Genomic DNA, 172928 nt, shown 5'->3' on the forward strand with positions numbered 1-172928 from the left:
GGCGAAGCTGAGAACTTAAGCGCCAGTAAACGGCGGTGGTAACTATAACCATCCTAAGGTAGCGAAATTCCTTGTCGGGTAAGTTCCGACCTGCACGAATGGCGTAACGACTTCTCGACTGTCTCAACCATAGGCCCGGTGAAATTGCACTACGAGTAAAGATGCTCGTTTCGCGCAGCAGGACGGAAAGACCCCGGGACCTTTACTATAGCTTGATATTGGTGTTCGGTTCGGCTTGTGTAGGATAGGTGGGAGACTGTGAAGTCATGGCGCCAGCCATGGTGGAGTCGTCGTTGAAATACCACTCTGGTCGTGCTGGATGTCTAACCTGGGTCCGTGATCCGGATCAGGGACAGTGTCTGGTGGGTAGTTTAACTGGGGCGGTTGCCTCCTAAAGGGTAACGGAGGCGCCCAAAGGTTCCCTCAGCCTGGTTGGCAATCAGGTGTTGAGTGTAAGTGCACAAGGGAGCTTGACTGTGAGACCGACGGGTCGAGCAGGGACGAAAGTCGGGACTAGTGATCCGGCGGTGGCTTGTGGAAGCGCCGTCGCTCAACGGATAAAAGGTACCCCGGGGATAACAGGCTGATCTTCCCCAAGAGTCCATATCGACGGGATGGTTTGGCACCTCGATGTCGGCTCGTCGCATCCTGGGGCTGGAGTCGGTCCCAAGGGTTGGGCTGTTCGCCCATTAAAGCGGTACGCGAGCTGGGTTTAGAACGTCGTGAGACAGTTCGGTCCCTATCCGCTGCGCGCGTAGGAGTCTTGAGAAGGGCTGTCCCTAGTACGAGAGGACCGGGACGGACGAACCTCTGGTGTGCCAGTTGTCCTGCCAAGGGCATGGCTGGTTGGCTACGTTCGGGAGGGATAACCGCTGAAAGCATCTAAGCGGGAAGCCTGCTTCGAGATGAGGACTCCCACCCACTTGATGGGGTAAGGCTCCCAGTAGACGACTGGGTTGATAGGCCAGGTGTGGAAGACCGGTAACGGTTGGAGCTGACTGGTACTAATAGGCCGAGGGCTTGTCCTCAGTTGCTCGCGTCCACTGTGTAGGTTCTGAAGTAACGACCTGTGTCATTGCCGGGTTGGTTAACTTCATAGTGTTTCGGTGGTCATAGCGTTAGGGAAACGCCCGGTTACATTCCGAACCCGGAAGCTAAGCCTTTCAGCGCCGATGGTACTGCAGGGGGGACCCTGTGGGAGAGTAGGACGCCGCCGAACAATTATTCAGAAAGCCCTGGTGGGGACCGAAAGGTCCCTGCCAGGGCTTTCTTGCATTTCCGGCACGGAACCAGCCGTACAGGTTGTCTCCGGCCCCGTCTCCGGGGATGCATCCGCATCCCCGGAGACGAAACGGCTTATTACTCGTTCCCCTGGCCGGCCGCACGGGCCAGATCGAGGTCGAGCGATTCACGGCGGATGCGCTGGTCCATATAGAGCAGCGCGGTGACCCCGGCGGTAATCGGCAGGGTGAGCGCAGAGCTGATGGTCGCGCTGATACCGCTAATGATCAAAGAGGGCCAGGTCACCGGGACGGTATCCGGCGAACCGCCGTTCATGATCAATTCAATGACGCCGGCCGGAATCTCGACAATCGCACTCACCACGAAAACCAGGAGAGTGGCCAGGAGCTGTATTCCGAAGATCCGCCACCATGAGCCGCTGACGAGTTTGCCGGAACGCCGCATGGCGGCGATCACGCCCTGCTTCTCCAGTATCAGAGCCGGCGCCGCGAGGCTGTAGCGAATCCACAGCCATGCCGCCCCGGCCATGCCGGCCAGCCCGCCCAGGGCCGTCAGCGCGACTCCGCCGCTCTCGTTTCCGGCCGCGGCGAGCGCCAGGCCCGGTACCAGCCCCACGGCGAAGGCGCCGGTGATCAGGAGCGTGACCAGGCAGAACAGGCCCGTCATGGAGAACAGGCGGGGGCGGGCTGCCGCCCAGGTCTCGCCTGCCGGAGCCGGGCGGCCCAGGACGGCGCGGCTGACCACCACGGTCAGCATGGCAGCCGCGATGATCGAGCCGATGAGCCCGATCAGCGACGCGGCCGCCAGGCCGCCCAGTGCCTGCTTGAGGGCCTCCACGAGCTCGTCGAGGCTCGCCGCCTCCTGGTCGCGGAGTGCGCTCAGGTCCACCAGGTCGCGGAACCAGAGGCCCGTCACCACCGTTCGTACCGCCTGGGTCGCCACGGCCACCGTCAGCGACACCCCGAGGGCGGTCCGCCAGTACTTGCGTGCGGTGGTGAAGGCGCCGTCCAGGATTTCGCCCACGCTCAGCGGCCGCAGCGGGATCACGCCAGGCTGGGGCGCCGGGGGGACTGCCGGCCGCCAGGGGTTGTTGCCCCACCCGCCGCCCGCCTGGCCCCAGCCGGGGCCTCCGCTGCTGTCGGCGCGCGCCCGGTCCCGGCCGGACGGGGTCCGGCCCGGAGAGTCGTTCATTTTCTGCTGCTCCTTCTGATGCCCGTTCCTTCGCCGTGCGGCGGGCGCCGGGCCCGGTTGCCAGTGCGGTCATCGTGTCACGCGCCTCCCGGGCACCAGCGGGCTCGTAACGCCACGGCGGAGTGGCGCGCCACGTAAGGGGGAGCGGGCGGAGGAGCCCTTCAATAGTTGGTGTATGCGGGGCAGACTGGACTAATGGCTGATCAGCGCTCGGCACCCCAGTCCCTCACCGGAACTTCCACCGTCCCCGCTCTGCGCTGGGAGGAACTGCCAGAAGGGCCCGTGATCGTCCTCCTGGACCAGCGGCGGCTTCCCACGGACGAGATCGAGCTGGTCTGCACCGATGTACCCGCGCTCGTCGAGGCCGTCCGCACCCTCGCCGTACGGGGCGCTCCGCTGCTCGGAGTCGCCGGCGCCTACGGGGTCGCGCTCGCGGCCGCGCGGGGCTTCGACGTGGACGGAGCGGCCGAACTGCTCGCTCACGCCCGCCCCACCGCCGTGAACCTGGCCTACGGCGTCCAGCGGGCCCTGGAGGCCTATCAGGGGGTCCTCAAGGGGGGCGGTGACGCGGGCAGGGCCGCCGCGGCCGCCCTGGCCCAGGCCAAGGCTCTCCACGCCGAGGACGCCGAGGCCAGCGCCTGCATGGCGGCGCACGGCCTGGCCCTGCTGCAGGAACTGCTGCCGGGCGGCGGCTTCCGCGTCCTGACCCACTGCAACACCGGCGCCCTGGTCTCCGGCGGCGAGGGCACGGCGCTGGCCGTGGTGGGCGCGGCGCACCGGATCGGGGAGCTGCGCAGGCTGTGGGTCGACGAGACGCGGCCGCTGCTGCAGGGGGCCCGGCTGACCGCCTACGAGGCGGCGCGTGCGGGAATGCCGTACACCCTGCTCACGGACAATGCGGCGGGCTCGCTGTTCTCGGCGGGCGAAGTGGACGCGGTGCTGATAGGAGCGGACCGGATAGCGGCCGACGGCTCGGTGGCCAACAAGGTGGGAAGTTATCCGCTGGCCGTGCTGGCGCGCTATCACCACGTGCCGTTCATCGTCGTGGCGCCGACGACGACCGTGGACCTCGGGACCGCCGACGGGGCGGCCATCGAGGTGGAGCAGCGGCCCGGTCATGAGGTGACGGAGCTGCCCGGTGCGGAGGCCGGCGTACCCGTCGCGCCCCTCGGAACTCAGGCGTACAACCCTGCGTTCGATGTCACACCGCCCGAGTTGGTGACCGCGATTGTCACGGAAAACGGCGTTGTTTCCCCCGTGACGGAGGCGGGTTTGGCGGAGCTGTGTGACAGGTCACGATCGGGTAATGGGATGATGTCGATATGAAGGGACGCGTCCTTGTCGTCGACGACGACACAGCACTGGCCGAGATGCTCGGAATTGTGCTTCGTGGTGAAGGTTTCGAGCCGTCGTTTGTAGCGGACGGCGACAAGGCACTGGCTGCTTTTCGAGAGGTCAAACCTGATCTTGTATTGCTCGATCTGATGCTGCCCGGCCGTGATGGCATTGAGGTGTGCAGACTGATCCGGGCCGAGTCCGGCGTGCCGATCGTGATGCTGACGGCGAAGAGCGACACGGTGGATGTGGTGGTCGGGCTGGAGTCCGGCGCCGACGACTACATCGTGAAGCCGTTCAAGCCCAAGGAGCTGGTCGCCCGCATCCGGGCGCGCCTGCGCAGGTCGGAGGAGCCGGCGCCGGAGCAGCTGGCGATCGGCGACCTGGTCATCGACGTCGCGGGTCACTCCGTCAAGCGCGACGGGCAGTCGATCGCGCTGACTCCGCTGGAGTTCGACCTGCTGGTGGCGCTGGCCCGTAAGCCGTGGCAGGTGTTCACCCGCGAGGTGCTGCTGGAGCAGGTCTGGGGCTACCGCCACGCCGCCGATACGCGGCTGGTGAACGTCCACGTGCAGCGGCTTCGCTCGAAGGTCGAGAAGGACCCCGAGCGGCCGGAGATCGTGGTGACCGTCCGTGGTGTGGGCTACAAGGCCGGGCCGAGCTGACATGACCGGCAACGGTGCCGCTCCGGAGCGGGACGCGGGGCGGCCCGTCGGCACGGCGGCGGGCGGCATATCGATCTTCCGACGCCTCTGGCGCGCCGGAAGGATGCTGTCCGACGGCGCGGGCGCGGCGCCCGTGCATCCGTTGCTGCGCCTGTACGTGCGCTGGGTGCGCCGTCCGCTGCTGCCCGCGATGCGGCTGTGGCGGCGCAACATCCAGCTGCGGGTGGTCGCGACCACGCTGGTGATGTCGCTCGGTGTGGTGCTGCTGCTCGGAGTGGTCGTGATCGGGCAGGTGCGCAACGGTCTGCTGGACGCCAAGCGGCACGCTTCGCAGAGCCAGGCCGAGGGCGGGTTCAAGGCGGCGCGTGACGCCGCCGATCCTGGTGCCGAGGGGCGCGGCCAGGACGGTTCGCAGTCCGGTGGCCGTGGAAACCCCGATTCCGGAGCGTGGCTGACGGCGCTCGTGCAGCAGCTCGCCAGCGGCGGGCAGGGCGTCTACCACGTGGTGGCGCTCAGTGCGGGCGGCCCGCGCGCCTCGGGGGACATCGATCCCGAGCACAGCGTGCCGGCCGACCTGCGCAAGCAGCTGGACCGCCGCCCGGGCACGTTCGAGAAGCCCGGGACGATCAAGCGCAGCGCCTCCGACGAGGGAGAGCCGGCGCTGATCGTCGGAAAGCAGCTCTACGACGTCAACGGCAAGGCGTACCAGCTCTACTACCTCTTCCCGTTCACGCAGGAGGAGAAGTCGCTCAGCCTGGTCAAGGGCACGCTGGCGACCGCCGGGGTGTTCGTGGTGGTGCTGCTGGGCGCCATCGCGTGGCTGGTGGTGCGGCAGATCGTCACGCCCGTGCGGATGGCGGCGAGCATCTCCGAGCGGCTCGCGGCGGGTGTGCTGCAGGAACGGATGAAGGTCACCGGCGAGGACGACATCGCACGTCTGGGTGAAGCCTTCAACAAGATGGCGCAGAACCTGCAGGTCAAGATCCAGCAGCTGGAGGAGCTGTCGCGGATGCAGCGGCGGTTCGTCTCGGACGTCTCGCACGAGCTGCGGACGCCGCTGACGACCGTGCGGATGGCGGCGGACGTCATTCACGAGGCGCGCGACGGCTTCGATCCGGTCACCGCGCGCTCGGCCGAGCTGCTGTTCGGGCAGCTCGACCGCTTCGAGTCGCTGCTGGCCGATCTGCTGGAGATCAGTCGTTTCGACGCGGGTGCGGCGGCGCTGGAGGCCGAGCCGATAGACCTGCGCGACGTGGTGAACCGCGTGGTGGACGGCGCGCTGCCGCTGGCGGACCGCAAGGGCAGCAGGCTGCTGGTGCGCGGCAACGAGCAGCCGGTGATCGCCGAGGCGGACGCGCGGCGTGTGGAGCGCATCCTGCGCAACCTGGTGGTCAACGCCGTCGAGCACGGCGAGGGCCGGGACGTGATCGTGCGGCTGGCCACGGCCGGCGGTGCGGTGGCGGTCGCGGTGCGCGACTACGGCGTGGGTCTCAAGCCGGGCGAGGCGACGCGGGTGTTCAACCGGTTCTGGCGCGCCGACCCCGCCCGGGCCCGGACGACCGGCGGTACCGGTCTGGGTCTGTCGATCGCCGTGGAGGACGCGCGTCTGCACGGTGGCTGGCTGCAGGCGTGGGGCGAGCCGGGCGGCGGTTCGCAGTTCCGGCTGACGCTGCCGCGCACGGCGGGCGATCCGCTGCGCGGTTCGCCGATCCCGCTCGAGCCCGAGGATTCCCGGCGCAATCGCGGACTGAACGAGGCGGGCATGCCGCCGGTGCTGCCGGGCCGGGGTTCGCCCGTACCGGTGCAGAACAAGAACGTACGTCCTACGGCCGACCCGACGGCTCTGCCGGGCAGCGGCGCGCGCGTGGTGACGCGGCCGGGCGGTGCGCTGGGCGGCGACAAGAGCGGTGAGAAGGCGCCCGGCGAACGGTCCGGTGACGAGGCCGGCGGCAGTGGCGCGAACGGCGCGGCCGACGGCAAGGCGGACGGCTCGGCGGACGGCAGGACCGGAGGCGACCGTGACGGTCAGGGGTAAGGGCACTCGCCGCGCGCGTCCGCTGGCGGGCGTGCTTGCGCTGGCGGTCGGCGGCGGCCTGCTGGCGGGCTGCGCTTCCATGCCGGACAGCGGTTCGGTCAATTCCGTGGACTCCTCCCAGCGCGCGGACGCCGACGCGCAGGTGCGGGTCTACGGGGTGCCGCCGCGCAAGAACGAGCAGCCGCTGGAGCTCGTGGCGGGCTTCCTTGAGGCGACCACGAGCGACGACCCGAACTACGACACGGCCCGGATGTACCTGGCGAAGGCCGTGAAGCGGCAGTGGGACCCGTCGGCGTCGACCATCGTGCTGGCCCAGACGCCGCAGGTGCGCGTGGAGCGGGTCGGCGGCGACCGGGAGCAGGCGTACACCGTCACGCTCACCGGCAAGCAGATCGCGGTGGTGGACGCCAAACACGCGTACAAGCCGGACGAGCGCGCCTACAAGGCGCAGCTGCACCTGGCGCGCGAGGACGGCGAGTGGCGCATCGACGCGCTCGAACCGGGCCTGGTGCTGGGCGCGTCCGAGTTCCAGCGCATCTACCGTTCGGTCAATAAGTACTACTTTGCTGAGCTGGGCTCCGGTGGCGGCAGGGCGCGGGACGTGCTCGTCGCCGATCCCGTCTATCTGCGCAAGCGGATAGACCCCGTGACGTCGACGGTGAAGGCCCTGCTGGACGGTCCGACGACGTGGCTCGACCCGGTCGCGGGCACGGCCTTCCCGACGGGGACGCGGCTGCAGGACCAGCGGCTGTCGCTCGACGACTCCAACGCCCTGAAGGTGCGGCTGAACGAGCGGGCGGCGGGCGCCAACCAGGACCAGTGCCTGCGGATGGCCGCGCAGCTGCTCTACACGGTGCAGGAGTCGGCCAAGGTCACCGATGTGACGCTGCAGCGCAAGGACGGCTCCCGGCTGTGTGCGCTCGGCAAGGAACAGGCGAAGTACTACGCGCCCGACCAGACGTCCGGGCGTCCGGACCGGCAGTACTACGTGGACGGGCAGCGCCGGATCGTGAGCCTGGCCGACGGTGACGAGGAGCCGCGCCGGGTGGCGGGGCCCCTCGGCGCGGACGGTGCGGTGCAGTGGCGGTCGGTGGCGGTGGACCGGACCGAGCGCCGGGCGGCGGCGGTGTCCGCCAACGGACAGTCGCTGTACGTCACCTCCCTGCAGTCGGGCGCGGCCCTGGGCGATGCCCGGCTGAGCGTGCAGGGTGGTGCGTCCGCGAAGACGGGGCTGACGGCGCCGAGCTGGGACGGGCTGGGCGACCTGTGGGTCGCGGACCAGGACCCGGAGAAGCCGCGACTGCTGCGGCTGGCGGGCGGTACGGGCACGCCGGAGGAGGTCCGGGTGCCCGGGCTCGACGGCGGGCGGATCACCGGGCTGCGGGTGTCGGCGGACGGGGTGCGGATCGCGCTGCTGGTGACGAAGGGCGACCATACGGTCCTCAAGCTCGGCAGGGTCGAGCGGCAGGGGAGCGCGGGGCGGCCGAGTCTGTCGGTGCAGGAGTTGCGCTCCGTCGCGCCCCGGCTGGAGGAAGTGAACGCCGTTTCGTGGGCGGGCGCGAGCAGACTGCTGGTGGCGGGCAGCGAGCAGGGCGGCCTGCAGCAGCTGCAGTACATCGAGACGGACGGCTCCCAGCCGAACGGTTCGGGGCTGCCGGGCATCACGGGTGTGCGGGGCGTGGCCGCTCCTGAGAGCCCGGGCAAGGCGCAGACGCTGGTCGCCGAGGGCGAGGGCGGGATCGTCCGGCTGCAGCCGGACACCAACTGGAAGCTGGTGACCAAGGAAGGCTCGGCGCCGGTCTACCCGGGGTAGGCGCCGGGGCACGGGACGTACGCACGTACGTGGCTCCCCGCCGGGCGCGCGGCCTCGTGCGCACAGCCGCTGGTCATGAGCCCGTGCGGGAGTTATCCACAGGGGTGGCGGGTCCGTGCCGGCGGCGGGACAGTGGATGCATGGGCGGGTGGTGGCAGGAGATCGCCGGATTGGTGCTGCCGGCGGACTGCGCGGGATGCGGACGGTCCCGTGTCGTGCTGTGCGACGAGTGCCGTGAGGAGCTGTGCGGGCGGGCGGTGCGGCGGGTGTGGCCGGATCCGGTGCCCGAGGGATTGCCGCGTGTGCACGCGGCCGCGCGGTACGGCGACGCGGTGCGGGCGGTGCTGCTCGCGCACAAGGAACGGGGCGGCCTGGGACTGGCGGAACCTCTGGGTGCCGCGCTGGCGGGCGCGGTACGGGTGGCCGGTTGCTCAGGTGCGGGGCGGGGCGTAAGGGCCCGCAGGAGGCCGTTGCTGCTCGTTCCGGTGCCTTCCGCGCGGCGTGCGGTGGCCGGGCGGGGCCACGACGCGGGACGGCGGATCGGGCTGGCGGCGGCCCGGGTGCTGCGGGCGGCCGGGGTGCCCGCGCGGGTGGCGGCGGTGCTGCGGCTGCGGCGGGCCGTGGCGGACCAGTCGGGGCTCGACGCCCGGCAGCGCAGGGCGAATGTGTCGGGGGCGATGGGGGTAGCCGGGGGAGTGGACCGCCTCTGGAGGGAAGGAGGGCCGGTCGTGCTGGTCGACGATCTGATGACGACCGGAGCCTCGCTGGCGGAGGCCGCGCGTGCGGTCTCGGGTGCCGGCGGGCGCATCGTGGGAGCGGCCGTGGTCGCTGCTGCTCCACGAGCTTTCGAATCCAACCGGAACTGACGGAGAACGCCCTGCGTTCCTGATGGAAACGGTCGTGAAACACCTGAATGGAGGTACGTTGCGGTAGGGGGTACCGACGGGCTTCCGAGCGAGATATGTTCGGTTGTGAGGAATGGCAAGAGCTATGCCTCATATCTCCGATTGGCGCGCTTCGTATGCCTTCGATGAAGCTTGGAACAAGCGAGAAGAGCCGCGAAGCGATGGGGTGTAGATCTTGTCGACGGGGGAGGAGGAGGTGAAAACCGCCTAGTCGGTGGCTCCGGGTATCCCCGGGGCCTGATGCAAGAGGGATGCGCTCCGCAACCTTCGGCGGAGCGATCCGGGAACGGAGTTCTGCGTGGACATCGTCGTCAAGGGCCGCAAGACAGAGGTCCCCGAGCGGTTTCGCAAGCACGTGGCCGAGAAGCTGAAGCTGGACAAGATCCAGAAGCTCGACGGCAAGGTGATCAGCCTCGACGTGGAGGTGTCCAAGGAGCCCAACCCCAGGCAGTCCGACCGCTCCGACCGCGTGGAGATCACCGTGCGTTCCCGTGGACCGGTGATCCGGGCGGAGGCCGCAGCGACGGATCCCTACGCCGCGCTCGATCTCGCCACGAGCAAGCTCGAGGCGAGGATGCGCAAGCAGCACGACAAGCGTCTCGCCCGCCGGGGCAACGGACGCATCCCGGCAAGCGGTGTCGGGGCGCTGGTCAGCGGCGCGGCGGAACTCAACGACAGGGGCGAACTCACCGCGGAGCAGGGTCCGGGCGAGGTGCCCGTCACCCATATGGGACCGCTGGAGATCCGGGGCGAAGGCCCCCTGGTGGTCCGCGAGAAGACGCACTCCGCGGCCCCCATGGCGCTCGACCAGGCACTCTACGAAATGGAGTTGGTCGGCCACGACTTCTATCTGTTCGTCGACTCCGAGACGAAGATGCCCAGTGTCGTCTACCGGCGGCACGCCTACGACTACGGCGTCATCCGTCTCAACAGTGACCCCTTCTACACCGGGGAGCCCGGTGGTGCGGGCGGTGAGCTCGGCGGCTGATCCGCGAGGCCCCGGCCGCCGCGTGCGGCCGGGGCACGTGTGAGCCGCCGGCCCGTCCCGGTGCCCTCGGAGCGCTGACGCGCTCCCGGGGCACCGATCCATGCGGCCATGGAAGAGCGGTCCGGCATGAAATCATGGTCGAGCCCAACCACCGGCCCGCCGGAACGGGTTGGCGCGGCGCAGACAGTGCAACCGCAAGGGGCCATGGCCTTCTGGGGGAGGAACGATGGCGGACAGGTTCGGGCCCGTGAGCGTGCCCGGCGAGGACGACGACGAGGGCGCCCGCGCGGACCGGGGCGCCACGCGGGAGGAACCCATCCGGGTCCTGGTCGTGGACGACCACGCCCTCTTCCGCCGGGGGCTGGAGATCGTGCTGGCGCACGAGGAGGACATCCAGGTCGTGGGGGAGGCCGGGGACGGCGCGGAGGCGGTGGACAAGGCGGCCGACCTGCTGCCGGACATCGTGCTGATGGACGTACGGATGCCCAAGCGCGGCGGCATCGAGGCCTGCACCTCCATCAAGGAGGTGGCGCCCAGCGCGAAAATCATCATGCTGACGATCAGCGACGAGGAAGCCGACCTCTACGACGCCATCAAGGCCGGGGCCACCGGCTATCTCCTGAAGGAGATCTCCACCGACGAGGTGGCGACCGCGATCCGGGCGGTGGCGGACGGCCAGTCCCAGATCAGCCCGTCGATGGCGTCCAAGCTGCTCACCGAGTTCAAGTCGATGATCCAGCGCACCGACGAGCGCCGGCTGGTGCCGGCGCCCCGGCTCACCGACCGCGAGCTGGAGGTGCTCAAGCTCGTCGCGACCGGCATGAACAACCGTGACATCGCCAAGGAGTTGTTCATCAGCGAGAACACGGTCAAGAACCATGTCCGCAACATCCTGGAGAAGCTGCAGCTGCACTCCAGGATGGAGGCGGTGGTCTATGCGATGAGGGAGAAGATCCTCGAGATCCGGTGAGCGGATCAGCCCAGGGCGCGGACCAGCGCGGCGGCCAGCTTCGCGTCGTCGCAGCGCTCGATGCGCACGGCGTCGCAGCCCACCCACTCGGCCGCCTCCCACAACGCCCGGGCCATGGGTTCCACGGCCTTGGGGCCCGCCATCGACACCTGCCGTGCCACCAGCGTCCCGCCGTCGCGCGCCGGATCCACCCGGCCCGCCAGCCGGCCGCCCGTCAGCAGCGGCATCACGAAATAGCCGTGCACCCGCTTCGCCTTGGGGACGTAGGCCTCCAGCCGGTGCGTGAAGCCGAAGAGCCGCTCGGTGCGCGGCCGGTCCCAGATCAGCGAGTCGAACGGCGAGAGCAGCGTCGTGCGGTGCCGCCCCCGGGGCTCGTCGGCCAGCGCCGCCGGATCCGCCCACGCCGGCTTGGACCAGCCCTCCACCTCCACCGGCACCAGGCCCGTACCGGCTATGACGGCGTCGACCTGCTCGCCCTTGAGCCGGTGGTAGTCCGCCAGGTCGGCCCGGGTGGCCACCCCCATCGCCGCGCCCGCCTGCGCGACCAGGCGCCGTATGCACTCGGCGTCGTCGATGTCGTCGTGCAGGAGGGCATCCGGGACCGCCCGCTCGGCCAGGTCGTACACCCGCTTCCAGCCGCGCCGCCGGGTGCAGACCACCTCGCCGGTGTCCAGCAGCCACTCCACCGCGATCTTGGTCTCGGACCAGTCGTACCACTCGCCGCCGTTCTTGGCGCCGCCCAATTCCGTTGCCGTCAGGGGGCCCTCGGCCCTGAGCCGGTCCCGCACGGCCGCGCACGAGCGCTCGGAGTCCTGCATCACGTGCCAGCGATGGCCGCGCGCCTTCATGGCCCGGCGCCGGAAGGCGAAGTGCGGCCACTCCTCGACCGGCAGGATGCACGCCGCGTGCGACCAGTACTCGAAGGCGTGGTCGCCGCTCCAGTACGCCGACTCCACCGCGGTGCGGCCGAGGGCGCCCAGGCGGGCGTACGGCACCAGCTCGTGCGAGCGGGCCAGCACCGAGATCGTGTCCAGCTGGACCGCGCCCAGCCGGCGCAGCACCCCGCGGGCGCCCGCCCGCCGGTCGGGGGCCCCGAGCAGGCCCTGGGCGCGCAGCGCCAGGCGGCGGGCCTCGTCGGCGGAGAGCCGGGCCTGGGGGCGGGGAGCCCCGGCCGTACGGGCCTTGGCGGTGGCGGCAGTTGTCATACCGATCACCCTAGAGGCGGCCACTGACAACGCCCGGGAAAGGATCAGCCGCGCTCGGGAAACGGCAGGTAGGGGGCGCGTGTCGGCATCCCCAGGTCCGAGGGGAGCAGGGAGCCGATCCAGGCGTCGCGGCGCGTGCCGTTGTAGGGGATCTTCGAACGCAGGGTGCCCTCCATCCGGAAGCCCGCCTTGAGGGCGACGCCGCGCGAGGCCTCGTTGCCGGCCTCGGCGTACCACTCCAGCCGCTCGACGCCCAGGTCCTCGAAGGCCCAGCGGATCACCTCGTGCGCCGCCTCCACGGTGTAGCCCCGGCCGCGCTGCTCCTTGGCCGTCCAGTAGCCGAGCTCCGCCTGCCGCTCGGGGGCGCGCAGCTGGGCGAGCCGCACCAGGCTCATCGAGCCGGCCAGCCGTTCCCCGTCCCGGGTGAAGACGCCGAACGTGTACGTGGAGTCCTCGGCCCAGTCGCGCGGGCACGCCTCCTCGACGAAGACACGGGCGTCCTCCGGCGTGTACGGGGAGGGCACGCCGGTGTAGCGCGGAATGTCCGGGTCCTGGCAGGCGGCGTGCACGGCGAGGACGTCGGCGGAGGTGAAGGGGCGCAGCACCAGCCGCTCGGTGGTCAGACGTACGGGCTCCATGGGCGGAGTCTAGATTCGGCGGCGGAAACCGTGTCCGAATATCGGAGCCCGGCACTTTCCGGACGCGGCGTTCGTTCTCCGTGCGGGTGACACCCGGCCTCGGTGACGACGGACCTCCCGGCGCGGTGGGGTCCTCGCTTACGATGGCCGTTGCGGCGGGGACTGTCCCGTCGTGCCCGCGCACCCGACCGTGCACAGGCCCGACCGGCAAGGAGCCAGCCTACGTGTCCGTCTTCGGCAAGATCATGCGTGCAGGAGAAGGCAAGATCCTGCGCAAACTGCACCGCATCGCGGACCAGGTCAATTCCATCGAAGAGGACTTCCTGAACCTCTCCGACGCCGAGCTGCGCGCGCTGACCGAGGAGTACAAGCAGCGGTACGCCGACGGCGAGAGCCTGGACGACCTGATGCCCGAGGCGTTCGCGACCGTCCGTGAGGCGGCCAAGCGGGTGCTCGGCCAGCGTCACTACGACGTCCAGCTCATGGGTGGCGCCGCCCTGCACATGGGGTACGTGGCGGAGATGAAGACCGGTGAGGGCAAGACCCTCGTCGGTACCCTCCCGGCGTATCTGAACGCGCTGTCCGGCAAGGGCGTGCACCTGATCACGGTCAACGACTACCTCGCCGAGCGCGACTCCGAATTGATGGGCCGGGTGCACAAGTTCCTCGGTCTGTCGGTCGGCTGCATCCTGGCCAACATGACCCCGGCGCAGCGCCGCGAGCAGTACGGCTGCGACATCACGTACGGCACGAACAACGAGTTCGGCTTCGACTACCTGCGCGACAACATGGCCTGGTCGCAGGACGAGCTCGTCCAGCGCGGCCACAACTTCGCGGTCGTCGACGAGGTCGACTCCATCCTGGTCGACGAGGCCCGTACGCCGCTGATCATCTCCGGCCCGGCCGACCAGGCCACGAAGTGGTACGGCGACTTCGCCAAGCTGGTCACGCGGCTCACCAAGGGCGAGCCCGCCAACCCGCAGAAGGGCGTCGAGGAGACCGGCGACTACGAGGTCGACGAGAAGAAGCGCACCGTCGCCATCCACGAGGCCGGTGTGGCCAAGGTCGAGGACTGGCTGGGCATCGACAACCTCTACGAGTCGGTCAACACCCCCCTGGTCGGGTATCTGAACAACGCCATCAAGGCGAAGGAACTGTTCAAGAAGGACAAGGACTACGTCGTCATGGACGGCGAAGTCATGATCGTCGACGAGCACACCGGCCGTATCCTCGCCGGCCGCCGCTACAACGAGGGCATGCACCAGGCGATCGAGGCGAAGGAAGGGGTGGACATCAAGGACGAGAACCAGACGCTCGCCACGATCACCCTGCAGAACTTCTTCCGCCTCTACAGCAAGCTGTCCGGTATGACCGGTACGGCCATGACCGAGGCCGCCGAGTTCCACCAGATCTACAAGCTCGGCGTGGTGCCGATCCCGACGAACCGGCCGATGCAGCGTGCGGACCAGTCGGACCTGATCTACCGCACCGAGGTCGCGAAGTTCGCCGCCGTGGTCGAGGACATCGCCGAGAAGCACGAGAAGGGGCAGCCGATCCTGGTCGGCACCACCTCGGTCGAGAAGTCCGAGTACCTCTCGCAGCAGCTGGCCAAGCGCGGCATCCCGCACGAGGTGCTCAACGCCAAGCACCACGAGCGCGAGGCGCAGATCGTCGCCCAGGCCGGCCGCAAGGGCGCCGTCACGGTCGCCACCAACATGGCCGGCCGCGGTACCGACATCAAGCTCGGCGGCAACCCCGACGACCTCGCCGAGGCGGAGCTGCGCCAGCGCGGCCTGGACCCGGTGGAGCACGTCGAGGAGTGGGCGCAGGCGCTGCCCAGTGCCCTGGAGAAGGCCGAGGCCGCGGTCAAGGCCGAGTTCGAGGAGGTCAAGTCGCTCGGCGGCCTGTACGTCCTGGGCACCGAGCGCCACGAGTCGCGGCGCATCGACAACCAGCTGCGCGGTCGTTCCGGCCGTCAGGGCGACCCGGGCGAGTCCCGCTTCTACCTGTCGCTGGGCGACGACCTGATGCGCCTGTTCAAGGCCCAGATGGTCGAGCGCGTGATGGCCATGGCCAACGTGCCCGACGACGTGCCGATCGAGAACAAGATGGTCACCCGTGCCATCGCCTCCGCCCAGTCGCAGGTCGAGCAGCAGAACTTCGAGACGCGCAAGAACGTCCTGAAGTACGACGAGGTGCTCAACCGCCAGCGTGAGGTCATCTACGCCGAGCGCCGCCGGGTCCTGGAGGGCGAGGATCTGCAGGATCAGATCACGCACTTCATGGACGACACCATCGACGACTACATCCGCCAGGAGACCGTCGAGGGCTTCGCGGAGGAGTGGGACCTGGAGCGGCTGTGGAGCGCGTTCAAGCAGCTCTACCCGGTGAAGGTCACCATCGAGGAGCTGGAGGACGCGGCCGGCGACCGCGCGGGCATCACGGCCGAGTTCATCGCCGAGTCCGTCAAGGACGACATCCACGAGCAGTACGCGACCCGCGAGGAGCAGCTCGGCTCCGACATCATGCGTGAGCTGGAGCGCCGCGTCGTGCTGTCGGTCCTGGACCGTAAGTGGCGTGAGCACCTCTACGAGATGGACTACCTCCAGGAGGGCATCGGCCTGCGGGCGATGGCCCAGAAGGACCCGCTGGTCGAGTACCAGCGCGAGGGCTTCGACATGTTCACCGCGATGATGGAGGGCATCAAGGAGGAGTCCGTCGGCTACCTGTTCAACCTGGAGGTCCAGGTCGACCAGCAGCTCGAGGAGGTCCCGGTCGAGGAGGGCGCGCAGGCTCCCTCCCTTCAGAAGGTGCAGTCCGCCGAGAGGGCAGTGCCGGCCGCCCGGCCCGAGATCCGCGCCAAGGGCCTGGACGCTCCGCAGCGGCCCGACAGGCTGCACTTCTCCGCCCCCACGGTCGACGGCGAGGGCGGCGTGGTCGAGGGCGACTTCGCCAACGACGACACCGGTGAGTTCCGCTCCGAGGCCGACGGCATGACCCGCGCCGAGCGTCGCAAGGCGCAGAAGAACGGTGGCGGCCGCCGCCGCAGGAAGTAACCGCCGCAGTGGCTCCGGAAGGGGGCGGGACACAGGACGTGTCCCGCCCCCTTCGGCGTGTGCCGCTCAGGTGCGGGCCCCGCCCAGTTCCACGGCCGCGCAGCGCCACTTCCGGTCCGGGCAGTGCTCCAGCCGGAAGGCCAGCGCCTGCAGCCGGTCGCCGGAGGCGATGCGGGCGAACGCCTCGATCACCCCGGGCCGGGGCTGGAACTCGTCGCAGTGGCGTACGAACGGGGTGGCGCGGTGCGGCGGTGCGGGGCGCAGGGGCGCTCCCGGCGCCAGTTCCGCCAGCTGGTCGTAGGCCGGGGGGAGGGTGTGCCCGAGCATCCAGTGGACCGGACGCTGCCCGCTGAGGGTGAGCAGCAGCCGCTCGGCGAACCAGTAGCGCGGGTGCCGCCGTTCCCGCTCGTGGCGCCGGGCCGCGGGGTCGGCTCCCGGGCGCCGGGCGTCCGTGCGCCGTGGCGGGCCGTACTGCCTGGTGCCGGCCGGTCCCCTGGTCCTGTACATGCGATCGCCCCCGCGACGCCGGGCCCGGTCGGCGTGCCGTACCGGGCGGTAGCTTCGGTCGGTGATCTTCTATCGGCGTCCTCCGGAGGGCGGCAAGGAGGAGCGGGCGGCCGCGCGGGGGCCGGCTGCGTTCACCTATCCGGGGGTGGCGGGCCGTGGCGGGCGGGCGGAGCGGGTGACGGCCGGCTCCGGCGGCCCCGCGCACAGGGGCCGACTGGCACTTCGAAGGGGTACTCCCGCCCGTATGCTGGCACCACCATCCGTAAGTCGTCAGGAATCAGGAAAGCGGCGGTCATGCGCGTCTACGTCCCTCTGACCCTCCACGGTCTCGCCGAGGCGCACAAGGCGGGCCAGCTGGGCCCGGCCCCGCTGGACGCCTACGCCGTCACCCCGGCCCTGCGCGAGTGGTACGTCTCCGACGACATCGAGGAGCTGGAGTACGCGGCGCTCGGCCGGGCCGCCCTGGGCTCGCTGCGGCAGCTGGCCGCCGAGCCGGCCGCCCCGCGCCGACGGGTGGTCGTGGCGGTGGACGTGCCGGACGGCGCGGTGAGCGCCGAGGCGGAGCGCGGCCTGGACCAGTCGGAGTTCGGCGCGGTGCGCCTGCGGGAGCCGGTGCCGCTGAAGAAGGCCGCGGCCGTGCACGTCGACTCCGGCGACGCCGAGGAGGACGTGGCCGCCGCCGCGGCCGCGCTGGGCGCGGCGGACCGGGGCGACGACGACGCGCAGTTCACGGTGGACGGCGCCGAGGACCACGAGCTGCTGTGGTTCGGCGTCCAGGAGATCCCGAACCTCCTCTGACCGCGTTGTCGTACCCGCCCGGTACCGTCGACGCATGGGGACGCACAGCATGGGCAAGCACACGGCGCACATCGTCTGGGACTGGAACGGCACGCTCTTCCACGACATCGACGCGGTGATGTCGGCGACGAACGCCGCCTTCGCGGAGATCGGCCTGGAGCCCATCACCCTGGCCCGGTACCGCGCGCTGTACTGCGTGCCGATCCCGCGCTTCTACGAGCGGCTGATGGGCCGCCTGCCGACGCAGGCCGAGTGGGACCACATGGACGTGGTCTTCCACCGCCACTACCAGGACCACCACATACGCTGCGGCCTCGCGGACGGAGCGGAGTCGCTGCTGGCCGGCTGGCAGGAGACCGGCGGCACCCAGTCGATCATGTCGATGTACGGGCACGAGGACCTGGTCCCGCTGGTCCGCGGCTTCGGCATCGAGCGCAGATTCATCCGGGTGGACGGACGCACGGGACCTTCCGGCGGCAGCAAGACCGAGCACATGGCCCGCCATCTCGACGGGCTCGGCGGCATCGCCGCCGGCCGCACGGTCGTCATCGGCGACGCGGTGGACGACGCGGTGGCCGCGGCGCACGTGGGCGCCCACGCCGTGCTGTACACGGGTGGTTCCCACAGCCGGGAGAGTCTGGCGGAGGCGGGGGTGCCGGTCGTCGACACGCTGGCGGAGGCCGTCGCGGAGGCCGAGCGTCTCGTCGGCTGACCCGTCGCTGTCCAGAGCGTCAAATTTCGACCCCCGGATTTGTACAGAAGCAGCTCGTGACGATATCGGGGGGAAGAGCGATAGCCTTACCAGGTGATCAGCGCGATATCCCGCAGGGGCGCCGATGCCTCTGTCCTGCGCCCGGGCCGCCACAGCGCCCGGGTCGCCGCTGGTCCCTGGAACCGGGCACGGATGACGAAGTTCTCCCAGAATCGCCCGGCCACCCCTCATCCCGGCATACCGTCGATGACGACCGGAGACCCCGCGTCGCGACGGGCAGCCATCACCACCTATGTCACGCAACGGCGCGCGACAGGAGCCAGAGGACATGCAGACCAAGCTGGACGAAGCCAAGGCCGAATTGCTCGAGCGGGCGGCGCGGGTCGCTGAGAAGGGTGAGGGCGGGCTCGACCGGGCGACCCTGGCCGCCTACCTCCAGCGCTACTACCTGCACACCGCTCCCGAGGACCTCACCGGACGGGACCCGGTCGACGTCTACGGTGCGGCGATCTCGCACTACCGGCTGGCCGAGAACCGGCCGCAGGGCACGGCCAACGTGCGCGTCCACACCCCGACCGTGGAGGAGAACGGCTGGACTTCCAGCCACTCCGTGGTCGAGGTCGTCACCGACGACATGCCCTTCCTGGTCGACTCCGTCACCAACGAGCTCTCCCGGCAGAACCGCGGCATCCACCTGGTCATCCACCCGCAGGTGATCGTCCGCCGCGATGTGACCGGCCGCCTCCTCGAGGTCCTGGGCTCCGCCTGCGACGCGCACGGCGCCGGCAAGGACGCCGAGCTGCCGCACGACGCCCTCATCGAGTCCTGGATCCACGTCGAGATCGACCGCGAGACCGACCGCGAGGACCTCAAGCAGATCGCCGCCGACCTGCTGCGCGTCCTCAACGACGTCCGCGAGACGGTCGAGGACTGGGGCAAGATGCGCGACGCCGCCCTGCGCATCGCCGACACCCTCGCCGACGAGCCCACCGACGACATCCCGGGCACCGAGATCGACGAGGCCCGCGAGCTGCTGCGCTGGCTGGCCGCCGACCACTTCACCTTCCTCGGCTACCGCGAGTACGACCTGACCAAGGCCGCCACGGAGAACGGCGAGGAGGACGTCCTGACGGCCGTTCCCGGCACCGGCCTGGGCATCCTGCGCTCCGACCCCTCCCACACCGCCGACGGGCACCACGACGGCCACCACGCGCCGCTGGCGCGCCCCTCCTCGCAGTCCTTCAACCGGCTCCCGGCGGACGCCCGCGCCAAGGCCCGCGAGCACAAGCTGCTCGTCCTCACCAAGGCCAACAGCCGCGCCACCGTGCACCGCCCCTCCTACCTCGACTACGTCGGGGTCAAGAAGTTCGACGCCGAGGGCAACGTCATCGGCGAGCGGCGCTTCCTGGGCCTGTTCTCCTCCGCCGCGTACACCGAGTCCGTCCGCCGCGTCCCGGTCATCCGCCGCAAGGTCGCCAAGGTCCTGGACGACGCCGGCTTCAGCCCCGACAGCCACGACGGGCGCGACCTGCTCCAGATCCTGGAGACCTACCCGCGCGACGAGCTGTTCCAGACGGACACCGACCAGCTGAGGGCCATCGCCACCAGCGTCCTCTACCTCCAGGAGCGCCGCCGGCTGCGGCTGTACCTGCGCCGCGACGAGTACGGGCGCTACTACTCCGCCCTGGTCTACCTGCCGCGCGACCGCTACACCACCGGTGTGCGGCTGCGCCTGATCGACATCCTCAAGGAGGAGCTCGGCGGCACCAGCGTCGACTTCACCGCCTGGAACACCGAGTCGGTCCTCTCCCGGCTGCACTTCGTCGTCCGCGTCGAGCCCGGTGCCACCCTGCCCGACCTCACCGACGCCGACGCCGACCGCATCGAGGCCCGCCTGGTGGAGGCCGCCCGCTCCTGGGCCGACGGCTTCGCCGAGACCCTGACCGCCGAGGTCGGCGAGGAGCGCTCCGCCGAGCTGCTGCGCCGCTACGGCCAGGCGTTCCCCGAGGGCTACAAGGCCGACCACACCCCGCGCGGCGCCGTCTCCGACCTCGGTCACCTGGAGAAGCTGACCGCGGCCGGCGGCGGCCACGACTTCGAGCTCAGCCTGTACGAGCCGGTCGGCGCCGCCCCCGGCGAGCGACGCTTCAAGATCTACCGCACGGGTGAGCCGGTCTCCCTGTCCGCCGTGCTGCCGGTGCTGCACCGGCTCGGCGTCGAGGTCGTCGACGAGCGCCCGTACGAGCTGCGCTGCTCGGACCGGACGACCGCCTGGATCTACGACTTCGGCCTGCGGATGCCCGAGCGCATCGAGGGCGACGACGCGCGCACCCGCTTCCAGGAGGCCTTCGCGGCCGTCTGGACCGGCGAGGCGGAGAACGACAACTTCAACATGCTGGTGCTGAAGGCCGGCCTCGACTGGCGCCAGGCCATGGTGCTGCGGGCCTACGCCAAGTACTTGCGGCAGGCCGGTTCGCCGTTCAGCCAGGCGTACATGGAGGACACCCTCAGCAACAACGTCCACACCATCCGCCTCCTGGTCAACCTGTTCGAGGCCCGGATGTCGCCCGCGCTCCAGCGCGCCGGCAACGAGCTGATCGACGGGATGCTGGAGGAGCTGGACGGCGCCCTGGACCAGGTCGCCAGCCTGGACGAGGACCGCATCCTGCGGGCCTTCCTCACCGTCATCAAGGCCACGCTGCGCACCAACCACTTCCAGCGCGACGCGGCCGGCAACCCGCACCCGTACCTGTCGATCAAGCTGGACCCGCAGGCCATCCCGGACCTGCCGGCCCCGCGCCCGGCGTTCGAGATCTGGGTCTACTCCCCGCGCGTCGAGGGCGTGCACCTGCGCTTCGGCAAGGTCGCCCGAGGCGGTCTGCGCTGGTCCGACCGGCGCGAGGACTTCCGCACCGAGGTCCTGGGCCTGGTCAAGGCGCAGATGGTGAAGAACACCGTCATCGTGCCCGTCGGCGCCAAGGGCGGCTTCGTCGGCAAGCGGCTGCCGGACCCGTCCGTGGACCGCGACGCATGGCTGGCCGAGGGCATCGCCTCGTACAAGACCTTCATCTCCGGTCTGCTCGACATCACCGACAACATGGTCGCCGGCGAGGTCGTGCCGCCCAAGGACGTCGTGCGCCACGACGAGGACGACACCTACCTCGTCGTCGCCGCCGACAAGGGCACCGCGACCTTCTCCGACATCGCCAACGAGGTCGCCCAGTCCTACGGCTTCTGGCTCGGCGACGCCTTCGCCTCCGGCGGCTCGGCCGGCTACGACCACAAGGGCATGGGCATCACCGCCCGCGGCGCCTGGGAGTCGGTCAAGCGCCACTTCCGGGAGCTGGGCCACAACACCCAGACCGAGGACTTCACGGTCGTCGGCGTCGGCGACATGTCCGGTGACGTGTTCGGCAACGGCATGCTGCTCTCCGAGCACATCCGCCTGGTGGCCGCCTTCGACCACCGGCACATCTTCCTCGACCCCACCCCGGACGCGGCTGTCTCCTACGCCGAGCGCCGCCGTCTGTTCGAGCTGCCCCGCTCCTCCTGGGCCGACTACGACACCTCCCTGCTGTCCGCGGGCGGCGGCATCCACCCCCGTACCGCCAAGTCGATCCCGGTCAACGCGCACGTGCGCCAGGCCCTCGGCATCGAGGCGCACGTCACCAAGATGACCCCCGCCGAGCTGATGAAGGCCATCCTCAGCTCGCCGGTCGACCTGCTGTGGAACGGCGGCATCGGTACGTACGTCAAGGCGTCCACCGAGTCGCACGCCGACGTGGGCGACAAGGCCAACGACGCGATCCGCGTCGACGGCCAGGACCTGCGGGTCAAGGTCGTCGGCGAGGGCGGCAACCTGGGTCTGACCCAGCTCGGCCGCATCGAGTTCGCCCTGACCGGCGGGCCCGAGTCCACCGGCGGCCGGATCAACACCGACGCCATCGACAACAGCGCCGGCGTGGACACCTCCGACCACGAGGTGAACATCAAGATCCTGCTCAACGCCCTCGTCACCGAAGGCGACATGACCGTCAAGCAGCGCAACAAGCTGCTGGCGGAGATGACCGACGAGGTCGGTGAGCTGGTCCTGCGCAACAACTACGCGCAGAACGTCGCGCTGGCCAACGGTGTGGCCCAGGCCCCCAGCCTGCTCCACGCCCACCAGCGGATCATGCGCAGGCTCACCCGCGACGGCCACCTGGACCGCGCCCTGGAGTTCCTGCCCTCCGACCGGCAGATCCGTGAGCGGCTGTCCGCCGGCCGCGGGCTGACCCAGCCCGAGCTGGCCGTCCTCCTCGCCTACATCAAGATCACCACGGCGGAGGAGCTGCTCGCCACCGAGCTGCCCGACGACGCCTACCTGCAGCGACTGCTCTACGCCTACTTCCCGCAGGCGCTGCGCCAGTCGTTCGGCGAGCAGATCGACAACCACGCGCTGCGTCGCGAGATCATCACGACCGTCCTGGTCAACGACACGGTCAACTCCGGTGGCTCGACCTTCCTGCACCGTCTGCGGGAGGAGAGCGGGGCGTCCCTGGAGGAGATCGTCCGGGCGCAGACCGCCGCCCGGGAGATCTTCAGCCTGAACGCCGTCTGGGACGCCGTCGAGGCGCTCGACAATGTCGTCGCCGCCGACGTCCAGACCCAGATCCGGCTGCACTCGCGCCGTCTGGTCGAGCGCGGCACGCGCTGGCTGCTCAACAACCGGCCGCAGCCGCTGCAGCTGGCCGAGACGATCGACTTCTTCCGCGACGACGTCGACACGGTCTGGGGCGAGCTGCCCAAGCTGCTGCGCGGTGCCGACATGGAGTGGTGGCAGTCGATCCACGACGAGCTCACCGCCGCCGGGGTCCCCGACGACCTGGCGACGCGGGTCGCCGGCTTCTCGTCGGTCTTCCCGGCGCTGGACATCGTGGCCACCGCGGACCGTACGGGCAAGGCGCCGCTGGACGTGGCCGAGGTCTACTACGACCTGGGCGACCGGCTGCACATCTCCCAGCTGATGGACCGGATCATCGAGCTGCCGCGGGCCGACCGCTGGCAGTCCATGGCCCGCGCCTCCATCCGTGAGGACCTCTACTCCGCCCACGCGGCGCTCACCGCCGAGGTCCTGACCGTCGGCAACGGCACCTCCACCCCGGAGGAGCGGTTCCTGACGTGGGAGGAGAAGAACGCCGCGATCCTCACCCGTGCGCGGACGACGCTGGACGAGATCCGTGGTTCGGACTCGTTCGACCTGGCCAACCTGTCGGTGGCCATGAGGACGATGCGCACGCTGTTGCGTTCGCACGCCTGAGGCGTCGGCTCCATATTCAAGTAAAAGGGGCGGCTCCGGGGAAAACCCCCGGAGCCGCCCCTTTTGCATGCTAAGAGAGATGGATGAGAGTCGTTTCGCGGCTTGTGTCCACCCCGGCGCGCCGGGAGACGGCCGGCGCGGTGGCCGTCCATCTGGCGGTGTCGGTCATCGGCTTCACCGTTCTCCTGCTGATCAATCGTCACCTCGGACACGACGTGGAGTGGCTGCTGTACCGCTGGGACAGCGGCAACTACCTGCGGGTCGCCGAGCGGGGCTATCCGAGTTTCATCCCCTACCGCCCCGACGGGACGCCCGACTACACCCGGCTGGCCTTCTTCCCGCTCGTCCCCGCGCTGATCCGGGGCGTCCACGTGCTGACGGGGCTGTCCTTCGCCCATGCGGGGGTGCTGATCTCCTGGTGCGCGGCGGCGGTGGCCGCGGCGGGCGTCTACCGGCTCGTACGGTCGGCCGGGGGCGGGACCGGGGCGGGGTACGCGTGCGTGGCGCTGTGGTCCTGTTCGCCGTACGCCTTCGCGCTGTGGGTGCCGTACTCGGAGGCGGTCTTCAGCGCGCTGCTGGTGTGGGCGTTGGTGGCGCTGGTGGCGGGCCGGTGGGTGACGGCCGGTGTGCTGTGCCTGCTGGCCGGTGCCGTGCGGCCGACGGCGGTGGTGCTGATCGCGACGCTGGTGCTGACGGCCGGCTGGGCGGCGGTGCGCGGGCGGGACGGCTGGCGGCCCTGGCTGGCGCTCGTCCTGGCGCCGCTGGGGCTCCTGGGCGGCTGGCTGTACCTGGGCAGCCGGGTGGGCCGCTGGGACGGCTGGTTCGAGGCGGAACGGGCCTGGGGGCAGTCCTTCGACTTCGGTAGCGGCACGGTGCGCTACATGGGTGAACTCCTGGCCTACCGCGACGCCCCGGCGGCCGAGGACATCCGGCACGCCGCCGTGCTCGCCGTGGTGCTCCTGACGGCCGTGGCGGTGCTGGCCCTGGCGCTGGACCGGGAGGTGCCGCGGGTGCTGGTGGTGCTGGTCGCCGGGGCGTGGGTGCTGATGATGGGCACGCCCAGCTCCCACTACTCCAAACCGCGCTTCATCCTGCCGTTCCTGCCGGTTCTGCTGCTGTTGGTGGCTAGGCCGCTCGCGCGTGCTCCGCTTGGGGTGCGGATCTGTCTCTACGGTGGAGGTGCGGTGGTCTCGGGTTGGTACGCGGCCGGGTTGCTCGTGCTGTTCGACGGGTCGCCGTGACGGGAGCCGTGCCGGGCGCCGCGGCCGGGCAGGGTCCTGAAGACCCAGGCCCGGTAGGACCAGAAGCGGAACAGTGTGGCCGTGCCGATGCCCAGGAACTTGAAGAGGTTGCCGAGCAGTGGGCCGTCCCAGCCGAAGCCGTAGGTGGCCACGTACAGGACGCCGTTCTCGATGACCAGCCCGATGACGCTGAAGACCGCGAAGAGGGCGATCTCCCTGCTGCGGTGGCTCTTGTCGCGGTCGCGGTAGGTGAAGTAGCGCAGCCCCAGATAGTTGAAGGCGATGGCGACGACCGTCGCGATCACACTGCACCGCACCACCGGCAGCCCGGTGGCCCCTCGGCATACGTTGAAGACGCCGAGGTTGACGAAGATCCCCAGCCCGCCCACCGTGCCGAATTTGGCGAACTCGTGTCCGAGTGCCACCAGGCGGGTCCGGCCGGGCGGGCGCTTCCCCCTCGAGTGCGTCGGTCGCAAGGGCATCTCCAGATACGGTCGCCACGCGCAGCGGACATTTCACGTAGACAGCAGATTGTAGTGTAAATTGCCGCAAAAACTGACGCAGTGCGACAGGGCGACCACAGTGGGCGAGGATCTGGCATGACAGAGGCGGTACTGCTCGTCGGAGGCAAGGGCACGCGGCTCCAGCCGCTCACCATCCATACGCCCAAACCGATGGTTCCGGCCGCCGGAGTGCCCTTCCTCGCGCACCAGCTGGCCCGCGCCAGAGCCGCCGGCGTCCAGCATGTCGTCCTGGCCACCTCCTACCTCGCCGAGGTCTTCGAGCCCTACTTCGGCGACGGCTCCGCCCACGGGATCCGGCTCACCTACGTCCACGAGGACGAGCCCCTCGGCACGGGCGGGGCGATCCGTCACGCCGCCGCGGCCCTGACCGCCCGGCCGGGTGAGCCGGTGCTCGTCTTCAACGGCGACATCCTCACCGGCCTCGACATCCGGGACCTGCTCCTGCGCCACGAACGGGCGCAGGCCGACGTCACCCTGCACCTGACGCGCGTCGCCGACCCGCGCGCCTTCGGCCTCGTCCCCACCGACGCCGACGGCCGCGTCCTGGCCTTCACCGAGAAGCCGCGCCGGCCCGAGGAGATCGTCACCGACCAGATCAACGCCGGCTGCTACGTCTTCCGCCGCGAGATCATCGACACCATCCCCACCGGCCGGCCCGTCTCCGTCGAGCGGGAGACCTTCCCCGCCCTGCTGGCCGGCCGCGCGCTGCTGCACGGCGTGGTCGACTCCTCGTACTGGCTGGACCTGGGCCGCCCCGCCTCCTTCGTCCAGGCCTCCGCCGACCTCGTCCGCGGCATCGTCCGCTCGCCGGCCGTCCCCGGGGAGCCCGGCGAGTACCTCGTGCTGCCCGGCGCCCACGTCGAGAGCGGGGCCAGGCTGACCGGCGGCACGGTCGTCGGCGCCGGAGCGCACGTCGCGGCGGACGCCGAGATCGAGGGGTCGGTCGTGCTGGACGGCGCCCGCGTCGAGGCGGGGGCGCGGGTACGGGCCTCCATGGTCGGCACCGGCGCCCGGGTGGGTCCCCGGACCGTGCTCGACGGCGCGGTGATCGGCGACCACTCCGAGATCGGCGCGGACAACGAACTGCGCGAGGGCGCGCGCATCTGGTGCGGCACCGCCATCCCCGACGCCGCCATCCGCTTCTCCGCCGTGTGACCCGCCACCCCCATTTTTTCAACAGCCGTTTTGAACAGCCGTTTGAACTCTCCCCCCACACGTTCCCTCACAAGGACCAGCCCATGAGTTCTCCGCGCACCCCCGCCGCCCCGCCACCCCTGCCCGCCGAGTGGGCCCGCACGCCGCTGACGGTCGTGATGCCCACGTACAACGAGGCACAGAACCTGCCCACCATGACCGAGGCCCTCATGGCCCTTCCCTTGGAAGGACTGCGGCTGCTGGTCGTCGACGACAACAGCCCGGACGGCACCGGCACCGTCGCCGAGCAGCTCGCCGACAAGTACAACGAGGCCGAACGGCGCGACGAGACCGGCCGCGTCCGCATGGGCGTCCTGCACCGCACCGCCAAGGACGGACTCGGCCGCGCCTACGCCGCCGGCATGGAACGGGCCGTCGCCGAAGGCGCCGCCTACGTGCTGCAGATGGACGCCGACGGCAGCCACCCCGCCGACAAGATCGCCGAGATGCTCGGCGTCGCCCTGGCCACCGGCGCGGACGTCGTCGTCGGCAGCCGCTACGTCCCCGGCGGCACGCTCTCCGACGCCTGGAAGACCCACCGCAAGCTGCTCTCCCGCTGGGCCAACGCCTACGCCAGCGGCATCCTCGGCACCCGCGTGCGCGACATCACCAGCGGCTTCAACCTGTGGAGCGCGAACGCGCTGCGCGCCATCGAGCTCGCCGGCGTCGACAGCGCCGGCTACAGCTTCCAGGTCGAGACCAAATACCGCGCCCTGCGGGCCGGTTTCACCGTCATGGAAGTGCCGATCCACTTCGAGGACCGCACCGCCGGCGAGTCCAAGATGAACCTGGCCGTCCAGCTCGAATCCGTGGCCATGCCCTGGCGGCTGCGCTCCAAGACCCTCCGCGCGGCGGCCGGCACCGGCAAGCACACCCGCTGACCGGTGAAGGCGGCCATGGCCTTCAGGGCGCACCTCCCGCGGCGGACCGCCGCCGTCGCGGTCCTGCTGCTGGCCGTCCTGCTGCTGCTCATGGTGGTCCGGCTGCCCTGGTCCGGCGACCTGGGGATGCACGGCGCGGTGCTGGAGCGGCTGCGCAGCGACCTGTTCCACCCGGGCAACCCCCTGGTGGACGCCGACACCGCCAGCGCCTACTACTCGCCGTGGACGGTCGCGCTGGGCCTGGTCGCGACGGTGAGCGGCTGGGGCACCTTCGGGGTGCTGCGACTGGCGGGCCTCGCCGGGCTCGTCCTGCTCGGCACGGGCATCGCCGCCTTCGTCCGCACGTTCACCCGCCGGCGGGCGGCCGTCCCGCTCGCGCTGCTGTGCGTCCTGCTGCTGTACGGAGTGCGCGTCTTCGCCTGGAGCGGGTTGCCCGGGCTGAGCTCGCTGTGCCTGACCCTGGCCTATCCGAGCACCTTCGCCCTGGGCCTCGCCTTCCACCTGTGGGCGCTGCTGCGCCAGGGGCTGCGGGAGCGGTGGGGGGTGCCGGGGTTCCTGGCGCTGGGGGCGCTGCTGGCGGTGGTGCTGCTGAGCCATCAGTTCACGGGTGCCGTCGCGGTGCTGGGCGTGGCGGCGCTGCTGCTCGGGGCGCGGCCCCGGCCGGACCGCGAGCTGTGGCTACGGGTGGGGGCGGGGGGCCTGCCGGCGGCGGCGCTGCTGCCGTGCTGGCCGTACTACCCCGTCCTCGCCCTGCTGGGCGGGGGCGGGCTGGACGCCGTCCACCAGCCCCTCTACAGCGATCTGCTGCCGAGGTTCTGCCTGGTGGCGGCGGTGGGCGTGCCGGCGCTGGCCGTGCGCTGGCGGCGCGACCACCGCGATCCGCTCGCCCTGTTCTTCGCGCTCGGGGCCGTGGTCTTCGCCGTCGGCTGGCTGAGCGGGCACTACGCCTGGGGGCGCGTCCTGCCGGCGCTGCTGCTGCCCGCCCAGCTCGCCGTCGCCCTCGAGGTCGCCGGGGCCGGGAGCGGCGGGCCGCGCCGCCTGCTGCCGGCGGTGACGGCGGCGGCCCTGCTGGCGGGGGCGTGGACGCAGGCCGGGGTGCTGGGCTACGTCCTGCGCAAGGACGCCGTTCCGCCCGTGCTGCGCGAGGCGCCCACCATCGGGCTGTGGCCGGGCTTCGGCTGGGCGGCGGCGCGCGTGCCCAAGGGGGCCACCGTGATGACGAACGACTACTACGCCCTGCGCTCACTGCCCGCCTACGGCCCCTACACGGTCGCCCCCGCCTACCCCGATCTGTTCCTTCCCGACGAGAGGCGGCGCCGGGACGCGACGCGTCGCTACTTCGCCCCTGTCACTTCCCGGGCCGAACGGCTCGGCATCCTCAAGGAGTACGGCGTGCGATGGGTGCTGCAGAAGAGAGGCGGCGCGGGGCTGGCGCCGGACGACCCCGCGCTCAGGAGGGCGGCCCGGGGGCCGGGCCGGCTCGACCTGCTGGAGGTCGTGCGACCGTGACCGCAGCTGTAGACCCGGTGCCCCGTGCCGGCTTCCCCGACGTCGCCGGATGGCTGCGCGGCCGCGCCCCGCGGCCGGTGCTGACCGCGGCGGTGCTGCTGTTCGTGCTCAGTTCGATCCGGGCGTACGCCAAGGACCGCACGGGAATCGACAACGCGGTCGTGGTGCGGGCGGCCCGCGCGCTGCTGGAGGGCGGTTCGCCGTACGCGGACAAGCGGTTCCTGTACCTGCCGGGGGCGGTGTTCGCGGCCGTGCCGCAGACGGTGTTCTCCGGACGGGTGCTGTTCTACGCCGTTCCCGTGGTCACCGGTGTGCTGGTGGCGGCGGGCGCGGTGCTGGCGCTGCGGATCTTCGACGTCCGGGCGGACAGCCGGTTGGCGGCGGCGGTGGCGGTCGGGATCGCGCTCTTCCTGCCGTTCCACAGCCTGGTCATCCTGGGCAACTGGACGGCGGCCTCCGCGGTCGCCTTCCCGGCGGCGCTGCTGCTGGCGCGGCGCGGGCGGTGGTCCGCGGCGGGGGCGGTGGTGGGGGCGGCGATCGCCCTGAAGCCGATGCTGGTCCCGCTGCTGCTGCTGTTCGTCCTCGCCCGGCGGTGGCGGGCGCTGGGGTGGGCGGTGGCCCTGCCGGCCGGCATCTCTCTGGCGGCGGCGTCGGCCATGCCCCGGCCGGGGCTGTTCTTCACCCGGACGCTGCCGTTCCTGCTGCATGGCCAGGACGCCTACGCCCGCCCGTACGACGCCTCGTGGCCGTCCGTCCTGCCCCGGCTGGGCGTGCCGCACCTGCTGGCGTTCGCGATGGCGGCGCTGGTGGGGGTGGCGGTGCTGGCGTTCGCGCGGATGCGGTGGCGCGGCGGGGGCGAGGAGGGGCTGCGGCTGGTGGAATGCGCGTCGCTGCTGATGCTGGCGGCGTTCGTGGTCTCGCGCCCGTCGTTCCTGAACTATGCGCTGGTCGTGGTCCCTTCGCTGGCCGCCTCGGTGGTGGAGCGGGGCGCGGCGGTGCGGTCGGTGTGGTTCTGGATGCCGCTGGTGCCCCAGCTGGCGGGGGTGCCGTGGCCGGGGCTGGACACCGCGCAACGGCACGCGTTCCGGGACGTCGTGATGTTCGGGGGGCTGGCCGCGGTGCTGGCGCTGACGGCCTGGCGGGGGCGGTGGGGGCCGTGGGGGAGGGACGGGGTTGTCACTGTCAGTGATGATGGTTACTCTCTGTGTAGTGATCGCGCGTCCCACGTGGACCCGAAATGAGGTGAGGCATGTCCGCCGCTACCGCTGCTGACGCCGCCGTCGCCGACGCCCGCACGGACGTCGACGTCAGCGTCGTCGTGATCGTCTACAACGACGCCGAGCGCCTGCCGCGTGCCGTCCGCTCGGTCCTCGGCCAGTCGCTGCGCCGCCTTGAAGTGATCATCGTCGACGACTGCTCGACCGACGCGACCCCCGGTGCCGCCCGGGAGCTGGCCGCCGCCGACCCCCGCGTGCGCTGCCTTCGGCTGCCGGCCAACAGCGGCGGCTGCGGCGCGCCGCGCAACGCCGGCATCGACGCCGCCCGCGCCCCGTACGTGATGTTCCTCGACAGCGACGACGAACTGCCCTACCACTCCTGCAAGTCACTGCTGCTGGCCGCCGAGGAGAGCGGCGCCGACTTCGTCACCGGCGAGGTCACCCGGCTCTTCGAGGAGAGCGGCACGACCGGCCTGTGGTACCCGGAGCTCTTCCGGGACGCCCGCCTCGTCCACGGCATCCGCACCGCACCCGAGTACTTCCTGGACCACCTCTCCACCAACAAGCTCTACCGCGCCGACTTCATCGCCCGCCACCGCCTGCGCTTCCCCGAGGACGTGCACTACGAGGACCAGCTCTTCAGCGCCCGGGCCCTCACCCTCGCGCGCACCTTCGCCGTCGTCCCATGGCCCGTCTACACCTGGCGGCTCGCCGGCGACCCGGCCGCCGGCCCCTCCATCTCCTCCAGCCGCCACAAGATCCAGAACGTGGCGGACCGCGTCACCGTGGCCCGGCTCGTCGACGCCTTCCTCCAGGAGAGCGGCAACGCCGACCTCCGGCCGGCGAAGGACGCCAAGTTCCTCGGCCACGACCTCCGCCTCCACCTCGGCGACCTGCCCTTCCGCGACCCCGCCTGGACCGAGGCGTTCGCCGCCGCGGTCACCCCCTACCTCGACGGCATCGCTACGGAGGCCTTCACCGCGGTGCCGCGCGAACAACAGATCTGCCAGTACCTGCTGCGCGCGGGCCGCCTCGACGAGGCCGCCGAGTGCGCCCGCACCCTGGACCGGCCCCTGCTCGCCCCCCGCCACGCCGTGCGGGACGCCACCGGACGGACCTACTGGGGGAGCACCCTCCCCGAGGACGAACGGGCCGCCGCCGCACTGGACATCAGCGCATGGCGGCTGGACGACCAGCCCTTCGCCACCGTCCCCCTGCGGCACGAGGTGACGCGGCTCGACCCGGCGGGGCCGATCCTGCGCGTCTCGCTGCGCACATACGACCCCGCGCGCCTGCTCGGCGGCACCGTGCCCGTCTCCGCGGAACTGCGCGTCGCCACCACCGCCCAGCCGCTGACCGTGCCGTTCCGCTACGCCCCCGCCCAGGACGGCCCGGCCGGACGGGTGCACACGGCCGAGGTCGAACTGGACCTGCGCCGGGTGCCCATCGGCCCCAAGGGGTTCCGGGGACGGCGCCACCCGCTGATCCTGCTGAACCGGCTGGGGCTCACCCGCGGAGACCCGCTGCTGGCCCCCGCCGCACTGCCCGCCCTGCGGGCGCGGACCGGCCTGCACACCGTGCGCGTCGCCTGCGAGGGACACGGTGTGGGGCGGCTCGAACTCACCTGGGAGCGTGCGGGCGTCCTCGGGCGCGCCGAGACCGTCGCCCCCGGCCTGAAGCCCGTACGCCGCCGCCTGAACCGATTGACCCGCCGCGTCACCGGGCCCCGGGCCAAGGCCCTGACCTACCACGAGCTGCAGAAGCTCCCCATCGACGACACTCTGGTCGTCTTCGAGGCCCTGGAGGGCCGCGGCTACGCCGACAGCCCCCGCTACATCCACGAGGAACTGCAACGCCGCCGGCTCCCCCTGCGCGCCGTCTGGTCGTACTCCGGCAGCCGCTCCTCCTACCCCGAGGGCGTCGAACTCGTCCGACGCGGCAGCTGGGAGTACGTCCGCACCGTCGCCCGGGCCCGCTACTGGATCGACTCGCACGGCTTCCCGGTGCTCTTCACCAAGCGACCGGGCACGCGCTATCTGCAGACCTGGCACGGCCAGGCGCTCAAGCACATGGGCTTCGACACCCCCGAACTGCGGCTCGCCGGCCCCGAACGGCAGCGTCTGCACCACGAGATGGTCGCCCGCTGGGACGCCCTCATCGCCCCCAGCGAGGAGTTTGAGCGAACCTTCGTGCGCGCCAACGCCTACGCCGGCGAGCTGCTGCGCACCGGCCTGCCCCGCAACGACGTCCTCGTCCGGTGGAACGACCCCGAACAGCGCGACCGCGCGACCGCGGTCCGCGAACGGCTGCAGATCCCCGACGGACGCAAGGTCCTGCTCTACGCCCCCACCTTCCGCGACGGCGCGCGCGGCAGCGGCGAGTCCTTCCGGGTGGACCTGGCGGAGCTGGTGCGGGCCACGGGCAAGGAATGGACGATCGTGGTCCGGCCGCACTACTACGAGCGGTTCACCGTCCCGCGCGAGCTGGGCCACGCGCTGCGCGACGGCCGGGAGTTCACCGACCTCAACGACCTGATGCTCGCCTCGGACGCGCTGCTCACGGACTACTCGTCGGTGATGTTCGACTACGCCAACCTCGGCCGCCCCATCCTGCTCTACACCGACGACTACGACGACTACCGCTCCGTCTCGCGCGGAACGTACTACGACCTGGCCGACATCGCGCCCGGACCACTGCTCGCCACGACGGGCGAACTGGCCGCCGCGCTCAGGGACCCGGCGGAGCTGAGCGAGCGGTGGGCCGAGCCCTACGCGCGCTTCCAGACGAGGTTCAACCCCTATGAGAGCGGACGGTCGAGCAAAGCCGTGGTCGACCTGTTCTTCGAGGGGAGCGACCGGTGAAGCGACGGCATCTGTTCCTGGTCGGCATCGACGTCGACTCCATGGGCGGCTCCCAGCGCGTGCTGCACACCCTCGCCCAGGGCTTCGCCGAGCGCGGCCACCACACCGAGCTGATCGGCATCCGGCCCAGCCCGGAGCCCCACACCTACCGCACCGACCCGGCGTACCGGCGCACCACGCTCTACGACACCCCCGCCCCGCCCGCCTGGCAGGCCGCCTCCCTGGCCGAGCGGCTGAGTCCGGCCCGGCTGCGCCGGGCGCGCGGCGAGCGGGCGGCCCGCGGCCGCGCCCGCGGCCGGCTGGTCCGGAGGTTCGCGGCGGTGCCCGAGGGCGCCGAGGGCCTGGTGATCGTCGGCTCGCCCTGGGCGGCGGTGTGGCTGGACTCCGTCGAGTGGCCGCCGCACCTCAGGGCGATCGGCCAGTACCACGAGTCGTTCCTGCAGGCCCTCCACTCCGTCAACCTCCGGCTGATCCTGCGGTACTACCCGGCGCTGGAGAAGGCGGTGTTCCTCAGCGAGCAGGACGCGGCGGAGTTCCGCCGCAGACGGCTGCCGAACGTCGCCGTCATGCCCAACCCCCTGCCCTTCACCCCCCTCGAGGCCGCGCCCCTGCGGACCCGGCGGGTCGGCGCGGTCGGGCGGCTCGACCCGGTCAAACGCCTGGACCGGCTCGTCGACGCCTTCGCCGCCGCCTGCCCCGACCACCCCGGCTGGGAGCTGCACTTCCTGGGCGAGGGCCCCCTCGAGCAGGAGCTGCGGGACCGGGCGGCACGCCTGGGCATCGGCGACCGGGTCCGCTTCCGCGGCGGCGTCCGCGACATGGCCGCCGCCTACCGGGACCTGTCGCTGGTGGCCCTCACCAGCGAGCGCGAGGGGCGCCCGATGGCCCTCGCGGAGGCCTCGGCCTGCGGAGTGCCCTGTGTGAGCTTCGACCTGTCGGGCGGAGTGCGCGAACTGGTCGAGCACGGCCGCACGGGCACCCTCGTGCCGCACGGCGACACGGCGGCGTTCGGGGCCGCGCTGGCGGAGCTGATGGCCGACGACGAGCTGCGCGGCCGCTACGGACGGGCGGCGCGGGAGCACGTCGCACCGCTGGCCCTGCCGGCGGTGCTGGACCGGTGGGAGGCGCTGTTCGAGGAGGTGGACCGCTGATGGCGCGGGCGACAGGCCGGCCGGTTCGGGCCATCACACGGCTCGTCCGGTGCGTGTGGAGCGCGGTCCGGGGCGGAGCCCCGGCCGGGGGAAGGGGCGGGTCAGGGGAGAAGCCCGCGCCCCAGCCGGCGCAGCCTCCGCAGTGCGATGCCCAGCGCGCACCGCACCCCGGGCGCCAGCCGCAGCGCGAGCGACCCGCTCCCGGTCGCGCAGGGCCGCACCAGCAGCACGCCGTAGCGCGCACTGGGCAGGACGGCCGGCCGCAGGCCGGTGGCGCCGTCGGCGGGCACCGCCCGTACGGCCGTGTGCAGCGTGCCCCCGTGCGCGCACCGGATCCGCACGCGCACGTCCCACGCCTGCGGAGCGCGGCGGCGGCCGCCGAGCGCGGCCAGCGTGCCGAGGCCGAAGCCGACGCCCGCGGTCCAGGCGGCGCCGTCCGCGGCCAGCGGCACGGCGCGCTCCACGGCCGTGCCCTCGTCCCGCAGCCGCAGTTCGACGTCGACGGTGTGCGGCCGGGCCGCCGCCAGGCGGCCGTAGAGGTCGTGGACGCGCAGGTACAGCTCGGCGCGGGGGCCGCGCCCCGTGCGCAGCGTCGCGTCGACGGTGACCGGCAGCCGGCGGGCCGGCTTCGCGCCGGGCCCGGTGAGACCGTCGAGCGGCACCTGGGGCAGGTCGCGTGCCCAGACGGGCCCGCCCGCCGCCTCGGCGTACGGCGGCAGGAGCCGGGCGGGCCGGGCGGCGAGCTGGGCCAGGCGGTCCAGGTCGCGCGGGACGGCGGAGGCCAGGACGACCCGGGCGATCCAGCGGGCCGGGGCGCGGGCGGCGCACAGGTCGGCCTCGTCGTAGGCGGCCAGAGCGGCCCGGGCCACGCGCCACCAGGCGCGCCGGTGGGCGGGGCCGTGGCCGGGCAGTTCACGGACGTACATGCGCAGGTCGTGGTCGAGGAACTTCACGCGCGCCGCGTGGGCGAGCGGCTTGCTGCCCGCGTCGAGGAAGACCTCCACGCCGCGCTGGTGGGCGAGGACGCGGGCCTGCCAGTTGGCGACCCGGCCGCGGTCGAGGGAGATCGACGGCCTGGCGGCGTCCCGTCGCACGTGCCAGATGTAGACGGGGTCCGGGACGGTCGCCACGCGCGGCCCGGCCGCGAGGACCTGGGCGGTGAAGACGAAGTCCTCATAGGGGAAGGCGCCTTCGGGGAAGGCGATGCCGTGCCCCGTCAGGAAGGCGCGCGCGTAGAGCTTGTTGACGCACAGGGTGTCGTGCAGCAGCGCGGGGTGCGCCTCGGGGGAGGCGTGGACGGCGGGGTGCCGGTAGAGGGCGTGCTGCCAGGGGGTGTCGCGGCGCCGGGGGAGTTCACGGCGTACGCACAGGCCCGCCGCGACGGGGACGTCATGCCGCAGCGCGGCCCGCAGGAGCGCGGTCGCCGCGCCTTGGGGGAGCACGTCGTCGCTGTCCAGGAACATCACATACGGGGCGGTGGCGGCCCGTACGCCGTCGTTGCGGGGGGTGCCGCAGCCGCCGCTGTTGACGGTGCGGTGGATGACGCGCAGGCGCGGTTCCCGCTCGGCCAGCCGGTCGAGGACCGTGCCGGTGCGGTCCGTGGAGGCGTCGTTCACGGCGATGACCTCGGCGACGACGGGGCCCTGTTCGAGGGCGGAGCGGACGGCATGCCCGATGTGCGCGGCGTCGTCATAGCCGATGACGACCACGCTGACCTGCGCGGCGGCAGAGGTTCCGCTCCCGTTCACTGTCACAGAACTCAGCTGTACCCAATAAGTACGACAAACCAGATCATTCTTCACCCGTGCGGGGGCGGCGGGGTGGGGATCGGGGAGGGGAAGGGGCGGGGATGGGCCGGGCATCACAGGCACTACAGGCACTACAGGCACTACAGGCACTACAGGCGTCACAGGCGCCACCGGCACTACAGACATCACAGGCGTCACAGGCGTCACTGCGAACGTCCGCCGGGCGTGCGGCGGCCGTGCTGGTATCCGCCGTGCCCGCCTGCGTCATGCTGGTGCTGGGCCTATGGGGGCTGGACCGGGGCACGATGTGGCGGGACGAGGGGGCCACCTTCCAGGTGGCGCGCCGCTCCCTGCCGGAGATCGGGCATCTGCTCGGCAGCATCGACGCCGTGCACGGCCTGTACTACGTCCTGATGCACCCCGTCCTGGCCCTGCGGGCCGACGAGACGGTGCTGCGGCTGCCGTCCGTCGCGGCGGCGGCCGCCACCGCGGCCCTGGTCGCCGCGATCGGCAGCCGGCTGGCCCGGCCGCGCGTCGGCCTGTGGGCCGGGCTGCTGTACGCGGTGACCCCCTTCGTCAGCCACTACGCCCAGGAGGGCCGCTCGTACGCCCTGGTCGCGGCGGGCGCCGCGCTGGCCACCTGGCTGCTGATACGGGCAGCCGAGGACGGCGCGCCCCGCGGCCGCTGGGCGGCCTACGGGGCGGTGGTCGCGGTGACGGCGCTGCTGCACGAGTTCGCGGTCCTGCTGCTCGCCGCGCACGCCGTGACGCTGGCCGTCTCCCGGGTGCCGTGGCGCACCCTGCGCCGCTGGGGGTGCGCGGCGGCCGCGGTGGGCGCGGTGCTCGCACCGCTGGTGGTGGTCTCCCGGCGCCAGAGCGAGCAGGTCTCGTGGATCCGCACGCCCGGGTACGAGCAGCTCAAGGCGCTCCTCTACGCCTTCGCGGGCCCCGGCGAGGCCGTGCTGACCGTCACCGTGGCCCTGGCGGCCGTCGCCCTGCTCGCGCCGCTGCCCCGCACCGGGCCGCTGCGGCTGAACGCGGTCGCCCTGCCGCTGGCCCTCGTCCCGCCGCTCCTGCTCTACCTCGCCTCCCAGCGGCAGCCGCTCTTCCTCGACCGCTATCTGCTGTTCAGCCTGGCGGGCGTGCCGCTGCTCGCCGCGGCCGGAGCCGAGCGGCTCCTGGGGCCGTTGCCGTGGCGGCGGGTGGTGACGGCCGCCGGAGCCGGCGCGGTCGCGACGGCCTTCGTCGCGCAGCTGCCCTTCCACGAACGGGAACGGCTGCCGGCCTCCCGGGGGGACGAACTCGCCCGGGTCGCCGCGGTCGTCGGGCGGGCGGCGCGGCCGGGCGACGCGGTGCTGTTCCTGCCGCTGCACGAGCGCCGTACAGCCCTGGCGTATCCGCGGGAGTTCGGCGGGCTGCGCGATCTCACGCTCCGGCGGTCGCCGGCCGCGTCGGGCACGCTCTTCGGGGAGGAGGTGGGGGCGGGGGAGCTGGAGAGCCGTCTGCGGGGGCTGCCCGCGCGGCAGCGGGTGTGGGTGGTGGCGGACGCGACCACGGTCGGGACGGGGTGGTTCCGGGCGCAGCGGGGCGAGGTGGCGAAGGTGCGGGTGCTGGAGGCGCTGTACCGGGAGGAGTCGGCCGTGTACGTGCGGGGTGGGGCGGTGTCGTCGTACATACGGCGCTGAAGGCGCCGGACGGGGCTGTGTGGTGTCCTCAAGCGCCGGACGGGCTCGAGGACAAGCCTGTCCGGCGATTGAGGACCGGGGTCCGGGGCGGAGCCCCGGGTCACTTCACCGCGCCTGCCATCACTCCGCTCACGAACTGGCGCTGGAACGCGAAGAAGACCGCCAGTGGCACGATCATCGAGAGGAAGGCGCCCGAGGCGAGGATGTCCACGTTGTCGCCGAACTGGCGGACCTGCTGCTGCAGGGCGACCGTGATCGGTGGATTGCCGCTGTCCGCGAAGATCAGGGCGATCAGCATGTCGTTCCACACCCACAGGAACTGGAAGATGCCGAGCGAGGCGATGGCCGGCCCGCCCAGCGGCAGCACGACGCGGGTGAACAGCCGTAGCTCGCCCGCCCCGTCCAGGCGCGCCGCCTCCAGGAGCTCGCGCGGGATCTCCGCGAAGAAGTTGCGCAGCAGGAACACCGCGAAGGGCAGCCCGAAGGCGGTGTGGAAGAGGACGACGCCCACCGTGGACTCGAAGATGCCCAGCGTGTTGAAGAGCTTGGCCACGGGGATCAGGGCCACCTGCACCGGGACCACCAGCAGGGCCACGACGACCATGAACCACCAGTCCCGGCCGGGGAAGTCCAGCCAGGCGAAGGCGTACCCGGCGAGGGCGCCGATGAGGATCACCAGGACCGTCGCCGGGACGGTGATCAGCGCGGTGGTCAGGAGGGAGTGCATGACGGTGTCGTTGCCGAAGAGGTCGCGGTAGCTCTGCGTCGTCAGCTGGGCGGGGTGGCTGAAGACCTGCCACCATCCCGAGGCCGCGATGTCGGACTTGTCGCGCAGCGACGACAGCAGCAGCCCCACCGTGGGCATCAGCCAGAACAGCGCGACCAGGATGAGGAAGACGCGCGTCGCGCCCCCGCCGAGGCGGGCGGCGACGCGGGCCGGCAGCGACCGTTCGGCCCGTACGACCGTGTTCGTGGTGGCGGCCATCACCGGCCCTCCCTCTCCTTGCGGATCCGGCGGATGTTCACGATCACCACGGGGGTGACGAGCAGCAGCAGGAAGACGGCGATGGCGCTGCCCACGCCCTGGTTGACGTCGGTGCCGAAGGACGACTGGTAGAGCTGGAGGGCGAGGACGTTGGCGTTGTCGAGGCTGGAGCCGGGGGCGATGATGTAGACGAGGTCGAAGATCTTCAGCACGTTGATCATGAGGGTGACGACGACGACCGCGAGGACCGGCGCCAGCAGCGGCACCGTCACCCGCCGGAAGACCTGCCATTCGTTGGCGCCGTCGACCCGTGCCGCCTCCAGCAGTTCCCGCGGCACGCTCGCCAGGCCCGCCGCGATGAGGACCATCGCGAAGCCCGCCCACATCCAGATGTACGCGCCGATGATGGCCGGCGTCACGAGGGAGGGGCCCAGCCAGTCGACGCCGTTGTAGGCCGCGGCGAAGTTGGCGGCGGGCAGGCGCAGCCGGGCGCCGTCCGCGGAGCGGGGCAGGGAGAAGGTCCCGTCGGAGGCCGTCGTGGCCGAGGCGACCGTCCTGCCGTCCTTCACCGCCTCCACCGTGACGCCCGCCAGCGCCCGCTCCCCCGCGTCGATCTTTCCGGCGGTTCCCCCGCCGCCGCGGGTGAAGTCCATCCACACCGTGCCGGTGACCTTCCCGGCCACGTCCCGCGCGGGGATCGCCTCCTTCGCGCCGCCCACGTCCTCCGGTTTCACGGCGACCAGGGGCAGGGCGACGGCCGTGCCGGCCCGCGCCGCCGTCTTCGTGGTGTACGCGCCGCCGCCGCTCGCCGCCAGGTCCCCGGTCGGGCGGGGGCGGGCGCCCGGGTAGGGCGCGGGCGCGGCGAAGGTGTCGTGGACGCCCACCCACACCGCGTTGGCGACGCCGCGGTCCGGGTTCTGTTCGTACACCAGCCGGAAGATGATGCCCGCGGCGAGCATCGAGATGGCCATCGGCATGAAGACGACCAGTTTGAACGCGGTGCCCCAGCGGACGCGTTCGGTCAGCACGGCGAAGATCAGGCCGAGGGCGGTGGCGACGGTGGGGGCGACGGCGACCCAGACGATGTTGTTCTTCAGGGCCGTACGGATGCGCTCGTCGGTGAAGACCTCGTGGTAGTTGTCGACGCCGACGAAGCCGTTGCCCGACGCGTCGAAGAGGCTGCGGTAGACGGAGTAGCCGATGGGGTAGACGACGAGGGCGCCGAGCAGCGCCAGCGCGGGCAGCAGGAAGCAGGCGGCCACCCAGGGGCGGGTGCCCAGCACGCTCTTGCGTGGTTTCCCGGCCGGTGCGGCGGGCGGTGGGGGAGCGGTCGTCGCGGTGGTCACGGTGCCGGCCCCGTCCCGTCAGCTCTTGAACGCCTTGGCCGCGTCGGACTCCAGCCGCTGCTGGGTGCCCTCCACGTCCTGGGGGTTGCGCAGGAAGTCCTGCAGGTGTTTCCACTCGCCCTGGCCGGGTTTGCCGCCGAAGGACGCGGGGGCCTGGTCGGACATGTCGAAGCGGAAGTCGTCCCCGGCCGCGACGAGGGCCTTGGCGATGGAGCGCAGCACGTCGTCGGGGTAGGCGGCGAGGTCGAGGTTCTTGTTGGCCGAGACGAAGCCGCCCTCCCTCGCCCAGATCCGGGCGGCGTCGGAGGAGGCCAGGAACGTCAGCAGGGCCTGCGCGGCCTGGCCGTCCTTGAGCGCCACGCCCACGTCGCCGCCCGTCACCACCGGCGAGCGGCCGCCCACCGCCGGGAAGGGGAAGACCTTGGCGTCCGTGCCGATCTTCGCCTTGGCGCCGGTGATGTTGGCCGCGGCGAAGTCGCCCTCGAAGACCATGGCGGCCTTCGCCTTCTCGCCGTCGGCGAAGGTCTGGGTGACGGAGGCGGGGAACGCGGTCTGCAGCGCGCCGTCGTTGCCGCCCGTCAGCAGCTCCTTCTTGCCGAAGAGCTGACCGAGGGTGGTCAGCGCGTCCTTGACGGAGGGATCCGTCCACTTGATCTTGTGCTGGGCGAGCTGGTCGTACTTCTCCCGGCCCGCCTGGGAGAGGTAGACGTTCTCGAACCAGTCGGTGAGGGTCCAGCCGTCCGCCCCGCCGACCGAGACGGGGGAGACGCCGAAGTCGGCGATGGCCTGCGCGGCGCCCAGGAACTCCTGCCAGGTCCTGGGCTCCTTGGCGCCCGCCGCCTTGAAGATCTTGGTGTTGTACCAGACGAGGGACTTGTTGGTCGCCTTGAAGTACACGCCGTACTGCTTGCCCTCGTACGCGCCGAGGTCCCGCCAGCCCTTGGCGAAGTTCTTGTCCAGCTGTCCGGTGGCCTCGCCGCCGAGCGGCTTGAGCCAGCCCTTCTGCGCGAATTCCCGTAGGACGCCGGGTTGTTGCAGCATCGCCACGTCCGGCGGGTCGCCGCCCGCCACCTTCGAGCCGACGAAGGAGGACATGTCGTCGCCGCTGGGCACGAAGGAGACCTCGGCGCCGGTGCGCTTGGCGAACTCGTCCAGGACCTTGGTGAAGCTCTTCTGCTCGGCACCTGTCCAGACGGCGGTCACCTTGAGCTTCTGCCCTCCCAGCTTGGGGAGTTGGACCGTATGGGAGATGAGGTCGGACTTGCCCGGCACCGGCGAGGGCGGCTGTTTGTCGCCGTCGCCCTTGCCGTCGTCGCCGCACCCCGCGGCGGCCAGGGCCAGGGCCCCCGCCACGGCCAGTGCGATGGTTCCGCGCGCCGCGCGTGCCGCGCGGGTCGTGCCCAGTGATGTACGTGTCGCCGTGCGCATGGCCGTACCTCCCGTGCCCGGTCCCCGTAGCCGGCCCTGCCGCACGTCGCCCCGGCATATGGCCGCACTCCCGTGCGACAGTCCTACGCCCGGTGACGACCCGCCGCAATACCGTCTCCGGTGTCAACTCTCCTATCGTGACCGGGCTGTGACGCTGCTACAGCAACGGAGGAGCCGCCTGTGCCCCCGCGGACTGGGCGGCGCGCTGCAGGGCGCTGGCCAGGAGGGCCAGGTCGGTGGGGCCGTTGCCCAGCTCGCGCAGCGGGCGGCGGGTGGGCGGGTCGCCCGTGCGCTGCCAGTCCAGCGGCACCACGGTCGGGCGCTGTGTCGCCGTGCGGGGAATGCGGCCGGTCACGCGCCCGGCCTGGAAGGGGGTGGCCGCCGCGTCGTCCGGACGCTGCAACCTCCCGCGCCCCGGGGCCGGTTCGCCCGCGCCCGAGCCGCCGTCCGGGCCCGCCCCGGCGGGGGCGTCGGGCATGGGGGGCGCGATCTCCAGCGTCGCGCGCAGCCCCGCGCGCTCGACCGCCGCCGTGTCCGCTGTGCGCTCCGGGCGGCCCGACGCGGCGATCAGGTGCACCCCGAGCCGCTCGCCGTCCCGGGCGACGGCCTCCAGCGCCCGGACGACCGAACCGGCCGCCGGGCGGCCGGTGCTGCCGAGCGCGGGCGCGACGAGGGCGTCGAAGTCGTCGACGAGCACGACCAGGCGGGGCAGGGCCGTGTCGGCAGTGCGCGTCGGAGCCTCGCGCTGCGTGCGGAGCTTGAGCGTGCCGCTGGGGGCCGGCTCCAGGTCGCCGGAGACCGGGTCCGACGGCCGCCGGGGCGCGACGACGGCCGGTGCGGGCGCCGGCACCGGATTCCGGTCGTGCCAGCCGGTGAAGTCGAGGGTGCCCAGCAGCTCGGCGCGGCGCTTGAGCTCCGAGCTGAGCGCCTGGGCGAACTCCCGCATCCGCACCGGGTCGGCGGCGGCGAGATACGTCGACACGTGCGGCAGGTCCGTGCAGACCCGCAGGCCCTCGCCGCGCTCGGCGGCGGCGCCGTCGACCAGGACGAGGGAGAGCCGGTCCGGCCGGTCGGCGGCCGCCAGCGAGGCGGCCAGCGAGCGCAGCAGCTCGGTCTTGCCGCTGCCGGGGCCGCCCTCGACCAGCAGATGCGGCCCGTCCGCCGCCAGGTCGACCGTGAGCGGCCCGTGCGGACCGGCGCCCAGCACCGCGACGGCCCGCCCGCCGGGCCGTGCGCCCCGGTCCGTGGCGGCCGCCCAGCGGGCGGTGAGCGAGGCGGGCGTGGCGCGGGCGAGGCCCAGCTCGTCCAGCAGCCGGGCCGTGCGCGGCAGCGCCGCGGCGATGCGGGAGGCGTGCGGGTCGCCGGCGCCGTCGGCCTTGCGCAGCGGGGCCAGCGCCCGGGCGAACCGCTCGGCCCAGGCGCCGGACACCGCGTCCAGGGCGCCGATGACCGCGGCGCCGGCCGGGGCGGCGGCCATCGGCCGGGAGGCCTGGCCGGGCCCGCCGGCGGACGGTACGGGCGCGGGGGTGCGGTGGATGACCTGGACCACCGTGGCCACGTCGCCGCTCAGCAGCGCCACCGTGCCGCAGTGCGGGAAGGCGGGGGAGGCCGCCTCGGCCGTCGCGAGCGTGGCGGAGACGGGCGAGGCGGGGGTGGTGGCCGGGGCGTCGGCCAGGCACAGCAGATGGACGCCCGCCGCCGGGCCGCCCACGGCCAGCCGCGCGACCGTCTCGCGCAGCGCCGCCGAGCCGGGGTCGCCGTCCACGATCAGGACCGTGTACGGACCGCGGTGGCCCGCGGCGGCCGTGGCGACGGCCTCGGGCGGGGCGGTGGTCCAGTGCGGGCCCAGCGGGCCGTCGTCCAGGCGGCGCACGAGCTCGGCGGTGCGGGCCTCGGCCTGCTCGCGGTCGTAGGCCAGCAGCAGCCGGCAGTCCTGTCCGTGCGCGGGGCGCAGCTGCGGCAGCCAGCCCAGCCAGGACCACTCCGCCAGCCGCTCCTCGACCGGGCGCGAGCGGTCCGCGCTGATCAGGACGTACTCCAGCGTGGTGGGCGCGTGCAGCGCGGCGAGCTGGGCGAGGACGGAACGGGCCAGCCCGGACAGCCGCGCCCGGGGCCCGGCCAGGCCGAGCGCCCCGGCCTGGCGCAGGGAGACCGTCACCGGCACGGACGGCAGCGGGCCGCTGCCGTCGGGGCCGTAGCGGTCGGCCGTGCCCAGCCGCACGGTGAGCAGGTCCGGATGGTCCGGGCCGCGCTCCCACAGCCGGGGCCCGGGACCGAGCGCGGTCAGCAGGACGGCGGCCGGGTCCGGCCAGCGCTCGCGCAGCGCCGCGGCGGTGGTGAGGGCGCTCCCGCCGCCGACGGCGTCGCCGGGGGCGAGGCCCTCAGCGGCGTCGTCCGGTCCGCGCCGGTCGCCGCCGCGCCCGCCGGCCAGGCGGCGGGCCCAGGCCCCTATGCCGCGGCCCAGGCGCCTGCCCTCGGTGGACGGTGCCTCCGGGCCGGCAGCGGCCGCCCGGTCGATGCCGTCGCCGGCCGGGGGGTCGGTGAGGTGTGCGAAGCCGGCGGCGTGGGAGGTGCTGCCGGGGGCCACGGGGGCCGGGCCGTGGTCCGCTGCGGCGCCGAAGCGGGCCAGGCCCGTGGCGCTCGAGGTGGCGGCCGTGGCGGCCGGGCCGCGGTCCGCGCCCGCGGCGGCCGGGCCCACCCGGAGGTGTCCCTCGCCGTCGGGGGCGGCCGGCAGCGGTGCCGGGGCGTTCGTCCCGTACAGGCTCAGCGTCGACTCCCCGACCCGCACCAGCGCCCCCGGCGGCAGCGCGACGGGCATGCCGTCGACGCTCTCGCCCTCCAGGGTCGTGCCGTTCGTCGAGCCCAGGTCGTGCAGGGTGACGCTGCCGTCGTCGGCGAGGGTCACGGCGCAGTGCAGGCGCGAGACGTCCGGGTCGTCCAGCGGGACGTCCGCCGAACTGGAGCGGCCCACGCGCACCTCGCCGCCGTGCAGCAGATGGACGCCGCCGGCGTCCGGGCCCGAGACGACGTGCAGGCTGGCGACGGCGTCCGGCATCCCGGACGGAAGCACGCCCGCGTGCCGCTCGGGGTCGGCGGGGGCGCCCAGGGACAGCACCGCGCCGTCGATCAGCGGGGGCTCGCCCAGCGCGCAGCGCTGCGCGTCGAGCCGCTCGGTGCCCGCGTGGACGACGACGGCACCGCTGCCGAGGTCGGAGCCGGCCGCGGCCACGGCGGCCGCGAGGCCACTGGCCACCGCGGCGAGCGCGGTCCCCGAGGGGGCGGTCACGAGCACATCGCAGGCGCACGTGGTGTGGCCGCTGAGCGGCCCGAGGACGGTCAGCCGGATCTGCATCGCCGTCAACGGTCCCTTCCTGCCCCGGGTGCGAGACAGGGGCAGGCGGCCTCCCCCCACCTGGCACGGGCGCGTCGGCACGTACAGGTCACCACGTCACGCGGGGTCTCCCGCTCCCTCCCCGGCGCATCCGTGCTGCGAGCATCCTCGCACCTGCCACCGACAACTCGCCCGGCGAGAGCCGATTCGTGATCTTGAAAGACCATCCGAGTATGCGGAAGCTCCAGGTCGCCGTCGGGCGATGGCTGAATTCTTCTGTGAGTTGTCCAGTCTCGACCCATTTCTTGCCGTTATTTACGACAGTCCGGCGCGCCCGGCAACCATCCGTCCGTGGGCCGCGTCTTTCCCTGGAGCCTCACCGGATTCGCCAGAACGGCGGTCCGCGCTGCGGCACTACAGTGGGCGGCAGGCGAAAGCGGTATCGCAAGGCCCCAGACAGCTCGGATCACGACCAGGGAGCGCATGACGTGCGGCCGGTAGGCAGCAAATACCTGCTCGAGGAGCCGCTCGGACGCGGAGCCACGGGCACCGTCTGGCGTGCGCGCCAGCGTGAGACGGCCGGAGCCGAGGCGGCGGTGGCCGGACAGCCGGGCGAGACCCTGGCGATCAAGGTCCTCAAGGAGGAGCTGGCCAACGACGCGGACGTCGTGATGCGCTTCCTGCGCGAGCGCTCCGTCCTGCTCCGGCTCACCCACCCCAACATCGTGCGCACCCGCGACCTCGTCGTCGAGGGCGACCTGCTCGCGCTGGTCATGGACCTGGTCGACGGCCCGGACCTGCACCGCCACCTCCGGGAGAACGGCCCGTTCACCCCCGTGGCGGCCGCGCTGATCACCGCGCAGATCGCCGACGCCCTGGCCGCCAGCCACGCCGACGGCGTCGTCCACCGGGACCTCAAGCCCGCCAACGTCCTCCTCAAGAGCGAGGGCGGCCAGCTGCACCCGATGCTCACGGACTTCGGCATCGCCCGCCTCGCGGACTCCCCCGGCCTGACCCGCACCCACGAGTTCGTGGGCACCCCGGCCTACGTCGCGCCCGAGTCGGCCGAGGGCCGCCCGCAGACCTCCGCCGTCGACATCTACGGCGCCGGCATCCTGCTGTACGAGCTGGTCACCGGCCGTCCGCCGTTCGGCGGCGGCACCGCGCTCGAGGTGCTCCACCAGCACCTCAGCGCCGAACCGCGCCGACCCACGACCGTCCCCGAGCCGCTGTGGACGGTCATCGAGCGCTGCCTGCGCAAGCGCCCCGAGGAGCGGCCCAGCGCCGAGAACCTCGCCCGCGCCCTGCGCGTGGTCGCCGCCGGCGTCGGCGTGCACGCCTCCCCGGCGCAGGCCGAGGCCGCGCTGGGCGTCGCCGCGCTGCTCGCGCCCGACCCGGAGCCCACGTACGTGCCCGGTACGGGCCTGAACGCGGCGCCCGCGACCGGTGACGCCGACGCCACCCAGGTGCTGCCGTCCGGCGCCGGTGCGCCCGGCGCGTACGACCCCGACGCCGCGACCAGCCTCCTGCCGAGCACCCCGCCCGGCCCCGGCGGCCCCAACGCCGACCCCACCCAGGTCCTGCCCGCGGGCCCCGGCCCGTACGGCGCCGGCTCCGACCCCACCCGGGCCATGCCTCCGGTGCCGCAGGGGCAGCCCGGTCAGCAGAGCGGGGACGACAGCCCCCACCCCTGGCAGACCCAGATGCGCGCGGCCCGGGACCGCAACGACCAGACCCAGGTGCAGTACCTCGACCCGAGCGAGGACCCGCTGCGCCGCCGCCCCGCGCGCCGCCCGGGGCCCGCGCCCCAGCAGCCCCCGCAGCCGCCGCAGGGCCGACAGCGCGGGCAGCAGCAGTACGGCCAGCAGCAGTACGGACAGCAGCCGTACGCGCCCCAGGCGCAGCAGCAGCCCCAGCACTACGCGCCGCCGCGGCCCCCGCAGCGGCAGCAGCCCCAGCCCCGCTATCAGACGCCCCAGCCGCCCCAGCAGCAGGCACCGCCGCCGCCCCAGCGCTACGCACCCCCGCCCGCGCCCGAGCCGGCCCCGCCGCGCCGGGAGCCGCGTCCGCCGCGGCAGCGCAGCGCGAACCCCATGCGCATCCCGGGCCTCGGCTGCCTCAAGGGCTGCCTGTTCATGATCGTCGTCTTGGTGGTCGGCTCCTGGCTGGTCTGGGAGTTCACCCCGCTCAAGGACTGGGTCGCCGACGGCAAGAGCTTCTGGGACGCCACCTGGGACTGGGTCACCGACACGAAGGACTGGATCTCGGATCTGGTGTCCAGCCGCTAGCCCGGCAGGCCCGCGAGCGAGGGGTGGGCCGGTCGACATGTCGACACCCGACGGGTGTTTTCTGCCTCAGAAGTGACGGTTGGCACCGAATCGGTGTCCCCAACGCCCCCTCGGCCGCGTAGCTTGGTCGCCAGCGAGCCTGTCGGATGACGGAGGAGTCGGGGAACAGTCTTGGCACGGAAGATCGGCAGCCGGTACACCGCCCACCAGGTCCTGGGCCGCGGCAGCGCCGGGACGGTGTGGCTCGGCGACGGCCCCGAGGGCCCGGTCGCCATCAAGCTCCTGCGTGAGGACCTCGCCTCCGACCAGGAGCTCGTCGGCCGCTTCGTGCAGGAGCGCGCGGCCCTCCTCGGCCTGGACCACCCACACGTGGTCGGCGTCCGCGACCTCGTCGTCGACGGCGCCGACCTCGCCCTGGTCATGGACCTCATCCGGGGCACGGACCTGCGCACCCGGCTCGACCGCGAGCGGCGGCTGGCCCCCGAGGCGGCCGTCGCGATAGTCGCCGACGTCGCGGACGGCCTCGCCGCCGCGCACGCCGCCGGCATCATCCACCGCGACGTCAAGCCGGAGAACGTCCTCCTCGACATGCAGGGCCCGCTCGGGCCCGGCGGCGCCCACCCCGCGCTGCTCACCGACTTCGGCATCGCCCGCCTCGTCGACTTCCCGCGCCCCGTCCGCGACCGCGCGGAGCGCTCCGAGCGCACGGCCGGCGCGGCCCGCAGCGTCATCGGCACCCCCGACTACCTCGCGCCGGAGATCATCGAGGGCCTGCCGCCGCGCGCGTCCGTCGACGTCTACGCCCTGGCGACCGTCCTGTACGAGCTGCTGGCCGGCTTCACGCCCTTCGGCGGCGGCCACCCGGGCGCCGTGCTGCGCCGGCACGTCACGGAGACCGTGGCCCCGCTGCCCGGCATCCCCGACGAGCTGTGGCAGCTCGTCGTCCAGTGCCTGGCGAAGGCGCCCGCGTCCCGGCTGCGGGCCTCGGAGCTCGCGGCGCGGCTGCGCGAGCTGCTGCCCGGCCTGGCCGGGATCCCGCCGCTCGACATCGACGAGCCGGAAGAGGCCACGGCGGACGGCGCGGAGCGCGAGGGCGCGTACGAGAGCGGGGCCGCCGGGCCCGGCCCGGCCGCCGCCGCGGGGCCGCGCCGCCGGGGCGCGGTGCCGCTCGTACCGGCCGCCGTCTCCGACTCCAGCCGCGACACCCACACCAGCATGCGCGTGCCCGGCCCGGAGGAGCTGGCCGGCGGAGCGCACGGCACGGCACGTGCCCCGCGCTCGCCCGGGCAGCGCCGGGCCGGCTCGGCGCGGCACCGTTCGTCGGCGGAGGTGCGGCGCCGCCGCATCAGGCTCGGCGCGGCGGCGGTCGCCCTGGCCGCGGCCGCCGGGGTCGGCGGCTGGTTCGCCACCGGCGGCGGCGACGACGCGGGCGACGCGAAGCCGGGCGGCAAGCAGCCCGGCGTCCACCGCACGGACCCGGGCCACGGCCCCGGCGCCCCGGCCCAGAACCCGCCCCAGGGCTCCGTGGCCCCCCTGCGCTAGCCACGGCTCGGCCGGACCGCGCCGTCGTGGCGGATCACCGCCGCGGCCGGGCGGAACCCGGCCCCCGGCCCGGTCTGCGGGGCGAAAGGCGCCGCCGGAAGCGGAAGGGCGTGGCCCTTCGGACCGGGGAACCCGGTACAGCCGTTAGGCTGGGTGCGTGGCAGTCGTTGATGTATCCGAAGAGCTGAAGTCCCTCTCCTCGACCATGGGGTCGATCGAGGCCGTTCTGGACCTCGACAGGATGAGGGCCGACGTCGCCGTGCTCGAGGAGCAGGCGGCCGCCCCGTCCCTGTGGGACGACCCCGAGGCGGCGCAGAAGATCACCAGTCAGCTGTCGCACCTGCAGGCGGAGCTGCGCAAGACGGAGACGCTGCGCGGCCGCATCGACGACCTCGGAGTCCTCTTCGAGCTCGCCGAGGCCGAGGACGACGCGGACGCCCTCGCCGAGGCCGAGGCCGAGCTGGTCTCCGTCCGCAAGGCGCTGGACGAGATGGAGGTCCGCACCCTCCTCTCCGGCGAGTACGACTCCCGTGAGGCGCTCGTCAACATCCGTGCCGAGGCCGGCGGCGTCGACGCCTCCGACTTCGCCGAGCGCCTGCAGCGCATGTACCTGCGCTGGGCCGAGCGCCACGGCTACAAGACCGAGATCTACGAGACCTCGTACGCCGAAGAGGCCGGCATCAAGTCGACGACCTTCGCCGTCCAGGTCCCGTACGCCTACGGCACCCTCTCCGTCGAGCAGGGCACGCACCGCCTGGTGCGCATCTCCCCCTTCGACAACCAGGGCCGCCGCCAGACGTCCTTCGCGGGCGTCGAGGTGCTGCCGGTCGTCGAGCAGACCGACCACGTCGACATCGACGAGTCCGAGCTGCGCGTCGACGTGTACCGCTCCTCCGGCCCCGGCGGCCAGGGCGTCAACACCACCGACTCCGCGGTGCGACTGACGCACATTCCGACCGGCATCGTGGTCTCCTGCCAGAACGAGCGCTCGCAGATCCAGAACAAGGCGACCGCCATGAACGTCCTCCAGGCCAAGCTCCTCGAGCGCCGCCGCCAGGAGGAGCAGGCCAAGATGGACGCGCTCAAGGGCGACAGCGGCGGCTCCTGGGGCAACCAGATGCGTTCGTACGTCCTGCACCCGTACCAGATGGTCAAGGACCTGCGCACCGAGTTCGAGGTCGGCAACCCCCAGTCCGTGCTCGACGGCGAGATCGACGGCTTCCTCGAGGCCGGCATCCGCTGGCGCAAGCAGCGGGAGAAGTAGGACCCCCTCGGGCCGACAAACCCGATCAACCCCCGTGTAGCCGGACATCACGCCCGTAACTTCCTTGACGCTGCCCGCAAAACTGGGAAGGCTGGCGTGCGGCATGCGTATCACTGGGGCACGTGTGGCGGGGGGCGAGCGTCCCGGCGCGTACGAACTGCGTACGGCCGGTTCGGTCACGCCGCCCCCGAAGCGCCACCGCCCCGTGCATAGCTGCTCCATTGACGAGATCGGCTACTGGGGGTAGCAGGCAATGACGAACAAGACGCGGCTGCGCGTTGCGCGAATAGCGGCCGGCGCGATGATCGCCGCGGGCGCTTCGCTGACGGCCGCCGGCGCGGCTTCGGCCGCCGGTGTCGGGGTCGATGTTCCCGGGCTCGGCGTGAGCGTGGACGTCCACACCGCCGCCGGTGACCCGACGTCCGGCCCGACCGAGATCCCGCAGCCCACCACTCCCGGTGGCACCACGGGCGGCAGCACGACCGGTGGCAGCACGACGGGCGGCGGCACCACCGGTGGCGAGACCACCGGTGGCGGCACGACCGGCGGTGGCACCACGGGCGGCAGCACGACCGGTGGCGAGACCACGGGCGGCGGCACCACGGGTGGTGGCACCACGGGTGGTGGCACGACTGGTGGCGAGACCACCGGTGGCGGCACCACCGGTGGCGGCACCACGGGCGGCGGCACGACTGGTGGCGAGACCACGGGCGGCGGCACGACCGGCGGTGGCACCACGGGCGGCAGCACGACCGGTGGCGAGACCACGGGCGGCGGCACCACGGGTGGTGGCACGACCGGTGGTGGCACGACGGGTGGCGAGACCACCGGTGGCGGCACGACGGGCGGCGGCACGACCGGTGGTGGCACCACGGGCGGTGGCACCACCGGTGGTGGCACCACGGGCGGCGGCACGACCGGTGGCGGCTCCACCGGCGGCAGCGGCTCCACCGGCGGCTCCACGGGCGGCGACCACGGCACCTCCGGTGGTTCCACCGGTTCGACCGGCGGCGACCACAGCGGCTCCGTCGCCGGCGGCGGCACCGGCGGTGGCAGCGGCGCGGGCGGCGACGACGCCCGTACCTGCCCGGTGGACACCGACGGCAACTGCAACACCAGCCCCGACAGCGCCGGCTCGCAGCCCGTTCAGCAGGGCAAGCCCAAGGAGGAGCTGGCCCAGACCGGTGAGCTGGCCCAGACCGGCGCCGGTCAGACCGCCTTCCTCGTGGCCGGTGCCGCGACGATGATCGCGGGTGGCATCGGCTTCCGGATGCTGCCGCGCCTGATCAACCGCGGCACCGCCGCCTGACGACGGCGAGCACCGCACACGCCCGAGGCCCGGGACGCTTCCGCGTCCCGGGCCTCGGCCTTGCCGTATGCAGTCGCTCCGCTACCCCGCGAAACCGCGAACGAGCACCATCACCGCGACGAGCGCCACCAGCAGCACGATCAGTGCCGTCGGGGTCAGCCCGCCGAAGATGCCTTCCTGGTGCTGCAGCCGCTCACGGCTCGCCCGGCAGACCGGGCACCGGCCCTCGCTGACGGGGGCCGCGCAGTTGGCGCACACCAGTCGGTCGCATGTCATGCGATGTCCTCCTCCGGTACGTCCAACGCGCGGGAGCGCTCTGCGGTTCCCCATACCACTGTGCCAGCTTTCCCGCCGTTCGGCGCGTGCGGCCCCGCAAACCGGGAAACGGAGGCCAATTGTCCAGGGTTTGTCCCCGATGGTGCCGGTAATGGTGGCGCCAACCCCGGATGCCGACTGCGCGTACACGGGCGGTTCGGTATGGTCACGCACACCGACGGGCGCCGTGAACGCGGCGTTCCGTGCCGCTCTCCAGGTCGACGCGTGGTGCATTCGTGATCCGATTCGACAACGTCTCCAAGTCCTACCCCAAGCAGAACCGTCCGGCACTCCGGGACGTCTCGCTCGAGATCGAGAAAGGCGAGTTCGTCTTCCTGGTCGGTTCCTCCGGTTCCGGGAAGTCCACGTTTCTGCGGCTGCTGCTGCGCGAGGAGCGGGCCAGCCACGGCCAGGTCCATGTGCTGGGCAAGGATCTCGCCCGGCTCTCCAACTGGAAAGTTCCGCAGATGCGCCGCCAGTTGGGCACCGTCTTCCAGGACTTCCGGCTGCTGCCGAACAAGACCGTCGCGCAGAACGTCGCCTTCGCCCTCGAGGTGATCGGCAAGCCGCGCGGCGAGATCCGCAAGGCCGTCCCGCAGGTCCTGGAGCTGGTGGGGCTGGGCGGCAAGGAGGAGCGGATGCCCGGCGAGCTCTCCGGCGGTGAGCAGCAGCGCGTCGCGATCGCCCGCGCGTTCGTCAACCGTCCGATGCTGCTGATCGCCGACGAGCCCACCGGAAACCTGGACCCGCAGACGTCCGTCGGCATCATGAAGCTGCTCGACCGCATCAACCGGACCGGCACCACGGTCATCATGGCCACCCACGACCAGCAGATCGTCGACCAGATGCGCAAGCGCGTCATCGAACTCGAACAGGGCCGTCTCGTGCGCGACCAGTCGCGCGGCGTCTACGGCTACCAGCACTGAAAGGCAGTGAGAGGACGCCATGCGCGCCCAGTTCGTCCTGTCGGAGATCGGCGTCGGTCTCCGCCGCAATCTCACGATGACCTTCGCGGTCATCGTCTCCGTCGCCCTGTCGCTCGCCCTGTTCGGCGGTTCCCTGCTCATGCGTGAGCAGGTCAGCACGATGAAGGGCTACTGGTACGACAAGGTCAATGTCTCGATCTTCCTCTGCAACAAGATCGACGCCGAGTCGGACCCCGCCTGCGCCAAGGGCGTGGCGACCGACGAGCAGAAGAAACAGATCAAGGCCGACCTGCAGAAGATGTCGGTCGTCCAGAGCGTCCAGTTCGAGACGGCCGACGAGGCGTACAAGCATTACAAGGAGCAGTTCGGGAAATCCCCGATCGCCGGCTCCCTCACGCCGGACCAGATGCAGGAGTCCTTCCGCGTCAAGCTCAAGGACCCGTCCAAATACCAGGTGATCTCCAGCGCCTTTTCGCAGCGCCCCGGCGTGCAGGTCGTGCAGGACCAGAAGACCCTGCTCGAAAACCTCTTCAACCTGCTCAACGGCATGAACTACGCGGCGCTCGGCGTGATGGGCCTGATGCTGGTGGTGGCCCTGATGCTGATCGTCAACACGGTCCGCGTCTCGGCGTTCAGCCGTCGGCGGGAGACCGGGATCATGCGGCTGGTCGGCGCGTCCAGCTTCTACATCCAGATCCCGTTCATCATGGAGGCCGCCTTCGCCGGTCTGCTCGGCGCGGGCTTCGCGTGCGTGCTGCTGGTCGGCGGCCAGTACTTCCTGGTGAACAACTGGCTCGCCCACCACATCGACGTCATCCAGTTCATCGGCTGGGACGCGGTGCTGGCCAAGCTGCCGCTGGTGCTGGCCATCGGCCTGCTGATGCCCGCCCTGGCGGCCTTCGCGGCCCTGCGGAAGTACCTCAAGGTCTGAGCGCCACTACCTCAACAACCTTCACATGCCAAGGGCGCCGTGCGGTCAACTCCCCGTGCGGCGCCCTTCGGTGTCCTAGACTCACGCGCATGCCCGGCCCGACGATGTTCGTTCCGCCGCGCCGCGTCCGCCGCGGGGCGGCCCTGACATTGGTCTTCGTGGGTGTGCTGACAGCGGGTGCCACCCTGGGCTCCTGGGGCGACGAGGCACAGGACGGCCGGACCCCGCCGGGCCGGCACACCCCGCCCCGTACCGCCGCCAGGGCCGTCGACCGCAGCGCCCTGGAGGCCGCGGCCGAGGAGGCCGCGCAGGACGGCCGGTCCGGTTCGGAGGCGGCCTCCGAGGTCCTCGACCGCAGCGGTGACGCCTGGGGCGCCGTCTACAGCCGCCGCGAGTACGAGGGCTTCGCGCTCGCCCTGGACGGCGCGTACGTCGGGGTCGGCCTGACCACGCGGCGCGCGGGCGGCGGCCGGATGGAGGTCGACAGCGTCCGGCCGGGCGGCCCCGCCGAGCGGGCCGGGGTCCGGGCCGGCGACCGGATCCGCACCGTCGACGCCGTCGACGTCACCGGCCGCCCCGTCACCGAGGTCGTCTCCCTGCTGCGCGGCGACGGCCGGTCGCTCGCCGCCTGGCCCGCCGCCGCGCCCGGCACGGCGGTGCGCGTCGGCCTGCAGCGCGGGGACCGGCGGTGGGAGCGGACGATGCTCCGGGAGCGGCTGGCCACCGAGAGCGTCGAGGTCGGCCGGCTGGGCGGGCCCGGAGCCGGCGGGACCCCGGCGACCCTGATCAAGGTGGCGGCGTTCACCAAGGGCACCGGCGAGCGCGTCCGCGACGCGGTACGGGCCGCCGCTCCCGGCGACGGCGTGCTGCTGGACCTGCGCGGCAACTCCGGCGGTCTGCTCACCGAGGCCGTCACCACCGCCTCCGCCTTCCTCGACGGCGGCCTCGTGGCCACGTACGACGTCCACGGCCGGCAGCGGGTCCTGCGGGCCGAGCCGGGCGGCGACACCCGCCGCCCGCTGGTCGTCCTCGTCGACGGCGGCACCATGAGCGCCGCCGAGCTGCTGGCCGGCGCCCTGCAGGACCGCGGCCGGGCGGTCGTCGTCGGCTCCCGCACCTTCGGCAAGGGGTCCGTGCAGATGCCCAGCCGGCTCGCGGAGGGCTCGGTCGCCGAGCTCACCGTCGGCCACTACCGCACCCCCGCCGGACGCTCGGTCGACGGCTCCGGAATCGCTCCCGACCTGGTGGCGCGTGACGACGCCGAGCAGCGGGCCCGCACAGTATTGGGTGGCCTCGGGGGTGGGTCGTAGTGCGAGAATGGCCGCGCTATGGCTAAGAAAGAGAAGACGGGTCGCAAACTGGTCGCGCAGAACAAGAAGGCGCGCCACGATTACCACATTCTGGACACCTATGAGTGCGGCATGGTGCTGACCGGCACCGAGGTGAAGTCGCTGCGCCAGGGTCGTTCCTCGCTGGCGGACGGCTTCGTCCAGATCGACGGCGGCGAGGCCTGGCTGCACAACGCCCACATCCCCGAGTACGCCCAGGGCACGTGGACCAACCACAGCGCGCGCCGCAAGCGCAAGCTGCTGATGCACCGGGCGGAGATCGACAAGCTCGACTCGAAGTCGCAGGAGACGGGGCACACGATCGTGCCGCTCGCCATCTACTTCAAGGAGGGCCGGGCCAAGGTCGAGATCGCCCTGGCCAAGGGCAAGAAGGAGTACGACAAGCGGCAGACGCTGCGCGAGAAGCAGGACACGCGCGAGTCGAACCGTGCCATCGCCGCCGCCCGCAGGCGGCAGCAGGCCCAGCGGGCCCAGCGGGGCTAGCCCCTCCCGGGGAATTCGCTGGCACCGTCGTGCGTTGGTCACGTACGATGGGCTCACAGCACACCGGCTGGTAACCGGTGCGCAGCTTGAAAACACAACATGGGGATGATCGGTTTCGACAGCGGATGTCGAAGCAGGGGAAGCGTGTCGAGGAAGCGGCAATGATCTCGTAAACCATATGTCGCAACCAATAATCGCCAACACCAAGCGCGATTCCTTCGCCCTCGCTGCCTAAGTAGCGACTTGCGAAGTGTCAGCCCGGGGCTGTTCCCGACCCGGATCCTGGCATCAGCTAGGGGACTAAACCACTAGACCCGGTCACGGGGTCTAGTGGGAAATCAAACAGTGACTGAGCCCGTCGGAGACTTGTTCGCGTGATCTCCGGGGCCGAGAAAATCGCAGCGAACTGCACACGGAGAAGCCCTGATTCTGCACCGTTGGACGCGGGTTCGATTCCCGCCATCTCCACTCATCCCATGTGAGGCAAAGGCCCCACCGCCCAGGCGGTGGGGCCTTTGCCGTTTCCCTCCGGCCGCCCCCGGGCAACCGATGGCGCGGGGCGGGCCTCTTACAGGGGGACCAGGGGGCGACCGAGGGGGCCCGGTGAAGTGGACACGGACAGTGGCCGTCGTCGCGGTGGGCACGGGCGCCCTGTGGCTGGGCGCGGCCCCGGCCGCCGTCGCCGACGAGAGCCCCGGCGCGGCGCACCTCCTGCTCAACGGCGCCTTCGACAACCGCCCCGGTGAACTGATCGACATCGATGTGCGGGGCCTGCGCGAGCGGGGCGGCGTCACCGTCACCTCGCCGGTCTTCCGTCATCCGGTGCAGCTGGTCCCCTACGGGCACGGCGACCGCGGCCACCACGCGCGGCCGGCGATCGCGGGGGACGTCGAGCCCGGCACGTATCCGCTCACCGTCCGCGCGGGCGGCCGGGTCGTGGCCGAGGACCGCGTGGAGGTCCGGGCCCCGCGCCCGGCGACGTTCCGGGTGAGCACGCCGGACGACGTGCTGCGGCCCGGCGAGCGGCTGGGCCTGTCCTTCGACGACCTGCGCCCCGGCGCGCACGGCGAGACCTTCACCGCCGCCTCGGCGGCCTTCCGCTCGAAGGTGCGGCTGACCCATGACCCCCGGGGGCCGCACTGGAACAACCCCCGGATGTTCACCGCGCTCGTCGCCCTGCCCCTGGACGTCAAGGACGGTACGTACAAGGTCACGCTCACCGGCCCCGACGGCAGCCCCGTCCAGGAGCGGCCGCTCGTGGTCCGCGCCGCCCGGCCCGGCGACCGCGACTACGTCGGCAGGGCGCGCGGCCCGGCCTTCTTCGCCGCCGCGGGCCGCCCCGCCGCGGCCCGCACGCACGGCCACAAGGTCGCGGCGGGCGGGAGCGTCAACGTCCTGTGGCGCGACGCCTCCCCCGACCCCGGCGAGGACGAGCGCCTGATGGCCACCTCGCCGGCCTTCGAGGGCCCCGTCCCGCTCCGGCGCGACGACAGCAAGGCGGCCGACGGCGCGATGCCCCGGTACGTCGGCCCGGCCCGGGTCCGTACGGGCCTCGCGTCCGGCCGCTACCCCGTCACCGTCATCAGCCACCACGGCCGGGTCAAGCGCACCGGCCACCTGCTGGTCACCGGCGCCACCGGCACGTCCGGGGGGCCCGGCGGCCCGGGCCGTGCGCTGCTGATCGCGGGCGCGGGAGGCGCGGCGGCGCTGGTGGCGGCGGGCGCCGTGACCTTGCTGCTGCGCCGTCTCCGCGGGCCGCGGGCGGCCGGCTGAGCCGGCCGCGCACCACTGGTGCGGGTGGCGCCGCACCGCCGGGCGATGTTGACTGCCGGGCGTGCCACACGACATAGAGCCGCGGCTGCTCAGGGCGTTCGCCGCCGTCGCCGAGGAGCTCCACTTCACCCGGGCCGCCGGGCGCCTGTTCGTCGCCCAGCAGGCCCTCAGCCGCGACATACGCCGGCTCGAACAACGCCTGGGCGCCGACCTCTTCGTCCGGACGACCCGGAACGTGACCCTCACCGCGGAGGGCGCCCGTCTGCTGCCGTACGTACGGCGGGTGCTCGCCGCCCACGAGGAGCTGGCGGCGGCCTGCGCGGGCGCGGACCGGCCGCTGCTCGTGGACGTCGGCGGCCCCGTGAGCACCGGGCACCGCGTGCTGACGGCCGCCCGCCGCGCGGCGCCCGGGACGGAGCTGGTCGCCCGTCACCACGGTGGCCTCACGGGCGCCGCCGCCGGTCTCGCCGACGGCCGGCTCGACGTCTCCTTCGGCCGCTTCGGCGGCCTTCCGGAGCCGCTGCGGGCGGGGCTGTGCCACCAGCCCGTACGGCTGGAGCCGATGGCCGTGCTCCTGCGGGACGACCACCCCCTGGCCGCCCGCGAGGAGATCGAGCTGGACGCGCTGCGCGGCGAGACGCTCTACGCGGCCGCCGGCAACCCCGCCACCGCCGAGTGGACCGACCTCGCCGAGCGGCTCTTCGAAGGGCGCGGCATCGCGATCGCCGAGCCGTTCCCGCCGATCGAGGGCAAGGAGGAGTTCGTCCGCCTCGTGCGCAAGCGGGGCTGGTCGGTGCTGGCGAGCGTCGAGTTCATCGAGATCCCGGGCATGGTCCTGCGGCCGCTGGCCGGCCCGGCGGCGCTGTCGCCGGTGGCGATGGTGTGGCGACGCGGCCTGCGCCACCCCGGGCTCGACGCCCTGCGCACCGCCGCCCGCGAGCTGGTCGCGGCACACGACTGGCTGGAGCGGCCCGCCGGATCATGGCTGCCGCCGGGCGACGCGGCACTGATGGGGTGCTGACCGCCCCTCGGCGGTGTCCTCAATCGCCGGACGGGCTCCATTTCGATTGAGGACCGGGGTCCGGGGCGGAGCCCCGGGAAACGGTGGGGCTTCCGGCGGCGGGCGCGGCCGGGCACCCTGGGACGCGCGGGGGAACCACCCAGACGGAAAAGGTGACACGCGCATGGCAGCGGCCTCCCACGAGCTGCGGTTCGACACCGGACGGCTCTGCCTCGACCTGGTGGCCACCGCGGAACCCGCGGAGCGGCTCGACGGCCCCCGGCGGTTACGGTCCTGGCTGGTGGGGGCCCGCACGGTGCCGCCGGGCACGCCGCTCGACGCCGTGGACGCCGACTGGCTCGTACGCTTCCAGGGCGTCCGCGACCTGCTGCACCGCGTCGTGCACGCCGAGATCGCCGGCCGCGCCGCCGACCCCGACCTGGAGCGCGTCAACGCCCTCGCCGCCACCGCCCCGCCCGCCCCGCGGGCGGTCCGGGGACCGGGCGGCCTCCTCGTGCGGAGCCTGGCCGTCGCCCCCGACTGCGGGGCGCTGCTGGGGCAGGTCGCCCGCGACGCGGTGGACCTGCTCACCGACCCCGTCGCGCGGGGCCAGCTGCGCCAGTGCGAGGGCGAGAGCTGCTCGCTGGTCTACCTCGACACCTCCCGCGGCCGCCGCAGACGCTGGTGCTCCAGCGAAGTGTGCGGCAACCGCGAACGCGTCGCCCGCCACCGCCGCCGCGCCGGCGCCCAGCCCGTCAACGGCCGTGCCCTGAACGGCTAGTGGCGACGGCCACGAAGAAACCTCACTCCGCGCTGAACGCCCGGCCCGCCGCATCCGTACCCCCCGCCGGAGGGCACCGCCCACCTGACACCCCGGCGCACCCCGGAACCACCGAACCGCGCTATCGACCCAGGGGGAAGGCTTGCGCAAGGATGCCGCTGTGGCTGACAGGACGAGTCCGGACGAGGACCTGATGCGGTCGCTCTACGACGAGCACGCCGGCCCCCTGCTCGCCTTCGTGCTGCGCCTGGTGGCGGGGGACCGCCAGCGCGCGGAGGACGTCGTCCAGGAGACCCTGCTGCGCGCCTGGCGCAACGCCGACCGGCTGCGCGGCGCCGCCGGCTCCGTACGGCCGTGGCTGGTGACCGTCGCCCGCCGCATCGTCATCGACCACCACCGCAGCCGGCAGGCCCGGCCCCGGGAAGTCGACCCGGGCCCGCTGGAACTGCTGCCCGCCACCGACGAGATCGACCGGGCGCTGCGCCTGATGACGATCTCCGACGCGCTGCGCGACCTGTCCGACGCCCACCGGGAGGCGCTGATAGAGACCTACTTCAAAGGACGTACGGTGAGCGAGGCGGCCGACGTGCTGGGCGTTCCGGCCGGGACCGTCAGGTCCCGCGTGTTCTACGCGCTGCGCTCCCTGAAGCTCTCCCTCGAGGAACGAGGAGTGACGGCATGAACGCCGAGCACACGGCGGTCGGCGCCTACGCCCTCGGCGTCCTCGACGACGCGGACGCCGCCCGCTTCGAGGAGCACCTCGCCGGCTGCCCCCGCTGCGCCGCCGAGCTCGACGACCTCATGGGCCTCACCCCTCTCCTCGGCGAGCTCCAGGAGTCCACACCAGACCCGGAGATCCTCACCGCCGCGCCCCGCCCCGAGCTGCTGGACCGGCTGCTCCAGGACGTCGGCGCCGCCCGCCGGGCACGACGCACCCGCCGGCTGTGGCTGGTGGCCGCCGCCGTCGTGCTGATCGTCGCCGGGCCGCTGGTGGGCGCTGCCTTGACCGCACGCGACGCCCCCGACCACAGCAGCGTCAGCGCCGCCAAGGAGATGTACGAGGAGGGCGACAAGAAGGGCGCCGTCGATGCGGACACCGACGTCGACGCGACCGTCTCCCTGCAGAGCAAGCCCTGGGGCACCCACGTCGCCCTCAAGCTGGCCCACGTCAGGGGCCCGCTGACCTGCGACCTCGTCGCCGTCGGCAGGAACGGCCAGGAGCAGACCGTCACCACCTGGGCCGTCCCCGCGTCCGGCTACGGCCTGCCCGGCGCCGCCACCAAGTGGGGCAGGGAGCCCCTCTACACGCACGGTGGCGCGGCCTTCAACCGCGCCGACATCGCCCGGTTCGAGGTGCGCACGCTCGACGGCAAGCGGCTGGCGACGGTGCCCATGTGAGCGGTCCCGGGTGATCCGTCAACAGGCGACACTCGTGGCAAACCCCTCATGTCCTGACAGGTGCGCTCACTACCCCTGTTCGCGTACGGTTGACGGCTGCCCTACGCACAGCAGAAGGGGGCTTGGGTGGCCGCGCAGAACGCCACAGACGCGCAGGTGGCGACAGGACGGGCGAAGGAGCCCGACGGGGTCCGCGACCGCGAGATCGGTGCCGAACAGCACCATCTGGACCGGGTGTACCGGCGCCTCGAGGAGAAGATCCACGAGGCCGAATTCCTCATGGACGACGCCGCCAAGCGCGGCCAGGTCGGCACGCCCGGCGCACTCGCCGAGCGGGACGCCCAGGTGTTCCGTGCCGGCGTGCACCTCAACCGGCTGAACAACGAGTTCGAGGACTTCCTCTTCGGCCGCATCGACCTGCTCCTCGGCAAGGACGGCAAGAAGGGCCCGGACGGCGCGTACACCTCCGTCGAGCCCGCCGACGACGCGGTGCGCGACGACCGCGCCGAGATCGCCGAGACGCTGCACATCGGCCGCATCGGCGTGCTGGACGCCGACTACTCCCCGCTCGTCATCGACTGGCGGGCACCGGCCGCCGCGCCCTTCTACCGCGCGACCCCCGTGGCGCCCGGCCGGGTCGTACGCCGCCGCGTCATCCGCTCCAAGGGCCGCAAGGTCCTCGGCGTCGAGGACGACCTGCTGCGCCCGGAGCTGGCCACCACCCTGGAGGGGGCCGCGCTCCCCGTCGTCGGCGACGGCGCCCTGATGGCCGCCCTCGGCCAGGCCCGCAGCCATACGATGCGCGACATCGTCTCCTCCATCCAGGCCGAGCAGGACCTGGTCATCCGCGCCCCCGCCGCCTCGGTCACCGAGGTCGAGGGCGGCCCCGGCACCGGCAAGACCGCCGTGGCCCTGCACCGCGCCGCCTACCTCCTCTACCAGGACCGCAGGCGCTACGCGGGCGGCATCCTCGTCGTCTCGCCGACGCCGCTGCTCGTCGCCTACACCGAGGGCGTGCTGCCCTCCCTCGGCGAGGAGGGCCAGGTCGCGATCCGCGCGGTCGGCTCCCTCGTCGACGGCGCCGAGGCCGACACCTACGACGAGCCCGCCGTCGCCCGCATAAAGGGCTCCTCCCGCATGCTCAAGGTGCTGCGCAAGGCGGCACGCGGGGCGCTGGAGGTGCCGCAGGGCGCCGGGGCGGTGCCCGACCGGCTGCGCGTCGTCGCCTTCGGCGCCCGCGTCGAGCTGGAGGGCGATGAGCTGCGCCGCATCCGCAACGCCGCCCTCGGCGGGACCGCGCCCGTCAACCTGCTGCGCCCGCGCGCCCGCCGGCTGATCCTCGACGCCCTGTGGTCCCGCGCCGGCGGCCGCAAGCGCTACACCGACCCCGAACTCGCGGCCGAGGCACGGGCGGCGTTCGACGAGGACATCACCACCGAGACCGTCTTCACCGACTTCCTCGACGCCTGGTGGCCCGAGCTCACCCCGCGCCGCGTGCTGGCCTGCATGGCCGACGAGAAGCGGCTGGGCCGCTGGTCGCGCCGGGACCTCAACCCCCGCGAGGTGCGCCGCCTGGCCCGCTCGCTGAGCCGCCTGGACGCCGCGGGCCGCGGCCCGCTCTCCGTGCACGACGTGGCGCTGCTGGACGAGCTGGAGACGCTGCTCGGCGTCCCCTTCCGCCCCCGGCAGCCGCGCGAGGTGGACCCGCTCGACCAGCTCACCGGGCTGGAGGAGCTGATGCCCCAGCGCTCGGAGTCGCGCCGCGAGCGTGCCGAGCGCCTCGCGGAGGAGCGCCGCGACTACGCGCACGTCATCGTCGACGAGGCACAGGACCTGACGCCCATGCAGTGGCGGATGGTGGGCCGCAGGGGCCGCACCGCCACCTGGACGATCGTCGGCGACCCGGCGCAGTCGTCCTGGTCCGACCCGGACGAGGCCGCCGCCGCCCGCGACGAGGCGCTCGGCGCCCGCCAGCGCCGCCGTTTCGAGCTGACCGTCAACTACCGCAACCCCGCCGAGATCGCCGAGCTGGCGTCCCGCGTGCTGGCCCTGGCGATGCCCGGGATGCGGTCGCCGCGGGCGGTGCGCTCCACCGGCGTCGTGCCCCGGTTCGCCGTGGCGGGCGAGGACCTGGGCGCGTCCGTGCGCGCGGAGGCGGCGCACTTGCTGGCCGACGTGGACGGCACGGTCGGCGTGGTCGTCCCCATGGGCCGCCGGGCGCAGGCGCGCGAGTGGCTGGCGGGCCTGGGCGACCGCGTGGTGGTGCTGGGCAGCCTGGAGGCCAAGGGCCTGGAGTACGACGCGACGGTCGTGGTCTCGCCCGCCGAGATCGCCGACGAGTCCCCGGCCGGTCTGCGGGTGCTCTACGTCGCCCTCACCCGGGCCACCCAGCGGCTGACGGTGCTCTCGGGCGGGAAGGACGACCCGGACGACGCCGGGGTGCCGGACCTGCTCAGGGACTGACGCCCGACCGGTCCCGCACGGGGCGGCTCCGGCCGCCCCGGGGGCCGAACGGCGCACGAGGCCGCGCCCGATCTGACGTTCCGAGAGCGGAACGTGCCCTACCGGAATCACTTCGCGGAGCTGTTTGTTAGCCTGGTTACGGCACCGGCTCGATCCAAGCCCCCGGGCCCAACCTTAGTCGCTTCGAGCGACCACTTGCCGCGAGGCGAGCATGGCGGGTCGGTGCCGCCACAGATGTCCTGACGGGCGTCCTTCCCTGCCGGGGAGGGCGCCCGTCGGCATTTGGCCTTCTCGTATTCCGGAAGATTTCTTCCGGTATGAGGGCCTGGTTACCTCCTACCGACCGGTAGGTGGGACGATCGGATGTCTCGCGTCTCCGTGACGCGCGCCACGAGCGAAACAAGCGAAAGCAGAGGAAAGCGGCCATGGCAACGGCGCCTAGCGTCTCGTACTCGATGACGGTCCGACTCGAGGTTCCCGCGGGCGGTACGGCCGTGAGCCAGCTGACCACGGCTGTGGAGTCCTCCGGTGGTTCGGTGACCGGTCTGGATGTGACTGCTTCGGGTCACGAGAAGCTGCGGATCGACGTCACGATGGCGACGACGTCGACGGAGCACGCGGACGAGATCGTGGAGAAGCTGCGCGGTATCGAGGGCGTGGTGCTGGGCAAGGTCTCCGACCGTACGTTCCTGATGCATCTCGGTGGCAAGATCGAGATGGCGTCGAAGCATCCCATCCGCAACCGTGACGATCTCTCCATGGTCTACACCCCCGGTGTGGCGCGGGTGTGCATGGCGATCGCGGAGAACCCCGAGGACGCCCGCCGTCTGACGATCAAGCGCAACAGTGTCGCGGTGGTCACCGACGGCTCGGCGGTGCTGGGTCTGGGCAACATCGGCCCGATGGCGGCCCTGCCGGTGATGGAGGGCAAGGCGGCCCTGTTCAAGCGGTTCGCGGGCATCGACGCCTGGCCGATCTGCCTGGACACCCAGGACTCCGACGCCATCGTGGAGATCGTCAAGGCCATCGCCCCCGGCTTCGCCGGCATCAACCTCGAGGACATCTCGGCGCCGCGCTGCTTCGAGATCGAGGCCCGCCTGCGCGAGGCCCTGGACATCCCCGTCTTCCACGACGACCAGCACGGCACCGCCATCGTCGTCCTCGCGGCGCTGACGAACGCGCTGCGTGTGGTGGGCAAGAACATCGGTGACGTACGGGTCGTCATGTCCGGTGCGGGCGCGGCCGGTACGGCCATTTTGAAGCTGCTGATCGCCGCCGGCGTCAAGCACGCCGTCGTTGCCGACATTCACGGTGTCGTGCACGCCGGTCGTGAGGACCTGGTGTCCGCTGACCCGGGTTCGGCGCTGCGGTGGATCGCGGACAACACCAACCCCGAGGGCATGACGGGCACCCTGAAGCAGGCCGTGCGTGATGCGGATGTGTTCATCGGTGTGTCGGCGCCGAACGTGCTCGGTGGTGAGGATGTGGCGGCGATGGCGGAGAACGCGATCGTGTTCGCACTTGCCAACCCCGACCCCGAGGTCGAGCCGGCCGTGGCCCGCCAGACCGCGGCGGTGGTGGCGACCGGGCGTTCGGACTTCCCGAACCAGATCAACAACGTGCTGGTGTTCCCGGGCGTCTTCCGCGGTCTGCTGGACGCCCAGTCGCGTACGGTCAACACCGACATGATGCTCGCGGCGGCCGGCGCGCTCGCCGACGTCGTCGCCGAGGACGAGCTCAACGCGAACTACATCATCCCCAGCGTCTTCAACGACAAGGTCGCCGGCGCGGTCGCCGGGGCCGTCCGGGAGGCCGCGAAGGCCGCCGGGGCGGCTGTGACGGGCACCACGGCGGTCTGACCACGGCGCGTCGAGTGGCGCGACGCCACTTGGCCCCCCATAAGGTGTCGGGCAGAAATCAGCCGCAGAAATGCGGCCGCATCCGAGGCTGTGGCGCTTTCCGTGTGACTCTCCAGGGTGCCGGATTGGCTTTCCCGCCACTGGTGGGGGCAGGATGCGTAACCGGGCGCGAGGGTCTGGCAAACGGACCCGGGTCCGGGGACTGTCCGAGGGCCCTGGCAGCATCGGCTTCGATCTCACGCCTCAATGGCAAGAAGAACACGGGAGTACAACATGAACCGCAGTGAGCTGGTGGCCGCTCTGGCCGACCGCGCCGAGGTGACCCGCAAGGACGCCGACGCCGTTCTGGCCGCCCTCGCCGAGACCGTCGGCGAGATTGTCGCCAAGGGCGACGAGAAGGTCACCATCCCCGGCTTCCTGACCTTCGAGCGCACCCACCGTGCCGCTCGGACCGCGCGCAACCCGCAGACGGGCGAGCCGATCCAGATCGCTGCCGGTTACAGCGTGAAGGTCTCCGCGGGCTCCAAGCTCAAGGAAGCCGCGAAGGGCAAGTAAGCCTTCAGGGGCCCACAAGCCTCCAGCGCGAAAGGGCGGCCACCCGGGGAGGGTGGCCGCCCTTTCGGCGTAACCACGGCGCAAACGGCCTGTGAACGGCCCGTGAAGCCCGTAACGGCCCGTCAGGGCCCGTACGGGCCTTCGAGGCCCGGAAACGGGCCCTACGGGCCGTCAGGGGTTTTGCGTATCAGGCGTCGAACCGCCAAGGCGCTCGCCTCAGGCGTCGGAGCCGCTCGGCAGCTCCACGTTGGCACCGAGGTCCTTCAGCTTCTGCATGAAGTTCTCGTAGCCGCGGTTGATCAGGTCGATGCCGTGGACCCGCGAGGTGCCCTCGGCGGCCAGGGCCGCGATCAGGTACGAGAAGCCGCCGCGGAGGTCGGGGACGACCATGTCGGCGCCCTGCAGCTTCGTCGGGCCGGAGACGACCGCGGAGTGCAGGAAGTTGCGCTGGCCGAAGCGGCAGGCGGAGCCGCCCAGGCACTCGCGGTAGAGCTGGATGTGCGCGCCCATCTGGTTGAGCGCGGAGGTGAAGCCCAGGCGCGACTCGTACACCGTCTCGTGGACGATGGACAGGCCCGAGGCCTGCGTCAGGGCCACGACCAGCGGCTGCTGCCAGTCGGTCTGGAAGCCGGGGTGGACGTCCGTCTCCAGCGCTATGGCGTTGAGCGAGCCGCCCGGGTGCCAGAAGCGGATGCCCTCGTCGTCGATCTCGAAGGCGCCGCCGACCTTGCGGTAGGTGTTCAGGAACGTCATCATCGACCGCTGCTGCGCGCCGCGGACGTAGATGTTGCCCTTGGTGGCCAGCGCCGCGGACGCCCAGGAGGCCGCCTCCAGGCGGTCCGGGAGGGCGCGGTGGTTGTAGCCGCCGAGCTTGTCCACACCGGTGATGCGGATGGTGCGGTCGGTGTCCATGGAGATGATCGCGCCCATCTTCTGCAGCACGCAGATGAGGTCCTCGATCTCCGGCTCCACGGCCGCGTTGGACAGCTCGGTGACGCCCTCCGCCAGGACGGCGGTCAGCAGCACCTGCTCGGTCGAGCCGACCGAGGGGTAGGGCAGGCGGATCTTGCAGCCGCGCAGGCGCTGCGGGGCCTCGAGGTACTGGCCGCCCTCGCGCTTCTCGATCGTCGCGCCGAACTGGCGCAGCACGTCGAAGTGGAAGTCGATGGGTCGGCCGCCGATGTCGCAGCCGCCCAGGCCGGGTATGAAGGCGTGGCCGAGGCGGTGCAGCAGCGGGCCGCAGAAGAGGATCGGGATGCGCGAGGAGCCGGCGTGCGCGTCGATGTCGGCGACGTTGGCGCTCTCCACGTACGTGGGGTCGAGGACCAGCTCGCCGGGCTCGTCACCGGGACGGACCGTGACGCCGTGCAGCTGCAGCAGGCCGCGCACGACGCGTACGTCCCGGATGTCGGGGACGTTGCGCAGGCGGCTGGGGCCGCTGCCGAGCAGTGCGGCGACCATGGCCTTGGGCACGAGATTCTTCGCGCCGCGGACGCGGATCTCTCCCTCGAGCGGGGTACCGCCGTGGACAAGCAGGACATCGTCAGGGCCGGTCATGGATCTCGCGTTCCTGGAGTTGGGCAGGGGGCAAGAAGAAAGGGTAATGGGACCGGAGGGCCCTTCTGCCGCCCTGAGGGGCTTGGAAGTACGTCATGGGTTTGTCACAACACTCTGCGTTTATGGAATGGTAGCTACCGGTTATCGCCGGGTCGCTGCCGGTCATTTGCGCGGGCGCTGCTCTCGTACGCCCCCTCGCCGCCCCCGGCCCATCACCGCCGCCCACTCCCCGCGGGGCCCCGGAATGCGGGATCATGGCGCCATGACCGAGGTGTCCTCGCTCACAGGACGGCTGCTCGTCGCGACACCGGCGCTGGCGGACCCGAATTTCGACCGCGCGGTGGTGCTGCTGCTCGACCACGACGAGGAGGGCTCGCTCGGCGTGGTCCTGAACCGGCCGACCCCGGTCGGGGTCGGCGACATCCTCCAGTCCTGGGCCGCGCTGGCCGGCGAGCCCGGAGTCGTCTTCCAGGGCGGCCCCGTCTCGCTGGACTCGGCGCTGGGCGTGGCCGTGGTGCCCGGGGAGCCCCGCGAGAGCGGCGGCGACCCCTCGGCCGGCGACGGCCCGCTGGGCTGGCGCCGGGTGCACGGGGCCATCGGGCTGGTCGACCTGGAGGCCCCGCCGGAGCTGCTGGCCACCGTCCTGGGCTCGCTGCGGATCTTCGCCGGCTACTCCGGATGGGGCCCGGGCCAGCTGGAGGACGAGCTGGTGGAGGGCGCCTGGTACGTGGTGGAGTCCGAGCCCGGCGACGTGTCCTCGCCCGACCCGCAGCAGCTGTGGAGGGCCGTGCTGCGCCGTCAGCGCAACGAACTCGCGATGGTCGCCACCTATCCGGACGACCCGAGCCTCAACTGACGGGGGCCGGCCCCAGTACCCTTGGGGACCATGAGCACTCTCGAGCCCGAGCGCGGGGCAGGTACCGGCACCCTCGTAGAGCCGACACCGCAGGTGTCGCACGGCGACGGCGACCACGAGCGCTACGCCCATTACGTCCAGAAGGACAAGATCATGGAGAGCGCGCTCTCCGGTTCGCCGGTCGTGGCTCTCTGCGGCAAGGTCTGGGTTCCCGGGCGCGACCCGAAGAAGTACCCGGTCTGTCCGATGTGCAAGGAGATCTTCGACGGCATGGGCGCCGGCGGCGACGACAAGGGCGGCAAGGGCGGCAAGGGCGGCGACAAGAAGTAGCCCCCGGCTGTCCTGCCCGGGCTTTCGACGGCTCCCGGGGCGCGATCACGCGCCCCGGGAGCCGTTTGCTCTTGTCGGGACGGGTCGGCCGCCTCTAGCCTCCTCCTCGTTCGGTTGTGCACTGCGAAACGCTCATTGCGTATGTTGCAACGCCTGCCCGCTGAGGGGGTCCCGTGCCGCGACCACCGCTCCGAACGGCCGCTCTGCTCGCCTGGGCGGTGCTCCTCGCCGTGCTTCCCGGCGCCGTCACGGCCTGTGCGCCCGCCACCTCGGCCGGCGGCCCGTCCGGTGACCGTGCCACCGGCACGCTGCGCGTCTGGCTCTTCCGGGAGGTGGACAACGCGCCCAAGGCGGCGGTCGTCGCCGAGGCCGTGGCCGCCTTCGAGAAGGCCCACCGGGGGGTGCGGGCGGAGGTCACGTACATCCCGGTCGAGACCCGCGCCCAGCGGATCAAGGCGGCCTTCAACGATCCGAGGAGCGCGCCGGACCTGATCGAGTACGGCAACACCGACACCGCCGGCTACGTCCGTGACGGCGGTCTGGCCGACGTCACGGCCGACCTCGCGGCCTGGGAGGACGCCCGGGACGCCGACCCGGCGGCCAAGCGGTCCGTGACCGTGGACGGCAAGCTCTACGGCTCCCCGCTGTTCGTGGGCGTACGGGCGCTGTACTACCGCACGGACGTCTTCGCGGAGCTCGGCCTGCGGCCGCCGCGCACCCTGGGCGAGCTGGCCGCCACCGCCCGGCGCGTCCACCGGGAGCGGCCCGGGCTGTACGGGCTGGTGGTCGGCGGGGCCTACACCTACGGCGCCCTGCCGTTCGTGTGGGCGCACGGCGGGGAGATCGCCGAGCGCGAGGGGGCCCGCTCCTACGCCGCCGCGATCGACGGCCCGGCGGCGAAGCGGGGCATCGAGGCGTACACGGCCCTCTTCGGCGACGACAACTGCCCCGCGAGCCGGTGCGCGCGGATGACCGGCAACGACACCGTCCAGGCCTTCGCGTCCGGCAAGGCCGCCATGGCCATCGCCGGCGACTTCAGCCACCAGGCCGTCGAGCGCGGCGAGGTCAAGGGCGTCTACGCGGTCGTCCCGCTGCCGGGAGTGCGTGAGGGGCGGATCGCGCCGGCGTTCGCAGGCGGGAACAACATCGGCGTCCTGCGGAGCAGCGCGCACCGCACCCTGGCCGTGGGCCTGATGAAGTCCCTGACCGGCAAGCGCACCCAGGCCCGGCTCTTCGACGCGATGGGCTTCCTGCCGACGTACCCGGACGTCCGCGCCGACGCCGCCCGCGAGCGGCCCTTCGTCGAGCCCTTCGTGCGCACGCTGGCTGCCGGCGCCCGGTCCGTACCGGCGTCGCCGGCCTGGGCGGCCATCGACGCGGGGCAGGTGCTGCCGACGATGCTCCAGGAGGTCGCGAGCGGCCGGAGGGGCGTGGACGCGGCGGCGGCGAGCGCGGCGCGGAAGATGGACGACGCGTTCCGGAACAAGGCGTTCCGGTCGTGAGGGGGCCGGCGCCGGGCCGCACCCGGCAGTCCTGGACGCCCTGGCTGTACCTCGCCCCCGCGCTGACCGTCGTCGGCGGCCTGCTGATCTACCCCGTCTACCAGCTCGGCCTCATCTCCTTCCTCGAATACACCCAGGCCCAGGTCAGCGGCGGCGAACCGACCGCCTTCCGGGGCCTGGCCAACTACCGCGCGATCCTGGGCGACGGACAGTTCCGGCAGGTCCTCCTGGCCACCGTCCTCTTCGCGGCGGCGTGCGTGGCGGCCACCCTGGCCGTCGGCTGCGCGCTGGCCGTCCTGCTGACGCGGATACGGGCCCTGCCGCGCCTGGCGCTGATGCTCGCCGCCCTCGGGGCCTGGGCCACGCCCGCCGTCACCGGGTCGACCGTGTGGGTCTTCCTCTTCGACCCGGACTTCGGCCCCGTCGACAAGCTGCTGGCCGGGCTCGGGCTGAGCGGCTTCGAGGGGTACGCGTGGACGTACGGCCGCTACAGCGCCTTCGCGCTCGTCCTGCTCGAGGTCGTGTGGTGCTCGTTCCCGTTCGTCATGGTGACCGTCTACGCGGGCATCAGGGCCATCCCCGAGGACGTGCTGGAGGCGGCGGCCCTGGACGGGGCCTCGCGGTGGCGGATCTGGCGCGACGTCATGGCGCCGATGCTGCGGCCGGTCCTGGTGGTCGTCACCCTCCAGTCGGTCATCTGGGACTTCAAGGTGTTCACACAGATCTACGTGATGACCAATGGCGGCGGCATCGCCGGACAGAACCTGACCCTGAACGTCTACGCCTACCAGAAGGCGTTCGCCTCCTCCCAGTACAGCCTCGGCTCGGCGATCGGGGTGGTGATGCTGGCGATCCTGCTGGCGGTGACGCTCGGATATCTGTGGCTGCTCAGGCGCCAGGGGGAGGAGATATGACCCGGCCGTGGCGGTTCGCGGCGGAGGCGGTGGCGCTGCTGACGGCCGCCGTGGTCGCCTTTCCGCTGTTCTGGATGGTGCTCTCCGCCGTCAAGCCTGCGGGGGAAGTGCAGAGCGACCGGCCGCGCCCCTGGACGCTACACCCGTCCCTGGACGCCTTCCGGCGCGTCCTCGGCCAGCAGGACTTCGGGCGGTACTTCCTCAACAGCCTGCTGGTCGCCTCCGCCGTGGTCCTCGCCTCGGCGCTCATCGCCTTCCTCGCGGCCACGGCGGTGACCCGCTTCCGGTTCCGCTTCCGTACGACCGTGCTGGTGATGTTCCTCGTCGCGCAGATGGTGCCGGTGGAGGCGCTGACGATCCCCCTCTTCTTCCTGATGCGGGACCTGGGGGAGAGCGTGCCGGGTATCGGCCTGGACACCCTCGGCTCGCTGATCCTGCCGCACATCGCCTTCTCCCTGCCCTTCGCCGTCTGGATGCTGCGCGGCTTCGTCAAGGCGGTGCCCGAGGCGCTGGAGGAGGCGGCGTACCTGGACGGGGCGAGCCGGAGCCGGTTCCTGTGGCGGATCCTCTTCCCGCTGGTCTTCCCGGGACTGGTGGCGACGAGCGTCTTCTCCTTCATCTCCGCCTGGAACGACTTCCTCTTCGCCAAGTCCTTCATCATCAGCGCCACCGAGAACTCCACCCTGCCGATGGCGCTCCTCGTCTTCTTCAAGGACGAGGGCAACGACTGGGGCGGCATCATGGCCGCCTCGACCCTGATGACGGTCCCCGTGCTGGTCTTCTTCGTACTCGTACAGCGCAGGCTGGTGTCCGGCCTGGGCGGAGCGGTAAAGGACTGACGATGCCCGATCTGATCCCGGCCCCGCGGCGGATGCACAACGTGCCGCCCCCCGGTCTGTACGTCCTCGACGACGAAACCCTGATCGAGGCGCGCCCCGGTACGGAGGGCGTCGCGCACTGGCTGCGCACGACCGTCGGCGCGGCGACCGGTCTGCCGCTGGCGCCGGGGGGCGACGACGACAATCGCATCGTGCTGAGCGTCGACCCGTCCGTCGAGCGGGAGCTCGGCCCCGAGGGCTATCGCATCGTCATCGACGGCTACGCCGTGCGCCTCGACGGGGGCAGCGCCGCCGGAGTCTTCTGGGCGGCGCAGACCTTCCGTCAGCTGCTCGGCCCGGACGCGTTCCGGCGGGCGCCGGTCAGGCCGCGGGCCGCATGGCACGTACCGACGGTCGTCGTCGAGGACGCGCCCCGCTTCCGCTGGCGGGGCGTCCTGCTCGACGTGGCCCGCCATTTCCTGCCCAAGGACGGCGTGCTGCGCTACCTCGACCTGCTCGCCGCGCACAAGCTCAACGTCCTGCACCTCCACCTGACGGACGACCAGGGATGGCGCGTGGAGATCGAGCGCTACCCGAGGCTGACGGAGGTCGGCGCGTGGCGGGCCCGGACCAAGGTCGGGCACAGGGCGTCCCCGCTGTGGGACGAACGGCCGCACGGTGGCTACTACACGAAGGACGACATCCGCGAGATCGTCGCGTACGCCGCCGAACGGCACATCACGGTCGTCCCCGAGATCGACGTCCCCGGCCACTCGCAGGCGGCCATCGCCGCGTACCCCGAACTCGGCAACGCCGACGTCGTCGACACCACCGCCCTGTCCGTCTGGGACACCTGGGGCGTCAACCCGAACGTGCTCGCCCCCACCGAAGCTGTCCTCGCCTTCTACGAGAACGTCCTCACCGAGGTCCTCGACCTCTTCCCGTCCCCCTTCGTCCACATCGGCGGCGACGAGTGCCCCAAGGACCAGTGGAAGGCGTCCGCCACCGCCCAGGCCCGCATCGGGGAACTGGGACTGACGGGGGAGGAGGAGCTGCAGAGCTGGTTCATCCGCCACTTCGACCGGTGGCTGGCGGAGAGGGGACGGCGGCTGGTGGGCTGGGACGAGATTCTCGAAGGCGGCCTGGCGCCGGGGGCTGCGGTCTCCTCCTGGCGCGGCTACGCGGGCGGCATCGCGGCGGCCCGGGCCGGCCACGACGTCGTCATGTGCCCCCAGGAGCACGTCTACCTCGACCACCGCCAGGCGGACGGCGACGACGAGCCCGTCCCCATCGGCTACGTCCGCACCCTGGAGGACGTCTACCGCTTCGAGGCCGTACCGCCCGGGCTGACGGAGGCCGAGGCCGCCCACGTCCTCGGCGCCCAGGCCAACCTCTGGACCGAGGTGACGGAGACCCAGCAGCGCGTCGACTACCAGGCGTTCCCGCGCCTGGCCGCCTTCGCCGAGACGGTCTGGTCCACCCTCCCCGCCCCCGGCCGGCGCGACTACACGGACTTCGAACGCCGGATGGCCGCCCACTACCCCCGCCTCGACGCCCTCGGCGTCGACTACCGCCCGCCGGGCGGCCCGCGCCCCTGGCAGCGCCGCCCCGGCGTGCTCGGACGCCCGATCGAGGGTGCGCCCCCGATCGTGTGAGCCACGCCGGAAGGTGACGAACCGTGTGGCGGCGCCCTGGCACGGTGGTCCTTCACACACTGCCGTAAGCCGCCGTAAGCCGCACAAGGATCGTCGAAGCATGGCAATGCGCCCACAATGCTCACAGCGGAGAGAGTGCCCGAACCCGGACTTTCCTCCCGAGCGGGGACGGTCCGGCGGTTCGCGGACCCTCGCGACGGCGGCTCCGGAAGATGTGCCAGAGTTGCCACGTCCGGGCCGACAGCACGTACCGTACGGCGAGACCTGGCGGAACAGTCGGGACCTCCGGGGAAGGGGCAGCTGGGTTGACCACGCACGCACCGCAGGCGGCGCACACGGTGACGTTGCCGGGCTCGCTCGACGAAGCCGTGGCGGCGCTGGCCGCCATGCCCACCGCCGTGCCCGTCGCCGGCGGCACCGACCTGATGGCCGCCGTCAACTCCGGGTTGCTGCGACCCGCCGCGCTCGTGGGCCTCGGCCGCATCAACGAGATCCGCGGCTGGCAGTACCAGGACGGCGCCGCCCTGCTGGGCGCCGGCCTCACCCACGCCCGTATGGGCCGCCCGGACTTCGCCGCCCTCATCCCCGCCCTCGCCACCGCCGCCCGGGCCGCCGGCCCGCCCCAGATCCGCAACGCCGGCACCCTCGGCGGCAACATCGCCTCCGCCTCGCCGACCGGTGACGCACTGCCCGTCCTCGCCGCGCTCGAGGCCTCGCTCGTCATCGCCGGCCCCGGCGGTACGCGCCGCGAGATCCCCGTCGGTCGCCTCCTCGCCGGGCTCGACATGCTCCGGCCGGGTGAGCTGATCGGGTACGTCCGCGTGCCGCTCCTGCACGCCCCGCAGACCTTCCTCAAGGCCACCGGCCGCACCGGCCCCGGCCGGGCGATCGCCTCCGTGGCGGTGGTCCTGGACCCGGCGCGCCGCAGCGTGCGCTGCGCGGTCGGCGCGGTCGCGCCGATGCCGCTGCGCCCGTTCGACGCCGAGCGCTGGGTCTCCTCGATCGTCGACTGGGACGGCGATCGCACCCTCGCGCCCGAGGCCTGCGCCGCCTTCGGCGAGTACGTGGCCGCGGCGTGCATCCCCGACCCGACACCCGCGCAGTCCGCGCTGTCCCCCACGGACGGCGCCGAGCCGGGTACCCTGCCGCCGGCCGTGCTGCATCTGCGCCGTACGGTGGCGACTCTGGCCCGCCGAGCACTGGGGAGGGCACTCGCGTGAGTGACGAACAGCAGCGACAGACCCATGTGCCCGCGCCCGGCGCGGGCGGCTGGCAGCCCATTCCGCAGGGCGCCGGGCTCGAGGCGGAGGGCACGACCTTCCTCCAGCTCCCGCCCGAACTCCTGGCGCACCAGGGCTCCGCGGGCTGGGGCCCCCTGGCGGCCCCCGGCACCGGGTACACCCCGCCCGCCGCGGACTCCTGGCCGCACCCTGCCCCCGAGCCCTACGCCGAGCCGGCGCCCGTCCCGGTGGGCGGACCGCAGGAGCAGGGGCACTGGGACGGGGCGTACGAGGCCTCTTACGGGCAGCACGGCCAGCACGGCCAGCACCTGACCGGTGGTGGCGAGGGCGTCCCCGCCGATCCGCACGCCGTGGGCGACATGTCCGACGGCGGCATGTCCGAGACGGCGCAGTGGCCGATGCCGTTCGCCCCGGACGCGGGCGAGGGCGCCGGCTCCACGCAGCAGTGGACGGTTCCGGCGGCCGGGGACGACTCGGTGGAGGAGTCCGGCGAGTACGTCCTGCGAGAGACGGGCGCGCCCGGTCCGGCCGAACAGGTCGACCAGGCCGGGCAGGCCGGACAGGCAGGTGGTTTCGACCACCTCGACCACGTCGACCACCACACCGGTCACGTCGGTCATGTCGGCCGGAGCGATCAGTGGTCCGTGCCGGCCGCGCCGGGCGACACGGTGGACGAGTCGGGCGAGTACGACCTGGGCATCGTCGACGGGGTCACCGGTGCGGGCGAAAGCCCCGTCGCCGAGTGGACGGCCGACGCCGGGCTTCCGGCGCAGCCCGAGGCCATGACGCAGGCCGAGCCGGTGACGGAGCCGGCGACGGATCCGGAGCCCGAGCCGGCCGACGGCACCCAGGCCGTCGAGCACCCCGGGCACAACGAACACCTCGAACAGCACGCGGGCACCGTCGAGCACCCGGGGTCCGACGAGGCCCCCGCGGCCGCCGACGACACCGCAGCCGCGGCCGCCCCGGAGCCGGACGACGCCCCCGTCTACCCGCACCTCCACGCGGAGCCGGAGCCGGAGATGCCGACGCCGATGGCGACGGCGACCGGTGCCGAGGCCGGGGCGTACCCCGAGCCGGAGGCCGGCCCGCAGGACGAGCACCCCTGCGCCTCGTACGTCCTCAGCGTCAACGGCACCGACCGGCCCGTCACCGACGCCTGGATCGGGGAGTCCCTGCTGTACGTCCTGCGCGAGCGCCTCGGCCTCGCCGGCGCCAAGGACGGCTGCTCGCAGGGCGAGTGCGGCGCCTGCTCCGTCCAGGTCGACGGCAGGCTCGTCGCCTCCTGCCTCGTACCGGCCGCGACCACGGCCGGCGCCGAGATCCGTACGGTCGAGGGCCTGGCGGCGGGCGGTCAGCCCTCCGACGTGCAGCGCGCGCTCGCCGAGTGCGGGGCCGTGCAGTGCGGCTTCTGCGTGCCCGGCCTCGCCATGACCGTGCACGACCTGCTCGAGGGCAACCACGCCCCGACCGAGCTGGAGACCCGGCAGGCCATCTGCGGCAACCTCTGCCGCTGCTCCGGCTACCGGGGTGTGCTCGACGCGGTGCGCCAGGTCGTCGACGAGCGCGCCGAGGCCGCCGCGGCCCTGGAAGAGGACCGGGAGCAGCAGGCGGACTCGGAGACGGCACGCATCCCGCACCAGGCGGGTCCGTACGGTGACGGCAGCGACGGCACCGGCGGCAGTGGAAGGGCGATGGCATGACGGGAATGGGCGGGACGGCCGGAATGGGCGGGACGGGGGGCACGGCGGGTGCGGGCGACATCCCCGCCTCCGTCCTCACTGCCTCCGTCGCGCCGCCGCCCGCCGCACCCGAGGCCCCGCTCCGCGGCCTCGGCGTCTCCCTCCCCGCGGCCGACGCGGCCGCCAAGACCCAGGGCACCTTCCCGTACGCGGCCGACCTGTGGGCCGAGGGCCTGCTGTGGGCCGCGGTGCTGCGCTCCCCGCACCCCCACGCCCGCATCGTCTCGGTCGACACCTCGGCCGCCGCCGCGATGCCGGGCGTACGGGCCGTGGTGACGCACACGGACGTGCCCGGCGACGCCGCCCACGGCCGGCGCATCGCCGACCGCCCCGTCTTCGCCTCCGACCTGGTCCGCTACCACGGCGAGCCGATCGCCGCGGTCGCCGCCGACCACCCCGACACCGCGCGTCTGGCCGCGGCGGCCATCGCCGTCAAGTACGACGTGCTGGAGCCGGTCACCGACCCGGAGCAGGCGTTCGCCGCCGAGTCGCTGCACCCCGACGGCAATCTGATCCGCCACATCCCGCTGAGCTTCGGCGACCCCGAGGTGGTCGGCGAGGTGATCGTCGAGGGCCTGTACCGCATCGGCCGCCAGGACCCGGCGCCCATCGGCGCCGAGGCAGGCCTGGCCGTGCCCCGCCCGGACGGCGGCGTCGAGATCTACACCGCCTCCACCGACCCGCACGCCGACCGCGACCTCGCCGCCGCCTGCTTCGGGCTGGAGCCCGAGCGCGTGAAGGTCGTCGTCACGGGCGTCCCGGGCGCGATGGGCGACCGCGAGGACCCCGGCACCCAGCTCGCCCTGGGCCTGCTGGCGCTGCGCACGGGCCACCCCGTCAAGCTGGCGGCGACCCGCGAGGAGTCCTTCCTCAGCCACGCCCACCGCCACCCCACGCTGCTGCGCTACCGCCACCACGCGGACGCCGAGGGCAAGCTGCTGAAGGTCGAGGCGCAGATCCTGCTCGACGCGGGCGCCTACGCCGACTCCTCCTCGGAGGCGCTGGCCGCGGCCGTCGCCTTCGCCTGCGGCCCGTACGTCGTCCCGCACGCCTTCGTCGAGGGCTGGGCCGTCCGCACGAACAACCCGCCGTCGGGCCATGTGCGCGGCGAGGGCGCGATGCAGGTGTGCGCCGCGTACGAGGGCCAGATGGACAAGCTCGCGGCGAAGCTCGGCCTGGACCCGGCGGAGCTGCGCATGCGCAACATCATGGCGACGGGCGACCTGCTGCCGACCGGCCAGACGGTGACCTGCCCGGCCCCCGTGGCCGAACTCCTGCGCGCGGTCCGCGACTACCCGCTGCCGCCGCTGCCGCTGGACGACCCCTCCGGGTCCGAAGACGACTGGCTGCTGCCAGGGGGCCCCGACGGCGCCGGCGAGCCGAGCGCGGTGCGGCGCGGCGTCGGCTACGGCGTGGGCATGGTGCACATGCTGGGCGCCGAGGGCACGGACGAGGTCTCGACGGCCACGGTCAAGGTCAGCGGCTCGGTGGCCACGGTCATCTGCGCGGCCGTGGAGACCGGCCAGGGCTTCTCGACCCTGGCCCGCCAGATCGTCCAGGACGTCCTGGGCATCGACGAGGTCTACGTGGCCCCCGTCGACACCGACCAGCCCCCCTGCGGCCCGGCGGCCCACAGTCGCCACACCTGGGTCTCGGGCGGCGCGGTGGAGCGGGCGGCACGGATGGTCCGTACCCAGCTCCTGCAGCCGCTGGCCCACCAGTTCGGCATGTCGACGGAGCTGCTGACGATCGCCGACGGCAAGATCACCTCGTACGACGGCGTGCTGAGCACGACGGTCGCCGAGGCCCTGGACGGCAAGGAACTGTGGGCGACGGCCCAGTGCCGCCCGCACCCGACGGAACCGCTCGACGACACCGGCCAGGGCGACGCCTTCGTGGGCATCGCCTTCTGCGCGGTGCGGGCGGTCGTGGACGTGGACGTGGAGCTGGGCTCGGTACGGGTCGTGGAGATGGCCGTGGCCCAGGACGTCGGCCGCGTCCTCAACCCCGCCCAGGCCAGGGCCCGCATCGAGGCCGGCATCACCCAGGGCGTGGGCGCCGCGCTGACGGAGAACCTCCGCACCAACGCCGGCCAGGTCCGCCGCCCGGACCTCACGGCGTACGCCCTGCCGACGGCGCTCGACGCGCCGGACATCCGCATCGTCAAGCTGGTCGAGGAACGCGATGTCGTCGCCCCCTTCGGCGCGAAGGCGATCAGCGCGGTGCCGGTGGTCACCTCCCCGGCGGCGGTGGCGGGCGCGGTCCGCGCCGCGACGGGCCGCCCCGTCAACCGCCTGCCGATCCGCCCGCAGACGGCGGCGGCCACGCCGGGCGTTTGAGTACCCGTACTCAGGTGAACGTCACTGCCTGTCAGTAACCTTGGGGCGGCATTGTTACGTTACGGGGCTGACGCGAGGGGCGGAACGAACGTGGGCGCGGGTGGGGACGCGAGACTGCACGCGGAACTGGCAACACTCAAAGGCTTCAGGGGCGAGGTCGAAGAACTCCTGACCCACCTCGAGTCCTCCCAGGCGGCCCCGCACCGGATGGCCGACCACCACCTCGTCCCCGCCCAACTGGGCGTCAACTTCGCCGAGGTCGACTCCCTCTACAGCGCGTACAACGAGGTCCACGCCCAACTGAAGACCCTCGCCCAGCTGCTGAACGACCAGATCGAGGCCCTGGGCACCGCCGTCCACGCCGCCCGCGTCGGCTACGCCAACGTCGACGCCGACCTGCGCGACCGCATGTGGGCCATCCAGTCCCGCACCAAGGAGCTCTACAACCCGAAGCTCGACCCCAACACGAGGGCGGCGAGGACGAGGGCGGGGGCGGGGACGCCGGAGCCGACGTCGGGGGCGGGGCCGACTTCGTCCCCGCAGCCGCAGCCGCAGCCGCACGCCAGCAACGAAGGAGAGATCTGATGGCGACTCCTCCCGGACCGGTTGTGGCCGGTGCTGCTGGTGGCGGTGTCAGCCCCCTCATCCGGCGCCCCAGCAGCGGCTTGTTCACGACGTCGGACTTCGAGTCGATGTCGCACGAGCAGCTGCGCGCGATGGTCGAACACGCCGACGCCGAGACGACCAGCGCCCTGGGCTGCAAGCTCCAAAGTGCGGCCGGCGCCATGAACAAGCTCGGCGAGCGCCTGCAGGAACACGCCTCCGGCGTGGAGTGGGACGGCCTGGGCGGCGACGCTTTCCGCGAATGGGTCGCGGACATGGCCAACGCGACGCTGCGGCTCGGTGAGTTCAGCAAAAACGCGGGAACGTGGATGACCCACGCCGCGGCCACGCTCTCCAGCGTCCAGTCCTCCATGCCGGGGGTGTCCTCGGCATCCAAGGCCACGTTGGCTGCTTACAAGGCCAGTAATCCTGGGCAGGTGGGGGCGGTCGCGCCGCCGACGGTGGCGGATCAGAGCGGGGGGCTGCAGAAGGCGGGGGCATCGGGGCCTTCGCAGAAGGAGGCTTACGCGGCGCAGCAACAGCTTGAGGCGGATCGGGCTGAGGCTGCTCGGCTGATGCGGAAGCTGGCGGAGTCCTATGCGTGGTCGGCGCGGAACATTTCGGGGGCGGGGGCGCCTACGTTTCCGCCGATGCCGGGGGACGGTGGTATCCACGACTTTGAGTACATCCCGGTGCCGAGAACTGACGCACAAGGTGTTGCCGCCTACGGTCCTGCTGGCAGGGCAGCTGGGGCAGGTGGCAATACGCAGGGCGTTGCGCCCGTCTCTGGTACGGCGAGAGATACCTCTGGCGTGGTAGCGAGCAGTGGCAGCGTGGGGTCAGTAATCCAGCCAGTCGCACCGCCAGTGTCCATGGAAGTTGACGGCGGAGTGGCAATGCCCGAGGCGCCGGTCCTGCCATCTGGTGGGGCGCCAGCACCGTTGCCGCACGGTGGTGGCACGTCAAACACCCCGCCGGTGGCGCCAGTAGCCGACCTCCCGGTGCCGCCAATGGGCCATGTGCCTGCAGGATTGGGCGGAGGGAAGGCAGGACCCGTCGGGGGCCAGCGTCAAGGAACCGTGCCGGGTATCCCGGGGCGTGGTCTTGTCGGCGGTCTCGGCCCCTCAGTGCCTGGATTGCCTCGAGACGGCGTGGTCGGCGGACGGCCGGTGCCTCGTACGTCAGCACAGGTTCCGACTCAGGTACCGCGAGGCACAGTCATCGGTACGGAGCCTGGACAAGCACGCACACCGATGGGCTTTGGCGCGCCACACGCGGCGCCTCCCGCGCCCCCTGCAGGCCGTGTCGGTGGTGGCAGCGGCCGACGGTTGGCATTCGAACCGGGCGGGGTCGTTGGAGGACAACGTCGAGTCGGAACATCGGGGGACCGGGCCTTCACGCCTGGTGGTTCGGGCTTGGTGAGGAGTCCCGGAGACGTTAACGCCAACCCCGGTCGTCGCGCTTCACAGCAAGGGCAGCGCCCTGACTACTTGGTGGAAGATGAAGAGACCTGGGCTCAGGGCAACCGTCGTGTCGCTCCTCCCGTCATCGACTGACCACAGGCAAAGGCAGGAGAAAGACATGCGTTGCAGCTCGGCTGCCAATGCTGGCTGGTGGAAAGGTGCTGCCTGGGGTGTAGCCGCGTCTCTCGCACTCGTTGTCTCTGCAGCGCCGGCTCAGGCGGACTCGATCCGCTCGCGACAGTGGTACTTGGACGCTATGCGAGCCGAGGAAATGTGGCAGACGAGCACAGGGGCTGGTGTGACCGTAGCCGTCATCGATAGCGGCGTGGACGCGGAACTCCCTGATCTTAGGGGGCAAGTGCTCCCTGGTAAGGACTTCTCTGGTGTTGAGGGAGACGAGCACTCAGACTACGACGGTCACGGGACGGGGATGGCCGTCCTCATCGCAGGGACGGGGAAGAGTAACGGAGGGGCTGGCTCGTTTGGTCTTGCCCCCGGCGCGAAGATCCTCCCTCTGAGGGTTGTCAACACTAATGCGCCTGCCACGCGGGAGCTTCTGAGCGGTACCTCAATGCCTTCCGCAATCCGATATGCGGCGGACTCCCAAGCAAAGATCATCAATATTTCGATGGCTGGCCCCGGGAGCTCGCGTGAAGCCGAGGCGGTCGAATACGCCCTATCCAGGGGGAAGCTCGTCTTCGCAGGCGTTGGAAATGAAGGAAATAAGGGAAATCCGGTCGAATTCCCTGCAGGGTACCCAGGCGTAGTGGGCGTATCTGCTGTCGGTCAGGACATCAAGGCGACGGAGGAGTCGCAACGGGGCCCACAAGTGGACCTCGCCGCCCCCGGCGACAACATCGTCGCCAGTTGCAAAGGTGGATCCGGCCTCTGCCGAAGCCACGGCACCAGCGACGCCACCGCCCTGGCCTCCGCCTCCGCCGCCCTCATCTGGTCCGTGCACCCCGAATGGACGGCAAACCAAGTCCTCCGCGTCCTCATCAACACCGCCGGCGGCCCCAAAAGCGGCGAGAAGCGCAGCGACACCATCGGCTACGGCGTAGTCCGCCCCCGCATCGCCCTGCAGAACCCCGGCGACCCTGGCCCGCCCAACGTGAGCCCTCTCCCCGAACTGGCTGCGCCTACACCGGCGGCCACTGCTTCCCGCGCCACCGGCGGCATGGTGCGAGCCGACGCAGACAAGGGCGGCAAGGGCCTGCTCTCCACCCGCAATGTCCTGGCGGGCGCTGTCGCTCTAGCCGTAGCCGCCGCAGTCGGCGTACCCCTGCTCGTCGCACGTCGCCGCAGGCGACTGCCCCGGTAGACACCCCACCCCACACACCCTGCACCCGAGGCCACACCATGACGGATGCCCAAATCCCCCAGCAGCACCAGGAATCACGAATAACCTTGGCCTCCGCCGGCTCCGGCGGAGGAGGCGACACCCACAAGGCGAGTGTTTGGCCCTGGACCACCGCCGGCGGCGTCGCCGGTGAGCTGAACCAAGGCATGGATACGGCCCTCCGGGACCTGGGTCATGCCCACGACGGGATCAAGACGGGAACCACCGGCTTCGCGAGCGCGGCTGCTCTGAGCGCCATTCTCGGGGGCTGGGAAGCCCGCCTCGGCGCTGTTCGTGACGAGTGCAAGCGCCTCGACGGCGACTTGAAGAAGGCCGGTATGGCCTTCGGCGAGAACGAAGTGCAGGTCAAGGCGTCGTTCGAAGCGACGGGCTCCAGGATCAACGACTACAGCCAACCCTGGACGTCCAGCGCGCCGAAGAAGTGGCAGTGACGCGAATGGTCAGCATCGAAGAGCTCACCCGCCTCGACACCTCCAAGTTCACGAAAGCCGCTGATGGCTGGAGCACGATCAGCCATCGTGCCCACGCATACCGGGAGCGCGTGGATCACGACATGCTCAGCAAGCTGCGCGCCACACAGCAAGGCGCCGCGGCGACCGCAGTTCTGAGTGATCTGGACAGGTTGAGTAAGAACTACCAGTACGTCCACGCCGAAGGTGGGTTGATCCGCACGGCCCTTCAAGGCCTGGCCGAGGAGCTGGCGGTCCCGCAACGCAAGCTCAAGCAGGCGTTGGAGGACGCGCGTGGGCTGGGCTTCACCGTCAAGCCGAACGGATCTGTCGAATACCCGAAAACCCAAGGGGCTCCGTCTCCGCTTCTCCCGACGCCGGCTGCCCCCGGCGCCATGCCCTCCCTGCTGAAGCCGGACAGCACCCCGGACGCGAACCAGGCCAAAGCTCAGGACATCGCCAACCGCATCGGTGAAGCGCTCAAAGAAGCAACGGAGATCGACGGCCGGTACGCCAGAGCCATTGCGAAGCTCTCCACCGACGGTGATCTGAAGAAGACTGACTGGACCGACGTTGCGCGCGACACGAAGGATCTACGTGCCGCCGCGGGCAAGCACCTTCCAGAAAGCGGGATCCCCAAGGGTAAGTCTCCGAAGGAGAACGCCGAGTGGTGGAAAAGTCGCTCCCAGGCAGAACGTGAAGAGTACACCGCTCTGTATCCGGCGAGCATCGGTGCCCTGAACGGTATTCCCTCCGCTACGCGGGACGAAGCAAACCAGGTTGTCCTTGCCGAAACGCGAGCCGATGTGAATCAACAGCTCAAAGATCTGGTTGCGCGTGAGCCGCAACGGTATGTGATGCGAACGGGACAGCAGACGGTCTCGCAAGAGTGGATGGTATGGAAGGAGAAAAAAGAAAGCATTGAGGGAAAGCTGGATGGACTGGAGGCGATTCAGGATAGGTTGGCTCAGGCAGGCGGGGATGAGAGGATTCCAAAAGCATACCTGCTCGGCCTGGACGCAAGGGGAGACGGTCATGCCATCGTCGCCAATGGAAATCCCGACACTGCAGCCCACACGGCCGTCTATATTCCCGGCACATATTCAAATCTAGCGGGTGCTGAAGGCGATATAGGGCGAATGGTGAGGCTCTGGAAGGTGAGTGATGGGATGCCAGGAAATCCCGACGTGTCAACCATTACATGGATCGGTTATGACGCACCTCAGAGTATCGTTCCGCAAGCCATGTCGAAGTCTTACGCCTACAATGGGGAGTCGGCGCTCAATGGGTTTATGGATGGGTTGCAAGTGGCTCAAGGAGGGGCGGACAAGAGTCACACAACAATAATTGGCCACAGTTATGGAAGTACTCTCGTAGGGGCGGCTGCCAATAAGGGGGAACTGGCTGCTGATGACGTTGTGGTGGCTGGAAGCCCAGGCACGTTGGTCAGTGACGCAGATAAGTTGGATGTTGGGAAGGACCATGTGTGGTCCGAGAGAGCGTCGGACGACCCCGTGCCCTTGGGTGGAAAGATAGCAGGGCTTGGTGGAGTCCAAAGGGTGGTCGTAAATGGCGGAGACAGAGAAAACGGCGGCTACGTTGAGTACATTCATGTAGTGCCCTCGGATGAGGAATTTGGTGCGCACCGAATGAAGGTCGACACCAAGGGGCACAGTGGATACTGGGATGAGCGATCGATCAGTCTGCGAAATCAGGCAGCTGTCGTAACCCGTCGGTACGACATGGTGGAGAGCGAATAGGTGGCCTGGCCGGTGAAGTTTATTCAGCAACGGAGATGGGTTGGCTCCCTGGCTATTGGGGTTGCTCTTTCGGTGGTCGGATCGGGGTGTTCGAAGGTGAATGAAGGCGGCCGTGAATCGGTTGTGATGGATGTGGGGCGGGCCAGAGGCAAGGTCAAAGAAGCATCCAGCCAGCTATTCGATGTGATTGGGATACGTGCAGGTAAGGTGACTCCCGGTGGTCCCGGCGTATCCACGTGCAAGGAGGACCCTAAGCATATTTATCAGGTGTATCACACGTGGTCCGTTTATGGTGTTCCCATGGATGAGCTTTCGCGTGGTTTCGACGGGCTCAAGCAGCGTTTGCCGGCCGACGGGTGGAAGATTATTAAGTCGGGGCCAAATGACAGTCCGGCCAAAACTCCAGAGATCCTTGCGGACTCATCAAAAGAGCAGTTCACTGCCAACATCGCGTTTGTGGGCTCTGGAAGCGGCGAGCCTGGCATCATGGTGTCCCTGGTATCCGCATGTTTCCGTGTTCCGGAAGGTGCTGACCTGAGCGGCGAATACTGATTGCTAGTGCTGTTTGCGAGCTTCCAACGTGACAGAAATCGGCCTCGCGTAGGAAGATTGGGCTGAATGGCTGATCGAGTGGCTTGGCTGAAGGCGTTGGCCCTCGTTGTCGACCGTCGTGGTGAAGCGAGCAGCGGGTCGTGCCCGGGCTGCGGCCAGTGCCGGCTTGAGGTTCGGTACATCGTCGATGCCAGCAGTCGTATCGGGTACGCGCTGTTCTGGTGCGGTGCATGCCTGCGCGGCATTTCGGTTTCCCGAGTGCGGGCTCCAGAAGGTTTCCCGACGTGGCCGATCGGTGATCCGGTTGCGGTCGCAGGAGTCCCTCACTTCATCCGATGCGAGTGACGTCCGCCTAGCGCTTGGCGTAGTCGGCGAAGCCTTGCCAGTCGATGAAGACGCAGGGGTCGTTGCCGAGGACCCAGGCGTCGTGGCCGGGTGGGCAGATCATGTAGTCGCCCGGGCCGAACTCCGCCTCTTCGCCGTCGTTCATCACGACCTTCATGCGGCCCGCGATGACGTAGCCCGTGTGGGAGGCCTCGCAGCTGTCCGTTCCCGCGATGGGCTTGACGTGCTTCGACCACTGCCAGCCCGGCTCGAACGTCGCCCGGCCCACCGGGCCTGCGGCCACGTTCACCAGTTCCAGGCGTCCCTTGCCCTCCTCGAAGGGGCGGACTTCCTCCGGCGAGTCGAAGCTCTTGCGCACGAGACCGGCCATGGAGCCTCCTCCTTGAGCGGTAGGCAGCGGTTTGCCGTAGCGGTTGCTGGGCGACTCCTTCGACGCTAGCTGTGGGTTTGGCCCGCTGCGAGGTGTGGGGGCCGGGTGGGTGAAGGCGGCTCAGAGGAGGTGGTCCAGCTCGCCGCGTTTGGCCGATTCGATCAGGTTGCGGAGGCCTTGGGGGGTGGTGCGGAGCAGTTCGTCCGGGTGCGTCGTCTCGCGCAGTATCGGTGTGCCGTCCGAGGTGTGGCCGATCTGGATGCAGGCGTTGCCGCCGTTGCCGCATAAGGGGGCTTGCCAGCGGATCTCGGGCATGGGGAGTGGGCCTTTCAGAGCTGTTGGGCGACGGTTCGAATGAAGTCTCGTGACTTGGTCTCGTCAAGAGCGCAGGTCTCCATCGCGTCGAAGAGCTGGCGATAGTTGGCCAGCTGCATGTCGGAGTCGATGAAGACCGAGCCGTGAGAGGTGTCGAGCTGCACTGTGTCCAGCTGTCGGACCGGTCCGCAGGCGTAGAGGATGGTCTGCCCGGCGCCCGGGAAGCCGCCGGCCGTGAACGGGATGACTCTGAGGCTGACGCGGTCGTGTTCGCTGATTTCGAGCAGGTGCCGGAGTTGGGCGCGGGCCACGTCGCGGCCGCCGAACTGCATCCGTAAGGCGCTCTCGTGGACGATCGCGTCGTACTCGGGAGCGGCCTGGCGGTCGAACACCTGGCGGCGCAGGAGGCGGTGGGAGACGCGGAGGTCTACCTCGCCTGCGGGGAGGCGGGGAATCACCAGGTCGAAGATCGCGCGGGCGTGGTCTTCCGTCTGCAGGAGCCCGGGGATGTGCGATGTCAGTGCGTTGCGAATCCTGGCGGCGTGCCACTCGAGCTCGGCGATGTCCAGGAAGAAGGCGGGGAGCGAGCCTCTGTACTCCTCCCACCAGCCCTTGGAGTGGTCCTGTGCCATGTCGGCGAGGGCGTCGACCAATGTCGCGTCCGGACAGCGGTAGTTGCAGGCGAGCGTGCGCACGCGGGTCGGGCTGATGCCGAAGCGGCCGGCTTCCGTGTTGGAGATGCGGGTGCGGTCCACGCCCAACAGGGCGGCCGCGTCCGACGCGGACATCCCCGCCTGCTCGCGCAGTTGGCGGAGCGCGGCGCCGAGACGCCGTTGTCGGATCGTCGGGTTGCTTCTCGGTGGCATGCGATGGCCTCTCGCCGAAACTGGCACACAGTCTGCCCGCAGGCGGCGATGACATCCAGCGATGCCGTAGGTAGCACACGGTTTCCGGCGAGTAGGTAGCACAGGGCTTCCCGAGGCGCTACCTTCGGTACCACTTCGCTCACACGCCGTGGCGCCGGAAGTGCACCGCGTGAGCATGCCCTCCTTCCCTGGGTGGGGTGTGTCCGCGCCCAGGGAGGCAGGCCACCGGTTGCTGTCCGCGTGCGAGAACTCCCTCTGTCTGTCGACATGACCGCGCTTGGAGTCCGCGCATGAGCAACAACGCACTCTGTTCGACGGCTGGTTCGGCGCGCATCGCGCCACCGTCCTCGCCCAGCCGTCACAACCTCAACTACTCGTTCGGTCTGCCCGGTGGTGCCTACTGCCTGGGCATGGCCCGGAGCGCCGTGAAGGGTGTGCTCAACGCGCACGGACTGGCCGACCTGGCCGAGCTCGGGTCCCTCGCCGCCTCCGAACTGCTCGGCAACGCCCTCGCGTTCACCCCGAACCGTGGCGTCAGCCTCGACCTGCGATGGCGGTTCGGGGTGCTGCGGGTGACCGTGTTCGACGAGCATCCCGAGCACGCTGAGAGCAGTGGTGCCGGCAGTGCCTGCCGGGCGTATCGGCGGGAGGCGCTGGCCACGCTGGAAGCCGTCGTGGGTCGGTGCGGGGGCGTCGTGGGCATCGCCGCCGCCGAGAAGCCGCTCAGCGGGAGCAAGCTGTGGGTCGTCGTGCCCGGGGAGGCGGGGAAGCGTTATGCCGCGCTTTGAGATGTGCTCACATAGCGGCGGGTGGAGCGAGGTCGGCAGCCCCGGTGAGGTGCAGTGTCGGCGCTGCGGGGTGCGTCGGTTTCGCCACTACGGGGCCGTCCGGCCCGTCGGGCTGCCCCACGCGCTCGTACCGTCCGCGTCGGAGAGGCGAGCCGCCGACCTGGCCGCTGCTCGGCAAGTGGCCTTCGCCGTGGGGGTGGCCAGGTGGTCGCCGCCCCGCGCTCACCGGCCCAGGTAGACGTTCAGCACCAGGGCCACCGGGCCCGGGCAGGCCAGGGCGCCCACCACCACCGCTCGGGTGGCCGGGGCCAGGCCCATGCGCTTCAGGGCGTACCAGATCGCCGCCAGCACCGCTGCGGCCACGGCGAGGATTCCTGTCACCTGGAGGAGGAAGCCACCCGCCCCCGCCCCGTCGCCCTCCGCGGCTCCCCACATGGCGATCATCGCCACGACCACCAGGCACAAGCCCGTCGCTTGAACCGCTATCGCCCACAGAATCCCCGCCAGGATCTTCATGAGGCGGTTGTTCCGCGGCAGCGTGGAGTAGGTATACATCGAGGTGTCCTTCGAGCAGAGAGCTAGCTGAGCGGCAGGAGCCAGTGGGCGTCGTCGCGGTAGTCCGTCGGGGACGCCGTGAAGTCCAGGGACTCGGAGCCCGGCGGGACGTTGACGTGCATCTTCACCTTCACCTTCTGGTGAGGTGCGAGCCTGTCCGGGAACCAGGGGTTCTTGCGGTCGGCCGTGGGGCTCATGGGGCCGAAGGGCGTCATGCCGCCCGGGAGGATCTTCTTCTCGGTGCGGATGCCGTTCCAGGTGAGTTCGAGGGCCTTGTCCTGGTCGTTCACGTACGTGACCGTGTACTCGTAGGTCAGCTCGCCCTTCCTCAGCGCCACGTCGCCGGGCAGGCTCGGGACGCGGCGGGCCTTGCTCACCGTCACCTTCATGCCGTCCCGGTAGCGCGCCGTTCCGCCCGGTTTCAGCGGGGCCTCGTACTTGCCGCCCGGCGAGACCAGCTCCCCGGGACGGTCGTAGGCGTGGGACAGCGAGACGCAGAACCACACGATCGCGCCGAGCGAGACGAGCGCCGTGGCCGCCCCCAGCGCGAGGCCGGTGACCGCCGTGGTGCTCGAGGTCGCCTCGCCGCGCTTGGCCTTCGCGCGCCCTACGAAGCCGCAGACCGTGGCGACCAGGCCGATGGGAACGGCGAAGAGGACGCCCACGTACGTGGTGGTCGCCGCGACGGCCAGCACGGCCAGCATCAGAGCCGCCATGCCCACGCCGTTGGGCTGCTTCGGCATGAGGCCGGGGAGGTCCGGCAGCGGCTTCGTCAGCGGCTTCGTCTTCATGCATTGATCACACACGCCGCACGGGCCCTTGCGGGAGCGCCCGCTCACTCAAATCGGCCTGAGTAGTCGTACCCATGTTCGCCCTACGTAAGGTACGCATAAAGGGCTCCCTGAGGCCCTGTCACGGCTGATCGGGATGAGTGGGTTGAGCAAGAGAGTGGCGGCGATCGACGCGGAAGCGATGGTCGCCGAGGCGCGCAAGGCGTTCTTCGTGATGTTCGGCTTCCTGGCCGTGGTCTGGGCCGTGCAGCTGGCCAACTGGGGGAGCGACTACCGCTTCGCCCGCGACTTCGCCGTGATCGCCGGTAGGACCGGGAGCCTTCCCGACATTCTCACCGCCCCCTTCCTGCACCTGAGCTGGGAGCACATCGAGAGCAATTCCGGGCCGCTGTTCGTCTTCGGATTCCTCGCCGCCTATCGCGGGGTGGCGCGCTTCTTCGGACTGACGGCGCTGGTCGCCGTCGTCAGCGGGCTCACCATCTGGATGTTCGAAGGCGACGGCATCGGTACGGTCGGGGCCAGCGGGCTGGTCTTCGGGTACTTCGGCTACGTGGTCGTCCGCGGGTTCTTCGACCGGCACCTCATCGACAGCCTCGTCGGCATCGTCATGGGCGCCTCCTACGCCTACACCCTCACCCTGACCGTTCCCGGCACGCCCGGCATCAGCTGGCTCGGCCACCTCGGCGGGCTGGTCGGGGGCGTCATCGGCGCCTGGGTCTTCCGCGACCGGCGGGCCCCTGCCGCCGCCCCCGCCGCCACGTCGGCCGTCCCGGACGGCAGCAGCCCCGCCGGCCATCCCCGCGCGGACCTGCACAAGGAACTGCGCGACCTCGGACTGCTCTGATCTCCCGTAGCAGCTCGCCGAAGGGGCTCTTAGTCTGGTCACAGGGGTCGAATTACTTCGACCGAGGAGCCTCCCATGAGGAAGAACAGGAAGGGCGCCTGGCGCGCTACGGGAATCGTCACCGCATTCGCCACGGCCGCCGCGATCGTCTCCGCCAGCCCGGTTCAGGCTCAGCCCACCGCGGAACTGTCCGCGTGGATCACCGACGGCTGGGGTGGCGGAACGGTCACCAGCCAGCCGGCCGGGATCAACTGCCACACGACGGCATGGGACCCGTACTCGGGCAACGACCCGCCGGAGAACCCGACCGGCCCCTGCACCGCGAGCTTCGCGGTCGGAACGACGGTCACCTTCACCGCCACACCCGACCCGGGGTCCTACGTCAACTTCGGCCCCACGCCGAATCCCGTGACCGTGCGGAGCGGCTACAACTTCACGTGGGCGATGTTCTGCCCGAACGACGGTCTCTGTTCTGCGGGCTAGCGGTAGAGGCCGTGGCGGGAATCGAACCCACGTAACTCGCTTTGCAGGCGAGCCCCTAAGCCACTCGGGCACACGGCCGTGTTCACGTCGTCTCTTGCTTCCGACGACCATGACCCTACGGTCCTCCCCGCCCCGCTTCAATGGGGCTTTCAGCCCTGCCATATGGCCGACATGTGCTGTTCATATGCCCCCCTCGCGTCCCCTCACGTCCCCAGGAACGACTCCACCAGCGGGCGGAACATGTCCGGCTCGTCCACCCACGGGTAGTGCCCCACCTCGTGCAGCGGGCGCACCACCGCGCGGGGGAAGGAGGCGGCCACGGCCTCGCCCGCGCGCATGCCCGTCACCGCGTCGCGGTCGCCCGTGACGACCAGCACCGGGCACCGTACGTTCCGCAGCGCGCGCAGGAGGTCCAGGCGTGCCGGCTCGTCGACGCCCTGCCAGAAGCCGGCGCGGGGGACCGGGTTGAGCTGGTCGGGTTCGCCGGCGGCGTGGGCGCGCTGGGTGGGGGTCCAGCGGGCGTAGGCCATGGGGGCCGCGCGCAGGAGGAGGGAGCGGACCTCGGCCAGGTCGGTGGCGGCGGCCAGGGAGTGGACGGCCACGTAGGCGTCGACCCACCACTCCTCCGTGGCGCGGGACTCGAAGATCTCCTCGGCGTCCGTGGGGAGTTCGCCCTGGAGGCGGGAGCCGGGGGCGACCAGGACCAGATGGGTCAGGTATTCGCCGTGCGCGGCCGCGTACGCCTGGGCCGTCGCGCAGGCCGCGTCGTGGGCGAGCAGGGCGAAGCGGTCCAGCTCCAGGTGGTCGCGGAGCGACTCCAGGTCGTCGGCCAGGGCTGGGAAGGCGTACGCCGCCGGGTTCCGCGGTGGGGGAGAGGCGCCCGTGCCGCGGCTGTCGGGGACGATCAGGGTGTGGTGCGCGGACAGGCCCGCCAGGTCCCCCAGGTACGCGGCGTCCCGCCCCGGTCCTCCCGCCAGGCAGACCAGGGGCGGTCCGGCGCCGTCCCCCAGGACCCGGTAGTGCAATTCTGCTGCGTCGTATGAGACGTAGTGAGGCATAAAGCCACCATGCCGGATATCTCCCTTGATCCAGAAGCAACCCAGCCGTGACCGGCCCCGAACCCAAATTCCGCTTATGATTTCGGCGTGTTCGACTCCCGGCACATCAAGACCTTCCACGCGGTCGTCGCCGCGGGGTCGTACTCCGCTGCCGCCCGCGCCCTCGGCTACACCCAGCCCGCGATCACCCAGCAGATGAAGGCGCTGGAACGCGCGGTGGGCACCCCGCTGTTCACCCGCGTCGGACGGCGCATGCGGCTGACCGAGGCCGGCGAGGCGCTCGCCCGGCACGCCGAGGTCATCCTCGACAGCCTCACCGCTGCGCAACGGCAAATGAGCTCGCTGACCCGGCTGCGCGCCGGACGGGTGCGCGTGTGCGCGTTCCCCAGCGCCGGGGCCACCCTCATACCCGAGGCGCTGGCCCGCCTCGCCGCCGACCACCCGGGCGTACGGGTCGAGCTGCAGGAGGGCGAGCCGCCGGACTCGCTGCGCCGGCTGGTGCGCGGCGAATGCGACATCACCCTGGCCTTCACCTATCCCGGCCTGCACGAAGAGGTGCCCGACGAGCTCGTCGAAATACCGCTGTTCGAGGACCAGCTGACCGTTCTGCTGCCGGTGGGACACCCGCTCGCCCGCCGCCGCGCCGTCAAGCTCGCCGACCTGGCCGAGGAGCGCTGGATCGCCGGCTGTCTGCGCTGCCGCACCAACTTCCTCCACGAATGCGCCGAGCAGGGCTTCGCACCCGACATCGCATTCACAACGGACGACAACCTCGTCGTGCAGTCCCTCGTCGCCGAGGGGCTCGGCGTGGCGATGATGCCGGGGCTGGTGTTGTCCTTCCTCCGGCACGACAAGATCACCGGACGGGCCCTGGACCCGGCCTGCCGCCGTCAGGTCTCCGCCTACGTGCTGCGCGAGCACCTCCGCATCCCCGCCACCGCGCTCGTCCTCGACGAGCTGAAGGCCGTCGCCGCGCGCCGGGTCGGCTGCTGACCGCGGGCCCGCGCCCGCCCCATCCATAAGCGTACGTTTGCGACCCGGCAAAGAACTGTCGTTGGACGTGATGGATCAGCGGCCCCGACTCTGCACGTATGACCACACCCACCGCCGCACCCCCGACGACCGCGCGCCTCGGCCGGCTGGTCGGCGACGTCCGGGAGGCCGTAGGCCGCGGCCTGCCGCCCGACACGACGGCGTACCTCGTCGGCGAGCGGCTCGCGACCCACCTCGGCGCCGCGGACCTGCTCACCGCCGAACAGTGCGAGGGCGACCCCGACCGCTACCGCCAGCACGTGCTGCACGCCGAGCGGGACGGCAGCTTCTCCGTCGTCGCGCTCGTGTGGCTGCCCGGTCAGCAGACCTCCATCCACGACCACGTCTCCTGGTGCGTCACCGGCGTCCACCAGGGCACCGAGAGCGAGCGCCGCTACCGGCTCGTCCCCGAGGGGACGACCGCGCGCCTCGTGGCGACGGAGGACGTGGTCAACCACCAGGGCGACGTCTGCGGCTTCGCCCCGCCCGGCGACATCCACCGGGTGCGCAACGCCTGTTCGTCCGTGGCCATCTCGATCCACATCTACGGCGCCGACATCGCCCGCCTCGGCTCCAGCGTCCGGCGCGTCTACGACCTGCCCGCCGACGAGCTCTGATGGCGCTCCTCAGCTCGCAGCGGAACACCGCGGCGCCCACCCGGACGACATCCGCCCCGACACCCGCCCCGACCCCCGGCAAGCTGCCCGGCCTCGCCATGGCCGCCGCCGGCGTCGCCCTCGCCTGGGCGGTGCACCGGCTCGTACCCGCCGTCCCCATGCTCACCGCGGCCGTCGTCCTCGGCATCGCCGCCGCGCACCTGCCCGGCGTACGGGCCCGGGTGCGCGGCATCGGCAAGCCGGGCCTGACGCTGGCCGGCAAGCGGCTCATGCGCGTCGGCATCGTCCTGCTCGGGCTCAAGCTCAGCCTGGACGACGTCCTCGGGCTGGGCTGGGCCACCGTCGTCATGGTGGTCGCGGTGGTCGCCGCGACGTTCTTCGGGACGCTGTGGCTCGGCCGCCGCCTGGGGCTGCGCGGCGACCAGCCGCTGCTGATCGCCACCGGCTACTCGATATGCGGCGCCTCCGCGATAGGCGCGGTCAGCGAGGTCTCGGGCAGCGACGAGGAGGACGTGGCGACGTCCGTGGCGCTGGTGACGCTGTGCGGCACGCTCGCGATCGCGGTCCTGCCGCTGCTGCACCATCCGCTCGGCCTCGGCGACGCGCAGTTCGGCCGCTGGGCCGGGGCGAGCGTGCACGACGTCGGACAGGTCGTGGCCACCGCCCAGACCGCGGGCCCGGCGGCCCTCGCCGACGCGGTGCTGGTCAAGCTGATGCGGGTGGCGCTGCTCGCCCCGCTGGTCGCGGCGGTGGTGGTCTCCGTACGCGCCCGCCGCGCCCGCAGTACGGGGGATGGTGCCGGCGCCGGGAAGGCGTCCGGCAAGCGGCCGCCGCTCGTGCCGCTCTTCGTGCTCGGCTTCCTCGCCATGGTGGCCGTACGGACCACCGGCTGGCTGCCCGGCAGCGCCCTCGACCTCGCCCAGCACGCCCAGGAACTGCTCCTCGCCGCCGCCCTCTTCGGCCTCGGCAGCGCGGTGCACCTGCCGACCCTGACCCGCACCGGCGGACGGGTCGCCGCGCTGGGGCTGTGCTCGTGGATCGTCATCGCCGGCGCGTCGTACGGCGGAGTCCTCCTCACCACCTGAGGTCCGCCGCGAAACGAGGGGGGAACCCAGGAGGGGACGGGGCCCGGCCGTGCGCCGGGCCCCGCCGGGTTCACTGCGCGTAGATCTCGGTCATCTCCGTGATCTTGTTGCCGGAGCCGACGGCGACGTCGTAGAAGTTCGCTCCCCAGCAGAACTCCTCGCCCTTCGTCTTCTGCGCCTGCCCGCCGTCGTACTGCTTGCCGTCCGGGTCGGCGCACGTCTTCACGTGCGCGATGCCGGTCTTCGGGCCTTCCTTGTCGGTGCGGGCCTGCTGGCCCTGGTCCTTCGTGATCACCGTGACCTTGGCGTCGGGGGAGAACGAGAAGGTCTTCAGCGCCCCCTCCGGACGGTAGGCGGCCCCGCTCGCCGTCGGGTTGCACTTGCTGTCCTTGGCGATGACGTTGTTCATCGCGCCTTCGACGTTGCTGACCCAGACGACCTTGTGGCCCTCGGCGAGGGTCGGGCAGTTGCCCCTGTTGCCGTTGGCTCCCCGGTCGTTCCGGCGGCCGCCGGGACGAGCGCCCTGGTCGGACTGCTGGGGCGCCTCGGCGACCTGCGAGGGCTCGGAACCGGACTCGGCGCTTTTGTCGTCCTCGGGTCCGCAGGCGGTCAGCCCCAGTGCGGCCGAGACGAACAGAGCGGTGGCGAAGACGTGCCGGATGGAAATGATGTTCCCCAAATAATGATGCTGCACGGCCCGATGGGCGTGCGACGTGCGTAAGTTGACCGGCTGTCAGCATAAAATGCGCCGCTGGTAAGTGGTCTAGTCCAGTCTGTAGTCATGGACATGGTGATCTTGTCCAGAGTGGCCTCCGGCACGGGGCCTTCGACCTAGGGCCTACGGACGACAAGAATCCGTTCCCGGGCCGGGCTCGCACCGCCTCCCGGCTCCCTACGCTGACTCCATGACCGCCCCCGACGCAGACGCCGCCCCATCCGTCCCCGTCCCCGGTCCCGGCACGGCCGCCGAATGCACCGACTCCACCGGCGGGGTGCTCGGCCGTCGCTACCGGGCCCTGACCCTCGGCATCATCTCCGTCGTCTCCCTCATCGCCTTCGAGGCGAGCGCGGTCAACACCGCGATGCCGGTCGCGGCCCGGGCCCTCGACGGCATCGAGCTGTACGCCTTCTCCTTCTCCGCCTTCTTCACCGCGAGCCTCTTCGCCATGGCCCTGTCGGGGGAGTGGAGCGATCGCGCCGGCCCCCTCGCGCCGCTGTTCACCGGCATCGCCGCCTTCGGCGCCGGCCTGGTGGGCGCGGGCTCGGCACAGCGGATGTGGATGTTCGTCGCCGCGCGCGGTGTGCAGGGCATCGGCGCCGGCCTGGTGATCGTCGCCCTGTACGTGGTGGTGGGGCGGGCCTATCCCGAGCGGCTGCGGCCGGCGGTGATGGCGTCGTTCTCGGCGGCGTGGGTGGTGCCCGTGATCGTCGGGCCGCTGGTCGCCGGAACGGTCACCGAGAACCTCGGCTGGCGCTGGGTGTTCCTGGCCATCCCCGTACTGATACTGCTCCCGCTCGCCGTCATGCTGCCGGCCCTGCGGTCGCTGCCGCCCGCCGACCGTACGGGCACGGCGGACCGCCGCCGGATCCTGCTCGCGCTCGGCGTCGCCGCCGGGGCGGGGCTGCTGCAGTACGCCGGCCAGGACCTGCGGCCCCTCGCCGCCGTTCCGGCCGCCGCCGGACTCGCCCTGCTCGTCCCGTGCGTGCGCCGGCTGCTGCCCGCCCGCACCTTCCTGGCCGGGCGCGGCCTGCCGTCGGTCGTGCTGCTGCGCGGCATCGCCCAGGGGTCGTTCCTGGCCGCCGAGAGCTTCGTGCCGCTGATGCTGGTGACCGAGCGGGGGCTGTCGGCCACGATGGCCGGGCTCTCCCTCACCGGCGGCGGGCTGACCTGGGCCCTCGGCTCGTACACCCAGAGCCGCTCCCGCATGGAGCCCTACCGCGAGCGGATGATGAGCCTCGGCATGCTGCTGCTGGCGCTCGCCGTCGCGCTGGCCCCCGCCGTGCTGATCGGGGCGGTGCCCGTGTGGACCGTCGCCCTCGCGTGGATCGTGGGCGGGTACGGGATGGGGCTGACGATCTCCAGCGGGGCGGTGCTGTTGCTCCGGCTGTCGCGGGCGGGGGAGGAAGGGGCCAATTCCGCTTCGCTGCAGGTGTCGGATGCGCTCGGGAGCATTGTGCTGGTGGGGGTGGCGGGGGTGCTGTTCGTTGTGTGCGGGGGTGGGGCGACGGGGGTGGGGGATGGGGGTGCGGCTGCGCCGCCGGCTGCGTTTGTCGCTGTCTTCGCGTTGGCGGCGGGGAGCGCGGTGGTGGGGGCGTACGTGGCCACTCGGCTGCGGCCTCGGGGGTGAGGGTTCTTTCCCCCACCCCGCCCCTTCCCGTAACCGGGGGCTCCGCCCCCGGACCCCCGGTCCTCAAACGCCGGACGGGCTTTTTGTCGCCCGGCGGGCCTTGTTCGGAGGTGTGTGACCTCGGTCCCACCCTTGGGTGAGCCCGGGTCGTACCACACGGGAGCCGCCGCGGACGCGGGTAGGCTGACGCGGTTGCCGATCGCCGAGTCAGCCGACGGAGACCGTGACTACCACCACCGCCAATCACCATCTCTCGCCCGCCTTCCCCGGCAGGGCCCCCTGGGGTACCGCGAACAAGCTGCGCGCCTGGCAGCAGGGCGCCATGGAGAAGTACGTCCAGGCCCAGCCGCGCGACTTCCTGGCCGTCGCCACCCCGGGCGCCGGAAAGACCACCTTCGCCCTCACCCTCGCCTCGTGGCTGCTGCACCACCACGTCGTCCAGCAGGTCACCGTGGTCGCGCCCACCGAGCACCTGAAGAAGCAGTGGGCCGAGGCCGCGGCCCGCATAGGCATCAAGCTCGACCCCGAGTACAGCGCCGGGCCGCTCGGCCGCGAGTACCACGGCGTCGCCGTCACCTACGCCGGCGTGGGCGTACGCCCGATGCTGCACCGCAACCGCTGCGAGCAGCGCAAGACGCTCGTCATCCTCGACGAGATCCACCACGCCGGTGACTCCCGCTCCTGGGGCGAGGCGTGCCTGGAGGCGTTCGAGCCAGCCACCCGCCGCCTCTGCCTGACCGGAACGCCCTTCCGTTCCGACACCAACCCCATCCCCTTCGTCACCTACGAAGAGGGCAACGACGGCATCCGCCGCTCCTCCGCCGACTACACCTACGGCTACGGCAACGCCCTGGCCGACAACGTCGTGCGGCCGGTCATCTTCCTCTCCTACAGCGGCAACATGCGCTGGCGCACCAAGGCGGGCGACGAGCTGGAGGCCCGGCTCGGCGAGCCCATGACCAAGGACGCCGTCTCCCAGGCCTGGCGCACGGCCCTGGACCCGCGCGGCGACTGGATGCCGAACGTGCTGCGCGCCGCCGACAAGCGGCTGTCCGAGGTCCGCAAGTCCATCCCCGACGCGGGCGCCCTCGTCATCGCCTCCGACCAGGAGTCGGCCCGCGCCTACGCCAAGCTCATCCGGGAGATCACCGGCGAGGGCGCCACGCTCGTCCTGTCCGACGACTCCGGCGCCTCGCAGCGCATCGACGACTTCTCCCACTCCGACGACCGCTGGATGGTCGCCGTCCGCATGGTGTCGGAGGGCGTGGACGTGCCGCGGCTGGCGGTCGGCGTGTACGCGACGACGATCTCCACGCCGCTGTTCTTCGCCCAGGCCGTCGGCCGCTTCGTGCGCTCGCGCCGGCGCGGCGAGACCGCGTCCGTCTTCGTGCCCACGATCCCGACGCTGCTGACCTTCGCCAACGAGATGGAGGTCGAGCGGGACCACGTCCTCGACAAGCCCAAGAAGGAGGGCGAGGAGGACCCGTACGCCGAGTCCGAGAAGGAGCTCGCCGAGGCCGAGAAGCAGCAGGACGAGGACACCGGCGAGAACGACCAGCTCTCCTTCGAGGCCCTCGAGTCCGAGGCCGTCTTCGACCGCGTCCTCTACGACGGCGCCGAATTCGGCATGCAGGCCCACGCCGGCAGCGAGGAGGAGCAGGACTACCTCGGCATCCCCGGCCTGCTCGAACCCGACCAGGTCCAGCTGCTGCTCCAGAAGCGCCAGGCCCGGCAGATCGCGCACAGCCGCAAGCGGCCCGACGCCGAGGTCGACCTGCTGGAGCTCCCGGCGGAGCGGCGGCCGGTGGTCACGCACAAGGAGATGCTGGAGCTGCGCAAGCAGCTGAACACGCTCGTCGGCGCGTACGTCCACCAGAGCGGCAAGCCGCACGGCGTGATCCACACCGAGCTGCGCCGCGTCTGCGGCGGACCGCCGAGCGCCGAGGCGACCGCGGGGCAGCTGAACGAGCGCATCAAGAAGGTGCGCGAGTGGGCCACGCGGATGAAGTGACGCGGATGAAGCAGTGAGCGGGGTCCGGACCAAGGGTCCGGGCCCCGTTTTCGTTCCGTCGCCGTCGCCCGGCCGCCGGAGTCGGACAACCGGCAGCACCACCCCCAAATCCCCCCTGCAGTGCCCGGATTGTGGGCAGACCCTTCCGCTGAGCGGACCGGCGGCGCTACGGTGCCGGTCACGCACACGCCCCGTGGCAGCGCCGCCGCGGAGCGCAGCCGGATCATGCGTCAACGGCCGGCGGCCTCTCCTCGCGCGCTGCCGGACGGGACCGGCGGCGCACCCCCACCGCGGCGAGGGCCGCCACTCATCGGAGGAGGGGCGTCGTGACCGCGGAGACTTCGCAGACGCTCGACAGGGGACTGCGTGTCCTCAAACTGCTCGCCGACACCGATCACGGTCTGACCGTCACCGAGCTGTCCACCAAGCTCGGCGTCAATCGCACGGTCGTCTACCGTCTGCTGGCCACCCTGGAGCAGCACGCGCTCGTACGCCGGGACATCGGCGGCCGGGCCCGGGTGGGGCTCGGGGTCCTGCGGCTCGGACGGCAGGTGCACCCGCTCGTGCGGGAGGCCGCCCTGCCCGCCCTGCGGTCGCTGGCCGAGGACCTCGGGGCCACCGCACACCTCACGCTCGTCGACGGCGCCGAGGCGCTCGCGGTCGCCGTCGTCGAGCCGACCTGGACCGACTATCACGTGGCCTACCGCACCGGGTTCCGACACCCCCTGGACCGTGGTGCGGCAGGGCGGGCGATCCTCGCCGCCCGCCGGGGCGAGGTCGACAACCCCGGGTACGCGCTCACCCACGGCGAGCTGGAGGCCGGGGCGAGCGGGGCCGCGGCACCGCTGCTCGGGGTGTCCGGGATCGAGGGCAGCGTGGGAGTGGTCATGCTCGCCGACTCGGTGCCCCAGCGGGTCGGGACCCGGGTCATGGAAGCCGCGAAGGAGGTGGCCGACGCCCTGCGCTAGGCGCGCGGAGCGCGCCGAGGACGGTCCCCGCGGCGCCCGGCCGGGCCCCGGCCCGGCCCCGCGCCGCGGGATCGCCTGCGCGGAGCATCCGGTCCTGTGCCGCGTGATGGCCCGCGCGGTGCCCGCCCGGCTCGGTGCCGCGTGATCGCCTGCGCGGTGCCCGCCCGGCTCGGTGCGGCGCGATCGCCCGCGCGGTGCCCGGCCGCCCCGTGCCGCAGGCCCGCACGCAGGCACGGCGCCCGCCCCCCCCCACGCGGCCCGCGTGCCCCCGTCGTCGCTCGTGTGAACTAGATTCGCAGCATGCCAGCTGCCGCCACCTCGTCCGCGCCGTCCGCGTCGCCCGCCAAGACGGCGCGTACCCGGACCCTCGCCCTCTGCGCCGCGCCCGTCGTCGCCCTGTTCGCGGTCGCCGCGCTCGTTCCGCTGCCCTTCGTCATCGCCCAGCCGGGGTCGACGACGGCGAACGTCCTCGGCGAGCACAAGAACAAGCCGGTGATCACGATCACCGGTGCGAAGACCCGCAGCACCAGCGGGCAGCTGCGCATGACCACCATCGAGGCCACCGGCCCGGACACCGACATCAGCCTGCAGACCGTGATCAGCAGCTGGTTCCGCACCGACCGGGCCGTGATGCCGTACGACGCCGTCTACCCCGCCGGTCAGTCCGACGAGGAGATCGAGCGGCACAACGTCGCCGAGATGAAGAAGTCGCAGGACTCCGCCGCCCAGGCCGCCCTGGCGTATCTGCACCGGTCGCCCAAGGACGTCAAGGTGGAGCTCAGCCTCGCCGACGTCGGCGGCCCCAGCGCCGGGCTGCTCTTCGCGCTCGGCGTCGTCGACAAGCTCGACGGCGACGGCCGCGGCGGCGACCTGACCGGCGGGCGCACCATCGCGGGCACGGGCACCATCGAGCCCGACGGGACGGTCGGCGCGGTCGGCGGCGTCTCGCTCAAGACGCAGGCGGCCCGGCGGGACGGCGCCACCGTCTTCCTCGTGCCCAAGGGGGAGTGCTCGGAGGCGCAGGCCGAGCTGCCCAAGGGGCTGCAGCTGGTTCCGGTGACCGGCCTGAAGGACGCGGTCACCTCCCTGCGGGCGCTGGCCTCCGGCGGCCGGGTGCCAACCTGCTGAGCGCCGGCGGGCCCGGCCGGCTCAGTCCTCCGAGGCCTGCTTGACCAGCGGGATGATCCGCAGCGGCACCGGGTTCTCCATGACGATCGCCGTGGAGGCCCGGACGATGCCGTCGAAGCCCACCACCTTGTCGATCACCCGCTGGAGGTCCGCGTTCGAGCGGGCCACCAGCCGGCACAGCATGTCGCCGTGCCCCGTCGTGGTGTGCAGCTCCAGCACCTCGGGAACCGTCGCCAGGTGGCTACGCACGTCCGCGCCCTGCCCCTGCTTGATCTCCAGCGTCGCGAACGCCGTCACCGGATAGCCCAGCGCCGCCGGGTCCACGTCCGGCCCGAAACCGCGGATCACCCCCTGCGACTGCAGCCGGTCCAGCCGCGCCTGCACCGTCCCGCGCGCCACGCCCAGGCGCCGCGAGGCCTCCAGGACCCCGATGCGGGGCTCGTGCGCGAGCAGCTCCAGCAGCCTGCCGTCCAAACGATCGATCACCATGGCCCACCTCCCATAGTCATCCTGCACACAACGCCCGGTGTTACCGCGCGAACGCTGTACACAATGCCCAGTGAATACACAAACTATTGCGCACCTTGTGGATCGGCGAGACGCTGCGGCCATGACTCAGACCACGGATCACACCCCTCACACCGCACGGCAGGCGGACCCCTTCCCGGTCAAGGGGATGGACGCGGTCGTCTTCGCCGTCGGCAACGCCAAGCAGGCCGCGCACTACTACTCCACCGCCTTCGGCATGAAGCGCGTCGCCTACCGCGGGCCGGAGAACGGCAGCCGCGAGACCGCGAGCTACGTCCTGGAGTCCGGCGGCGCCCGGTTCGTCTTCACCACCGTGATCAAGCCGGCCACCGACCACGGCCGCTTCCTCGCCGAGCACGTGGCCGAGCACGGCGACGGCGTCGTGGACCTCGCCATCGAGGTGCCGGACGCCCGTGCCGCGTACGCCTACGCCGTCGAGCACGGCGCCACCGGCCTGGAGGCCCCGTACGAGCTGAAGGACGAGCACGGCACGGTCGTCCTCGCCTCCATCGCCACCTACGGCAAGACCCGCCACACCCTCGTCGAGCGCTCCGGCTACACCGGCCCGTACCTGCCCGGCTACGTCGCCGCCGACCCGATCGTCGAGCCCGGCGAGCGCCGCTTCCAGGCCATCGACCACTGCGTCGGCAACGTCGAGCTCGGCAAGATGGACGAGTGGGTCGCCTTCTACAACAACGTCATGGGCTTCACCAACATGAAGGAGTTCGTGGGCGACGACATCGCCACCGAGTACTCCGCGCTCATGTCGAAGGTCGTCGCGGACGGCACCCGCAAGGTGAAGTTCCCGCTCAACGAGCCGGCCATCGCCAAGAAGAAGTCGCAGATCGACGAGTACCTGGAGTTCTACAACGGCCCCGGCGTGCAGCACATCGCGCTGGCCACGAACGACATCGTCGCCACGGTACGGGCCATGCGGGCCGCGGGCGTGCAGTTCCTGGACACCCCGGACTCCTACTACGACACGCTCGGCGAGTGGGTCGGCGAGACCCGGGTGCCCGTCGAGACCCTGCGCGAGCTGAAGATCCTCGCCGACCGCGACGAGGACGGCTATCTGCTGCAGATCTTCACCAAGCCGGTCCAGGACCGCCCGACCGTCTTCTTCGAGATGATCGAGCGCCATGGCTCCATGGGCTTCGGCAAGGGCAACTTCAAGGCGCTGTTCGAGGCCATCGAGCGCGAGCAGGACAAGCGCGGCAACCTCTGACCCTGCCGGGAGCGTCCTCAATCTCCCCCAGCTACCGCTGGGAGGTGCCCCCAGACGGGCTGGAAAATCCAGCCCGTCCGGCGATTGAGGACCGGGGTCCGGGGCGGAGCCCCGGTTACGGGAAGGGGCGGGTAGGGGAAAGATCCCCCCATGGACGAACTGATCAAGTTACTGCGAGAGCGGCTCCCGGCCGAAGCCCTCGTCACCGACCCCGACGTCACCGCCTCGTACGCCAACGACATGGCCGGCTTCTGCGAGGCCGGCACCCCCGCCGTCGTCGTCCTGCCCCGCACCGTCGAGCAGGTGCAGCACGTCATGCGGACCGCCACCGCGCTGCGCGTGCCCGTCGTCCCGCAGGGCGCCCGCACCGGGCTGTCCGGGGCGGCCAACGCCAGCGACGGCTGCATCGTGCTCTCGCTCCTCAAGATGGACCGGATCATCGAGATCGACCCTGTCGAGCGGATCGCCGTCGTCGAGCCGGGCGTCGTCAACGCCGTCCTGTCCCGGGCCGTCGCCGAGCACGGCCTGTGCTACCCGCCCGACCCCTCGAGCTGGGAACAGTGCACCATCGGCGGCAACATCGGCACCGCCTCCGGCGGACTGTGCTGCGTCAAGTACGGCGTGACCGCCGAGTACGTCCTGGGCCTGGACGTCGTCCTCGCCGACGGGCGGCTGCTCACCACCGGCCGCCGCACCGCCAAGGGCGTCGCCGGCTACGACCTCACCCGCCTCTTCGTCGGCTCCGAGGGCAGCCTGGGCGTGGTCGTCCGGGCCGTCCTGGCGCTGCGGCCCGCCCCGGCCGAACAGCTGGTGCTGGCCGCCGAGTTCCCCTCCGTCGCCGCCGCCTGCGAGGCCGTACGGCAGATCATGCAGCGCGGACACGCCCCCTCACTGCTGGAGCTGATGGACGGCACGACCGTCAAGGCCGTCAACTCCATGGCGAAGATGGGCCTTCCGGAATCCACCGAGGCCCTCCTGCTCGCCGCGTTCGACACCCCCGACCCCGCGCCCGACCTCGCCGCCGTCGCCGCGCTGTGCACGGCCGCCGGCGCCACCGAGGTCGTACCGGCCGAGGACCCCGCCGAGTCGGAACTGCTCCTGCAGGCCCGCCGGCTGTCCCTGCCCGCGCTCGAGCGGCTCCGGCCCGCCACGATGATCGACGACGTCTGCGTCCCACGCGGCCGGCTCGCCGCCATGCTGGAGGGCACCGCCGCCATCGGGCGCGCCTACGGGCTGACCATCGCCGTCTGCGCCCACGCCGGCGACGGCAACACCCACCCCGTCGTCTGCTTCGACCCGGCCGACCCCGACGAGGCGCGCCGGGCCCGTGAGTCCTTCGACGAGATCATGGCCCTGGGCCTGGAACTGGGCGGCACCATCACCGGCGAGCACGGGGTGGGCCTGCTGAAGAAGGACTGGCTCGCCCGGGAGGCCGGGCCGGTGGCCATGGAGATGCAGCGCGGCATCAAGGCCGTCTTCGACCCGCTCGGCCTGCTCAACCCCGGCAAGGTCCTCTAGGCGTCCGAGGCCAGCAGCTCCCGCAGGGCCTCGTCCAGGTCGAGCCACTCGCGCTCCTCGCCCGGCGGCACGGTCCTCAGGGTGCGGCCCAGCCATCCCCAGACCACCCGCGCCGGCGCCTTGAGCAGCGCCTGGCCCTCCGGCGAGGACAGCGCGACGCACACCACGGCGTGCCCCCGGTCCCGCATGGGGAACACCCGCACGTCCCCCTCCCCGGCGGCCCGGTGCGCGCCCTCCCGCAGCAGGTCACGGGCGAACGTCCAGGTCACCGGCTTCTGCGAGGTGATGTGAAAGGTGACGTGGACGGCGTAGGGGTCCTCGGTCCGGTAGACCAGCCGGGCGGCGACCGGCGTGCTGCGCTCCGGCGACAGCACCATGTCCAGCATCAGTTCGCGTTCCACCACGGTGTGCATGTGTGCGCCCTCTCTCCTCGGGATCGGCACCAGGAGAGAGGGGCCGGGGCGGCCGTCATGACGCGACTTCGCGCGATTTCTTCGCGACCCGGATGTTCGTACGTTCTTTCGCGCATATCTCGTTCGGGTGTCGTGCGTCCGGCGGTGGAACCCCCGGGGCTTCGCCCGAAGGCAGTCTTTCTTCCGGTCTCCTTCGTCCGGCGGCTCCGCTCTTCGTTAGTGTCATGCAGGGGCGGACGGAGGTGTCCGCCCGGACGCTGTGGGAGCCGGAGACGGCGGATAGGTCAAGTGTGTTGTGCATGAACGGAGTTTGGGGCATTGATGACCTCTCCTGACGGCCCCGGGGACACCCCTCGCGAGGGCTATTACCCCGACCCGTCCATTCCCGGCTACATCCGCTACTGGAGCGGCACGGCCTGGGTGCCCGGCACCAGCCGGCCCGCCCCGGCCGAGGGCGAGCCCATGCCGGCGCCGCCCGTCTCGGTGGCCGCCGCGCCGCTGCCCGCGCTCGCCGCCCCCGTGCCGCCGACGCCGCGGCCGGCCCCGCGGGCGACGGGCGGCCAGGCACCGGACGAGACGGGCCCGGTGTTCCTCGACGAGGAGCCGGAGCCCGCCCCGGCCCGCGCCGAGGCACCCGCCGCCTGGCAGGCGGATGCCGCCCGGCAGGACGGCTTCGGCGGCGAGAAGGACCGCCGCGTCTCCTGGGGCGGCACGCCCGAGGGACAGGGCAACGGCGGTGGCAAGGTCGGCGACGGCCCCGCCCCCGCGCTGCCCAAGGCCCGGGACCCGCGCCTGCCCGACACGCCCGCCAAGGAGCCCGCGGCGCCTCCCGCCGGCGGGACCGGCGCCCCCGGTCAGGGCACCCTCACGCTGCGGCCCAAGCCCCACGGCGCCGCCCCCGGCGGCCCGCCCGCGCCCCTGCCCGCGGCGGAGCCGCGCCCGGCCGCGGCCCCCGCCGCCGCACAGGCCGCCCCGACGGCGTGGAACGGTCCGCGCGCCCAGGAGGCGCCGGCCGAGCCCGAGGCCGCCTCCCTCCCGGCCCGGCGCCGGGAGTCCGCCCCCGTCCCGGCCGACCGGCCGCGCCAGGTGGGCTGGGCCCAGCAGGTGCAGCAGCTCGCCCAGCAGCAGCCGCCCGGCGGGGCCGAGGCGGCCCTGGCCTGGAAGCCGCCCAAGGACGACCCCTTCCTGCTGGCCGCGCAGGCCCAGGGCCGGCCCGCCGCGCTCGGCCGGCGCCTCGCCGCCCGGCTGCTCGACACGGTCGTCCTCGGCGGTGCCGTGGGGGCCGTCGCCGCTCCGCTGTGGGGCAAGTCGGTCGAGCACATCGACGCCAAGCTCGAGGAGGCCCGGCAGAGCGGCGAGACCGTCACGGTCTGGCTGCTCGACGGCACCACGGGCACCTACCTGGCGATCGTGCTGGCGGTCCTGCTGGTCGGCGGCGTGCTCTACGAAGCGCTGCCGACGGCCAAGTGGGGGCGCACGCTGGGCAAGAAGCTGTTCGGGGTGCGCGTGCTCGACATCGAGTCCCACGACACGGTCCGCTTCGGGGCCGCGCTGCGCAGGTGGCTGGTCTACGGCCTGCTGGGTGTCCTCGCCGTGGGCGTCTTCAACGTGCTGTGGTGCCTGTTCGACCGGCCGTGGCGGCAGTGCTGGCACGACAAGGCGGCCCGTACGTTCGTGGCGGCGGCGAAGGGCTGACGCGCCGGGCTGACTCGAACGGCATACGGCCGGATGCGGGAACCGCGGGCCTGCGGTCCACTGGGGCCATGAGCACCGACCAGCCGCAGGGCGACGACCCTTTCCAGAAGCGGCCTCCGGAGCCGGAGTCCTCCCAGCCGCCGCCCTACCCGGGCTCCGGGAGCGGCGGCACGACAGGCGGCCCGTACGGTGGCGCCGGCGGCCCCCAGGGCGGCGCTCCGTACGGCGGTGGCGGTCCCGGCAATCCCTACGGGGACCAGTTCGGTGCCGCCGACCCGCTGGCGGGGATGCCGCCGCTGGCCAGCCGCTTCCGGCGGCTGATCGCGCGGATCATCGACGGGCTCATCGTCAGCATCCCGGTCAGCGTGGTCTTCTCGCTGGCGACCTGGAACTACAACCCGTGGAACGACCAGGGCAAGTCCACGGGCCTGTCCATCATCATCGCGGTCGTCTACTTCGTCTACGAGGGCCTGATGCTGACCACGCGCGGTCAGACGCTGGGCAAGATGGCGATGAAGATCCGGGTCGCGATGCTGGACAACGGCGCCATTCCCGAGGGCCAGCCCGGCTGGACGCGCGCCGCCGTCTACTCCCTGCCCGAGATCGTGCCGTGCTGCGGCTTTGTGTTCTGGCTGGTGAACGTGTTGTGGTGCACGTGGGACCAGCCGTACCACCAGTGCATTCACGACAAGGCGGCCAAGACCGTGGTGGTCTCAACCGTGCAGTGAGTGCTCCCCCACGCCCGCGGGGGCCTGGCCCGCGTGCGCGGGCGTGCGCCGTTCGGGCAACGGGGGCGTGGCGGACGCCCGTTGGCGCGGCGTCCGTACGGTCATGGCGACGGTCAGGCCGAGCGCGAGAGCGGTCAGTGCGACGGCCGCGACGGCGATCCCCGACCTGGCCTGCGACAGCAGCAGCATGGCGAGGGTCGAGAAGACTACGGTGGCCGATCCGTAAGCGATCTGTGCAGGAGTCGGACGCGGCATGGCGGGATCCGTCCTCAAGGCAAGGGCAACGGTATGGGGGGAGTGCGGAGTCGGCTGGTACGTACCGTTGGTACATACCGCAATCGACTCTACGGTGCTCTCTGCCCGAGGGGAACTGGCGGTAAGCGTGACCTAACCCACGGTACTGGGAGCATCAGGGGCGCACGGGGTCATCGCCTCGTCAGGAAATGAGACCGGCGCGCCCGTTGTCGCCCGATATCCGTAACTTAAAGGCCGGATAACGTACTTCCTCTGATCGCTGCAGTCAAGATCTGTTTTTTCTTGTCTCCCTCCGGTCAAATACCTCCACAGTTGTTACTGGGGAGGACATTCACAAGTGAAGATCAGTCAACGGAGGGTCGCCAGATCCGCCGCTGCGGCCGTGGTGATCGCGGCCCTCGGCACGGGCGCCGTGGCGGCGGGAACCGCGCAGGCGGCGGGCGTGACCGGCCCGTCCGGCGCGGACCAGGGACCCGCCTCCATCCAGCGTCAGGACCCGGCACAGGTCAAGCGTGGTGCGGAGCACGACCTCAAGGGCCCGTTCAGCAAGAAGCAGGAAGAGCAGCGCAAGGCGGCACTGCAGCAGCTCGTCGCAGGGGATGCGAAGACGGAGCAGCGCGGCGCCTCGAAGGTCGTCCAGCTCGGCAAGGGGAAGTACGTCGAGCTCGGCCGCGAGAAGACCGACAAGATCTTTACGATCCTGGTCGACTTCGGCGACAAGGTCGACGACACGACCATGTACGACCCGGACGGGCCGGACGGCCCGAAGCCGCCCGTCAAGAAGTACGGCGGCAAGCCCGGCCCCGCCCACAACCAGATAGTCCAGCCGGACCGTGCGAAGGACAACAGCACGGCCTGGCAGAAGGACTACAACCGCGAGTACTTCCAGGACCTCTACTTCTCGCACGACGAGAACAAGGAGTCCCTGGCCAAGTACTACGAGAAGCAGTCGTCCGGCCGCTACTCCGTCGACGGCACCGTCACCGACTGGGTGAAGGTGCAGTCCAACGAGGCCCGTTACGGCTCGAACTACTGCGGCTCCACCAACTGCCCCAGCGCCTGGGACCTCGTGCGCGACGGCGTCAACCAGTGGGTCAAGGACCAGAAGGCCGCCGGCCGCAGCGACGCGGACGTCAAGGCGGAGCTGGCGAAGTTCGACCAGTGGGACCGCAACGACTTCGACGGCGACGGCAACTTCAACGAGCCCGACGGCTACATCGATCACTTCCAGATCGTGCACGCCGGCGAGGACGAGTCCGCGGGCGGCGGCGCCCAGGGCAAGGACGCCATCTGGGCGCACCGCTGGTACGCCTACGGCTCCGACGCCGGCAAGACCGGCCCGGCGAACAACAAGGCCGGCGGCACCCAGATCGGCGACACCGGTCTGTGGGTCGGCGACTACACCATGCAGCCCGAGAACGGCGGACTCGGCGTCTTCGCCCACGAGTACGCCCACGACCTGGGCCTGCCCGACGAGTACGACACCACCGGCACCGGTGAGTCCTCCGTCGACTTCTGGTCCCTGATGTCCTCCGGTTCCTGGCTCGGCCGGGGCAAGGACACCATCGGCGACCTGCCCGGCGACATGAGCGCCTGGGACAAGCTGCAGCTCGGCTGGCTCAACTACGGCAAGGCCAAGGCCGCGACGAAGTCGACCCACAAGCTGGGCGTCGCCGAGTACAACACCAAGGACAAGCAGGCGGTCGTCGTCGACCTGCCCGCCAAGAAGGTCACCGCCGAGGTCGTCAAGCCGGCCGAGGGCGCCAAGCAGTGGTGGAGCGGCGCCGGCGACGACCTGAAGAACACCCTCTCCCGGTCCGTCGACCTCACCGGCAAGTCCAAGGCCTCCCTGGACCTGTCCGGCTGGTGGGACATCGAGGAGAACTACGACTACCTCTACACCGAGGTCTCCACGGACGGCGGCGCCAACTGGACGCCCGTCGACGGCACCGCCGACGGCAAGGCCATCACCCGTGACGGCGGCGACAAGCCGGCCCTGACCGGTGTCTCGGGCGCGTACAAGAAGCTCTCCTTCCCGCTCGACGCCTACGCGGGCAAGAAGATCGACGTGCGCTTCCGCTACCAGACGGACGGCGGCGCCGGCGGCAAGGGCTTCACGGCCGACGCCATCACCCTGACCGCCGACGGCAAGGCCCTGGTCACCGACGGCGCCGAGGGCGACGACAACGGCTGGACGGTGAAGGGCTTCTCGCGCATCGGCGCCTCCTTCACCAAGGAGTACCCGCAGTACTACATCGCCGAGAACCGCCAGTACGTGTCGTACGACAAGACCCTCAAGGTCGGCCCGTACAACTTCGGCTGGCGCACGGCGAAGCCGGGCTGGGTGGAGCACTTCCCGTACCAGAACGGCCTGCTGGTCTGGCTGTGGGACACCTCGCAGAAGGACAACAACGTCGGCGAGCACCCGGGTTCGGGCCGCATCCTGCCGGTGGACGCGCACCCGAAGGCCGAGAAGTGGTCGGACGGCTCGCTCATGCGCAACCGCTTCCAGGCGTACGACTCGACCTTCAGCTGGTACCCGACCGAGGGCTACACCGTCCACAAGGACGGCGTCGCCACCCGCGTCAAGGGCAAGATGGGCGTTCCGGTCTTCGACGACCACAAGAACACCTACTACGACGAGGCGAACCCCACGGGCGCGGTCAAGCTGACCGACACCAACACCCGCATCAAGATCCTCACCGAGGCCCTCACCGGCTCCACGATGACGATCCAGGTGGGCCCCTCCACCAAGTGACCCGTCAGTAGCGGCATCGCCGCAGGTCACGCACGTATCGGCCGTCGCCCCCTAGCGGGCGGCGGCCGTTCGCGCCGACAATGCCTCCCATGATGGTCTTATTGACACCCTTACGCGCAGGGGAGAAGTGAGGCGCATGGCAGGCGGTGGATTCGCCAGGCTTCCCGACGGCAGCGTGGTCGTCGCCCTGTCCCTGGCCGGCCCGCCCGACGGCGGTGTCCGCCCCGGGGAGCGCGTCCGCGTGCTCGTCCACGCCGCGAACCGCCAGCGGGCCCTCACCCGGCTGCGCAACCTCGGGCTGCGCGCCGTCTACCTGCGCGGCAACAGCCATCCGCCCTCTCCGGACGAGATCACGGCCGTGCTGCACCACCCCGACGGGGTCGTGTGGCGGGCGGCGCCGGACGACGACACCGAGTCCTGGCACCCGATCGCCAGCCTGCTGCGCCCGGCCCCCGCCACCTGAGGGGCTCCAGGCCGCGCTAGCCGCCCTGGACGATCGGCTTCCCGCTCAGCTCCACGCCCGCCTCCCGCAGCTCCTCCAGAGTCCGCTCGGTGCTCTCCCGGGCCACTCCCGCGGTGAGGTCGAGCAGGACGCGGGTGCCGAAGCCCTGCCGGCGGGCGTCCAGCGCGGTGGCCCGTACGCAGTGGTCGGTGGCGATGCCGACCACGTCCACGTCGGTCACATCCCGTGCCCGCAGCCAGTCCGCCAGCCCGGTGCCGTTCTCGTCGGTGCCCTGGAAGGCGCTGTAGCCGGCGGCGTAGGCGCCCTTGTCGAAGACGGCCTGGACCGCCCCGGAGGTGATGGCGGGGGAGAGGTTGGGGTGGAAGCCGCTGCCCTCCGTGCCCGCCACGCAGTGCCGCGGCCAGGAGTTCTCGTAGTCCGGCTGGTCGGAGAAGTGGTCGCCCGGGTCGGTGTGCATGTCGCGCGAGGCGACGACGTGCGCGTATCCGGCGGGCGCCTCTCCCACCAGGTCGGTTATGGCGGCTGCCACGTCGGCGCCGCCGGCCACCGCGAGGCTGCCGCCCTCGCAGAAGTCGTTCTGCACGTCGACGATGATCAGTGCACGGTTCATGGTGCAGATCCTTAGGTGAGGGGCTCTCGGCCGACTGTGCGGATCAACCCTGTGTGACCGAGGGTAGTGACTCGGATTGCGTTACGGGAGGGGCACTCGGGCGCCCGCTCAGAGGTACTCCGTGGGCAGCACGGGTTCGCCGCGCGACAGCTGGGTCGCCGACATCGGCAGCGCCGCGCGCGCCGCCCTGTGCCGGTCACGCGCCGCGTCCAGGGGCTCACGGGCCACGACCTCGCCCGCCCGCACCAGCTCCACCAGCAGCTGCCGGTCCACGAGCTCCGCCGGCACCTCGCCGGTGCCCACGACCTCCGTCTCGGCCACCCCGGCGGCGTCCGGGCGGCGCGCGGCCCACTTGCGGCCGCCGACGGACGACTTGCCGCCCATGGACTTCTTGGCGACCGGACGCAGCGGTGCGTCGGGCCCGGCGGCGTCCGCGCGGGCCACGAGCTTGTAGACCATCGAGCAGGTGGGGTGCCCGCTGCCGGTCACCAGCTGGGTGCCCACGCCGTAGGCGTCCACGGGGGCGGCGGCCAGCGAGGCGATGGCGTACTCGTCGAGGTCGCTGGTGACCACGATGCGGGTGTCCTTGGCGCCCAGCTCGTCCAGCTGCCGGCGCACCCGGTGCGCGAGCAGCAGCAGGTCGCCGGAGTCGATCCGGACGGCACCCAGGTCCGTCCCGGCGACCTCGACGGCCATCGCGACGGCCTCGGCCACGTCGTAGGTGTCCACGAGCAGCGTCGTGCCTCCGCCGAGGGAGTCGACCTGGGCGGTGAAGGCCTCGCGCTCGCTGTCGTGCAGCAGAGTGAAGGCGTGCGCACTGGTGCCGACCGTCGGAATGTTGTAGCGGAAGCCGGCCGCCAGGTCGGAGGTGGAGCTGAAGCCGCCGACGTAGGCGGCGCGCGAGGCGGCGACGGCCGCCAGCTCGTGCGTGCGGCGCGCGCCCATCTCGATCAGCGGCCGGTCGCCGGCCGCCACCGCCATCCGCGAGGCCGCGGCGGCGACGGCGGAGTCGTGGTTGAGGATCGAGAGGATCACCGTCTCGAGCAGGACCGCCTCGGCGAAGGTGCCCTCGACGCGCAGGATGGGCGAGCCGGGGAAGTACACCTCGCCCTCGGGGTAGCCCCAGATGTCGCCGCGGAAGCGGTAGTCGGCGAGGAAGGCGAGGGTGGGCTCGTCGACGATCCGCTGCTCGGCCAGGAAGTCCAGGACGCCGCTGTCGAAGCGGAAGTTCTCCACGGCGTCCAGGACCCTGCCGGTGCCCGCGACGACGCCGTAGCGGCGGCCCTCGGGCAGCCTGCGGGTGAAGACCTCGAAGACCGAGCGCCGGCCGGCGGTGCCGGACCGCAGCGCACCCTGCAGCATCGTCAGTTCGTACCGGTCGGTGAAGAGGGCCGTCGATGGAACGTCGACCGGGAGCCTCAGGTCCGCAGCGTTCATGGTCCAGATGCTACCCCCCTACTCGTCAGAGTGACGATTTCTGGGCGCGCGGAGTTGGGGCCCCCGTTTGTGCACGGGAAGTCGCCGAGTGGCAGCATGGGAAGCGTGAGTGTTGCACCGGTCGAGATCGAACGGCCCGAAACGGGCGAGTCGCCCTTCGCGGTGACCGAACCCGACGTCCCTTGGGTGACCCTGGTCCATAACGACCCCGTCAACCTCATGAGTTATGTGACGTATGTCTTCCAGGCCTACTTCGGCTACCCCAAGGACAAGGCGCACCGGCTGATGCTCGACGTCCACCACAAGGGCCGTGCCACGGTCTCCAGCGGCAGCCGCGAGGAGATGGAGCGCGACGTGCAGGCGATGCACGGCTACGGGCTCTGGGCGACGCTGTCGCAGGACCGTTGATGGCCGGGCACTTCGAGCCGCTGCCCGGCGGCGGGGCGGCCGTCGCCCTGGACGAGGTCGAGATCTCCATCCTGCGCAGCCTGGCCGTACAGCTCCTGGAGCTGATCGGCCCGGGGGAGACGCATGGCCCGGAGGCCGTCGATCCGCTGGCCCGGCTGTTCGCGGAGGGCCCCAGTGAGCCCCCGGCCGACCCCGCCCTGGCCCGGCTGTTCCCGGACGCCTACGGCACCCCCGGCGCCGAGCAGGACCGGCAGGAGCGCGCGTACGCCTCCGAATTCCGCCGCTACACCGAGAACGACCTGCGCGAGCGCAAGCGCGAGGACGCGCTCGGCGTGGTCCGCTCGCTCGACGCCCTCGGCGGCGGCGAGCAGGAGGCGGGCGACGCGGTGCTGCGGCTGACCCCCGAGGGCTGCCGGCAGTGGCTCGGCGCGCTGAACGACCTCCGGCTGACCATCGGGGCCCGGCTGGAGATCACCGACGAGGACGACGGCGAAGCACTCTTCCGGCTGCCGGACGAGGACCCCCGCAAGCCGATGGTGATGGCCTACCTCTGGCTCGGCGGGCTGCAGGAGACGCTCGTCGAGGCGCTCATGGCCTGACGGCCCGAATCAAGGGGAAGAAGCTGTTCCGGGGCCGTTCCGGCCCCGTTCGCTCAGCGGACCCGCAAATCCGGATAACGATCGAGTCACCGTGGTCGCGGCTATTGGTGTCCCAGATCACTTGTGTCCGGATTTTTTTGTGCCGTGCGCCACAAGCGCGCCGATGATCTCATCTTTACACGTGATACTTCTTGCCGACCTGCCTCTGCGACGCCACCCCTGTCGCAGCGGAAGCGCTAGCCGACCGACCGTCGGCGCTGAGCAGGACTCCATCCGGGGGGATCGGAACCCGATCCGGAGCAACCGGATCGGTATGGAGAAAGGCGCACCACCATGACCTCTGAGCAGGTCGCCGACCGCACCGCAGTGCGGGACGGAGAGGGAAGCGGCAAGGATGCTTCCGAGGGTTACGAGCGGGGACTCGGTAACCGACAGATTCAGATGATCGCCATTGGTGGCGCCATCGGCACCGGCCTGTTCCTGGGCGCGGGCAAGGCGATATCGAAGGCCGGACCCAGCCTGATCCTGGCCTATGCAATTGCTGGCCTGGTCATCTTCTTCATCATGCGAGCGCTCGGTGAGCTGCTCATGTACCGCCCGGTGTCGGGCTCCTTCTCGGACTACGCCCGAGAGTTCCTCGGTCCCTTCTGGGGCTATGTGACCGGATGGACGTACTGGCTCTTCTGGGTCGTCACCGGCATCACCGAGGTCACCGCGGCCGCCACCTATGTGCAGTACTGGAACAAGTCGATTCCACAATGGGCATCGGCGCTGGTCTTCACCGTCATTCTCTACTTCATCAACCTGATCTCCGTGAAGCTCTTCGGTGAGCTGGAGTTCTGGTTCTCGATGGTCAAGGTCACCGCCATCATCGGCATGATCCTGATCGGTATCGGCGTCATCACCCTCGGCTTCTCCGACGCCGGTGACACCGCCTCCTTCAGCCTCCTGTGGAGCCACGACGGGTTCTTCCCGAAGGGCATCGGCGGCACGCTGATGACCCTGCAGATCGTGATGTTCGCCTTCCTCGCCGTCGAGCTCGTCGGCGTCACGGCGGGCGAGGCCGCCGACCCCAAGAAGACCCTGCCCAAGGCCATCAACACCGTGCCGTGGCGCATCGCCGTCTTCTACCTGGGCGCGCTCATCATCATCCTGTCGATCGTTCCCTGGACCGAGTTCATGCCCGGCGTCAGCCCCTTCGTGGCGGCCTTCGCCAAGATCGGCCTGCCCGCCGGTGCCGGCATCGTCAACTTCGTGGTGCTCACCGCGGCGCTGTCGTCCTGCAACTCCGGCATGTACTCCACCGGCCGTATGCTCCGCGACCTGTCCCTCAACGGTCAGGGCCCGAAGTTCTTCGGTCAGCTGTCCAAGAAGGGCCTGCCGTTCCGCGGCACGACCTTCTCCGCCGCGCTGATGCTCGTCGGCGTGTTCATCAACTACCAGTGGCCGGGCGAGGCGTTCAACTACGTCGTCTCCTTCGCGACCATCTCCGGTATGTGGGCCTGGATCATGATCCTCGTCGCCCAGCTGCGCTACCGCCGCAAGGCGGACCGCGGCGAGCTGCCGCAGTCCGAGCTCAAGGCCCCGGGCGCGCCCTGGACCAGCCTCTTCGCCCTGGCCTTCATCTTCATGGTGATCGTGCTCATGGGCATCGACAAGGACGCGCGCATCTCGCTGTACTGCGCACCCGTCTGGGGCGCGATCATGTGGGTCTCGTACCTGATCCTGAAGAAGCGCAACCCGCAGGCGTTCGAGCGCAAGGACTACTCGCTCACCAAGTAACACCTGCGATTTCGAAGCCCCGCCCGTACCCCTCGGTACGGGTGGGGCTTCTGTTTATGCTGGCGCCCATGCTGACCATCACACAGGCCCTGCACGACCAGATCGTCGCGCACGCCCGCGCCGACCACCCCGATGAGGCGTGCGGCGTGGTCGCCGGCCCCGCCGGCAGCGACCGGCCCGAGCGGTTCATCCCCATGCTCAACGCCGCGCGGTCACCCACGTTCTACGAGTTCGACTCCCAGGACCTGCTCAAGCTCTACCGCGAGATGGACGACCGCGACGAGGAGCCGGTGGTCATCTACCACTCCCACACCGCCACCGAGGCCTACCCCTCGCGCACCGACCTCACCTACGCCAATGAACCCGGCGCCCACTACGTCCTGGTCTCCACCGCCGACACCGACGACGCCGGTCCCTTCCAGTTCCGCTCCTTCCGCATCGTCGACGGAACGGTCACCGAGGAAGACGTCCAGGTCGTCGACGCGTACTGAGTGCTGAGACCGTCCGTTCCGCATGCCGGGACGAATTTCCGGGCGGCGCACAGGGAATCGATACCATGCGCCCCATGGTTCCCACGATGTGAGCCTCCGCGTTCCACACGAACCGACCCCGCACTCCGACAGGAGCACACCCATGGCCATCGAGGTCCGCATCCCGACCATCCTGCGCACCTACACCGACGGCAAGAAGGCCGTCGAGGGCAGCGGCGCCACGATCGACGAGCTCTTCAAGGACCTGGAGGCCCGCCACCCCGGCGTCCGCGAGCGCCTGGTCGACGAGACCGGGGAGCTGCGCCGCTTCGTCAACGTCTACCTCAACGACGAGGACGTCCGCTTCCTCGCCGGCATCGCCACCGAGCTCGCCGACGGCGACAGCGTCACCATCCTCCCGGCCGTCGCCGGCGGAATGGCCTGATGCGCTACGAGTCGCCGCTCGCGGCGGTCGGCAACACCCCGCTCGTCCGCCTGCCGCGCCTGTCCCCGTCGGAGACCGTCCGCGTCTGGGCCAAGCTGGAGGACCGCAACCCCACCGGCTCGGTCAAGGACCGCCCGGCCCTGCACATGATCGAGCAGGCGGAGAAGGCCGGCCGGCTCTCGCCCGGCTGCACCATCCTCGAGCCCACCTCCGGCAACACCGGCATCTCCCTCGCCATGGCCGCCAAGCTCAAGGGCTACCGCATGGTGTGCGTGATGCCCGAGAACACCAGCGAGGAGCGGCGGCAGCTGCTCGCCATGTGGGGCGCCGAGATCATCCCCTCGCCCGCGGCCGGAGGCTCGAACACGGCCGTACGGGTGGCCAAGGAGCTGGCCGGGCAGCACCCCGACTGGGTGATGCTCTATCAGTACGGCAACCCCGACAACGCCGGCGCCCACTACGCCACCACCGGCCCCGAGATCCTCGCCGACCTCCCCGAGATCACCCACTTCGTGGCCGGGCTGGGCACCACCGGCACCCTCATGGGCGTCGGCCGGTACCTGCGCGAGCACAAGCCGGGCGTGCGGATCGTGGCCGCCGAGCCCCGCTACGACGACGTCGTCTACGGGCTGCGCAACCTCGACGAGGGCTTCGTCCCCGAGCTCTACGACGCGGGCGTGCTCACCACCCGCTACTCCGTAGGCTCCGAGGACGCCGTCCGGCGCACCCGCGAACTCCTCGCCGAGGAGGGCATCTTCGCGGGCGTGTCCAGCGGCGCGGTGCTCCACGCCGCGCTCGGCGTCGCCCGTAAGGCCGTACGGGCGGGGGAGAGCGCCGACATCGTCTTCATCGTCGCCGACGGCGGCTGGAAGTACCTCTCCACCGGCGTCTACACCGCGGCCACCACCGAAGAGGCCGTCGAGACACTGCACGGCCAGCTGTGGGCCTAGCGCGATGCGCCGCCTGTCCGCGCCGGTCCGTAAAAAACAGAACTGTGCACGGGTGAACTGCTACTACCGATGTTGGCAAGCGGCTGACATCATCCCGTAGGAGACGCACATGAACTGTCCCGCATGTGGATCTTCGGACATGAGGCAACTCAACAATGGAAACTGGCAGTGCGGAAACTGCGGCGCAGTCACGGCTGGACAGGGCGGCGTGGGATGCGCTCGCTCCTGAGACACGTGAGCGGCTCGCGGCATTCATGACGCCCGAGGTGTTCACCGTGACGGCCGGCAGCAAGGAGTCGGCCGAGCGCTTCCAGCGCTTCATGGACACCCTGGACCGTGCCGAGCGGCACAAGCCGCTGTAGGACGTGCGGCACCGGCCGTCCCGACCTCCTCTTCCGCACCCCGGCCCGCAGGCCCCGACCGCGCTCCTCCTTCCGGGCGCGGGCCGGGGCCTTCGCGCTGCGGGCCAGGTCCGTCCTGGTGATTCCGCCCACACGCCACCCTCTCGGAGGAGTCACCGCCCGTTTCTCGCCTTACCCTCGACTGCACCGCATGGCCCCCCGTAACCAGCCCACGGAGGTTCAGGCCCGCATGAAGCTCACCGTCGTCGGATGCTCGGGCTCGTTCCCGTCCACGGAATCGGCCTGCTCGAGTTATCTGGTGGAGGCCGACGGATACCGGATCCTCCTCGACATGGGCAACGGCGCCCTCGGCGAGCTGCAGCGCCACGTCGGTCTCTACGACCTCGACGCCGTGCTCCTGTCGCATCTGCACCCGGATCACTTCATCGACATGTGCGGCTACTTCGTGGCCCGCTACTACCGCCACGACGGCGGCCGGGCCGACGCCATACCCGTCCACGGCCCCGAGGGCACCGAGAAGCGGCTCCTGACGGCGTACGGCGACGTGCCCGACGAGGCCTGCATGAGCGAGGTCTTCGACTTCCGCACCCTCACCCCGGGCAGCTTCGGCCTCGGCCCCTTCACGATCCGCACGGACCGGGTCAGCCACCCCGTCGAGGCCTTCGCCTTCCGGGTCGAGCACGGGGGCCGCTCGCTGGTGTACTCGGGCGACACCGGCCCCTGCGACGCCCTGCAGGAGCTGGCCCTGGACACCGACCTGCTGCTGTGCGAGGCGTCCTTCACGCACGGCAAGGAGGACATCCCCGACCTCCACCTCAACGGCCTCCAGGCCGGCGAATGCGCCGCCCGGGCCGGCGCCGGCCGCCTCGTCCTCACCCACATCCCCCCGTGGACGGACCCCCTCACCAACCTGCGCGACGCCCGCTCGGTCTACGACGGCCCCGCGGAACTGGCCCACGCGGGAGCCGTGTACGAGCTGTAGGCGGCGCGGCGGCCCCCGGACACAGCCGAAGGCCCCCGGAACCGAGCGGTTCCGGGGGCCTTCGCATGCGGCCTCGAGGATCAGGCCTTGCCCGTGTCCTCCAGCTGGCCCTCGGGCTCACGGCCCGGGGTGGGGAGGTTGAACTTGGTGATCGCGAAGCGGAACACCACGTAGTACAGGGCGCCGAAGCACAGGCCCACCGCGGCCAGCATCCACGGCTTGGTGGCGATGCCCAGGTTCAGCAGGAAGTCGATCGCGCCGGCGGAGAAGCCGAAGCCGTCCTTCATGCCCAGCGCCCAGGTCAGCGCCAGCGAGACACCGGTGAGCAGCGCGTGGATGGCGTAGAGGACCGGAGCGATGAACATGAAGGTGAACTCGATCGGCTCGGTCACACCGGTGACGAACGCCGTGAGCGCCAGCGAGCCCATCATGCCGCCGACGACCTTGCGGTTCTCCGGGCGGGCGCAGTGCACGATCGCCAGGCAGGCCGCCGGGAGCGCGAACATCATGATCGGGAAGAAGCCGGTCATGAACTGGCCGGCGTCGGGGTCACCGGCGAGGAAGCGGGCGATGTCGCCGTGCTTGCCGTTGAAGTCACCGGCCTGCAGCCACGGGAAGGAGTTGAGCAGGTGGTGCATGCCGACCGGGATCAGCGCACGGTTGGCGACGCCGAAGATGCCCGCGCCCACGGCGCCGGAGCCGACCAGCCACTCGCCGAAGTTGTGCAGACCCGTGCCGAGGACCGGCCAGATGAGGCCGAAGAGGATGCCGATGACCAGGCCGGCGAAGGCCGCCAGGATCGGGACGAGGCGGCGGCCGCCGAAGAAGCCCAGCCAGTCGGGGAGCTTCTTGCGGCTGTAGCGCTGGTAGAGCAGCGCCACGACCAGGCCCATGACCACACCGCCGAGGACGCCGGCGTTGACGGGCGCCTCATTCATGACGATCTTGCCGTCGACGACCGCGGCGACCTTCGGCAGGTTCTTGTCGGTGAAGGTGGCGAGCACCTCCTTGAAGACCAGGTAGCCGGAGACCGCGGCCAGGGCCGTGGAGCCGTCCGACTTCTTCGCGAAGCCGATGGCCACGCCGACGGCGAAGAGCAGCGCCATGTTGCCGAGCAGGGCGTTGCCGCCCGCCGCCATATAACCGGCGATCTTGGTTATGAACTCGGGGAAGGAGTCGCGCCCGAGCATGTCGTTGTTGCCCAGCCGGACCAGGAGCGCGGCCGCGGGCAGGACCGCGACCGGCAGCATGAGGCTGCGGCCGATGCGCTGCGCGACGGCCATGGCGCCGGCGCCGCGCTTCTTCTTTTCCGGTGCCGCCTCTTCAGGCGCCGCCTTTGCCGCCTTGGCTGCCGTACTCATCGGATTCCTCCAGGTGAGGCGGGCGCTCGGGAAAAGGGGGGACGGCCCGCGATTTGGTCTACACCACTACTGGTTTAGACCTGTTGTAGCACGTGAGTCGGGCATAAAGGAATCCATCGTTCCAAGTGCTCTCGCGCACACACGCAAGGGTGGCGTGAGCGCTCTGCGCTGCGTCACGCCACCCTTACTTGACGTCTACTTCACGTTCTCCTGCTCGATCTCCTCCGCCAGCGCCTCGGGCTCCCGCCCCGGCGTCGGAATGTCGAAGAACGTGATCGCGAAGCGGAAGACCACGTAATACAGCACCGCGAAGCACAGCCCGATCGGAATGATCAGCCATGGCTTGGTCGCGAGCCCCCAGTTGATCACGTAGTCGATCAGCCCCGCCGAGAAGCTGAAGCCGTCGTGCACCCCCAGCCCCCAGGTCACGGCCATGGAGACGCCCGTCAGCAGCGCGTGCGCCACGTACAGCAGCGGCGCGATGAAGAGGAAGGAGTACTCGATCGGCTCGGTGATGCCCGTGACGAACGACGTCAGGCCCACCGAGAGCATCAGACCGCCCACCGTCTTGCGGTGCTGCGGCCGCGCGCAGTGCGTGATCGCCAGCGCGGCGGCCGGCAGCGCGAACATCATGATCGGGAAGAAGCCCGAGGTGAACTGGCCGGCGGTCGGGTCGCCCGCCAGGAAACGGTTGATGTCGCCGTGCACCACCGTGCCGTCCGGCTTGGTGTAGTCGCCGAACTGGAACCACACGAAGACGTTCAGGAACTGGTGCAGCCCGATCACCAGCAGCGCGCGGTTCGCGACGCCGAAGATGCCCGCGCCGGTGGCGCTCAGGTCGGACAGCCACTTGCTGAAGCTCGTCAGCGCGTCACCCACCGGTGGCCAGATCCACAGGCACAGCGCGGCGAACGCGATCCCCACGAACGCCATGATGATCGGTACGAGCCTGCGGCCGTTGAAGAAGCCCAGCCAGTCCACCAGCTTCACCCGGTGGTAGCGCTGCCAGAACCAGGCCGCCAGCAGGCCCATGACGATGCCGCCGAAGACGCCGGGGTTCTGGTACCCCGCCGCGGACGGCTCCCCGGCCGCGGTCACGCACACCCCGGCCAGCAGGCCGATCGGCGTGTGCTTGGAGCCGGCGGGGCAGTCCAGCGGGAACTGGTGCAGCACCGCGTAATAGACGAGGAAGCCCGCCACCGCCGCGAGCGCCGTCGAGCCGTCCGACTTCTTCGCCATGCCGATCGCCACACCGACCGCGAACAGCAGCGGCAGCCCCAGCGAGGAGTCCAGCAGCGCCCCGCCCGCACCGGCCATCACCTTGGCGACGTCCGTCCAGCCCAGGCCGTCCGCACCGAAGACGTCCGGCTGGCCGAGCCGGTTGAGGATGCCCGCCGCCGGCAGCACCGCGATCGGCAGCTGCAGGCTGCGGCCCATCTTCTGCAGCCCCTGGAAGAGGCCGTGCAGGCGCTTCTTCTTCCGCGGGGCCGCCGCGGCGATCGAACTCATCTGCGTCCTCCGGCTGCTGGCATACTGGTGTAGACCACTTGCGGTGCGGTGTGGACTCCCGGGGGCAGTGCCGGGTGCTCGCCATCCTTCGACAGATGGCGGACATACGCCCGCATAGTTGGGCTATACGTGGGTTACCGTGTGAAAGCCGGTCGGCGGAACCGCCGAAGGGCTGAGACAACCAGGAGTGCACATGGCCAGCAAGGCTGAGAAGATCGTCGCCGGCCTCGGCGGGATCGAGAACATCGAAGAGGTCGAGGGCTGCATCACCCGCCTTCGCTGCGAGGTCTCCGACCCCTCCCTCGTCGACGACGCCGCCCTCAAGGCCGCCGGCGCCCACGGCGTCGTGAAGATGGGCACCGCCATCCAGGTCGTCATCGGCACCGACGCCGACCCGATCGCCGGCGAGATCGAGGACATGCTGTGAGCTGAGCCACCGGGCTCCTCCCGGAGGGCCCCGTTTCGATTGTCGCGTACACGACGCCAACCGGAACGGGGTCCTCTGTCGTCCCGATAGGCTCATCACCATGTCTCGCATCGACGGCCGCACCCCCGACCAGCTCCGCCCCGTGACCATCCAGCGCGGATGGAGCAAGCACGCGGAAGGCTCCGTACTCATCTCCTTCGGCGACACCAAGGTCTTCTGCACCGCCAGCGTCACCGAGGGCGTGCCCCGCTGGCGCAAGGGCTCCGGCGAAGGCTGGGTCACCGCCGAGTACTCGATGCTCCCCCGCGCCACCAACACCCGCGGCGACCGCGAATCCGTACGCGGCAAGATCGGCGGCCGCACCCACGAGATCTCCCGCCTCATCGGCCGCTCCCTGCGCGCCGTCATCGACTACAAGGCCCTCGGCGAGAACACCATCGTCCTGGACTGCGACGTCCTCCAGGCCGACGGCGGCACCCGCACCGCCGCCATCACCGGCGCCTACGTGGCCCTGGCCGACGCCATCACCTGGGCCCAGGGCAAGAAGCTCATCAAGCACGGCCGTCAGCCGCTGACCGGCACCGTCTCCGCCGTCAGCGTCGGCATCGTCGGCGGCGTCCCCCTCCTCGACCTCTGCTACGAGGAGGACGTCCGCGCCGACACCGACATGAACGTCGTCTGCACCGGTGACGGCCGCTTCGTCGAGGTCCAGGGCACCGCCGAGGCCGAGCCCTTCGCCCGCGAGGAGCTCAACAGCCTCCTCGACCTGGCGGTCGCCGGCTGCGCCTCCCTCGACGCCGCCCAGCGCGAGGCCCTCGCCCGCACGCTGTGACGCAACCGTAGGGCGTGGCCCGAGCGTTGATAGAGACGTACGGTCCGGCGGAATCCGGGCCGTACGCCCGCCCCGCCCAAACCGGAAGGCCGTTCATGCCCGCGCACCGCCGCCGCACCACGACCCTCACCGCCCTCGCCGCCGCCCTGCTGGCCGTGCCCCTGGCGGCGGGCTGCTCCACCGCCCAGAAGGCCGTCGACTGCGCCCGGCTGGGCGTCGAGATCACCAACGACGTCGACAAGCTCCAGCGGGCCGTCACGGACGCGGCGAACGACTTCGGCCAGGCCGACAAGGCCCTGGACACGCTCGACGAGGACACGAAGAAGCTCAAGGACAAGACCGGCAACGCGGACGTCGGCAAGGCCCTCGACCACCTCCAGCAGGCGGTCACCAATGCCCGGGAGTCCGTGCGCCAGAACAAGGCGCCCGACCTGACGCCGCTCAAGGACGCGGCGGGCGAGCTGACCAAGGTCTGCACCTCGAAGTAGGGCCGGGGGCGGGCACGGCGGCGGGGACGGGCGACCCGGGATAATCCCTCCCATGAAGCGCCTGATCCTCGCCACCCGCAACCACAACAAGGTCACCGAGCTCCACGCGATCCTCGCCGCCGCGGGCCTCGACGTCGAACTCGTCGGCGCCGACGCCTACCCCGAGATCCCCGACGTCAAGGAGACCGGCGTCACCTTCGCCGAGAACGCCCTCCTCAAGGCCCACGCCCTGGCCCGCGCCACCGGCCACCCGGCCGTCGCCGACGACTCGGGCCTGTGCGTCGAGGTCCTGAACGGCGCCCCCGGCATCTTCTCCGCCCGCTGGGCCGGCCGCCACGGCGACGACAAGGCCAACCTCGACCTCCTCCTCGCCCAGCTCTCCGACATCGCCGACGAACACCGCGCCGCCCACTTCGCCTGCGCCGCGGCCCTCGCCCTCCCGGACGGCACGGAACGCGTCGTCGAGGGCCGCCTGGAGGGCACCCTGCGCCATGCCCCCTCGGGCACGGGCGGCTTCGGCTACGACCCGATCCTCCAGCCCCTGGGCGAGTCCCGGACCTGCGCGGAGATGACGCCGGAGGAGAAGAACGCGATCAGCCACCGCGGGAAGGCGTTCCGGGGGCTGGTGCCGGTGGTGCGGGAGCTGTTGGGGTAAGACAATGGCCTGCGATCGAGATCCTCGATTCGCAGGCCATTTCGGTGCGGCGGAAGGGATTCGAACCCTCAAGCCCTTTCACAGGCCACAGATCCTAAGTCTGCTGCGTCGCCGGTTGCGCCACCGCCGCTAGCCGCCAGCCATGCTATCGGCTGGCGGCTGTGCCTGGCACTCGGGCCGTCACTTCCGGGCTGAAGACCCTCTCCTGCGACACCAGGTGTCCGTCAGCGCGTGGCAATTGGGGCACAGGTAGCGAAGGTTCTCCGGGCGGTTGTCGAGCCAGTCGCCGTTGACGTGGTCGATCTGGAGTGTGATCGGCCTTCCGAGCCACTCGCCTTCGTTACCGCAGGAGACGCAGCGGTAGGGGACGCCCGTCTCGGCGAGTGCCCGATGCAGCCGCTGGCGGTTCTCGCGGGGTGAACCCTCGGGACGCACTCGGAGGACTTCGTCCGCGATGGCCCTGGGCTCGGCGACCTCAACCGTTCCCCAGGTTCTCCGCTTGAAGTGCGACGTGTCCAGCTTGAGTTGGGTCACGCCCCGCCGGACTCGCCGATGGTTGGTGTCGTTCACGGCCAGCCCGAGAGCCCGCATGACGTCGGCGAAGCTCGTGGCGTCGGCCACCGCCTCCCTCAATCGGTCCTCGGGTAGCGTGAGCCGATTCCGGCCGAAGTGAGCGGTGTCGATGCCCAGCTCGTCGAGCAGGCGTCGGAGTGCTGCACGAGACCTGCCGTCCTCGGTAATGCCGAGGTCCCGTGCCATCGCGCGAACGCTGGTCGCGGATGCGGCGGAAGCGCGGAGCTCCTCCTCGGTGAACGGCAGATCGGTCTGCGGACGGTTCAGGCCGGGGAAGTGGCTGACGTCGATGTCGGTCGCGGCGATCCGCCGGCGGATGTGCGAGAGCGTTCCCGTCGCCGGGGAGGCGCCGAGCTTCTGTGCCACCTCGCGGAGAGTGGTGGACGAGGCGACGGCCTTGGCTATGGCCTCATCGGGGTACTTCCGCCAGGGGCTGCGCTGCTTGAAGTGGCTGGTGTCGAGGCCCAGGGCGACGACCTTCTCCTGGAGGACCCGGCGTCTGCCTCCGCTGGCCTTCACGCCGAGGCGGCGCATCAGGCCCGCCCAGCCGGTCGACTCCGCGACGGCGGCGGCAAGCGTCGCGTGGTCGTAGACGTCAGGCATGGTTCCCTCCCCACCCGCCCCCTCCCCAGGGGCCCTCGAACGGAGCAACGACCCGCATCCTTGATCGGTTACGCCACACATGTACGTATCTCCGTAAGGGAACGCGCCGCCTGTTTTCACCGTCCCTCAGAGCGGGGAATGGGACAGACCTGTGAAAGCAGGATCCGCACGTGATCGAGGAAGAGAGCCGATGACCGACCGTGCCGTGGCCCGTGGGGTCCGACTGCGCACCGTGGTGGCGATCTTTCTGGGGGTGTCCGGGCTGGTGCTCGGCGGGGTGTGGCTGGGGGATGCCACGGACCGGGCGAGCGTGGTGAACAAGGCGCCCAGGACCGCGGCGGCGCAGCGGACGGGGTCCGCGCAGCAGTCCCAGGTGGAGCTCGAGGATTCGGGGTCGCGGGAGCTGCCGGGGGTGCGGGACTGCGGGGTGGGGGAGCCGGTGCCGGAGCCGACCATCATCACGCTGGACTGCAACACCTCGGGGCGCGTGGCCAGCGACATCCGGTGGGAGGCCTACGCGGCGGACGGCGCGGCAGGCAGTGGTGTGGTGCAGGTGTCGACCAATGCGGCCGGTGCGGCGGCGGGTAAGTCGTTCCCGGTGCGGTTGCGGCTGTACGGGCCCAAGGAAGTGGACGGTTCGGTGGCGTTCACAGCGCTCGAGGTCAAGTACGTGGGGGCCACTCCGGCGGGGGAATCCCGAGAGGTCCTTCCGATCGCGTGATGGGTATCCGTGCTCGGATCGCGTTCGCGATCTCCTTCGTCACCGCCCTGGCCGTCGTGGTCCTGGGCGTGGCCGTTCATCACATCTCGGGCCTGGAGCGTGACCGCCAGGCCATGGCGTACCAGGACGGGCTGCTGAGCTCGGCGCTGCAGATCTACCAGCGGGACGGCACCCTCGCGCTGGGTGCCCAGCTCGACGATTCGACGTTGCCGTTCGCGCTGTCGCAGGCGGTGGCGAAGGGTGAGTCGGGCACGTACATCAGCGGTGGCGAGGACCCGCGGGTGTGGGCGGCGACGGGGGTCGGGGACGACAAGGTGTTGTCGATCTCGGCGTCGTACCCGGACCGTGATCCGTTGCAGACGGCGCTGGACAAGGCGCTGGTGGTGGCGGGTGCCGCGACGGTGGCGCTGATGGCGGTGGTGGCGTGGTTCGTGGCGCAGAGCCTGTCGCGGCGGCTGCGGCTCAGTGCGGCTGCGGCGCGGCGGATCGCGGCGGGCGAGGCGCCGGACGCGGACGCGCTGGACATCGGCGGCCGGGACGAGGTCGCGGAGCTGGGCCGGTCGGTGCACCACATGGCGACGTCGCTGGCGGGGCGGGTCTCCGCGGAGCGGCAGTTCACGGCGGACGTGGCGCACGAGCTGCGGACGCCGGTGGCGGGTCTGGTGGCGTCGGCGGAGTTGCTGCCGCATCCGCGTGCGGTGGAGATGGTGCAGGAGCGGGCGCAGACGATGCGGGCGCTGGTGGAGGACCTGCTGGAGGTCTCGCGGCTGGACGCCGGGGTGGAGAGCGCGCAGCTGGACGAGGTGGAGCTGCCGTCGCTGGTGCGGGGCATCGTCAAGCGGGCGCGGGGCCAGCGGGGTGTGGACGACGTGGCCGTCGACGTGGTCGGCGAGGGCCGGATCGTGGCCACCGACGCCCGGCGCGTGGAGCGGATCCTGGTGAACATCCTGGCCAATGCCGCCAAGCACGGGCGGCCGCCGATCGAGGTGACGGTCGAGGGCACCCGGATCGTCGTGCGGGACCACGGGGACGGTTTTCCGCCGGGGCTGGTGGACCAGGGGCCGCGCCGGTTCCGTACGGCGGCGCCGGAGCGCGGTACGGGGCACGGTCTGGGGCTGACGATCGCGGTGGGGCAGGCGGCGGTGCTGGGTGCGCGGCTGTCGTTCGGGAAGGCGGAGGGCGGCGGGGCCAGGGCCGTCCTCGACCTGCCGGAGGCCGAGGACGGGCCGGAGGGTGGCTGTCCGGTGCGCCGGGGCGCGGTGGTGCCGGGGGTTACAGCGCCAGGTCCTTGATGATCTTGGCGACGTGGCCGGTGGCCTTGACGTTGTAGAGGGCGCGCTCGACCTTGCCGTCCTCGTCGACGATGACGGTGGAGCGGATGACGCCGGTGACGGTCTTGCCGTAGAGCTTCTTCTCGCCGAAGGCGCCGTAGGCCTCGAGGACCTTCTTGTCGGGGTCGCCGACGAGGGTGACCTTCAGGGACTCCTGCTCGCGGAACTTGGCGAGCTTCTCCGGCTTGTCGGGGGAGACGCCGATGACGTCGAAGCCGTGGCCGGCGAGGAAGTCGAGGTTGTCGGTGAAGTCGCAGGCCTGCTTGGTGCAGCCGGGGGTGAGGGCGGCGGGGTAGAAGTAGACGATGACCTTGCGGCCCTTGTGGTCGGCGAGCGAGACCTGCTTGCCGTCCGCGTCGGGCAGGGTGAAGGCGGGGGCGGTGTCGCCGGGCTGCAGTCGCTCGCTCATCGCGGCTCTCCTCGTGGTGTGGTCGGTTACGGTCCCGAGGGTAGCCAGGTCGTGGATCGGGGGTGCCGCGGGGCGCCGGGCCGGGGGAGCTGACAGACTGTAGTCATCACTCTTCATTCTTATCGACGAGACGGAGGCAGCGCGGTGGCGGAAGCCAGGACCCCTGCGCAGATCGAGGCGGACATCGTCCGCCGGCGGCAGGAGCTTGCCGTGACGCTCGACGAGATCGGGGTGCGGATGCACCCGAAGACGATCATTGGGGACGCCCGGGCCAAGGTGGCGTCGAAGGTGGACCAGACGGCGGGGCGCGCGTACGTGGCGGCCAACCGTGTGGTGTCCGAGGTGCGCTCGCGGTTCGTGGCGGAGGACGGTACGCCGCGGCTGGAGCGGATCGTTCCGGTGGCGATGGTGGCGGTGGGCCTCGTGGGGCTGCTGGCCGCTTCCTCGCGTCACCGCAAGTCGTAGCGGCGTCGGCTCCGGGCATTGGATGACGGCCCTGTGGCCTCGGTGCCCGGCGCGGGCAGGTACGGTCGTGGCGTGAGTACGAATACCACGCACGACAAGCTGCCCATCCGGATGCTCCACGACCGTGTTCTGGTGCGGACGGACATCCCCGAGGGCGAGCGCCGGTCCACCGGCGGCATCGTCATTCCGGCGACGGCGGCGGTGGGCCGCCGGCTGGCCTGGGCCGAGGTCGTCGCGGTCGGTCAGAGCGTGCGGACGGTGGAGCCGGGCGACCGGGTGCTGTACGACCCGGAGGACCGCGCCGAGGTGGAGGTGCGCGGGGTCGCGTACGTCCTGATGCGGGAGCGGGATCTGCACGCGGTGGCGGCCGAGCGCCTGGAGGGGTCGGAGGACTCCACGGGGCTGTATCTCTGAGTGTGACATTTCGGGCCCGGTCGGCGACCGGGCCCGCTGTCGTGGGTTTGCTACGGTCGTAGGTAACCCGACGAGACGCGCCGTACCGGGTCAGGACAAGACGACGCACCCCTGGAGAGTCGTTTCCACCGGAGGTGCCGTCATGGCATGGGTCCTGCTCGCTGTCGCCGGTCTGCTCGAGGTCGGCTGGTCGATCGGCATGAAGTTCACCGAGGGTTTCACGCGGCTGTGGCCGAGCGTGTTCACCGTGGCCGGCATCGTCGCCAGCATGGTGCTGCTGGCGCAGGCGGCGCGGACGCTGCCGATCGGTACGGCGTACGGCGTGTGGGTCGGCATCGGCGCGGCCGGTGCGGCGGTGCTCGGCATGACGCTGCTGGGCGAGCCGGTGACCGCCGCGCGGGTCTTCTTCATTGCGTTGCTGTTGGTGGCGGTGGTCGGTCTGAAGGCGACGTCGGGCCACTGAGCGCCGCCTCCGGACGTCAGTAGATGTCCAGTGGACGTCAGTAGTCGTATCCCAGCAGGTCCCCGCCTCCGCCGTGGCGGTCATGGCGTTCCTTGTCCTCGTTCGGCGGGGGCGGTCCGAAGGTGGGCAGCCGGGTCGGGAAGCCCGGTGGGGTGACCGGCGGCGGGGGTGCCGGGATCGTCGGGGGCTCCGGCGGGCCGAAGGTCGGGGGCGGGGCGGTCGGCGGGAGCGTCGTGGGCGGCGCGGTGGTGGGGCTCGGCGGGGCCGTGGTCGGGGAGGGCTCCAGCATGGGGACGCCCGCGCCGCTCTCCAGCTCCAGGTCGAACTCCGTGGGGTCGGTGCCCTCGAGGGCGTCGGCGGTGTAGGCCGCCCAGATCTGCGCCGGGAAGCCGCCGCCGTTGATGCGGGGTTCGCCGGCGGCCCCGTACAGCGGTTTCTCGGTGCCCGTGTCGGGGTCCTGGCCCATGACGGCGACGACGGTGGCCAGGTCGGGGGTGTAGCCCGCGAACCAGGCGGCCTTGTCCTCCTCGGCCGTGCCCGTCTTGCCGGCGGCGGGCCGTCCCGCGGCCTGGGCCCGGCGGCCGGTGCCGCTCTCGACGACGCTCTGCAGGATCGAGGTGGTGGTGTCGGCGGCCGTGCGCGAGACGACCTGCTTGGTCTCCTCGCGGTCCGGCAGCTGGACGTCCTCGGTGGCCTTGGAGATCTTCTCGACGAGCGTGTAGGGGCCGTGCCGGCCGTGGTTGGCGAGGGTGGCGTACGCCTGGGTCATGTCGAGGACGCTGGCGGTGGCCACGCCGAGGGCGATGGAGGGCGTGGCGGTGAGGTCGGGGGTGTTGGCGGGCACGCCGAGGGCGACGGCGGTGTCCTTGACCTTGCCGGGGCCCACGTCCTGGGCCATCTGCGCGTAGACGGCGTTGACGGACAGGTCGGTGGCCTTGGTGACGGTGATGGGGCCGTAGGACTTGCCGTCCTCGTTCTCGGGGGCGTAGCCGACGGGGCCGCTCCTGCCCTGTACGGGGCGCCGGTTGGTGCCGTCGTAGAGGGTGCTCGGGGTGATTGTGCGGCCGTCCTGGGTGGTGGAGTCGTTGTCGACGGCCGAGGTGAACACGAACGGCTTGAAGGTGGAGCCGACTTGGTAGTCGCGCCGGGTGGCGTTGTTGACGTACTGCTTGGTGTAGTCGATGCCGCCGTAGAGGGCGACGACCTTGCCGGTCCTGGGGTCGATGGAGGCGCCCCCGGCGCGTACGTACCGGTCGACTTCGCGGTCGTCGCTGAGGCTGTCCATCAGCTCCCGGCGTACGGCGTCGACGAACGCGTCCTGTTTCTTGCGGTCGATGGTGGTGACGATGCGGTAGCCGCCGGTGGCCAGTGTCGTCTCGTCGACGATCTTGTTGCTGGTGAGGTAGTCCTTGACGGCCTCGACGAGATAGCCGCGCTGGCCGGCCATGCTCAGGCGGGGCTTGGCCTTGCCGGGCATGGGGAACTGCATCGCGGCGCGTTCGGCGGTGCCGAGCCACTTCTTCTTGACCATGCCGTCGAGGACGTAGTTCCAGCGGGCCAGGGCGCGTTGCTTGTTCTGGGGGTGGGCGCCGACGTCGTAGGCGCTGGGGGCGTTGAGGAGGGTGGCGAGGTAGGCGCCCTCGGCCGCGGTGAGCTTGTCGGAGTCCTTGTTGTAGTACGCCTGGGAGGCGGCCTGGACGCCGTAGGCGTTGCGGCCGAAGTAGCTGGTGTTGAGGTAGCCCTCGAGGATGTCGTTCTTGCTCTCCTCGCGGTCCAGCTTGATGGCGATGAAGAATTCCTTCACCTTGCGGCTGATGGTCTGTTCCTGGCCCAGGTAGTAGTTCTTGACGTACTGCTGGGTGATGGTGGAGCCGGACTGCTTGCCCTTGCCGGTGGCGGTGTTCCAGGCGGCGCGCAGCATGGCCTCGGGGTTGACGGCGGACTCGGAGTAGAAGTCGCGGTCCTCGGCGGCGAGGACGGCGTGCTGGACGTCCTTGGGCACCTTGCTCAGGGGCACGCTCTCGCGGTTGATCTCGCCGTCGCGGGCGAGTTGGCTGCCGTCGGCGTAGAGGAAGACGTTGCTCTCGGCGACGGCGGCCTTGTTGGCCGGGGGGATGTCGACCAGGAGGTAGCCGGCGACCAGGACGCCGACGATGATCAGGACGATCAGCAGGAATCCGCCGAGGACCATGCGCCAGGTGGGTACGAGCCGGCGCCAGCCCGTGCGCCGGGGGCGGCCGCCGCGGCCGTTGGCGGTGGGCGTGCGGGGAGCTCCGGCAGGGCCGCCCGCTCCGGGCGCGCCGGTGGTCCTCGGCGCCCAGCCCGGCGGCGCCTGGCCGCCACCAGCGGGACGCCGCTGCTGTGACTGCTCGTCGCTCATGTCTCCTGGGACTCCTCGGCCGCCGCCGGGGTTGTGCGGCCGCGGCGGAACGGTGTCGTGTCGGGCGGTTCCGACCTGCGTCGTAGGCCCCGGAAGACACTGTCGCATCATGCGTTCCGGCTGAAGGGCGTAGCGCACGTTTGAACAGCTCCGTAAGGGCCGTTCGGGCCAGGCGGACCACTCCATGGGGTGAAAATCCGTGGTTCCGGGCCGAGGCGTGCGGCTAGGCTCCTGCGCTTCGGGGCGCGGTGGGTCGGTGCGGTGGGCGGGTGGGGTTCGACGGGGCTCTCAAGGGTGGGGAGGCGAGGGGGATGCGGTTGTATCCGGCTGTCGCGGTGAGCAGTTTCCGGCGCTACGCGACCTACCGGGTCGCCACCGCGGCGGGGGTCTTCACCAATACGGTGTTCGGCTTCATCGTCGCGTACACCTTCATTGCCCTGTGGAACGAACGTCCCCATCTGGGCGGCTACGACCAGTCGCAGGCGCTGACGTTCGTGTGGGTCACCCAGGCGCTGCTGGGGGCCTCGTGTCTGATCGGTGGGGGGTTCCAGGAGGAGCTGCAGGAGCGGATCCGTTCCGGTGACATCGCCGTGGACCTGTACCGGCCGGCGGATCTGCAGTGGTGGTGGCTGGCGAGTGATCTGGGGCGGGCGGCCTTCCAGTTGCTGGGGCGGGGCGTGGTGCCGCTGACGGTCGGGGCGCTGGCCTTCGAACTGACGCTGCCGGGCGATCCGTTGGTGTGGCTGTCCTTCCTGCTGTCGGTCTTCCTCGGCATCGTCGTGGGCTTCGGGATCCGCTATCTGGTGGGGCTGTGCGCCTTCTGGCTGCTGGACGGTTCGGGGGTGAACATGCTGAGCGGTCTGCTGTGCATCTTCTTCTCGGGGACGCTGCTGCCGCTGACCGTCTTTCCGGGGGCGTTCGGGGAGGTGGTGCGGGTGCTGCCGTGGGCGGCGATGCTGCAGGTGCCGGCGGACGTGCTGCTGGGCCGGCACGGCGGTGCGGTGGGTACGGCCGGGGCGCTGGGGTTCCAGGCGGCGTGGGCGGTGGTGCTGCTGGCGGTGGGGCGGTCGGTGCAGACGCTGGCCACGCGGAAGGTGGTGGTCCAGGGTGGCTGACGTCCCCGTGGCCGGCCCGCTCGCGGGGCCGGTGACGCGCGCGTACGAGGGCACGCGCGCCTATGGCCTGATCGTCGGAATGTGGGTGCGGTCGACGATGGCCTACCGCACGTCCTTCGTGATGATGGCGCTGGGCAACTTCGCCGCGACGGCACTGGACTTCGTCGCCATCGTCATCATGTTCTCGCACGTCGACGTGCTGGGCGGCTTCACGCTGCCGGAGGTGGCCCTGCTGTACGGCACCACGAGCACCGCCTTCGGCCTGGCCGACCTCGTGCTGGGCAACATGGACCGCGTCGGTCGCCGGGTGCGCGACGGCACGCTGGACACCCTGCTGGTGCGGCCCGTGCCGGTGCTCGCGCAGGTCGCCGCCGACCGGTTCGCGCTGCGCCGGCTCGGCCGGGTCACCCAGGGCGCGGTGCTGCTGGCGTGGGCGCTGTACCGGCTGGACGTGGCCTGGACGCCGGCGTCGGTGCTGCTCGTGCCGGTGATGCTGGTCAGCGGTGCGGTGATCTTCGGTGCGGTGTTCGTGGCGGGGGCGGCGTTCCAGTTCCGGGCCAACGACGCCTCGGAGGTGCAGAACGCCTTCACCTACGGCGGTACGACGATGCTGCAGTACCCGCCGACGGTGTTCGCCACGGACCTGGTGCGCGGGGTGACGTTCGTCGTCCCGCTGGCCTTCGTCAACTGGCTGCCGGCGCTGCGGATCCTGGGCCGGGACGATCCGCTGGGGCTGCCGGGGTGGGTGGACTTCGCCTCGCCGCTGGTGGCGCTGGCGTGCTGTGCGCTGGCGGGGCTGGCCTGGCGGGCGGGGCTGCGCGGGTACCGGAGTACGGGAAGTTGACGGCCGCGGCGGGCGGCAGGCGAAGGGGCGGTTCGGCGGTGGACGACTTCATCGAGCTCGACGGCGTCGAGAAGGTCTTCGACGTGCGGCGCAGGGCGGGTTTCCTGCGCCGTGAGCGGCGCGAGGTGCGGGCGGTGGACGGCATCAGCTTCCGTGTCCCGCGCGGGGAGATGGTCGGCTACATCGGCCCCAACGGCGCCGGGAAGTCCACCACCATCAAGATGCTCACCGGCATCCTGGTGCCCAGCGGCGGCAGGCTGCGGGTCGCGGGCATCGACCCCTCGCGCGACCGGGCGCGGCTGGCCCGCCGCATCGGGGTGGTCTTCGGGCAGCGCACCACGCTGTGGTGGGACCTGCCGCTGCGCGACTCCTACGGTCTGGTGCGCCGCATGTACCGCATCCCTGACGTCCGTTACCGCGCCAACCTCGAGCGGTGCATCGAACTCCTCGACCTGGGCAAGCTGCTGGACGTCCCGGTGCGGCAACTGTCGTTGGGGCAGCGGATGCGCGGGGACATCGCGGCGGCGCTCCTGCACGATCCCGAGGTGCTCTACCTCGACGAGCCGACGATCGGTCTCGACGTGGTCAGCAAGGCGAAGGTGCGCGAGTTCCTGCGGGAGGTGAACGCCGAGCGGGGCACGACCGTGCTGCTGACCACGCACGACCTGACCGACATCGAGCAGCTGTGCAAGCGGGTGATGGTCATCGACCGGGGGCGGCTGGTCTACGACGGCGGGCTGGACGGCCTGCACGCGGTGGGGGAGAGCGAGCGGATGCTCGTCATCGATCTGGAACGAGAGCTTCCGCCCATTGACGGTGTAAAAGGCGCCCGCACGGTGAAGGTCGAAGGGCCGCGCCAGTGGCTCGCGTTCGCCGCCACGCAGAGCGCGGCGCCGATCGTGGCGGAGGTCGCCGGGCGCTATCCGCTGGTCGACCTCTCGGTCCGCGAACCGGACATCGAAGAGGTCATCGCCAAGATGTACGCGGGCGGCCAGGCGCTGTAGGCGCGCGTCAGCGGGCCCTAGGCTGTTCGCCATGATGAGCGAACTTCCTGAGATGCGAGCCTCCGACGCGGAGCGCGAGCGGATTGCCGAGGCGCTGCGCGAGGCCGCCGCCGAGGGGCGGCTGGACATGGAGGAGTTCGGGGAGCGCCTGGAGGCCGCGTACAAGGCCCGTACGCACGCCGAGCTGGAGCCGCTCGTACGGGACCTGCCGGTGCCGGCCCGGGCGGCCGCCCCCGCGGCCCCGGTCGTGGGCGACGGCGGCTGGGAGGGGCGGATCGGCGGCCGGCCGACGTCCAAGGGCGCCGTCGGCGTCATGGGCGGCTTCCAGCGCCGCGGCGCCTGGACGGTGCCCCGCGTGTTCACGGCCTTCACCTTCTGGGGCGGCGGTCAGATCGACCTGCGCGAGGCCCGCTTCGAGGACCGCGAGGTGGTCGTGCGCTGCATCGCCGTCATGAGCGGGATGCAGGTCCTCGTCCCGCCGGACCTCGAGGTGGAGGTCGGCGGCATCGGCATCATGGGCGGCTTCGACGACAAGGCCACCGGCCCGGGCTCGCCGGGCTCGCCCCGGGTGCGCATCACCGGCGTCGCCTTCTGGGGCGGCGTGGGCGTCGAGCGCAAGCAGACGAAGGCCGAGCGCAAGCGGCTGCGGGAGGAGCGGCGCGAGGAGCGTCGGCTGAACCGGGAGGAGCGCCGCGGCGGCCGCAAGGAGCTGGACTGATCGTTTCTGCCGGCCCGCGTCACCGCCGGGCTCAGAGCTCCGCCGCCGCGCGGCCCCGTAGCGCGTCGAGGTCCAGGGCGTTCGCCATCGCCCGGTAGCCGGCGTCGCTGGGGTGGAGGTGGTCGCCGCAGTCGTACGCGGGCAGCAGCCGCAGGGGGTTCGCCGGGTCGCGCAGCGCCCGGTCGAAGTCGACGACCTCGTCGAAGACGTCGCCCTGCCGGATCTCGGCGTTCACGCCCTGCCGCACCAGCTCCTGCTCCCGCCCGAGGCCCGTGCGCCCGCCGAACGGCGCCAGCGTCGCGCCGATCACCCGCAGCCCGCGCGCGTGCGCCCGGGCGACCAGCTCCCGCAGCCCCGCCGTGATCCGGGCCGGGTCGGTCTGCCGGGGGCGGCGCATGATGTCGTTCACGCCGAGCTCGACCACGACGGCCCGTACGCCCGTGCGCGAGAGCACGTCGCGGTCGAAGCGCTCCAGGCCGCTGGGGTTGTTCCGGGGGTTGGCGCCCACGCCGCCCAGCAGGACGCGGTTGCCGCTGATGCCCTGGTTGAGGACGCCGTAGCGCGGGGCGCCCGGCTCCTCGCGCAGCCGGCGGGCGAGGAAGTCGGTCCAGCGGTGGTTGGCGCCCACGGTGGAGGAGACGCCGTCGGTGATGGAGTCGCCGACGACCACGACTGAGCCCTGCGCCTCCGTGCTCCAGACGTCGACGCCGGTGACGTAGCGCCAGTACGGGGTCCGGGCGGTGTAGGCGTTGCCGTCGCGGTTCTCGGTCCGGTCGCCCTGTGCGAGGTAGGAGACCTGGCGGGCGTGCGGGTGGTAGGTGACCGGCCCGGAGGGCGTGGGGGAGTACGTGGTGACCAGCAGGTCCGCACCGTGGTCGACCGTCAGCCGGACCGGGTCGCTGACGGCCGCCCGGCCGGCGGGGATCGTCACCGCGGGCCGGCCGCCGAACGTCAGCGCCCGCATGCTGCCGGGCGCGGCGGCGGGACCGGTGGGGCCGGCGGCGACGGCGAGCGAGGCGTGGCCGATGGTCAGGGGCCTGTCGCCGAAGAGGTTGGAGAGGTGGATGCGGGCCCTGGTGCCGGCCAGGGTGGTGCGTACGACGTTGCGGATGGACCGTCCGGCGTAACCCCGGGCGGTGTTCGGCTCGGCCGCCGCCGGAGAGGTGGACCAGGCGCCCGCCCAGCTGCCGGAGGCCGCGGGCGCGGCGGAGCCGGGCGTCTCGTGCGGCCTGCTCCCGGGCCGGCCGCCGTGGCCGCCGGCCCCGACGCATATGACCGCCGTGACAGCGGTCACCACGGCTGCCAGTGCGGCGAGCACGGCGTATGCCGCACCGCGTGACAGAGGTGGCCTGTTCATGGGCGGATGTCTCCTGGGGAATGGCGGAGCGTACCGCTCCGGGTGGCCTGGCGGGCCGGGAGGACGAGAGCCTCGCAGCGCGTGCTCGTGACATGTCATGGGCGACTTGTCAGACGCGGGGAACTCTTCGGCCGTTCCCCGAGTCGGTCGGGTAGGGACAATGCACGTGAGGACAGCCGGAACGGGTGGTGGTGTGGATGAAACGCTCCCATGGACAGGAGCCGCCTGCCGCTGGTGGCGAGGCGATTGCCGCCGATGGGGTGATGCCCGCCCGGACCGGTGGATTCACCTACAGCGCGGCGGACGAGGAGAAGCGGCGCGGAGTGCGCCGGATGAAGGCGCTGGCGACCGGGCTGCTGCTCGCGGTCGCGGCCGTCTACGCCCTCGCCAAGTGGGCGCAGACCTCGGGCTCGGGCGGCTGGGCCGGCTATGTGGCGGCCGCGGCGGAGGCGGGCATGGTGGGTGCGCTCGCCGACTGGTTCGCCGTCACCGCGCTCTTCCGGCGCCCGATGGGCCTGCCGATCCCGCACACGGCCATCATCCCCACCAAGAAGGACCAGCTCGGCCAGAGCCTGGGCGACTTCGTGGGCGAGAACTTCCTCTCCGGCGACGTGGTGCGGCTGCGGCTGCGTGCGGTCGGCATCGGCTCCCGCCTCGCGCTCTGGCTCGCCGAACCGGCCCACGCCGACCGGGTGACCGCCGAGCTGGCCACGGCGCTGCGCGGTGCGCTGAGGGTGCTGCGCGACTCCGACGTCCAGGCCGTCGTCGGCGAGGCCATCACCCGCCGGGCGGAGGCCGCCGAGGTCGCGCCCGGCATCGGCACGATGCTGGAGAAGGTCGTCGCCGACGGCGGCCACCGCAAGGTGGTGGACCTGATGTGCGTGCGGGCCCACGACTGGCTCGTCCTGCACAGCGACTCGGTGATGGCCGCGGTCACGGGCGGCGCCCCCGGCTGGACGCCCCGCTTCGTCGACCGCAAGGTCGGCGAGCGCGTCTACAAGGAACTGCTGCGCTTCGTGACCGAGATGCGCGACATGCCCGACCACCCGGCCCGGGGCGCCGTCGACCGCTTCCTCGCCGACTTCGCGCAGGACCTGCAGACCGACGACGACACGCGGGCGCGCGTCGAGCGGCTCAAGGCGGAGGTGCTGGGCCGTGGCGAGGTCCAGGACATCATCGTCTCGGCGTGGTCCTCGGTCCGCGCGATGATCGTGGCCGCGGCGGAGGACGAGCGCAGCGAGCTGCGGCTTCGCGCGCGGGTCTCGATCCTCTCGCTGGGCGCGCGGATGACGGCCGACGAGCGCCTGCGGTCGAAGGTCGACGGCTGGCTGGAGGACGCGGCCGTCTATGTGGTGACGACCTATCGGGACGAGATCACGTCCCTGATCACGGACACGGTGGCCGGCTGGGACGCCGAGCAGACCTCCCGCAAGATCGAGGCGCACATCGGCCGGGACCTGCAGTTCATCCGCATCAACGGCACGGTGGTGGGCGCGCTGGCGGGCCTGCTGATCTACTCGGCGTCGAGGCTGCTGGGGGCGTAGGGCCCCCGCCGGCGCGGGGGCGGGGAGCGAACCGGCGGTCACGACCTAGGGTCGACGCCGTGTTGAAGAAACGTCCCACCCTGCTGTGGCTCCTCGCCCCCTACGTGCTCTACCTGGCGGCGCTGCCCCTCGCCGACCGTGTCCACCCCACCGTCCTCGGCCTGCCCTTCCTCTTCTTCTGGCTCCTGCTGGCCACCCTCCTCACCCCGGCGGCCGTCTTCCTCGCCTGGCGGGGCGACCGCAAGCGGGGCCGGGTATGAGCGCCGACGCCGCCGTCGCGTCGGCGATCTTCGGCGGCTTCATGGTCCTCACCGTCGCCCTGGGCCTGCTGGCCGTACGCGGCCGGGGGGCGGGCGGCGGGCTCGCGGAGTGGTCCGTGGGCGGCCGCAGCCTCGGCACGGTCTTCATCTGGGTGCTGATGGCCGGCGAGGGCTACACCAGCTTCAGCTACCTGGGCGCGGCCGGCTGGGGCTACAACCACGGCGCGCCCGTGCTGTACGTCATCGCGTACCTCTCCTGCGGCTACGCCATCGGCTACGTCGTCGGCCCGATGCTCTGGGCGTACGCCCGGCGCCACGGCCTGGTGAACATCACGGACATGGTGGCGCACCGCTACGACAGGCCGTGGCTCGGCGCGGTGGTGGCCGTCCTGGCGACGGTGTGCCTGCTGCCGTACATCCAGCTGCAGATCACGGGGATGGGGGTCGTCGTCTCGACGATCTCGTACGGGGCGATCAGCCTGAACTGGGCCTACTTCATCGCCTTCGCGGTGACGACGGGCTTCGTGGTGGTGAGCGGGCTGCGCGGCAGCGCGTGGGTGTCGGTGCTCAAGGACGTGCTGGTCATCGCCACGCTGGGCTTCCTGGCGATCTACGTTCCGGTGCACTACTTCGACGGCTACGGGCCGTTCCTGGACCGGATCGTGGCGGAGAAGCCGGACTGGCTGACGTTCACCGGACACGGCGGCAGCGGGCTGGGCGGCACCTGGTTCGTCACGACCAGCTTCCTCAACTCCCTGACGGTCGTCATCTTCCCGACGACCGTGGCGGGCTATCTGAGCGCGCGCAACGCCGATGCGCTGCGGCGCAACGCGATGCTGCTGCCGTTCTACAACGTGCTGCTGTTCGTGCCGATGCTGCTGGGCCTGGCGGCGCTCTTCGTGGTGCCTGGGCTGACGGGGGCCGGGTCGAACCTGGCGCTGTTCAAGCTGGTCGTCGACTCGCTGCCGGCCTGGGCGGTCGGGGTGATCGGGGTGGCGGCGGCGCTCTCGTCGATCGTGCCGATGGCGGTGTTCATGCTGGTCATCGGCACGATGTGGGGCAGGAGCGTGCTGGGGGCGGTGCCGGCGCTGGCCGGGCGGCCGGACCGGCAGAAGGCGGCGGCGCAGGTCGTGGTCGTGGTGTCCGGCGCGCTGGCGCTGGTGCTGACGTACACCGAGCCGAACACGCTGGTGCGGCTGTCGCTCATCTCGTACGAGGGCATGGCGCAGCTCGTACCGATGATCCTGCTGGGGCTGGTGTGGCGGCGGCTGACGCTGTGGGGCGCGGTGAGCGGGCTGGTGGCGGGCGGTGCGCTGGTGTGCGCCCTGGTCTTCACCGAGCGCGATCCGGTGTGGGGGGTGAACGCGGGCGCGCTGGCGCTGGCCGTGAACGTGGCGGTGGCCGTGGCGGTGTCGTGGTGGGGGCCGAAGCCGGCGGACACGCGCCCCGACGAGGAGGTGCTGGCGGCGGATCCGGGGCCGGAGACGGCCCCGGGGAAGACCGCTGTCAGTGGTTCGGTCTAACATCGGTACGAACGATTGAACGGATAGATTCAACGGGCAGAGGGGAGGGGCATGATGCGGCACATCGTCCGTACGTACATGAGCGTGCTCCTTCTCCTGCTCTGCGAACTGCTGCTCGCGCAGAACAGCTTGCTGAGCGCCGTCGCCTTCGCCGCGACCGCCGCCGTCGCGGCCACGGCCGCCCTGCTGCTGTGCGCGGTCGCCGCCGCGCGTACGGCCGGCCCTCTGACGCCGACCCGAATACGCACCGCGATACGGGACCGGGAGCTGCGCACGGCCTTCCTGGCCCAGCGCGATCCCGACGCCCAAGGCCGTCGCCGGCCCCGAGCGCCCGGTCGTCTCGTCCCGACGGCCGCGTAGGCGCTCCCGCTTCCCTGATTCCCGGGGTTGCCCCCGTGTGGGCTTCTCCCCAGGGCCGCGCCGCCCGCGCGGCTCGTCACGCCGAATTCCCTGCTTCTCGCTTCCTTCGGCACGACGAGACCCGTGGAGGGCTCACCCACCATGTCCCTTTTCTCGCCCCTGTTCACCTCGCTCGGTTCCCTGCTCACCCACCTCGCGGACGGGCTCGACGTGGTCTTCGGCGCCTCGTCGACCGCCGCCGCGATCGTGGTGTTCACCTGCCTGGTGCGGCTCGCGCTGCATCCCCTCAGCCGGTCGGCGGCCCGGGGCGAGCGGACGCGCGCCGAGCTCGCGCCGCGCCTGGCCGAGCTCAAGCGCAAGCACGCGAAGAACCCCGAGCGGCTGCAGCGGGAGGCGGCCGAAATGTACGTGAAGGCCGGCTCGTCGCCGCTGGCGGGCTGTCTGCCGATGCTGGCCCAGCTGCCGGTCTTCTACGTGATGTACCACCTGTTCTCGAGCGGCGACGACGGGGGGAATCTGCTGGAGCACACGCTGCTGGGCGCGCCGTTGGGCGACCGTTGGGCGGACGCGCTGGGCGACGGCGGGCTCGTGGGGCCGCACGGGCTGGTGTACCTGGGCCTGTTCGCGCTGGTGGCCGCCGTCGCCACCTGGACGTACGTGCGCAACCGCAAGGCCGCGGCGGCGCTGCCGCTGCCGGACGCGGGGGACACCCCGGTGCCGGGCATGGCCGCGATGGCGAAGGTGATGCCGCTGCTCTCCTTCGGCACGCTGGTCACCGCCGCCGTGGTGCCGCTGGCGGCGGGCCTGTACCTGGTGACGACCACGACGTGGTCGGCGGTGGAGCGGGCGTACCTGCAGCCGCTGCGCACTCCGGCGGAGGCGGGGCAGAAGGCGAAGTCCACGGCACGGGCCAAGGGGTAGCCCGGGCCGGGCCGAGGGGCGGTCTTTTGCCACCCGGGGGTCCGCAGACCGAAACGGGTCTTGCGGAGAGACCCTCCGTTCTTGGACGATCATCCGGGGCCGACTGGAGACTTCGGGAGTTGGAGCGATGAGACTGCTGCGAGTCGGGCCCGCCGGTGCGGAGCGCCCGGCGCTGCTGGACGAGGACGGGACGCTGCGCGATCTGTCGGCGCTCGTGCCGGACGTGGACGGGGCACTGCTGGCCGACGAGTCCGCGCTGTCGCGGATCCGGGCGGCGGTCGGGGCCCGCATCCTGCCCGCCCTGGACGCGACGGGGCTGCGGATCGGCCCGCCGCTCGCCCGGATCGGCAAGATCGTGGGCATCGGGGTGAACTACCACGACCTGGTGGCCGCCGCCGGGGTGCGCACGCCCGCCGAGCCGGTGGTGTTCCTGAAGGCGCCCGACACGGTCGTCGGCCCGGACGACACGGTGCTCGTGCCGCGCGGCAGTGAGAAGACCGACTGGGAGGTCGAGCTGGCCGTCGTCATCGGGCGCACGGCCCGCTATCTGCGCACGGACCAGGAGGCGCTGGCCGCGGTGGCGGGCTACGCGGTGGCGCACGACGTCTCCGAGCGCGCGTTCCAGAACGAGCGCGGCGGGCAGTGGGACAAGGGCAAGAACTGCGAGACGTTCAACCCGCTCGGGCCGTGGCTGGTGACCGCCGACGAGATCCCCGACCCCCAGGCCCTGGGCCTGCGGCTGTGGGTCAACGGCGAGCTGATGCAGGATTCGAGCACGGCGCGGCAGATCTTCCCGGTCGCCCACCTCGTGCGCTACGTCAGCCAGTTCATGACCCTGTACCCGGGCGACGTCATCAACACCGGCACGCCGGCGGGAGTGGCGGTCGGGCGGCCCGAGCCCAAGCCGTACCTGCGGGCGGGCGACGTGGTGGAGCTGGAGATCGACGGGCTGGGACGGCAGAGGCAGCTGCTGAAGGACGCCTGACCCGACCGGCCCACGCCCGCCGTGGGCCGTCCGGGGGAGGAGCGCGTGTGCTGCCGGGTTCCTCCCCCGGGCTTAGGCATATTGTCCGACATGTCTCAGAACGGGTGCAGGCGCCGCCGGGTGTCCCGTCCGGCGGCCACCGTCCTGGCCACACTGGCCGCCATCGGGGGCACGCTGCTGGCCGGCGCGTTCACCGCGCCGAACCTGGACCGCGGCGAAGCGGAGCCGGCCGGACCGGGCCCGTGCGTGCCGGGTACGTGCCCGCGCTCGTACCCCGACCCGAACAGCGGTCAGCTCGCCGGCCGGGACAACGGCGTCAACGTCTTCGTCGGCGGCGACTACGCCGTGCGCCAGGCGGCCGCCGGGGCCGAGGGCCGGGTCGTCGTCCTCGGCAGCTTCGACCTGGCCAAGGCCGCCGGGACGCCCCCCGCCTACAACGTGGGGGTCGTCGGCCTCGGCTCCCGTGTGCCCCCGGACAACGGATCGGCGTTCCTGCGCGTGGGCGGCGACCTCAAGCTCGCGGCCGGCCAGCGGCTGGTGGCCGAGGAGGGGCCCGTCAGCGGCAGCGTGACCTACGCCGGCAACCACCCGGGCCCCGGCACGGTGAGCCCGAAGGCGGCCCACGACGTCTCCGCCGTCTCCGCCGACCAGGGCCTGCGCGAGGAACTGACCTCCGCCAGCACCTGCTACGCCTACGACAAGGGCGTCACCCGCAAGCCCACGGGCACCGCCGTCAACCAGGGCCCCGCCACCGTCTTCACCGGCGACGGCTCCTCCGCCCTCCAGGTCTTCAGCGTCCCCTTCGACCTCACCGCCCCCGGCGGCGGACCGCAGAACCTGACCTTCCAGCGCATCCCCGCCGACGCGACCGTGCTCGTCAACCTCGCCGGCCCCGGCAACGACGTGCACACCCTCAACACCTCCACCGCCCGGATCGTGGGCGTGCGGCGGGACCGGCTGCTGTGGAACTTTCCCGACGCCAAGGAGGTCCAGCTGGCCGGCACCGGCCAGCTCGACGGCTCCGTCCTGATCGGCCGCCGCGCCGGCCTCACCCACGTGAGCCTGCCGGGTGTCAACGGACGCCTGTTCACCGCCGGTTCCCTCGTCCACGAGTCCTCCGCGGGCGCCACCGGCCAGACCCTCCACGCCTACCCCTTCACCGGCCGCCTCCCCGACTGCGGCACGGGCCCCTCGCCCGAGGCCGGGGCCGCGGACCCCGACGACGACTTTCTCGACGTCCCCGTGCCGGACGGCTGGGGCGGCGCCCCGGCGATCGCCCCCTCCCCCGGCGCCCCGGTCACCGGCGACGGCCACGAGCTGGCCCGGGGCGGCCCGCCGATGAGCACCGAGATGATCATCGGGGCCTCCCTCATGACCGCCGGCGCGGGACTGGCCCTGCTGGTCCTGCACCGGCAGCGGCGACCGGACTGGGAGTGAGGGGAGCCGGGTGCCCGCCCGGTCAGCAGTCGACCTTCGCGCAGATCGCGTAGGCGTCGAAGGCGCTGGTGACGTTCGAGTCGTTCTGGACGACCACGACCCACGCCGTGAAGGCCGCACCCTGGGGGAACGACCTGAAGGTCCGCACCTCGGGGATGAAGCCGAAGAACCCGCCGCCGAGCACCTTCTTGCCGGCCGGGCAGTCCACGATGGCCTGGGCGTTGTCGTGGGCGGCGACCAGGAGGTTGGACTTGACGACCACCTCGTAGCCCGTGAAGGCCTTCCCCTTGCCGCCGTCCGACGGGGCGCTCTGAACGCAGTTGTGGCTGTCGATCCCTTCCTTCTCCACGAGGGAACAGGGCGCTACGGCCGAAGGGCCGTCGCCCGGCACCGCGTGGACGCCGCCGGCGCCGAACAGCACCGCGGCAAGCCCCGCCGCGACGGCGGCGGAGAAACGTATCGCACTCACAGGAGCCCCTTCATCTGACGTGACCACCGGGCTCGAACCCGGTAGCCACAGGAAAAGGCGTGCCCCGCCGGACGGCGCGCGCGATTGCTCCGATCGGCCGTATCGGCCGACCCACCCCGCGAACACGGTGCCGACGGGCCCGGGGCGGCGGTCGGGCAGTGACCGGCCGCCGCCCCTGCGGCTAGATCCCGAAGGGAGCCGCGTAGCGGACGATGCCGCTCGGCAGCGGGTGCGCCTCGTCCAGGGCCAGGGCCATCAGGGCCTCGTCCGGAACGTCGAAGCTCACCCCGATGCCGGACGCCGAGGCCCGGCCGAAGCCGAACCGCGGATAGTACGCCGGGTGCCCGAGGACGGTGACGTACCGCTCGCCCCTGTCCTTGGCGGCCTCCAGAGCCGCCCGGATGGCCGCCGATCCGGCGCCGCTCTTCTGGTGCTCGGGCCGTACGGAGACGGGAGCCAGGCACAGGGCCGGGGTCTCGCCGATGTGGCAGCGGGTCAGCAGCGCGTGCCCGACGACCGTGCCGTCCTCGTCGGTGGAGACGACGGACAGGCCCTCGATCCACGAGGAGTCGGCGCGCAGCGCGTCGACGAGGTCGGCCTCCAGAGGCGTCTCGAAGGCCGCGAGGGTGATCTCACGGATGACGGGGACGTCGGCGCCGGTCTCGGCGCGGGTGATCCAGGTGTGAGGTGTACGCATGACGGGATGACCGTCCGTTTCATGGTGGGTGCGTGTGGGAACCACCTCGCGAGCTCACGCTCGGGGCGAGGCGGGTGGCCGGGTCAGGCCTTCGCCCGCGGCACGAGGCCGATGAGGGCGGCACGAGCTGCGGCGACGGCCTTGAGCGCGGTCATCAGCCCCGCCTGCCCTTCGTTCTCGTTCCGGATCCACACGACCCCCACACGGTAGCCCAGGGCCCCCGGATCGTTCATCCCGTTTTCGGGGACGCCCTCAGGCCCCTCAGCCCCTCGGCTGGGTGAAGCGGATGCGGTTGCCGAAGGGGTCACGGAGGCCGCAGTCGATGCCGTACGGGCGCTCGGTGGGCTCCTCGGTGAACTCGACGCCCCGGCCCAGCAGCGTCTCGTACGTCTTGCGGCAGTCGTCCGTGGTGAAGATCAGCCAGCCGCCCATCGCCCCCTTGGTCACCAGCTCGCGGACCTGCCGCGCCGTCTCCTCGGACATCGCCGGAGCGCCCGGCTTCTCCAGCAGGATCTGGCGCTCCGGGTGGCCGGGCACGCTGACGGTCAGCCAGCGCATGAAGCCCATGTCGACGTCGGCGCCGACCTCCAGACCGAGCTTGCCGACGTAGAAGTCGAGGGCCTCGTCCTGGTCGAGGACGTATATCTGCGATTGCGTGATGGCGTTGAACATGTGCATCACGCTACGGGGCGGGCCGGCCGGAAACTTATCCAAAACTGCTCAGTCGTCAGGCGCTGGGCCGCGTCCAAGCCATCGTGAAGCACGTCGGTACGCCCACGGGCGCCGCGTCCTTGCGGTACGCCCTCGGTGACCGGCCGACGATGTCGCGGAACGTGCGGCTGAAGGTGCCGGGGCTGCCGAAGCCGACCTCGAAGCAGATGTCCGTCACACTGCGGTCGGTCTCCCGCAGCAGGAACATCGCCCGCTCGACGCGGCGGCGCTGGAGGTAGCGGTGCGGTGTCTCGCCGAATGTGGCCCGGAAGGTCCGCGCGAAGTGCGCCGGGGACACATGGGCGATCCGGGCCAGGGCCGGGACGTCCAGCGGCTGCGCGTAGGCACGGTCCATCGCGTCCCGGGCCCGCAGCATGCGGCGGTTGGTCTCTTCCACGGCGCGGCTCACGGCGCCCATCACACCACGGTTCGGCTCTGCCGGTGACCGGTCCATGAGGGGCCGGTCCGCGTCCCGTGCCGGGCGTACTGTGGGTCGAGGCTGTTCAACTCTCCCGACAGGCAGGGACATGGCGGTGGCGGCGACCCTCGGAGACCGGCTGGCCGAACTGCGCGTGCGGCGCGGACTGACCCAGGAAGGGCTGGCCGAGAAGGCCCGGCTCAGCGTGGACACGGTGCGCAAGCTGGAGCAGAACCAGCGCTTCACGGCGCGCATGGCCACGCTCAACAGCCTGGCCCGCGCCCTGGACATCGAGACGTCCGCCCTCCTCGGACCGCCCGCCGTGCTGGAGTCGTCCGCCGGCGCCGAGCCGCCCAGCATCCTCGCGCTGCGACAGGCGGTGACCCCGTTGTCAGGCTTCCCCGGCCTCGGGGAGGAGGACGACACCCCGCCGCCCACGGTCGGGCAGCTGCGCAGCAGCATCCGCACCACCGAGGGCGTGCGCCGCCGGGGCGAGCTGACGAAGATCACGGCCCTGCTTCCCACGCTGCTCGCCGACGGCCGCGCCGCGGTGCGCCACTTCACGGGCGAGGACCGTTCGGCCGCGTACGCCGTGCTCGCCGAGGCGTATCAGGTCGCGGCCACGACTCTGACCGCCTTCGGCAAGGAGGACGCGGCCTACACCGCCCTGGAGCGGTCCATGGACGCCGCGGCGCGTTCCGACGACCCGCACCTGGAGGCCATCGGCATCTCCACCCTGTCGTGGATCTTCTGCAAGCAGGGCCGCGTCGCCGACGCCGAGCGCGTGGCCGTGCGGATGGCGGAACGCATCGAGCCGGGCTTCCGGTCCGCTCCCCTGGACCTCGCGCTCTGGGGCATCCTGCTGCTCCGCGGCGCGACGGCCGCGGTGCGGGCGGACCGCGGCGACACGGCGGAGGAGCTGCTGTCCCTCGCCTCCGCCGCGGCGGCCCGCATCGGCACCGACCGCCTCGACTACGCGACCCCGTTCGGCCCGACGAACGCCGGCGTCGCCACGGTGAACGCCTACGTGGACATGGGCAAGCCGGACAAGGCCCTGACCCACGCCGCACGCATCCCCGGCCTGTCGGGCCTGCCGCCCACCTGGCTCGCGCGGCACTACCTCGACCGCGCCCAGGCCTACGCGGAGATGAACCGCGACGGCGACGCCACCCGCGCCCTCCTGGCGGCGGAACGGACGGCGCCGGAGTGGATGCGCTACCACGGCTCCTCCCGCCATCTCGTGGCCGAGCTGCGGGGGCGGGAGCTGCGCCGCACCTCGCCCATCAAGGACCTGGCCCTCCGGCTGGAGCTCGAGGACTAGGACGCCCTGTCCCAGTCGCCCCGGCGACTCGCACGCCACGTCCCTGGCCCGGGGATACGGCAGGCCGCATGGTGTTCAGGCGATCAACGCCGAACTCCGGGAGCAGCCATGCACAGCGCCGACGAACCCTTCGCCCCGCAGAAGCGCGATACGGAGCTCCGGGCGAAAGTGCGCGAGGTCAACGAGCGCAGCGGCAAAGGGCGGGACGTCGCAGGCCTGCGCGGCAGCGCGGCCCGCTCGCCCGTCGGGTGCGGGGAGTGCGCGCAGCTGGAGGCGGCGCGGCGGGAGGCCGTGGCCGGGGGTGACACCGGTGAGGCCGACGACGCCACGATCGCCGTGCGGCGGCACTTCCGCGACGCGCACCTGCTGCCGAGCGGGCGTGCCCGATGAGCCGCCGTACCGCCACCGCCCGCGCCACCGGGCGGCTCGTGAGCAACTGCCCCCACCTCGTGGGATGGACCCGCACCGGCGGCGAGTCGCGCTGCGACCGCTGCGGCACCCGGCGCTTCGACGACTACGCCGCCATCCGCCCCTCCGGGCTGCCCGCCGCGGTCACCCCGTCACCCACCGCCCGCCGCGCAGCGGACCGCAACGCGGCGGCAGCCATGGCCACTGCATCGTGGCCAGCGACGGACGGTCGGAGGATTCCACGCAGCGCGACACCTGCAGGGTGTGCGAGCGGCCGATGGTGACCTGCGTCGGTCTCCACCCATCCCCCTCTTCCTCGCGGAGCGCGATGTTCCGTACGCGCCCTCGGGCGCTGCTGTGCCCCTGCCACCTTAGGTGTCGGTGATCGCCCGGCAGGAGAGATTCCCGGTGCCCATCGTGGACCGGAGTTACCGGCCAGTCCCCGTCGCCACCGGCGACGGGGACTGCGTTCGCCAGAGCATCAGACGGCTGACGGCGGCCCGTCCGGCCACAGGCCCCGTTCGTGGTGACCCGGCGCATTCCGTCGACAGCCACGAAACAGGCATCGGCAACCGCGAGCGTGACCACAGCGCACGAAGGCCCTGACAAGGGCGGGAGGAGCAACGGATGGAGCGGACGAGGCTGTTGGCCAAGGGGGCACTGGCCCTGTCGGGGGCGTGTCTGGTGACCGGGTACCTGACCGTCCCCGCCGAATCCGCCCCCGCGGTCAGGTACCAGGTGTTCACGCCCGCCAGCGCGTCGAAGGAGTGGCGGCCGCCTGCCGGCGTGAAGCGGGTCCATGTCTACATCTGGGCGCCCGGGGGCGGCGGGGGCGGTGCCGGGGGCGCCGGAGGCGGCGGGGGCGGCGAAGGAAGGGGGCTGGTCAGCGGCACTGGTGTGGACTCCTCGGAAAACGGCGGCGGGGGCGCCGGTGGAGGCGGCGGTGCGGGTGGCGGCGGGGGCGGATCCGGCGCCTTCGTCCACTGCGACCTGTGGCCGGCCCAGATGCGCCTCGACCCGGCTCGCGCCGGCACGGGCGGGACCGGGGGCGCGGGCGGCGCCGGCGGCGGAAGCGGCACCAACGGTCTGGGAACGGACGGCAGTCGAGGCAAGGACGGCAGCACGGGCGGCAACGGGACCGAAGGCAACAACAGCCTGGTCTCCTACTACACCTACGCGTACGGCTCCGGGTACTACACCCCCTATCTGACCGTGCCCGGTGGCTCCGGAGGAAGCGGGGGACGTGGCGGGCACGGTGGCCCCGGAGGAAGCGAAAAGGGCGCTTCCGCCGGCCGTGCCGTGAAGAACCGCACGGCGGGCGGTGCCGGAGGGAAAGGCGCCAAGAGCGGCGAATGCCGTGTCCAACACGCCGGCAAGGACGGGGACAAGGGCGGCCTGGGGCAGGACGGCGCAGCCGTACCGAAGGGCAGGAGGAGCGGTACCCCGACCGGGGGCGGAGGAGACGGTGGCGCCGGACGCCGTCCACCCACCACCCGCGTGAAGCTTCCCGACGGCACCACCTTCACCCTGCCGGCGACAGTGGGCGACGGCGGGGCGGGCGGAAGCGGAGGCAAAAGGGATTTCTTGGGCACGGTACTGTCCATCAGCTCAGGTGGTAACGGCGGCGTCAGCAGCAGCTCGCCTGAGAACGGCACGCGTGGCTACGCCGGCAAACCGGGCGCCAAGGGAGGAGACGGGCTCATTCTCGTCGCCTGGTGAGGTGTACGGCTGAACGCCCGGCTACGAGCAGCCGCTGCTCCTCGTAGTAGCGCAGCAACCGGCGTGGTGTGCCGGTGCGTTCGGCCAGCTCCCCGATGCGTGCGTGCCCCACCTCACGGCGTCCCGCCTTGACCCTCACACCAATGTGAGGTTCGAGCATGGGGACATGGACAACGCACTCTTCCCCTACAGCCCCATCGTCGAGCGCGAGCCGATCCACTGGCCCGGGGGCGCCCGCGTCGCCTTCTACGTCGGGCTGAACGTCGAGCACTACCAGGTCGACCGCCCCTCGACGAGCATCTTCCCCGGCACCGCGCACCTGGCGCCGGACCCGCTGAACTACGGCTGGCGCGACTACGGGCCCCGGGTGGGCATCTGGCGGCTGATCGAGAGCCTCGACCGGCACGGGATGCGGGCGAGCGTGATGCTCAACTCCGACGTCGCCGAGCGCTATCCGCAGATCATCCGGGCGGGCCGGGACCGGGACTGGGCGTGGGCCGCGCACGGCAAGAACAACTCGGTCTTCCAGGCCGACATGACGGCCGAGGAGGAACGCGCCTATCTGGCCGAGGTGGTCGGCACCATCGAGAAGGCCACCGGCCGCAGGCCGCGCGGCTGGCTGGGGCCGGCGCTCACCGAGACCTTCCGGACGCCGGAGCTGCTCGCCGAGCTCGGTCTGAGCTATGTGATGGACTGGTCGAACGACGACCAGCCGTACCGGCTGAACGTGCCGGGGATGCTGAGCGTGCCGTACTCGATCGAGGTGAACGACATCAGCCTCTTCGTCGGCAAGAGCCTGAGCGGGCCGGACTTCGTGCAGATCGTCAAGGACCAGCTGGAGCAGCTGTACGCCGACGCGGCGGACAGCGGCCGGGTGATGTCGCTGGTCCTGCACCCGTTCGTCATCAACCAGCCGTTCCGGCACAAGTACTTGGACCAGGCGCTCGAGCACATCGCCGGCCACCCCGGGGTGTGGCTGACGACCAGCGACGAGATCGCCGAGCACTACGCCCGTACGGCCGCCCGTACGACCGCCGGGTCGGCGGCCTAGGCCTCGTGCCCGTCCAGGACGATCGTGCGGCCCTGTTCCGCCGAGGCCTTGGCCGCCTCCAGGACGCGCAGGGCGGCCGCCGCCTCGCGGGCGGTGACCGGGGGGCGGCCGCCGGTGCGCAGCGCGTCGGCGATCGCGGCGTAGTAGGCGGGGTAGTCGCCCGGCAGGGTCGGCACCGGTTCGCCGCCGCCGGTCAGCGGGGACTCGCCGGCGCCCAGGCGTCCCCAGGAGGAGTCGGCCTCGACGCCCCAGGGCGTGGCGCCGTCCGGCCGCAGGCCCTCGCGGAGTGCGCCCTCCTGCGGGTCGAGCCCGTACTTGACGTAGCCGGCGGTGTCGCCGAGCACCCGGAAGCGGGGGCCGAGCTGGGCGGTGGTGGCGCTCATCCATAGGTGGGAGCGGACGCCGCCGCGGTGGGTGAGCGCGATGAAGGTGTCGTCGTCGGTCTCGGCGCCCGCCCGGCGCACGTCCGTCTCGGCGTAGACGCCTGTGGCCGGGCCGAAGAGGGTCAGGGCCTGGTCGACGAGGTGGCTGCCCAGGTCGTAGAGGAGGCCGCCGATCTCCGCCGGGTCGCCGGACTCGCGCCAGCCGCCCTTGGGGCGGGGCCGCCAGCGCTCGAAGCGGGACTCGAAGCGCTGGACCTCGCCGAGCGCGCCGTCGGCGACGAGCCGGGAGACGGTGCGGAAGTCGTTGTCCCAGCGGCGGTTCTGGAAGGCGCTGAGCAGCAGGCCGCGGCTGTCGGCGAGCGCGGCCAGCGACTCGGCCTCGGCGGCGGTCGCGGCGAGCGGCTTGTCGACGACGACCGGCAGCCCGGCCTCGAGGGCCGTGCGGGCGAGCGGCACATGGGTGCGGTTGGGGGAGGCGATGACGATCAGGTCGAGTTCGCCGGCGCGGGCGAACAGCTCGTCGGTGCCGGCGACGGTACGTACCCGCGGGTGCTCGGCGCGGGCCTGCTCCTGGCGCTCGGGGCTGGAGGTCACCACCGTGTCGAGGACCAGCCCGTCCGCCGCGGCGATGAGCGGGGCGTGGAAGACCGAGCCCGCGAGGCCGTAGCCGATGAGGCCGACGCGGAAGGGGGCGTGCGGGGTGCCGGTGGTGTCGTCCATGCACCCCACTTTGGCAACAGTGTTGCGTAAGTGCAAGCGGAGGGGAGAATGGCCGGTGTGAACATCCTCCGCACCGGCCGCCTCGGCGCCAACCTCGCCGCCCTGCGCGAGAACAACACCGCCGTCGTGCTCGGGCTGCTGCGCGACGCCGGCGAGCGCGGCGCCAGCCGGGCGGAGCTGGCCGCGGGCGCCGGACTGACCCCCCAGGCCGTCAGCAAGATCAGCGCCCGGCTGCGGGCGGACGGCCTCGCGGCCGAGGCGGGCCGCCGCACCTCCACGGGCGGCAAGCCGGCGACCGCCTGGCGCCTGCTGCCCGGCGCGGCGCACGCCATCGGCCTCCACCTCGACCGGGACACCGTCACCGCCACCCTGGTCGACCTCGCGGGCGCCCCCGTCGCCACCCGCACCGCACCGCTGGCCTTCGGCGCGGGCGCACCGGCGGTGCTCGACGCGGTGGCGGCCGAGGTGAGCGCCCTGCCGGCACCGGCGGCCGCCCCGGACGTCCTGGGCGTCGGCGTCGCCGCCCCCGGCCCCCTCGACCACCGCTCCGGGGTGCTGCACCGCGTCACCGGCTTCCCGCAGTGGGACGGCTTCCCGCTGCGCGACGCCCTCGCCCGCCGCCTCGGCTTGCCCGTCGTCCTGGACAAGGACACCAACGCCGCGGCCCTCGGCCTCCTGCGCCGCCCCCACGCCGCCGACCGCGGCACGGGCTCCTTCGCCTACCTCCACCTCGGCACCGGCCTCGGCGCCGGCCTCGTCCTCGGCGGCGACGTCCACCGGGGGGCCAGGACCGCGGCGGGGGAGTTCGGGCACCAGGTGCTGCGGCTGGACGGGCCCCCGTGCCCCTGCGGCCGGCGCGGCTGCGTCGAGGTCCTGTGCCTGCGGGCCGTCGCCGAGGGCGACACCCCCCGCGCCGCCCGCCTCCTGGGCGTCGCCGCCGCCAACCTCGTCCAGCTGCTGGACATCGACCTCGTCCTGCTCGGCGGCCGCACCGTCCTGGCCGACGCCGGGCGCTACGTGGAGGGCGTGCGCGCCGAACTCCCCGCCGGCGTCCCCGTGGCCGTCGCCCCCGCCGCGGAGCGCACCGTCGTCGAGGGCGCGGCCGAGCTCGTCCTCGCCCCGCTGTTCGGCCGCCCCGGACCGGCCCCCGCCACCATGGGCCCCCGGCCGGATGAAACGACAATCGGCCTACCGGGTGGCATCTGACGCCCGGTCGGACGCACACGCCGCGCGGCGCGACGGGCGGCCGGTGCGAGCGGGTGGGATGAGCCCGTACGACCGCCGGAGCCCCCACCCGCAAAGGTCCCGCGATGGCTGCGATGTTCGCGTTGTCCCCGCCCCGCCTGCCGGGGCCCGTCCGGCGAGCCCTCCTCATCGGCGCCGCCGTCCTGACGCTCGGCGCGGCCGCCGGCGCCGCCCGCACCCCCGCCGACACCCCGCAGCCGCACTGCGGCGACCCCCGCAGCGCGCAATTCCCCATCACCTCACGGCTGAGCGGCGGACCGGAGGTGTACGCGCGCGGCGGCGCACCGCGGACCTGGCAGCTGGAGCTGCGCAACGCCACGGCGGCCGAGTGCCGGGCCGTGCACCCCGTCGCCGTCCTCGCCGACAAGGGCCGCGCGCTCGAACCCGCCCACTTCCACCTGGACTTCTACGACCCGGGCAGCTCGCGCTGGCTGCCCGTCGCCTTCGAGCGGACCGACGAGGCGGAGAACGTCGGGGTGCTGGACGGCCGTTCGCCCGGCGCCGCCGACTCCGCGGGCTTCCCCGGCTTCGACGTCCCCCCGAACGGCGCCGTCACCGTCCCGCTGCGGCTGACCTTCACCGACAAGGCGCCCGAAGGCCCGGTCACCGCCAACGTCACGGCGGTGCAGAAGCGCGGGGACGACGGCGCCTGGGTGGGGGAGTCCGACGACTACACCTTCGCCGTCGAGCAGGTGGCGTCCGCCCCCGCCGCCCGCCCCGAGGGCACCGCCCGGTCGGCGCCCGGCGCCCCCGCGACCGGCCGGCACGACGACGACGCCCCGCCCGTCCTCGCCGACACGGGCGACTCCCTGCCCCTGGTCGGCCTGGGCGCCACCGCCTGCGCCCTGCTGGCCGGCGGCTCGGCGCTGGTGCTCGGCGCCCGCCGGCTGGCCCGCCGCCCCCGCTGAACCGGGCCCCCGGCCGCCACCCGGAAGGCCCGCACGGACCACTGTTTACGCTGGGGGTGTCGGGACGGCGCACGAGAGGTGCCGTCCCGGCGTCCCCGGGTCCCAGCGATGGGCACAGCACGGCAGGAGTCCCGCAGTGGCAGAGCGCAAGCCGATCGAGTCCTGGCTCACCGACATGGACGGTGTCCTGATGCACGAGGGAATTCCGGTGCCCGGCGCGGACGCCTTCATCAAGGGCCTCCGCGAGTCGGGCAAGCCCTTTCTCGTGCTGACCAACAACTCGATCTACACCCCCCGAGACCTGCACGCCCGCCTCCAGCGCATCGGCCTGGACGTGCCGGTCGCCAACATCTGGACCTCCGCCCTGGCCACCGCCAAGTTCCTGGACTCCCAGCGCCCCGGCGGCACCGCCTACGTCATCGGCGAGGCCGGGCTGACCACCGCCCTGCACGACATCGGCTACATCCTCACCGACGCCGACCCCGACTACGTGGTGCTCGGCGAGACCCGTACGTACAGCTTCGAGGCGCTCACCAAGGCCATCCGGCTGATCAACGCCGGCGCCCGCTTCATCGCCACCAACCCCGACGAGACGGGCCCCTCCGCCGAGGGCGCGCTGCCCGCGACCGGCTCCGTCGCCGCCCTGATCACCAAGGCCACCGGCCGCGAGCCCTACTTCGTCGGCAAGCCCAACCCGCTGATGATGCGCGCCGGGCTCAACGCCATCGGCGCCCACTCCGAGACCAGCGCCATGATCGGCGACCGGATGGACACCGACATCCTGGCCGGCCTGGAGGCGGGCATGGAGACGTTCCTGGTCCTGACCGGCCTGACCCGGGCCGAGGAGGTCGACCTCCACCCCTTCCGGCCGTCCTGGGTGGTCGACTCCATCGCGGACCTCGTCGAGCTGATCTGAGCCCGCCCGGCCCGCCGGAGGCCCGCGAAGGGCCTCCGGCGGTCGCCAAATGGAGCAATAGCGCTACGGAGCGGATGCGAGCCCCCGCCCCGCCGGTGAACCTCTGGATATCAGGAGGTTCACCATGGCTTCAGTCCGCTTCGCCCTCTGCGGCGCCCTGACGGCCGCCGCCGCCGTCTGCCGGGGCCCGTCCGGCGAGCCCTCCTCATCGGCGCCGCCGTCCTGACGCTCGGCGCGGCCGCCGGCGCCGCCCGCACCCCCGCCGACACCCCGCAGCCGCACTGCGGCGACCCCCGCAGCGCGCAATTCCCCATCACCTCACGGCTGAGCGGCGGACCGGAGGTGTACGCGCGCGGCGGCGCACCGCGGACCTGGCAGCTGGAGCTGCGCAACGCCACGGCGGCCGAGTGCCGGGCCGTGCACCCCGTCGCCGTCCTCGCCGACAAGGGCCGCGCGCTCCAACCCGCCCACTTCCACCTGGACTTCTACGACCCGGGCAGCTCGCGCTGGCTGCCCGTCGCCTTCGAGCGGACCGACGAGGCGGAGAACGTCGGGGTGCTGGACGGCCGTTCGCCCGGCGCCGCCGACTCCGCGGGCTTCCCCGGCTTCGACGTCCCCCCGAACGGCGCCGTCACCGTCCCGCTGCGGCTGACCTTCACCGACAAGGCGCCCGAAGGCCCGGTCACCGCCAACGTCACGGCGGTGCAGAAGCGCGGGGACGACGGCGCCTGGGTGGGGGAGTCCGACGACTACACCTTCGCCGTCGAGCAGGTGGCGTCCGCCCCCGCCGCCCGCCCCGAGGGCACCGCCCGGTCGGCGCCCGGCGCCCCCGCGACCGGCCGGCACGACGACGACGCCCCGCCCGTCCTCGCCGACACGGGCGACTCCCTGCCCCTGGTCGGCCTGGGCGCCACCGCCTGCGCCCTGCTGGCCGGCGGCTCGGCGCTGGTGCTCGGCGCCCGCCGGCTGGCCCGCCGCCCCCGCTGAACCGGGCCCCCGGCCGCCACCCGGAAGGCCCGCACGGACCACTGTTTACGCTGGGGGTGTCGGGACGGCGCACGAGAGGTGCCGTCCCGGCGTCCCCGGGTCCCAGCGATGGGCACAGCACGGCAGGAGTCCCGCAGTGGCAGAGCGCAAGCCGATCGAGTCCTGGCTCACCGACATGGACGGTGTCCTGATGCACGAGGGAATTCCGGTGCCCGGCGCGGACGCCTTCATCAAGGGCCTCCGCGAGTCGGGCAAGCCCTTTCTCGTGCTGACCAACAACTCGATCTACACCCCCCGAGACCTGCACGCCCGCCTCCAGCGCATCGGCCTGGACGTGCCGGTCGCCAACATCTGGACCTCCGCCCTGGCCACCGCCAAGTTCCTGGACTCCCAGCGCCCCGGCGGCACCGCCTACGTCATCGGCGAGGCCGGGCTGACCACCGCCCTGCACGACATCGGCTACATCCTCACCGACGCCGACCCCGACTACGTGGTGCTCGGCGAGACCCGTACGTACAGCTTCGAGGCGCTCACCAAGGCCATCCGGCTGATCAACGCCGGCGCCCGCTTCATCGCCACCAACCCCGACGAGACGGGCCCCTCCGCCGAGGGCGCGCTGCCCGCGACCGGCTCCGTCGCCGCCCTGATCACCAAGGCCACCGGCCGCGAGCCCTACTTCGTCGGCAAGCCCAACCCGCTGATGATGCGCGCCGGGCTCAACGCCATCGGCGCCCACTCCGAGACCAGCGCCATGATCGGCGACCGGATGGACACCGACATCCTGGCCGGCCTGGAGGCGGGCATGGAGACGTTCCTGGTCCTGACCGGCCTGACCCGGGCCGAGGAGGTCGACCTCCACCCCTTCCGGCCGTCCTGGGTGGTCGACTCCATCGCGGACCTCGTCGAGCTGATCTGAGCCCGCCCGGCCCGCCGGAGGCCCGCGAAGGGCCTCCGGCGGTCGCCAAATGGAGCAATAGCGCTACGGAGCGGATGCGAGCCCCCGCCCCGCCGGTGAACCTCTGGATATCAGGAGGTTCACCATGGCTTCAGTCCGCTTCGCCCTCTGCGGCGCCCTGACGGCCGCCGCCGCCGTCTGCGCGGTTCCCGCCCATGCCCATGACGGCCCCGTCACCATGTCCGGAACCATTGAGCTCACCCCTGTCACCAGCAGACCCGGCGCCGAGGTGCAGCTGCGCGTCTCGGGCTGCGCGAGCCAACGGGCGACCGCCACCTCCGAGGCGTTCGTCGCCGACGCCAAGCTCGCCAAGGACTCGGCCGGCATGTTCGCCGAGGCCACCGTCCGCGAGACCGTGCCCGCCGGGACCTACCCGGTCCGCGTCCACTGCGACGGCTACGACGCCACGGCCGTCGGCAAGCTGACCGTCGTCACCGACGGCAGCGACATCAGCGACCGCTCCGACGCCCGCGGCGACCACATGGGCGGCCCCGACCACCCCGATGCCCGTACCGACCACGACCGTGGTGACCATGACCGTGGTGACCACGGCCGTGGTGAGCGCGGCGATCAGGACGGCCGGGACCCCTACGCGCACTCCTCACCCGTCGCCCCCGTCCCCGCCGGAGCCGGCGGCACCGCCCCCGGGGCCACCGCCGAGGCCCCCGACACCCCAGGCCTCGTTCTGGCCGGCACCACCGCGGCCATCGCCGGCGCCCTGATCTGGTACCGGCGGCGCACCAACGCGACACAGCGGTGAGCCCCCGCGACCAGGAAAGCGACCCCTTGCCATGTCCGAAGCCCCTACGAGCGGAGCCGGCCGCCTCCTGACCGGGGCGGCCTGGGCCGCACTGCTGGTGGCCCTGTGGCTGTGGGGCAGGGACATCACCGAAGTGCCGCTGGCCGCCTCCCCCACGACCGGGGACGTCGCCGCCGTGGGCCGCCCGGCCGGCGCGGCCCTGCCCCCGCCCCACCGGCCCCTGACCACCGCCCGCCCGGAGCACCTGACCATCAAGGCGACCAACGTCCGCGCCGCCGTCGAGGAACACGGCCTCAACCGCGCGGGCGCCGTCGAGCCGCCCCCGTACGAGCGCGCCGCCGCCGTCGCCTGGTACCGCGACGGCCCGGCACCCGGCGCCCCGGGCCCGGCCGTCCTCGTCGGGCACCTGGACACCGACCGCGCACCCGGCGTCTTCTACGAACTGGGCACCCTCCGGCGCGGCCAGCGGATCGGCGTCGACCGCGCGGACGGCACCACGGCCGAGTTCACCGTCGAGGACGTCTCCGTCTTCACCAAGGACCGCTTCGACGCCGCGAAGGTCTACGGCCCCCGCGAACAGGGCCGCGCCGAGCTGCGCCTGATCACCTGCGGCGGCGACTACGACCGCGCCCGCCGCTCCTACAGCGCCAACATCGTCGTCTCCGCCTATCTGACCGGCGTCTCCCGGCCCCGGTGAGCAGTCGAACGGACGTCGCCCAAGAGGGCGACCACGGCCCGTGTCGTGGCATGACCGCCCACGGCCGTGGGCACGTCTGTGCCAGCATGGGACAGCACCTCCAACGGCACCTCCACCGGCAGTACACCCAAGGGGGAGTGGATGTACGGCAGTAACACCGGCCCCACGCGCCGCAGCCGCAGGGCGCTGGCCCGCACGGCGGCGGCAGGGGTGCTCCTGCTCCTCGCGGTCGCCGGCTGCTCCTCCTCGGACGACGAGCCGAAGAAGGCCGCGCCCTCGGCCCCCGCGGCCCCCTCCCAGCAGCCCAAGGCCCGCTCACCGTTCTGGGTGAACCCGGACGGCAGGGCGGCCCAGGAGGCCGCCCGGCTGCGCGGCAAGGGCCAGCAGGGCGACGCCGAGCTGCTCCAGAAGATCGCCAGCCAGCCGGTGGCCGAGTGGGTGGGCATCGACGACCCCGAGAGCCAGACCCGCGGCTTCACCGAGGCCGCCGCCAAGGCCGACCGGGACGCCCTGCTGGTGCTCTACAACATCCCGCACCGCGACTGCGGGCAGTACTCCCAGGGCGGCGCCTCCGACGGCGACGCCTACCGCGCCTGGCTGGACCGGGCGGTCAGGGGCATCGGCGACCGCGCCGCCACCGTCGTCCTGGAGCCGGACGCCCTGCCGCACATGGAGGACGGCTGCACGCCGCAGGAGTACCACGAGGAGCGGTTCGCCCTCCTCAAGGACGCCGTCGGCAAGCTGAAGGCGCTGCCGAGGACCAAGGTCTATCTGGACGCCGGCAACCCCAGCTGGGTCACCCCCGTCGACCGCATGGCCGAGCCGCTGCGGCGGGCCGGCATCGAGCAGGCCGACGGCTTCGCGCTGAACGTCTCCAACTTCCAGACCACCGCCGACAGCAAGGAATACGGCCACCGGCTCTCCCGCCTCGTGGGCGGCAAGCACTTCGTCATCGACACCAGCCGCAACGGCAACGGCCCGCTGTCCGGCGCCGACCACGAGAAGGCCTGGTGCAACCCCTCCGGCCGGGCCCTGGGCGAGCCCCCGACCACCCGCACCGGCGACGCCCAGGTCGACGCCTATCTGTGGGTCAAGCGGCCGGGGGAGTCCGACGGCGCCTGCAAGGGCGGCCCGGACGCCGGCCAGTGGTGGGAGACCTACGCCCTCGAACTGGCCCGCAACGCCCGCTGAGCCCGTCGGCCCCCGCCCTTGGGACGTCCCCCTGTCTCAGGACGTCTCCTCGGCCGCCGGAGCGCTCTCGGCCACCGGGACCTTGACCCACACCGCTTCCGAGGGCGTCCCCTTCCCGTCGATCACATTGAGCATGTACCAGCCGGGGGGCACCAGGGACGGGTCCTTGGGGACGGTGAGGGTGACGCCGTCCGCCGACTTCTCCATGTCCAGGGCGATGGAGCGCTGCTCGATGTTGGTGACATGGGTGAACGATCCCGGCCGGATGAGCCGCGCCCTGGAGATGCCCTTCGGATCGCTGGTCCGGTACGTGGTCCGCTCCCCGAGCCCCACGGTCCGGGGCCCGGTGTCCTTGATCTCGGGGCGCGCCTCGCGGAAGCGGTAGGGCGGGGTGTAGAGGTCGATCTGCTGCTGGAACGTCCCCATCTTGGTGTTGTCGGCGTCCCCGAACAGCGAGTCGGAGCCGAAGGTCATCACGCGCCCGTCGGGCAGCAGCAGCGCCCCGGAGTGGTAGTTGCGGCCCACCAGCGGGTCGGCGACCGGGCGCGTGGAGTTGGTCCTGGGGTCGTAGAGCTCGGCCTTCAGGATGTTGGAGTCGCTGCGGCCCCGGTAGTCGCCCGAGCCGTTGGTGGTCAGCACCGTGTCGTCGGGCAGGATGACGCTGCTGGGGTAGCGGACCTTGGCGTAGAGGTCGGGCCCGTCGTGGAAGCGGGGCTTCTCGTCGCGCAGGTCGACGATGCGGGTCTTGGCGGTGGACTTGCGGTCCTCGCCGACGCCGCCGCCCCCGAGCACCATGTACCGCTGCTGCTGGGCGGGCGGGAGCAGCACGGACATCGAGGTCTCCAGGATCTGCGGGTCGCTGATGCCGGGCACCTCGGTGAACTCGTTGCTCGCCACGTCCCACAGGCCGGGCACCCGGCCCTTGTCGGCCGGGCCGTAGCCCGCGTTGGAGCCGGTGTAGAAGACCTTGTCCTTGCCGGCGAGGAAGAGGGCGGGGTAGGTGGGGAAGAACCGCTCCTTGGGCAGGTAGGACCACTTCTTGGTGGCCGGGTCGTAGATCTCGTTCTTGCCGGGGACGACCTGGCCGATCTCGTCCAGCCCGGAGACCGACAGCACCCTGCCGTCCTGAAGGGTCGTCAGGGTCGGGTACCAGCGGGCCTCCTCCATCGGGTCGACCGTGACGTAGCGCTCGGCGACCGGATCGAATTCGAAGGAGTCCCTGATGCCCTGGAAGTCCTTCTTGTCGAAGGAGAGTTTGTTGGCGATGCCGTAGGAGTTCTGGGCGTCGGATCCGGAGAGCCCCTCGACACGGAAATTGTCGGTGGCCCCGGTCTCGTACTCGTGGCCCTTCTCCAGCGCCTCCACATAGACGCGTGCGGTGCTGGCCGTGACCTTGACCTGGTCGCCCTCGCCCTCCTTCTTGGCGCGGGGCACGAGCACGGCGTCCTTGGACTCGAAGGTCTTGCGGCTGGACTTGCCGGTGAAGCGGGTGCCGGCCGGGAAGGTCATCGGCTTGTCGGGGTTCTCGTTGTGGACGATCATCAGGCCGCCGGCCTTGGTGACGTCGCCGTCCAGCTTTTCGTAGCGCTGGGTGCCGCCGGCCACCAGGAGCTTTCCGTCGGCCAGCTGGGTGTGGCCGGCGCAGAACAGGTCCTTGGGCGTGGGGATGTTCTTGAAGGTGTCCTTGCGCGGGTCCCACAGGACCGTGCGGAAGGACTTGGCCTTGAAATTCGCGGCGTTGTTCCCGGAGCCCGCCACCAGCAGCACCTTGCCGGTGTGCAGCAGCGCCGCGTGAATCGTGTTGATCCGGTATTCCCTGGGGACGTCCACGACGTCCCAGTGGCCGTTCTTCGCCTTGTACGCGGTCTGATTGATTTTGTAATCGTGGTATCGGTTTTCGGCGTATCCCCAGATCGCCGGCCCGTTCATGCCCGCCAGGACGATGAAGACCGCCGCACCGACCGCTGTGCGGCGGGTGCGGCGGCTCGGCTGGAATCTCATGGCCGGCGGGCCCCCTCGGGATGCTTGGCGCGGTACACGGTCCACCACCACGCGAGGATCGGGGCCACGGTGACCGCCAGCGCCAGCGACGCCCAGGTGCGCATCGCGACATGGGTGTGGCCGAGGACGAAGGACGCCACCAGCGACCCGCCGAAGACCAGCAGGAAGAAGAGGTGGATGCGGAAGGTGCCGAAGAGGGTGTCGGGGCTGGCCGAGTCGCCCTTGGGGGTCACCACGAACCTGCTCTTGCGGCGCAGCACGGCGTCGGTGAGCGAACGGGCGTAGATCGGCGCGGAGAGCGCGGACATCACCATGCCGGCGAGCCCGCCCGAGCCCTCGGGCTCGTGCGGGGAGACGTTGTGCCGGCGGTTCCAGATGTAGAGGCCGATCTGCAGGGCCGCCGCGTCGCTGTAGAGCATCATCCAGATCTCGGAATTGATCGAGATGCCGGAGGCGCCCATCCCCAGGAAGAGGGCGCAACTGAGAGCGCCGAGCATCCAGTTGATCGCCGTCATGGGGTAGTAGATGACCATCAGGGTGTAGTTGAGGAACTTCCCCGGGGAGAGGCTGAAGGGGCCTTTCCAGTACTGCTTGAGGATGGTCTCGTACGTGCCCCGGGACCAGCGCAGCTGCTGGGTGAAGAAGTCCGTCCAGGCGTTCGGCCCCTCGCCCACGGCGAGGACGTCCGGGGTGTAGACCGAGCGCCACTTCCTGCCCGTGCCGGGATTGCGGTGCCGGTGCAGCTCGAATCCGGTGGCCATGTCCTCGGTGATCGAGTCGTACAGACCGCCGATGCCCTTGAGTGCGCTGATGCGCACGGCGTTGTTGGTGCCGACGAACATGGGCGCGCCATAGCGATTTCCGGCGCGCTGGATGAGGGCGTGGAAGAGGAACTGCTGGCTTTCGGCGGCCTTGGTGACCGCCGCGTCGTAGTTCCCGTACACCTGAGGTCCAACGACAAAGGCGACATCGGGGTCACGGAAGTAACCGAGCATCCGCTCGAGGAAGTTGGGAAGGGGGACGTGGTCGGTATCGACGGAGGCGAAGAAGTCGTACTCGTCGCCGTGGGCGTCGAGCCAGGCGTTGTAATTCCCGTGTTTGGTCTTCGCCCGGTGCGGGCCCTTCTGCTGATTCCATTTCGCGATGCCCTTGCGGGAGAAATGGCGCACGCCCAGCCGTGCGCAGACCGCCTTGACCTCGGGGTCGTCCCCCTCGTCCAGCAGCCAGACGTGGACCGGGCCGCGATGGCGCACGCGCACGGCCGCCTCGAGGGTCCTGGTGACCATCTCGATCGGCTCCTTGCCGGGCACGAAGGAGGTAAGGAAGGCGACCTTGGTGCCGGTCTCGGGGACCACCGGTATCGGATCACGGGCCACCAGGGTGGCATGGGCGTTGGAGGTGACGTTCATGGTGCGGAACAGCTCGATCAGCCCGATGGACACCAGCATCACGGTGTCCAGGACCCGCATCAGCAGGGTGCCGTCCTCCCGCTGGGTCCAGTGCGAGGGCTGCATCAGCCACACCAGCAGCGCGAGCGAGACCACGGGCGCCGCCCCCAGCAGCAGCGCCGCCTGGATGCGGTGCGGCTCGTCCGCCAGCAGGCTGCGGTAGCGGACGCGGTAGGGGCCGGGGCCCGGGTCGGGGTCGGTCAGCGGGCCGGCCAGACGGCTGTAGTGCTCGTAGTCGAAGCGCGGGAGCGGCTCGCGATGGTGCGGCGGCGGGGTCCGGGGCGGATCCGGGTGCTGCGGGAGGTCTCCCGCGCCGGCCGGGGAGGCCGGGGAGGGGACGCGCACGCGCGTCGTCACCGATGGATCGTAAGTCTGCTGCCGGGCGTCGGCAGGCGTGGACGTCATGAGTCATCCCCCCGCACGCATGGTGAGTGCGTGTGTGCCAGTTCATGCCCGCCGACCCCCCTTGACCGTGCGGGCGTGCCGGTGCCGGCTCCCCCCGGCACCACCCAACTCACTGGTCATCACGTGACATTGGGTGTAGCTGTGCGTTTCAGGATCTCGGACCGTGCATCATGATCGCAAGGGTGAAACAAGGTGTTTACCGGGCAAAGCGGTACGTCGAACGAAGATGCGTGCGAACGTTGCTTAAGTGGTCACATCTGACACGCTTGTGTGTTCGCATTGCTCAGAGAACGACTCAGGGCTCCTCATCATCGATGAGGAGCCCTGAGTCTCGCGTGCGCCGCCAGGGACTCGAACCCCGGACCCGCTGATTAAGAGTCAGCTGCTCTAACCAACTGAGCTAGCGGCGCGTGCTGACAGAGAAAACTCTACCTGACTCCCGGGGGTGCTCCGGACCACCTTCCCGGGACTCCCGGACCCCTACCCGGACAATCCTTACATACGGTAATCAATGGGCGACATGCGGTTTGTTTCGGCCGTTGAGAAGCTGTGCCGAGCGATGCCGGAGGGGTGGACCGACGGAAAGGCAGCAGGGAGATGCCCGACGACATAGACGACATACCGGAAGAGACACCCGGCGAGGGCGCCCGGCGGCGGCCGCGCGGCGCGCGGGGCGCCCTGGTCGCGGCCGTGGGCGCCGCGGTGATCGCGGGCTCGGGCGCCACCCCGGCGACCGCCGACCCGCCCGATCCCACCCCCACCCCGAGCCAGGGACCCGGCGAGACCGCTGCTCCCGAGGTGCACGAGACGCGCGAGGCCACCGGTGTGCAGGAGGCTTCCAAGGTCCCCGAAGAACCCAAGGTGGTGGACCTGCCGGACGAGGTCGACGTACTGAACGTGGTGGAAGAGCCGGAAGGGCCGGAAGCCGCGGAAGCGGCCGACGCGTCGGACGAGGTCGCCGCGCGGGACCTGGAGCGCGCCATCGCCTTCGCCCTCCGCCAGATCGGGGAACCGTACGGCTACGGCGGCGACGGCCCGCAGCGCTGGGACTGCTCCGGGCTCGTCCAGCAGGCCTACCGCCGGGCGGGCATCCGGCTGCCGCGCGTGGCGGCCGACCAGTACCGCGCCACCCTGCGCATCCCGCGCAGCGCGCTGCGCCGGGGCGACCTCGTCTTCTGGTCCACCAACGGCCGGGCGTCCGGCGTGCACCACGTGGCGATCTACGTGGGCGGCGGGCGGTACATCGAGGCGGCCCGCCCCGGGACCAAGGTCCGCGTCTCCGACTTCTCCTTCTACGACGCCCACATGTACGGCCGGCCGTCACCCGTCCGGCCCAAGCCGGCGAAGAACCGGCCCGTACGCTGAGCCACCGCGCGGCGATGAGGTAACGAAGCGTGTCAAGGGCGCGCTTTTGGCCTGGACATGACTATCGGCCGGTACTAGCCTCCGCCTTGGTCTAGACCGCAGTCCACTCGACTCACAGAACCCCCCACGTTCTCGAGGAGTGACGTATGCGCAAAAAGATCAGTGCGGCGCTCATCGGCTTAGGCGTCGCCTGTGTCTCGCTCTTCTCCACCACAAGCGCCGGCAGCCACGGCTACACCGACTCGCCCACCAGCCGCCAGGTGTTCTGCGCCAAGGGCACGGTGCAGAACTGTGGCGAAATCCAGTGGGAGCCCCAGTCCGTCGAGGGCCCCAAGGGCTTCCCGGCCCGCGGCCCCGCCGACGGCACCATCTGTGCGGGCGGCAACAGCCGCTTCGCCGAACTCGACGATCCCCGCGCCGGGGACTGGCCGGCCACCAAGGTCACGGCGGGCCAGAAGCTGGACTTCCGCTGGAAGCTCACCGCCCGCCACGCCACCACCGACTTCCGCTACTACCTCACCAATAGCGGCTACGACCCCACCAAGCCGCTCACCCGTGCGGCACTCGACACCCAGCCGTTCCTGACCGTCCCCTACGGCGGCCGGGTACCCGACGCCACCGTCACCCACCAGGGCACCCTCCCCTCCGGGAGGACCGGCAAGCAGCTGGTCGTGGCCGTGTGGACCATCGCCGACACGGGCAACGCGTTCTACGCCTGTTCCGACGTCCGGTTCTGAAAGACGTCCGATTCCGCGAAGGGGCGGCCGCGCGCGGGGATCCCCGCGCGCGGTCACCGCCGCGCCTCAGTCGTCCTCGGACTCCGCGTCGCGCCGCAGCGCGATGCGCCCCAGCACCCCCGCCACCACCAGGGCGACCACCGCCAGCAGGGCGTAGTCGGGCACCGCGTTGCCCACCCGGGAGGCGAATTCCTCCAGCTTGAACTCCTGCTCGGCGTCCACGACCGCCGGCAGCCCGGTGGTCCCGCCGTAGGCGAGGAAGAGCACCCCGATCCCGATGAAGAACAGCCCCGACACCAGGGAGGTGGTGTGCAGTCGCAGCCGGCCCAGGCGCAGCTCCCTGCCGCGCAGCCAGCCCCGGCTGCCGAGCCGGAAGCGGTCCCAGAACAGCGCCAGCACGAACAGCGGCAGCGCCATGCCCAGCGCGTAGACGGCGAGCATCGACGCCCCGTACACCGGGTTGCCGTCGACGGCGGTCACGGTCAGCACCGCGCCGAGGATCGGGCCGGCGCAGAAGCCCGCGAGCCCGTAGACGCAGCCCAGCAGGAAGGTGGACGCCGCCGAGCGGGGGGTGATGCGCCCGGCCGCCGCCTGGGCCCGCTTCGAGGCGAAGCCCAGGCCGAGGATCTGTGCGACGCCCAGCGCGACGACCACCCAGCCGCCGGTGGTGATCAGTGCGTCGCGGTGGCCGTTGAAGAGCCGGCTGGCGGCGGTGGAGGCCGCGCCGAGCGGTACGAGCGTGGTGGCGAGCCCCAGGTAGAAGACGCCGGTGCGGGCGAGGAGCTTGCCGGGGGTGGCGAGCGAGTAGGCGAAGAACGCGGGCAGCAGCAGCGCGCTGCACGGGCTGACCAGGGCGAGGACGCCGCCGAGGAAGGCGGCGAGGTAGCCGATGTCGCTCACTTGCCGCTCTTCCCGGCATCCGACCGGGTCGCCTGGACGGCCTTGGCCCGGGCGATGGCCGCCTCGAACTCCTTCATCGGCTGGGCGCCGGCCAGCGGCCGGCCGCCGACGAGGAAGGTCGGGGTGCTCTGCACGCCGAGGGAGTAGCCCTCCTCCTGGTCCTTCTTGACCGCGGCGGCGGCGTCGGAGCCGTTCATGTCGGCGCGGAACTTGTCGAGGTCCTTCACGCCGGCCGTGCCGGCCAGGTCGGCCAGCTTGTCCTCGGCCAGCGCGTCGCCCTTGCGGAGCTTGGCGAACGCCTCGTGGTGGAACTGCCAGAAGCGGCCCTGCCGCCCGGCGGCCCAGGAGGCGCGGGCGGCCCGCTCGGAGTCCTTGCCGAAGATCGGGAAGTTGCGGAACTCGATGCGCAGCACGCCCTCGTCCACGTACTTCTTGATCAGTTCGGGCTGGGTCTCGCGGGTGAAGCGGCCGCAGTAGGAGCACTGGTAGTCGGCGTACTCGACGAGGACGACGGGCGCGTCCGCCCTGCCGACGGCGAGCGGGTCGCCGTCCTTGCGGCGGCTGGTGGCCTTCTCCATCTGGTCGTAGACCGGCTGCTGCGGGTCGAAGGCCGGCTGGTCGGCGGCGGAGGGCTTGTCCTTGCCGGAGCCGCCCGCGCTCTTGCCGATGGCGATGCCCGCGGCGACGAGCGCCACGATGAGGGCGAGGACGGCGCCGGCGGCCGCTATGCGACGGGAGGGCGTGGAGGTGCGTGCGGACATGAGGTGGAGCTCCATGGGTCGTACGGAATCTGGGCATGCCGGAGCACGGCCCGTGCGGGGCCGTGGCGGGCGTGTCTAGATCCGTAGGACGGGGAGCAGCTCGGCGCAGCCGGCGAGCGGTGCGGGCGGGGCCCTGGCCGGGCCGGCCTGCGGGACCTCGGCCTGGGGGAGGGCGACGCGGGCGGTGGCGCCGGGGCCGGTGAGGGGGTCGCCGTGGCCGGAGGCGACGGCGATCTCGGCGCCCTTGAGGGGCACGTCCTGCTGGCGGCAGGCGCCGCCGGTGTTCCCGGCGTCCGCGCGGGGGCGGACCTCGGAGCGCGAGCCGGCGGCTGCCGCGTCCGGGCCGGGGGCGTGGGCCTTGGCGAAGGGGGTGAAGGCCGTGAAGGCGGAGGTGCCGGCCGGCGCGGCGGCGGAGGGGCCGGCGCCGCTGAGGGCGGGGGCGAAGACGACGGCGAGGAGGAGCAGGAGCACGGCGGCTGCCGTCGGGCGGCGACGCTGTGGCACGAGTGCTTCTCCTCTCCGGTCTGCGGCGCGCCTGCCGGGCGCGGCCTTCCATGCTACGGGCCGAACGACGAAGGCCCTCACCGATCGGTGAGGGCCTTCGTCTGTCTGTGCGCCGCCAGGGACTCGAACCCCGGACCCGCTGATTAAGAGTCAGCTGCTCTAACCAACTGAGCTAGCGGCGCCTGCTGACAGAGAAAACTCTACCTGATGTCGCGGGGTGCTCCGAACCACCCGTCACACCGGCCCCTGGCGACGCGGTGCGGGGGCTGGGCCGGTCGGTGCCGGACGGCGCTAGAGCGCCATCGACAGCAGCATCGGGGCGGCGTGCCGGTTCAGGGTGTCGGCCGCCTGCCGCAGCCGGTGGGCGTGCTGGACGGGCAGGGACAGCGCCAGCGAGCCGACCGAGCGGCCCGCGGTGATCGGGACGGCCGCGCAGACCGTGCCCACCGCGTACTCCTGGAGGTCGAGGACGGGCACGCTCACGGGCTGGGCGTCCAGCTTGCTGAAGAGGACCTTCTCGTTGGTGATCGTCTTGGAGGTGAGCCGGGCCGTGCGGTGGCGCGAGAGGTGGTCGCGCCGGTCGTCGAGGTCGAGCTGGGTGAGCAGGCACTTGCCGAGCGCCATCGCGTGGGCGGCGGAGCGGAAGTCGACCCATTCGTGGACCTTGGGGGTGCGCGGCCCGTCCGCGTACTGCGTGATCCGGATCTCGCCGTCCACATAGCTGCTGAGGTAGACGGCGGCGCCGACCCGGTCGCGCAGCGCGGTCAGGGAGCGCTGGAGCTTGCGCTCCAGGGCCTTCTTGCGGTCCCCGCCGGTGCCCAGCAGGACCAGGGACTCGCCGGTGACGTAGCCGCCGTCGCCGGTGCGCTCCACGTACTCCTCGCGGCGGAGCATCAGCAGCAGATGGGCGAGCTGACCTGTGGGCAGCCCGGTCTCGCGGGCGAGCTGGGCCTCGCTCACGCCGCCGGTGTACTTGGCGACCGTCTCCAGCACGCGCAAGGCGTACTGCACCGAATGGAACGGTGCGGTCGGCTCGGGCCTGAGCGCCACGGTCTCCCCCTAGCGATTTCCGGTGGGTCTACCACTGCCCACGATAAGGGCGAAAGAGGGGGCGCGGAGAGGGGGTTGAGCAGAATCGGCGGCGCGCTCGTACCTCTGTCCTGGGCCTCGCCACCTTGGCATATGTCACCGTCATGGGAACGGCTGCCGGAATAAGCGGAGATTGACTCCGGTTGTGTCCGGTCGGGGCGCACCGGCGCTCCGGCGCACACTCAGCCGAATCAGGGAGGCGGGCCACCGTGGCCGACGTACAGGACGACATCATCCGGGCGAAACCCCTCGGCACCGCCCCCGTGCCCCTGTCCGTACTGGACCTCGCGACCGTCGGCAGCGGCCGGACCGCCCGGCAGGCCTTCGGCACCACCGTCGAGCTGGCCCGCCTGGCCGAACGGCGCGGATTCCACCGCTTCTGGGTCGCCGAGCACCACTCCATGCCCGGCGTCGCCAGCTCCTCCCCGGCCGTCCTCCTGGCCCACCTCGCCGCCCACACCGACCGCATCCGCCTCGGCTCCGGCGGCGTGATGCTGCCCAACCACGCACCGCTGGTGATCGCCGAGCAGTTCGGCACCCTCGAGGCCCTCGCCCCCGGCCGCGTCGACCTCGGCCTCGGCCGCGCACCCGGCACGGACGGCGCCACCGCCGCCGCGCTGCGCCGCCAGGACCGGCTCGCCGAGGGCGCCGACGACTTCCCCGAGCAGCTGGCGGAGCTGACGCGCTTCCTGGACGACGACTTCCCCGACGGCCACCCCTACGCCCGCATCCACGCCGTGCCCGGGCCCGTCCAGGGCCGGGTCCCCGGCGGGGTGCAGCGCGCCGACCGCCCCTCCCTCTGGCTGCTGGGCTCCTCCGGCTTCAGTGCCCGCCTGGCCGGGCTGCTCGGTCTGCCGTTCTCCTTCGCGCACCACTTCTCGTCGGCCAACACCGTTCCGGCGCTGGAGCTGTACCGCGAGTCCTTCCGCCCTTCGGCCGTCCTCGACCGCCCCTACGCCAAGATCGGCGTCCAGGCCCTGGCGGCCGACGACCCCAAGGAGGCCCGCCGCCAGGTCCTCACCGGCGCCCTGTCGATGCTGCGGCTGCGCACCGGGCGGCCGGGCCTGGTGCCCTCGCCGGAGGAGGCGGAGCGGTACGCCTACGGGCTCGCGGAGCAGGAGTTCGTCGCCGACTGGCTGCGGAACGTCGTCTTCGGCACCGCGGAGCAGGTACGGGAGGGGCTGGACGCCCTGGTGAAGCGGACGGGTGTCGACGAACTGATGATCACGGCCAACGTCCACGGCCCGCAGGCGCGGCTGCGCAGCTACGAGCTGATCGCCGACGCGTACGGGCTGCCGGGGAGCGCGCAGGGAGCGTAAGGCGGGCGCCTAGGGCCGCACCCCCGCGCTCAGCAGCGCGGAGATGCGGTCCGCCGGCACCGGCCGGGAGTAGAACCACCCCTGGCCGGTGTCGCACCCGATCCGCCCGAGCCGCTCGGCCTGTTCCGCGCTCTCCACGCACTCCGCGGTGACCGTCAGCCCCAGCCGGTGCGCGAGCTGCACGAGCGCCTCGACGATCGTCTCGTCGGCGGGGTTGGGATGCTCCTCGGTGCGGAAGCCGTGGACGAAGGACCCGTCGAGCTTGAGGGTGGAGACGGGCAGCCGGCTGAGGTAGGCGAGGTTGGAGTAACCGGTGCCGAAGTCGTCGATGGCGATGGCGACGCCCATGTCGCTGAGCGCCTGCAGCTGCTGCAGCGGCCGGCCCGCCGAGCCCATGACCGCCGACTCGGTGAGTTCCAGCTGCAGCAGGCTCGGCGGCAGCCCGGTGTCGGTGAGGATCTCGGCCACGTCCGCGACGAGGTCGGAGTCCCACACCTGGCGCACCGCCACGTTGACGCTGACGACCAGCGGTTCGTCCGGGTGGTCGAGCTGCCAGCGGCGGGCCTGGCGGCAGGCGGTCGCCAGCACCCAGCGGCCCAGCGGCACGATGGCGCCGGTCTCCTCGGCCAGTCCGATGAACCGGTTCGGCGCGAGCGTGCCGAACTGCGGGTGGTGCCAGCGCACCAGCGCCTCCACGCCCCGTACGACGCCGTCGCCGAGGCCGACCAGCGGCTGGTACTGCAGGGCGAACTCCTCGCGGTCGACGGCGGGCCGCAGGGTGCTCGACAGGGCCTGGCGGGTCATCCGGTGGGCGTTGCGCTCGGGGTCGAAGAGGGTCCAGCGGGCCTTGCCGTCCGCCTTGGCCCAGTACAGCGTGGTGTCCGCCGCCTGCATCAGCTCGGTGGCGTGCGTCCCGGCCGCCGGGCGTTCGACCACGCCGATGCTCGCCGACACCGCCAGCCGCTGCCCGGCCACCTCGAACGGCCGGGCGAGCCCGGCCTGGACGGCCGCGGCGAGGTCGATCAGCTGCTCGGTGCCCGCGGACTCCTCGACGAGCAGCGCGAACTCGTCGCCCCCCAGCCGCGCCACCAGGTGGCCGCCGGGTGCCGCACACTCCGTCAGGCGCCTGGCCACCGCGCCCAGCAGCCGGTCGCCGGCCCGGTGGCCGAGGGTGTCGTTGACGGCCTTGAAGCCGTCCAGGTCGAGGTAGCACAGCCCGATCCGGCCGCCGCCCTGGGCGACGGCCGCCGCGGCCAGCGCGGTGGCCAGGCGTTCGAAGAACAGGCTGCGGTTGGGCAGCCCGGTCACCGGGTCGTGCATCCGCAGGTGCCGCAACCGGGCCCGTAGATCGCGCCGGTCGCTGATGTCGGCGACCGACAGCAGCGCGTCCGGGGTCTCCGGCAGCGGGGTGACGGTCACCTCGGCCCACAGCCCCTGTCCGCCGGACTGTCTGAGCCTGCGGGTGCAGTGCAGCCGGTCGCGGCGGCCGAGCAGGACCTCCCGGTAGGCGCTCCAGGTCCGGGAGTCCTCGCGCAGGCCGGTGAACTCGGCGGCGGGGGAGTCCTGCAGATGCGCGGGATCGGTGCCCAGCAGGGCGCCGAGGGCGTCGTTGGCGGTGCGTACGAGGCCGTCGCGGCCGACGACGGCCATACCGAGGTGCGCGGCACGGAAGGCAGCGCGGAACTCATTCGAAGTGACGTGACGTTGCGTGACGACTGGCGGCTTCGAATCGGGCGTGGTGCCCTGGCCGTCGAGTGTTCCGCTCAACGTTCGCTCCCGCGTGGCATTCGTTCCGCACGGAATCCCGTGCGGGTTTCGTGTGTCTCGTACGCGTGGTGGAAAAGGCGGCAAATGGCCGCCTGTAGGGGGATTCTGTGCTCGAAGTGTGGCGAGCATAGAGCCCGCGCAGGGACCGTTCCAGCGGCCCGGCCGCGAGTGGGGGAGCCGTCGGCGTGGGTCCGACCGTTTCTGTGCGTCCATGCGCGTCGGTGCGCATTCGTGCCTGAGCCCGCCGGGCGTTTCTTTTCGGCTGACATTGTCGATTGACCATCCGTGACCGAGTGTGATGTACCCAGAAGTCGGCTTAGTCACTCGACTGGGGTAGTGAAACGGGGCATAACACCGCAAATAACAAGAGGGTGGGTGAGGTCTCCCGATTCCGTCCCAGGAGGTCGACGTGGTGCGTCCGCTGACACCCATGGGAGTGGACCGGCCGCGGCCGCGCCGCGGGGATCGCTCCCGGCTGCGCCGCCTGGGCGCGATGCTCACCTGCCTGTGCGCCATCGCCACGACCGTCGTCGCCGCCCCGGCGCACGCGGCGGGGCCCGGCGGCCCCTGCGCGCTCCCGCGCAGTCAGGCGCATCACTCCGAGGGCGTCGACACCTGGAATCCGGACTATCCACGCCCGGTCGGCCGGCTCGACGCCGTCATGATCTTCCTGTCCTTCCCGGACTCCCGCCCCGCCGTCACCCCCGAACGGCTGGCCGCCGACCACTTCCCCGGCACCTCCCGCTTCTTCGAGCGGGCCTCCTACGGGCGGTTCACGCTGCGCGTCCATCCGTTGAAGCACTGGTTCCAGATGCCCCGCACCTCCGGCGAGTACCACATACAGCGCGACTGGGACGGGGAGCAGCGCTCGGCCTATCTGCGCGACGCCATCGCCGCCGCGGACCGCACGGTGGACTTCCGGCGCTACAACCTCGTCTACCTCGTCGCCGACCCCGACGCCCCCGGCGTCGACTCCGACGCGACCAAGGTCGTCAACCTGGAGGAGCCCATCCGGGTCGACGGCAGCGACCTGCGCCGCGTCGTCACCGTCTTCGAACACCACCCGCCCGACCGCAACGTCCTCGCCCACGAGACCGGCCACGTGCTGGACCTGCCCGACCTCTACCACCGGCCCACGGACGGCAAGGGTGACTGGGACACCCACGTCGGGGACTGGGACCTCATGGGCAGCCAGTTCGGACTGGCCTCGGACCCCTTCGGCTGGCACAAGTGGAAACTGGGCTGGCTGTCCGCGCGCCAGGTCGACTGCGTCAACGGCCCCGGCGCCTCCCTGCACACCCTCCAGCCCCTCGAGGCCCCGATGCACCCCGGCACGGACTCCCGCACCCGCATGGTCGTGGTCCGTACGGGCGCGACCAGCGCCATCGTCGTCGAGGCGCGCGGCGCCAGCGGCAACGACTCGGCCACCTGCACCGAGGGGGTGCTGGTCTACCGGGTGCGCAGCGACACCGCCTCGGGCGGCGGGCCCATCCAGGTGCTGGACGGCCATCCGGGCGGGCACGCCTGCTGGGGCCAGTCCGTCTATCCGCCCCTGGCGGACGCGCCGCTCGGCCCCGGGGAGTCCCTGGGCTCGGCCGCGGACGGGGTCCGCGTGGAGGTGCGCGGACACACGGCGACCGGGGCCTGGACGGTGAAGGTGCGACGGGGCTGAGACGAGGACCCCTGTCACCCGGGCATACGACGAAGGGCCTCATCTTTCGATGAGGCCCTTCGACTGTCTGTGCGCCGCCAGGGACTCGAACCCCGGACCCGCTGATTAAGAGTCAGCTGCTCTAACCAACTGAGCTAGCGGCGCCTGCTGACGTGGAAGACTTTAGCACCCTGATCCGGTGGAACGAAAATCCGTATGTTTCAGCCCCGCACAGACATGGGTACCGAGGCTGCCCTGGCCGCCCTGACACAGGCCCACAGGAGGGCGTCCGCGCCCGGCAGCCAGGGGTGACGGGTCTCCGGGGCCACCAGCCAACGGGGCGCGGTGGGGGTGAGCCCGGTCTCGTCGGGCAGCGGATACAGCGGCGGGACGGTCACGGCGTCGCCCGTGCCGTAGGAGAGGAGCGGGGGCAGGGCCCGGCCGCCCTCCTCGTCCTCGCCCCACTCCTCCCAGGCCAGCAGGGCGGGCAGCCGCTGGGCCGTGCCGGGCGCGGCGAACAGCAGCAGCCTGCCGCGCTGGGCCGCCACCGGGCCCGAGCCCGGCCCTGCGGGCGACCACAGGTGGTCGAGCATCCGGCGGCCGAACAGCGTCGGCGCGCCGATCACATCGAAGACCTTGCCGCAGGGCAGGACGGCCGGGGCCGTGGCGTTGTCGGCCCACAGGGCGTGGACGCCACCGGGGGACCGGCTGGCGGAGGCGAGCCAGTCGGCCCCGGCGAGCGTGACGCAGGGGGCGACGGGCCGGTGGCGGACGGGGCGCGGAGGGTGCGGCCAGGAGCTCATGGCCCCTATGGTCGGCGGCGCCATGGGGTCCGCCTGCGGTAGTTGCCGGAAATCGGGACAGGGCGCGGTGCGGTGCGCTACCTTGTGCGCCGCATATGCCAACGGCCCATGATCGAGATCATGGGCCGTACGGGTCAGTCGACCGGGGTGCTGCTGCCGCGCAGCAGCTCGCGGCCGAATTCGACCATCTTCTTCGCGTAGTCCTCGCTCCACTCGGCGCGCGCCGCGATCACTGCCGGGGGCAGCCGGTCGAAGCGCCGGGGATCGGCGAGCTGAGCCGCCGCCACCGCCTGGAACTCCGTCGCCCGGTCCGCGGCCGCGCGGAAGGCCAGCGCCAGCTCCGTGGAGCGGGCCAGCAACTCACGCGGGTCCTCGATCGACTCGAGGTCGAAGAAATGCTCGGGATCGGCGACGGCCTCGGGTGGCTCGAAGAGCAGCTGCGCGGGCTTCAGGCGGCGCGGAGCACTGTCCTGCGCGCCGGGAGCCTGCTTCGGCTCGCACATGTACATACCTCCAGAATCGTCTGCACCGTCATCCATTGTCCTGCCGCGCGCAAGTGCGCCCCCGCCCCCCGGCTTCGCGCCGGCCCGCCCGACGTGGGGTGCCGCGATTCAGGGCCGCCAGGTGATGCGGTGCTCGGCGAGGTGGGAGAGCACCGCGTGATTGGCCTCCCAGCCGTCCGGGCTGTATTCCTCGGCCGCCTCCGGCGGCGTGCCGGCCTCCGTCCGGCGGTTCAGGGCCACCGCCCGAGGCTCCGCTCAGGGCCGCCAGGTGATGCGGTGCTCGGCGAGGTGGGAGAGCACCGCGTGATTGGCCTCCCAGCCGTCCGGGCTGTATTCCTCGGCCGCCTCCGG

At 71.7% G+C, this 172928-nt stretch carries 158 protein-coding genes, 5 tRNA genes, 2 rRNA genes, 1 other RNA gene and 1 riboswitch; of the genes, 114 read left to right on the plus strand and 52 right to left on the minus strand.

Annotation, left to right across the window (positions count from 1 at the left end; translation table 11 throughout):
- Together AB0G59_RS08545 and rrf are read left to right on the plus strand one after the other, a co-directional pair.
- Positions 1-1028, plus strand: a 23S ribosomal RNA gene (locus tag AB0G59_RS08545); the annotation flags it as partial.
- Between the two features lie 74 nt (positions 1029-1102).
- Positions 1103-1219 (plus strand): 5S ribosomal RNA (rrf, locus tag AB0G59_RS08550).
- Between the two features lie 140 nt (positions 1220-1359).
- On the opposite strand, the gene AB0G59_RS08555 is transcribed toward rrf, so the two are convergent.
- Positions 1360-2289, minus strand: coding sequence for a glycerophosphoryl diester phosphodiesterase membrane domain-containing protein (locus AB0G59_RS08555; protein ID WP_360909368.1), 930 nt, complete (start codon positions 2287-2289; stop codon positions 1360-1362).
- Positions 2290-2628: 339 nt separating this feature from the next.
- Between AB0G59_RS08555 and mtnA the strand changes: the two genes are divergently transcribed.
- The 7 genes from mtnA (at position 2629) to AB0G59_RS08590 (ending at position 11144) form a co-directional block, all read left to right on the plus strand.
- Complete coding sequence (mtnA, locus tag AB0G59_RS08560) at positions 2629-3759, plus strand: S-methyl-5-thioribose-1-phosphate isomerase (RefSeq protein WP_360909370.1); 1131 nt, start codon at positions 2629-2631, stop codon at positions 3757-3759.
- A complete protein-coding gene (gene mtrA / locus AB0G59_RS08565) occupies positions 3756-4433 on the plus strand; it encodes a two-component system response regulator MtrA (RefSeq protein ID WP_055539974.1) in 678 nt (225 codons plus the stop codon). Before mtnA ends, mtrA begins: the two co-directional genes overlap by 4 nt.
- A gap of 1 nt (position 4434) precedes the next feature.
- Positions 4435-6468: an MtrAB system histidine kinase MtrB gene (gene mtrB, locus AB0G59_RS08570; RefSeq protein WP_360909372.1), complete on the plus strand. Its 2034-nt coding sequence runs from the start codon at positions 4435-4437 to the stop codon at positions 6466-6468.
- Positions 6469-6499: 31 nt separating this feature from the next.
- Positions 6500-8281, plus strand: coding sequence for an LpqB family beta-propeller domain-containing protein (locus AB0G59_RS08575; protein WP_360909374.1), 1782 nt, complete (start codon positions 6500-6502; stop codon positions 8279-8281).
- A 140-nt stretch (positions 8282-8421) separates the two neighbouring features.
- Entirely contained in the window at positions 8422-9147 is a 726-nt protein-coding gene (locus AB0G59_RS08580) for a phosphoribosyltransferase family protein (RefSeq protein ID WP_360909376.1), read from the plus strand.
- Between the two features lie 337 nt (positions 9148-9484).
- Positions 9485-10174, plus strand: coding sequence for a ribosome-associated translation inhibitor RaiA (gene raiA, locus AB0G59_RS08585; protein ID WP_360909378.1), 690 nt, complete (start codon positions 9485-9487; stop codon positions 10172-10174).
- Between the two features lie 226 nt (positions 10175-10400).
- Entirely contained in the window at positions 10401-11144 is a 744-nt protein-coding gene (locus tag AB0G59_RS08590; protein ID WP_360909380.1) for a response regulator transcription factor, read from the plus strand.
- Positions 11145-11149: 5 nt separating this feature from the next.
- On the opposite strand, the gene AB0G59_RS08595 is transcribed toward AB0G59_RS08590, so the two are convergent.
- Both AB0G59_RS08595 and AB0G59_RS08600 read right to left on the minus strand, forming a co-directional pair.
- Entirely contained in the window at positions 11150-12349 is a 1200-nt protein-coding gene (locus tag AB0G59_RS08595; protein WP_360909382.1) for a crosslink repair DNA glycosylase YcaQ family protein, read from the minus strand.
- Between the two features lie 44 nt (positions 12350-12393).
- Entirely contained in the window at positions 12394-12987 is a 594-nt protein-coding gene (locus AB0G59_RS08600) for a GNAT family N-acetyltransferase (protein ID WP_360909384.1), read from the minus strand.
- A gap of 224 nt (positions 12988-13211) precedes the next feature.
- On the opposite strand from AB0G59_RS08600, the gene secA reads away from it, so the two are divergent.
- Entirely contained in the window at positions 13212-16043 is a 2832-nt protein-coding gene (gene secA / locus AB0G59_RS08605; RefSeq protein WP_360909386.1) for a preprotein translocase subunit SecA, read from the plus strand.
- A 66-nt stretch (positions 16044-16109) separates the two neighbouring features.
- On the opposite strand, the gene AB0G59_RS08610 is transcribed toward secA, so the two are convergent.
- Positions 16110-16550 carry an Rv3235 family protein gene (locus AB0G59_RS08610; protein WP_360909388.1) on the minus strand — a complete coding sequence of 147 codons (441 nt, stop codon included), beginning with the start codon at positions 16548-16550 and terminating at the stop codon, positions 16110-16112.
- A 294-nt stretch (positions 16551-16844) separates the two neighbouring features.
- Here AB0G59_RS08610 and AB0G59_RS08615 point away from each other — a divergent pair, with 294 nt between their 5' ends.
- The 4 genes from AB0G59_RS08615 to AB0G59_RS08630 all read left to right on the plus strand — a co-directional run bounded on the left by AB0G59_RS08615 (position 16845) and on the right by AB0G59_RS08630 (position 24600).
- A complete protein-coding gene (locus AB0G59_RS08615) occupies positions 16845-17348 on the plus strand; it encodes a hypothetical protein (protein WP_360909390.1) in 504 nt (167 codons plus the stop codon).
- Positions 17349-17397: 49 nt separating this feature from the next.
- The gene (locus AB0G59_RS08620) at positions 17398-18060 is read left to right on the plus strand and encodes an HAD hydrolase-like protein (protein ID WP_360909983.1); all 663 of its coding nucleotides are present in this window, start codon (positions 17398-17400) and stop codon (positions 18058-18060) included.
- A gap of 328 nt (positions 18061-18388) precedes the next feature.
- Positions 18389-23359: an NAD-glutamate dehydrogenase gene (locus AB0G59_RS08625; protein WP_360909392.1), complete on the plus strand. Its 4971-nt coding sequence runs from the start codon at positions 18389-18391 to the stop codon at positions 23357-23359.
- Between the two features lie 83 nt (positions 23360-23442).
- A complete protein-coding gene (locus AB0G59_RS08630) occupies positions 23443-24600 on the plus strand; it encodes a hypothetical protein (protein WP_360909394.1) in 1158 nt (385 codons plus the stop codon).
- On the opposite strand, the gene AB0G59_RS08635 is transcribed toward AB0G59_RS08630, so the two are convergent.
- A complete protein-coding gene (locus AB0G59_RS08635; RefSeq protein ID WP_360909396.1) occupies positions 24528-25025 on the minus strand; it encodes a GtrA family protein in 498 nt (165 codons plus the stop codon). The genes AB0G59_RS08630 and AB0G59_RS08635 overlap by 73 nt on opposite strands.
- Positions 25026-25199: 174 nt before the next feature.
- Between AB0G59_RS08635 and AB0G59_RS08640 the strand changes: the two genes are divergently transcribed.
- From AB0G59_RS08640 to AB0G59_RS08665, 6 genes are all read left to right on the plus strand, one after another.
- Positions 25200-26279 carry an NDP-sugar synthase gene (locus AB0G59_RS08640; RefSeq protein WP_360909398.1) on the plus strand — a complete coding sequence of 360 codons (1080 nt, stop codon included), beginning with the start codon at positions 25200-25202 and terminating at the stop codon, positions 26277-26279.
- A gap of 83 nt (positions 26280-26362) precedes the next feature.
- Positions 26363-27199 carry a polyprenol monophosphomannose synthase gene (locus AB0G59_RS08645; RefSeq protein ID WP_360909400.1) on the plus strand — a complete coding sequence of 279 codons (837 nt, stop codon included), beginning with the start codon at positions 26363-26365 and terminating at the stop codon, positions 27197-27199.
- A gap of 15 nt (positions 27200-27214) precedes the next feature.
- Positions 27215-28708 (plus strand): hypothetical protein, encoded by a 1494-nt coding sequence (locus AB0G59_RS08650; RefSeq protein WP_360909402.1) that lies wholly within the window; start codon positions 27215-27217, stop codon positions 28706-28708.
- A complete protein-coding gene (locus AB0G59_RS08655; RefSeq protein ID WP_360909404.1) occupies positions 28705-29949 on the plus strand; it encodes a glycosyltransferase family 87 protein in 1245 nt (414 codons plus the stop codon). Before AB0G59_RS08650 ends, AB0G59_RS08655 begins: the two co-directional genes overlap by 4 nt.
- 8 nt (positions 29950-29957) lie before the next feature.
- Positions 29958-32786 carry a bifunctional glycosyltransferase family 2 protein/CDP-glycerol:glycerophosphate glycerophosphotransferase gene (locus tag AB0G59_RS08660; protein ID WP_360909406.1) on the plus strand — a complete coding sequence of 943 codons (2829 nt, stop codon included), beginning with the start codon at positions 29958-29960 and terminating at the stop codon, positions 32784-32786.
- Positions 32783-33937 carry a glycosyltransferase gene (locus AB0G59_RS08665; protein ID WP_360909408.1) on the plus strand — a complete coding sequence of 385 codons (1155 nt, stop codon included), beginning with the start codon at positions 32783-32785 and terminating at the stop codon, positions 33935-33937. The genes AB0G59_RS08660 and AB0G59_RS08665 overlap by 4 nt, the downstream gene beginning before the upstream one ends.
- 101 nt (positions 33938-34038) lie before the next feature.
- On the opposite strand, the gene AB0G59_RS08670 is transcribed toward AB0G59_RS08665, so the two are convergent.
- A complete protein-coding gene (locus AB0G59_RS08670) occupies positions 34039-35691 on the minus strand; it encodes a glycosyltransferase family 2 protein (RefSeq protein ID WP_360909410.1) in 1653 nt (550 codons plus the stop codon).
- Positions 35692-35921: 230 nt separating this feature from the next.
- Here AB0G59_RS08670 and AB0G59_RS08675 point away from each other — a divergent pair, with 230 nt between their 5' ends.
- Positions 35922-37370 (plus strand): glycosyltransferase family 39 protein, encoded by a 1449-nt coding sequence (locus AB0G59_RS08675; protein WP_360909412.1) that lies wholly within the window; start codon positions 35922-35924, stop codon positions 37368-37370.
- Between the two features lie 100 nt (positions 37371-37470).
- Here the strand turns inward: AB0G59_RS08675 and AB0G59_RS08680 are convergent, their stop codons facing one another.
- The 4 genes from AB0G59_RS08680 to AB0G59_RS08695 all read right to left on the minus strand — a co-directional run bounded on the left by AB0G59_RS08680 (position 37471) and on the right by AB0G59_RS08695 (position 44481).
- Positions 37471-38355, minus strand: coding sequence for a carbohydrate ABC transporter permease (locus tag AB0G59_RS08680; RefSeq protein ID WP_360909414.1), 885 nt, complete (start codon positions 38353-38355; stop codon positions 37471-37473).
- A complete protein-coding gene (locus AB0G59_RS08685) occupies positions 38355-39701 on the minus strand; it encodes a sugar ABC transporter permease (protein ID WP_360909416.1) in 1347 nt (448 codons plus the stop codon). Before AB0G59_RS08685 ends, AB0G59_RS08680 begins: the two co-directional genes overlap by 1 nt.
- Before the next feature lie 18 nt (positions 39702-39719).
- Complete coding sequence (locus tag AB0G59_RS08690; protein WP_360909418.1) at positions 39720-41129, minus strand: ABC transporter substrate-binding protein; 1410 nt, start codon at positions 41127-41129, stop codon at positions 39720-39722.
- Positions 41130-41286: 157 nt separating this feature from the next.
- Entirely contained in the window at positions 41287-44481 is a 3195-nt protein-coding gene (locus AB0G59_RS08695; protein WP_360909985.1) for an FtsK/SpoIIIE domain-containing protein, read from the minus strand.
- A gap of 467 nt (positions 44482-44948) precedes the next feature.
- Between AB0G59_RS08695 and AB0G59_RS08700 the strand changes: the two genes are divergently transcribed.
- The 4 genes from AB0G59_RS08700 (at position 44949) to AB0G59_RS08715 (ending at position 50863) form a co-directional block, all read left to right on the plus strand.
- Positions 44949-46748 (plus strand): serine/threonine-protein kinase, encoded by a 1800-nt coding sequence (locus AB0G59_RS08700; RefSeq protein ID WP_360909420.1) that lies wholly within the window; start codon positions 44949-44951, stop codon positions 46746-46748.
- 171 nt (positions 46749-46919) lie between these two features.
- The gene (locus AB0G59_RS08705; protein ID WP_360909422.1) at positions 46920-48290 is read left to right on the plus strand and encodes a serine/threonine-protein kinase; all 1371 of its coding nucleotides are present in this window, start codon (positions 46920-46922) and stop codon (positions 48288-48290) included.
- A gap of 157 nt (positions 48291-48447) precedes the next feature.
- Entirely contained in the window at positions 48448-49554 is a 1107-nt protein-coding gene (prfB, locus tag AB0G59_RS08710) for a peptide chain release factor 2 (protein WP_360909424.1), read from the plus strand.
- 253 nt (positions 49555-49807) lie between these two features.
- Positions 49808-50863: a hypothetical protein gene (locus AB0G59_RS08715; protein ID WP_360909427.1), complete on the plus strand. Its 1056-nt coding sequence runs from the start codon at positions 49808-49810 to the stop codon at positions 50861-50863.
- 81 nt (positions 50864-50944) lie between these two features.
- Here the strand turns inward: AB0G59_RS08715 and AB0G59_RS08720 are convergent, their stop codons facing one another.
- Positions 50945-51139, minus strand: a complete 195-nt coding sequence (locus AB0G59_RS08720; protein ID WP_071961957.1) for a hypothetical protein — start codon at positions 51137-51139, stop codon at positions 50945-50947.
- Positions 51140-51414: 275 nt separating this feature from the next.
- Between AB0G59_RS08720 and ftsE the strand changes: the two genes are divergently transcribed.
- The 13 genes from ftsE to AB0G59_RS08785 all read left to right on the plus strand — a co-directional run bounded on the left by ftsE (position 51415) and on the right by AB0G59_RS08785 (position 64696).
- Positions 51415-52104 (plus strand): cell division ATP-binding protein FtsE, encoded by a 690-nt coding sequence (gene ftsE, locus AB0G59_RS08725; RefSeq protein WP_071961958.1) that lies wholly within the window; start codon positions 51415-51417, stop codon positions 52102-52104.
- Positions 52105-52123: 19 nt separating this feature from the next.
- Positions 52124-53035, plus strand: coding sequence for a permease-like cell division protein FtsX (gene ftsX / locus AB0G59_RS08730; protein WP_071961959.1), 912 nt, complete (start codon positions 52124-52126; stop codon positions 53033-53035).
- Between the two features lie 89 nt (positions 53036-53124).
- A complete protein-coding gene (locus AB0G59_RS08735) occupies positions 53125-54345 on the plus strand; it encodes a S41 family peptidase (RefSeq protein WP_360909430.1) in 1221 nt (406 codons plus the stop codon).
- Positions 54346-54363: 18 nt separating this feature from the next.
- Positions 54364-54867 (plus strand): SsrA-binding protein SmpB, encoded by a 504-nt coding sequence (gene smpB, locus AB0G59_RS08740; protein WP_071961961.1) that lies wholly within the window; start codon positions 54364-54366, stop codon positions 54865-54867.
- A 101-nt stretch (positions 54868-54968) separates the two neighbouring features.
- Positions 54969-55338: a transfer-messenger RNA gene (gene ssrA / locus AB0G59_RS08745) on the plus strand.
- Positions 55339-55470: 132 nt separating this feature from the next.
- A complete protein-coding gene (locus AB0G59_RS08750; protein WP_360909433.1) occupies positions 55471-56640 on the plus strand; it encodes a hypothetical protein in 1170 nt (389 codons plus the stop codon).
- Between the two features lie 61 nt (positions 56641-56701).
- Positions 56702-57661 carry a LysR family transcriptional regulator gene (locus tag AB0G59_RS08755; protein ID WP_360909435.1) on the plus strand — a complete coding sequence of 320 codons (960 nt, stop codon included), beginning with the start codon at positions 56702-56704 and terminating at the stop codon, positions 57659-57661.
- A 163-nt stretch (positions 57662-57824) separates the two neighbouring features.
- Positions 57825-58421 carry an ABATE domain-containing protein gene (locus tag AB0G59_RS08760; RefSeq protein ID WP_360909437.1) on the plus strand — a complete coding sequence of 199 codons (597 nt, stop codon included), beginning with the start codon at positions 57825-57827 and terminating at the stop codon, positions 58419-58421.
- Between the two features lie 160 nt (positions 58422-58581).
- Entirely contained in the window at positions 58582-59103 is a 522-nt protein-coding gene (locus AB0G59_RS08765) for a sigma-70 family RNA polymerase sigma factor (protein ID WP_360909439.1), read from the plus strand.
- Positions 59100-59819 carry a zf-HC2 domain-containing protein gene (locus AB0G59_RS08770; RefSeq protein WP_360909441.1) on the plus strand — a complete coding sequence of 240 codons (720 nt, stop codon included), beginning with the start codon at positions 59100-59102 and terminating at the stop codon, positions 59817-59819. Before AB0G59_RS08765 ends, AB0G59_RS08770 begins: the two co-directional genes overlap by 4 nt.
- 156 nt (positions 59820-59975) lie before the next feature.
- On the plus strand, positions 59976-62282 hold the full coding sequence (locus AB0G59_RS08775) for a UvrD-helicase domain-containing protein (RefSeq protein ID WP_360909988.1): 2307 nt from the start codon (positions 59976-59978) through the stop codon (positions 62280-62282).
- 425 nt (positions 62283-62707) lie between these two features.
- A complete protein-coding gene (locus AB0G59_RS08780; RefSeq protein ID WP_360909444.1) occupies positions 62708-64141 on the plus strand; it encodes an NAD-dependent malic enzyme in 1434 nt (477 codons plus the stop codon).
- Positions 64142-64414: 273 nt separating this feature from the next.
- On the plus strand, positions 64415-64696 hold the full coding sequence (locus AB0G59_RS08785; RefSeq protein WP_071961969.1) for an HU family DNA-binding protein: 282 nt from the start codon (positions 64415-64417) through the stop codon (positions 64694-64696).
- A gap of 216 nt (positions 64697-64912) precedes the next feature.
- Here the strand turns inward: AB0G59_RS08785 and murA are convergent, their stop codons facing one another.
- Complete coding sequence (gene murA / locus AB0G59_RS08790; RefSeq protein WP_360909447.1) at positions 64913-66253, minus strand: UDP-N-acetylglucosamine 1-carboxyvinyltransferase; 1341 nt, start codon at positions 66251-66253, stop codon at positions 64913-64915.
- A 262-nt stretch (positions 66254-66515) separates the two neighbouring features.
- On the opposite strand from murA, the gene AB0G59_RS08795 reads away from it, so the two are divergent.
- The 14 genes from AB0G59_RS08795 (at position 66516) to AB0G59_RS08860 (ending at position 83837) form a co-directional block, all read left to right on the plus strand.
- Positions 66516-67109, plus strand: a complete 594-nt coding sequence (locus AB0G59_RS08795; protein WP_071961971.1) for a YqgE/AlgH family protein — start codon at positions 66516-66518, stop codon at positions 67107-67109.
- Positions 67110-67139: 30 nt separating this feature from the next.
- Positions 67140-67439: a DUF3039 domain-containing protein gene (locus AB0G59_RS08800; RefSeq protein ID WP_071961972.1), complete on the plus strand. Its 300-nt coding sequence runs from the start codon at positions 67140-67142 to the stop codon at positions 67437-67439.
- Between the two features lie 203 nt (positions 67440-67642).
- Entirely contained in the window at positions 67643-68941 is a 1299-nt protein-coding gene (locus AB0G59_RS08805) for an extracellular solute-binding protein (protein ID WP_360909990.1), read from the plus strand.
- The gene (locus AB0G59_RS08810; RefSeq protein ID WP_360909450.1) at positions 68938-69855 is read left to right on the plus strand and encodes a sugar ABC transporter permease; all 918 of its coding nucleotides are present in this window, start codon (positions 68938-68940) and stop codon (positions 69853-69855) included. The genes AB0G59_RS08805 and AB0G59_RS08810 overlap by 4 nt, the downstream gene beginning before the upstream one ends.
- Positions 69852-70694, plus strand: coding sequence for a carbohydrate ABC transporter permease (locus AB0G59_RS08815; RefSeq protein ID WP_360909452.1), 843 nt, complete (start codon positions 69852-69854; stop codon positions 70692-70694). Before AB0G59_RS08810 ends, AB0G59_RS08815 begins: the two co-directional genes overlap by 4 nt.
- Before the next feature lie 2 nt (positions 70695-70696).
- Positions 70697-72328, plus strand: a complete 1632-nt coding sequence (locus tag AB0G59_RS08820; RefSeq protein WP_360909454.1) for a beta-N-acetylhexosaminidase — start codon at positions 70697-70699, stop codon at positions 72326-72328.
- Between the two features lie 305 nt (positions 72329-72633).
- Positions 72634-73548: an FAD binding domain-containing protein gene (locus tag AB0G59_RS08825; RefSeq protein ID WP_360909456.1), complete on the plus strand. Its 915-nt coding sequence runs from the start codon at positions 72634-72636 to the stop codon at positions 73546-73548.
- Entirely contained in the window at positions 73545-75272 is a 1728-nt protein-coding gene (locus AB0G59_RS08830; RefSeq protein WP_360909458.1) for a 2Fe-2S iron-sulfur cluster-binding protein, read from the plus strand. Before AB0G59_RS08825 ends, AB0G59_RS08830 begins: the two co-directional genes overlap by 4 nt.
- Positions 75273-75277: 5 nt before the next feature.
- Positions 75278-77650 (plus strand): molybdopterin cofactor-binding domain-containing protein, encoded by a 2373-nt coding sequence (locus tag AB0G59_RS08835; protein ID WP_360909992.1) that lies wholly within the window; start codon positions 75278-75280, stop codon positions 77648-77650.
- Positions 77651-77740: 90 nt separating this feature from the next.
- Positions 77741-78235 (plus strand): hypothetical protein, encoded by a 495-nt coding sequence (locus AB0G59_RS08840; RefSeq protein ID WP_360909460.1) that lies wholly within the window; start codon positions 77741-77743, stop codon positions 78233-78235.
- Between the two features lie 1737 nt (positions 78236-79972).
- The gene (gene mycP, locus AB0G59_RS08845; RefSeq protein WP_360909462.1) at positions 79973-81037 is read left to right on the plus strand and encodes a type VII secretion-associated serine protease mycosin; all 1065 of its coding nucleotides are present in this window, start codon (positions 79973-79975) and stop codon (positions 81035-81037) included.
- 38 nt (positions 81038-81075) lie between these two features.
- On the plus strand, positions 81076-81507 hold the full coding sequence (locus tag AB0G59_RS08850; protein ID WP_360909464.1) for a hypothetical protein: 432 nt from the start codon (positions 81076-81078) through the stop codon (positions 81505-81507).
- Between the two features lie 5 nt (positions 81508-81512).
- Positions 81513-83285 (plus strand): alpha/beta hydrolase, encoded by a 1773-nt coding sequence (locus AB0G59_RS08855; RefSeq protein ID WP_360909994.1) that lies wholly within the window; start codon positions 81513-81515, stop codon positions 83283-83285.
- A complete protein-coding gene (locus AB0G59_RS08860; RefSeq protein WP_360909466.1) occupies positions 83286-83837 on the plus strand; it encodes a hypothetical protein in 552 nt (183 codons plus the stop codon).
- A 352-nt stretch (positions 83838-84189) separates the two neighbouring features.
- Here the strand turns inward: AB0G59_RS08860 and AB0G59_RS08865 are convergent, their stop codons facing one another.
- The 3 genes from AB0G59_RS08865 to AB0G59_RS08875 all read right to left on the minus strand — a co-directional run bounded on the left by AB0G59_RS08865 (position 84190) and on the right by AB0G59_RS08875 (position 85733).
- Positions 84190-84552 carry a cupin domain-containing protein gene (locus AB0G59_RS08865; protein WP_360909468.1) on the minus strand — a complete coding sequence of 121 codons (363 nt, stop codon included), beginning with the start codon at positions 84550-84552 and terminating at the stop codon, positions 84190-84192.
- A gap of 120 nt (positions 84553-84672) precedes the next feature.
- Entirely contained in the window at positions 84673-84867 is a 195-nt protein-coding gene (locus tag AB0G59_RS08870; protein ID WP_360909470.1) for a hypothetical protein, read from the minus strand.
- A 14-nt stretch (positions 84868-84881) separates the two neighbouring features.
- Positions 84882-85733: a helix-turn-helix transcriptional regulator gene (locus AB0G59_RS08875; protein ID WP_360909472.1), complete on the minus strand. Its 852-nt coding sequence runs from the start codon at positions 85731-85733 to the stop codon at positions 84882-84884.
- 290 nt (positions 85734-86023) lie between these two features.
- Between AB0G59_RS08875 and AB0G59_RS08880 the strand changes: the two genes are divergently transcribed.
- Both AB0G59_RS08880 and AB0G59_RS08885 read left to right on the plus strand, forming a co-directional pair.
- Positions 86024-86521, plus strand: coding sequence for an ATP-binding protein (locus AB0G59_RS08880; protein ID WP_360909475.1), 498 nt, complete (start codon positions 86024-86026; stop codon positions 86519-86521).
- Between the two features lies 1 nt (position 86522).
- Positions 86523-86759, plus strand: a complete 237-nt coding sequence (locus AB0G59_RS08885) for a DUF6255 family natural product biosynthesis protein (RefSeq protein ID WP_360909477.1) — start codon at positions 86523-86525, stop codon at positions 86757-86759.
- Here AB0G59_RS08885 and AB0G59_RS08890 read toward each other — a convergent pair.
- Both AB0G59_RS08890 and AB0G59_RS08895 read right to left on the minus strand, forming a co-directional pair.
- Positions 86744-87076 (minus strand): hypothetical protein, encoded by a 333-nt coding sequence (locus AB0G59_RS08890; protein ID WP_360909479.1) that lies wholly within the window; start codon positions 87074-87076, stop codon positions 86744-86746. The two genes, AB0G59_RS08885 and AB0G59_RS08890, sit on opposite strands and share 16 nt — an antisense overlap.
- A gap of 23 nt (positions 87077-87099) precedes the next feature.
- Positions 87100-87867 (minus strand): DUF4190 domain-containing protein, encoded by a 768-nt coding sequence (locus AB0G59_RS08895; RefSeq protein ID WP_360909481.1) that lies wholly within the window; start codon positions 87865-87867, stop codon positions 87100-87102.
- A 145-nt stretch (positions 87868-88012) separates the two neighbouring features.
- On the opposite strand from AB0G59_RS08895, the gene AB0G59_RS08900 reads away from it, so the two are divergent.
- Both AB0G59_RS08900 and AB0G59_RS08905 read left to right on the plus strand, forming a co-directional pair.
- Positions 88013-88711: a rhomboid family intramembrane serine protease gene (locus AB0G59_RS08900; protein ID WP_360909483.1), complete on the plus strand. Its 699-nt coding sequence runs from the start codon at positions 88013-88015 to the stop codon at positions 88709-88711.
- Positions 88712-88786: 75 nt separating this feature from the next.
- On the plus strand, positions 88787-89194 hold the full coding sequence (locus tag AB0G59_RS08905) for a hypothetical protein (RefSeq protein ID WP_360909485.1): 408 nt from the start codon (positions 88787-88789) through the stop codon (positions 89192-89194).
- 6 nt (positions 89195-89200) lie between these two features.
- Here the strand turns inward: AB0G59_RS08905 and AB0G59_RS08910 are convergent.
- Positions 89201-89272: transfer RNA gene (locus AB0G59_RS08910), tRNA-Cys, on the minus strand.
- A gap of 125 nt (positions 89273-89397) precedes the next feature.
- Positions 89398-90252, minus strand: a complete 855-nt coding sequence (locus tag AB0G59_RS08915) for an alpha/beta hydrolase (RefSeq protein WP_360909487.1) — start codon at positions 90250-90252, stop codon at positions 89398-89400.
- Between the two features lie 87 nt (positions 90253-90339).
- Here AB0G59_RS08915 and AB0G59_RS08920 point away from each other — a divergent pair, with 87 nt between their 5' ends.
- The 3 genes from AB0G59_RS08920 to AB0G59_RS08930 all read left to right on the plus strand — a co-directional run bounded on the left by AB0G59_RS08920 (position 90340) and on the right by AB0G59_RS08930 (position 92986).
- Positions 90340-91245: a LysR family transcriptional regulator gene (locus tag AB0G59_RS08920; protein WP_360909489.1), complete on the plus strand. Its 906-nt coding sequence runs from the start codon at positions 90340-90342 to the stop codon at positions 91243-91245.
- Between the two features lie 98 nt (positions 91246-91343).
- Entirely contained in the window at positions 91344-91901 is a 558-nt protein-coding gene (locus AB0G59_RS08925; protein WP_360909491.1) for a cysteine dioxygenase family protein, read from the plus strand.
- Entirely contained in the window at positions 91901-92986 is a 1086-nt protein-coding gene (locus AB0G59_RS08930) for a putative sulfate exporter family transporter (protein ID WP_360909493.1), read from the plus strand. Before AB0G59_RS08925 ends, AB0G59_RS08930 begins: the two co-directional genes overlap by 1 nt.
- Positions 92987-93056: 70 nt before the next feature.
- Here the strand turns inward: AB0G59_RS08930 and AB0G59_RS08935 are convergent, their stop codons facing one another.
- On the minus strand, positions 93057-93665 hold the full coding sequence (locus AB0G59_RS08935) for a hypothetical protein (protein ID WP_360909495.1): 609 nt from the start codon (positions 93663-93665) through the stop codon (positions 93057-93059).
- Positions 93666-93891: 226 nt separating this feature from the next.
- Here AB0G59_RS08935 and AB0G59_RS08940 point away from each other — a divergent pair, with 226 nt between their 5' ends.
- From AB0G59_RS08940 to AB0G59_RS08955, 4 genes are all read left to right on the plus strand, one after another.
- Entirely contained in the window at positions 93892-95334 is a 1443-nt protein-coding gene (locus AB0G59_RS08940; protein WP_360909497.1) for an MFS transporter, read from the plus strand.
- 223 nt (positions 95335-95557) lie between these two features.
- Positions 95558-97345 carry a DEAD/DEAH box helicase gene (locus AB0G59_RS08945; RefSeq protein ID WP_360909499.1) on the plus strand — a complete coding sequence of 596 codons (1788 nt, stop codon included), beginning with the start codon at positions 95558-95560 and terminating at the stop codon, positions 97343-97345.
- 326 nt (positions 97346-97671) lie between these two features.
- Complete coding sequence (locus tag AB0G59_RS08950; protein ID WP_360909501.1) at positions 97672-98313, plus strand: helix-turn-helix domain-containing protein; 642 nt, start codon at positions 97672-97674, stop codon at positions 98311-98313.
- A gap of 300 nt (positions 98314-98613) precedes the next feature.
- Positions 98614-99441 carry a S16 family serine protease gene (locus AB0G59_RS08955; RefSeq protein ID WP_360909503.1) on the plus strand — a complete coding sequence of 276 codons (828 nt, stop codon included), beginning with the start codon at positions 98614-98616 and terminating at the stop codon, positions 99439-99441.
- A gap of 21 nt (positions 99442-99462) precedes the next feature.
- On the opposite strand, the gene AB0G59_RS08960 is transcribed toward AB0G59_RS08955, so the two are convergent.
- A complete protein-coding gene (locus AB0G59_RS08960; RefSeq protein WP_360909505.1) occupies positions 99463-99930 on the minus strand; it encodes an Lrp/AsnC family transcriptional regulator in 468 nt (155 codons plus the stop codon).
- A 121-nt stretch (positions 99931-100051) separates the two neighbouring features.
- On the opposite strand from AB0G59_RS08960, the gene hppD reads away from it, so the two are divergent.
- The gene (hppD, locus tag AB0G59_RS08965) at positions 100052-101194 is read left to right on the plus strand and encodes a 4-hydroxyphenylpyruvate dioxygenase (protein ID WP_360909507.1); all 1143 of its coding nucleotides are present in this window, start codon (positions 100052-100054) and stop codon (positions 101192-101194) included.
- Positions 101195-101344: 150 nt separating this feature from the next.
- Positions 101345-102712, plus strand: coding sequence for an FAD-linked oxidase C-terminal domain-containing protein (locus AB0G59_RS08970; RefSeq protein WP_360909509.1), 1368 nt, complete (start codon positions 101345-101347; stop codon positions 102710-102712).
- Here AB0G59_RS08970 and AB0G59_RS08975 read toward each other — a convergent pair.
- Positions 102709-103125, minus strand: coding sequence for an SsgA family sporulation/cell division regulator (locus tag AB0G59_RS08975; protein ID WP_360909511.1), 417 nt, complete (start codon positions 103123-103125; stop codon positions 102709-102711). The genes AB0G59_RS08970 and AB0G59_RS08975 overlap by 4 nt on opposite strands.
- A gap of 321 nt (positions 103126-103446) precedes the next feature.
- On the opposite strand from AB0G59_RS08975, the gene AB0G59_RS08980 reads away from it, so the two are divergent.
- Both AB0G59_RS08980 and AB0G59_RS08985 read left to right on the plus strand, forming a co-directional pair.
- Positions 103447-104820, plus strand: coding sequence for an RDD family protein (locus tag AB0G59_RS08980; RefSeq protein WP_360909513.1), 1374 nt, complete (start codon positions 103447-103449; stop codon positions 104818-104820).
- Positions 104821-104888: 68 nt separating this feature from the next.
- The gene (locus tag AB0G59_RS08985) at positions 104889-105548 is read left to right on the plus strand and encodes an RDD family protein (RefSeq protein WP_360909515.1); all 660 of its coding nucleotides are present in this window, start codon (positions 104889-104891) and stop codon (positions 105546-105548) included.
- On the opposite strand, the gene AB0G59_RS08990 is transcribed toward AB0G59_RS08985, so the two are convergent.
- A complete protein-coding gene (locus AB0G59_RS08990; RefSeq protein ID WP_360909518.1) occupies positions 105534-105803 on the minus strand; it encodes a hypothetical protein in 270 nt (89 codons plus the stop codon). The two genes, AB0G59_RS08985 and AB0G59_RS08990, sit on opposite strands and share 15 nt — an antisense overlap.
- Before the next feature lie 337 nt (positions 105804-106140).
- On the opposite strand from AB0G59_RS08990, the gene AB0G59_RS08995 reads away from it, so the two are divergent.
- Together AB0G59_RS08995 and AB0G59_RS09000 are read left to right on the plus strand one after the other, a co-directional pair.
- Positions 106141-108561, plus strand: coding sequence for an immune inhibitor A domain-containing protein (locus tag AB0G59_RS08995; RefSeq protein ID WP_360909520.1), 2421 nt, complete (start codon positions 106141-106143; stop codon positions 108559-108561).
- Positions 108562-108697: 136 nt separating this feature from the next.
- Entirely contained in the window at positions 108698-109024 is a 327-nt protein-coding gene (locus tag AB0G59_RS09000; RefSeq protein ID WP_071963621.1) for a hypothetical protein, read from the plus strand.
- 16 nt (positions 109025-109040) lie between these two features.
- Here the strand turns inward: AB0G59_RS09000 and AB0G59_RS09005 are convergent, their stop codons facing one another.
- Positions 109041-109634: an isochorismatase family protein gene (locus tag AB0G59_RS09005; protein ID WP_360909523.1), complete on the minus strand. Its 594-nt coding sequence runs from the start codon at positions 109632-109634 to the stop codon at positions 109041-109043.
- A gap of 108 nt (positions 109635-109742) precedes the next feature.
- Positions 109743-111071: a nicotinate phosphoribosyltransferase gene (locus AB0G59_RS09010; protein WP_360909525.1), complete on the minus strand. Its 1329-nt coding sequence runs from the start codon at positions 111069-111071 to the stop codon at positions 109743-109745.
- Positions 111072-111167: 96 nt separating this feature from the next.
- On the opposite strand from AB0G59_RS09010, the gene clpS reads away from it, so the two are divergent.
- From clpS to AB0G59_RS09050, 8 genes are all read left to right on the plus strand, one after another.
- Positions 111168-111479: an ATP-dependent Clp protease adapter ClpS gene (gene clpS, locus AB0G59_RS09015; protein WP_071963615.1), complete on the plus strand. Its 312-nt coding sequence runs from the start codon at positions 111168-111170 to the stop codon at positions 111477-111479.
- Positions 111479-112078 (plus strand): DUF2017 domain-containing protein, encoded by a 600-nt coding sequence (locus tag AB0G59_RS09020; protein ID WP_360909527.1) that lies wholly within the window; start codon positions 111479-111481, stop codon positions 112076-112078. Before clpS ends, AB0G59_RS09020 begins: the two co-directional genes overlap by 1 nt.
- 333 nt (positions 112079-112411) lie before the next feature.
- Positions 112412-113860, plus strand: coding sequence for an amino acid permease (locus tag AB0G59_RS09025; RefSeq protein WP_360909530.1), 1449 nt, complete (start codon positions 112412-112414; stop codon positions 113858-113860).
- A gap of 68 nt (positions 113861-113928) precedes the next feature.
- A complete protein-coding gene (locus AB0G59_RS09030) occupies positions 113929-114351 on the plus strand; it encodes a M67 family metallopeptidase (RefSeq protein ID WP_360909532.1) in 423 nt (140 codons plus the stop codon).
- Between the two features lie 142 nt (positions 114352-114493).
- A complete protein-coding gene (locus AB0G59_RS09035) occupies positions 114494-114775 on the plus strand; it encodes a MoaD/ThiS family protein (RefSeq protein WP_360909534.1) in 282 nt (93 codons plus the stop codon).
- Positions 114775-115725 carry a cysteine synthase gene (locus tag AB0G59_RS09040; RefSeq protein ID WP_360909536.1) on the plus strand — a complete coding sequence of 317 codons (951 nt, stop codon included), beginning with the start codon at positions 114775-114777 and terminating at the stop codon, positions 115723-115725. Before AB0G59_RS09035 ends, AB0G59_RS09040 begins: the two co-directional genes overlap by 1 nt.
- A 109-nt stretch (positions 115726-115834) precedes the next feature.
- Positions 115835-115954, plus strand: coding sequence for a hypothetical protein (locus AB0G59_RS09045; RefSeq protein WP_360909538.1), 120 nt, complete (start codon positions 115835-115837; stop codon positions 115952-115954).
- Positions 115955-116316: 362 nt separating this feature from the next.
- On the plus strand, positions 116317-117069 hold the full coding sequence (locus tag AB0G59_RS09050; RefSeq protein WP_071963610.1) for an MBL fold metallo-hydrolase: 753 nt from the start codon (positions 116317-116319) through the stop codon (positions 117067-117069).
- A gap of 80 nt (positions 117070-117149) precedes the next feature.
- On the opposite strand, the gene AB0G59_RS09055 is transcribed toward AB0G59_RS09050, so the two are convergent.
- Together AB0G59_RS09055 and AB0G59_RS09060 are read right to left on the minus strand one after the other, a co-directional pair.
- On the minus strand, positions 117150-118430 hold the full coding sequence (locus AB0G59_RS09055; protein ID WP_360909540.1) for a PTS transporter subunit EIIC: 1281 nt from the start codon (positions 118428-118430) through the stop codon (positions 117150-117152).
- A gap of 195 nt (positions 118431-118625) precedes the next feature.
- Entirely contained in the window at positions 118626-119939 is a 1314-nt protein-coding gene (locus AB0G59_RS09060; protein WP_360909542.1) for a PTS transporter subunit EIIC, read from the minus strand.
- A gap of 193 nt (positions 119940-120132) precedes the next feature.
- On the opposite strand from AB0G59_RS09060, the gene AB0G59_RS09065 reads away from it, so the two are divergent.
- From AB0G59_RS09065 to rdgB, 4 genes are all read left to right on the plus strand, one after another.
- A complete protein-coding gene (locus tag AB0G59_RS09065; protein WP_071963607.1) occupies positions 120133-120366 on the plus strand; it encodes a PTS glucose/sucrose transporter subunit IIB in 234 nt (77 codons plus the stop codon).
- Positions 120367-120466: 100 nt separating this feature from the next.
- Positions 120467-121198, plus strand: coding sequence for a ribonuclease PH (gene rph, locus AB0G59_RS09070; protein ID WP_071963606.1), 732 nt, complete (start codon positions 120467-120469; stop codon positions 121196-121198).
- 95 nt (positions 121199-121293) lie between these two features.
- Positions 121294-121686: a hypothetical protein gene (locus AB0G59_RS09075; protein WP_360909545.1), complete on the plus strand. Its 393-nt coding sequence runs from the start codon at positions 121294-121296 to the stop codon at positions 121684-121686.
- Between the two features lie 52 nt (positions 121687-121738).
- Positions 121739-122341, plus strand: coding sequence for an RdgB/HAM1 family non-canonical purine NTP pyrophosphatase (gene rdgB, locus AB0G59_RS09080; protein WP_360909547.1), 603 nt, complete (start codon positions 121739-121741; stop codon positions 122339-122341).
- A gap of 45 nt (positions 122342-122386) precedes the next feature.
- Here rdgB and AB0G59_RS09085 read toward each other — a convergent pair.
- A tRNA-Leu gene (locus AB0G59_RS09085) sits at positions 122387-122471 on the minus strand.
- A 50-nt stretch (positions 122472-122521) separates the two neighbouring features.
- Complete coding sequence (locus AB0G59_RS09090; RefSeq protein ID WP_360909549.1) at positions 122522-123517, minus strand: HNH endonuclease; 996 nt, start codon at positions 123515-123517, stop codon at positions 122522-122524.
- A 190-nt stretch (positions 123518-123707) separates the two neighbouring features.
- On the opposite strand from AB0G59_RS09090, the gene AB0G59_RS09095 reads away from it, so the two are divergent.
- Together AB0G59_RS09095 and AB0G59_RS09100 are read left to right on the plus strand one after the other, a co-directional pair.
- Positions 123708-124238, plus strand: coding sequence for a hypothetical protein (locus tag AB0G59_RS09095; protein ID WP_360909550.1), 531 nt, complete (start codon positions 123708-123710; stop codon positions 124236-124238).
- Positions 124238-125530 (plus strand): HAMP domain-containing sensor histidine kinase, encoded by a 1293-nt coding sequence (locus AB0G59_RS09100; protein WP_360909552.1) that lies wholly within the window; start codon positions 124238-124240, stop codon positions 125528-125530. Before AB0G59_RS09095 ends, AB0G59_RS09100 begins: the two co-directional genes overlap by 1 nt.
- Here AB0G59_RS09100 and bcp read toward each other — a convergent pair.
- Positions 125511-125978: a thioredoxin-dependent thiol peroxidase gene (bcp, locus tag AB0G59_RS09105; protein WP_360909554.1), complete on the minus strand. Its 468-nt coding sequence runs from the start codon at positions 125976-125978 to the stop codon at positions 125511-125513. The two genes, AB0G59_RS09100 and bcp, sit on opposite strands and share 20 nt — an antisense overlap.
- A gap of 144 nt (positions 125979-126122) precedes the next feature.
- Between bcp and AB0G59_RS09110 the strand changes: the two genes are divergently transcribed.
- The 3 genes from AB0G59_RS09110 to AB0G59_RS09120 all read left to right on the plus strand — a co-directional run bounded on the left by AB0G59_RS09110 (position 126123) and on the right by AB0G59_RS09120 (position 127320).
- Positions 126123-126443 (plus strand): DUF3618 domain-containing protein, encoded by a 321-nt coding sequence (locus AB0G59_RS09110; protein WP_071963603.1) that lies wholly within the window; start codon positions 126123-126125, stop codon positions 126441-126443.
- Between the two features lie 111 nt (positions 126444-126554).
- A complete protein-coding gene (locus tag AB0G59_RS09115; protein ID WP_048831771.1) occupies positions 126555-126857 on the plus strand; it encodes a co-chaperone GroES in 303 nt (100 codons plus the stop codon).
- A 44-nt stretch (positions 126858-126901) separates the two neighbouring features.
- Positions 126902-126967, plus strand: a riboswitch (guanidine-III (ykkC-III) riboswitch).
- A gap of 32 nt (positions 126968-126999) precedes the next feature.
- Positions 127000-127320 (plus strand): multidrug efflux SMR transporter, encoded by a 321-nt coding sequence (locus tag AB0G59_RS09120; protein WP_360909556.1) that lies wholly within the window; start codon positions 127000-127002, stop codon positions 127318-127320.
- A 37-nt stretch (positions 127321-127357) separates the two neighbouring features.
- Here the strand turns inward: AB0G59_RS09120 and AB0G59_RS09125 are convergent, their stop codons facing one another.
- Entirely contained in the window at positions 127358-129700 is a 2343-nt protein-coding gene (locus AB0G59_RS09125) for a transglycosylase domain-containing protein (RefSeq protein WP_360909558.1), read from the minus strand.
- A gap of 311 nt (positions 129701-130011) precedes the next feature.
- Here AB0G59_RS09125 and AB0G59_RS09130 point away from each other — a divergent pair, with 311 nt between their 5' ends.
- From AB0G59_RS09130 to AB0G59_RS09145, 4 genes are all read left to right on the plus strand, one after another.
- Positions 130012-130815 (plus strand): ABC-2 family transporter protein, encoded by an 804-nt coding sequence (locus tag AB0G59_RS09130; RefSeq protein ID WP_360909560.1) that lies wholly within the window; start codon positions 130012-130014, stop codon positions 130813-130815.
- Between the two features lie 79 nt (positions 130816-130894).
- The gene (locus AB0G59_RS09135) at positions 130895-131659 is read left to right on the plus strand and encodes an ABC transporter permease (protein ID WP_079273957.1); all 765 of its coding nucleotides are present in this window, start codon (positions 130895-130897) and stop codon (positions 131657-131659) included.
- Positions 131660-131697: 38 nt separating this feature from the next.
- The gene (locus AB0G59_RS09140) at positions 131698-132663 is read left to right on the plus strand and encodes an ATP-binding cassette domain-containing protein (protein ID WP_360909562.1); all 966 of its coding nucleotides are present in this window, start codon (positions 131698-131700) and stop codon (positions 132661-132663) included.
- Positions 132664-132694: 31 nt separating this feature from the next.
- Positions 132695-133381 carry a DUF1707 domain-containing protein gene (locus tag AB0G59_RS09145; protein WP_360909564.1) on the plus strand — a complete coding sequence of 229 codons (687 nt, stop codon included), beginning with the start codon at positions 132695-132697 and terminating at the stop codon, positions 133379-133381.
- A gap of 31 nt (positions 133382-133412) precedes the next feature.
- Here AB0G59_RS09145 and AB0G59_RS09150 read toward each other — a convergent pair whose 3' ends face one another.
- Positions 133413-134738, minus strand: coding sequence for an SGNH/GDSL hydrolase family protein (locus AB0G59_RS09150; protein WP_360909566.1), 1326 nt, complete (start codon positions 134736-134738; stop codon positions 133413-133415).
- A 263-nt stretch (positions 134739-135001) separates the two neighbouring features.
- On the opposite strand from AB0G59_RS09150, the gene AB0G59_RS09155 reads away from it, so the two are divergent.
- From AB0G59_RS09155 to AB0G59_RS09185, 7 genes are all read left to right on the plus strand, one after another.
- Positions 135002-136282 (plus strand): DUF445 domain-containing protein, encoded by a 1281-nt coding sequence (locus AB0G59_RS09155; protein WP_360909568.1) that lies wholly within the window; start codon positions 135002-135004, stop codon positions 136280-136282.
- Between the two features lie 59 nt (positions 136283-136341).
- Entirely contained in the window at positions 136342-136542 is a 201-nt protein-coding gene (locus tag AB0G59_RS09160; RefSeq protein ID WP_360909570.1) for a DUF3311 domain-containing protein, read from the plus strand.
- Positions 136539-138065 carry a sodium:solute symporter family protein gene (locus AB0G59_RS09165; RefSeq protein ID WP_360909572.1) on the plus strand — a complete coding sequence of 509 codons (1527 nt, stop codon included), beginning with the start codon at positions 136539-136541 and terminating at the stop codon, positions 138063-138065. Before AB0G59_RS09160 ends, AB0G59_RS09165 begins: the two co-directional genes overlap by 4 nt.
- A 54-nt stretch (positions 138066-138119) precedes the next feature.
- Positions 138120-138425 (plus strand): DUF6412 domain-containing protein, encoded by a 306-nt coding sequence (locus AB0G59_RS09170; protein WP_071963632.1) that lies wholly within the window; start codon positions 138120-138122, stop codon positions 138423-138425.
- A gap of 141 nt (positions 138426-138566) precedes the next feature.
- Positions 138567-139346: a YidC/Oxa1 family membrane protein insertase gene (locus AB0G59_RS09175; protein ID WP_360909574.1), complete on the plus strand. Its 780-nt coding sequence runs from the start codon at positions 138567-138569 to the stop codon at positions 139344-139346.
- Positions 139347-139473: 127 nt separating this feature from the next.
- Positions 139474-140331: a fumarylacetoacetate hydrolase family protein gene (locus tag AB0G59_RS09180; protein ID WP_071963594.1), complete on the plus strand. Its 858-nt coding sequence runs from the start codon at positions 139474-139476 to the stop codon at positions 140329-140331.
- A 90-nt stretch (positions 140332-140421) separates the two neighbouring features.
- The gene (locus tag AB0G59_RS09185; RefSeq protein ID WP_360909576.1) at positions 140422-141768 is read left to right on the plus strand and encodes a choice-of-anchor A family protein; all 1347 of its coding nucleotides are present in this window, start codon (positions 140422-140424) and stop codon (positions 141766-141768) included.
- 22 nt (positions 141769-141790) lie between these two features.
- Here the strand turns inward: AB0G59_RS09185 and AB0G59_RS09190 are convergent, their stop codons facing one another.
- From AB0G59_RS09190 to AB0G59_RS09210, 5 genes are all read right to left on the minus strand, one after another.
- Positions 141791-142237 carry a hypothetical protein gene (locus AB0G59_RS09190; RefSeq protein ID WP_360909578.1) on the minus strand — a complete coding sequence of 149 codons (447 nt, stop codon included), beginning with the start codon at positions 142235-142237 and terminating at the stop codon, positions 141791-141793.
- Between the two features lie 181 nt (positions 142238-142418).
- Complete coding sequence (locus AB0G59_RS09195; RefSeq protein WP_360909580.1) at positions 142419-142934, minus strand: N-acetyltransferase; 516 nt, start codon at positions 142932-142934, stop codon at positions 142419-142421.
- Positions 142935-143017: 83 nt separating this feature from the next.
- Positions 143018-143167, minus strand: a complete 150-nt coding sequence (locus AB0G59_RS09200; RefSeq protein ID WP_360909582.1) for a hypothetical protein — start codon at positions 143165-143167, stop codon at positions 143018-143020.
- A 28-nt stretch (positions 143168-143195) separates the two neighbouring features.
- Entirely contained in the window at positions 143196-143606 is a 411-nt protein-coding gene (locus AB0G59_RS09205; RefSeq protein ID WP_360909584.1) for a VOC family protein, read from the minus strand.
- A gap of 55 nt (positions 143607-143661) precedes the next feature.
- Positions 143662-144063: an AraC family transcriptional regulator gene (locus AB0G59_RS09210; protein ID WP_360909586.1), complete on the minus strand. Its 402-nt coding sequence runs from the start codon at positions 144061-144063 to the stop codon at positions 143662-143664.
- Between the two features lie 115 nt (positions 144064-144178).
- Between AB0G59_RS09210 and AB0G59_RS09215 the strand changes: the two genes are divergently transcribed.
- From AB0G59_RS09215 to AB0G59_RS09230, 4 genes are all read left to right on the plus strand, one after another.
- Positions 144179-145384 (plus strand): helix-turn-helix transcriptional regulator, encoded by a 1206-nt coding sequence (locus AB0G59_RS09215; protein ID WP_360909588.1) that lies wholly within the window; start codon positions 144179-144181, stop codon positions 145382-145384.
- A gap of 108 nt (positions 145385-145492) precedes the next feature.
- The gene (locus AB0G59_RS09220; protein ID WP_360909590.1) at positions 145493-145774 is read left to right on the plus strand and encodes a hypothetical protein; all 282 of its coding nucleotides are present in this window, start codon (positions 145493-145495) and stop codon (positions 145772-145774) included.
- Positions 145771-146076: a DUF6255 family natural product biosynthesis protein gene (locus AB0G59_RS09225; protein ID WP_360909592.1), complete on the plus strand. Its 306-nt coding sequence runs from the start codon at positions 145771-145773 to the stop codon at positions 146074-146076. Before AB0G59_RS09220 ends, AB0G59_RS09225 begins: the two co-directional genes overlap by 4 nt.
- 343 nt (positions 146077-146419) lie before the next feature.
- Positions 146420-147511: a hypothetical protein gene (locus AB0G59_RS09230; RefSeq protein ID WP_360909594.1), complete on the plus strand. Its 1092-nt coding sequence runs from the start codon at positions 146420-146422 to the stop codon at positions 147509-147511.
- Here AB0G59_RS09230 and AB0G59_RS09235 read toward each other — a convergent pair.
- Positions 147492-147671, minus strand: coding sequence for a MerR family DNA-binding transcriptional regulator (locus tag AB0G59_RS09235; protein ID WP_360909597.1), 180 nt, complete (start codon positions 147669-147671; stop codon positions 147492-147494). The two genes, AB0G59_RS09230 and AB0G59_RS09235, sit on opposite strands and share 20 nt — an antisense overlap.
- A gap of 6 nt (positions 147672-147677) precedes the next feature.
- On the opposite strand from AB0G59_RS09235, the gene AB0G59_RS09240 reads away from it, so the two are divergent.
- A complete protein-coding gene (locus AB0G59_RS09240; protein WP_360909599.1) occupies positions 147678-148562 on the plus strand; it encodes a polysaccharide deacetylase family protein in 885 nt (294 codons plus the stop codon).
- Here AB0G59_RS09240 and AB0G59_RS09245 read toward each other — a convergent pair.
- Positions 148559-149665, minus strand: coding sequence for a Gfo/Idh/MocA family oxidoreductase (locus AB0G59_RS09245; protein ID WP_360909601.1), 1107 nt, complete (start codon positions 149663-149665; stop codon positions 148559-148561). The two genes, AB0G59_RS09240 and AB0G59_RS09245, sit on opposite strands and share 4 nt — an antisense overlap.
- A 57-nt stretch (positions 149666-149722) precedes the next feature.
- Here AB0G59_RS09245 and AB0G59_RS09250 point away from each other — a divergent pair, with 57 nt between their 5' ends.
- From AB0G59_RS09250 to AB0G59_RS09285, 8 genes are all read left to right on the plus strand, one after another.
- A complete protein-coding gene (locus AB0G59_RS09250) occupies positions 149723-150871 on the plus strand; it encodes an ROK family protein (protein WP_360909603.1) in 1149 nt (382 codons plus the stop codon).
- Positions 150872-150975: 104 nt separating this feature from the next.
- The gene (locus tag AB0G59_RS09255) at positions 150976-151818 is read left to right on the plus strand and encodes a hypothetical protein (RefSeq protein ID WP_360909604.1); all 843 of its coding nucleotides are present in this window, start codon (positions 150976-150978) and stop codon (positions 151816-151818) included.
- Positions 151819-151954: 136 nt separating this feature from the next.
- Positions 151955-152734, plus strand: coding sequence for an HAD-IIA family hydrolase (locus AB0G59_RS09260; RefSeq protein ID WP_360909606.1), 780 nt, complete (start codon positions 151955-151957; stop codon positions 152732-152734).
- A gap of 342 nt (positions 152735-153076) precedes the next feature.
- Positions 153077-153721 carry a hypothetical protein gene (locus AB0G59_RS09265; protein WP_360909608.1) on the plus strand — a complete coding sequence of 215 codons (645 nt, stop codon included), beginning with the start codon at positions 153077-153079 and terminating at the stop codon, positions 153719-153721.
- Positions 153722-153857: 136 nt separating this feature from the next.
- Complete coding sequence (locus AB0G59_RS09270; protein ID WP_360909606.1) at positions 153858-154637, plus strand: HAD-IIA family hydrolase; 780 nt, start codon at positions 153858-153860, stop codon at positions 154635-154637.
- Between the two features lie 124 nt (positions 154638-154761).
- Positions 154762-155436 (plus strand): hypothetical protein, encoded by a 675-nt coding sequence (locus tag AB0G59_RS09275; RefSeq protein ID WP_360909610.1) that lies wholly within the window; start codon positions 154762-154764, stop codon positions 155434-155436.
- Positions 155437-155467: 31 nt separating this feature from the next.
- Positions 155468-156133: a class F sortase gene (locus AB0G59_RS09280; protein ID WP_360909611.1), complete on the plus strand. Its 666-nt coding sequence runs from the start codon at positions 155468-155470 to the stop codon at positions 156131-156133.
- A 141-nt stretch (positions 156134-156274) separates the two neighbouring features.
- On the plus strand, positions 156275-157324 hold the full coding sequence (locus AB0G59_RS09285; RefSeq protein WP_360909612.1) for a glycoside hydrolase family 6 protein: 1050 nt from the start codon (positions 156275-156277) through the stop codon (positions 157322-157324).
- Positions 157325-157360: 36 nt separating this feature from the next.
- Here AB0G59_RS09285 and AB0G59_RS09290 read toward each other — a convergent pair whose 3' ends face one another.
- The 3 genes from AB0G59_RS09290 to AB0G59_RS09300 form a co-directional block, all read right to left on the minus strand.
- Positions 157361-159325: a kelch motif-containing protein gene (locus tag AB0G59_RS09290; protein WP_360909614.1), complete on the minus strand. Its 1965-nt coding sequence runs from the start codon at positions 159323-159325 to the stop codon at positions 157361-157363.
- Entirely contained in the window at positions 159322-161178 is a 1857-nt protein-coding gene (locus AB0G59_RS09295; RefSeq protein WP_360909617.1) for a cellulose synthase catalytic subunit, read from the minus strand. The genes AB0G59_RS09290 and AB0G59_RS09295 overlap by 4 nt, the downstream gene beginning before the upstream one ends.
- Positions 161179-161514: 336 nt before the next feature.
- Positions 161515-161588 (minus strand) — tRNA-Lys (locus AB0G59_RS09300).
- 187 nt (positions 161589-161775) lie between these two features.
- Between AB0G59_RS09300 and AB0G59_RS09305 the strand changes: the two genes are divergently transcribed.
- Together AB0G59_RS09305 and AB0G59_RS09310 are read left to right on the plus strand one after the other, a co-directional pair.
- On the plus strand, positions 161776-162543 hold the full coding sequence (locus AB0G59_RS09305) for a C40 family peptidase (RefSeq protein ID WP_360909619.1): 768 nt from the start codon (positions 161776-161778) through the stop codon (positions 162541-162543).
- Between the two features lie 146 nt (positions 162544-162689).
- Positions 162690-163280 (plus strand): lytic polysaccharide monooxygenase auxiliary activity family 9 protein, encoded by a 591-nt coding sequence (locus AB0G59_RS09310; RefSeq protein ID WP_360909621.1) that lies wholly within the window; start codon positions 162690-162692, stop codon positions 163278-163280.
- 66 nt (positions 163281-163346) lie between these two features.
- Here the strand turns inward: AB0G59_RS09310 and AB0G59_RS09315 are convergent, their stop codons facing one another.
- The 5 genes from AB0G59_RS09315 to AB0G59_RS09335 all read right to left on the minus strand — a co-directional run bounded on the left by AB0G59_RS09315 (position 163347) and on the right by AB0G59_RS09335 (position 166495).
- Positions 163347-164180: a cytochrome c biogenesis CcdA family protein gene (locus tag AB0G59_RS09315; RefSeq protein ID WP_071963571.1), complete on the minus strand. Its 834-nt coding sequence runs from the start codon at positions 164178-164180 to the stop codon at positions 163347-163349.
- A complete protein-coding gene (locus AB0G59_RS09320; RefSeq protein ID WP_360909623.1) occupies positions 164177-164941 on the minus strand; it encodes a DsbA family protein in 765 nt (254 codons plus the stop codon). The genes AB0G59_RS09315 and AB0G59_RS09320 overlap by 4 nt, the downstream gene beginning before the upstream one ends.
- A gap of 75 nt (positions 164942-165016) precedes the next feature.
- A complete protein-coding gene (locus tag AB0G59_RS09325; protein ID WP_360909626.1) occupies positions 165017-165445 on the minus strand; it encodes a hypothetical protein in 429 nt (142 codons plus the stop codon).
- A 108-nt stretch (positions 165446-165553) separates the two neighbouring features.
- A tRNA-Lys gene (locus AB0G59_RS09330) sits at positions 165554-165627 on the minus strand.
- 109 nt (positions 165628-165736) lie between these two features.
- On the minus strand, positions 165737-166495 hold the full coding sequence (locus AB0G59_RS09335) for an IclR family transcriptional regulator C-terminal domain-containing protein (protein ID WP_360909628.1): 759 nt from the start codon (positions 166493-166495) through the stop codon (positions 165737-165739).
- 248 nt (positions 166496-166743) lie between these two features.
- On the opposite strand from AB0G59_RS09335, the gene AB0G59_RS09340 reads away from it, so the two are divergent.
- Positions 166744-167853, plus strand: a complete 1110-nt coding sequence (locus AB0G59_RS09340; RefSeq protein WP_360909630.1) for an LLM class flavin-dependent oxidoreductase — start codon at positions 166744-166746, stop codon at positions 167851-167853.
- Between the two features lie 9 nt (positions 167854-167862).
- Here the strand turns inward: AB0G59_RS09340 and AB0G59_RS09345 are convergent, their stop codons facing one another.
- Complete coding sequence (locus AB0G59_RS09345; RefSeq protein WP_360909632.1) at positions 167863-169620, minus strand: EAL domain-containing protein; 1758 nt, start codon at positions 169618-169620, stop codon at positions 167863-167865.
- 430 nt (positions 169621-170050) lie between these two features.
- Between AB0G59_RS09345 and AB0G59_RS09350 the strand changes: the two genes are divergently transcribed.
- Entirely contained in the window at positions 170051-171292 is a 1242-nt protein-coding gene (locus AB0G59_RS09350; protein WP_360909999.1) for a M6 family metalloprotease domain-containing protein, read from the plus strand.
- 70 nt (positions 171293-171362) lie between these two features.
- Here AB0G59_RS09350 and AB0G59_RS09355 read toward each other — a convergent pair.
- From AB0G59_RS09355 to AB0G59_RS09370, 4 genes are all read right to left on the minus strand, one after another.
- Positions 171363-171436: transfer RNA gene (locus AB0G59_RS09355), tRNA-Lys, on the minus strand.
- Positions 171437-171492: 56 nt separating this feature from the next.
- Entirely contained in the window at positions 171493-172074 is a 582-nt protein-coding gene (locus AB0G59_RS09360; protein WP_360909634.1) for a bifunctional DNA primase/polymerase, read from the minus strand.
- Between the two features lie 134 nt (positions 172075-172208).
- Positions 172209-172577 (minus strand): hypothetical protein, encoded by a 369-nt coding sequence (locus AB0G59_RS09365; RefSeq protein WP_071963630.1) that lies wholly within the window; start codon positions 172575-172577, stop codon positions 172209-172211.
- 108 nt (positions 172578-172685) lie between these two features.
- Positions 172686-172817, minus strand: coding sequence for a hypothetical protein (locus AB0G59_RS09370; RefSeq protein ID WP_360909636.1), 132 nt, complete (start codon positions 172815-172817; stop codon positions 172686-172688).
- Positions 172818-172928 lie beyond the last annotated feature (111 nt).

Origin of the sequence: Streptomyces sp. NPDC021096 (genome assembly GCF_040641275.1) — a bacterium.
GTDB lineage: Bacteria > Actinomycetota > Actinomycetes > Streptomycetales > Streptomycetaceae > Streptomyces.

Excerpts from the sequence above, each read along its gene's own strand:
- mtnA (WP_360909370.1), top strand. The coding sequence starts at position 2,629 with ATGGCTGATCAGCGCTCGGCACCCCAGTCCCTCACCGGAACTTCCACC.
- mtrA (WP_055539974.1), top strand. The coding sequence starts at position 3,756 with ATGAAGGGACGCGTCCTTGTCGTCGACGACGACACAGCACTGGCCGAG.
- mtrB (WP_360909372.1), top strand. The coding sequence starts at position 4,435 with ATGACCGGCAACGGTGCCGCTCCGGAGCGGGACGCGGGGCGGCCCGTC.
- AB0G59_RS08580 (WP_360909376.1), top strand. The coding sequence starts at position 8,422 with ATGGGCGGGTGGTGGCAGGAGATCGCCGGATTGGTGCTGCCGGCGGAC.
- AB0G59_RS08590 (WP_360909380.1), top strand. The coding sequence starts at position 10,401 with ATGGCGGACAGGTTCGGGCCCGTGAGCGTGCCCGGCGAGGACGACGAC.
- AB0G59_RS08595 (WP_360909382.1), bottom strand. The coding sequence starts at position 12,349 with ATGACAACTGCCGCCACCGCCAAGGCCCGTACGGCCGGGGCTCCCCGC.
- AB0G59_RS08600 (WP_360909384.1), bottom strand. The coding sequence starts at position 12,987 with ATGGAGCCCGTACGTCTGACCACCGAGCGGCTGGTGCTGCGCCCCTTC.
- AB0G59_RS08610 (WP_360909388.1), bottom strand. The coding sequence starts at position 16,550 with ATGTACAGGACCAGGGGACCGGCCGGCACCAGGCAGTACGGCCCGCCA.
- AB0G59_RS08615 (WP_360909390.1), top strand. The coding sequence starts at position 16,845 with ATGCGCGTCTACGTCCCTCTGACCCTCCACGGTCTCGCCGAGGCGCAC.
- AB0G59_RS08620 (WP_360909983.1), top strand. The coding sequence starts at position 17,398 with ATGGGCAAGCACACGGCGCACATCGTCTGGGACTGGAACGGCACGCTC.
- AB0G59_RS08625 (WP_360909392.1), top strand. The coding sequence starts at position 18,389 with ATGCAGACCAAGCTGGACGAAGCCAAGGCCGAATTGCTCGAGCGGGCG.
- AB0G59_RS08630 (WP_360909394.1), top strand. The coding sequence starts at position 23,443 with ATGAGAGTCGTTTCGCGGCTTGTGTCCACCCCGGCGCGCCGGGAGACG.
- AB0G59_RS08640 (WP_360909398.1), top strand. The coding sequence starts at position 25,200 with ATGACAGAGGCGGTACTGCTCGTCGGAGGCAAGGGCACGCGGCTCCAG.
- AB0G59_RS08645 (WP_360909400.1), top strand. The coding sequence starts at position 26,363 with ATGAGTTCTCCGCGCACCCCCGCCGCCCCGCCACCCCTGCCCGCCGAG.
- AB0G59_RS08650 (WP_360909402.1), top strand. The coding sequence starts at position 27,215 with ATGGCCTTCAGGGCGCACCTCCCGCGGCGGACCGCCGCCGTCGCGGTC.
- AB0G59_RS08660 (WP_360909406.1), top strand. The coding sequence starts at position 29,958 with ATGTCCGCCGCTACCGCTGCTGACGCCGCCGTCGCCGACGCCCGCACG.
- AB0G59_RS08680 (WP_360909414.1), bottom strand. The coding sequence starts at position 38,355 with ATGGCCGCCACCACGAACACGGTCGTACGGGCCGAACGGTCGCTGCCG.
- AB0G59_RS08690 (WP_360909418.1), bottom strand. The coding sequence starts at position 41,129 with ATGCGCACGGCGACACGTACATCACTGGGCACGACCCGCGCGGCACGC.
- AB0G59_RS08695 (WP_360909985.1), bottom strand. The coding sequence starts at position 44,481 with ATGCAGATCCGGCTGACCGTCCTCGGGCCGCTCAGCGGCCACACCACG.
- AB0G59_RS08715 (WP_360909427.1), top strand. The coding sequence starts at position 49,808 with ATGACGAACAAGACGCGGCTGCGCGTTGCGCGAATAGCGGCCGGCGCG.
- AB0G59_RS08720 (WP_071961957.1), bottom strand. The coding sequence starts at position 51,139 with ATGACATGCGACCGACTGGTGTGCGCCAACTGCGCGGCCCCCGTCAGC.
- ftsX (WP_071961959.1), top strand. The coding sequence starts at position 52,124 with ATGCGCGCCCAGTTCGTCCTGTCGGAGATCGGCGTCGGTCTCCGCCGC.
- AB0G59_RS08735 (WP_360909430.1), top strand. The coding sequence starts at position 53,125 with ATGCCCGGCCCGACGATGTTCGTTCCGCCGCGCCGCGTCCGCCGCGGG.
- smpB (WP_071961961.1), top strand. The coding sequence starts at position 54,364 with ATGGCTAAGAAAGAGAAGACGGGTCGCAAACTGGTCGCGCAGAACAAG.
- AB0G59_RS08760 (WP_360909437.1), top strand. The coding sequence starts at position 57,825 with ATGGCAGCGGCCTCCCACGAGCTGCGGTTCGACACCGGACGGCTCTGC.
- AB0G59_RS08770 (WP_360909441.1), top strand. The coding sequence starts at position 59,100 with ATGAACGCCGAGCACACGGCGGTCGGCGCCTACGCCCTCGGCGTCCTC.
- AB0G59_RS08780 (WP_360909444.1), top strand. The coding sequence starts at position 62,708 with ATGGCAACGGCGCCTAGCGTCTCGTACTCGATGACGGTCCGACTCGAG.
- AB0G59_RS08785 (WP_071961969.1), top strand. The coding sequence starts at position 64,415 with ATGAACCGCAGTGAGCTGGTGGCCGCTCTGGCCGACCGCGCCGAGGTG.
- murA (WP_360909447.1), bottom strand. The coding sequence starts at position 66,253 with ATGACCGGCCCTGACGATGTCCTGCTTGTCCACGGCGGTACCCCGCTC.
- AB0G59_RS08795 (WP_071961971.1), top strand. The coding sequence starts at position 66,516 with ATGACCGAGGTGTCCTCGCTCACAGGACGGCTGCTCGTCGCGACACCG.
- AB0G59_RS08800 (WP_071961972.1), top strand. The coding sequence starts at position 67,140 with ATGAGCACTCTCGAGCCCGAGCGCGGGGCAGGTACCGGCACCCTCGTA.
- AB0G59_RS08815 (WP_360909452.1), top strand. The coding sequence starts at position 69,852 with ATGACCCGGCCGTGGCGGTTCGCGGCGGAGGCGGTGGCGCTGCTGACG.
- AB0G59_RS08820 (WP_360909454.1), top strand. The coding sequence starts at position 70,697 with ATGCCCGATCTGATCCCGGCCCCGCGGCGGATGCACAACGTGCCGCCC.
- AB0G59_RS08835 (WP_360909992.1), top strand. The coding sequence starts at position 75,278 with ATGGGCGGGACGGCCGGAATGGGCGGGACGGGGGGCACGGCGGGTGCG.
- mycP (WP_360909462.1), top strand. The coding sequence starts at position 79,973 with ATGCGAGCCGAGGAAATGTGGCAGACGAGCACAGGGGCTGGTGTGACC.
- AB0G59_RS08850 (WP_360909464.1), top strand. The coding sequence starts at position 81,076 with ATGACGGATGCCCAAATCCCCCAGCAGCACCAGGAATCACGAATAACC.
- AB0G59_RS08855 (WP_360909994.1), top strand. The coding sequence starts at position 81,513 with ATGGTCAGCATCGAAGAGCTCACCCGCCTCGACACCTCCAAGTTCACG.
- AB0G59_RS08865 (WP_360909468.1), bottom strand. The coding sequence starts at position 84,552 with ATGGCCGGTCTCGTGCGCAAGAGCTTCGACTCGCCGGAGGAAGTCCGC.
- AB0G59_RS08870 (WP_360909470.1), bottom strand. The coding sequence starts at position 84,867 with ATGCCCGAGATCCGCTGGCAAGCCCCCTTATGCGGCAACGGCGGCAAC.
- AB0G59_RS08875 (WP_360909472.1), bottom strand. The coding sequence starts at position 85,733 with ATGCCACCGAGAAGCAACCCGACGATCCGACAACGGCGTCTCGGCGCC.
- AB0G59_RS08880 (WP_360909475.1), top strand. The coding sequence starts at position 86,024 with ATGAGCAACAACGCACTCTGTTCGACGGCTGGTTCGGCGCGCATCGCG.
- AB0G59_RS08885 (WP_360909477.1), top strand. The coding sequence starts at position 86,523 with ATGTGCTCACATAGCGGCGGGTGGAGCGAGGTCGGCAGCCCCGGTGAG.
- AB0G59_RS08890 (WP_360909479.1), bottom strand. The coding sequence starts at position 87,076 with ATGTATACCTACTCCACGCTGCCGCGGAACAACCGCCTCATGAAGATC.
- AB0G59_RS08895 (WP_360909481.1), bottom strand. The coding sequence starts at position 87,867 with ATGAAGACGAAGCCGCTGACGAAGCCGCTGCCGGACCTCCCCGGCCTC.
- AB0G59_RS08905 (WP_360909485.1), top strand. The coding sequence starts at position 88,787 with ATGAGGAAGAACAGGAAGGGCGCCTGGCGCGCTACGGGAATCGTCACC.
- AB0G59_RS08915 (WP_360909487.1), bottom strand. The coding sequence starts at position 90,252 with ATGCCTCACTACGTCTCATACGACGCAGCAGAATTGCACTACCGGGTC.
- AB0G59_RS08925 (WP_360909491.1), top strand. The coding sequence starts at position 91,344 with ATGACCACACCCACCGCCGCACCCCCGACGACCGCGCGCCTCGGCCGG.
- AB0G59_RS08930 (WP_360909493.1), top strand. The coding sequence starts at position 91,901 with ATGGCGCTCCTCAGCTCGCAGCGGAACACCGCGGCGCCCACCCGGACG.
- AB0G59_RS08940 (WP_360909497.1), top strand. The coding sequence starts at position 93,892 with ATGACCGCCCCCGACGCAGACGCCGCCCCATCCGTCCCCGTCCCCGGT.
- AB0G59_RS08955 (WP_360909503.1), top strand. The coding sequence starts at position 98,614 with ATGCCAGCTGCCGCCACCTCGTCCGCGCCGTCCGCGTCGCCCGCCAAG.
- AB0G59_RS08960 (WP_360909505.1), bottom strand. The coding sequence starts at position 99,930 with ATGGTGATCGATCGTTTGGACGGCAGGCTGCTGGAGCTGCTCGCGCAC.
- hppD (WP_360909507.1), top strand. The coding sequence starts at position 100,052 with ATGACTCAGACCACGGATCACACCCCTCACACCGCACGGCAGGCGGAC.
- AB0G59_RS08970 (WP_360909509.1), top strand. The coding sequence starts at position 101,345 with ATGGACGAACTGATCAAGTTACTGCGAGAGCGGCTCCCGGCCGAAGCC.
- AB0G59_RS08975 (WP_360909511.1), bottom strand. The coding sequence starts at position 103,125 with ATGCACACCGTGGTGGAACGCGAACTGATGCTGGACATGGTGCTGTCG.
- AB0G59_RS08980 (WP_360909513.1), top strand. The coding sequence starts at position 103,447 with ATGACCTCTCCTGACGGCCCCGGGGACACCCCTCGCGAGGGCTATTAC.
- AB0G59_RS08985 (WP_360909515.1), top strand. The coding sequence starts at position 104,889 with ATGAGCACCGACCAGCCGCAGGGCGACGACCCTTTCCAGAAGCGGCCT.
- AB0G59_RS08990 (WP_360909518.1), bottom strand. The coding sequence starts at position 105,803 with ATGCCGCGTCCGACTCCTGCACAGATCGCTTACGGATCGGCCACCGTA.
- AB0G59_RS09000 (WP_071963621.1), top strand. The coding sequence starts at position 108,698 with ATGGCAGGCGGTGGATTCGCCAGGCTTCCCGACGGCAGCGTGGTCGTC.
- AB0G59_RS09005 (WP_360909523.1), bottom strand. The coding sequence starts at position 109,634 with ATGAACCGTGCACTGATCATCGTCGACGTGCAGAACGACTTCTGCGAG.
- AB0G59_RS09010 (WP_360909525.1), bottom strand. The coding sequence starts at position 111,071 with ATGAACGCTGCGGACCTGAGGCTCCCGGTCGACGTTCCATCGACGGCC.
- clpS (WP_071963615.1), top strand. The coding sequence starts at position 111,168 with ATGGGAAGCGTGAGTGTTGCACCGGTCGAGATCGAACGGCCCGAAACG.
- AB0G59_RS09020 (WP_360909527.1), top strand. The coding sequence starts at position 111,479 with ATGGCCGGGCACTTCGAGCCGCTGCCCGGCGGCGGGGCGGCCGTCGCC.
- AB0G59_RS09025 (WP_360909530.1), top strand. The coding sequence starts at position 112,412 with ATGACCTCTGAGCAGGTCGCCGACCGCACCGCAGTGCGGGACGGAGAG.
- AB0G59_RS09030 (WP_360909532.1), top strand. The coding sequence starts at position 113,929 with ATGCTGACCATCACACAGGCCCTGCACGACCAGATCGTCGCGCACGCC.
- AB0G59_RS09035 (WP_360909534.1), top strand. The coding sequence starts at position 114,494 with ATGGCCATCGAGGTCCGCATCCCGACCATCCTGCGCACCTACACCGAC.
- AB0G59_RS09040 (WP_360909536.1), top strand. The coding sequence starts at position 114,775 with ATGCGCTACGAGTCGCCGCTCGCGGCGGTCGGCAACACCCCGCTCGTC.
- AB0G59_RS09045 (WP_360909538.1), top strand. The coding sequence starts at position 115,835 with ATGAACTGTCCCGCATGTGGATCTTCGGACATGAGGCAACTCAACAAT.
- AB0G59_RS09050 (WP_071963610.1), top strand. The coding sequence starts at position 116,317 with ATGAAGCTCACCGTCGTCGGATGCTCGGGCTCGTTCCCGTCCACGGAA.
- AB0G59_RS09055 (WP_360909540.1), bottom strand. The coding sequence starts at position 118,430 with ATGAGTACGGCAGCCAAGGCGGCAAAGGCGGCGCCTGAAGAGGCGGCA.
- AB0G59_RS09060 (WP_360909542.1), bottom strand. The coding sequence starts at position 119,939 with ATGAGTTCGATCGCCGCGGCGGCCCCGCGGAAGAAGAAGCGCCTGCAC.
- AB0G59_RS09065 (WP_071963607.1), top strand. The coding sequence starts at position 120,133 with ATGGCCAGCAAGGCTGAGAAGATCGTCGCCGGCCTCGGCGGGATCGAG.
- rph (WP_071963606.1), top strand. The coding sequence starts at position 120,467 with ATGTCTCGCATCGACGGCCGCACCCCCGACCAGCTCCGCCCCGTGACC.
- AB0G59_RS09075 (WP_360909545.1), top strand. The coding sequence starts at position 121,294 with ATGCCCGCGCACCGCCGCCGCACCACGACCCTCACCGCCCTCGCCGCC.
- rdgB (WP_360909547.1), top strand. The coding sequence starts at position 121,739 with ATGAAGCGCCTGATCCTCGCCACCCGCAACCACAACAAGGTCACCGAG.
- AB0G59_RS09090 (WP_360909549.1), bottom strand. The coding sequence starts at position 123,517 with ATGCCTGACGTCTACGACCACGCGACGCTTGCCGCCGCCGTCGCGGAG.
- AB0G59_RS09095 (WP_360909550.1), top strand. The coding sequence starts at position 123,708 with ATGACCGACCGTGCCGTGGCCCGTGGGGTCCGACTGCGCACCGTGGTG.
- AB0G59_RS09100 (WP_360909552.1), top strand. The coding sequence starts at position 124,238 with ATGGGTATCCGTGCTCGGATCGCGTTCGCGATCTCCTTCGTCACCGCC.
- bcp (WP_360909554.1), bottom strand. The coding sequence starts at position 125,978 with ATGAGCGAGCGACTGCAGCCCGGCGACACCGCCCCCGCCTTCACCCTG.
- AB0G59_RS09115 (WP_048831771.1), top strand. The coding sequence starts at position 126,555 with ATGCTCCACGACCGTGTTCTGGTGCGGACGGACATCCCCGAGGGCGAG.
- AB0G59_RS09120 (WP_360909556.1), top strand. The coding sequence starts at position 127,000 with ATGGCATGGGTCCTGCTCGCTGTCGCCGGTCTGCTCGAGGTCGGCTGG.
- AB0G59_RS09125 (WP_360909558.1), bottom strand. The coding sequence starts at position 129,700 with ATGAGCGACGAGCAGTCACAGCAGCGGCGTCCCGCTGGTGGCGGCCAG.
- AB0G59_RS09130 (WP_360909560.1), top strand. The coding sequence starts at position 130,012 with ATGCGGTTGTATCCGGCTGTCGCGGTGAGCAGTTTCCGGCGCTACGCG.
- AB0G59_RS09135 (WP_079273957.1), top strand. The coding sequence starts at position 130,895 with ATGTGGGTGCGGTCGACGATGGCCTACCGCACGTCCTTCGTGATGATG.
- AB0G59_RS09145 (WP_360909564.1), top strand. The coding sequence starts at position 132,695 with ATGATGAGCGAACTTCCTGAGATGCGAGCCTCCGACGCGGAGCGCGAG.
- AB0G59_RS09150 (WP_360909566.1), bottom strand. The coding sequence starts at position 134,738 with ATGAACAGGCCACCTCTGTCACGCGGTGCGGCATACGCCGTGCTCGCC.
- AB0G59_RS09155 (WP_360909568.1), top strand. The coding sequence starts at position 135,002 with ATGCCCGCCCGGACCGGTGGATTCACCTACAGCGCGGCGGACGAGGAG.
- AB0G59_RS09165 (WP_360909572.1), top strand. The coding sequence starts at position 136,539 with ATGAGCGCCGACGCCGCCGTCGCGTCGGCGATCTTCGGCGGCTTCATG.
- AB0G59_RS09170 (WP_071963632.1), top strand. The coding sequence starts at position 138,120 with ATGCGGCACATCGTCCGTACGTACATGAGCGTGCTCCTTCTCCTGCTC.
- AB0G59_RS09175 (WP_360909574.1), top strand. The coding sequence starts at position 138,567 with ATGTCCCTTTTCTCGCCCCTGTTCACCTCGCTCGGTTCCCTGCTCACC.
- AB0G59_RS09180 (WP_071963594.1), top strand. The coding sequence starts at position 139,474 with ATGAGACTGCTGCGAGTCGGGCCCGCCGGTGCGGAGCGCCCGGCGCTG.
- AB0G59_RS09185 (WP_360909576.1), top strand. The coding sequence starts at position 140,422 with ATGTCTCAGAACGGGTGCAGGCGCCGCCGGGTGTCCCGTCCGGCGGCC.
- AB0G59_RS09195 (WP_360909580.1), bottom strand. The coding sequence starts at position 142,934 with ATGCGTACACCTCACACCTGGATCACCCGCGCCGAGACCGGCGCCGAC.
- AB0G59_RS09200 (WP_360909582.1), bottom strand. The coding sequence starts at position 143,167 with ATGAACGATCCGGGGGCCCTGGGCTACCGTGTGGGGGTCGTGTGGATC.
- AB0G59_RS09205 (WP_360909584.1), bottom strand. The coding sequence starts at position 143,606 with ATGTTCAACGCCATCACGCAATCGCAGATATACGTCCTCGACCAGGAC.
- AB0G59_RS09210 (WP_360909586.1), bottom strand. The coding sequence starts at position 144,063 with ATGGGCGCCGTGAGCCGCGCCGTGGAAGAGACCAACCGCCGCATGCTG.
- AB0G59_RS09220 (WP_360909590.1), top strand. The coding sequence starts at position 145,493 with ATGCACAGCGCCGACGAACCCTTCGCCCCGCAGAAGCGCGATACGGAG.
- AB0G59_RS09225 (WP_360909592.1), top strand. The coding sequence starts at position 145,771 with ATGAGCCGCCGTACCGCCACCGCCCGCGCCACCGGGCGGCTCGTGAGC.
- AB0G59_RS09230 (WP_360909594.1), top strand. The coding sequence starts at position 146,420 with ATGGAGCGGACGAGGCTGTTGGCCAAGGGGGCACTGGCCCTGTCGGGG.
- AB0G59_RS09235 (WP_360909597.1), bottom strand. The coding sequence starts at position 147,671 with ATGCTCGAACCTCACATTGGTGTGAGGGTCAAGGCGGGACGCCGTGAG.
- AB0G59_RS09240 (WP_360909599.1), top strand. The coding sequence starts at position 147,678 with ATGGACAACGCACTCTTCCCCTACAGCCCCATCGTCGAGCGCGAGCCG.
- AB0G59_RS09245 (WP_360909601.1), bottom strand. The coding sequence starts at position 149,665 with ATGGACGACACCACCGGCACCCCGCACGCCCCCTTCCGCGTCGGCCTC.
- AB0G59_RS09255 (WP_360909604.1), top strand. The coding sequence starts at position 150,976 with ATGGCTGCGATGTTCGCGTTGTCCCCGCCCCGCCTGCCGGGGCCCGTC.
- AB0G59_RS09275 (WP_360909610.1), top strand. The coding sequence starts at position 154,762 with ATGGCTTCAGTCCGCTTCGCCCTCTGCGGCGCCCTGACGGCCGCCGCC.
- AB0G59_RS09280 (WP_360909611.1), top strand. The coding sequence starts at position 155,468 with ATGTCCGAAGCCCCTACGAGCGGAGCCGGCCGCCTCCTGACCGGGGCG.
- AB0G59_RS09285 (WP_360909612.1), top strand. The coding sequence starts at position 156,275 with ATGTACGGCAGTAACACCGGCCCCACGCGCCGCAGCCGCAGGGCGCTG.
- AB0G59_RS09290 (WP_360909614.1), bottom strand. The coding sequence starts at position 159,325 with ATGAGATTCCAGCCGAGCCGCCGCACCCGCCGCACAGCGGTCGGTGCG.
- AB0G59_RS09295 (WP_360909617.1), bottom strand. The coding sequence starts at position 161,178 with ATGACGTCCACGCCTGCCGACGCCCGGCAGCAGACTTACGATCCATCG.
- AB0G59_RS09305 (WP_360909619.1), top strand. The coding sequence starts at position 161,776 with ATGCCCGACGACATAGACGACATACCGGAAGAGACACCCGGCGAGGGC.
- AB0G59_RS09310 (WP_360909621.1), top strand. The coding sequence starts at position 162,690 with ATGCGCAAAAAGATCAGTGCGGCGCTCATCGGCTTAGGCGTCGCCTGT.
- AB0G59_RS09320 (WP_360909623.1), bottom strand. The coding sequence starts at position 164,941 with ATGTCCGCACGCACCTCCACGCCCTCCCGTCGCATAGCGGCCGCCGGC.
- AB0G59_RS09350 (WP_360909999.1), top strand. The coding sequence starts at position 170,051 with ATGGGAGTGGACCGGCCGCGGCCGCGCCGCGGGGATCGCTCCCGGCTG.
- AB0G59_RS09360 (WP_360909634.1), bottom strand. The coding sequence starts at position 172,074 with ATGAGCTCCTGGCCGCACCCTCCGCGCCCCGTCCGCCACCGGCCCGTC.
- AB0G59_RS09365 (WP_071963630.1), bottom strand. The coding sequence starts at position 172,577 with ATGTGCGAGCCGAAGCAGGCTCCCGGCGCGCAGGACAGTGCTCCGCGC.